Annotated in this window: 222 protein-coding genes and 3 pseudogenes (2 of these 225 running past the window's edge); 94 read left to right on the top strand and 131 right to left on the bottom strand. The window is 71.3% G+C overall.

Features of this window, described 5'->3' with window-relative positions; genetic code table 11:
- The 5 genes from paaE to paaA all read right to left on the bottom strand — a co-directional run.
- Window positions 1-6, bottom strand: the beginning of a protein-coding gene (gene paaE / locus ASG80_RS15745) for a 1,2-phenylacetyl-CoA epoxidase subunit PaaE (RefSeq protein WP_056732871.1). Its footprint begins 1,131 nt before the window's first position; only the first 6 of its 1,137 coding nucleotides appear in the window; its start codon is at window positions 4-6; its stop codon lies off the left edge, out of view.
- Window positions 7-83: 77 nt separating this feature from the next.
- Window positions 84-737, bottom strand: a complete 654-nt coding sequence (gene paaD, locus ASG80_RS15750) for a 1,2-phenylacetyl-CoA epoxidase subunit PaaD (RefSeq protein WP_082590477.1) — start codon at window positions 735-737, stop codon at window positions 84-86.
- A complete protein-coding gene (gene paaC, locus ASG80_RS15755) occupies window positions 731-1,597 on the bottom strand; it encodes a 1,2-phenylacetyl-CoA epoxidase subunit PaaC (protein ID WP_056732384.1) in 867 nt (288 codons plus the stop codon). Before paaC ends, paaD begins: the two co-directional genes overlap by 7 nt.
- Entirely contained in the window at window positions 1,594-1,899 is a 306-nt protein-coding gene (gene paaB / locus ASG80_RS15760; RefSeq protein WP_056732386.1) for a 1,2-phenylacetyl-CoA epoxidase subunit PaaB, read from the bottom strand. Before paaB ends, paaC begins: the two co-directional genes overlap by 4 nt.
- Complete coding sequence (gene paaA, locus ASG80_RS15765) at window positions 1,899-2,897, bottom strand: 1,2-phenylacetyl-CoA epoxidase subunit PaaA (protein WP_056732876.1); 999 nt, start codon at window positions 2,895-2,897, stop codon at window positions 1,899-1,901. Before paaA ends, paaB begins: the two co-directional genes overlap by 1 nt.
- A 129-nt stretch (window positions 2,898-3,026) precedes the next feature.
- On the opposite strand from paaA, the gene paaI reads away from it, so the two are divergent.
- Genes paaI through ASG80_RS15780 form a run of 3 tightly spaced genes read left to right on the top strand, consistent with a single transcriptional unit; the run spans window position 3,027 to window position 5,505 of the window.
- A complete protein-coding gene (gene paaI, locus ASG80_RS15770) occupies window positions 3,027-3,455 on the top strand; it encodes a hydroxyphenylacetyl-CoA thioesterase PaaI (protein ID WP_056732388.1) in 429 nt (142 codons plus the stop codon).
- A 45-nt stretch (window positions 3,456-3,500) separates the two neighbouring features.
- The gene (paaK, locus tag ASG80_RS15775; RefSeq protein ID WP_056732390.1) at window positions 3,501-4,838 is read left to right on the top strand and encodes a phenylacetate--CoA ligase PaaK; all 1,338 of its coding nucleotides are present in this window, start codon (window positions 3,501-3,503) and stop codon (window positions 4,836-4,838) included.
- 37 nt (window positions 4,839-4,875) lie between these two features.
- On the top strand, window positions 4,876-5,505 hold the full coding sequence (locus ASG80_RS15780) for a TetR/AcrR family transcriptional regulator (protein WP_056732392.1): 630 nt from the start codon (window positions 4,876-4,878) through the stop codon (window positions 5,503-5,505).
- A 12-nt stretch (window positions 5,506-5,517) separates the two neighbouring features.
- Here ASG80_RS15780 and ASG80_RS15785 read toward each other — a convergent pair whose 3' ends face one another.
- The 4 genes from ASG80_RS15785 to ASG80_RS15800 all read right to left on the bottom strand — a co-directional run bounded on the left by ASG80_RS15785 (window position 5,518) and on the right by ASG80_RS15800 (window position 7,906).
- Window positions 5,518-6,300: an ABC transporter permease gene (locus ASG80_RS15785; protein ID WP_056732394.1), complete on the bottom strand. Its 783-nt coding sequence runs from the start codon at window positions 6,298-6,300 to the stop codon at window positions 5,518-5,520.
- Entirely contained in the window at window positions 6,297-7,073 is a 777-nt protein-coding gene (locus ASG80_RS15790) for an ABC transporter ATP-binding protein (protein WP_056732397.1), read from the bottom strand. Before ASG80_RS15790 ends, ASG80_RS15785 begins: the two co-directional genes overlap by 4 nt.
- Window positions 7,070-7,639: a TetR family transcriptional regulator gene (locus ASG80_RS15795; protein ID WP_082590480.1), complete on the bottom strand. Its 570-nt coding sequence runs from the start codon at window positions 7,637-7,639 to the stop codon at window positions 7,070-7,072. The genes ASG80_RS15790 and ASG80_RS15795 overlap by 4 nt, the downstream gene beginning before the upstream one ends.
- A gap of 69 nt (window positions 7,640-7,708) precedes the next feature.
- Window positions 7,709-7,906: a hypothetical protein gene (locus tag ASG80_RS15800; RefSeq protein ID WP_056732399.1), complete on the bottom strand. Its 198-nt coding sequence runs from the start codon at window positions 7,904-7,906 to the stop codon at window positions 7,709-7,711.
- Between the two features lie 121 nt (window positions 7,907-8,027).
- Here ASG80_RS15800 and ASG80_RS15805 point away from each other — a divergent pair, with 121 nt between their 5' ends.
- On the top strand, window positions 8,028-9,098 hold the full coding sequence (locus tag ASG80_RS15805; RefSeq protein WP_056732400.1) for an LLM class flavin-dependent oxidoreductase: 1,071 nt from the start codon (window positions 8,028-8,030) through the stop codon (window positions 9,096-9,098).
- A gap of 31 nt (window positions 9,099-9,129) precedes the next feature.
- Here ASG80_RS15805 and mftF read toward each other — a convergent pair whose 3' ends face one another.
- The 12 genes from mftF to mftA all read right to left on the bottom strand — a co-directional run bounded on the left by mftF (window position 9,130) and on the right by mftA (window position 19,917).
- The gene (gene mftF, locus ASG80_RS15810) at window positions 9,130-10,545 is read right to left on the bottom strand and encodes a mycofactocin biosynthesis glycosyltransferase MftF (RefSeq protein ID WP_056732402.1); all 1,416 of its coding nucleotides are present in this window, start codon (window positions 10,543-10,545) and stop codon (window positions 9,130-9,132) included.
- Window positions 10,542-11,324: a mycofactocin biosynthesis peptidyl-dipeptidase MftE gene (mftE, locus tag ASG80_RS15815; RefSeq protein WP_056732404.1), complete on the bottom strand. Its 783-nt coding sequence runs from the start codon at window positions 11,322-11,324 to the stop codon at window positions 10,542-10,544. The genes mftF and mftE overlap by 4 nt, the downstream gene beginning before the upstream one ends.
- Before the next feature lie 9 nt (window positions 11,325-11,333).
- Complete coding sequence (gene mftD / locus ASG80_RS15820; RefSeq protein ID WP_082590484.1) at window positions 11,334-12,632, bottom strand: pre-mycofactocin synthase MftD; 1,299 nt, start codon at window positions 12,630-12,632, stop codon at window positions 11,334-11,336.
- A 61-nt stretch (window positions 12,633-12,693) separates the two neighbouring features.
- Window positions 12,694-13,569 carry a VWA domain-containing protein gene (locus ASG80_RS15825; protein WP_200952590.1) on the bottom strand — a complete coding sequence of 292 codons (876 nt, stop codon included), beginning with the start codon at window positions 13,567-13,569 and terminating at the stop codon, window positions 12,694-12,696.
- Window positions 13,570-13,677: 108 nt separating this feature from the next.
- The gene (locus tag ASG80_RS15830) at window positions 13,678-14,613 is read right to left on the bottom strand and encodes a MoxR family ATPase (protein ID WP_056732408.1); all 936 of its coding nucleotides are present in this window, start codon (window positions 14,611-14,613) and stop codon (window positions 13,678-13,680) included.
- A gap of 10 nt (window positions 14,614-14,623) precedes the next feature.
- A complete protein-coding gene (locus ASG80_RS15835; RefSeq protein WP_056732410.1) occupies window positions 14,624-15,457 on the bottom strand; it encodes a mycofactocin-coupled SDR family oxidoreductase in 834 nt (277 codons plus the stop codon).
- Between the two features lie 12 nt (window positions 15,458-15,469).
- Window positions 15,470-16,300, bottom strand: a complete 831-nt coding sequence (locus ASG80_RS15840; protein ID WP_056732412.1) for a mycofactocin-coupled SDR family oxidoreductase — start codon at window positions 16,298-16,300, stop codon at window positions 15,470-15,472.
- A gap of 68 nt (window positions 16,301-16,368) precedes the next feature.
- A complete protein-coding gene (locus tag ASG80_RS15845) occupies window positions 16,369-17,178 on the bottom strand; it encodes a mycofactocin-coupled SDR family oxidoreductase (RefSeq protein WP_056732414.1) in 810 nt (269 codons plus the stop codon).
- Between the two features lie 40 nt (window positions 17,179-17,218).
- Complete coding sequence (locus tag ASG80_RS15850; protein WP_056732416.1) at window positions 17,219-18,079, bottom strand: mycofactocin-coupled SDR family oxidoreductase; 861 nt, start codon at window positions 18,077-18,079, stop codon at window positions 17,219-17,221.
- 99 nt (window positions 18,080-18,178) lie between these two features.
- Window positions 18,179-19,528, bottom strand: a complete 1,350-nt coding sequence (mftC, locus tag ASG80_RS15855) for a mycofactocin radical SAM maturase (RefSeq protein WP_056732418.1) — start codon at window positions 19,526-19,528, stop codon at window positions 18,179-18,181.
- Entirely contained in the window at window positions 19,525-19,800 is a 276-nt protein-coding gene (gene mftB, locus ASG80_RS15860; RefSeq protein WP_056732420.1) for a mycofactocin biosynthesis chaperone MftB, read from the bottom strand. The genes mftC and mftB overlap by 4 nt, the downstream gene beginning before the upstream one ends.
- A 6-nt stretch (window positions 19,801-19,806) precedes the next feature.
- Complete coding sequence (gene mftA / locus ASG80_RS15865; RefSeq protein WP_056732422.1) at window positions 19,807-19,917, bottom strand: mycofactocin precursor MftA; 111 nt, start codon at window positions 19,915-19,917, stop codon at window positions 19,807-19,809.
- Between the two features lie 124 nt (window positions 19,918-20,041).
- Between mftA and mftR the strand changes: the two genes are divergently transcribed.
- The 4 genes from mftR to ASG80_RS15885 all read left to right on the top strand — a co-directional run bounded on the left by mftR (window position 20,042) and on the right by ASG80_RS15885 (window position 25,574).
- Window positions 20,042-20,656, top strand: a complete 615-nt coding sequence (gene mftR / locus ASG80_RS15870) for a mycofactocin system transcriptional regulator (protein ID WP_200952591.1) — start codon at window positions 20,042-20,044, stop codon at window positions 20,654-20,656.
- On the top strand, window positions 20,653-22,317 hold the full coding sequence (locus ASG80_RS15875) for a GMC family oxidoreductase N-terminal domain-containing protein (RefSeq protein WP_200952592.1): 1,665 nt from the start codon (window positions 20,653-20,655) through the stop codon (window positions 22,315-22,317). Before mftR ends, ASG80_RS15875 begins: the two co-directional genes overlap by 4 nt.
- A 43-nt stretch (window positions 22,318-22,360) precedes the next feature.
- Complete coding sequence (locus ASG80_RS15880; protein WP_056732426.1) at window positions 22,361-24,460, top strand: RecQ family ATP-dependent DNA helicase; 2,100 nt, start codon at window positions 22,361-22,363, stop codon at window positions 24,458-24,460.
- Between the two features lie 103 nt (window positions 24,461-24,563).
- Window positions 24,564-25,574 carry a phosphotriesterase gene (locus tag ASG80_RS15885; RefSeq protein WP_056732427.1) on the top strand — a complete coding sequence of 337 codons (1,011 nt, stop codon included), beginning with the start codon at window positions 24,564-24,566 and terminating at the stop codon, window positions 25,572-25,574.
- Here ASG80_RS15885 and ASG80_RS15890 read toward each other — a convergent pair whose 3' ends face one another.
- A complete protein-coding gene (locus tag ASG80_RS15890; RefSeq protein WP_162256643.1) occupies window positions 25,575-26,384 on the bottom strand; it encodes an N-acyl homoserine lactonase family protein in 810 nt (269 codons plus the stop codon).
- A 108-nt stretch (window positions 26,385-26,492) separates the two neighbouring features.
- Between ASG80_RS15890 and ASG80_RS15895 the strand changes: the two genes are divergently transcribed.
- Window positions 26,493-27,131, top strand: a complete 639-nt coding sequence (locus tag ASG80_RS15895; protein ID WP_056732430.1) for a cyclase family protein — start codon at window positions 26,493-26,495, stop codon at window positions 27,129-27,131.
- A gap of 33 nt (window positions 27,132-27,164) precedes the next feature.
- Here ASG80_RS15895 and ASG80_RS15900 read toward each other — a convergent pair whose 3' ends face one another.
- The 10 genes from ASG80_RS15900 to ASG80_RS15945 form a co-directional block, all read right to left on the bottom strand.
- Window positions 27,165-27,755, bottom strand: coding sequence for a cysteine hydrolase family protein (locus tag ASG80_RS15900; protein WP_056732432.1), 591 nt, complete (start codon window positions 27,753-27,755; stop codon window positions 27,165-27,167).
- A gap of 53 nt (window positions 27,756-27,808) precedes the next feature.
- Window positions 27,809-28,828 carry a phosphotriesterase gene (locus tag ASG80_RS15905; RefSeq protein ID WP_056732434.1) on the bottom strand — a complete coding sequence of 340 codons (1,020 nt, stop codon included), beginning with the start codon at window positions 28,826-28,828 and terminating at the stop codon, window positions 27,809-27,811.
- 87 nt (window positions 28,829-28,915) lie between these two features.
- The gene (locus tag ASG80_RS15910) at window positions 28,916-29,983 is read right to left on the bottom strand and encodes an extracellular solute-binding protein (protein ID WP_056732437.1); all 1,068 of its coding nucleotides are present in this window, start codon (window positions 29,981-29,983) and stop codon (window positions 28,916-28,918) included.
- Window positions 29,984-30,091: 108 nt separating this feature from the next.
- On the bottom strand, window positions 30,092-30,562 hold the full coding sequence (locus ASG80_RS15915; RefSeq protein WP_056732438.1) for a cytidine deaminase: 471 nt from the start codon (window positions 30,560-30,562) through the stop codon (window positions 30,092-30,094).
- Window positions 30,559-31,320 (bottom strand): amidohydrolase family protein, encoded by a 762-nt coding sequence (locus ASG80_RS15920; RefSeq protein ID WP_056732440.1) that lies wholly within the window; start codon window positions 31,318-31,320, stop codon window positions 30,559-30,561. The genes ASG80_RS15915 and ASG80_RS15920 overlap by 4 nt, the downstream gene beginning before the upstream one ends.
- A 23-nt stretch (window positions 31,321-31,343) precedes the next feature.
- Window positions 31,344-32,879, bottom strand: coding sequence for a GMC family oxidoreductase (locus tag ASG80_RS15925; protein ID WP_056732442.1), 1,536 nt, complete (start codon window positions 32,877-32,879; stop codon window positions 31,344-31,346).
- A 13-nt stretch (window positions 32,880-32,892) separates the two neighbouring features.
- Complete coding sequence (locus ASG80_RS15930) at window positions 32,893-34,419, bottom strand: glutamine synthetase family protein (protein WP_082590491.1); 1,527 nt, start codon at window positions 34,417-34,419, stop codon at window positions 32,893-32,895.
- Window positions 34,412-35,746, bottom strand: a complete 1,335-nt coding sequence (locus tag ASG80_RS15935) for a Rieske 2Fe-2S domain-containing protein (protein ID WP_056732447.1) — start codon at window positions 35,744-35,746, stop codon at window positions 34,412-34,414. Before ASG80_RS15935 ends, ASG80_RS15930 begins: the two co-directional genes overlap by 8 nt.
- 111 nt (window positions 35,747-35,857) lie before the next feature.
- Entirely contained in the window at window positions 35,858-36,379 is a 522-nt protein-coding gene (locus ASG80_RS15940; RefSeq protein ID WP_056732449.1) for a hypothetical protein, read from the bottom strand.
- Between the two features lies 1 nt (window position 36,380).
- Window positions 36,381-37,334 carry a PDR/VanB family oxidoreductase gene (locus ASG80_RS15945; RefSeq protein WP_056732451.1) on the bottom strand — a complete coding sequence of 318 codons (954 nt, stop codon included), beginning with the start codon at window positions 37,332-37,334 and terminating at the stop codon, window positions 36,381-36,383.
- A gap of 83 nt (window positions 37,335-37,417) precedes the next feature.
- On the opposite strand from ASG80_RS15945, the gene ASG80_RS15950 reads away from it, so the two are divergent.
- Window positions 37,418-37,780, top strand: a complete 363-nt coding sequence (locus ASG80_RS15950; RefSeq protein WP_056732453.1) for a cupin domain-containing protein — start codon at window positions 37,418-37,420, stop codon at window positions 37,778-37,780.
- 113 nt (window positions 37,781-37,893) lie between these two features.
- Window positions 37,894-38,589, top strand: a complete 696-nt coding sequence (locus ASG80_RS15955; protein WP_056732456.1) for a GntR family transcriptional regulator — start codon at window positions 37,894-37,896, stop codon at window positions 38,587-38,589.
- A 66-nt stretch (window positions 38,590-38,655) separates the two neighbouring features.
- Here the strand turns inward: ASG80_RS15955 and ASG80_RS15960 are convergent, their stop codons facing one another.
- From ASG80_RS15960 to ASG80_RS15985, 6 genes are all read right to left on the bottom strand, one after another.
- Complete coding sequence (locus ASG80_RS15960; protein ID WP_082590493.1) at window positions 38,656-40,656, bottom strand: primary-amine oxidase; 2,001 nt, start codon at window positions 40,654-40,656, stop codon at window positions 38,656-38,658.
- Entirely contained in the window at window positions 40,653-42,200 is a 1,548-nt protein-coding gene (locus ASG80_RS15965) for a gamma-glutamyltransferase (RefSeq protein ID WP_056732458.1), read from the bottom strand. Before ASG80_RS15965 ends, ASG80_RS15960 begins: the two co-directional genes overlap by 4 nt.
- A complete protein-coding gene (locus ASG80_RS15970; RefSeq protein WP_162256644.1) occupies window positions 42,197-43,288 on the bottom strand; it encodes an FAD-dependent oxidoreductase in 1,092 nt (363 codons plus the stop codon). The genes ASG80_RS15965 and ASG80_RS15970 overlap by 4 nt, the downstream gene beginning before the upstream one ends.
- Before the next feature lie 4 nt (window positions 43,289-43,292).
- The gene (locus ASG80_RS15975) at window positions 43,293-44,528 is read right to left on the bottom strand and encodes an aminotransferase class V-fold PLP-dependent enzyme (protein WP_056732462.1); all 1,236 of its coding nucleotides are present in this window, start codon (window positions 44,526-44,528) and stop codon (window positions 43,293-43,295) included.
- 80 nt (window positions 44,529-44,608) lie between these two features.
- Window positions 44,609-45,520 carry an amidohydrolase family protein gene (locus ASG80_RS15980; RefSeq protein WP_056732463.1) on the bottom strand — a complete coding sequence of 304 codons (912 nt, stop codon included), beginning with the start codon at window positions 45,518-45,520 and terminating at the stop codon, window positions 44,609-44,611.
- A 64-nt stretch (window positions 45,521-45,584) separates the two neighbouring features.
- Window positions 45,585-46,106, bottom strand: a complete 522-nt coding sequence (locus tag ASG80_RS15985) for a RidA family protein (protein ID WP_162256645.1) — start codon at window positions 46,104-46,106, stop codon at window positions 45,585-45,587.
- 86 nt (window positions 46,107-46,192) lie between these two features.
- Here ASG80_RS15985 and ASG80_RS15990 point away from each other — a divergent pair, with 86 nt between their 5' ends.
- Complete coding sequence (locus ASG80_RS15990; protein ID WP_056732468.1) at window positions 46,193-46,693, top strand: RidA family protein; 501 nt, start codon at window positions 46,193-46,195, stop codon at window positions 46,691-46,693.
- Complete coding sequence (locus ASG80_RS15995) at window positions 46,669-47,916, top strand: MFS transporter (RefSeq protein ID WP_056732470.1); 1,248 nt, start codon at window positions 46,669-46,671, stop codon at window positions 47,914-47,916. The genes ASG80_RS15990 and ASG80_RS15995 overlap by 25 nt, the downstream gene beginning before the upstream one ends.
- A 34-nt stretch (window positions 47,917-47,950) precedes the next feature.
- On the opposite strand, the gene ASG80_RS16000 is transcribed toward ASG80_RS15995, so the two are convergent.
- From ASG80_RS16000 to ASG80_RS16030, 7 genes are all read right to left on the bottom strand, one after another.
- Complete coding sequence (locus tag ASG80_RS16000) at window positions 47,951-49,405, bottom strand: aldehyde dehydrogenase (protein WP_056732472.1); 1,455 nt, start codon at window positions 49,403-49,405, stop codon at window positions 47,951-47,953.
- Window positions 49,402-50,463, bottom strand: a complete 1,062-nt coding sequence (locus ASG80_RS16005; protein ID WP_056732474.1) for a hypothetical protein — start codon at window positions 50,461-50,463, stop codon at window positions 49,402-49,404. Before ASG80_RS16005 ends, ASG80_RS16000 begins: the two co-directional genes overlap by 4 nt.
- A gap of 7 nt (window positions 50,464-50,470) precedes the next feature.
- A complete protein-coding gene (locus tag ASG80_RS16010) occupies window positions 50,471-51,535 on the bottom strand; it encodes an ABC transporter ATP-binding protein (protein WP_056732475.1) in 1,065 nt (354 codons plus the stop codon).
- Window positions 51,532-52,356 carry an ABC transporter permease gene (locus tag ASG80_RS16015; RefSeq protein WP_056732477.1) on the bottom strand — a complete coding sequence of 275 codons (825 nt, stop codon included), beginning with the start codon at window positions 52,354-52,356 and terminating at the stop codon, window positions 51,532-51,534. Before ASG80_RS16015 ends, ASG80_RS16010 begins: the two co-directional genes overlap by 4 nt.
- 11 nt (window positions 52,357-52,367) lie before the next feature.
- The gene (locus tag ASG80_RS16020; protein WP_056732478.1) at window positions 52,368-53,285 is read right to left on the bottom strand and encodes an ABC transporter permease; all 918 of its coding nucleotides are present in this window, start codon (window positions 53,283-53,285) and stop codon (window positions 52,368-52,370) included.
- A complete protein-coding gene (locus ASG80_RS16025; RefSeq protein ID WP_056732480.1) occupies window positions 53,282-54,361 on the bottom strand; it encodes a PotD/PotF family extracellular solute-binding protein in 1,080 nt (359 codons plus the stop codon). The genes ASG80_RS16020 and ASG80_RS16025 overlap by 4 nt, the downstream gene beginning before the upstream one ends.
- Window positions 54,362-54,484: 123 nt before the next feature.
- Window positions 54,485-55,936 (bottom strand): amidase, encoded by a 1,452-nt coding sequence (locus ASG80_RS16030; protein ID WP_082590510.1) that lies wholly within the window; start codon window positions 55,934-55,936, stop codon window positions 54,485-54,487.
- Window positions 55,937-56,024: 88 nt separating this feature from the next.
- Here ASG80_RS16030 and ASG80_RS16035 point away from each other — a divergent pair, with 88 nt between their 5' ends.
- The 3 genes from ASG80_RS16035 (at window position 56,025) to ASG80_RS16045 (ending at window position 59,568) form a co-directional block, all read left to right on the top strand.
- Window positions 56,025-57,062: a phosphotriesterase gene (locus tag ASG80_RS16035; RefSeq protein WP_056732482.1), complete on the top strand. Its 1,038-nt coding sequence runs from the start codon at window positions 56,025-56,027 to the stop codon at window positions 57,060-57,062.
- Complete coding sequence (locus tag ASG80_RS16040; protein ID WP_056732484.1) at window positions 57,059-58,066, top strand: hypothetical protein; 1,008 nt, start codon at window positions 57,059-57,061, stop codon at window positions 58,064-58,066. The genes ASG80_RS16035 and ASG80_RS16040 overlap by 4 nt, the downstream gene beginning before the upstream one ends.
- Window positions 58,067-58,137: 71 nt before the next feature.
- A complete protein-coding gene (locus ASG80_RS16045) occupies window positions 58,138-59,568 on the top strand; it encodes an amidase (RefSeq protein ID WP_200952593.1) in 1,431 nt (476 codons plus the stop codon).
- A 57-nt stretch (window positions 59,569-59,625) separates the two neighbouring features.
- Here the strand turns inward: ASG80_RS16045 and ASG80_RS16050 are convergent, their stop codons facing one another.
- Window positions 59,626-61,137: a sodium:solute symporter family protein gene (locus ASG80_RS16050; RefSeq protein WP_056732488.1), complete on the bottom strand. Its 1,512-nt coding sequence runs from the start codon at window positions 61,135-61,137 to the stop codon at window positions 59,626-59,628.
- Window positions 61,138-61,321: 184 nt separating this feature from the next.
- The gene (locus ASG80_RS16055) at window positions 61,322-61,990 is read right to left on the bottom strand and encodes a TetR/AcrR family transcriptional regulator (RefSeq protein WP_056732490.1); all 669 of its coding nucleotides are present in this window, start codon (window positions 61,988-61,990) and stop codon (window positions 61,322-61,324) included.
- Between the two features lie 139 nt (window positions 61,991-62,129).
- On the opposite strand from ASG80_RS16055, the gene ASG80_RS16060 reads away from it, so the two are divergent.
- From ASG80_RS16060 to ASG80_RS24175, 5 genes are read left to right on the top strand one after another with little or no spacing between them, the layout of a single operon-like run.
- Window positions 62,130-62,975 carry an urea amidolyase associated protein UAAP1 gene (locus tag ASG80_RS16060; RefSeq protein ID WP_056732492.1) on the top strand — a complete coding sequence of 282 codons (846 nt, stop codon included), beginning with the start codon at window positions 62,130-62,132 and terminating at the stop codon, window positions 62,973-62,975.
- Entirely contained in the window at window positions 62,972-63,607 is a 636-nt protein-coding gene (locus tag ASG80_RS16065; RefSeq protein ID WP_056732494.1) for an urea amidolyase associated protein UAAP2, read from the top strand. Before ASG80_RS16060 ends, ASG80_RS16065 begins: the two co-directional genes overlap by 4 nt.
- Window positions 63,604-67,194, top strand: coding sequence for an urea carboxylase (uca, locus tag ASG80_RS16070; RefSeq protein ID WP_082590511.1), 3,591 nt, complete (start codon window positions 63,604-63,606; stop codon window positions 67,192-67,194). The genes ASG80_RS16065 and uca overlap by 4 nt, the downstream gene beginning before the upstream one ends.
- A gap of 8 nt (window positions 67,195-67,202) precedes the next feature.
- Window positions 67,203-68,492, top strand: a complete 1,290-nt coding sequence (atzF, locus tag ASG80_RS16075; RefSeq protein ID WP_200952594.1) for an allophanate hydrolase — start codon at window positions 67,203-67,205, stop codon at window positions 68,490-68,492.
- Window positions 68,489-68,884 (top strand): hypothetical protein, encoded by a 396-nt coding sequence (locus ASG80_RS24175; RefSeq protein WP_200952595.1) that lies wholly within the window; start codon window positions 68,489-68,491, stop codon window positions 68,882-68,884. Before atzF ends, ASG80_RS24175 begins: the two co-directional genes overlap by 4 nt.
- Before the next feature lie 71 nt (window positions 68,885-68,955).
- On the opposite strand, the gene paaZ is transcribed toward ASG80_RS24175, so the two are convergent.
- From paaZ to ASG80_RS16110, 7 genes are all read right to left on the bottom strand, one after another.
- On the bottom strand, window positions 68,956-71,052 hold the full coding sequence (paaZ, locus tag ASG80_RS16080; protein ID WP_082590512.1) for a phenylacetic acid degradation bifunctional protein PaaZ: 2,097 nt from the start codon (window positions 71,050-71,052) through the stop codon (window positions 68,956-68,958).
- Between the two features lie 47 nt (window positions 71,053-71,099).
- The gene (locus ASG80_RS16085; RefSeq protein WP_056732496.1) at window positions 71,100-71,969 is read right to left on the bottom strand and encodes a 3-hydroxyacyl-CoA dehydrogenase family protein; all 870 of its coding nucleotides are present in this window, start codon (window positions 71,967-71,969) and stop codon (window positions 71,100-71,102) included.
- Complete coding sequence (locus ASG80_RS16090; protein ID WP_056732497.1) at window positions 71,966-72,730, bottom strand: enoyl-CoA hydratase/isomerase family protein; 765 nt, start codon at window positions 72,728-72,730, stop codon at window positions 71,966-71,968. Before ASG80_RS16090 ends, ASG80_RS16085 begins: the two co-directional genes overlap by 4 nt.
- Window positions 72,730-73,926 (bottom strand): acetyl-CoA C-acyltransferase, encoded by a 1,197-nt coding sequence (locus tag ASG80_RS16095; RefSeq protein WP_056732499.1) that lies wholly within the window; start codon window positions 73,924-73,926, stop codon window positions 72,730-72,732. The genes ASG80_RS16090 and ASG80_RS16095 overlap by 1 nt, the downstream gene beginning before the upstream one ends.
- 272 nt (window positions 73,927-74,198) lie before the next feature.
- Complete coding sequence (locus ASG80_RS16100) at window positions 74,199-75,611, bottom strand: HNH endonuclease signature motif containing protein (RefSeq protein WP_056732501.1); 1,413 nt, start codon at window positions 75,609-75,611, stop codon at window positions 74,199-74,201.
- A 197-nt stretch (window positions 75,612-75,808) separates the two neighbouring features.
- Window positions 75,809-76,552 carry a hypothetical protein gene (locus tag ASG80_RS24180; RefSeq protein ID WP_200952596.1) on the bottom strand — a complete coding sequence of 248 codons (744 nt, stop codon included), beginning with the start codon at window positions 76,550-76,552 and terminating at the stop codon, window positions 75,809-75,811.
- 147 nt (window positions 76,553-76,699) lie between these two features.
- Window positions 76,700-78,940 (bottom strand): DEAD/DEAH box helicase, encoded by a 2,241-nt coding sequence (locus tag ASG80_RS16110; RefSeq protein ID WP_082590514.1) that lies wholly within the window; start codon window positions 78,938-78,940, stop codon window positions 76,700-76,702.
- Between the two features lie 353 nt (window positions 78,941-79,293).
- On the opposite strand from ASG80_RS16110, the gene ASG80_RS16115 reads away from it, so the two are divergent.
- The 7 genes from ASG80_RS16115 (at window position 79,294) to ASG80_RS16140 (ending at window position 85,397) form a co-directional block, all read left to right on the top strand.
- Window positions 79,294-80,307, top strand: coding sequence for an alpha/beta hydrolase (locus ASG80_RS16115; RefSeq protein ID WP_056732505.1), 1,014 nt, complete (start codon window positions 79,294-79,296; stop codon window positions 80,305-80,307).
- Between the two features lie 100 nt (window positions 80,308-80,407).
- On the top strand, window positions 80,408-81,658 hold the full coding sequence (locus ASG80_RS16120) for a sensor histidine kinase (protein WP_056732507.1): 1,251 nt from the start codon (window positions 80,408-80,410) through the stop codon (window positions 81,656-81,658).
- A complete protein-coding gene (locus ASG80_RS16125; RefSeq protein ID WP_056732509.1) occupies window positions 81,655-82,326 on the top strand; it encodes a response regulator transcription factor in 672 nt (223 codons plus the stop codon). Before ASG80_RS16120 ends, ASG80_RS16125 begins: the two co-directional genes overlap by 4 nt.
- Window positions 82,327-82,450: 124 nt before the next feature.
- A complete protein-coding gene (locus ASG80_RS16130; protein WP_162256646.1) occupies window positions 82,451-83,980 on the top strand; it encodes an acyltransferase in 1,530 nt (509 codons plus the stop codon).
- A 71-nt stretch (window positions 83,981-84,051) separates the two neighbouring features.
- On the top strand, window positions 84,052-84,174 hold the full coding sequence (locus ASG80_RS24745) for a hypothetical protein (protein ID WP_255355603.1): 123 nt from the start codon (window positions 84,052-84,054) through the stop codon (window positions 84,172-84,174).
- A gap of 132 nt (window positions 84,175-84,306) precedes the next feature.
- On the top strand, window positions 84,307-84,885 hold the full coding sequence (locus tag ASG80_RS16135) for an RNA polymerase sigma factor (protein WP_056732513.1): 579 nt from the start codon (window positions 84,307-84,309) through the stop codon (window positions 84,883-84,885).
- Window positions 84,882-85,397 (top strand): hypothetical protein, encoded by a 516-nt coding sequence (locus tag ASG80_RS16140; RefSeq protein ID WP_156401889.1) that lies wholly within the window; start codon window positions 84,882-84,884, stop codon window positions 85,395-85,397. Before ASG80_RS16135 ends, ASG80_RS16140 begins: the two co-directional genes overlap by 4 nt.
- On the opposite strand, the gene ASG80_RS16145 is transcribed toward ASG80_RS16140, so the two are convergent.
- The gene (locus ASG80_RS16145) at window positions 85,398-85,925 is read right to left on the bottom strand and encodes a peptidase inhibitor family I36 protein (RefSeq protein ID WP_056732517.1); all 528 of its coding nucleotides are present in this window, start codon (window positions 85,923-85,925) and stop codon (window positions 85,398-85,400) included.
- Between the two features lie 113 nt (window positions 85,926-86,038).
- On the opposite strand from ASG80_RS16145, the gene ASG80_RS16150 reads away from it, so the two are divergent.
- The gene (locus ASG80_RS16150; RefSeq protein ID WP_056732519.1) at window positions 86,039-86,644 is read left to right on the top strand and encodes an antibiotic biosynthesis monooxygenase; all 606 of its coding nucleotides are present in this window, start codon (window positions 86,039-86,041) and stop codon (window positions 86,642-86,644) included.
- A 25-nt stretch (window positions 86,645-86,669) separates the two neighbouring features.
- On the opposite strand, the gene ASG80_RS16155 is transcribed toward ASG80_RS16150, so the two are convergent.
- Window positions 86,670-87,461 (bottom strand): IclR family transcriptional regulator, encoded by a 792-nt coding sequence (locus ASG80_RS16155; RefSeq protein ID WP_056732520.1) that lies wholly within the window; start codon window positions 87,459-87,461, stop codon window positions 86,670-86,672.
- A gap of 92 nt (window positions 87,462-87,553) precedes the next feature.
- Between ASG80_RS16155 and hutH the strand changes: the two genes are divergently transcribed.
- Window positions 87,554-89,128 (top strand): histidine ammonia-lyase, encoded by a 1,575-nt coding sequence (gene hutH, locus ASG80_RS16160; protein WP_056732522.1) that lies wholly within the window; start codon window positions 87,554-87,556, stop codon window positions 89,126-89,128.
- Window positions 89,129-89,131: 3 nt separating this feature from the next.
- Here the strand turns inward: hutH and ASG80_RS16165 are convergent, their stop codons facing one another.
- From ASG80_RS16165 to ASG80_RS23645, 12 genes are all read right to left on the bottom strand, one after another.
- Window positions 89,132-90,958 (bottom strand): protein kinase, encoded by a 1,827-nt coding sequence (locus ASG80_RS16165; protein ID WP_056732524.1) that lies wholly within the window; start codon window positions 90,956-90,958, stop codon window positions 89,132-89,134.
- Complete coding sequence (locus ASG80_RS16170; RefSeq protein WP_056732526.1) at window positions 90,936-91,751, bottom strand: phosphate ABC transporter ATP-binding protein; 816 nt, start codon at window positions 91,749-91,751, stop codon at window positions 90,936-90,938. The genes ASG80_RS16165 and ASG80_RS16170 overlap by 23 nt, the downstream gene beginning before the upstream one ends.
- Before the next feature lie 20 nt (window positions 91,752-91,771).
- Window positions 91,772-92,740, bottom strand: coding sequence for a sortase domain-bontaining protein (locus ASG80_RS16175; RefSeq protein WP_162256647.1), 969 nt, complete (start codon window positions 92,738-92,740; stop codon window positions 91,772-91,774).
- Complete coding sequence (locus ASG80_RS16180; RefSeq protein ID WP_056732530.1) at window positions 92,737-93,441, bottom strand: hypothetical protein; 705 nt, start codon at window positions 93,439-93,441, stop codon at window positions 92,737-92,739. The genes ASG80_RS16175 and ASG80_RS16180 overlap by 4 nt, the downstream gene beginning before the upstream one ends.
- Window positions 93,438-94,511, bottom strand: a complete 1,074-nt coding sequence (locus tag ASG80_RS16185; protein WP_056732533.1) for a WxL protein peptidoglycan domain-containing protein — start codon at window positions 94,509-94,511, stop codon at window positions 93,438-93,440. The genes ASG80_RS16180 and ASG80_RS16185 overlap by 4 nt, the downstream gene beginning before the upstream one ends.
- Before the next feature lie 133 nt (window positions 94,512-94,644).
- On the bottom strand, window positions 94,645-95,979 hold the full coding sequence (locus ASG80_RS16190; RefSeq protein WP_056732535.1) for a hypothetical protein: 1,335 nt from the start codon (window positions 95,977-95,979) through the stop codon (window positions 94,645-94,647).
- Between the two features lie 117 nt (window positions 95,980-96,096).
- The gene (locus ASG80_RS16195; RefSeq protein ID WP_156401890.1) at window positions 96,097-97,161 is read right to left on the bottom strand and encodes a substrate-binding domain-containing protein; all 1,065 of its coding nucleotides are present in this window, start codon (window positions 97,159-97,161) and stop codon (window positions 96,097-96,099) included.
- A 103-nt stretch (window positions 97,162-97,264) separates the two neighbouring features.
- On the bottom strand, window positions 97,265-99,907 hold the full coding sequence (locus ASG80_RS16200) for a hypothetical protein (RefSeq protein ID WP_056732539.1): 2,643 nt from the start codon (window positions 99,905-99,907) through the stop codon (window positions 97,265-97,267).
- A gap of 34 nt (window positions 99,908-99,941) precedes the next feature.
- The gene (locus ASG80_RS16205) at window positions 99,942-101,690 is read right to left on the bottom strand and encodes a phosphate ABC transporter substrate-binding protein PstS (RefSeq protein WP_156401891.1); all 1,749 of its coding nucleotides are present in this window, start codon (window positions 101,688-101,690) and stop codon (window positions 99,942-99,944) included.
- The gene (gene pstA / locus ASG80_RS16210; RefSeq protein ID WP_235508356.1) at window positions 101,687-103,093 is read right to left on the bottom strand and encodes a phosphate ABC transporter permease PstA; all 1,407 of its coding nucleotides are present in this window, start codon (window positions 103,091-103,093) and stop codon (window positions 101,687-101,689) included. Before pstA ends, ASG80_RS16205 begins: the two co-directional genes overlap by 4 nt.
- Window positions 103,090-104,100 carry a phosphate ABC transporter permease subunit PstC gene (pstC, locus tag ASG80_RS16215; protein ID WP_082590517.1) on the bottom strand — a complete coding sequence of 337 codons (1,011 nt, stop codon included), beginning with the start codon at window positions 104,098-104,100 and terminating at the stop codon, window positions 103,090-103,092. Before pstC ends, pstA begins: the two co-directional genes overlap by 4 nt.
- A 7-nt stretch (window positions 104,101-104,107) precedes the next feature.
- Complete coding sequence (locus tag ASG80_RS23645; RefSeq protein WP_056732541.1) at window positions 104,108-104,617, bottom strand: hypothetical protein; 510 nt, start codon at window positions 104,615-104,617, stop codon at window positions 104,108-104,110.
- A gap of 382 nt (window positions 104,618-104,999) precedes the next feature.
- On the opposite strand from ASG80_RS23645, the gene ASG80_RS16225 reads away from it, so the two are divergent.
- The 3 genes from ASG80_RS16225 to hutI all read left to right on the top strand — a co-directional run bounded on the left by ASG80_RS16225 (window position 105,000) and on the right by hutI (window position 109,609).
- A complete protein-coding gene (locus tag ASG80_RS16225) occupies window positions 105,000-106,487 on the top strand; it encodes a M23 family metallopeptidase (RefSeq protein WP_056732543.1) in 1,488 nt (495 codons plus the stop codon).
- A 144-nt stretch (window positions 106,488-106,631) separates the two neighbouring features.
- Window positions 106,632-108,335 (top strand): urocanate hydratase, encoded by a 1,704-nt coding sequence (gene hutU / locus ASG80_RS16230; RefSeq protein WP_056732545.1) that lies wholly within the window; start codon window positions 106,632-106,634, stop codon window positions 108,333-108,335.
- Complete coding sequence (gene hutI / locus ASG80_RS16235; protein ID WP_056732547.1) at window positions 108,332-109,609, top strand: imidazolonepropionase; 1,278 nt, start codon at window positions 108,332-108,334, stop codon at window positions 109,607-109,609. The genes hutU and hutI overlap by 4 nt, the downstream gene beginning before the upstream one ends.
- Here hutI and ASG80_RS16240 read toward each other — a convergent pair.
- Entirely contained in the window at window positions 109,599-110,405 is an 807-nt protein-coding gene (locus ASG80_RS16240; protein ID WP_056732550.1) for a VOC family protein, read from the bottom strand. The genes hutI and ASG80_RS16240 overlap by 11 nt on opposite strands.
- Window positions 110,406-110,577: 172 nt before the next feature.
- A pseudogene (locus ASG80_RS23080) lies at window positions 110,578-110,682 on the bottom strand (carbohydrate ABC transporter permease); the annotation flags it as partial.
- Between the two features lie 35 nt (window positions 110,683-110,717).
- Here ASG80_RS23080 and ASG80_RS16245 point away from each other — a divergent pair.
- Window positions 110,718-110,897, top strand: a complete 180-nt coding sequence (locus ASG80_RS16245) for a hypothetical protein (RefSeq protein WP_056732551.1) — start codon at window positions 110,718-110,720, stop codon at window positions 110,895-110,897.
- Window positions 110,898-111,017: 120 nt separating this feature from the next.
- Window positions 111,018-113,951 (top strand): hypothetical protein, encoded by a 2,934-nt coding sequence (locus ASG80_RS16250; RefSeq protein WP_056732553.1) that lies wholly within the window; start codon window positions 111,018-111,020, stop codon window positions 113,949-113,951.
- 29 nt (window positions 113,952-113,980) lie between these two features.
- On the opposite strand, the gene ASG80_RS16255 is transcribed toward ASG80_RS16250, so the two are convergent.
- From ASG80_RS16255 to ASG80_RS16270, 4 genes are read right to left on the bottom strand one after another with little or no spacing between them, the layout of a single operon-like run.
- A complete protein-coding gene (locus tag ASG80_RS16255; protein WP_056732555.1) occupies window positions 113,981-114,277 on the bottom strand; it encodes a DUF503 domain-containing protein in 297 nt (98 codons plus the stop codon).
- A gap of 21 nt (window positions 114,278-114,298) precedes the next feature.
- Window positions 114,299-114,556, bottom strand: a complete 258-nt coding sequence (locus tag ASG80_RS16260) for a DUF6510 family protein (protein ID WP_056732557.1) — start codon at window positions 114,554-114,556, stop codon at window positions 114,299-114,301.
- A complete protein-coding gene (locus ASG80_RS16265) occupies window positions 114,556-115,350 on the bottom strand; it encodes an FAD-binding oxidoreductase (RefSeq protein WP_369816274.1) in 795 nt (264 codons plus the stop codon). Before ASG80_RS16265 ends, ASG80_RS16260 begins: the two co-directional genes overlap by 1 nt.
- Window positions 115,347-115,937, bottom strand: coding sequence for a sulfite oxidase-like oxidoreductase (locus tag ASG80_RS16270; protein ID WP_056732559.1), 591 nt, complete (start codon window positions 115,935-115,937; stop codon window positions 115,347-115,349). The genes ASG80_RS16265 and ASG80_RS16270 overlap by 4 nt, the downstream gene beginning before the upstream one ends.
- A gap of 113 nt (window positions 115,938-116,050) precedes the next feature.
- Here ASG80_RS16270 and moaA point away from each other — a divergent pair, with 113 nt between their 5' ends.
- On the top strand, window positions 116,051-117,118 hold the full coding sequence (gene moaA / locus ASG80_RS16275; RefSeq protein WP_056732561.1) for a GTP 3',8-cyclase MoaA: 1,068 nt from the start codon (window positions 116,051-116,053) through the stop codon (window positions 117,116-117,118).
- A gap of 1 nt (window position 117,119) precedes the next feature.
- Window positions 117,120-117,371 carry a MoaD/ThiS family protein gene (locus tag ASG80_RS16280; RefSeq protein WP_056732564.1) on the top strand — a complete coding sequence of 84 codons (252 nt, stop codon included), beginning with the start codon at window positions 117,120-117,122 and terminating at the stop codon, window positions 117,369-117,371.
- Window positions 117,372-117,648: 277 nt separating this feature from the next.
- Here the strand turns inward: ASG80_RS16280 and ASG80_RS16285 are convergent, their stop codons facing one another.
- The 10 genes and pseudogenes from ASG80_RS16285 to ASG80_RS16325 all read right to left on the bottom strand — a co-directional run bounded on the left by ASG80_RS16285 (window position 117,649) and on the right by ASG80_RS16325 (window position 125,385).
- The gene (locus tag ASG80_RS16285) at window positions 117,649-118,068 is read right to left on the bottom strand and encodes a molybdenum cofactor biosynthesis protein MoaE (protein ID WP_056732566.1); all 420 of its coding nucleotides are present in this window, start codon (window positions 118,066-118,068) and stop codon (window positions 117,649-117,651) included.
- The gene (moaCB, locus tag ASG80_RS16290) at window positions 118,061-119,098 is read right to left on the bottom strand and encodes a bifunctional molybdenum cofactor biosynthesis protein MoaC/MoaB (RefSeq protein WP_082590519.1); all 1,038 of its coding nucleotides are present in this window, start codon (window positions 119,096-119,098) and stop codon (window positions 118,061-118,063) included. The genes ASG80_RS16285 and moaCB overlap by 8 nt, the downstream gene beginning before the upstream one ends.
- A complete protein-coding gene (gene glp / locus ASG80_RS16295; protein WP_056732567.1) occupies window positions 119,095-120,300 on the bottom strand; it encodes a gephyrin-like molybdotransferase Glp in 1,206 nt (401 codons plus the stop codon). Before glp ends, moaCB begins: the two co-directional genes overlap by 4 nt.
- A complete protein-coding gene (locus tag ASG80_RS16300; RefSeq protein WP_056732569.1) occupies window positions 120,300-121,439 on the bottom strand; it encodes a ThiF family adenylyltransferase in 1,140 nt (379 codons plus the stop codon). The genes glp and ASG80_RS16300 overlap by 1 nt, the downstream gene beginning before the upstream one ends.
- Window positions 121,440-121,504: 65 nt before the next feature.
- A pseudogene (locus tag ASG80_RS24900) lies at window positions 121,505-121,699 on the bottom strand (DoxX family protein); the annotation flags it as partial.
- A 10-nt stretch (window positions 121,700-121,709) separates the two neighbouring features.
- Window positions 121,710-122,486, bottom strand: coding sequence for an MBL fold metallo-hydrolase (locus ASG80_RS16305; protein WP_200952597.1), 777 nt, complete (start codon window positions 122,484-122,486; stop codon window positions 121,710-121,712).
- Between the two features lie 26 nt (window positions 122,487-122,512).
- On the bottom strand, window positions 122,513-123,178 hold the full coding sequence (locus ASG80_RS16310; RefSeq protein WP_056732572.1) for an NAD(P)-dependent oxidoreductase: 666 nt from the start codon (window positions 123,176-123,178) through the stop codon (window positions 122,513-122,515).
- Window positions 123,179-123,222: 44 nt separating this feature from the next.
- The gene (locus tag ASG80_RS16315) at window positions 123,223-123,807 is read right to left on the bottom strand and encodes a TetR/AcrR family transcriptional regulator (RefSeq protein WP_056732574.1); all 585 of its coding nucleotides are present in this window, start codon (window positions 123,805-123,807) and stop codon (window positions 123,223-123,225) included.
- A gap of 168 nt (window positions 123,808-123,975) precedes the next feature.
- The gene (locus ASG80_RS16320; RefSeq protein ID WP_235508357.1) at window positions 123,976-124,530 is read right to left on the bottom strand and encodes an SRPBCC family protein; all 555 of its coding nucleotides are present in this window, start codon (window positions 124,528-124,530) and stop codon (window positions 123,976-123,978) included.
- 171 nt (window positions 124,531-124,701) lie between these two features.
- On the bottom strand, window positions 124,702-125,385 hold the full coding sequence (locus tag ASG80_RS16325; protein ID WP_056732576.1) for a hypothetical protein: 684 nt from the start codon (window positions 125,383-125,385) through the stop codon (window positions 124,702-124,704).
- 150 nt (window positions 125,386-125,535) lie between these two features.
- On the opposite strand from ASG80_RS16325, the gene ASG80_RS16330 reads away from it, so the two are divergent.
- The 4 genes from ASG80_RS16330 to ASG80_RS16345 are packed head-to-tail and all read left to right on the top strand — an operon-like array spanning window position 125,536 to window position 128,419.
- A complete protein-coding gene (locus ASG80_RS16330; RefSeq protein WP_056732578.1) occupies window positions 125,536-125,952 on the top strand; it encodes a molybdopterin-binding protein in 417 nt (138 codons plus the stop codon).
- Window positions 125,953-125,957: 5 nt separating this feature from the next.
- Window positions 125,958-126,791, top strand: coding sequence for a molybdate ABC transporter substrate-binding protein (gene modA / locus ASG80_RS16335; RefSeq protein WP_082590520.1), 834 nt, complete (start codon window positions 125,958-125,960; stop codon window positions 126,789-126,791).
- Window positions 126,792-127,646 (top strand): ABC transporter permease, encoded by an 855-nt coding sequence (locus ASG80_RS16340; protein ID WP_082590521.1) that lies wholly within the window; start codon window positions 126,792-126,794, stop codon window positions 127,644-127,646.
- On the top strand, window positions 127,643-128,419 hold the full coding sequence (locus ASG80_RS16345) for an ABC transporter ATP-binding protein (protein ID WP_056732580.1): 777 nt from the start codon (window positions 127,643-127,645) through the stop codon (window positions 128,417-128,419). Before ASG80_RS16340 ends, ASG80_RS16345 begins: the two co-directional genes overlap by 4 nt.
- Window positions 128,420-128,678: 259 nt before the next feature.
- Here the strand turns inward: ASG80_RS16345 and ASG80_RS16350 are convergent, their stop codons facing one another.
- The 5 genes from ASG80_RS16350 to ASG80_RS24560 form a co-directional block, all read right to left on the bottom strand.
- Entirely contained in the window at window positions 128,679-129,164 is a 486-nt protein-coding gene (locus ASG80_RS16350; RefSeq protein WP_056732582.1) for a histidine phosphatase family protein, read from the bottom strand.
- A 108-nt stretch (window positions 129,165-129,272) separates the two neighbouring features.
- Window positions 129,273-130,211: an arginase family protein gene (locus ASG80_RS16355; RefSeq protein WP_082590522.1), complete on the bottom strand. Its 939-nt coding sequence runs from the start codon at window positions 130,209-130,211 to the stop codon at window positions 129,273-129,275.
- 233 nt (window positions 130,212-130,444) lie between these two features.
- Entirely contained in the window at window positions 130,445-131,431 is a 987-nt protein-coding gene (locus ASG80_RS16360; RefSeq protein WP_056732585.1) for an NAD-dependent epimerase/dehydratase family protein, read from the bottom strand.
- Between the two features lie 59 nt (window positions 131,432-131,490).
- Window positions 131,491-134,346, bottom strand: coding sequence for a cation-translocating P-type ATPase (locus tag ASG80_RS16365; RefSeq protein ID WP_056732587.1), 2,856 nt, complete (start codon window positions 134,344-134,346; stop codon window positions 131,491-131,493).
- A 120-nt stretch (window positions 134,347-134,466) separates the two neighbouring features.
- A complete protein-coding gene (locus ASG80_RS24560; RefSeq protein ID WP_235508358.1) occupies window positions 134,467-134,817 on the bottom strand; it encodes a hypothetical protein in 351 nt (116 codons plus the stop codon).
- On the opposite strand from ASG80_RS24560, the gene ASG80_RS16370 reads away from it, so the two are divergent.
- Window positions 134,785-136,821, top strand: a complete 2,037-nt coding sequence (locus ASG80_RS16370) for a heavy metal translocating P-type ATPase (protein WP_235508359.1) — start codon at window positions 134,785-134,787, stop codon at window positions 136,819-136,821. The two genes, ASG80_RS24560 and ASG80_RS16370, sit on opposite strands and share 33 nt — an antisense overlap.
- 446 nt (window positions 136,822-137,267) lie before the next feature.
- Here ASG80_RS16370 and ASG80_RS16375 read toward each other — a convergent pair whose 3' ends face one another.
- Entirely contained in the window at window positions 137,268-137,888 is a 621-nt protein-coding gene (locus ASG80_RS16375) for a DUF305 domain-containing protein (RefSeq protein ID WP_056732589.1), read from the bottom strand.
- A 384-nt stretch (window positions 137,889-138,272) separates the two neighbouring features.
- Here ASG80_RS16375 and ASG80_RS16385 point away from each other — a divergent pair, with 384 nt between their 5' ends.
- Both ASG80_RS16385 and ASG80_RS16390 read left to right on the top strand, forming a co-directional pair.
- A complete protein-coding gene (locus ASG80_RS16385) occupies window positions 138,273-138,695 on the top strand; it encodes a YciI family protein (protein ID WP_056732593.1) in 423 nt (140 codons plus the stop codon).
- Window positions 138,696-140,000, top strand: a complete 1,305-nt coding sequence (locus ASG80_RS16390) for an RNA polymerase sigma factor (protein WP_056732595.1) — start codon at window positions 138,696-138,698, stop codon at window positions 139,998-140,000. It abuts the gene before it with no gap.
- A 99-nt stretch (window positions 140,001-140,099) separates the two neighbouring features.
- Here the strand turns inward: ASG80_RS16390 and ASG80_RS16395 are convergent, their stop codons facing one another.
- A complete protein-coding gene (locus ASG80_RS16395) occupies window positions 140,100-143,381 on the bottom strand; it encodes an efflux RND transporter permease subunit (protein ID WP_056732596.1) in 3,282 nt (1,093 codons plus the stop codon).
- A gap of 113 nt (window positions 143,382-143,494) precedes the next feature.
- Between ASG80_RS16395 and ASG80_RS16400 the strand changes: the two genes are divergently transcribed.
- Window positions 143,495-144,598, top strand: a complete 1,104-nt coding sequence (locus ASG80_RS16400) for a hypothetical protein (protein WP_056732598.1) — start codon at window positions 143,495-143,497, stop codon at window positions 144,596-144,598.
- Window positions 144,599-144,690: 92 nt separating this feature from the next.
- Window positions 144,691-145,680, top strand: coding sequence for a chaplin family protein (locus ASG80_RS16405; RefSeq protein WP_082590524.1), 990 nt, complete (start codon window positions 144,691-144,693; stop codon window positions 145,678-145,680).
- A 184-nt stretch (window positions 145,681-145,864) separates the two neighbouring features.
- Here the strand turns inward: ASG80_RS16405 and ASG80_RS16410 are convergent, their stop codons facing one another.
- Window positions 145,865-146,524, bottom strand: a complete 660-nt coding sequence (locus ASG80_RS16410; RefSeq protein ID WP_056732602.1) for a TetR/AcrR family transcriptional regulator — start codon at window positions 146,522-146,524, stop codon at window positions 145,865-145,867.
- Window positions 146,525-146,617: 93 nt separating this feature from the next.
- Between ASG80_RS16410 and ASG80_RS16415 the strand changes: the two genes are divergently transcribed.
- Window positions 146,618-148,141 (top strand): MFS transporter, encoded by a 1,524-nt coding sequence (locus tag ASG80_RS16415; protein WP_082590525.1) that lies wholly within the window; start codon window positions 146,618-146,620, stop codon window positions 148,139-148,141.
- A 43-nt stretch (window positions 148,142-148,184) separates the two neighbouring features.
- Here the strand turns inward: ASG80_RS16415 and ASG80_RS16420 are convergent, their stop codons facing one another.
- Window positions 148,185-149,624, bottom strand: a complete 1,440-nt coding sequence (locus tag ASG80_RS16420; protein WP_056732604.1) for a PLP-dependent aminotransferase family protein — start codon at window positions 149,622-149,624, stop codon at window positions 148,185-148,187.
- Window positions 149,625-149,685: 61 nt separating this feature from the next.
- Between ASG80_RS16420 and ASG80_RS16425 the strand changes: the two genes are divergently transcribed.
- A complete protein-coding gene (locus ASG80_RS16425; RefSeq protein WP_056732607.1) occupies window positions 149,686-150,408 on the top strand; it encodes a YitT family protein in 723 nt (240 codons plus the stop codon).
- Between the two features lie 349 nt (window positions 150,409-150,757).
- Window positions 150,758-151,447: a hypothetical protein gene (locus tag ASG80_RS16430; protein ID WP_056732609.1), complete on the top strand. Its 690-nt coding sequence runs from the start codon at window positions 150,758-150,760 to the stop codon at window positions 151,445-151,447.
- 108 nt (window positions 151,448-151,555) lie between these two features.
- Here ASG80_RS16430 and ASG80_RS16435 read toward each other — a convergent pair whose 3' ends face one another.
- On the bottom strand, window positions 151,556-152,317 hold the full coding sequence (locus ASG80_RS16435; RefSeq protein WP_056732611.1) for a MerR family transcriptional regulator: 762 nt from the start codon (window positions 152,315-152,317) through the stop codon (window positions 151,556-151,558).
- Between the two features lie 216 nt (window positions 152,318-152,533).
- On the opposite strand from ASG80_RS16435, the gene ASG80_RS16440 reads away from it, so the two are divergent.
- The 9 genes from ASG80_RS16440 (at window position 152,534) to ASG80_RS16480 (ending at window position 158,801) form a co-directional block, all read left to right on the top strand.
- Window positions 152,534-153,406, top strand: a complete 873-nt coding sequence (locus ASG80_RS16440) for a hypothetical protein (protein WP_056732613.1) — start codon at window positions 152,534-152,536, stop codon at window positions 153,404-153,406.
- The gene (locus tag ASG80_RS16445) at window positions 153,403-154,029 is read left to right on the top strand and encodes a PadR family transcriptional regulator (RefSeq protein WP_056732615.1); all 627 of its coding nucleotides are present in this window, start codon (window positions 153,403-153,405) and stop codon (window positions 154,027-154,029) included. The genes ASG80_RS16440 and ASG80_RS16445 overlap by 4 nt, the downstream gene beginning before the upstream one ends.
- Window positions 154,030-154,111: 82 nt before the next feature.
- Window positions 154,112-154,636 carry a GNAT family N-acetyltransferase gene (locus ASG80_RS16450; RefSeq protein ID WP_056732617.1) on the top strand — a complete coding sequence of 175 codons (525 nt, stop codon included), beginning with the start codon at window positions 154,112-154,114 and terminating at the stop codon, window positions 154,634-154,636.
- 9 nt (window positions 154,637-154,645) lie between these two features.
- The gene (locus ASG80_RS16455) at window positions 154,646-155,065 is read left to right on the top strand and encodes a CrcB family protein (protein WP_056732619.1); all 420 of its coding nucleotides are present in this window, start codon (window positions 154,646-154,648) and stop codon (window positions 155,063-155,065) included.
- Window positions 155,062-155,442, top strand: coding sequence for a fluoride efflux transporter CrcB (crcB, locus tag ASG80_RS16460; protein WP_056732621.1), 381 nt, complete (start codon window positions 155,062-155,064; stop codon window positions 155,440-155,442). Before ASG80_RS16455 ends, crcB begins: the two co-directional genes overlap by 4 nt.
- A 73-nt stretch (window positions 155,443-155,515) precedes the next feature.
- Window positions 155,516-155,815 (top strand): helix-turn-helix transcriptional regulator, encoded by a 300-nt coding sequence (locus ASG80_RS16465; RefSeq protein WP_156401892.1) that lies wholly within the window; start codon window positions 155,516-155,518, stop codon window positions 155,813-155,815.
- 2 nt (window positions 155,816-155,817) lie between these two features.
- Window positions 155,818-156,210, top strand: coding sequence for a VOC family protein (locus ASG80_RS16470; RefSeq protein WP_056732625.1), 393 nt, complete (start codon window positions 155,818-155,820; stop codon window positions 156,208-156,210).
- A 37-nt stretch (window positions 156,211-156,247) separates the two neighbouring features.
- Window positions 156,248-158,356 carry an APC family permease gene (locus ASG80_RS16475; RefSeq protein WP_235508360.1) on the top strand — a complete coding sequence of 703 codons (2,109 nt, stop codon included), beginning with the start codon at window positions 156,248-156,250 and terminating at the stop codon, window positions 158,354-158,356.
- A 10-nt stretch (window positions 158,357-158,366) separates the two neighbouring features.
- The gene (locus ASG80_RS16480) at window positions 158,367-158,801 is read left to right on the top strand and encodes a DUF1801 domain-containing protein (RefSeq protein ID WP_056732627.1); all 435 of its coding nucleotides are present in this window, start codon (window positions 158,367-158,369) and stop codon (window positions 158,799-158,801) included.
- Window positions 158,802-158,952: 151 nt separating this feature from the next.
- Here the strand turns inward: ASG80_RS16480 and ASG80_RS16485 are convergent, their stop codons facing one another.
- Window positions 158,953-160,125, bottom strand: coding sequence for an NAD(P)-binding domain-containing protein (locus tag ASG80_RS16485; RefSeq protein ID WP_056732629.1), 1,173 nt, complete (start codon window positions 160,123-160,125; stop codon window positions 158,953-158,955).
- A gap of 198 nt (window positions 160,126-160,323) precedes the next feature.
- Here ASG80_RS16485 and ASG80_RS16490 point away from each other — a divergent pair, with 198 nt between their 5' ends.
- The 3 genes from ASG80_RS16490 (at window position 160,324) to ASG80_RS16500 (ending at window position 162,143) form a co-directional block, all read left to right on the top strand.
- On the top strand, window positions 160,324-160,524 hold the full coding sequence (locus tag ASG80_RS16490) for a DUF3073 domain-containing protein (RefSeq protein ID WP_056732630.1): 201 nt from the start codon (window positions 160,324-160,326) through the stop codon (window positions 160,522-160,524).
- Between the two features lie 90 nt (window positions 160,525-160,614).
- On the top strand, window positions 160,615-161,154 hold the full coding sequence (locus ASG80_RS16495; RefSeq protein WP_056732632.1) for an NUDIX hydrolase: 540 nt from the start codon (window positions 160,615-160,617) through the stop codon (window positions 161,152-161,154).
- 35 nt (window positions 161,155-161,189) lie between these two features.
- Complete coding sequence (locus ASG80_RS16500) at window positions 161,190-162,143, top strand: proline dehydrogenase family protein (RefSeq protein ID WP_056732634.1); 954 nt, start codon at window positions 161,190-161,192, stop codon at window positions 162,141-162,143.
- A 44-nt stretch (window positions 162,144-162,187) separates the two neighbouring features.
- Here ASG80_RS16500 and ASG80_RS16505 read toward each other — a convergent pair whose 3' ends face one another.
- Genes ASG80_RS16505 through purM form a run of 3 tightly spaced genes read right to left on the bottom strand, consistent with a single transcriptional unit; the run spans window position 162,188 to window position 164,532 of the window.
- Entirely contained in the window at window positions 162,188-162,598 is a 411-nt protein-coding gene (locus ASG80_RS16505) for a hypothetical protein (RefSeq protein WP_056732636.1), read from the bottom strand.
- Window positions 162,599-162,652: 54 nt separating this feature from the next.
- Complete coding sequence (locus tag ASG80_RS16510) at window positions 162,653-163,420, bottom strand: LLM class flavin-dependent oxidoreductase (RefSeq protein WP_056732638.1); 768 nt, start codon at window positions 163,418-163,420, stop codon at window positions 162,653-162,655.
- Between the two features lie 2 nt (window positions 163,421-163,422).
- Complete coding sequence (purM, locus tag ASG80_RS16515) at window positions 163,423-164,532, bottom strand: phosphoribosylformylglycinamidine cyclo-ligase (protein WP_056732639.1); 1,110 nt, start codon at window positions 164,530-164,532, stop codon at window positions 163,423-163,425.
- A 69-nt stretch (window positions 164,533-164,601) separates the two neighbouring features.
- Between purM and ASG80_RS16520 the strand changes: the two genes are divergently transcribed.
- Window positions 164,602-165,210, top strand: coding sequence for a hypothetical protein (locus ASG80_RS16520; protein WP_056732641.1), 609 nt, complete (start codon window positions 164,602-164,604; stop codon window positions 165,208-165,210).
- Here the strand turns inward: ASG80_RS16520 and ASG80_RS16525 are convergent.
- Window positions 165,207-166,526, bottom strand: a complete 1,320-nt coding sequence (locus tag ASG80_RS16525; protein WP_056732643.1) for an acyltransferase — start codon at window positions 166,524-166,526, stop codon at window positions 165,207-165,209. The two genes, ASG80_RS16520 and ASG80_RS16525, sit on opposite strands and share 4 nt — an antisense overlap.
- Window positions 166,527-166,576: 50 nt before the next feature.
- On the opposite strand from ASG80_RS16525, the gene ASG80_RS16530 reads away from it, so the two are divergent.
- Together ASG80_RS16530 and ASG80_RS16535 are read left to right on the top strand one after the other, a co-directional pair.
- Window positions 166,577-167,011 (top strand): hotdog fold thioesterase, encoded by a 435-nt coding sequence (locus ASG80_RS16530; protein ID WP_056732646.1) that lies wholly within the window; start codon window positions 166,577-166,579, stop codon window positions 167,009-167,011.
- 29 nt (window positions 167,012-167,040) lie between these two features.
- Window positions 167,041-167,772, top strand: coding sequence for a glutamine amidotransferase (locus ASG80_RS16535; protein WP_056732647.1), 732 nt, complete (start codon window positions 167,041-167,043; stop codon window positions 167,770-167,772).
- Window positions 167,773-167,811: 39 nt separating this feature from the next.
- Here the strand turns inward: ASG80_RS16535 and ASG80_RS16540 are convergent, their stop codons facing one another.
- The 7 genes from ASG80_RS16540 to ASG80_RS16570 all read right to left on the bottom strand — a co-directional run bounded on the left by ASG80_RS16540 (window position 167,812) and on the right by ASG80_RS16570 (window position 176,357).
- Entirely contained in the window at window positions 167,812-170,061 is a 2,250-nt protein-coding gene (locus ASG80_RS16540) for a TIM-barrel domain-containing protein (protein WP_056732649.1), read from the bottom strand.
- The gene (locus ASG80_RS16545; protein WP_056732651.1) at window positions 170,058-171,179 is read right to left on the bottom strand and encodes a glycoside hydrolase family 15 protein; all 1,122 of its coding nucleotides are present in this window, start codon (window positions 171,177-171,179) and stop codon (window positions 170,058-170,060) included. Before ASG80_RS16545 ends, ASG80_RS16540 begins: the two co-directional genes overlap by 4 nt.
- Before the next feature lie 105 nt (window positions 171,180-171,284).
- Window positions 171,285-172,532, bottom strand: coding sequence for a sugar ABC transporter substrate-binding protein (locus ASG80_RS16550; RefSeq protein ID WP_056732653.1), 1,248 nt, complete (start codon window positions 172,530-172,532; stop codon window positions 171,285-171,287).
- Window positions 172,533-172,602: 70 nt separating this feature from the next.
- Entirely contained in the window at window positions 172,603-173,487 is an 885-nt protein-coding gene (locus tag ASG80_RS16555; RefSeq protein WP_082590526.1) for a carbohydrate ABC transporter permease, read from the bottom strand.
- Window positions 173,480-174,448, bottom strand: a complete 969-nt coding sequence (locus ASG80_RS16560) for a carbohydrate ABC transporter permease (RefSeq protein WP_082590527.1) — start codon at window positions 174,446-174,448, stop codon at window positions 173,480-173,482. The genes ASG80_RS16555 and ASG80_RS16560 overlap by 8 nt, the downstream gene beginning before the upstream one ends.
- Window positions 174,445-175,653 (bottom strand): ROK family transcriptional regulator, encoded by a 1,209-nt coding sequence (locus ASG80_RS16565; protein ID WP_056732655.1) that lies wholly within the window; start codon window positions 175,651-175,653, stop codon window positions 174,445-174,447. Before ASG80_RS16565 ends, ASG80_RS16560 begins: the two co-directional genes overlap by 4 nt.
- Before the next feature lie 125 nt (window positions 175,654-175,778).
- Window positions 175,779-176,357 (bottom strand): TetR/AcrR family transcriptional regulator, encoded by a 579-nt coding sequence (locus ASG80_RS16570; protein ID WP_056732657.1) that lies wholly within the window; start codon window positions 176,355-176,357, stop codon window positions 175,779-175,781.
- Window positions 176,358-176,430: 73 nt separating this feature from the next.
- On the opposite strand from ASG80_RS16570, the gene ASG80_RS16575 reads away from it, so the two are divergent.
- The 3 genes from ASG80_RS16575 (at window position 176,431) to ASG80_RS16585 (ending at window position 180,350) form a co-directional block, all read left to right on the top strand.
- Window positions 176,431-177,822: an MFS transporter gene (locus ASG80_RS16575; protein ID WP_056732659.1), complete on the top strand. Its 1,392-nt coding sequence runs from the start codon at window positions 176,431-176,433 to the stop codon at window positions 177,820-177,822.
- 145 nt (window positions 177,823-177,967) lie between these two features.
- A complete protein-coding gene (purF, locus tag ASG80_RS16580; protein ID WP_056732660.1) occupies window positions 177,968-179,425 on the top strand; it encodes an amidophosphoribosyltransferase in 1,458 nt (485 codons plus the stop codon).
- Window positions 179,426-179,459: 34 nt separating this feature from the next.
- On the top strand, window positions 179,460-180,350 hold the full coding sequence (locus tag ASG80_RS16585; RefSeq protein WP_056732663.1) for an alpha/beta fold hydrolase: 891 nt from the start codon (window positions 179,460-179,462) through the stop codon (window positions 180,348-180,350).
- A gap of 57 nt (window positions 180,351-180,407) precedes the next feature.
- Here the strand turns inward: ASG80_RS16585 and ASG80_RS16590 are convergent, their stop codons facing one another.
- From ASG80_RS16590 to ASG80_RS16600, 3 genes are all read right to left on the bottom strand, one after another.
- Window positions 180,408-180,836, bottom strand: a complete 429-nt coding sequence (locus tag ASG80_RS16590) for a hypothetical protein (protein ID WP_235508361.1) — start codon at window positions 180,834-180,836, stop codon at window positions 180,408-180,410.
- 51 nt (window positions 180,837-180,887) lie between these two features.
- A complete protein-coding gene (locus ASG80_RS16595; protein WP_056732664.1) occupies window positions 180,888-181,292 on the bottom strand; it encodes a sterol carrier family protein in 405 nt (134 codons plus the stop codon).
- Window positions 181,293-181,358: 66 nt separating this feature from the next.
- The gene (locus ASG80_RS16600) at window positions 181,359-181,841 is read right to left on the bottom strand and encodes a DUF6069 family protein (RefSeq protein WP_200952598.1); all 483 of its coding nucleotides are present in this window, start codon (window positions 181,839-181,841) and stop codon (window positions 181,359-181,361) included.
- A gap of 160 nt (window positions 181,842-182,001) precedes the next feature.
- On the opposite strand from ASG80_RS16600, the gene purD reads away from it, so the two are divergent.
- The 4 genes from purD to ASG80_RS16620 all read left to right on the top strand — a co-directional run bounded on the left by purD (window position 182,002) and on the right by ASG80_RS16620 (window position 185,712).
- Window positions 182,002-183,315, top strand: a complete 1,314-nt coding sequence (gene purD / locus ASG80_RS16605) for a phosphoribosylamine--glycine ligase (protein WP_056732666.1) — start codon at window positions 182,002-182,004, stop codon at window positions 183,313-183,315.
- A gap of 13 nt (window positions 183,316-183,328) precedes the next feature.
- Window positions 183,329-184,270 carry a phosphoribosylaminoimidazolesuccinocarboxamide synthase gene (locus tag ASG80_RS16610; protein ID WP_056732668.1) on the top strand — a complete coding sequence of 314 codons (942 nt, stop codon included), beginning with the start codon at window positions 183,329-183,331 and terminating at the stop codon, window positions 184,268-184,270.
- Between the two features lie 84 nt (window positions 184,271-184,354).
- Window positions 184,355-184,774 carry a nuclear transport factor 2 family protein gene (locus ASG80_RS16615; RefSeq protein ID WP_056732670.1) on the top strand — a complete coding sequence of 140 codons (420 nt, stop codon included), beginning with the start codon at window positions 184,355-184,357 and terminating at the stop codon, window positions 184,772-184,774.
- Between the two features lie 83 nt (window positions 184,775-184,857).
- Window positions 184,858-185,712 carry a VOC family protein gene (locus ASG80_RS16620; protein WP_056732921.1) on the top strand — a complete coding sequence of 285 codons (855 nt, stop codon included), beginning with the start codon at window positions 184,858-184,860 and terminating at the stop codon, window positions 185,710-185,712.
- 156 nt (window positions 185,713-185,868) lie between these two features.
- Here the strand turns inward: ASG80_RS16620 and ASG80_RS16625 are convergent, their stop codons facing one another.
- The gene (locus ASG80_RS16625; RefSeq protein WP_056732674.1) at window positions 185,869-186,519 is read right to left on the bottom strand and encodes a TetR/AcrR family transcriptional regulator; all 651 of its coding nucleotides are present in this window, start codon (window positions 186,517-186,519) and stop codon (window positions 185,869-185,871) included.
- A 274-nt stretch (window positions 186,520-186,793) separates the two neighbouring features.
- Here ASG80_RS16625 and ASG80_RS16630 point away from each other — a divergent pair, with 274 nt between their 5' ends.
- The 5 genes from ASG80_RS16630 (at window position 186,794) to ASG80_RS16650 (ending at window position 192,214) form a co-directional block, all read left to right on the top strand.
- Window positions 186,794-187,366 (top strand): TetR/AcrR family transcriptional regulator, encoded by a 573-nt coding sequence (locus ASG80_RS16630; RefSeq protein WP_056732676.1) that lies wholly within the window; start codon window positions 186,794-186,796, stop codon window positions 187,364-187,366.
- A gap of 90 nt (window positions 187,367-187,456) precedes the next feature.
- Complete coding sequence (locus tag ASG80_RS16635; RefSeq protein ID WP_056732678.1) at window positions 187,457-188,932, top strand: DHA2 family efflux MFS transporter permease subunit; 1,476 nt, start codon at window positions 187,457-187,459, stop codon at window positions 188,930-188,932.
- A gap of 142 nt (window positions 188,933-189,074) precedes the next feature.
- Entirely contained in the window at window positions 189,075-189,911 is an 837-nt protein-coding gene (gene kynA / locus ASG80_RS16640; protein ID WP_056732924.1) for a tryptophan 2,3-dioxygenase, read from the top strand.
- 3 nt (window positions 189,912-189,914) lie between these two features.
- A complete protein-coding gene (locus ASG80_RS16645) occupies window positions 189,915-190,958 on the top strand; it encodes a hypothetical protein (protein ID WP_235508362.1) in 1,044 nt (347 codons plus the stop codon).
- A 32-nt stretch (window positions 190,959-190,990) separates the two neighbouring features.
- Window positions 190,991-192,214, top strand: coding sequence for a kynureninase (locus tag ASG80_RS16650; RefSeq protein ID WP_082590545.1), 1,224 nt, complete (start codon window positions 190,991-190,993; stop codon window positions 192,212-192,214).
- Window positions 192,215-192,228: 14 nt separating this feature from the next.
- Here the strand turns inward: ASG80_RS16650 and ASG80_RS24185 are convergent, their stop codons facing one another.
- Window positions 192,229-194,859, bottom strand: a complete 2,631-nt coding sequence (locus ASG80_RS24185) for a choice-of-anchor Q domain-containing protein (RefSeq protein WP_056732683.1) — start codon at window positions 194,857-194,859, stop codon at window positions 192,229-192,231.
- A 255-nt stretch (window positions 194,860-195,114) separates the two neighbouring features.
- On the opposite strand from ASG80_RS24185, the gene ASG80_RS16660 reads away from it, so the two are divergent.
- Window positions 195,115-195,522 (top strand): hypothetical protein, encoded by a 408-nt coding sequence (locus ASG80_RS16660; protein ID WP_056732685.1) that lies wholly within the window; start codon window positions 195,115-195,117, stop codon window positions 195,520-195,522.
- 55 nt (window positions 195,523-195,577) lie between these two features.
- Here the strand turns inward: ASG80_RS16660 and ASG80_RS16665 are convergent, their stop codons facing one another.
- Genes ASG80_RS16665 through ASG80_RS16675 form a run of 3 tightly spaced genes read right to left on the bottom strand, consistent with a single transcriptional unit; the run spans window position 195,578 to window position 198,719 of the window.
- Complete coding sequence (locus ASG80_RS16665) at window positions 195,578-196,981, bottom strand: wax ester/triacylglycerol synthase domain-containing protein (RefSeq protein WP_255355607.1); 1,404 nt, start codon at window positions 196,979-196,981, stop codon at window positions 195,578-195,580.
- A complete protein-coding gene (locus tag ASG80_RS16670; protein ID WP_056732689.1) occupies window positions 196,870-197,718 on the bottom strand; it encodes an ABC transporter permease in 849 nt (282 codons plus the stop codon). Before ASG80_RS16670 ends, ASG80_RS16665 begins: the two co-directional genes overlap by 112 nt.
- A complete protein-coding gene (locus tag ASG80_RS16675) occupies window positions 197,715-198,719 on the bottom strand; it encodes an ATP-binding cassette domain-containing protein (RefSeq protein WP_056732691.1) in 1,005 nt (334 codons plus the stop codon). Before ASG80_RS16675 ends, ASG80_RS16670 begins: the two co-directional genes overlap by 4 nt.
- Window positions 198,720-198,818: 99 nt before the next feature.
- Between ASG80_RS16675 and purS the strand changes: the two are divergent.
- The 4 genes and pseudogenes from purS to ASG80_RS16695 form a co-directional block, all read left to right on the top strand.
- A pseudogene (gene purS, locus ASG80_RS16680) lies at window positions 198,819-199,052 on the top strand (phosphoribosylformylglycinamidine synthase subunit PurS); the annotation flags it as partial.
- A 113-nt stretch (window positions 199,053-199,165) separates the two neighbouring features.
- The gene (gene purQ, locus ASG80_RS16685) at window positions 199,166-199,864 is read left to right on the top strand and encodes a phosphoribosylformylglycinamidine synthase subunit PurQ (RefSeq protein WP_056732696.1); all 699 of its coding nucleotides are present in this window, start codon (window positions 199,166-199,168) and stop codon (window positions 199,862-199,864) included.
- 59 nt (window positions 199,865-199,923) lie between these two features.
- Window positions 199,924-200,322, top strand: a complete 399-nt coding sequence (locus ASG80_RS16690; RefSeq protein WP_056732697.1) for a hypothetical protein — start codon at window positions 199,924-199,926, stop codon at window positions 200,320-200,322.
- A 136-nt stretch (window positions 200,323-200,458) separates the two neighbouring features.
- Window positions 200,459-200,782, top strand: coding sequence for a hypothetical protein (locus tag ASG80_RS16695; protein WP_056732700.1), 324 nt, complete (start codon window positions 200,459-200,461; stop codon window positions 200,780-200,782).
- Between the two features lie 70 nt (window positions 200,783-200,852).
- Here the strand turns inward: ASG80_RS16695 and ASG80_RS16700 are convergent, their stop codons facing one another.
- Window positions 200,853-202,370: a catalase gene (locus tag ASG80_RS16700; protein ID WP_056732702.1), complete on the bottom strand. Its 1,518-nt coding sequence runs from the start codon at window positions 202,368-202,370 to the stop codon at window positions 200,853-200,855.
- Window positions 202,371-202,494: 124 nt separating this feature from the next.
- Window positions 202,495-202,935, bottom strand: coding sequence for a Fur family transcriptional regulator (locus ASG80_RS16705; RefSeq protein WP_056732703.1), 441 nt, complete (start codon window positions 202,933-202,935; stop codon window positions 202,495-202,497).
- An 88-nt stretch (window positions 202,936-203,023) separates the two neighbouring features.
- Between ASG80_RS16705 and ASG80_RS16710 the strand changes: the two genes are divergently transcribed.
- A complete protein-coding gene (locus tag ASG80_RS16710; protein WP_056732705.1) occupies window positions 203,024-203,584 on the top strand; it encodes a tetratricopeptide repeat protein in 561 nt (186 codons plus the stop codon).
- 61 nt (window positions 203,585-203,645) lie between these two features.
- Here the strand turns inward: ASG80_RS16710 and ASG80_RS16715 are convergent, their stop codons facing one another.
- Window positions 203,646-204,182 carry a hypothetical protein gene (locus ASG80_RS16715; RefSeq protein ID WP_156401896.1) on the bottom strand — a complete coding sequence of 179 codons (537 nt, stop codon included), beginning with the start codon at window positions 204,180-204,182 and terminating at the stop codon, window positions 203,646-203,648.
- 142 nt (window positions 204,183-204,324) lie between these two features.
- Between ASG80_RS16715 and ASG80_RS16720 the strand changes: the two genes are divergently transcribed.
- The 10 genes from ASG80_RS16720 (at window position 204,325) to ASG80_RS16765 (ending at window position 212,388) form a co-directional block, all read left to right on the top strand.
- Complete coding sequence (locus ASG80_RS16720) at window positions 204,325-204,786, top strand: DUF3817 domain-containing protein (RefSeq protein WP_235508363.1); 462 nt, start codon at window positions 204,325-204,327, stop codon at window positions 204,784-204,786.
- Between the two features lie 76 nt (window positions 204,787-204,862).
- Window positions 204,863-205,678, top strand: coding sequence for a shikimate 5-dehydrogenase (locus ASG80_RS16725; protein ID WP_056732712.1), 816 nt, complete (start codon window positions 204,863-204,865; stop codon window positions 205,676-205,678).
- 161 nt (window positions 205,679-205,839) lie between these two features.
- On the top strand, window positions 205,840-207,354 hold the full coding sequence (locus ASG80_RS16730; protein WP_082590529.1) for an HNH endonuclease signature motif containing protein: 1,515 nt from the start codon (window positions 205,840-205,842) through the stop codon (window positions 207,352-207,354).
- A gap of 139 nt (window positions 207,355-207,493) precedes the next feature.
- Window positions 207,494-209,839 carry a phosphoribosylformylglycinamidine synthase subunit PurL gene (gene purL, locus ASG80_RS16735; RefSeq protein ID WP_056732716.1) on the top strand — a complete coding sequence of 782 codons (2,346 nt, stop codon included), beginning with the start codon at window positions 207,494-207,496 and terminating at the stop codon, window positions 209,837-209,839.
- Window positions 209,840-209,858: 19 nt separating this feature from the next.
- Window positions 209,859-210,359, top strand: a complete 501-nt coding sequence (locus tag ASG80_RS16740; RefSeq protein WP_056732718.1) for an NUDIX domain-containing protein — start codon at window positions 209,859-209,861, stop codon at window positions 210,357-210,359.
- Window positions 210,360-210,361: 2 nt separating this feature from the next.
- The gene (locus ASG80_RS16745; protein ID WP_056732720.1) at window positions 210,362-210,610 is read left to right on the top strand and encodes a hypothetical protein; all 249 of its coding nucleotides are present in this window, start codon (window positions 210,362-210,364) and stop codon (window positions 210,608-210,610) included.
- Between the two features lie 34 nt (window positions 210,611-210,644).
- On the top strand, window positions 210,645-211,016 hold the full coding sequence (locus tag ASG80_RS16750) for a hypothetical protein (protein ID WP_156401897.1): 372 nt from the start codon (window positions 210,645-210,647) through the stop codon (window positions 211,014-211,016).
- A gap of 77 nt (window positions 211,017-211,093) precedes the next feature.
- Complete coding sequence (locus ASG80_RS23670) at window positions 211,094-211,516, top strand: hypothetical protein (RefSeq protein ID WP_056732725.1); 423 nt, start codon at window positions 211,094-211,096, stop codon at window positions 211,514-211,516.
- Window positions 211,513-211,920, top strand: coding sequence for an EVE domain-containing protein (locus tag ASG80_RS23675; protein WP_056732727.1), 408 nt, complete (start codon window positions 211,513-211,515; stop codon window positions 211,918-211,920). The genes ASG80_RS23670 and ASG80_RS23675 overlap by 4 nt, the downstream gene beginning before the upstream one ends.
- A gap of 63 nt (window positions 211,921-211,983) precedes the next feature.
- Window positions 211,984-212,388: a MarR family winged helix-turn-helix transcriptional regulator gene (locus ASG80_RS16765; protein ID WP_235508364.1), complete on the top strand. Its 405-nt coding sequence runs from the start codon at window positions 211,984-211,986 to the stop codon at window positions 212,386-212,388.
- 15 nt (window positions 212,389-212,403) lie between these two features.
- Here the strand turns inward: ASG80_RS16765 and ASG80_RS16770 are convergent, their stop codons facing one another.
- The 14 genes from ASG80_RS16770 to ASG80_RS16830 form a co-directional block, all read right to left on the bottom strand.
- The gene (locus ASG80_RS16770) at window positions 212,404-212,817 is read right to left on the bottom strand and encodes a DUF2809 domain-containing protein (RefSeq protein ID WP_056732730.1); all 414 of its coding nucleotides are present in this window, start codon (window positions 212,815-212,817) and stop codon (window positions 212,404-212,406) included.
- An 8-nt stretch (window positions 212,818-212,825) separates the two neighbouring features.
- On the bottom strand, window positions 212,826-213,338 hold the full coding sequence (locus ASG80_RS16775; protein WP_056732732.1) for a GNAT family N-acetyltransferase: 513 nt from the start codon (window positions 213,336-213,338) through the stop codon (window positions 212,826-212,828).
- A 35-nt stretch (window positions 213,339-213,373) separates the two neighbouring features.
- On the bottom strand, window positions 213,374-213,940 hold the full coding sequence (locus tag ASG80_RS16780; RefSeq protein WP_056732734.1) for a hypothetical protein: 567 nt from the start codon (window positions 213,938-213,940) through the stop codon (window positions 213,374-213,376).
- Window positions 213,937-214,356 (bottom strand): hypothetical protein, encoded by a 420-nt coding sequence (locus tag ASG80_RS16785; RefSeq protein ID WP_056732736.1) that lies wholly within the window; start codon window positions 214,354-214,356, stop codon window positions 213,937-213,939. Before ASG80_RS16785 ends, ASG80_RS16780 begins: the two co-directional genes overlap by 4 nt.
- Before the next feature lie 63 nt (window positions 214,357-214,419).
- Entirely contained in the window at window positions 214,420-215,577 is a 1,158-nt protein-coding gene (locus tag ASG80_RS16790) for an alcohol dehydrogenase catalytic domain-containing protein (RefSeq protein ID WP_056732738.1), read from the bottom strand.
- 10 nt (window positions 215,578-215,587) lie between these two features.
- Complete coding sequence (locus ASG80_RS23680) at window positions 215,588-215,746, bottom strand: hypothetical protein (protein WP_156401898.1); 159 nt, start codon at window positions 215,744-215,746, stop codon at window positions 215,588-215,590.
- Between the two features lie 198 nt (window positions 215,747-215,944).
- Window positions 215,945-216,136: a hypothetical protein gene (locus ASG80_RS16795; protein WP_056732740.1), complete on the bottom strand. Its 192-nt coding sequence runs from the start codon at window positions 216,134-216,136 to the stop codon at window positions 215,945-215,947.
- Window positions 216,133-217,053, bottom strand: coding sequence for an SDR family NAD(P)-dependent oxidoreductase (locus ASG80_RS16800; protein WP_056732742.1), 921 nt, complete (start codon window positions 217,051-217,053; stop codon window positions 216,133-216,135). Before ASG80_RS16800 ends, ASG80_RS16795 begins: the two co-directional genes overlap by 4 nt.
- A complete protein-coding gene (locus tag ASG80_RS16805) occupies window positions 217,050-217,382 on the bottom strand; it encodes a chorismate mutase (protein WP_056732744.1) in 333 nt (110 codons plus the stop codon). The genes ASG80_RS16800 and ASG80_RS16805 overlap by 4 nt, the downstream gene beginning before the upstream one ends.
- Window positions 217,383-217,413: 31 nt before the next feature.
- Window positions 217,414-218,736, bottom strand: a complete 1,323-nt coding sequence (locus tag ASG80_RS16810) for a hypothetical protein (RefSeq protein ID WP_056732747.1) — start codon at window positions 218,734-218,736, stop codon at window positions 217,414-217,416.
- Window positions 218,733-219,425, bottom strand: a complete 693-nt coding sequence (locus ASG80_RS16815) for an ABC transporter ATP-binding protein (protein WP_056732749.1) — start codon at window positions 219,423-219,425, stop codon at window positions 218,733-218,735. Before ASG80_RS16815 ends, ASG80_RS16810 begins: the two co-directional genes overlap by 4 nt.
- A gap of 199 nt (window positions 219,426-219,624) precedes the next feature.
- Window positions 219,625-220,386 carry a hypothetical protein gene (locus ASG80_RS16820; RefSeq protein ID WP_056732752.1) on the bottom strand — a complete coding sequence of 254 codons (762 nt, stop codon included), beginning with the start codon at window positions 220,384-220,386 and terminating at the stop codon, window positions 219,625-219,627.
- On the bottom strand, window positions 220,383-221,291 hold the full coding sequence (locus ASG80_RS16825; RefSeq protein ID WP_056732754.1) for an ABC transporter ATP-binding protein: 909 nt from the start codon (window positions 221,289-221,291) through the stop codon (window positions 220,383-220,385). Before ASG80_RS16825 ends, ASG80_RS16820 begins: the two co-directional genes overlap by 4 nt.
- Window positions 221,288-221,647 carry a GntR family transcriptional regulator gene (locus ASG80_RS16830; protein WP_056732756.1) on the bottom strand — a complete coding sequence of 120 codons (360 nt, stop codon included), beginning with the start codon at window positions 221,645-221,647 and terminating at the stop codon, window positions 221,288-221,290. Before ASG80_RS16830 ends, ASG80_RS16825 begins: the two co-directional genes overlap by 4 nt.
- A gap of 202 nt (window positions 221,648-221,849) precedes the next feature.
- Between ASG80_RS16830 and ASG80_RS16835 the strand changes: the two genes are divergently transcribed.
- Window positions 221,850-222,284 carry a MarR family winged helix-turn-helix transcriptional regulator gene (locus ASG80_RS16835; protein WP_056732758.1) on the top strand — a complete coding sequence of 145 codons (435 nt, stop codon included), beginning with the start codon at window positions 221,850-221,852 and terminating at the stop codon, window positions 222,282-222,284.
- A 38-nt stretch (window positions 222,285-222,322) separates the two neighbouring features.
- A protein-coding gene (locus tag ASG80_RS16840; protein WP_056732760.1) for an isochorismatase family protein crosses the window boundary here: on the top strand, window positions 222,323-222,817 show its 5' portion. Its footprint extends 117 nt past the window's final position; 495 of the gene's 612 nt are visible here — the first part of the coding sequence; the start codon lies at window positions 222,323-222,325; the stop codon falls past the right edge of the window.

Genomic DNA, 222,817 nt, shown 5'->3' on the forward strand with positions numbered 1-222,817 from the left:
TGCCATGGCGGCATCCGTCGCCGGCACGCCGGCGGGGCCCGTCGCGGGTCGGGTCGTCGTCGACCCCAGATTGCGCGCGGCCATCAGAGCACCTTGAAGTAGTCGAACGGTTCGAGGCAGTCGCGGCACTCGTAGAGCGCCTTGCACGACGTCGAGCCGAAGCGGGCGAGCTCGCGGGTGTTCAGCGAGTCGCAGCGGGGGCACTTCACCGCGAGCTGCAGGCGAACCGGGCCCGCCGGGCGGGCTGCGGCACGGCCGGTCGGCGCCTGGATGCCGTAGCGGCGCAGCTTCTCCTTGCCGGCCTCGCTCATCCAGTCGGTCGTCCACGCGGGGGCGAGCACGAGGTCGACCCGCACGTCGGCGTACCCGGCATGCGTGAGCGCGAGGAGCACGTCGTCGCGCATCGCGTCGAGGGCGGGGCATCCGCTGTACGTCGGGGTCAGCTGCACACGCACGGCCCCGCCGTCGTCGACCTCGACCGAGCGCAGCACGCCGAGGTCCTCGATCGTGAGCACGGGGATCTCGGGGTCGGTCACCGTCGCTGCGACCTCCCACGCTCGGCGCGCGGCCGGGTCGTCGGGCAGGGGCCGGGCCACGGATGCCTCGCGCACCGCGCCGGACGTGTGAGCGGTGTTTCCCGCCGCAGAACCAGTCGATTCGTCGATTTGTCTACCGATTCCCGAGAGGGGAACTCCCGTGGCGACCCGGACGGTCGTCTCCGTGGCGGCGGTCACCATGACGCCCCCCGATGTGCGCGGGCGAGCACCTGCATCTCGGCGAGGATCGGTCCGAGGTGCTCCGTGTGGATCCCGCGACGACCTCCGCCCGACGCGATGAACGCGGTGCGGCCGGTCGGCGGCTCGAGCTCCGCCTCGGCGAGCACCTCGTCGATCACGGTGTCGAAACGCGGGCGCAGGGTCGACGGCAGCACGGCGACGCCCGCGTCGGCGAGGCGCTCCACGAGCTCGTCGTCGACGAACAGCTCGTCGATGTACGGCCAGGTGTCGGCGACGGCCACGCTCATACGGCGACGTGACTCGTCGGTGCCGCCGGCCAGGCGCAGCACCCACTGCGTGGCGTGGTCGCGGTGGTAGTCGACCTCCTTCACCGCCTTCGCGGCGATCGCCGCGAGCGTCGGGTCGGTCGACGCCGTGAGGGCGCCGTACAGCTCGAAGAGGTACACGGATGCCACGAGCTGCCGGGCGATCGTGTGGGCGAAGTCGCCGTTCGGCTGCTCGAAGAGCCAGGCGTTGCGCCACTCGGGTTCGTCACGCCAGTAGGCGAGGTCGTCCTCGCTTCGGCCGGTCGCGGTGCCGGCGTAGTGGAGCAGCGAGCGTGCGTGCCCGATGAGGTCGAGGCCGATGTTGCCGAGGGCGACGTCCTCCTCGAGCTCGGGGGCCCGGGTGATCCACATGCCGAGCTGCTGGGCGAGCACGAGCGCGTCGTCGCCGAGCCGCAAGGCGTACTCCGCGGCATCCGCCGGCGCCGTCGCCCCCGCACCGCCGGCCTGCGAGCCGGTGAACTCCTCGGCGAGCGCCAGGCGGTCGACCGAGACGTCGCCGTGCACATCGACATGCGGGTCGAGATCGCTGCTCACAGGTGCTTCACCCCCTCGCTCTTCGTGTAGTAGACCGCGTGACGGTAGTTCTTGCCCGCGGGGCTCTCGAAGAACGCGCCCTTCGCATCGGGGTCGCTCGTCGTGATCGCAACGGCGGGCACGACCCAGATCGACACGCCCTCATTGCGCCGCGTATAGACATCGCGGGCGTTGCGCAAGGCCATGTCGGCGTCGGGCGCGTGCAGCGATCCGACGTGCACATGCGAGAGGCCGCGGTTCGCCCGCACGAAGACCTCCCACAGCGGCCAGGCCTCGGTTCCCATCTCTCCGGGAGTCGACATCAGGCCACCGCCCCGGATGCCTCGGCAGCACGTGCGGCCTGCTTCGCCGCGTACGCCGTGGCGGCCTCGCGCACCCAGGCGCCCTCCTCGTGTGCCTCGCGACGGCGGCGCACGCGCTCCGCATTGGCGGGGCCACGGCCGGCGAGCACCTCATGGAACTCGTCCCAGTCGATCTCGCTCATGTCGTACCGTCCTGCCTCCTCGTTCCACGCCAGGTTCGGGTCGGGCAGGGTCACGCCGAGCACCTCGGCCTGCGGCACGAGCATGCCGACGAAGCGCTGTCGCAGTTCGTCGTTCGAGAAGCGCTTGATGTTCCACGCCATCGACTGCGCCGAGTTCGGCGACTCGTCGTCGGGCGGGCCGAACATCATGAGCGAGGGCCAGTACCAGCGGTTCACGGCATCCTGCGCCATCTCGCGCTGCGCCTCGGTGCCCTGCATGAGCTCGAGCAGGATCTCGAAGCCCTGCCGCTGGTGGAACGACTCCTCCTTGCAGATGCGCACCATCGCCCGGCCGTACGGCCCGTACGAGCAGCGGCAGAGCGGCACCTGGTTGCAGATCGCGGCTCCGTCGACGAGCCAGCCGATCGCACCCATGTCGGCCCAGGTCGGCGTCGGGTAGTTGAAGATCGACGAGTAGCGCGCGCGGCCCTCGATGAGCTGCTGCATCATCTCCTCGCGCGATATGCCGAGGGTCTGCGCGGCGGAGTAGAGGTAGAGCCCGTGGCCCGCCTCGTCCTGCACCTTCGCCATGAGGATGGCCTTGCGCTTCAGGCTCGGCGCGCGCGTGATCCAGTTCGACTCCGGCTGCATGCCGATGATCTCGGAGTGCGCGTGCTGCGAGATCTGGCGGATCAGCGTCTTGCGGTACCCCTCCGGCATCCAGTCGCGCGGCTCGATGCGCGAGTCCCTGGCGATGACGTCGTCGAACAACGCCTGGGCGGCCTCGTCGCCATGTTGTTCGCGACTGGCCACGCTGAGGTCTGCGGGTGCGGTCATCGTCGACTCCTGTGTCTTCGCGGCATCCGGTGCTCGTGACATCCGGTATTACTAACCGATCGTTCAGTTAGTATATAGTCATCTCGAGCGCTGCAGCAACGGCGCACGGAACTCGACGAGGAGCTTCAGATGACGGATGCCGCGACCGAGCGCGCGAACCGCGCCATGATGGACCGCGACCTCGCCTCCGCCGCCCTCGGCATGATCGTCGAGCGCGACGAGCCCGGCCTCGCCGTCGTGTCGATGCGCGTTCGCGACGACATGACGAACGGCTTCCACATCACCCATGGCGGCCTCGTCTTCGCCCTGGCCGACACGGCCTTCGCCATCGCCTGCAACGAGGACGACAACGTCACCGTCGCGGCGGGCGCCGACATCACCTTCCTCAAGTCCACCGTCGCGGGGCAGACCCTCACCGCGACCGCGGTCCGCCGCACCCGGTCGGGCCGCACCGGACTCTACGACGTGTCGGTCGTCGACGAGCACGGCGACGCCGTCGCCGAGTTCCGCGGCCGATCCCTCTCCACCAACCGCACCATCTCCACGCCGGTCGAGTAGCGGCGAAGCCGCGCATCGAGACCGATCCCAGACCAGGAGCACCCCGTGTCGACGACGACCATCTCCCCCACCGTCTCCGGCCTCGAGCCGGTGCCCGCCGACCAGCTCGACCCCGAGGAGCGGATGAGCCGTGCCGAGATCGAGGCGCTGCAGCTCGAGCGGCTCCAGCAGACCGTGCGGCACGCCTACGAGCACGTTCCGCTGTACACGGCCAAGTTCGACGAGGCGGGCGTGCACCCCGACGACATCCGCTCGCTGTCGGATGTCGCGAAGCTGCCGTTCACCACCAAGGCCGACCTGCGAGACACCTACCCGTTCGGCATGTTCGCCGTGCCGATGGAGCAGGTCGCCCGCATCCACGCGTCGAGCGGCACCACGGGCCGCCCGACCGTCGTCGGCTACACGAAGGGCGACCTCGAACGCTGGGCGTCGCTCGTCGCCCGATCGCTGCGGGCCAGCGGCATCCGACCCGGCATGAAGGTGCACAACGCCTACGGCTACGGCCTGTTCACCGGCGGGCTCGGCGCCCACGCCGGCATCGAGGCGCTCGGCGCCACGGTCATCCCGATGTCGGGCGGCCAGACCGCGCGCCAGGTGCAGCTCATCCGCGACTTCGAGCCCGACGCGATCCTCTGCACGCCGAGCTACCTGCTCACGATCGCCGACGCGATGGTGAAGGAGGGCATCGACCCGCGCTCGACGAGCCTCAAGGTCGCCGTGCTCGGCGCCGAGCCGTGGACGAACGAGATGCGGCACGAGCTCGAGCAGCGCCTCGGCCTCGACGCGCTCGACATCTACGGCCTCAGCGAGGTGATGGGCCCGGGCGTCGGCAACGAGTGCCTCGAGACGAAGGACGGCCCCCACATCTGGGAGGACCACTTCCTCCCCGAGATCATCGACGGCGACACCGGCGCGGTGCTGCCCGACGGCGAGATGGGCGAGCTCGTGTTCACGTCGCTCACGAAGGAGGCGTTCCCGGTCATCCGCTACCGCACGCGCGACCTCACCCGCCTGCTGCCCGGCACCGCACGCCCCGGCATGCGCCGCATCGAGAAGATCACCGGCCGCAACGACGACATGATCATCCTGCGCGGCGTGAACCTCTTCCCGACCCAGATCGAGGAGATCGTGCTCGGCATCGAGCAGCTCACGCCGCACTTCATCCTCGAGCTCACGAAGGAGGGGCGGATGGATGCGCTGAAGGTGCGCATCGAGCGCCACCCCGACCTCTCACGCGAGACCTGCGAGGCGGCCACCGTCGTGCTCGTCGAGCGGATCAAGGTGCACATCGGCTCGACCGTCGCCGTGCAGCTCGAGGAGCCAGGCACGCTGCCGCGCAGCGAGGGCAAGTACAAGCGGGTCTACGACCTGCGCAACCAGTGAGCGGATGCCCCGGGCACGGGGTGCGAGACTGAGGGCGATGTCTGAGAACGGAACGCTGCGGCGGGGACGCCCCGGGTACGACCAGCAGGGGATCCTCGATGTCGCCGTGGCCGCGTTCATCCAGTACGGCTACGACGCGACGTCCATGGGCGTGCTCGCCGACCGCCTCGGCCTCTCGAAGTCGGCGATCTACCACCACTTCGCCTCGAAGGACGAGATCCTCGACCGCGCGCTCGACACCGCCCTGGGCGCGCTCGAGGGGGTGCTCGAGGAGACGGATGCCGCGGGCGGCCGCGCGGGCGATCGGCTCGACCACGTGCTCCGCGGTGCCGTGCACGTGCTCGTCGACAAGCTCCCCTACGTGACCCTGCTGCTCCGGGTGCGCGGCAACACCGAGGTGGAGCGGCGCGCGCTCTCGCGACGACGCGCATTCGACAAGCGGGTCACCGCCCTCGTCTCCGAGGCGCAGGCCGAGGGATCGCTCCGCAGCGACATCGACGTGCGCGTCGTGGAGCGGCTGCTGTTCGGCATGATCAACTCGATCGTCGAGTGGTACCGTCCGGGCGGCCGGGAGGACGCCGACAAGCTCGCCGACGACGTCATCGCCGTCGCGCTCGACGGGTTGCGCATGCCCACGTCGAACCGGGTGCAGGAGCTGCTCGGCTGACGCTGTTGCGGGTCAGCGGTCGAGCTGGAGCCGCGACCACGCCAGCGCGCAGAGGGCACCGAACACGAGCGGCACCGACGGCACGGTGAGGAGCGCCGCGGCCGGCACCGAGTCGGGCGCGATCGCCCAGAGGGCCGGCGCCACGATCGGCACCCATGCGCCGACGTCGGCGATGGCGAGCACCTGCGCGACCACGATGATCCCGATGGTGGTGGCGATGCCGGGCAGCAGGCCGCGCCCGAGGGTAGCCGCCCACGCGGCGGGGACGGCGATCAGCGCCGTGAGCACCACGAGCAGCGGGAGTCGGGCGAGCTCGCCGAACCCTGCGGCATCCGTCACCCCGTAGCCCAGCATGAGCCCGACGCCCGTGACGACGCCCGTGAGCAGCACCGCGACCCCGACCGCCCAGATCGCGTACACGATCAGCTTGCCGATGGCGATGGCGGCACGGGGCACCGGCATCGCGAACAGCGCGGCCACGGTGCCGTCGGCGAACTCGCGGCCGAACATCCAGCTGAGTGCCACGCCGAACGCCCCGAGGCCGCCGGCGGCGGTGATCTGGACCACGATGCCGACGAGGCCGGCCCAGCCGCCCACGCCCGCGAGCGGCCCGAGCTTGGCGATCACCTGCTCCTCGCCGGATGCCACGGCGGCGAGGATCCCGAGCGTGAGCGCGCCCACACCGGCGACGACCAGCACCGTCGTCCACAGCAGGACGTGCGACGACCGCGCCTTGCGCGCCTCGACGGTGATCGCGGCGCGGAGGAGGCCGCGTGGTGCGACGCGGGCGCTCATGCTGCGCTCCGAGTGGCGTCGTCGCGAGCCGCGTCGTCGCGAGCTGCGTCGTCGCTGAGCACGAGGTCGAAGAACGCGCGTTCGAGGTCGACACCGTCGGGGTCGAGCGAGCCGATCGCGCGGCCGTCGTTGATCACCGTGATCCGGTCGGCCACGCGTGCGACCTCGTCGAGGTGGTGGCTCGAGACGAGGATGCCGGCGCCGGCGGCAGCCCGCCGGAGCAGCGATTCGCGCAGCAGGATCACGCCGGCGGGGTCGAGGGCGTTCGTCGGCTCGTCGAGCACGATCACCATCGGCTCGTGCAGCAGGGCCGCCGCGAGACCGACCCGCTGGCGGTTGCCGAGCGACAGCCGACTCGTCCGCACCCGGGCGTAGCGCCCGAGGTCGAACTCCTCGATCGCGTGGTCCACGAGCCTGTTGACGCAGCCCCGTTCGATGCCGTGCAGCCGCGCGGCGATCTCGAGGTTGCCGCGCCCGGTGAGCTCCCCGTACGCGAGTGGCTGCTCGACGAGCTGGCCCACGCGCGCCCAGGTCGCGGCATCCGCGGATCGGAGGTCGACGCCATCCACGCGCACCTCGCCGGTGTCGGGCCGGAGCATGCCGAGCAGCACGCGCATGAGCGTCGTCTTGCCCGCGCCGTTCAGTCCGACGATCGCGTGGATCTCCCCCGAGGCGACGCCGAGGTCGATGCCGCGAAGGCCGGCCCCGCCGCGGAACCGGCGTACGAGCCCGCGACCCTCGAGACGCAGCGCCGCGCTTTCGCGCGGGGTCATGCCGCCACCTCGATCACGTCGAGCGCCCGTTCGATCGCATCGGCGAGGGTGCTGCGCTCTTCGTCGGCCCACATGAAGAGCCCGGCGACCAGCGCAGCGAGCACGGATGCCGCCGCCACTCGCGCCACGTCGGGCGACGCCCCGTCGGCGACGAGCTGCTCGATGATCGCCTGCTCGGTGTTGCCCGTCGAACGCCACACCGCCCCGCGCAGCGAAGGCGTGTTCGCAGCAATACGCACCCGGCGCCGGATCACCGGCGTCTCGGGCTCGGGCAGCGCCCGCCAAGCCGCACGGATGCCGCGAGCCGCCCGCACGAACGGCTGCAGGTCACGCGGCTGCTCGGCGATCGCCGCCGTGAGCACCGGGTCGTACGGGTCGTCGAGCAGCAGGTGCTCCTTCGCCGGGAAGTAACGGAAGAACGTCATCTCCGTGACGCCGGCAGCGCGGGCGATCTCGGCGACGGTGGTCTGCTCGTAGCCCTGGCGCTCGAAGAGCTCCAGGCCTGCCTCGACGAGCGCCGCGAGGGTGCGCTCGCGCTTCGAGGGTCGTTGCCGGGTGTCAGTCACGCCATAATGTTAGCCACTAACATTATGGACGTCAATCACCCGAGTCGCCGTGCCCGCACCGTGAAGACCTCAGGCGGGGCAGGCCTCGGCGCTGCGGGTGCCGATCGCCTGGACGCCGACCTGCGGCATCCGCTCACTCGATGCCCCGGACGCCACCGGCGCCTCGGCGAGCCGCTCCTGCACCACACGACGCCGCTCGAGCTCGTCGGTGAGACGCGCCTCGCGCGCCGCCTGCAGGTGGGGGAAGGAGAGTTCCGAGATCAACATGTTCCACTCCGGTTCGTCGTCATCTGCCTCTAAACTCCTCCCTAAGGCGATCGCCCGGCATCCGGCAGATGCCGTATTCGTGCGGCCTGCGCCGAGAAGGCCGAGAGACGGGAATGAGCGGATGCCGCAGGACGCTGTACCGCGTGTGAAGAAGCGCATCGGGTTCCTCTCGTTCGGCCACTGGCATCCGTCACCGCAATCGGCCACCCGCGACGCGCGTGACGCGCTCGTGCAGTCGATCGAGCTGGCGGTCGCGGCCGAGGAGCTCGGCATCGACGGCGCGTTCTTTCGCGTGCACCACTTCGCCCGGCAGCTCGCGAGCCCGTTCCCGATGCTCGCCGCGATCGGTGCGCGCACCAGCCGCATCGAGATCGGCACCGGCGTCATCGACATGCGGTACGAGAACCCGCTGTACATGGCCGAGGATGCCGCAGCGGCCGACCTCATCAGCGCACACGCCGGCGGCGAGGGGCGGCTCCAACTCGGCGTGAGCCGCGGGTCGCCCGAGCCTGCGCTGAACGGCGCGCACTCGTTCGGGTTCGTGCCGCCCGAGGGCGAGACCGACGCCGACCTCGCACGCGCGAAGACCGAGGTCTTCCGTGCGGCGATCTCGGGCGCGGGCGTCGCCCCCGCCAACCCGCAGATGACGGGCTCCAGCGGCACGCTCCCGATCCAGCCGCATTCGCCCGGGCTCGCCGACCGGATCTGGTGGGGCAGCGGCACACGAGCCACCGCGGAGTGGACGGCCGAGCAGGGCATGAACCTCATGAGCTCGACGCTGCTCACCGAGGACACGGGCGTGCCGTTCGACGAGCTGCAGGCCGAGCAGATCCATCTCTACCGCGACGCGTGGGCGAAGGCCGGGTGGGAGCGCACCCCGCGTGTCTCCGTGTCGCGCAGCATCATCCCGCTCATCACCGACGAGGATCGCCAGTACTTCGGCGGCCGCATCGGCGCGGACACGCAGGACCAGGTCGGGTTCCTCGACGGCGGCCTCGCACGGTTCGGCAAGAGCTATATCGGCGAGCCCGACCAGGTGGCGGAGGACCTCGCGAAGGACGCCGCCGTCGCGGCAGCCGACACCTTGCTCGTCACCGTGCCGAACCAGCTCGGGGTGGACTACAACACGCGGCTCCTCGCCGCGATCGCCGAGCACGTGGCGCCCGCGATCGGGTGGCAACCGGCGACCTGAGCCGCGGGGAGCCGTCCCACCCCGGTGCTCGTCAGTGCCGGCGGCGCAGGTCGGGCAAGAGCGCTTTCGGCGACCGTCCGCGGATCGCGCTCCACCACACGCCCGCGCCGTAGGCCGCGTCATCGAGCCGCCTGGCGATCCCGAACCGCACGGGATCGAGTCGCGGCCGCGTGCGCGCGAACTCCCACACGGTGTCGGCGACGGATGCCACGAGGACGGCTCGCCGCACCCGGCGCGACACGAGGCATCCGATCGCCGTCAACGGCCACCAGTGCCGCAGCAGCAGCGCGAATCCCTGTGCGACCGCCCCGACGAGCCCGTACCCGGTGAGGCGCGCGGCGAGGGGGTACGGATGCCGCACGGCGGTCGCCCGGCCGCCGATCCGGACCGCGGTGGCCGCCAGCACCAGGGCGGCGACGGGGATCGACCACCGTCGCTGCGCCGCGAGCGCGACGAGCACGGCGGCACCCCACGGCGGCAGCACGACGGGCGCGATGTCGTCGGGGTGGCGCTCCGCGAGCGGGTGCGCTCCGGTGCCGTAGAAGAACTTGCGTCCGAGCCAGGCGCGCAGCGTCGAACGGTGCTCGTGTCGCACCGAGGCAGCGGGCTCGAAGCGCACACGCCGCCCCTCCTCGACGAGTCGCCACACCAGGTCGACGTCCTCGCCGACGCGCATCGATTCGTCGAATCCCGCTCCCAGTGCGTCGACCCGTGCGACCAGGCAGGTGCTCGACACCCAGGTGACCGGCGATCGCGGCCGCACGCTCGAGGAGTCGCTCCCGAGGTCGAGCGACGAGCGGGCGTCCTCGTACCTCGTGATCCAGTTCGCGTCGCTGATCGCGTCCCCCACGCCGTCCCCGAGTCCGAGCACGCGCGGTGCCACCATCGCGAGCGCCGGGTCGGCGAAGTGCCGGAGCATGAGCTCGATCGCCGCCGGCTCGACCACGACGTCGGAGTCCACGAACACGACGTACGGCGTGGACACCAGGGCGAGCCCCGCGTTCCGCGCCCCCGCCGGCCCGAGGTTCCGCCCGAGCGCGAGCAGCTTCGCGCCGCGACGGGCGGCGACGGTTGCGACAGCACCAGGGTCGATCGAGGCGTCGTCGACCACGATGACCGGCACGGCGCCGCCGATCCCCGCGAGCAGCCGGTCGAGCTGCCGAGGCCGGTCGCGCACGGGGACGACGACGGTCGCCAGGGCAAGGTCGCCCGGCGGCAGCGCGTGCACGACCGGGTCGGCCATGCCGGTCGCGAGCAGGTGGTCGGCCAGCGCGCGCGTCGCGGCATCCGTCACGATCAGCTCCCCGTCGTGGATGCGGTCGCGGGCGAGCGGCTTCAGCCGCGAGATGCGGGTGGGCGAGCCGCCGACCAGCACGGCGCCGTCGTCGACCACGCGGGTGTGGCGGTTGAGGCGCACCGTGAAGCCGTCGGGCAGGCGTGCCGTCACGAGATGGCCCCGGTCGTGGGATCGGTGCCGTCGTCGCCGCGCAGCAGGCATCCGCGTCCGTCGGCCCGACCCCACCGCAGCCGCGCCCACGCCTCGGCGACGAACGCGTCGAGCAGCACTTCGCCTTCGTCGGGGGATGCGGCGCGCGGGTCGCCGAGGACGCCGTTCTCGACGACGGCGCGCACCCCGCCCTCGCGGAGCAACGGCATGAGGTCGACGATCGCGCGCGTGTCCCCCGCCTCGAGACGATCGCCGCGCACGCGCGACGGGTCGAGCCGCTGCAGGATCGAGGTCTCGGAGCGACCCGCGTGGGCGTCCACCGGCACGTCGGGGCCGAGCGGATGGGGGCCCGGCACGCAGGGCAGCCACGAGGCCGGGCGCTCCTCATCGATGAGGAGCGGCACCGCGGTCGCGAGCGATTCGACGTTGCCGCCGTGGCCGTTCACGAACACCACCCGCTCCGCCCACTCGCACGCCGACCGGCCGAACTCGAGGAGGAGGAACGTCAGCGCCCGCGTCCCGATGGAGATCGTCCCCGGGAACGCCTGGTGCTCACCGCTCGCCCCGAACGCGATGGGGGGCGTCACGACCGCGTCGACGCCCTCGGCCCGCAGCCGCGCGGCGACCGCGTCGGCCACGGCGGAGGCCACGACCGTGTCCGTGTCGAGCGGCAGGTGCGGCCCGTGCTGCTCGGTGGATCCGAGCGGCACGAGCACGACCGGACGGCCGACGTCGGGCCACGGCCGGTCGACGAGGCGCGGCGCGCCGGGGCCGGTCATGCGGCCGCCTCAGATGTTGCCGAGTGCGACCGAGTCTTCGGGACGCGGCTCCGCGGGTTCGCGCGTGCTCCGGCGGGTCGCCGGGCGAGCCTTCCGCGCGGCGGGCCGGCGCGGCGGCGTGACCGCATCGGAGTCGGCGCCGAGCTCGCGACGGAAGCCGGGCGGCAAGTAGAAGTCCGCGGGGGAGAGCTCCTCGATCGAACCGTGTCCGAGACCCAGCACAGCGGAGTCCAGGCCGCCGCGCAGGATGTCCAGCACGTTCTCGACCCCCGCCTGTCCATTCGCCGCCAGCCCCCAGAGGTACGCCCGACCGATCATGACCGCGCGCGCACCGAGCGCGAGCGCCTTCGCGACGTCCCCGCCGCGTCGGATGCCGCCGTCGAGGAGGACCTCCACCTGGCCGCCGACCGCCTCCGCGATGCCGGGAAGCATGCGGATGGACGCGGGCGTCGAGTCAAGGTTATTGCCGCCGTGGTTGGAGACCGAGATCGCCGTCACGCCGGCGTCGACTGCGCGCTTCGCGTCGTCGATACGCGAGACGCCCTTCAGCATGAACGGGCCGCCCCACTCCTCGCGGAGCCAGGCGACGTCGTCCCAGGTGGGCGGGGGCGTCGACATCCACTCGCCGTACGCACCGAAGAAGGTGGGCGCGGGCCCGCCGTCGGCCGGTGCCAGGTTCGGCGTCGTGAGGTCGGGGACCCGTCCGGTCTTCAGGTAGTCGATGAGCCAGGCCGGCCGGGTGACTGCCTGCGGCGCGAATCGCATGGCCGCCTTCAGTGTCAGCTTCTCGGGGATCCATGGGCTCCCCCAGTCGCGCCCGTGGGAGAACGACCAGTCGAGCGTGGCGATGAGCCCCTTCGCCCCGGCGGCCCGGGCCCGGTCGAGCCGGTGCACCATCGTCTCCCGACTGCCGCTCCAGTACACCTGGAAGACGGTGTTCGGGTTGGCCGCCGTGACCTCCTCGATGGGCTTCGACGCGAACGAGCTGAGCCCCATGATCGTGCCGCGGTTCGCCGCCGCACGCGCCACCGCCACCTCCCCGTCGGGATGCACCGCCTGCACGCCCGTGGGCGAGATGATGACGGGCAACGACACGGGGATGCCCATCACGGTGGTGTCGAGCTTCCGCCCGGCGCGGTGCCCGGCGACGTGCGGCGCGAACTGCAGTTCGGCGAACGCGCGCAGGTTGTCCTCGGTCGTCAGTCCTCGTTCCGAGCCGGCGACGAGCGCGCCGTACACCGACTTCGGCAGTCTCCGCTTCGCGCGCCGCTGCGCCTCGGCCACCGTCTCGAACCAGTCGTTGCTCATCGTCCGTCTCCCTTCGCGGGTGCGTCTGCAGTGGTGATGGGTGCTCCGTGTGCGCCGGCGGTCATGTGCCGAACATCTCGCTGATGGCGGGCGCGACCCCGCGGTGGTCCTGCACGACGTGCAGCGTGCCCCGCCCGATCCGCGCCAGGTCGCGGCCGAGGTCGACGTCGCGTTCACCGCTCGCGTCGAGCAGCACGTCGAGCCGCGGCAACCGTGCAGCGACCGTGCGCGGGTCGGGACCGGCATTGTGCACGCAGTCGGACAGCAGCACCACGCGAGCGTCCCGGACGGGCGCGCGCGTCAACTGCTGCGCGGCGAGCTCCAGCGGGAAGGCCACGTTCGTGAGCCCCTGCGCGGGGATCCGCATGATCGTGTCGAGGAGGTCCATGGGCTTCACGAGCTCGCCGAGGTTCAGCAGGATCGCGGCATCCGACCAGAAGGCGATCACCGCGAGGTCGTCGTGCTCCAATTCGCCGGCGAGTGCGCCGACCGTCGCCGCCGCGGTCGCCACGCGCTCCCCCTTCATCGACCCCGAGACGTCGACGGCGAGCACGACGGAGCGCTTCGTGCGGATGCGGTCGCGCACGACGATGTCCTCGTCCTCTGGAACGGGCCGCTCCGCGAGCACCTCGATCGTCCGATCCAGGTCGATCTCATCCGAGCCGCCCCGGTACGGGAGGCTCCCGAGCTCGCCGATGCCGCGTCGACTCGTCGCGTCGCGTCGCGGACGTCGGATCGCCAGTCGCGCGGCGATCCGCCTGGCACGGGCTCGGGCCCGGGGATCGACGTCGCCGTCGGACCCCGCGACGACGACGTGGGCGTCCTCATCCGTGAAGCCCGTCGCCGTGCTGCCGGGGAGCGGCTTCGCCGGAGCCCGGCCACTGCCCGTCGAGCGCAGCACCGACCCGCCTCCCGCACCCGCGGTCGCGTCGTACACGGTGGGTTCCTCCTCGAGCTGTTTCGGTCGTCGCCGGAGCGGTGCCCCATTCTCGCCACGGCGCTCTGGCCGATCACGCCGCAGGGGCGAATCGGCGGGGACGGCTCTTCATCCGGGCGCCGCCGCCGCGGGCTCGAGGATGAAGCGGTCCTCCCAGATCTCGCGCAGCACCCGCTCGGGCGTCGTCTCGATCGCCTCGTCGAGGTGGATGCGTCCCGACAACGACACGATCATCGCGTCGAACACGAGCGGCGGATACCCCTCCTGCTCAGGAGAGCGGATGCCGCGGAGCTCGGCGAGCTTCGTCGCGACGAGCACCAGGTCGATCGCGCCGCGCACGCTCGATCCCTGCCGCACGTCGGGGTGCGTGCGCGTTGCGCGAGTCACCGCAACCGCGTCGACCACCAGCCGATCGCCCACCGCCCCATGCAGCCTTGTGCGGAGCCGTACGATCGCCTCCTCGCTCGGCGCGTCCTGGTAGTCGACGGCGAGGCGGTTGAGCCGGTCGTGCACGCTCGTGGAGAGCCGAGTGGTGCCGACGTTGTCGTACGGGTTCATCGAGGCGATGACCCGGAACGTCGGCTTCGCCGCGATCCGACCCACCCGCGGCACCGCGATCGATCGGTCCGCCATCGCGGTGAGGAGCGTGTTGAGCGTGTCCTCGGGTGCCCGGTTGAACTCCTCGATGTAGAGGAATCCTCCCTCGCGCATCGCCTCGACGAGCGGGCCCGCCACGAAGTTGTCGGCGCTGTAGTCCTCCTTCAGCACCCTGGCGGGATTGTGGTGACCGACGAGCTTCGCCGGCGTCAGGTCGGCGTTGCCCTCGACGAACAGCAGCGGGATGCCCCACTCCTCCGTGATCGCGGTGAGCATCGTCGTCTTGCTCGTCCCGGGCGGCCCCTCGAGCAGGATGTCGCGCCCGGCCGCCACCGCCGCAAGCGTGAGCTCGAGCTCCCGTTCCCGGCCGACGATGTGGGCGGCGATGCGTTCGCGGTTCCTCGCCAGCTCGCCCGGCGCGGCATCCGCTCGTGTGGCGTCGGTCACCAGGTCCCCCTCACTTCGTGGTCGCTCCCGCGTCGACGGGCAGCATCACGCCGGTGACGTAGCGCGACTCGTCGGAGGCGAGCCACAGGACCGCGTTCGAGATGTCGACCGGCTCGACCCAGGGGACGGGCAGGGCGTTCATCGCCTGGAACCGTTCGGCCAGCCGTTCCCGCGTGCGCTCGGCAGGCTCGAGGTCGGGGGCGAACAGCGCGTAGAGCATCTCGTTCTGGATCATGGGCGTGTCGACGCTCGTCGGATGCACCGAGTTCACGCGGATCATGTCGGGCGCGAGCTCGAGCGCCAGGGTGCGCATGAGGCCCACCACACCGTGCTTCGCAGACACGTAGTGCGCGAAGTTCTCGAACCCCTTGATGCCCGCAGTCGAGCTCGTGAGGATGATCGAGCCGCCGCCGGCTGCCTTGAGGTGCGGGATGGCGGCCTTCGCGGTGTGCCAGACGCCGGTGAGGTTCACCCCGATCATCTCGTCCCACGACTCGTCGCTCAGCTCATCGGCTCGGCCCTGCGAGAAGATGCCCGCGTTCGCCGAGACGATGTCGAGCCGGCCGAGCTCGGCGACGCCGTCATCGAGCGCCGACTTCAGCGCGGGGTAGTCGCGCACGTCGGCTTCCCTGGCGACGATGCGCCGGTCGAGCGCCTCGACCTGCCGCACCGTCTCTGCCAGGTCGTCGGGCGTCGACATCGCATACTCCACGGTCGGCAGCTGCCGCGCCACGTCGACGGCGATGATGTCGGCGCCCTCCTCCGCCATCCGCAGCGCGTGGCTGCGCCCCTGTCCGCGTGCCGCGCCGGTGATGAACGCGACCTTCCCATCCAGTCGTCCCATGGTCTTCCCTTCCTACTTCACTGCCGCGCCGGCGTCGACCGGCAGCGGGACACCGGTCACGTAACGCGATTCGTCGCTGGCCAGCCACAGGACGGCGTTGGAGATGTCGACGGGCTCCACCCACGGGATCGGCAGCGCGTTCATCGCGATGGCCGCGCTCGCGAAGTCCTCACGCGTGGGGTTCTCGAGGTCGGGCCGGAACAACCGGTAGATCGTGTCGTTCAGCACCATTTCGGTCGCAACGGTCGTCGGGTGCACGCTGTTCACCCGGATCCTGTCCCCCGCGAGCTCGAGCGCCAGCGTGCGCATGAGCCCCACCAGTCCGTGCTTCGCGGAGACGTAATGGGACAGGTTCGGGTAGGCGAACAGCCCGGCGTCGGAGCTCGTGATGATGATCGATCCGCCGCCGGCCGCCTTCAGATGCGGGATCGTCGCTTTCGCGGTGCGCCACACGCCCGAGAGGTTGATGTCGATCATGGTCGACCAGTGGTCCTCCGGGAGGTCGACCGCCTGCGCGGGCATCCCGGCGATGCCCGCGTTCGCCGCGACGATGTCGAGCCGTCCCAGCTCGGCGACGCCCGCGTCGACCGCGGCCTTCAGCGCGTCGAAGTCGCGGACGTCGGCCTTCGTCGCCACGATCCGCCGGTCGAGGGCCTCGACCTGGCGCACGGTCTCGGCGAGGTCCTCCTCGGTCGCGGGCGGGATGTTGTTGCTGGGCACCGGCTCGCAGATGTCGATGGCGATGATGTCGGCGCCCTCCTCCGCGAGCCGCATCGCATGGCTGCGGCCCTGGCCGCGTGCCGCGCCGGTGATGAATGCGACCTTTCCATCTACACGCCCCATCGCGTGCCTCCTTTCCTCCGGGCGGGATCGCCGCCCCTCGATGGATGCCGCGCCACGCGGCATTCGGGTCAGTACTGCGTGTTGCCCGCGTCGACGGTCATGGCCATCGCGGTGATGTAGCGCGACTCGTCGCTCGCGAGGAACAGCACCGCATTCGACTGGTCGCGCGGCTCGGTCACGTCGATCGGCAGCGAGTTCGTGAGCATGCCCGCGAGACGCTCATTGCCGGCGAGCAGGCGCGGGTACTCCCCGGCCATCTCACCCATGGGGGTGTCGACCCCGGTGGGGTGCAGCGAGTTGACCCTGATGTTGTGCTTCGCGAGCTCGTGCGCGAACGCCTTGGTGAGCCCGGTGACGCCGAACTTCGACGCGACGTACGGCGTCAGGAACGGAAGTCCCTTCAACCCGGCCGCCGAGCTCGTCAGGATGATCGAGCCGCCGCCCGCCTCGATGAGGTGGGGTGCGGTGAGCTGCACCGTGTTCCAGATGCCCGTCAGATTCGTCGAGATCGTCTCGTCCCAGACCTCAGGCGTCACCTCGTCCCACGGGGCGAGGATGCAGATGCCCGCGTTCCCGACGACGATGTCGAGGTGCCCGAGTTCGGCGATGCCCTCGTCGATCGCGGCTTTCATGGCGGCGCGATCCCGGACATCGGCCTTGCGGGCGACGATGCGCCGATCCAGCGCCTCGACCTGGCGGACCGTCTCCTGCAGGTCCTCCTCCGTCGCGTGCGAGTACTGGAGTCCCGGCACCGGACCGCACAGGTCCACCGCGATGATGTCGGCGCCCTCCTCGGCGAGCCGCACCGCGTGCGACCTGCCTTGGCCGCGGGCCGCTCCGGTGACGAAGGCGACCTTGCCTTCCACTCGTCCTGTCACGTTGTGCTCCTTCTTCCGAGTTCTCAGGTGATGCGCCGTGCTACTTGATCGGGTTGGCGTTGTACCCCGGCATGAGCAGATGTCCGGCATCGACGGGGATGGTGACCCCGGTGACCGACGAAGCCAGGTCGGAGTTGAGGTAGAGCGCGGTGTCGGCGATGCGCTGCGGCGACAGGAACCCCTGCCCCTTGAGCGCATGGAACGCATAGCCGGCGTCGAGCATGTCCGCCTCGGTGCCCTCGCCCGACGGCTTGCCCGACATCATGTCCCACGCACCCTGCCAGCTCGTCATCGGCGTCAGGATCGCGCCGGGATGGATGGAGTTGACCCGGATGCCGTGCTGCGCATACTCGAGCGCGAGCGTCTTCATGACGCCGACCACGCCGAACTTCGCCGCGCAGTAGTGCACGTAGTTCGCACCGGGTTCGAGGCCGTTGATCGACGACGTGATGACGATCGACCCGCCTCCCTGCTCCATCATGTGCGGGAGCACGGCCTTCGCCGACTTCCAGACGCCGGTGAGGTTCACCGCGATCATGTCGTCCCACTGCTCGTCGGTGAGCTCGTGCGCCGGGGCCAGCGAGAAGATGCCGGCGTTGGCGATGAGGATGTCGATCTTCCCGAGCTCGGCGATGCCACGCTGCACGGCGGCGTCGAGGTCGGCTTGCTTTCGCACGTCGCCGACGACCGGGACGATCCGGCGGTCGTGCGCCTCGACCTGCGCGACCGTCTCGTCGAAGTCGGCCTGCTGGGCCATCGGGTACTGCACGCTGCCGATCTGCTCCAGCGTGTCGACGATGACGACGTCGGCACCCTCCCTGGCGCACGTCACGGCGTGGGCGCGGCCCTGCCCGCGTGAGCCTCCGGTGATGAGTGCGACCTTGCCCTCGAGCAGTCCCATGGCTGTTCTCCTCTTCTCTCCGGGCATGCCAGACCGACTCGGCGCAGACGTGCACCTCACCGCGACCGCCTTATCGCGGTCGTGCCGGAGCGCAGGGTCTCACGCGAGTTCGGAGCGGATGCCTCCTTGGTGACGCCCTGCGGCGCCGGATTCGTGGGTTGCGATGCCGTCTTCGGGCGGGCGGAAGCCCGCCAGCGGGTCCTCAGCGCAGGCGCTCACCGGCGGCGCCTGGAGGTCCTCACGCCGCGACAACGTGAGCCGAACCGGACCCATCCCGGATCGGGGCCGCGGCGGCGACGTGCGATGCGAGTGATCCCCCGCGTGCTTGGGCAGCCCGCGCTCCTCCGCGCGTTCGGCCAGCAGTTGCTCGCCGTAGCCCTGCACGCATTCGGGATCGGGTCCGTCGAGCGGGAGCCCGGTGAAGAACTTCGCGGCCATGCAGCCGCCCTTGCAGGTGTCGAAGAACTGGCACGAGCTGCACGCGCCGCCCGACTGCGGCGACCGGAGCCGCGTGAACAGCTCCGAGTCGCGCCAGACCGCCTGGAACCCACCCTCGCTGCGGACGTTCCCCGCCAGGAACTCCTCGTGGATCGCGAACGGGCAGGCGTAGACGTCGCCGATCGGGTCGATGAGGCACACGACCCGCCCCGCGCCGCAGAGGTTCAACCCGGGAAGCGCCTGGCCGTAGGCGGAGAGGTGGAAGAACGAGTCGCCCGTCAGCACGTCCTCGCCGTGCGCCACGAGCCAGTCGTACAGCTCCCGCTGCTGCTCCCGCGTGGGGTGCAGCTCGTCCCACACGTCGGCTCCGCGACCAGACGGGCGCAGCCTGGTGAGGCGCAGCTGCGCGCCGTACCGGTCGGCGATCGCCTTGAACTCGTCGAGCTGCGGGATGTTCTGGCGCGTGCAGACCACCGAGAGCTTGAAGTTGCGCATGCCGGCGTCGGACAGGTGCTGCATGGCGCGCAGCGCGGTCTCGTACGACCGCGGTCCGCGGATGAAGTCGTTCACCTCCGCGGTCGCGCCGTCGAGCGAGACCTGCACGTCGACGTAGTCGTTGGCCGCGAGCCGGGCCGCGACCTCGGGCGTGATCTTCACGCCGTTCGTCGAGAACTTGACGCCCACGTGGTGGGCGGTCGCGTAGTCGACGAGTTCCCAGAAGTCGCCGCGCACGGTCGGCTCGCCGCCGCCGATGTTCACGTAGAAGACCTGCATGCGCTCGAGCTCGTCGATGACCGCCTTGCACTCCTCGGTCGTCAGCTCACGCGGGTCGCGCCGCCCGGAGCTCGAGAGGCAGTGCACGCACGAGAGGTTGCACGCATACGTGAGCTCCCACGTCAGGCAGATCGGGGCGTCGAGCCCGAGCTCGAAGTGGTCGACGAGGCGCATGGCCTGCGGGGGCGGCGCGAAGGCGGTGCGGGTGCCGACGGCGGGGGGTTCCACGAGGGTCATGCCGCACGCTCCACGAGCATCTTCGAGTCGGCGAGGGTGCCGAGTGCCCGCAGGTAAATCGGAAGGTGCTCATCCGCCACGCCGGCGGCCTCGCACGCGTCGCGAGCCGTCGCGGCATCCGCCAGCCCCTGGACGACCGTGAGCAGCGTGCGGTCCTTCAGGAAGGACAGCTTGCGGGTACCGAAGTGGTAGAGCAGCGCACCGAACGGCTCGGGCCGGACCGAGACCTGCGGGTGGAGCTGCCAGGCGGTGTCGGGTTCGACGGCGGTCATGGCGGGTCAGTACACGCCGCACATGCCGTCGATCGAGACCTCCTCGACGAGGGAGTCCGTCTCGATCACGTCCTCGACCTCACCCTGCGATGCGACGAGTTCTTCACTTCGACTCATGGGATGCTCCTCATGTGCGATCGCCGCCCTTGGCGATCTCTCGTGATAGAGCGATACTAATGACACTCAGTGCCGTTAGGGAAGGGGGTTCCCAGGGATGGTGCTCGCCGGCGACGATGCGGTGATGCGTCCACGGCTCGGACGCGCCCCGTCCACGACGCATGCCGACCTGAGCCACACCGCACTGCGGCTGTTCATGGAGCACGGATTCGACGCCACGACGGTCGAGGACATCGCCCGTGAGGCCGGCATCGGGCGCCGCACGTTCTTCCGCTACTTCCCCTCCAAGAACGACCTGCCCTGGGGCGACTTCGACCGCCTGCTCGAAGGGATGCGGGATCACCTCGCGTCGATGCCCGACGAGCTGCCACTCATGGAGCAGCTGCGCCGGAGCATCCTGGAGTTCAACCGGTTCCCCGAGTCGGAGTGGGAGTACCACCGGCGTCGCATGGACCTGCTCCTGCACGTGCCGACGCTGCTCGCCCACTCGACGCTGCGCTACGCATCCTGGCGGCAGGTCGTCGCCGAGCACGTCGCCCGCCGGCTCGACCTGCCCGAGGACGACCTGATCCCGCAGACGATGGCCTGGACGTGCCTCGGCGTCTGCCTCGCCGCGTACGAGCAGTGGCTCGGCGACGCCGACGCGTACCTGCTCGACCTCCTCGACGAGGCGTTCCGTCTCATCGACGAGCGCATCGACACCGACATCGTGCGCGCGCACCGGAGCTCGCACGCGTGACCCGCGCGATCCGGACCACGACGGTCGTCGTCGGCGCTGGAGCCGCTGGCGCCGCGCTCGCGGCCCGGCTCAGCGAGGACCCCTCGCGCGACGTGATCGTGCTCGAGGCCGGCCCGGCGCCGCGCACCGCCGACGAGTTCCCGGTCGAGCTGCTCGACGCGTCTACCGTGCAGGGCGCGATGCCGGGGCATCCCGCGAACTGGTCGTACCTCGGCCACCTCACCCCCGAGCTGCCGTACATGATCGCGCGCGGCCGTATCATCGGCGGCTCGTCGACCGTCAACGGCGGGTACTTCGTGCGGGCGCGTCCCGAGGACTTCGCACGGTGGTCGGATGCCGCGGGGCCCCACTGGAGCTTCGAGCGCGTGCTCCCCGTGATGCGGGAGCTCGAGCGGGACCTCGACCTCGGCGCCGGGCCCTTCCACGGCGACGACGGCCCGATGCCGGTGCGGCGCGCGTCGCAGCGGAACCCCGTCGCCGCGGCCTTCACGGCGGCGGCGCTCGAGCTCGGGTACCGCCCGGAACCCGACAAGAACGCGCCCGGCCCGCCGGGCGTCGGACCCGTGCCGCAGAACGTCGTCGACGGCGTGCGCATCAACACGGGCCTCGCCTACCTGGAGCCCGCGCGCGATCGGGCGAACCTCGAGGTGCGCGGCGGATGTCGCGTGCTGCGCGTGGTGTTCGACGGCTCGCGGGCGATCGGGGTCGAGGTCGAGGAGGACGGCGGCACCGGGCGCCGGGTCCGCCGCGTGGTCGAGGCCGACGAGGTCGTGCTGTCGGCCGGCGGCATCGGCACCCCCCACCTCCTGCTCGTCTCGGGCGTCGGGCCGGCCGCGCAGCTGCTGGAGCACGGCGTGCCGGTCGTGCGCGACGCGCCGGGCGTCGGGCGGGCGTTCTCCGATCACCCCGACCTCTCCGTGGGGTGGCGCGCTCGCACCGACGTCGTCGACCCGGAGGCGTCCGAGACGTTCACCACGGCGCTGAACTTCACCTCCCCGGGCGGCGATCCGGCGGGGGACCTGGAGATCATGGCGTGCGTCACCACGATGGCGCGGCTGCTGACCGGGACGACGAGCAGCGTCGCCGGGGGCGCGAAGGCGGCGTTGCGGCATCCGATCGCGACCGCGCGTGCGTTGCGGGGCGTCTCGCTGCGGCGCGCGCGCGAGCAGGTCGCGCACGGCCGTGATCTCGTGCTGCTCGTGGGCCTGCAGGGCGAGGGCGCGCGCGGATCGATCACGCTCGAGTCGGGCGATCCGATCGTGTTCCCCCGCATCGACTACCACTACCTCTCGAACGCGCACGACCGCGATCGAATGCGCCTCGGCATCCGCACCGCCGTGGCCCTGCTCAGGTCGCACGCGTTCGCCGGCCTCTTCGAGCGCCTCACCGAGCTCGACGACGCGACCCTCGACGACGACGACGCGCTCGACGCGTGGATGCTCGCGCACCTCGGGACGGCGATCCACCTCTGCGGCAGCGCGCCGATGGGACCGGCGGCGGACCCCGGCGCGGTGGTCGATGGATTCGGCCGGGTGCACGGGGTGACCGGGCTCAGGGTCGCCGACACGTCGATGCTGCCGGATGCCCCGTCACGGGGTCCGGCCGCCACGGCCGTGCTCATCGGCGAACTCGTCGCCCGCTTCATCCGCCGCGGCGATTGACCAGGGCTCGGCGGATGTCGGCCGCATCGACCAGAGTGGAGCCATGACCCCTCCCGTCGCGGCCGATGCGACGCGCGCGCAGGCCCTGGCCGCGCTCCGCGAACTCGTGGGCCGCCCCGACGCCGAGTTCCACGACGGGCAGTACGAGGCGATCGAGGCGCTCGTCGACGGGCGGCGGCGCGCGCTCGTGGTGCAGCGCACGGGCTGGGGCAAGTCGGCGGTCTACTTCGTGGCCACCTCGCTGCTGCGTCGCAGGGGCGGCGGCCCGACCGTGCTCGTCTCGCCGCTGCTCGCCCTCATGCGCGACCAGATCGCCGCGGCCGAGCGGGCGGGCGTGCGTGCCGTCGCGATCAACTCGACGAACCCCCACGAGTGGGACGACGTGCTGCGCCGGCTCGACGCCGACGAGGTCGACGTGCTGCTCGTCTCGCCCGAGCGGCTCAACAACCCGTCGTTCCGCGAGCAGCAGCTGCCCGCGCTCGTGCGACGCATCGGCCTGCTCGTCGTCGACGAGGCGCACTGCATCAGCGACTGGGGCCACGACTTCCGGCCCGACTACCGGCGTCTGCGCGACCTGATCGCGCAGATTCCGTCAGACGTGCCGGTGCTCGCGACGACCGCCACGGCGAACAGCCGGGTGGTGGCGGATGTCGCGGAGCAGCTCGGCGGCACCGACGTGCTCACCATCCGCGGACCGCTCGCCCGCGCGTCGCTGCGGCTCGGCGTGCTGCGCCTCCCCGACTCCATCACCCGCCTCGCGTGGCTGCTCAGCCACATCGACGACCTGCCGGGGTCGGGCATCATCTACACGCTCACGGTGGCCGCCGCCGTCGACAGCGCGCGACTGCTGCGCGAGCGCGGGCACGTCGTGCGCGCCTACACGGGCCAGACCGACCCCGACGAGCGCGAGGAGTCAGAGGCGCTGCTGAAGCGCAACGGCGTGAAGGCGCTCGTCGCCACGAGCGCGCTCGGCATGGGCTTCGACAAGCCCGATCTCGGGTTCGTGGTGCACCTCGGTGCGCCGTCGTCGCCCGTCGCCTATTACCAGCAGGTCGGCCGCGCGGGCCGCGCGAGCGAGAGCGCCGACGTGCTGCTCCTCCCCGGCAACGAGGACCCGGCGATCTGGCACTACTTCGCGACCGCGTCGATGCCCGACGAGGAGCGCGCCCGGCGCGTCATCTCCGAGCTGTCGGATGCGCCCGTCTCGACTCCGGCGCTCGAGGCGCGCGTCGACATCCGCCGCACGCCGCTCGAACTGCTCCTCAAGGTGCTCGACGTCGACGGGGCCGTGCGCCGCGTGCAGGGCGGCTGGGTCGCGACCGGCGAACCGTGGGAGTACGACGCCGAGCGTTACGAGCGCATCGCCGCCGAGCGCGAGGCCGAGCAGCAGCACATGATCGACTTCGAGCTGACCGACGGATGCCGCATGGAGTTCCTCCAGCGCTCACTCGACGACGAGACGGCGAAGCCGTGCGGCCGCTGCGACAACTGCGCCGGCGCGTGGTACCCGCGCGACCTCGCCGAGGGTGCGGCCGACTCGGCTGCGGGCGCACTCGACCGCGTTGGCGTGCCGATCGAGCCGCGGCGCGCCTGGCCGACGGGGGCCGATCGACTCGGCGTTCCCGTGAAGGGTCGCATCGCACCGAGCGAGCAGGCGGGTGAGGGCCGCGCACTCGCCCGGCTCACCGACCTCGGGTGGGGCGGCACGCTGCGCGAGCTGTTCGCCGCTGGCTCGCCCGATGCACCCGTGTCGCCGCAGGTGCTCGCGGCGTGCGTGCGCGTGCTCGCCGAGTGGGGGTGGCCCGAGCGGCCGGTCGCGGTGGTGTCGGTGCCGTCGCGAGCGCGACCCGTGCTCGTCGACTCGCTCGCGCGCGGGCTCGCCGACGTGGGCCGCCTCCCCTACCTCGGCGCGCTCGCCCCCTTGGGCGGTGGCCCCACCGGTCAGCCGGGCGGCAACAGCGCCTTCCGGCTCGCGGGTGTCTGGGAGCGGTTCGCCGCCGATGGGCTCGACGTGCCGCCTGGCGGCGTGCTGCTCGTCGACGACCAGGCCGACAGCCGCTGGACCCTCACGATCGCCGCCCGCGTCCTCCGCGACGCAGGCGCCACCGAGGTGCTTCCGTTCGTCCTCGCGCTCCGCGGCTGAGCGCCGACCGTCACGGCGTCACGGCGTCGACGTGTCGACCCATCGGCTGATGTATCCAGTACTATACAGATTGGATCCTGTTCTGCCTGCTCGAGGAGGCCACATGCCCGTCGTCCATTCCGTCTCGGGGCCGGTCGCCCCGCACGAGATGGGGCTCACCCTGCCGCACGAGCACGTCTTCGCCAACTTGAGCCGCACCGAACCCCGCGACGGCTTCCTCACGGTGTGGGAGGAGCGCAAGGCCGACCTCGCGCGCTTCGCCGCGATCGGCGGGCGCACCCTCTGGGACATGACCAACGGCGAGCTGAGCGAGCATGCGGCTCCCGTCTACACCGACCGCGACCCCGCACTGCGACAGCAGAACCCGACGACCGGTTCGCGCTCGGTCGCCAACGTCCTCGCGACGAAGGCGATGGCCGAGGAGACCGGGCTCACCGTCATCCTCGGCACCGGTCACTACTTCCAGGAGTATCTCGATACCGCCTGGTTCGACCGCACCTCCACCAACCGCATCGCGGACTACCTCATCGCCGACCTGCTCGACGAGTTCCCAGGTACCGGGGTTCGGGCCGGCTTCCTGGGCGAGGTCGCCTCCGATCTGCCGACCATCTCCGCCGCCGAGGAACGCTCGTTCCGTGCCGCCGGGCGGGCTGCTGCAGAGACCGGCGCGATGGTGAGCACCCATGCGCCCACCTTCCCGACCGGCGAAGCGCAGATCGACCTGCTCGTCGCGGAAGGCGTCGACCCGGAACGGATCGTCGTCGGGCATAGCGACACCGTCAAGGACCTCCAGTACTCGCTGGACCTGCTCAGCCGCGGCGTCTTCGTGCAGTACGACTGCATGATGGCGGTCAAGGTCGGAGGACACATTGCCGTGCACGAGCTCGAGCGCCGGGTTCGCTACCTCGCGGCGCTCGTCGAGAAGGGCTACGGCCACAAGGTGCTGCTCTCGCATGACGTCAGCCAGCGCTCCCATCAGGCGGCGCACGGCGGCCCGGGCCTCACCCTCCTGTTCGAGGAGTTCAAGGACGCGGCGATCGCGGCCGGAATCGACCCGGACGCGCTGCGCGCGATGTCGGTCGAGAACCCGAGGCGCGCGATGTTCGGCGAGTAGTCACCCCTGGAGCCAGCCGTGCCACTCGGGGTCGTGACCCGGCCAGACCTCCTCGCCCGCCGCATCCAGGTCGGCGAGCCGATCGATCGCGCGCTGCGCAGCGGCGTCGCCGCCGGGGCTGCCGGTCCAGCCGCACGGCAGTCGTCCCTCGATGTTGGCGCGCAGGTCGGCGGCATCGCAGGCGAGCACGATCGTCCGCTCCGGCAGCGTCACACGGAACGACTGGTGCCCGGGCGTATGCCCTGCGGTGTCCAGCGCCTCGAGCCCGGCCGCGATCACGGCGTCGCCCTGGAGCAGGCGCACCTGGTCGCGACGGGCGAGCGCGCCCTCCGGGAAGACGACCTCCCGCAGGCCTGCGCCCGACTCGAGCCAGTCCCACTCCGCGGCCTGCAGCAGCAAAGGCACGTCGTCGCCGATCAGTCTCAACCCGCCGGTGTGATCGACGTGCAGGTGCGAGATCGCGATGCCGCGAAGCGCGCCCCAGTCGAGCCCGGCAGCGGCGATCTGCTCGACGAGCGGGTCGCCCGGCGGCACGAGCGCCGTGTAGCCGTCGTAGTTGTAGTGCGCGGCGCGGCGTTCCGGGTCACGGATGATGTCGACGTCGAAACCAGAGTCGAGCAGCACCCAGCCGTCGGCGTACTCGACCGCAGCGGCCGTCACGGGCTCGAGCAGATAACGTCGCGGGTCGCCGCCGCGGATCGACACCGACTCGCGGATCGGCTCCCAGCCGAGCACCAGCGGAACGAGCCGGACCGGCGAGCCGCCCACGGGGAGCGTGCCGTCGAAGCGAGCGGGTCGGGCGTGGATCACGGGGGCCTCCGAGGGTGGGACGCAAGATCGCGACCTGTTGATCCTCTCACATTGGATCCAATATACTCTTGTTAGAATCCAATCATCGAACATGACCCGAGGGGCGACATGACCGAGCCGATCGACATCAACATACCCGTCACGGAGACGATGCTGCATTGGGGCCGCCGTCCGACGTACGAGATGGTGGAACGGATCGACGACGGCTTCCCGTCGGACGTGTCGCGCTGGCTCATCGGCGCCCACACCGGCACCCACGTCGACGCGCCGTCGCACTTCGTCAAGGGCGGTACGACCGTCGACCAGCTCGCGCTCGAGTCGACCGTCGGCCCGGTTCGGGTGCTCGACCTGCGCGGAGTCGAGGAGGAGATCACCGCCGAGGACCTCGTCGCGGCCGGCGCCGAGGGCGCCCGGCGCGTGCTCTTCAAGACCCGCAACTCGACCGACGCGCTCACCCGCAACGAGAAGTCGCCCACGTGGGTCGGCCTCGGGCCCACCGGCGCCCGATGGCTCGTCGACCACGGCGTGCTCTTCGCGGGCAACGACTACATGACGATGGAGGCGCCCGCCAACACGGTCGAGTGGCCCACCCACGTCATCCTCTGCAACGCGGGCGTGGTGATCCTCGAGAACGCCAACCTCGCCGAGGTCGAGGCCGGCGACTACTACATGGTCTGCCAGCCCGTGCCGTTCGAAGGTCGCGAGGCCGCCCCCGCCCCGACCGTGCTGCTGCGGCTGCCCGCCTGACACCGCGGGCGGGCGGGGTGGCGACGCCGGGGATCAGCGGGCCGCGAGGTACTCGAGCACCTCGTGCGCGGTGACGAGCGCGTCGCGCTGCATGTAGGCGATCGCCCGGAGCGCGGCGTCGTGCGCCTCCGGACTCGACCCGCCGACGCAGTCGGACAGCACTCGCACGTGGTAGTCATGCTGGTGCGCGTCGACTGCGGTGTAGTGGATGCAGACGTCGGTCAGCCCCCCGACGAGGAACAGGGTGTCCGCCTTGTGCGCCTTGAGGACGATCTCGAGCTCAGTGCCGAAGAATGCCGAGTAGCGGCGCTTGCGGATCACGAACTCCTCCGGCTGGGGGTCGATCCACGAAGCGAGCTCGGTGCCGTCGTCGCCCTCGATGCAGTGGGGACCCTCGGCGCCGTCGAGTTCTCGACCGATGTCGACGAGCGACGGCTTGTGCACCTCCTGGATGAAGACGACCGGCACGCCGGCTGCACGGCAGCGCGCGATGATGTTCTCCACGCGCGGCGCGCGCGCCTCCCGGCCGCCCATGAGCGGGATCCCGCTCGGCTCGGCCGATGCGCCGGAGCCGCCCTGGATGTCGACGACGACGAGGACGGGGGTGCCGGGGACGCTGATCATGGGGTTCCTTTGCGGGTCGGAGCGGGCCGGAGCGGTCGGAGCGGTCGAACTGTTCAGGGTCGGTCGAGCAGGCGCCGCGGGTTCTCGACGAGGATGCGGTGCTCGAGCACGCCGTCGTCACCGGCGAGCGCGGAGATCGCGGGCCCGATCCGGCGGAACAGGTGGTCGTAGCCGTTCCCGCCATTGCGACGGAGGTTGGCCTGGGTCCAGACGTCGGCGGCGATGACGAGCTGGTCGGCGTGGCCTTCCCCGAGCAGCCAGGCGATCATGTCGAGGCGCTCCGAATCGGTCGGATTGCGCAACTGCGAGGAGCCGTAGTGGAAGTCGCTGCCGAACGTGTCGTAGCCGAGCATCGCCCCCGCCTGCGCGACGGCGCGGTGGTAGCCGGGGTCGAAGTTCTCGTCGAGGTGGCCGATGATCACCCGATCGGGAGTCATCCCCTCGTCGACGAGCGCGTCGAGTACGTCGAGGCCCGCCTGGCCGCGGAACGACAGGTGCATCGACACGGCGGCGCCGGTCTCGGCACCGGCGCGCCCGGCAGCGCGGATGACCCGCCATTCGGCGTCGGTGATCGGCCAGCTGGTGCCGACCTCGCCGAGCAGGGCGGGGAGGATGCGGTCCGGCCCGATCCCGTCGCGCAGGTCGGCGAGGAGCAGCTCGGCGAGCTCGTCGACGCCGAGTCCGCGGATCCGCTCGGGGTGGACGTCCTCGACGTAGAAGCCCGCGCCCACGCAGATGTGCACGCCGCTGCGCCGGGAGATCTCGGGCAGCGCGGCCAGGTCGCGTCCCATCCCCTCGAGGGTCAGGTCGACCACCGCGGAGCCGCCCGCTGCAGCGACCTCGGCGAGCTCCTCGGCAGCGAGGTCGGGATCGTCGAGGACGAGATTCTCTGGCAGCGACAGCGCGTTCCATGCAAGGTAGCTGCGCAGTCGCGGGCCCATGGGCACGCCGGCCGGCGGGGGCTCGGCATGCGGCTTGGCCCAGATGCGCAGGTCGCCGAGCACGTGCTCGTGCATCGACGTGCGGCCGAGGTCGGCGGCCTCGATCGGACCCAGGACGGTATGGATGGGCATGTGACTCCGACGAACGGGGGCGGCTGGGGAACGGACGCGGGGCGTCGTGCGCTCGGCACGACGCCCCGCCGGAGTGTGTGTTGCCGCCTACTCGGCCAGCCACTCCCCGTAACTGCTGTACAGCTCCTCGCGGTGGGCGGCGATGTACTCCTCGTCGCGGGTCACCGAGATGGCGAGGTGCTCCTCCGAGTTCGGGACGTTGGCCTTGACCTCATCCGAGAGCAGATCGAAGGTGGCGGAGTTCGACGGGCCATAGCCGGTCTTCTCGACGAAGGCGATCTGGTTCTCCGGCTCCGACATCCACTCGGCGAGCGCGATGGCGTTCTCGGGGTTCGGCGCGCCGGTGGGGATGACGAAGTACGAGGCGCTCGGGAACGCCTGGTTCCACTGGATCGTGACGTCGAGCCCCTGGTTGATGAGGGACTGGTACTGGCCGGTCACCGAGACGGCGATGGCCGCCGACCCGGATGTCAGGAGGGTCTGCGTCTCCGCGTAGCTCGTATAGAAGACGAGGTCGTCCTTGATGGTGTCGAGCTTGGCCTGGGCGCGCTCGATGTCGAGCGGATAGAGGTCCTCGGGTGCGACGCCGTCGGCGAGGAGGGCGATCTCATACGAGGCGTCGACGCTGCCCGCGACGCCCGGCCAGGCGCGCTTGCCCGGGAACTTCTCGGTGTCGAAGAAGTCGGCCCAGGTCTGCGGACCGCCATCCGGGAACGTCTCGGTGAGCCAGGCCTGGGCGATACCGAAGACGAAGCCGCCGGCCGCATAGGGCTGGCCGACCTCCGGCATGAGGTCGTTGTCGACCGTGTCGGGCAGCTCGATCATGTTGTCGCTGTAGCTGACGACGTAGTCGCCGGAGGCCTGGACGAGGTCGTAGTCGCCCTCGCCGCCCTCGAGCATCTCGAACAGCAGGGCGTCCTCGAGCGTGGCGGAGGCGACCTCGACACCGGTCTCCGCACTGAAGCCGTCGAAGAACGCGGCTTGGCGGGCGTCGTGGGTCGGGCCGCCGTAGTCGGCGAAGACGACCTCGCCGGACAGCTCCGAGGCGGCTGATGTCTCCTCGGCCGTGCCGGCGCAGGCGACGAGCGAACCGGCGGCGACGAGGGAGACGCCGACGGCCAGGACGCGGCGGAGGCGACGCGCTGTGGTGGTCATGGGATGGGGTGTCCTCTCCGAAGGGGGAATGTTGGATCCAATATACCTATTGCTGGATCCCAAGATGTTTCGGTCGGGTAAATCCTCGAGCCGGAACGGGCACGACGCTCAGCCGTCGAGCCGGGTGGCCCGTCGTCGGGTGAAGGGCAGCAGGTCGACCGCCGCGACCGGCGCGATGCCATCGTCGACGGCGACCCAGACGCGGGCCGCCGGGGCGTACTCCGCGAGCAACTCGGCGCAGACGCCGCAGGGCTCGATGAGATGCCAGCTGCCGCCCGGCCGACGCAGTATGCTCACCACCGCATCGATCCCACCCGCGTCACCGCCGATCGCCTGCACGGCCGCGCCGATCGCAACGGCCTCCGCGCAGACCGAAGCCCGCGAGGCGGAGGCCTCCACATGCAGCCCCGTGACGATCGAGCCGTCTCGGAGGCGCATCGCCGACGTCACCTCGTGCCGGCCGGCGCGGTAGCGGCGCTCGAGCAGCTCGCGCGCCAGACGCAGCAGCTCCGCGTCATCCGCACCCATGCCAGCGGGCACACCCGCGAGCTCGGGCCGATCCGGTCGCCCCTCGCTCATTCCCAACCCATGAGCCGCGCCATGTTGCCGCCCTCGACGAGCGCGCGGTCCGCCGCGTCGGGGATCGCCTTCGCGATCTTCATGCGCTCGAGGTCGAAGTCGCTTCCCGGCCACTCGGAGCCCATGAGGATCTTCCCGGCACCGAGACGCGCGTAGGCGCGCTTCACGTCCGACACGAGGGTCGCCGACGTCTCGAGGGAGATGTGTGGGTTGCGCTCCGCGACGATGATCGCCTCCGGCACGTTCCACACCGCACCCATGTGGGCGATGATCGTCGGCACCTCGGGGAAGTACTTCGCGACCTCCTCGATCGCGAACGGGGCGCAGAACGCGTCGTCGAGTGCGTTGATGAGCACCGGGAGGCCGAGCTCGGCGCACGCGCTGAAGATCGGGTCGAGCAGGCCGTGGTCGGCGACGTGGTAGCCGTGCAGGCTCGGATGCAGCTTGAGCCCGACGAGCCCGGCTTCAGCGATGCGCGCGATCTCATCGACCGCATCTTCGGCCTGCGGCATGACCTGGCCGAAGCCGAAGAGCCGATCAGGATACCGACCGACGAGGTCGATGAGGAAGTCGTTCTCGATGCGCTGCGAAAGCGAGCACACCATCGCCTTGTCGACTCCCGCCGCGTCCATCCGGTCGAGGATGCGCTGGGGATCGAACGGCGTGTATGCGGGCGGCTCCTCCCCGGGGCGGGCGCCGCTCAGGTAGTCGGACCGGCCCCGTCGGTCCTGGGTGGTGTTGTAGGCGTCGATGATCACGCGGGTTCTCCTCGGTCGATGGATCAGGTCGGGGAATTCGTTCGGCGGTCGGCGACGAGGAAGGAGGCGATGCGCTCGCCGATGACGACGGCGGGCATGGCGGTGGTCGCCCGCGGCACCATCGGCATGATCGAGCAGTCTGCGACGGTGAGGCCCACGATCCCGTGGACCCGCCCGCGCGCATTCACGACGGCGTCACGATCGCCCTCCGGGCCCATCCTGCAAGTGCCGACCGGGTGCCAGTAATTGTCGGGGTTCGCCTCGACGTGGGCGACGAGCTCGTCGTGCGACGCCGCCGCCCCGAGCCCGGGATGGAGCTCCTCGCCGACGAGTTCGCGGATGCCGCGGACCGAGGCCATCGCGCGGAGGAGCTCAGCGCCCTCGGCCAGCACGCGCGCGTCACGACGCTCCGGATCGCTCAGGAAGCGGTGATCGATCGCCGGCTTCGACTCCGGGTCGGTGCCGGTGATGTGCACGTGACCGCGTGAGACCGGCTGCAGGTTGCTCACGCCGACGCTCCAGCGGAGCAGCTCGCCCCGATGGGTCGGGCTGTACGGCAGGAAGTGCAGGTCGAAGACGTCGGGGTCGAAGCTCGACGCGGCCTTGCCCATGGCCTGCTCGTCGGGTGCCCAGCCGGTCGCGCGCAACTCGGTCATCCGCCGCGTCATCTCGTCGCTTCCCGCCCAGCTCATCAGCAGGAACGGTTGATCGTGCAGGTTCTCGCCCACGCCGGGCAGGTCGACGACGACCGGGATGCCGAAGCGGGCGAGCAGCTCGGGGGGGCCGACGCCGGAGCGCTGCAGCACCTGCGGCGAGTTGAAGGCGCCGCCGCTCACGACCACGTGACCCGCCCGGACGACATGCCCCTCGCCGCGCCAGATCACCTCGACGCCCACCGCGACACCCCGCACGACGACCACGCGGGCGACGTGGGCGTCACCGACGACCGTCAGCCGCGGGTCGGCACGCACCGGGTCCAGGTAGGCGAACGCCGTGTTGAACCGTACGCCGTCGACGATGTTGTTCTCCTCCGGCGCGACTGCCGCGCCCTCGTCGACGTCGTTCAGGCTCGCGCGCTGCGGGATCCCGAGCGCGGGCGCGGCGTCGTACCAGGCGCGCTGCCACGGGGTGAGGTCCTCGGCGCGGTATGCCGCGACTCGCATCCGCCGTGTTCCGTCGTGGAAGAGGGGCAGCAGCTCGTCCATCGTCCAGCCCGGATTCCCGGCCTCCGCCCAGCCGTCGTAGTCGCGGCGGTGTCCCCACGTCTGCGTGGTGCCGTTGACGTCGCTGCACCCGCCGATCGCCCGGGCGCGCTCGAAGCCGACCTTGACCGGCAGGGTGTCGCCGGAGTCGTAGCCCCAGTCGTGCGAACGGCCGAGACGGGTCGCGTCGAGGAAGTCGGCGGGCCAGTGCGGGTCGCCGAACGGGCCGAAGTCGGGCCCGGCCTCGAGTACGAGCACCTCGGCGCCTGCCTCGACGAGCCGCGCGGCAACGACATTGCCGGTCGTGCCGCCGCCGACGACGACGTACTCCACCTCCTTCGGGAGCTGCTCGACCATCGGGGTCCCTCTCCTAGACCAGCGCGAAGTACTCGCGCTGCTCCCAGTCGCTCACGTGCGCGAGGTAGCGGTGGAACTCGGTGCGCTTGATCCGGGCGTACCACGCGATCACCTCGTCGCCGAACGCCGCGCGGAACACCTGGTCCGACTCGAGGGCGTCGACGGCCTCGCCGAGATTCGAGGGCAGCCTCTTCGCGTCGTTCTCGTAGGGGTTCTCGGCCGGGGGGCCGGGGTCGATCGTCCGGTCGACCCCGTCCATCCCGCTCACGAGCTGCGCGACGATGTAGAGGTACGGGTTGGCTGCCGGCTCGCCCGAGCGGTTCTCGAGCCGCGACGACGGGTCGCCCGGCGTGCCGACGGCACGCACCATCGCGCCCTTGTTGTCGACGCCCCACACCACGCGGTCGGGCGCGAGCGAGTACGGCTGATAGCGCTTGTACCCGTTGACCGTCGGCGTGCTGAACGCCGCAGCGGCGGTCGCGTGCTCGAGCAGGCCTCCGAGGTAGAAGCGCCCGGTGTCGCTCAGCACCTCGCCCGTGCCCGGCTCCGCGGCGAAGACGTTCGCGCCCGTGAGCAGGTTCCGCAGGGACTGGTGCAGGTGCCAGCCGGTCGACGCGGTCTCGGCGCCGACGGGGCGGGACATGAAGGTCGCGTGGTAGCCGAGCTTGCGCGCGATCTGGCGCACCGCGGTGCGGACCAACACGACATCGTCGGCGACCCGCGCCGCATCCCCGGCATCCATGGTGAGTTCGAGCTGGCTCGGGCCGAACTCGAGCTCGAGGGTGCGCAGCGGCAGGTCCATGCGCGTGAGTCCCGAGTACAGGGCCTGCACGAGGTCGTCGAGGTCGCCGAGCGCCTCGGCATGCAGCAGTTGCGCGCCTGGCGTGGTCGGCGCGGCGACCGGAGCCGCTCCCGGTGCGCCGGGCCTGCCGACCCGCTCCGGCGAGAAGCCCGCCGGGTCCGACCGGAAGACGTGGAACTCGAGCTCGGCGCCGACCGTCAGCCCCAGGTCCCGTTCGGCGAGCGCCGCGAGCCGGTCGCGCAGGATGCCGCGCGTGCAGAACGGCACGGGAGCTCCGTCCGGGAAGTACAGGGAGCACAGCACGAGACCGGTGCGCTCCGTCCAGGGCAGGATGCGGAACGTCGTCGGATCGGGAACGAGCACGACGTCTCCGGCACCGGCGAAGCGGCCGAGCTCGCCGAGGCCTGCGGGGTCGAACACTGCGAACACCGAGCGCCCGGAGGTGTCCTTGAGGAGGAGCGAGGAAGGCACGCGGATCCCGGAGCGCATCGCCTCTGGGACAGCCGAGCGGGCGAGCGTCTTGCCGCGCAGGATGCCGTGCTGGTCGGCGAAGACGAACTGCACCATCTCGATGCCGACCTCGTCCATGACCCGCCGCATCTGGCCGGCACTGGCGTACATCGCCTCGGTCCACAGGTCGTGGCGATCGACGAAGCCGCCGCGGTCCCCGGCGAGCATGGGCCTCGCGCTCGCGCCCCCGCCCGCCTCTGCGACCTTGCGTTCGTCGACGTTACGCATCGAAGGCCGCCTCCGGGATCTGCGCGCCCGCCCATGGCGAGGCGGCGCGTCGTTCCATCTCCTTCTCGACCCAGACCTGCTCCCAGCCCTCGCTGGGTGCGATCGTGTCGACGGCCCACGGGCCGGTGAACGTGGCGGCCTGGTCCCCGTCGAGCGGATGCGAGGGCAGCGGGTTGCCGGCGGCGAACGCGTCGATCGCCCTGAGCAGCAGACGGCGGTTGGCGGTCACCGCTCGGTCTGAGATGCCGAGCCGTTCGACCGTGCGGTCCTGGATCGGCCCCATCGACTCCACCGCCCACTGGTCGTGGACGTTGATGTCGAGGCCCATCCCGGTGTACGTGAGCTCCTTCTGCTCGCGAGGGTCGAAGCCCCAGTCGTTGCTCCGGTTGCGCAGCGGGCGGTAGTCCGGCAACGAGACGCCCTCGAGTCGCTGTCGGAGCAGGGTCTCCTTGTCCGTCGTCTCGGCGAAGTCGTAGAAGATCATGTACCAGTAGTGGTGCTCGTCGTCGATCGGGACGTGCCACTGCGTGAACACCTTGCTGTTGCCGAAGGGGACGACGAACGCGTTGGGGAACATGAGATTCGTGACGCGCACGTGCTTGATCTGCTCGGTCAGCTGGCGGATCGCGAACACACGCAGGCCGTGCTCCGCGCTCTCGACCTCGATGTCCGGGCGGTAGTGGTCGCCGACGAGCTTGGAGAGCTTCGTGCCCGTGCCCTCGACCTCCTCCGAGAACTGCTGGCCGTACACGTCGCGTGGATCCTCCTCGATGAAACGGTGGAGGAACGAGACGTGGCTCGGATCGATCCCGCCCTCGAGACCCTGGAGCCAGTTGCACTCCCACAGCCCCTTGAAGGCGAAGGTGTACTCGTCTGGCGCGGTGAAGCAGTCGTAGTCGGGGAAGGGCGGCGGGTCGCCCGCGCCCATGTAGGCGAAGATGATCCCGTTCTTCTCGATGCACGGGTAGTTGGAGATGCGGATCTTGCCGAGGAACTGGCTGTGCTCGGGCTCGGCGGGCTGCTCGATGCACCGACCCTCCGAGTTGTAGAGCCAGCCGTGGTAGAGGCATCGCATGCCCCCGTCCTCGAGGCGCCCGTACGAGAGATCGACGCCGCGGTGGGCGCAGTAGCGGCTGATGAGCCCCCAGCCCCTGGGCTTCTTGAACAGGACGAGGTCCTCGCCGAGCAGCCGGATGGCCTTGACCGGCCGCTCCTCGGGCATCTCCGAGGCGAGGGCGGCGGGTTGCCAGTAGGCCCGCAGCAGGCCGCCGAGCGGCGTGCCGGGTCCGGACTGCGTCAGCTTCTCATTGTCTTCGCGCTTCAGCACGCGGCCTCCTCGTTCTCACCACGGCAAATCTACATCCGATATCGGACGAATTGGATCCAATTATGCGGTATTCATGTTTCACGCAGGTGACGCGCCGCATCCGTCCGCCGCTCAGCCCGCAACCGCGACCATCGCGATCATGGCCCCGGTGCCCGCGATCGCGCTGAACCCCCTGGCGGCAGCGGTCCACTGACGCACCCGCCCGCGTCGCTCGTGCACGGCCAACCGCGCCTCGAACCCCGCGTGCAGCAGCGCAGCGGCGGCGAACGGCACCAGGAGCGGCGTGGACGCACCATGATGGGAGCCCCCGGCGACGAAGTGGCCGCCGCCGTCTGCGAGCAGCAGCATCGCCGCGCCGAGCACGAGGCTGACGAGGTGGACGGCTGCTTCCTCCGCATGCGCCGGGTCGCGCCGCCGCACGGTGGGCGCGAGCGCAAGTGCCGCAGCCACGAGCAGCGCCGACCAGAAGACGGCCGACATCACCATCCCCCCGAGCAGGCACACATCGGTCATCGCCGCGAGCATGACGAGTTCGGCGAGCAGGATGCCGCGCGGCCGGCGCGGCCACCCCGGCCCGAGCACGATGCCTGTCGCGGTGCCGGCCAGCATGACGAGGCAGAGCAGCGTCGACATCTCAGAGGTCGAGCACGAGCAGCGGGCATGCGGACCGCGAGACGCAGATCAGCATGCAGTCGTTCTGCGCCTTCTCCTGCGGGGTCAGCACGTGGTCCCGGTGTTCGGGCTCGCCCTCGATCACGCGGGTCTCGCAGCTGCCGCAGATGCCCTCCTCGCAATCGCTCATGACGTCGACGCCCGCCGCGCTGACCGCCTCGAGGATGCTCTGCTCCGGCGTCACGGTCAACCAGAGGCCGCTCTGCCGCAGCTCGACGGTGAAGGCGTCGGTCGCGGATGCGACACCATCGTCGTCTGGCGCGGCGAACAGCTCGGCGCGGAGGCGGTCCTCGGCGCCGATCGCGGCGAGTGCGGCGCGCACGCCCGCGAGCAGCCGCCGTGGACCGCACACGTAGACCAGGGCGCCGGGCAGGAGGTCCGCGACGAGTGCGTCCGCATCCAGGCGGCCGTCCTCATCCCCGGGGACGAGCGTGACGCGGTCGCCGTACGTTGCGAGTTCGTCGACGAATGCCATGCTCGCTCGACTGCGTCCGGCGTAGGCGAGCGACCACGGCCGCCCCTCGTCCTCGAGCCGGGCGATCATCGGGAGCAGTGGCGTGATGCCGATGCCTCCCGCGATGAGGAGGTAGGCATAGGCCTCCTCGAGGGCGAAGTGGTTGCGCGGTCCCCTGATGTCCACGAGGTCCCCGACTCGAAGGACGCGGTGCACCCAGTCGGAGCCGCCTCGCCCCTCGGGCTCGTGCAGCACCGCGATGCGGTAGCCGGGCTGGCCGGGTCGTCCGCTGAGCGAGTACTGGCGGACGCCGCCTGCCGGGAGGAGCACGTCGAGGTGCGCGCCCGGTTCCCAGGGTTCCACCGCGCCCTCGACCGGCTCGAGGTGCACCGAGAGCACACCGTCACTCTCCTGCCGCATTCCGCGGACGAGCGCGGGGCGCACGCCGGGGTCCTCGCTCATGGTGCTCCTTCCACGTCGGCGTCGATCGCCACAGGGGTGACGATTCTTGATTGGATCCAATCCTAATGGATTAGGATACGTTCATGACACTGACCAACCGCCCCGCCGAGATCCCCGCCGATGCCCTCGAGGCCAAGCCGCTTGCGCCGCCGAGCGCAGAGCCGCTGGACGGCCCGGTCCTCGTGCGCAGCCGGGTCGACTTCGCCACCGACGACCGCCGCCTGATCTCCGGGATCTGGGAGTGCGAGCCGGGTCGCTCCCGCTGGGAGTTCGATACCCGCGGTGAGATCATCCACGTGGTCTCCGGCACGATGACCGTCACCGAGGACGATGGCGAACCGCTCGAACTGACTGCGGGGACCACCGCCTTCTTCCCGATCGGCTGGCGCGGCGAGTGGCTCGTGACCGAGACGCTGCGCAAGGTCTTCGTCGTGTACCGATCCTGATCGCTGCTCGCGTGGTCACTCCTCATGGCGCTGACCTGCGACTAGAGTTGGATCCAATCTGAGTTCAGGCGCCGGGACGGCCCGGCGTTCCGAGAAGAACGGACCGCGCTCACGTGACCACGCCCGAAGGCAACGCCCTCGTCGACGACCTCGCCGCCCGCATCCGGGCGAAGATCATGTCGGGCGAGATCCCGATCGGCGCCCCGTTGCGCCAGGCCGAGCTCGCCGAGAACTTCGGAATCAGCCGCACGCCGGTGCGCGAGGCACTGCGCCAGCTGCAGAGCGGCGGCCTCATCGAGGTCATGCCGAACCGCGGTGCGGTCGTGCGGGTGCCCGTGCCGTGGGAGGTGCGCGAGGTCTACGAGATCCGTGCCGAGCTCGAGGCGCTCGCAGCGCGGCGCGCCGTGTCGCGGCTCGACGCGTCCAAGATCGCTGAGTTGCGTGCCGTCAATGATCGGATGTACCAGCGCTCGCTCGCCGTCGCCGCGGGCGAGGCGAGCGCCGATGAGAACGCCGGCGCCAACGACGCCTTCCACACGCTCATCTACGAAGCCTCGGGCAACACGCGCCTCGCCCGCATGCTGGCCGAGATCAACGATGCGTTCCCGCGCAACGTCTCGGCGCGCGTGCTGCAGGACAACCCGCGCCACCGCGACGAGAACTTCGCAGAACACCGCGAGCTCGTCGACGCGCTGGAGGCGGGCGACGCCGACCGGGCCGCCGACCTCATGCGCGACCACGTGATGAGCGCCGGCGTGCACCTCGCCCAGTGGTACGAGCGCCGCTCCTCGACGGTGTTCACCGGCTGATCCACCGGGTGCGTCCGCGAACGCACCGCCGTCGGCACCGTCCGAGGCACTGGGATCGTCGATGCTTCAGTGGTGGCCGTGCCCCTCGTGGGCATGGCCGCCGTGGTGGTCATGACCGCCGTGGTGGGCCTGGCCGGCGTGCGCGCCGGGAGCCGCGGATGCCGGGACACCGCAGTCGGCGGATGCCTCGGACGGAGGCACGTCGAGCGAGGGGTTGCGGTCGAAGAAGCCGTCGGGTTCCAGTCGGAACCCGATCCTGTCGACGGGCATGATCGGCCACTGCTCGGGGCGCGGGAAGTGGTGCACGCCGATGACCGGCCACAGCACGAGGCGCTCGTCGACGAGCGAGCGGTCGGCCTGCTGCCACAGATGCACGCCGTCATCGCCGAGCTCGCCCTGGTTGGGGTATTCGCCTGCGATGAAGCGCTGCTCGGCGTCGTAGGCGCTCACCCAGAGGTGCCGCGACACGAACGGCGCCTTGCGCTCGACGGTGCTGCCGGACCGTGCGAACAGCTGCGTCGTGTTGGGCAGGGCGAGTCGGTACGCCGTCGGCTCGCCGTACCGGTTCGTGGAGGACTCGCTCTCGATCCGCCAGTGCAGCGCGCGCGCAGGGTCGGCCATCCGCCCTCCGATCGCCTCCGTGGTGATCGGGGTCTCGACCGCGATGACGGCGTTGCCGTACGGGTTGCGCGACTCGTCCGGGTCGGACTCGGCATGCACCTCGACGAGGCGGTTGCGCGGCCCGTCGACGGCGGTGTCGAGCCGTACGCCGAAGTAGTGCTGGTGCGTCGGCGCCTGCACGTTGGGAGCCACCAGACGGCCATGGCGCGGCGTCTCGTCGTCGGCGATGCCGGAGACCGACATCAGGCCGGTGAGCTTGACCTCGAGCTCGATCGAGCCGTCCTGGTGCAACGACCAGTAGAAGCCGTAGTCGTAGTTCGCGACGGTCGCGAACGCGGAGATGACGAGCTTTCGGGACCGGCGGACCTCCGCGCTGCCGGTGCGTGTGTTCACGTGCTTCCAGAGGATCGAGTCGTCCTCCTCGTGCACGCAGATGCCGTTGACGATCCGCTTCGCCTCGCCGTGTCCGTCGAGGTACTCGACATCGAAGTAGCGGATCTCGCCGAGGCAGTCGCACCCCAGCTCGAGTGAGGCGGTGAGCGGACCCGCACCGTACTCGCCCCAATCGAAGAAGTTCTTCCGGTACGCCGTGGGGTCGTCATCGAGATACGGCACGTACATCTCATTGACCGCGGCGCGGGCGAGGACGGGCCTGATCGTGCCGTGGTCGTCGTACGCCAATTCGTGCAGCACGAGGCCCTCGCGGTGGCTGAACCCGATGCGAAGGCTCCAGTTCTGCCAGCGGACGAGCTGTCCCTCGATCGTGAAGCCCGGGCCATCGGGCTGGGTGATCTCGAGCGGGGCGACCGCGCGGTCGGGGCCCCACGTCCCGGGCCTGTAGATCCCGGTCTCGCTCGCCATCGGGATCACACCGTGGTCCTCGACGCGGACGACCTCGAGCGCGTCGAGGTCGAGGATCGGCACGAGCCCGGCTACAGGGCGGGCGTAGCCGTTGTCCTCGGGGAACTCGCGGTGCCAGACGGTGCCCCAGCTGAGCCGGCGGTCGCTCAGGTCCTCGGGCTCGAATCCGGTGATCGACTCCGGGTCGACCCAGACGAGCGACGTGTCGGTGATACCGCGCTTGGCGAGCGCCTCCGTGAGCAGCGGCGAGTTGCGGGCGGCCTGCGCGATCATCCGCGCCTCATCGCTCGACACGCCCGGACGGCGGTGGTCGATCGAGGTCCAGCCCTCGATAACTGCGAGGGCGTCGCCCGCTGCGGTCCAGCCGCGCACCTCCCATGCGGCGTGCGCATCCGGATTCATGACGACGCTGCGTACCGGTCGCGGACCCTCGGCGAGCGCGTGGCGCGCGCGCTCCTCGTCGAGCGCGATCCCCCAGAATCGCGGCCGATCGCCGATGCGGGCGTCGGCGCGGATCGCGGCGACGAAGGTCTCGATCTCGTCGCCCCGGAGCGGGTCGAGGACGTGGCGAGTGGGGTCGGTCATGCTGCTTCCTCCGGGGTGACGACGATGAGGGCGGCGCCGTCGGCGCGCGGGTCGCTCGCGGCGTCGATCACGCCCGATCCAGGGCGCAGGCGGACGGCCTGCACGTGACCCGCCTCGTCGAGCAGGTGGTCGGCGCGTGCGACCGGCAGGCCGAGCGTTTCGGCGGCTGCCGCGGCGGATTCGGCACCGGGTTCGGCGACGAGGGTGAGGACGGGATGGCCGAGATCCTTCGCGCCGATGACCCACCGGCCGCGGCCAAGCACCTCGGCAGGGACGGCCGAGGGGTCGAGCAGCGGGGGGGCGACCTGCGCGAGGATCCAGGGCTGGGCGCTTCCGCCTTGGCAGCCGACGCCGACGACGAGGTCGTCGGTCTCGACGATCACGGGGAGCAGGGTGTGCGGCGGGCGCAGGCCCGGACCGATGCGGCCGGGGTGGCGCGGGTCGACGCTGAAGGCGGCGCCGCGGTTGTGGAGGACGACGCCCGTGCCCGGGTCGAGCAGGCCCGAACCGAACCACTGGTAGACGCTCTGGATGACGGTGACGACGGTGCCGTCAGCGTCTGCGGCGACGACGGCGACGGTGTCGCCGAGCGCGCGACCCGCCTTCGGCAGTTCGCCGTCGTCGTCGCGGCCGCGCGGGTCGAGGAGCGCCGCGACGTCGATCGGGCCGCCGCGCGGATCGCCGAGTCGGGACTGCCGGGTGAGGGCCGCCTCTCGCGCGGCGACGATCAGTTCGAGCATGTCGCGTTCGCCCGGCGACGCCGCTTGGGCGAGCACGTCCGGCAGGATGCCGAGCAGCACCGCTCCCTGGCTCGGCGGAGGAGCCACCCACCAGCGGGCGCCGCCTGCGTCGGCCATGAGCGGCTCAGGGCGCTCGGCGCGGTGCGCGGCGAAGTCGGCGGCGGTCATCGCGGATCCGAGCTCGGCGAGCCGGCCCGCGATGGACTCGGCGATCGGCCCGTGGTAGAACGCGCCGGGATCGACTGCGAGCGCGTCGAGGGTCGTCGCGAGCGCAGGCTGCACGAGCAGGTCGCCCTCGGCGAGCAGGCCGCCATCGCCGTCACCGAACACCCCGATCATGCCCGCGTCCTCGAGCAGGATCTCGCGGCGGCCGGCGAGCGCGCGCGCGAGCCCGGCGGATACCGGGGACCCCGAGCGGGCGAGCTCGGCAGCGCGGCGCAGGCTGTCGGCGAGCGGGAGGGCCGCGCCGAGCTCGGCGACCGCCGCCCACCCGGCGACGGCACCCGGGACGGTGACGGTGTGCGGGCCCTGCCGGGGCATGAGCCCTTCCGCGGTGAACGCCGCGACGTCGACGGCCGCCGGCGCGGCGCCGATCGACAGCACGGACGTGACGCTCCCATCCGGCCGCCGCACGAGGGCGACGAGATCGCCGCCGACGCCGCACTGGTGCGGGTAGACGACGGCGAGCGCGGTCGCGGCCGCGAGCGCGGCGTCCACCGCGCCGCCACCGGCCGCGATCGCGGCGGCGGCGCTCTCGAGCGCGGCCGGATGCGGCGCGGCCACAGCGAGACGGGCGTGGGTCATCGGAGGACCTCCCGGTCGGGGCGAAGGAAGTCGAGATCGGGACGATCGATGCCCTCGACGAGGTCGGCGACCGCCTCGCCGACGGCCGGAGCGAACTTGAACCCGTGCCCGGAGCAGGCCGCGGCGACGATCACGCCGGGCTGGTCCGCGAGTGCGCCGATGAGGAAGCGCCTGTCCGGGGTCATGGTGTAGAGGCACGCGGCCGCCTCGCCGCCGGTCACGTCGACGCCGGGGGCGAACCGGGCGAGCAGCCCTGCGAGGTGGCCGGTCTCCTCGGGGGTGGGCGGCGCGACGGGGATCTCGGGATCCCACAGGACGCCCGCGTCGACGCCGATCTTCGCTCCGGCGCCGGCCACCTCGGGAAGGCCGAACACGAGACCCTCGTCGAGATCGACCGAGAATGCGCCGAGCGCGGGCGACTGGGCTGCGGCCTGTCCGGGACGCGCCGAGTAGGTGAGGATGCGCCAGACCTCGGCGCGCACGCCGACGGCGGGGAGGAGCCGGGAGAGCCAGGGGCCGCCCGCGACGACGAGACGGTCGGCGAGCAGCTCACGGCGGTCGGTCGCCACGCGAACGCCCTCGTCGTCGCCCGCCCAGCCGAGCACGGTCTCGCCGAACGACAGCTCGGCGCCCGCCTCGGCGGCGGCGGCGTGCGCCCAGGCGAGTGCGGCGCCGGCCTCCACGACGCCCGCGTCGGGGTCGAGGGTCGCGTGGTAGCCGTCGGGCAGGCGCAGCCCGGGCAGCACCTCGGCGACCTCGTCGAGGGAGGCCGGCCGGCTGCGACCGCCTTGCAGTCCGCCGCCTGAACGATGCGCGTAGGCGCCGGAGGTGCGGTGCACGAAGACCATGCCGGCCTGCCGCTCCCACCGCTCCCAGCCGCGGTACGCGTGCCGGACGAACTCGTTCCAGTCAGGATGCGGGTACGCACGGCGGATCATCCGGGTCGCGCCGTGGGAGGAGCCGCGAGGGTGACCGGCTGTGAATCGCTCGATCCCGGCGACGCGCAGGCCGCGCCTCGCGAGCTCGTACGCGGACGCGGAGCCGTGGATGCCGAGCCCGAGGATGACGGCGTCGTATCGTGCGGTCACGTCGTCACCGTACCTGTCGGGCGAGGTCGGCGACGGCGTCGAGGAGGGCGGTGGCATCCGTCTCGTCATTGTAGACGTGCGGAGACAGGCGGACGACACCCGGGAGGCCGCGGTCGCCGAGGTCCCACTGCGCGTGGCCGGCCGGGATCGCGATGCTGTCGATGCGGCGCTCGCGGAGGGCGGCCGCGATGTCGCGCGGAGCGTGTCCGGCGACCGTGAAGGTGACGATGCTCGAGGGCGAGCGCGGCGGATCGGCGATCTCGACCCCGGTGATCCCTGCGAGCCGGTCGCGCAGATCGACGCCGAGATCGACGAGGTGGCGCTCGGTCGCGGGGAGACCGCGCTCGAGCGCCTCGCGAAGGGCGACGCCGAGTCCGACCCGACCGGCGACCGACGACTCCCAGGTCTCCAGCTTCCGCGCGGGCGACGACATCATCCACTCGTCGAAGCCGGTCCAGTCGGAGCCGCGCACGTCGGGCGCCCAGGGGGCGAGCTGGTCGAGGAAGGACCGCCGCAGGAAGGCGAAGCCGGTGCCCCGCGGCCCGCGGAGGAACTTCCGGCCCGTGGTGACGAGCACGTCGCAGCCCACCCGGTCGACGTCGATGCAGATCTGCCCGACCGACTGGGTCGCATCGAGGATGTAGCGTGCGCCGTGGGCGCGGGCGATACGCCCGATCTCCTCGATCGGCTCGACGAGGCCGGAACTCGTCGGCACGTGGACGGCGCTCAGCACGGCGCCCGGGCCGGCCGCGTGCAGGGCCTCGTCGAGCGCGTCGAGGTCGAGGGCGCCGTCGGCGCCGTTGGGGAGGACGACGAGTTCGACGCCGTCGTAGTCGCGAAGCGACAACAGGCGGAGCGCCTGGCTCACGTAGCTCGATCGGGGGGCGATCACGGTGTCGCCGCGGCCGAGCCGCAAGGCATCGAACACGACACGGAGGCCGGTGGTTGCGCTGTCGAAGAGGGCGATCTCGTCGGGCTGCGCGTTGAGCAACGAGGCGGCGTCGGCGTAGACCCCGTCCAGCGCGGGCGCGGCCCGGTTGGCAGCTTCGTAGCCGCCGACGTGCTGCTCGGTACGGAGGTGATCGATGACGGCCTCGACGACGGCATCGCTCGGCAGTCCCGCGCCGGCGGCGTTGAAGTAGTGCCGGCGGCGGGTGCCGACGGTGCGCTCGCGCTCGGCGGCGACGTCGATCGCGGTGGCGACCCCGTCGGCCGCCGAGGTCGACAGGTCGATCGTCATGTGCGTGCCCCCTGGCCGTGAAGTCCGTGGATCCGGCTTCCATCCGGATTGGATCCCATACTACTCATAATTGGATCCAATCACGCCAGTCGGAGGAGGCGCGCTGCGTTGAGCCCCAGGATGTCGTCCCGCTGGCGTGCCGAGAGGCCCGGCAGCGCCTCGACCGCTGCCACCGTATCGGCAGGGTCGTACCAGGGGAAGTCCGAGCCGCACAGCACCCGATGCGTCCCGATCCGATGCACGAGCGCCGAGATCTCGTCCGCCGTCGCGCCGTTCGGCGCGCCCGCCCAGTTCACGATCTCCGAGAGGTCGAAGCGCAGCGCCGGATGCCGCTCCGCGACGGCGGCGACGTCCCGCCAGCTCGCGCCCCCGAGGTGGGCGAGCACGAGCGGAGCGTGCGGCACGTCGTCGAGGATCGCCGCGAGGGCTGCCGGCAGCGCCCACCCGGAGCCGCGGATGTCGGGGCCGGAATGGACCACGATGGGGATACCCGCATCCGCCGCGACCTCGAACACGGGCCGGAGCCCCGGATCGTCGGGATAGGTGCGGATCGCGATGGTGTGCAGTTTCATCCCCCGGGCGCCGTGGTCGCAGACGAGCTCGTCGACGTGGGCGGCCGACTCCCTGCCGCTCATCACGGCGGGATTCACGGTGACGAACGGCAGCAGCTCCGGGTGCCGTGCGCCGAGCGAGCACAGCCACCCGTTGTAGGCGCGCAGCCTCGCCGCGTGCTCGGGGAACGCCGGAGGCACCGGCCAATGCCGCTCGCCGCCGGGCGGGAAGGGCAGGCCCGGCAGCTCATAGCTGCGGAGCACCGCCGCGTACGACATCCCCGCCTCGGCGAGCGCCGCGAGGCCGTCCTCAACGGTGCCGGCCCGGGAGCTGAAGCGCACGCCGTCCAGCCTGCCGTACTCGACGATCGGGTAGGCGGTCGTGTCGCGGAGACCCTCGTCTGCACTCGCGTAGAGGTGCATGTGGGTGTCGATCCTCATCGACGGGCCTCCTCACCGACCGCCTCGACGGTCGTCCGGCTCGCGGAGCCTCCGGGCTCCGTGGTCATCGCGTGGCCGGCGCGGTCCGGGCCTCCACCGTCGTCCACATCTCGAAGCAGTTGCCGCGTGAGAGGCTCATCACGCCGATTCCGGCGCTCGTGGTGCGGCCGACCTCGGGACCGAAGACCTCGATGAGCAGGTCGGTCGCACCGTTGCAGACGAGATTGACGTCGGTGAACTCCGGCGTCGTGACCGTGAAGCACAGCGCGTTGACGATCGCCGAGACCTCGTCGAGCGAGCCGAGCGCGGAACGGATGAGGCCGAGCACGCTCATCGCGGCGTAGCGCGCGGCCGCGTAGCCCTGCTCGACGGTGACGTCCGCGCCGATGCGGCCCGGGTGGAGCATGACGCCGTCGCGCGACTCCGGAGTCATGCCGCTCAGCGTGACGATGCGACCGGAGATGTGGAACGCCTTCATCGCCCCGTAGCGCTCGCCGTACGGCGGGTTCGCATAGTCCGGGATGTCGAGGCCGAGCGCGGCCACGCGCTGTTCGGCGGTCATCCGGACGAGGTCGTTCCGGCTCATCGACATCCTCTCGGTTCGGGTTCCAAATGGGATCCACTAGCATCGGTGATGGATACAATACCGCACCGCTTCAGGGAAGGTGACCGATGGCCCCGACACCCGAGGAACGCATCCGGGAACTCGGACTCGACATCCCGGACTATGCGAACCCGCCGTACGGCGAGCGCTACGGCACGCTCAAGCCCTTCCACCGGATCGGCGACCTGCTCGAGCTCAGTGGCATGACCCCGGAGGCCCGCGACGGCGTGCCGCTGCACCCCGGCTCCGTGAGCGTCGACCTCACCGTCGAGCAGGGCTACGCCGCCGCGCGCTACGCCGCGATCAGCGCGCTCGGCATGATCCGCTACGCGCTCGGTTCCCTCGACGAGGTCGTGGCGCTCTCCCGGTCCCTGTGCTTCGTCGTCTGCCCACCCGGCTTCGAGGACCTCCATCTCGTCTCCGACGGGGCGAGCGACCTGTTCGTCGAGGTCTTCGGCCCCGTCGCGGGTCGTGCCGGCCGCGCCTCCATCGGCGCGACCGCGCTGTCCGGCGGCAACTGCTTCGAACTCTGGCTCAGCCTGGAGTGCGCGCCGCGAGCCTCCGCGTGAGGGCGCTCGCCGAGACCGGCCCGCGCGGGCTCGCCTTCTGGCTGCTGGTGTTCGCCGCGACCCTCGGCAATATCGTCAACAGCGCCTCGACCCCGGTGCTCGCGCGCATCGTGCAGGAGCACCTCGCCGGGGACGCGGCGCTCGCGGGCTTCGTCGTGTCGCTGTCCGCGTTCGCCTCGATCGCCGCGATGCCGCTCGCCGGCATCCTCGCGGACCGCGTGGGCGTGCGCACCGTCATCGTGGTCGCAACGGTCGTCGCGGCGGTCGGACTCGCCGTCGTGCTCGCGAGCCTCACCGTGGGCGGCCTCGTCTCGAGCCGGATTCTGTTCGGCGCCGGCAACGCGGCGGTGGCGACGGTGCTCACCGCCTGGGTCGTCGCGGTCGTCCCGGCGGGGCAGCGCGGCCGCGCGCTCAGCCTGTTCGGCCTCAGCGTCTGGGTCGGACTCGCGCTCGGCCCGCCGCTCGGGGAGAACCTCTCCCAGTCGGCGGGCTATCAGGCGGTCTGGATCGTCGCGATCGCGCTCCAGGTCGGCGGACTGGTGCTCGCGTCCTTCGTCCGGGGGGCACCGCGGACTGTCGCGGTCGCCGACCCCCGTGAGGTCGCCCGCGGCATGTCCGCGTGGGCGCCGACACTGCGCACGATCGCGCTCCCCGGCGGCGTCGCCGTGACCGCCTGGGCAGCTGAGGGCTTCATGATCGCGTTCCTCATCCAGCACCTCGAGAAGAACGGGCTCCCGGCCGAAGGCGTGACGGGCGCCGCAAATGTCTTCACCGTCTTCGCGGCGAGCGTCATCGTCTCGCGACTGCTGATCGGCGGGCTCCCCGACCGGATCGGCGGCGTCGCGACCGCGCGGATCTCGCTCCTCGTGCTCGGCGCGGGCCTGGCGGTGCTCGCCTTCTCGGGACACTTCGCGGTCGCGGCGATCGGCGCGGTGCTCGTCGGCGCCGGGTATTCGCCGCTCTACCCCGCGCTCACCATGCTCGCGACCGACGGGCTCGACCCGTCCCGGCGCGCGAGCGGGGTCGGCCTGTTCTCGGCGATGACGAGCATCGGCTATGCGATCGGCGCCCTGCTCGGCGGGGTGCTCGTGCAGTCCGTGGGCGAGACCACGAGCTTCCTCCTGGTAGCCGGAGCGCAACTGCTCGTCGGGCTGCTTCTCCGCGGACAGCGCGGAGTCGCGCCCGCCGCCGGCGCGCCGTCGCCGGCGCCCGAGCCGGGCTGATCTCGCCGAGGTCTGCCGGTCGGCCGGGCCGGGCTCAGAGCGCGATGACCACGCTCTTGAGCTCGCAGAACCCGCGCAACGCGTCCTCCCCGAGATCGCGACCGAGACCGGACTCCCCGACACCGCCGAACGGGAGCGCCGGGTCGAACACGTTGTAGGTGTTGACCCACACCGTCCCCGCCTTGAGCCGACGCGCCATGCGGTGCGCACGCGAGACGTCCCGTGTCCAGACGCCGGCCGCGAGACCGTAGTGCGTGTCGTTGGCGATCGCGACGGCCTCGTCCTCGTCGTCGAACGGGATGATGCCGACCACCGGTCCGAAGATCTCCTCGCGTGCGATCCGCATGTCGTTGCGCACGCCCGTGAAGAGCGTCGGCTCGACGTAGAAGCCGGGACGATCGGGCACCTCGCCGCCGACGGCGAGCTCCGCCCCCTCGTCGATCCCGGCCCGGATGTACTGGAGCACCTGCCGGCGCTGCTCCTCCGACACGAGGGGTCCCACCGTCACGCCGCCCGCGAGGCCGTCGCCGACGGGCACCCGTCGCACGGCGGCCGCGAGTCGCTCGGTCGCCTCGTCGAGGATGCCGCGCTGGACGAGCAGGCGGCTGCCGGCGGTGCACATCTGGCCCGAGTGCCCGAAGGAGGCGCGCATGGCGGTGAGCACCGCGGCGTCGAGGTCGGCGTCGGCGAAGACGATGTTGGGGCTCTTGCCGCCGAGCTCGAGGGTGAGCCGCTTGAAGTCGGCGCTCGCGCTGGTCATGACCGTGCGCCCCACCTCGGTGGAGCCCGTGAACGAGACCTTGTCGACCCCAGGGTGCGCGACGAGCTGCGCACCGACCCGGCCGTCCCCGGTGAGCACGTTCACGACTCCGTCAGGCACCCCCGCATCGGAGAGGATGCCGGCGAGCGCGAGCATCGTCATCGGGGTCTGCTCGGCCGGCTTGACGACGACCGAGCAGCCGGCGGCGAGCGCTGGCGCGAGCTTGAAGCTCGCGGTCATGATCGGGAAGTTCCAGGGCAGGATGAGCGCCGCGACGCCGACGGGCTCCAGCACCGTGTAGACGTGGTGGTCGCCGCCGTCGACGGGCACGACACTCCCGGTGAGCCGCGACGGCGCCCCCGCGAAGTACCGGAAGGTGCGAGCGGCCGTCGCGGTGTCTGCACGCGAGCGCTCGATCGGCTTGCCGTTGTCGCGGGTCTCGAGCACGGCGAGCTCCTCGAGCCGCTCCTCGATGAGCTCGGCGACGCGGTGCAGGATGCGAGCACGCTCGTGGGGGGTGAGCCCGATCCAGCGGCGCTCCTCGTGCGCGCGCCTCGCGGCGGCGACCGCGGCATCCGTCTCGGTGGGGCCGGCCTGCAGCACGCTCGTGAAGGCGACGCCGGTGGCGGGGTCGATCACCGGGATGCGCTCGGCGCCCTCGGGGGCGAGCCAGGCGCCGTCGACGAGATAGGGGTGCAGCGCGGGCAGTTCGATCAGTTGATCTCTCACGGGTGGGTCTCCTGGGGTCGAGCGGATGGTGCGGATGCGCGGCCGCGGTCGAGCACGCGCGCCGGTTCGGTCACGGTGAGGCGGGCGAGGGTCTCGGCGTCGACCCCGAGGGACCGGAGGCCCGGGATCACGCGCGCGACCAGGTGGTCGTAGCCGGGTCCGCCGAAACGGCGGTACTGGGCCTTGGTCCAGAGCGACGTGCCGAGCACCCAGCGGATTTCCGGAGCGTCGGCGAGCAGACCGACCAGTGCGTCGAGCCGAGCGAAGTCGGGGGTGTTGCGCACGCGGCCGAGGTGCCCGCCCTCACCGCCGAAGCACATCTCGAGGACCGCTCCGGCGGCGCCGAGCTCGGCGAGGTAGCCGGGGTCGGCGTACTCGTCGACGTTGGCGAGGACGACGCGCGCCGCCGGGAGTCCCGCCGCCTCGACCGCGGCGAGCACCGCGAGGCCGTTCCGGCGACCCGGGTCGAGCCGAATGCTCACCGCGGCTCCGTGGGCGGCTGCGGCCCGCGCTGCGGCCCGCAGGCTCGCCCGCTCGTCGACGCCGGCGACGCCGGTGAACGCGTCCGTCGTGCCCATGATGCCGAGCATCCCGGCCCGGAAGTCCGTTCCTGGGATCGCGTCGGCGAGGGCCGCGGCGAAGAGCCGTTCGCGCCCGTTCTCGTCGAGCTCGCGGTACCAGGCCGGGATGCCGCCGCCGAGGTAGGCGCCGTAGCAGGCGACGACGTGCAGACCCGTCGCGCGCGAGATCCCCGGGAGGCGCCCGTGGTCCGGGCCGAGCCCGAGCGAGGTCGCCTCGACGACCGCGCGCTGCCCGCCGCGCGCGGCGTGGGCGAGCTCCTCCGCGGCCACCGCGACATCCTCCAGCCGGAGGTTGTCCTCGAGCGCGAGCTGTCCCCAACGCAGGGCTCCGGCGAGCTCGGCGGTGACCGGCTGCGCAGGATCGAGCAGCTCGACTCCGGTGCGCTGCAGTGCGGAGGCGTCCGCGAGGACGTGCTCGTGCATCGAGGCCACCCCGAGCTCCGCCGCCTCGATCTCGCCGAGTACGGTCGAGATCACGCCGGGCTCATACCGCGACGGGTTCGGACTCGGCGAGCACCGCCGACGGGAAGATGATGTGCACGCGGGATGGGTCGGCGCAGCCGAGACGCGCCGGCCCCCCGACGACGAGCGACGACACGTCGGCGGTCGACGGGAGGGTGCAGACGATGGGGGCACCGCCCGCCGTCTCCAGCTCGATGCGATAGCGGTCGCCCTGGAAGCTCACGATGCGGACGACGCCCTCGAACGACCAGGCCCCTGACGGCGCCGAGGCCGGCAGGATCGAGAGGTCCTCGGGCCGGATGACGGCGACGCCGTCGTTGCGGTGCCGCTCGTCGAGCTCGAGGATGCGGCCGTCGAGCAGCGGGACGAGGTTCGCCTCGCCGAGGAACTTCGCCACGTACTCCGTCGCCGGACGCCGGTACAGGTCCTCCGGCGCGGCCATCTGCACGAAGACGCCCTCGTGCATGATCGCGACCCGGTCGGACATCGTGAGCGCCTCCGTCTGGTCATGGGTGACGGCGATCGTCGTGATCCCCACGCGCTGCTGGATGCGCTTGATCTCCACCTGCATCTGCTCGCGCAACTGCTTGTCGAGCGCCGCCATCGGCTCGTCGAGGAGGAGCACGGCGGGGTTCGCCGCGAGGGCGCGGGCGAGCGCCACCCGCTGCCGCTGCCCGCCGGAGAGCGAGGCCGGCATCCGCGCCTGCATCCCGCCGAGCTTGACGAGCTCGAGCATCTCCCCCGCGACCCTGCGGCGCTCGGCAGCGGGTCGACGCGCAGCGAGCAGCGGGAAGGCCACGTTGTCGCCGATGCTCAGGTGCGGGAAGAGCGCGTAGGACTGGAACACCACGCCGACGTTGCGCTTCTGCGGAGGCGTGCGCTCGACACTCTCGCCGTCGAATCGCACGTGGCCGGAGTCGACGTGGAGCAGTCCCGCGATGACGTTGAGCAGCGTCGACTTGCCGCTGCCGCTCGCACCGAGCAGCGTGACGAACTCGCCGGCCTGCACGTCGAGGCAGACCTGCTTGAGCACGTGGTTGTGGCCGAGGGTGACATCGACCCGGTCGATGGTGACGGAGACGGTCATGCGGTGGCTACCTTCCTCGGGCGGGGACGCGCGGGGCCTCGGGCGTTGATCCGGGAGAAGATCCCGAGGATCGCCAGGGCGAGCAGGGAGACGATCGTGGAGGCCGCCGTGAGCTGCGGCGAGAAGGCCTCCTGGGAGGCGCTGAGCATCTTGAGCGGCAGGGTCTGGGTGCCCGGCGGGAGGAGGAACACGGAGAGGACGACCTCGTCGAAGACGATGTTGGCAGCGAAGATCGCGCCAGCGACGACGTTCGGCCAGAGGAGCGGCAGCTCGACCTTCCAGAGGACGAGCGGCCACCGCGCGCCGAGGGTCGCCGCCGCGCTGTGCAGCGCCGGGTCGATGCGGCCGATCCCTGCCGAGACGAGCACGAAGACGTACGGCACGGCGATGAGCGCCTCGCCGATGACGAGCGGCACGAGGGTCCGATCGAGGAACGGCAGCTGCTCCTTGACCCCGTACAGCCCCACGCCGTACGCGATCGGCGGGAGCGCGATCGGCAGGATGAAGAGCGTGCGCACCCATCGCGCCGCAGTGCGACTGAGACGCGGGATCGCGAGCGCGCCGATCGTGCCGACCACGACCGCGATGACCGTCGAGACGGCCGAGACGAGCAGCGACAGGCCGAACGGCTCGAGCCAGGCGTCATCCTGCAGGACGTCTGCATACCACTTGAGCGAGAAGCCGGTCGGCGGGAACATCAGCAGCGCGCCGTCGGTCCACGAGGTGGCGACGAGGATGAGGAACGGGACGAAGAGCAGCAGCCCGGCGAACAGGGCCACCACGTAGATCGGGAGCCGGTAGAGCCCGAGCACGGCGTTCATGGGTCGCATCGTCAGCCCCACTTCTCACTGACCCGGAAGAGCCGGTCGGCGACGAGATAGATGACGGCGGTCGCGGCGACGAGCAGCAGGCTCATCGCGGCGCCGAGGTCGGGGCGGTTGGTGGTGCTGATCTGCAGGTCGATGACTCCGGCGACCGTGAGGTTCGACGGCCCGCCGAGCAGCAGCGGGGTGACGTAGAAGCCCAGTGCCATGACGAAGACGAGCACTCCACCGCTGATGAGCGCCGGCCGAATCGCGGGCAGCAGGACGCTTCGGAAGATGAGCGGCGGGCGAGCACCGAAGATGACCGCCGCGTTGAGCTGCTCGCGGTCGACGGTCGAGAGTGCGGTGATCACCGGGAGCACCGCGAACGGAAGCATGACCGCGACCATCGCGGGGTACATCGCGAGCGCAGTCTGGTAGAGCTCGATCGGTTCGTCGGCGAGTCCGAGGGAGCTGAGCGCCCAGAACAGCGCCCCGCGAGGGAGCTCGAGCAGCATCCACCCCACGGTGCGCACGGTGATCGAGGTCCAGAGCGAGAGGAAGAGCCAGGCGATCAGCAGGAACGCGAGCCAGCGCGGGCCCGCCCAGATGCCGAGCGAGTAGACGGCCCCGACGATCACCGTGAGGACGGTGACGATGCCGGCCATGACGACGGTGCGGACGACGGCCGAGGTGAACGAGCTCATCGCGAACACCTCCGAGAAGGCGTCGCCCTCGCCGTCGAGGGACTGGGTGACGAGCGCGAGGAGCGGAAGGCCGAGGGCGAGCGCGAAGAACAGCAGCGGCGGCCAGAGCAGCCAGCGCCGTTCCGCCGTGGTGGTGACGGTGCGAGTCGGGGCTCGACCGGGGGTCGGTGCGGGCTTCGACGGACGGACCTGGTCCGGAATGCCCTCGGCGCCCGCGATCGGGAGGTCGGTGGCGGTCATCCGGCGAGCCACTCGGCATATCGGGCGGAGAGCTCGTCGAGGTGGTCTGCGCGCCACTGCTCGTCGAAGTACAGCGCCTCGGTGTGCTCCGGGGCGTTCGGCAGCGCCGAGACGGTGTCGGCGTCGAGGAATTCGAACGTCGCGGTGTTGGCCGGACCGTACAGCGTGCGCTCGGTGAAGACCGCCTGGCGCTCGGGATCGGCCAGCCAGTCGGCGAGCGCGAGGGCGTTGTCCCGGTTCCTCGCCGTCTTCGGGATGACGAAGAAGTTGGGGCTGAGGAACGCCTGGTCCCATTGCACCGTCAGGTCGAGGCCGGAGTTCTCCAGGGCGGTGAACTGGCCGGTGACGCTGACGGCGATGCTCGCGCTGCCGCTCGAGAGCAGGGTCTGCACCTCGGGGTAGGAGCTGTAGAAGACGAGGTCGTCCCGGATGCTGTCGAGCTTGGCCGTGGCGCGCTCGAAGTCGATCGGGTAGAGGTCCTCCGGGTCGACCCCGTCGGCGAGCAGGGCGATCTCGAAGGAGGCGTCGTAGCTGCCGGGGCTGCCCGGCCAGGCGCGCTTGCCGGGATAGGCGTCGGTGTCGAAGAAGTCGACCCAGTCGTGCGGACCGCCGTCGGCGAACGTGTCGGTCAGCCAGGCCTGGGCGATGCCGATGGTGAAGCCGCCGATGGCGTGGTCCTGGACCTCCTCGGGCAGGTTGTCGCCCCTCGCGACGTCGTCGGGCAGGGTGAGGATGTCGTCCTGATAGCGAAGCAGCGTGTCGGTCGACACCTGGATGAGGTCGTAGTCCCCCTCCCCGCCCTCGAGCATGCCGAAGCCGATGGCGTCCTCGAAGCTCGCCGAGACGACGTCGACACCGGTCTCGCCGGTGAACGAGTCGAAGTAGGCGACCTGCCGGGACTTGTTGGTGGGGCCGCCGTAGTCGGCCCAGACGATCTCGCCGGCGAGCGCGCCGCCGCCGGAAGCGGGAGCAGGTTCGGCGGAACAGCCGGCGAGGAGGGCGATCGCGCTCGCGACGCCGACCGCGGCCAGCGCCGAGCGCACGCGGATCCGGCGTCGGAGGGGTGGGGTGTGCATGGCGGGAACCATCCTTCGGTGCAGGGCAGGGATCGGTGTCACTGACCCAGAGGACCGGGAATGGATCCAATATAAAGGGAGATGGATCCCGATGCGTTACGGCGATGTTTCGGCAGTGTTAATTCACCCGCCTGCGCCGCTGCGTCCGAGGACCGGACGGCGCCTGCCCACGTCGGAAGCCGCTTCGATCGAGGCCGCGGCGCGCAGCAGCGCTCCCTCAGCACGATACCTTGCCACTAGCTGGGCACCTACCGGGAGCCCATTGCGCGTGAACCCGGCGGGCAGGCTCAGCGCCGGCATCGCGGTCGACGTGATGCGGATGCAGCTGCGCTGCCAGGTGTAGTACCGCTCCATCGGCGTGCCCGCGACCTCGTGCGGCCATTCCCAGTCGACCGGGAACGGCGCGAGCTGCGCGGTCGGCAGGACGAGCAGCTCGAACTCGCCGAACAGGGCCTGCATCCGCCGGAACAGCCGCGTGCGCAGCTCGCCCGCCCGCGCGACGTCGGCGCCCGTGATCTCAGCCGCCCATGCCATCTCCTGGTGCACCGTCGCCTTGACGAGTTCCGGATGACGCCGCGCGTCCCCACCATGCGCGGTGAGGAACTCCAGCGCACGGTACGTCTCGAAGACCTCGTCCGCCCCGGAGAGGTCGGGCTCGACATCCGTCACCCGGGCGCCGAGCGCGACGAGCCGCGCGCGGAACCGATCCATCACCTCGAGCACCTCGTCTTCGACCGGGAGACCGTCGCCGGTCCGGCTGAAGGCGATCGGCATTCCTGCGATCGACCCCGCCTGGAGCGAGGCGAAGGCCGCGCCGTCCTGGTCGATGCCGAGCGGCGCACGCGGTTCGGGGCCGGCGATCACCGAGAGCAGCAGTGCGACGTCGTCCACCGACCGGGCCATCGGCCCGAGGACCGACGCGGGATCCCAGGCGTCCCCGGGGCGGGCCGAGGCCACGCGCCCAGGCGACGGGCGGAGGCCGACGACGTTGTTGAACGCGGCCGGGTTGCGGATGCTGCCGCCGAGATCGGAGCCGTCCGCGATCGGCAGCAGCTCGGCGGCGAGCGCGGCGCCGGCTCCCCCGGAGCTGCCGCCTGCCGAACGGCCGAGGTCGTAGGGATTGCGAGTCGCCCCGAACACCTCGTTGAAGGTGTGCGAGCCCGCCCCGAACTCGGGGGTGTTGGTCTTGCCGATGACGATCGCCCCGGCCGCCTTGAGCCGCTGGACGATGAGCGCATCTCGGCTCGGAACATGGTCGGCGTAGATCCGCGAGCCCGAGGTGGTCCGGATCCCCGCGGTGTCCATGAGGTCCTTGATGGCGATCGGCAGTCCATGCAGCGCGCCGAGCGGTTCGCCCGCCTCGCGGCGCGCGTCAGCCTCGGCGGCGCCAGCGCGGGCGCGTTCCTCGTCGAGGCTCACGATCGCGTTGATGAGCGGGTTCACCTCGGCGATGCGCACGAGGTGCTCGTCCATCACCTCACGCGCGCTGAGTGCACCCGTCGCCATGTCGCGAGTCAGCGACCGCGCGGTGCGGGAGACGATCGGCGTGTCGCTGACTGGGCGTTCCTGTGCCATGGCGCGGATCCTCACCTTGGGGGGATACCGTTGACGTTACTCTGGATCCACATATTACGATCGTGGATACTACGAGAGGATGTGCCGTGTGATCGAGACCGCCCTCGGGCCCATCGGCCCCGACGAGCTGGGCATCACCTCGATGAACGAGCATCTGCTCTCCGACTCCTCGACCTTGCTGCGGCCTGCACGCGAGCCGATGCCCGTCGACGAGCGCGTGACCATGGCGAACCTCGGCTTCGTGCATTGGAACTACCTCGCCCTGCGCGACAACCTCGTGCTCGACGACGCCGACCTCGCGATCGCCGAACTGCAGCACGCCGCGAGCCTCGGGCAACGGGCGATCGTCGAGACCACCTCATGGGGCATGGGTCCACGCCACGCCGAGCTCCCCGCCATCGCGCGGGCCGCCGGACTGCACGTCGCGGTCGCGTACGGCACCTACCTGGGCCGGAGCCTGCCCGAGTGGCTGCCGGCGCTGAGCGAGACCGAGCTCGAGGCGCACCTGTTCTCCGCGCTGGCCGAGGCGATCCCGGGGACCGACTACAAGGCGGCCATGCTCGGCCTGATCGGCACGAGCGCGGTGCTGGACCCGGTCGAGCGGCGCGGCCTCGTCGCGTCCGCACGGGCCGCGGCCCGTGCCGGCGCGTCGATCGCCATCCGCCTCGACCCCGCAGCCCGTCTGGGCGTGGACGTGCTCGACATCGTGACCGGGGCGGGGCTGCCAGCGGAGCGCGTCGTCTTCTGCAACGTCGACGAGTTCCTCGACGACGCCTACCTCGCCGAGCTCGGCGACGCAGGGGCGACCCTCGAATTCGACTTCGGCAACGAGGCCTACTACCACGACGCCTACAAGGACCCGACGGACGCCGAGCGGGTGGACTTCCTGCTGAAGCTGCTCGAGCGCCGCCCGGAGACGGCGATCGTCTTCGGCAACTCGGTGTGGTCGAAGGCCCAGTTGCGCGCCTTCGGCGGCATGGGCTACGGCCACCTGCTCGGCCGCATCGTCCCGTTGCTCGGCCGCCAGGGCGTCTCGAAGGAGCAGCTCGACGAGATCCTGGTCTCGCGGCCGCGGCGCCTGCTCGATCGGGTCCCGGTGACGGAGCGGGCGGAGGTCGTGCGATGATCCAGACCGTCCTCGGTCCGATCCACCCCGAGGAGCTCGGCGTCACGTCGATGAACGAGCACCTGGTGGCCGACTCGGCGAAGTTCCTCCGCCCGGCGCGGGAGCCCGCGCCTGCCGAGCCCCGGATGGCCGTCGAGCACCTCGGCTTCGTGCGCTGGAACTATCTCGGCCTGCGCGACAACCTCGTGCTCGACGAGCCCGAGGTGACGGTGGCCGAGCTGCGGCACGCGGTCGGCCTCGGTCAGGACGCGGTGGTCGAGGTGACCTCGTTCGGCATGGGACCCGACCACGCGGCGCTCCCGGCGATCTCGCGCGCGAGCGGCATGCAGATCGCGCTCGCCTACGGCACCTATATCGCCAGGAGCCTGCCCGACTGGGTGCTCACCGCGACCGAGGACGAGCTCGAGCAGCGCTTCCACACCGCGCTCGAGGTCGCAGTCCCCGGCACCGCCTACCGTGCGGCGATGCTCGGCCTGCTCGGCACGAGCGCCGAGATCGCGCCGGTCGAGCGACGGGCGCTCCGTGCCGCCGCGCGCGCCGCCGCGCGCGCCGGGGCCGCGGTGAGCATCCGCCTCGACGCCTCGGCGCGGCTCGGGCCGACGGTGCTGCGGATCCTCACCGACGAGGGGCTCAGCCCCGACCGGGTCGTCTTCAGCAACGTCGACAAGGTGATGGATGTCGACTACGTCGCCGAGATGGGCGCCGCAGGCGCGACGCTCGAGATCGCCTTCGGAGAGGAGTCGTACTTCGGCGACGGTTCGAAGGACGCGACCGATGCCGAGCGGCTGCGATTCCTCCTCGCGCTCCTGGAGCGCGACCCGGACCACTCGATCGTGCTCGCATGCTCGGTCTGGACGAAGGGGCAGCTCGGCGCATACGGCGGTATGGGATACGGGCACCTGGTCGGGCGCATCGTGCCGATCCTGGAACGCCAGGGCGTGGGCCCCGAGCGACTCCATGAGATGCTCGTGGCCCGACCTCGCGTTCTGCTCGATCGGCCCTGACCACTTCCCGACTCGAGCGGAATGTGTGCAAAACTTGGTGAATTGGATCCAATCCGAGAGAGGCTGTGTCTGTGAGCGCCCCGACCCCTGACGTCCCCCTGCACTACCGGTCCGCCGTCGACCTCGCAACCGGCATCCGCACCAGGGAGCTGTCGGCCGTCGAAGTCATGCGCGCCCACCTCGACCGGATCGAGGAGACCAATGGCGCAGTCAACGCGATCGTCGCGATGATCCCCGAGAGTGAGGCGCTCACCGCAGCCGAGGAGGCGGATCGCGCGGTCGCCCGCGGTGACGAGCTCGGTCCGCTCCACGGGCTCCCGGCCGGCATCAAGGACCTCATGGATGTCGCCGGGCTGCCCACCTCGCACGGCTCCGCCGCCTACGCCGATTCGCCGCCCGCCGAGCGTGACGCCCTCATCGTGCGTCGGATGCGTGCCGCCGGTGCCGTCATCATCGGCAAGACCAACACGCCCGAGGTCGGGCTCGGCACGCTCACGTTCAACCCCGTGCACGGAGTCACCCGCAACCCGTGGAATCGCTCCCGGCACGCGGGGGGCAGCAGTGGCGGCAGCGCCGCTGCGGTCGCGGCGGGCATGCTGCCCATCGCCGACGGTTCCGACAGCGGCGGCAGCCTGAGGTACCCGGCCGCATTCTGCAACATCGTGGGTCTGCGGCCCTCAGCGGGCCGCGTCGCGAGCGGCCGTGCCGACAACGGCTGGACCGCGCATGGCGTCCTGGGGCCGATGACGCGCGACTCGCTCGACGCCGCCCTGCTCATGAGTGCGATCGCCGGACCCGACCCGATCGCCCCGATGTCCATCGCCGAGGAACCCTCCGTGTTCGTCGGCCTCGACCCGTCCGACCCGTCCGAGGTGCGGATCGCCTGGAGCGCCGATGCGGGCGGGGTGCCGATCGCGGCCGAGATCCGCGCCGCGCACGCACGGGCACGGGAAGCGCTCGTCGCCGCCGGCTACGTGATCGTCGACGTCGAGCCCGAGCTCGCGGACGCCGAGTCGGCGTGGGAGACCATCGAGATGTACAACTTCTTCGCGACCGGACGCCGGGACGCCGCCGAGCGGCCCGACCTCCTTCGCCCCGATTACCTGCGCAACATCCGACAGGGCGAGCAGCTCACGACCGCACAGCTCGCCGACGCCCTGGCGACGCGCACCGCCGTCTTCCGACGCACCGCCGCGCTGCTCGCCGAGTTCGACCTGCTCATCGCGCCCGCGACGCCGGTCGCGCCGCCGCCTGCCGACGTCGAGTGGGTCGACGAAGTCGACGGCGTGCGCTACGACCGGTATTTCCGCTGGCAGATGCTGGCCAACCGCTTCACCGTCACGGCGCACCCGGTGCTCGTGACGCCCGGCGGCTTCACCGAGTCGGGGCTGCCCGTCGGCCTGCAGCTCGTCGGGCGGCACCGCGGGGAGCCCGATCTGCTGCGACATGCGGCGGGCATCGAGGCCGCCCTGGGACTGACCCGCCTGCATCCCGCGCTCTGACGGGGGTGGACCGCACGGCCGGCGCCGTACGGTCAACCCCCGCCTGGGCCCGCTGGTTCAGGCGGCCACGGGCTCGAGGTCCTCGCGCGCCGACCGCTCGAGTTCGAGACGCTCGAGCTCGGCGAGCTCGTCGAGCTCCTCCGAGGGCGAACGGCGCCGGAGGACGCCGACCAGTGCGTAGGTGCCGAAGCCGACTAGCGCGGCGATCAGGGTCGCCCAGCCGTCGAGCTCGGGGCCGACGACATCGTTCGGGAGGTACAGCAAGTCGTTGGGCACGCCGTACAGCGTGGGGGTCAGCGCGAGCAAGACCATCCGCACGACGAAGCCGACCACGACCGACGCGAGGGCGGCCACGACGCCCGGGCGCTTCCAGAAGATGCCGAGGATGAAGGGCGCCGCGAGGCAGGCGAGCATGAGGTCGAAGGCGAGGGTGAGCAGGATGCCGGTCTGGCTGACCCGGATGGCGAGGAACACTCCGACCGCCACGATCGGCAGCATCGCGAGCCGCGTCCACCGCAGCAGCGGGTCGGCGCCCTCGTTCACCACCCGGCGAACGTTGAAGATGTTGCGAACCGCGATCGCCGAGGTGGCGAGGATGGCGCCCGACGCGGTCGAGAACGAGGCGGCGACGATGCCCGAGAGCACGAGGATCGCGAGCACCGGCGGGGCGTACTCGTCGAGCAGCGTGAACAGCACGGGGCCGTCCTCGACGCTGATGCCGAGCACGGCGGTCGCGCTGAGGGCGACGAGCGCGAACAGCGTGCCGATAACGGCCGTGCCGGCCGCGGCGATGAAGCAGGCGCGACGCGCGACCTCGGGCGACTTGGCGCCGAAGATGCGCTGCATGAAGTCGATCGCCACGATGTCGCCGATGGCGAGCGCGATGAGGGTGGCCCAGTTGATCGGCGCGCCCTGGGCGGGGTCGGTGAGCTGGCCGAGGTCGAACGGCCCCATGCCCGGCGGGATGACGATGCCGAAGGAGACCGCCACCCACGCGAACAGGGCGATCGCGGCGACCACGGTGATCGCCGTCTGGATCACCGCCGTGTACGCGTCGGAGAACAGCCCGCCAGCGATCGTGTAGGAGAGCACGAGTGCCACGGACACGACCACCCCCCACTCGTAGGGCACGTTCGCGAACCGCTCGAGCAGGTACCCGCACGCGACGAGGTTGCCGGCGAGGAGCGTGGTGAACGAGAGCAGCATGATCACCGAGGCGAGCACCTCGGTGGTGCGTCCGTATCGGATGCGGAAGTAGTCCGCGAGCGTGAACAGCTTCATGCGGTTCATGGGCTTGGCGAGGAACAGCCCGGTGAGCAGCAGGCAGATCGCGAGTCCGATGGCGAGCGAGGCGCCGGCCCAGAAGCCGAACTGCGAGGTGAGGTCGGTGTTGCCGACCGTCGCGTTCGAGTCGACGGCGGCGGCGGTGAGCGAGACGGCGACGAGCGGCACTCCGAGCCGTCGCCCGGCGACGAGGTAGTTCGCACTGTCGCCGTCGATCTTGCGGGCGACGGCGATGCCGACGATGAGGACCACCAGGACGGTGAGTCCGACTCCGAGGATGATCATGGCGTGCTCCCGATGGGGTGAGGGATGGCGCCGACAGGTTTCTATCGGTTGATAGGTAACTTGGTCGCCCCACGTACCACCCGTCTTTCGGGAATGAAACGATCGCGTTAATTCGTGCGAGCCGGAGCGACGCCGACGCCGCGCCGCGCGCAGGGCGCACAGGGCGCTGAGGTCGCCGACGCGGTCAGCGCGACGGGGTCGCCGCGATCTCGGAGAGGAGCACGGCGCCGGCCTCGCGCGCCCGGCGCACGGAACCGGGATCGACGTCGAGCACCCGCAGCGCGGCATCCGCGATCCCGAAGGCCGTCTCGTCGTCGATCGACTCCGGCGCGCGCCGCCGCTGCAGGATCACGCTCTCGACGAGGCCGAGCACGAGCGCGCTCGCCCGCGCGACATCCCTGACGCCGCACGCGGCGACGAGCGTGCGGTACGCCGTCTCGAGTTCGGAGCGGCGCTCGTGGAACGCGGCGAACCGCTCGTCTCCGAGCTCGGGGAGCAGGTAGAGCGAGCCGACGTTCTCCTCGCCTCCGGTGAGCAAGCGCACATCCGAGACGCAGAGCGCCCAGAGCCGGTGCTCGGGCGGATCGGGCAGTGCGAGCAGACGTGCGGCCGCGTCGAGCGAGGGCTGCACCGTGCCGAGGAGCAGTTCGAGCAGCACCTCGTGCTTGCCGGAGAAGTAGTGGTACACGCTCGCCTGGCGGATGCCTGCGGCCTTCGCGAGCGCGTGCGTGCTCGTGCTGCCGTATCCCTCGGAGCAGAAGAGCCGCGCCCCCGCCGCGAGGATGTCTTTCCGCGTGCCGAGGCCGGTGGGCGACGCTCCCGATACGCGGGGTCGACCGGTGGGGCGCGCCATGATCGTCAACGCTAGCAGGCGCCGGGAACGCCCGGCCGAGGCCGCCGCGGGTTTCTGTTACGTGACCGAAACCTCGAGGGCACACCGGCGACACCGGCATCCGCTTGCCTATTTCTATCAATCAGTAGAAAGGCAGCGGATGACCACGACCGAGACCTCGTCGACCTCGACGACCGCGGGCGCGCGGGCCCACGCGCGAGCACAGGAGGGGATCATCGTCGACGCGCAGCCGGTGCTGCCCGCGGGCTCGGCGGAGCCGCCCGCCGGCGTCGCGCCAGAGCGACTTCGCTGGGTGGAGCGGGTGGCCGGCGGCAACTACACGCACAAGCGACTCGCGCGGGGCAGCATGCTGCGGCTCACCGATGTCACCGGCGACGCCTGCGCCTCCATCCTCCTCTACAACGCCGACGAGCCCTTCGAACGGCTCAACATCGCCGACACCGTCAAGGTGCAGTGGCAGGTGTACACCGGCGCGGGCCAGCTGCTGCTCTCGGACCAGGGCCGGGTCCTGGCGTCGGTCGCCGAGGACACGTCCGGCCGGCACGACGCGATCTACGGCACGAGCTCGCTCGCTCGCAACGCCGAGCGCTACGGCGACGGCGCCGCGCAGGGCCCGAGTCCGGCCGGACGGGAACTGTTCGCGCTCGCGGCGGCGAAGCACGGGCTCGGCCGGCGCGATCTCCCGCCGTGCATCTCGTTCTTCCAGGGTGTGCGCATCCACGACGGCGGCCGCCCCGAGTTCCTCGGCTCGGCAGGCGCGGGCGCCTCGATCACCCTGCGCATCGAGATGCCCGCGGTCGTGCTCATCGCCAACACGGCGCACCCGCTCGATCCACGGCCGGAGTACGTGAGCGGACCCGTGGACGTGCACGCCTGGACCGCTGGCGCGACCCGCCCCGGCGACGCGCTCTGGGACGCCACCCCTGAGGGACGCCGCGCATTCCTCAACACCCACGACTACCTCGACGCGAGGGGGATCGCATGACCGTGCAGGACTTCGGCACCGAGATCAGCCGCGAGCTCGTGGCGCCGCGCAGCCCGTGGTCGACGATGCTCCGGGCCGGACAGGTGCTCACCATGGTCGACGTCGACGGCAACCAGGCCGTCGACTTCCTCGCCTACGACGCACACGACACCTCGAAGGCGTACAGTGCGCAGGCGACCCTGCAGGGGCAGGACTCCGTCTACCTGACGACAGGATCGGTGCTGCGCACGAGCGAGTACGAGCCGCTGCTCACCATCGTCGCCACCGACGTCGACCGCCACGACACCCTCGGGGGCGCGTGCTCCAAGGAGAGCAACACCCTGCGGTACGGGTACCACACCTCCGTCCAGCACGCCTGCGCAGAGAACTTCATCGCCGAGCTCGGCCGCTACGGCATGGGCAAGCGCGACCAGGTCTCCAACGTCAACTGGTTCATGAACGTACCGGTCGACCCCGACGGCGCGCTCGGCATCGTCGACGGTATCTCCTCGCCGGGGCTCAGCGTGAGCCTTCGCGCGGAGCGCGATGCCCTCGTCGTCGTCTCGAACTGTCCGCAGGTCAACAATCCGTGCAACGGCTTCGACCCGAGTCGCGCGGAGATGATCGTCTTCGCCGGGGAAGAGGGGCTGTGAGCGCCTTCGACACGCTGCTGGTCGCCAACCGGGGCGAGATCGCGGCACGCATCATCCGCACCGCCAAGCGGATGGGGCTGCGCACGGTCGCGGTCTTCTCCGAGGCCGACCGGGGCGCCCTGCACACGGTCCTCGCCGATGAGGCCGTCTTCCTCGGCCCGGCGCCCGCCGCCGAGAGCTACCTGCGCATCGACCGCATCGTCGAGGCGGCCGAGGCGACCGGCGCCGGGGCGATCCACCCAGGGTACGGCTTCCTCTCCGAGAACGTGGCGTTCGCTCGGGCCTGCGCCGCGGCCGGCATCGTCTTCGTGGGTCCGACGCCCGAGCAGCTCGACGTGTTCGGCGCGAAGCACACCGCCAGGCAGGCCGCCGAAGCCGCAGGAGTGCCCATGCTGAGCGGCACCGGCCTGCTCGAGTCGCTCGACGAGGCGCTCGGCGCCGCGGAGCGCGTCGGCTATCCGGTCATGCTGAAGGCCGCTGCCGGCGGTGGCGGCATCGGCATGCAGGCCTGCCGCGGCGGCGCGGAACTCGCCGCGGCGTGGGACAACGTACGCCGGCTGGCCGAGGCGAACTTCTCCTCGTCGGACGTCTTCCTCGAGCGGCTCGTCGAGGGCGCCCGTCACGTCGAGGTGCAGGTCTTCGGCGACGGCCTCGGCGAGGTCGTCGCGATCGGCGACCGCGACTGCACGCTGCAACGTCGCCACCAGAAGGTCGTCGAGGAGTCGCCGAGCCCCGAACTGCCCGGCGACGTGCGGGCCGAGATCACCGAGGCCGCAGTGCGCCTCGCCGCATCCGTGTCGTACCGGTCGGCCGGCACGGTCGAGTACATCTACGACCCGGTCCGCCGCGAGGCGGCGTTCCTCGAGGTCAACACCCGGTTGCAGGTCGAGCATCCGGTGACCGAGGCGCGCTTCGGCATCGACCTCGTCGAGTGGATGCTCCGGCTCGCGCAGGGCGACACCGAAGTGGTGCGCACCCCGCTCTCGCCGGCGGGCGCCGCGGTCGAGGCTCGCATCTACGCCGAGAACGTCGATCTCGGCAACCTCCCGAGCTCCGGCACCGTCACGAACCTCGTGCTGCCCGCCGGCGCACGCGTCGACACCTGGCTCCGACCGGGCACGGAGGTCTCCACGAACTACGACCCGATGCTCGCCAAGATCATCGTGCACGGACCCGACCGGGATGCCGCGTGGGGGGCGCTGCGCGACGCGCTCGACGGCACCCGGATCGACGGCATCGCCACGAACCTCGGGACGCTGCGGGCGATCGCACGGGATGAGGAGGTGCTCGCCGCACGGCACTCGACGCGGACGCTCGAGCACGTCCGCGATCCCACGCCCCGGATCGAGGTGCTGAAACCCGGCATGCTCACGACCGTGCAGGACTGGCCCGGTCGTCTCGGGTACTGGCCGGTCGGCATCCCGCCGTCGGGCCCCATGGACGCTCACTCGTTCCGCCTCGGCAACCGCGCGCTCGGCAACTCCGAGGGCGCCCCGGGCCTGGAATGCACGATGACCGGCCCGACCCTGCGGTTCCACCGCGAGACACGGGTCATGGTGACCGGTGCACCGGCGCCGGTCACCGTCGACGGCTCCGTCGTGCCGCAGTGGACGCCGGTGACCGTCCCCGCCGGCGGGGTGCTCGAGGTCGGCACGACGACCAGCGGCATGCGCGTCTACCTCCTGGTCGAGGGCGGCCTCGACGTGCCGGATGTCATGGGCTCGGCCGCCACCTTCGACCTCGGCGGCATCGGCGGGGCCTCCGGCCGGGCGCTCCAGGCCGGGGACGTCATCGCGGTGGCCGCGCCCCCGTCGCCGCAGCCCGTGCACACGGTGTCTGTCGGCGAGCGTCCCGAGTTCACGGGCGAATGGGAGCTCGCGGCCCTCGAGGGTCCGCATGCCGCACCGGAGTTCTTCACCGTCGCCGACATGGAGACGTTCTACGCGGCCGACTGGCAGGTGCATTTCAACTCCGCGCGCACCGGCGTGCGCCTCGTCGGACCGAAGCCCGCGTGGGCGCGCGCCGACGGCGGCGAGGCGGGCCTGCACCCGTCGAACATCCACGACACCCCGTACTCGGTCGGCGCCGTCGACTACACGGGCGACCTGCCGATCCTGCTCGGGCCCGACGGACCGAGCCTCGGCGGATTCACCTGCCCGGCGACGGTCGCCAGCGGCCACCTCTGGAAACTCGGCCAGCTGCGGCCGGGCGACATGGTTCGGTTCGTCCCGGTCACCGCCGTGCAGGCGGATGCGACGCGCGACGCGCCCGTCGCGCCCGTCGTCGCGGGACGAGGCGCTGTGGTCGATGGGGGGATCCTCGCGACCGTTCCCGAGCGCGTTGGATCGCCGTCGGTGACGGTGCGACGCAGCGGCGACGCGAACGTGCTCGTCGAATTCGGCGAGCAGGCGCTCGAGCTCGCCTCCCGCATGCGGGTGCACGCCCTCATGGAGACCATGCAGGCGCGGGCGGGGGTAGGCGGGCTGCCCGGCGTCGTCGAGCTCACCCCGGGCATCCGCTCGCTGCAGATCCACTTCGACCCCTCGCGCACGAGCGTCGCGGAGGTCGCGGACGCCGCCCTCACCGCCGAGCTGGCGCTGCCGGCCAGCGGCGACATCCGCGTGCCGAGCCGCACCGTCTGGCTGCCGCTGTCGTGGGACGACCCTGCCACCCGCGAGGCGATCCGCCGGTACATGAACGGCGTGCGCGACGACGCCCCGTGGTGCCCGTGGAACATCGAGTTCATCCGCCGCATCAACGGGCTCGACCACGTCGACGACGTCTACCGCATCGTGTTCGACGCCGAGTACCTCGTGATGGGGCTCGGCGACGTCTACCTCGGCGCGCCGGTCGCGACGCCGCTCGATCCGCGGCACCGGCTGGTGACGACGAAGTACAACCCGGCGCGCACCTGGACGCCGCAGAACGCCGTCGGCATCGGCGGCGCCTACCTCTGCGTCTACGGCATGGAAGGTCCGGGCGGCTACCAGTTCGTCGGCCGAACGGTGCAGGTCTGGTCGACGCACCGCCAGGAGGGGCCGTTCGAACCGGGCGTTCCATGGCTGCTGCGCTTCTTCGATCGCATCCGCTGGTACCCGGTCGAGCCGTCGGAACTCCTCGAGATGCGCGCCGACATGGCGGCCGGCCGGCTGGCGCTCCGCATCGAGGAGGGCACGTTCGGCATGGCCGAGTACGAGGACTTCTTCGCCGAGCACGCAGCGTCCATCGCGGCGTTCCGGGCGCGCCAGGCCGCCGCGTTCGCTGCTGAGCGCGCGGCCTGGGAGGCCGCAGGCGAGTTCGACCGGGTCGACACCGAGCCGGTTGTGGCGCCCCCGCCAGAGGTCATCGTCCCTGCGGGGTGCGAGGGGGTCGAGGCTCAGTTCGTCGCGAATGTGTTCCGTATCGACATCGCAGAGGGCGACTTCGTGGCCGAGGGGCAGACGATCTTCGCCGTCGAGGCGATGAAGATGGAGGCGAGCGTGACCGCGCCGGTCTCGGGCCGCGTCGTCTCGGTCGTCGCCGAGCTCGGTTCCCAGGTCGGACCGGGCACCGTGCTCGCCGTCATCGAGGCGGAGGTGGCGGCGTGAGTGGCGGCGTGAACGGCATTCGCATCCCGCGCGACCCCCGCGCGCACGTCGCCTCGCGGCTGGCGCTCGCGGGCGCGAGGCCGGAGGCATGGATCGAACTGCGCCCGGAGTGGGAGATCTCGGTCGAGCTCGAGTCGGTCTGCGCGCGCGCCCGCGCCGGCGAGTCCCTGCCTCTCGCGGGAGCGCTCGTCGCCGTCAAGGGCAACATCGACGTGGCGGGGCTCGACACCACGGCGGCCTGTCCCGCGTTCGCCTATCGGCCTGCTCGAGATGCCACTGCCGTCGCACGCCTGCGTGCCGCGGGCGCCGTCGTGCTCGGCGTGACGAACCTCGACCAGTTCGCCACCGGGTTGGTCGGCAGTCGCAGCCCCTACGGCGCGGTGCGGCATGCGACGGATGCCTCGCGCATCTCGGGCGGCTCCAGCAGCGGGTCGGCGGTGGCCGTCGCACTCGGCGTCGCCGACCTCGCGCTCGGAACCGACACCGCGGGCTCCGGGCGGGTCCCCGCCGCGTTCCACGGTCTCTACGGCGTGAAGCCCACGAAGGGCATCGTCCCCGCCGCGGGCGTCGTCCCGGCCTGCCGCAGTCTCGACGTCGTGACCGCCATGGCGGCCGACCTCGACCTCGCCGAGTTCGCGGTGACGGTGATGTCCGGCGTCGACGAGCGCGACCCGCTCTCCCGTGCCACCCCCGAGGTCGTCGTCACCCTCACGGACCCGCCCCGCATCGGCGTTCCCAGGTCGGGGCAGCTCGGTGAGCTCGCCCCGGGCTGGGCCGAGGCATTCCGGGCGGCGGCCGATCGCTACGCGACATCCGGCGCCGATCTCGTGGAGGTCGACATCCGGCCGTTCCTCGACGTCGCGCGGATGCTGTACGACGGTGCGTTCGTGGCCGAGCGCTATGCGGCGGTCGGGAAGTTCGTCGACGCCCACCCCGACGAGGTCGACCCGACGGTCGGCGGCATCATCCGCCGAGCGCGGGACATCCCGGCGTGGCGGCTGTACCGCGACCTCGAACGGCTCGACCACGCGCGTCAGGACGCCGCGGCGGCCTTCGGCGACCTCGACGCGCTGCTCCTGCCGACGACGGTCGAGCACCCCACGCTCGCCGACGTCGCCGCCGACCCCATCGGCGTGAATTCGCGCCTCGGACGGTTCACGAACTTCGCGAACCTGCTCGACCTCGCGGCGCTGGCGATGCCGGCGGGGGAGGTCGACGGCCTGCCCTTCGGGGTGCAGCTCGTCGGCCCCGCGTTCAGCGATCGCCTGCTCGGCGAGATCGCGAGGATCGGGCGATGAGCGGCGGGATCCAGCTCGCCGTCGCGGGTGCGCACCTGCGGGGCCAGCCGCTGAACCATCAGCTCACCGACCGCGGCGCCGTGCTCGACCGGGAGACCGTGACGGCGCCACGCTATCGGCTCTACGCCCTCGCGACCGAGCCGCCGAAGCCCGGCGTCGTGCGCGTCGCCGTCGGCGGCGCCGCACTGCACGTCGAGGTCTGGAGGCTCGATCCGGCCGCGTTCGGCGACTTCGTCGCCGGACTCCCGCAGCCGATGGCGATCGGCAAGGTCGAGTTGGCCGACGGCGCATTGGTGAGCGGCTTCCTCGTCGAACCGATCGCCGTCGAGGGCGCGGCCGACATCAGCCGCTTCGGGGGGTGGCGCGAGTACCTGGCGGCGTCGCGCCCGTGACCGTCGGTCGCCTCGGCGCGCCGGTGGTCACGCGGCCGTTCGCAGCGGCGCCACCCCGGACTCCACGCCGGTCACGCGGGCTGTGGCGCCTGCTCCTTCGCCACGAGCGTGAGCACGTCGTAGGTCGCCACGAGCTCGTCGTTCTGGTTCTTCAGCACCGCATCCCAGCGCACCTCGCCGTAGTCGTCGGTCTCGCGCGGTGAGATCTGCTTCGCCGTGAGCTCGACGCGGATCGAGTCCCCCGGCGACACCGGCGTGATGAACCGCAGGTTCTCGAGACCGTAGTTCGCGAGGACCGGCCCGGGTGCGGCATCCACGAAGAGCCCGGCAGCCCACGAGACGAGCAGGTAGCCGTGCGCGACCCGGCCGGGGAAGAACGGGTTCGCCGCGGCCGCCTCCTCGTCCATGTGCGCGTAGAACGTGTCGCCGGTGAACTCGGCGAACGTCTCGATGTCCTCGAGGGTGACCGTGCGCGACGCCGACACGACCTGGTCGCCGAGGCGCAGCTCGGCGAGCGACTTGCGGAAGGGGTGCACCCCGCCCGACTGCGACGCCGCGCCCTGGTGCCAGATGCCCGTGAGCGCGGTGAGCATCTCGGGCGAGCCCTGCACCGCGGTGCGCTGCATGTGGTGCAGCACCGCACGGATGCCGCCCAGCTCCTCGCCGCCCCCGGCGCGTCCGGGCCCGCCGTGCACGAGGTTGGGCAGCGGCGACCCGTGCCCGGTCGAGCTGCGGGCGTCGTCGCGGTCGAGGAAGAGCACGCGGCCGTTGTACGCGGCGATGCCCGACGCGAGCGCCACGGCGACGGCGGGATCGTGCGTCGCGACGCTCGTCACGAGCGATCCGCCGCCGCGCGCCACGAGCTCGGATGCCTCGCCGAGCGACTCGTAGCCGACGATCGACGCGACCGGGCCGAACGCCTCGACCTCGTGCAGAGCCGGGCTCGCGGCATCCGCGAATCGCAGCAGCATGGGGGCGACGAAGGCGCCGTCGGATGCCTCGGCGGTCTCGCCGCCGACGCGTATGACGGTTGGGGCATGCGTCGACCCGACCACCAGCTCGCCGCCGGCGGCCTCGAGCTTCGCGACCTGCCGCAGCACCTCCTCGCGCTGCGCGACCGAGGCGAGCGGGCCCATCGTGACGCCTTCGGCGCGGGGGTCGCCGACGACCACGCGCTCGGCGATGCGGGCGCGCACCGCGTCGACCACGGCGTCGACGGATGCCGCGGGCACGATCGCGCGGCGGATCGCGGTGCACTTCTGCCCCGCCTTCGTGGTCATCTCCACCACGAGCTGCTTCACGTAGGCGTCGAACTCGGGCGTGCCGGCGACCGCGTCGGTGCCGAGCACGCTCGCGTTGATCGAGTCGGTCTCGCTCGTGAACCGGACGCCGCCCGTCTGCACGGAGTCGTGGGCGCGGAGCTTCTCGGCGGTGGATGCCGAACCGGTGAAGGCGACGAGGTCGCCGAGCCGGAGGTGGTCGAACAGGTCGGGGACGCTGCCCGAGACGAGCTGCAACGAGCCCTCGGGGAGCAGGCCCGACTCGACGAGGATGCGCACGAACGCCTCGGCGAGGTAGCCGGTGGGCGTCGCGGGCTTCACGAGCGTGGGCACGCCCGCAAGGAACGCGGGCGCGAACTTCTCGAGCGAGCCCCAGACGGGGAAGTTGAAGGCGTTGATCTGCACCGCCACGCCTGGCAGGCGCGTGTAGATATGCCGACCGAGGAATGAGCCGTCCTTCGAGAGGCTCTCCACGCCGCCGTCGACGTAGACCTTCGCGTTCGGCATCTCGCGGCGGCCCTTGCCCGAGTAGGCGAAGAGCACGCCGATGCCGCCGTCGATGTCGACCCACGAGTCCTGCTTCGTCGCACCCGTGCTGCTCGACAGTTCGTAGAGCTCGGCCTTGCGCTCGGTGAGCGCGAGCGCCATCTGCTTCAGCAGCACCGCGCGCTGGTGGAACGTGAGCTCGCCGAGCGACGCCTGGCCGATCGTGCGCGCGTACTCGAGCGCGGCGCCGAGGTCGAGGCCCTCGGTGCTCACCCGGGCGACCACCTCGCCCGTCGACGCGTCGCGCACCTCGGTCGCGGATGCGGCGGCCGCGCCGGCTGAAACCGGCACCGTCGGGGTCCACCACGCGCCGTTCACGTAGCTCGGCAGGATCTCGGTCATCCGTCGTTCTCCTTCGTCATCGTCGTTCTCCGTCATCGGCGACGGAGTCATCTGGCGTCCCAGCGGTAGAAGCCCTCGCCTGCCTTGCGGCCGAGCTTGCCCTCGGCCACCATGCGGCGCAGCAGTGCGGGCGGTGCGAACCGCTCGCCGAGCGTCGACGAGAGGTACTCGGCGATGCCGAGCCGCACGTCGAGGCCCACGATGTCGGTGAGACGCAGCGGACCCACCGGATGCTTGTAGCCCAGCGTCATGGCCGCGTCGATGTCCTCTGCCGACGCGACCCCGTCTTCGAGCATGCGGATCGCCTCGAGCCCGAGCGCGACGCCGAGCCGGGACGACGCGAAGCCCGGGGCGTCCGAGACTACGATCGGGGTCTTGCCGATGGCCTGCACCCACTCGCGGGCCTCGACCACGAGCCTGCCTTCGGTGGCGTCGCCGCGCACGACCTCGACGAGGGTCGAGGCGGGCACGGGGTTGAAGAAGTGCATGCCGAGGAACCGGTCCGGCCGTTCGAGCAGTGCGGCGAGCTGGTCGATCGAGATCGACGACGTGTTCGAGGCGAGCGCGGCATCCGCCGGGAGCACCGCCTCGGCGCGGGTGAGCGCGTCGATCTTCAGCGCGAGGTCCTCGGGCACCGCCTCGACCACGAGCCCGCACCGCGCGAAGTCCGCCACGTCGGTGCTCGTCGCGAAGCGCGAGGCGATGGCGGCCTCGTCGTCGTCGGCGGTGCCGCGGGCGACGGATGCCGCGACGGACTCGAGCACACGAGCCGACGCGGCGGCTGCGGCATCCGCATCGCGTTCGACCACCGTGACCCGCGACCCGGCGAGCAGGAACGCGTGCGCGATGCCCGCGCCCATGCGCCCGCCGCCGAGCACGCCGACGTCGGATGGGGCACCGGTCGGGGTCTCGCTCACTTGGGCTTCCTCTCGAGGAACTCGGTCATGCGTCGGAACTTCTCGGGGCTCTCGAAGAGCGCCGCCTGCGCCTCGAGGTCGACGGCGGGGTGCTCGGCGCGCGGCGCTCGGAACACGCGCTTCGTCGCGATCGTCGCGGCACGGTCGTTCCGGGCGATGCGATCGGCGATGGCGTGGGCGGCGGGGAGCAGCTCGTCGGCGGGGTGCAGCTCGCTCACGAGGCCGATCTCGATGGCCTCGTCGGCGCCGATGGTCCGCCCGGTGAGCAGCAGCTCGATCGCGCGGGCGTCGCCCACGATCTCCTTGAGGCGCCAGCTCGCCCCGGCCGCGGCGATGATGCCGAGCCCCGTCTCGGGGTTGCCGATGCGCAGCCGCGGGGTGGCGATGCGGATGTCGGCGGCGTACGCGAGCTCCGCCCCGCCGCCGAGCGCGTACCCGTCGAGTGCGGCGATCACGGGCATCGGGAGGTCGGCAACGCGGATGAACGCGTTCGCGTTGATGCCCCGGCGCGCGTCATCCGCTCGCCGTTCGCGGAGCTCGGCGATGTCCGCGCCCGACGCGAAGACACCGCCCGCGCCGATGAGGATCAGGATGCGCGGGATCGCCTCGAGCTCGGCGCAGAGCACATGCAGCGCGTCGATCGTCGCCTGGTCGATGGCGTTCTTCTTGTCGGGGCGGTTCAGCGTCGCGACGACGCGGTCGTCGAACCGCTCGACGTGCAGCGGGGAGTCCGCGGATGCCGCGTCGTGATGCTCGTCCATCACACGCGCTCCACGATGAGCGCCGTGCCCTGCCCGACGCCGACGCACATGGTCGCGAGCCCGTAGCGGGAGCCCTCGCGCTCCATGCGGCCGAGCAGCGTCACGACGAGGCGCGATCCCGACGAGCCGAGTGGATGCCCAAGCGCGATCGCCCCGCCGTCGGCGTTCACGCGCTCTGGGTCGAGCCCGAGCCGGCGGATGCAGGCGAGGGACTGCGTGGCGAACGCCTCGTTGAGCTCGACGGAGCCGATCTCGTCGAGGTCGAGGCCGGCGCGCTCGAGCGCCTTCTCGGTCGCCGGCACCGGGCCGAGCCCCATGATCTCGGGGGCGAGGCCTGCGGACGTGCCGACGACCACGCGGGCGCGCGGGGTGAGTCCGAGGCGCTCGACGGCCGCGGCGCTCGCGACCAGGATCGCTGAGGCACCGTCGTTCAGCGCGCTCGAGTTGCCGGCCGTGACGACCGAGCCGCCGGCCACGACGGGTCGGAGGCCCGCCAGCACCTCGAGCGTCGTCTCGGGGCGCGGCCCCTCGTCGACGAGCACCTCGCCGCGGTGGGTCGGCACGCCCACGATCTCAGCCTCGAATCGGCCCCCGGCGATCGCCGCGGCGGCGCGCTGCTGGCTGCGCAGCGCGAAGGCGTCGGCGTCCTCGCGCGTGATGCCGTCGATCCGGGCGACCTCCTCGGCGGTCTCGGGCATCGCGTACGTGGCCTTGTCGCGTGCGAGGAGCTCGGGATTCGGGAACCGCCAGCCGATCGACGTGTCGTACGCGGCGCCGGGACGCGCCCACGCCTTCCCGGGCTTCGCCTGCACCCAGGGCGCACGGGTCATCGACTCGACGCCGCCCGCGATGATGAGGTCGGCGTCGCCTGCCCGGATCGCCTGCGCGGCCATGGTGATCGCGGACATGCCCGACGCGCAGAGCCGGTTGACGGTGATGCCGGGCACCTCGTCGGGAAGCCCGGCGAGCAGCACCGACATCCGGGCGACGTTGCGGTTGTCCTCGCCGGCCTGGTTCGCGGCGCCCAGGATCACCTCGTCGATGGCGCCGAGCTCGCCGGCCTGGTCGAGCTCGGTGCGGCGCACGAGCTCGCCGACCACGAGCGCGGCGAGGTCGTCGGGCCGCACGCCCGCGAGGGCGCCGCCGTAGCGCCCGACCGGGGTACGCACTCCGCCGACGAGGTAGGCCTCCGCCATGGTTCACTCCTGACCGCACTGTCTCGGATGGAACGCCTCTCGATCCAGCGTAGACGCGGCGGATGCAGGCGCTCCGGTCGGAATTCCCGACCGACCGTTCAGGAAGTAATTATGGCGTACGGATGCCACGTGCGCCACTCGCGTACGCCGCACGTGAGCTCCGCACCCTTGCGGCAGCCGCGCGCCACCCGGGCGTGCCTACTCTGCGCCGGGCCCGACGAGCGCATCCTAGGCGCCCGGTTGCACCGCGCGCCCTCCTCGACACGCCCGATCTATGCGGCGAGCGCGTCGGGCAGCGCGAAGCGCGCCTTCCCGCCGAGGCGAGGCGTGCGGGCGGGGTCGATATGGGGCGGCGGAACGAACCACACCTCGTCACGAGTGGCGCGAATCTCCCAATTCTCGCGATGGATCCGGTGGTGGCAGAACGAGCAGAGCAGCACCCCGTTCGCGACATCGGTCGGGCCGGCGTCGCGTTCCCACCAGCGGATATGGTGTGCCTCGACATACGCGACGTTCTGCCCGCACGATGCACACCCGCCATCTCGTTCGCCGAGCGCAAGGCGTTGCGCCTTCGTGAAGAATCGGGCCGCCCGCCCGAGGTCGAGCGGAACGCCCTGGCCGCCGAGCACTGCGGGGATGAGCTCGCCGTCGGCGGCCATCCTCCTCACGGTCGCGGCGGAGACGGGCTGGTCGAGGCCGTCGACGGCGGCGTGTCCGAGCCCTTCGACGAGCGTGTCGAGATTCAGCCGGACGATGACGGTGGTCTTCGCCAGCGGGGTCAGGGTGTGCGTGCAGCCGAGGGTGTGGCGCGCGAGCGCAGCGAGCGCGTCGGCCTGGAGTTGGGGGATCGTGCGGTCGTCCTGGATGACGGGCCCTGGGCACGTCGCCCCATCGGCAACGTGTCCGTCGACGGAGGCACCGTCGCGCCGGCGTAGCACGTCGGTCACGAGAGCTTCGATCGCCGCCTTGATCGGCGCGGCCGTCTCGGGGTCGAGGCGGGCATGCAGGTGGACCATCCCGCCCGACTCCCGCATCGTGAGGGATCGGTCGTGTCGAAGCTGGTCTTCCCGTGGTTCGACGCCGGCTTGGTCGAGTCGTGCTTCCGCCTCCCGCACCCCGCGGATCACGAGCTCGAGAGGCGCATCGGCCGCCAGCGCGACGAGCGCCGCCTCGGCCACCTCTGCGACCTCGGTCTCGGCGCGGGCACCGACGCGATCGAGCATCGAAGTGATCGCGGATGCGGCCTCGATGCTGATCGCCGCCGCCTCGACCGCCGCCGCCACATGCGGGTGCGGCGCCGGGAGACGCTCACCCGTGAACGACTGCCGATCGGCGATGGCCGCACCGACAGCGATCAACCGGGACGCCTCACCGCGAGATGCTCCCGTCGACGCGGCGAGGAACCTCGACGGGTTGTGGAAGCCCTGCTGCTTTGCGAGCCCGGTATCGCCGAACTCGGGCCCGGACCGCCTGGCGACTTCGTTGCCGACCCGTGCCAGCAGGACGTCCGCATCGCGGCGGACTCGGGCGACCAGGTCTGCGACACCGACGAGCCCGGCATCGCTCATCTGCTCGAGCTCGACCTGTGCACTGCCGACGAGAGCCCCGAACGTCGGCCTCGCTTCCGACCATGCCGCGCGCAGCGCATCGAGGTCTTGCTCGAGCGGTTGCAGCGGCTGATCCATGTCATCATTCTCCATGGCACCACCGACATCGGCTCCTGCCAGAAAACCCCTCGTGATCAGCCGAAACCCGCGTGGAGAACTCCCTTGGCGTCGACCTGTGGAGGACGAGTGACCTCGTCGCTCGAATCGCTCGGATACCGCGTCGACGCCGCGACGGCGCTCGACGCCCGAGCAGTTGGCGCCTGCTGATCGGCGAATCAGCCCGCGTCGGGCTCCTCGGTGGGAGCGGGCGTGGACTCGGGGGTTCCGCTGTCGGTCGGCCCGAAGAGCACCCACTCCCCTGCAGCGCACTCGTAGAAGGAGACGGTCTCGGTGTCGATGTAGACATCGCCGTCCGCCGTGCACGTCTCGTTCGCCGGCGCTCCGAGCCCGAGCGTGACCTGCGTGCCGGCCGCACCCGGGGCACCCGACGCGCCGGTCTCGCCGGTCGCCCCGGTCTCGCCGGTCGCCCCGGCCTCGCCGGCCGGGCCTGTCGCGCCGGTGAGGTTCTCGGCTGCCGACACGCGGATGTTCCCGACGAGCGTCCAGTCGCCGTCCTGGAACAGGTAGACATCGGCGTTGGAGATGTCGATGTAGACGTCGCCCTCGTACCCCTTGCCCGATTCGGGCACGCCGGTGCCGGCGCGAACCGCGGATCCTGCAGGCAGGATCTCCTCGAGCGCCTCCTCATAGGCGGCCTCGTCGACCTCGGAGATCGTCGGCGTCGGCGTCGGGGCCGCCTCGGTCGAGTCGGTCGATCGCGCGAGCCACCCGCCGAGGAACGCCGCGACGAACGACAGGACGACGACCGCGACGCCGAACCAGATGAGCATCGCCCGACTCACGTTCGAGGATGGCGGCGTCGGGGGTGGCGGCGTGGGCTGGTTCGTCGTGTCCGGCGCGGCCGACGGCGGGGTCGGGGATTCCGGCGGCGTGTCCTGCGGGTGCGAGTCTTCACTCATGTCGTGCCCCTCCACGTCCCGCGCTCGGTTCGACCCGTGGTCGCACGGCGAGGGAGCGCGTTGCGCTCATGGTACCGGCGCACGCCAGACGAAGAACAGGCCCGCGTCCGGTGGACGCGGGCCTGCTCGTGCGAATCGCGAGAGCGCCTAGGAGGCGCGCTCCTCCGACTCCACCGCGACGTCGATCTCGACGACCTCGACGACCTCGACGGCCTCGATCGTCTCGACCTCGACGACCTCGACGGCCTTGATCGTCTCGACCTCGACGACCTCGATCGTCTCGGCCTCCTCGACGATCGCGGCGGCCTCGGCGGCCAGGTCCTCGACCGGAGCGAGTTCGATCGGCCCCAGGTCGACGAGGAGCTCGTCGCCGAGGCGCACGTCCTCGAAGTCGACGTCGATCTCCGCGCGGTTCAGCAGGTCGGCGGTGCGACGCTGGCGGCTGCGCGGGATGAGCGTGACGACGCGTCCCGCCTTGCCGGCACGGCCGGTGCGGCCGGCGCGGTGCAGGTACGTCTTGTACTCGTCGGGCGCGTCCGCCTGGATCACCAGGTCGATGTCGTCGACGTGGATGCCGCGGGCCGCGACATCCGTGGCGACGAGCACGTTCACCCGGCCGCTCGTGAGCTGCTGCAGGTTGCGCGTGCGGCGGGACTGGTTGAGGTCGCCGTGCAGCGCGACCGCACGGATGCCGTAGTCCTCGAGATGCTCGGTGAGGTCTTCGGCGAACGCCCGGGTGCGCGAGAAGACGAGGGTCTTGCCGTCGCGGTTCGCGAGCTGGGCGACGATGTCGCGCTTCTCGTGGTTGCCGATCACGAACACGCGGTGCTCGATGGTCGAGGAGGCCTGGTCCTCACCGGCGACCTCGTGCACCGCCGGGTCGTCGAGGAACTCGTCGACGAGCGTGGCGACGCCCTGGTCGAGGGTCGCCGAGAAGAGCAGCCGCTGCCCGCCCTCGGCGGTGTGACGGATGATGCGCTGGACGGGTTCGAGGAACCCGAGGTCGCACATGTGGTCGGCCTCGTCGATCACCGTGACGACGACCTCAGAGAGGTCGAGGCGGCGCTGTTCGATGAGATCCTCGATACGCCCGGGGGTGCCGATGACGATGTCGACGCCGCGCTGGAGCGCACCGACCTGGCGGTGCTGCGGCACGCCGCCGTAGATCTGCGTGGTGAACAGGCCGACGCTCTGCGCGATCGGCTGCACGGTGCGGTCGATCTGCAGGGCGAGCTCGCGGGTCGGCGCGAGGATGAGTGCACGAGGCTTGCGGCCCATCTGGCGCTTGCCGCCCGACTTGCCCGACTCCGCCCAGAGCTTCATGAGGCGCTCGACGGTGGGGGCGCCGAAGGCGATGGTCTTGCCCGAACCGGTCTTGCCACGGCCGAGCACGTCGCGACCCTCGAGCACCACCGGGATGGTGGCGGCCTGGATCGGGAACGGCGACACCGCGCCGAGATCCTGCAGCACCCGCACGACGTTGCTGCCGAGCCCGAGGTCGGCGAAGGTCACGCCGTCGACCGCGTCGGCCTGGATGGCCTCGGCCTCGAGGCGCTCGAGCACGACGTCGTCGGCCGGCGCGAAGCGCGACGCGGCATCCTTCGACGGGTAGAAGCTCGACGGGCGACGGCCCGACTCCTGGAAGCCCGGACGCTCGAAGTCGCGGCGCGGGGCACGGTCGCCACGGTCGAAGGAGCGCGCGGGGCGGTCCTGGCGGTCGTGGGAACGGGCSGGGCGGTCCGAACGGTCCGAGCGGTCGAACGAACGCGCCGGGCGCTCGTCGCGGTCGCGGCGCGGCGCACGGTCGTCACGATCGAACGAACGGGCCAACGAACGCGCCGGGCGCTCGTCGCGGTCGCGGCGCGGCGCACGGTCGTCACGATCGAACGAACGGGCCGGGCGGTCGTCGCGGTAGTGCGGACGGGCCGGACGGTCGTCGCGGTCGCGGCGCGGCGCACGGTCGTCGCGGTCGTAGGAACGAGCGGGTCGGTCGTCGCGGTCACGGCGCAGCGCACGGTCGTCGCGGTCGTAGGAACGAGCGGGTCGGTCGCCGCGGTCGTACGAGCGGGGGGCGCGGTCGTCGCGGTCGAAGCGGCGGGCGCCTCGCTCGCCCTCGCTGCGCGACTCCCGGGGAGCGCGGTCGTCGCGGCTCTCGCGCACTGCGCGGTGCGGCGAGCGGCCGGATGCGACGCGCTCCTCGCTCGACCAACGGGCCTTGCGCGAGGCATCCGCCTCTTCGGGGCGGTAGCCTCGGTGGCCGGCGCTGCGCGAGCCGGGCTTGGACGATCCGGAGCGCGCCGGGCCGCCCTTCGAGCCGCCCTTCGCGTACGACGGATCGAAGTTCTTGGCCGGTCGTCCGCCGGCGGCGGGCTTCTTGTTCTTGGGCATGGTGGTGACTTCCTGGGTTGTACTGAAGTACATGGCAGGCCCGCCGGGCGCGCGAAGCGCACAGCAGGTCTGAGAACCCGGAACAACGTCGACCGGGGCCGTTCACATACGGTGACTATCCGAGGCCGAATGCCCCGAAACCGGCCCTTTGGACTCACAAACCCATCCGCGCACGGCGCGGTGTCCAGAACCGACTCGGCCACGATACCGGAAATCGGCTGGGAAAGTGCCGCGCGCGGCATCCGCTCGGCTCCTCGTCACACTCGCGACGCGACTGAGCCGCCCTCGCGTCCGACTTTGACACGTCGCGACGTCGGAGTAGCATCACTCCACCCCTGAACCCGGAGCCCGGTGTGACCTCGTCCCGAAGCACAGGCGGCTCCGGCATCCGCGCCAGGCGGATCGCACTGGCCGCGCTGGCCGCCGCCGCGGCGGTCGTCGGCGTGGCCGCGCTCTCTGGGTTCCACACGCAGCTGCGCGAGATCGACCCGTCGGGCCCGGATGCCGCGAGCGAGGTCGTGAGCGCCGACATCATCGGCATCCGCACGTTCACGCCCCCCGCAGGGCTCGTGGTCGAAGCCGACCTCGAGTACGGCACCCGCGAGGACGGCACGCTGCTCACCCTCGACGTGTGCACGCCGGCGCCCGATGCCCTCGTCACGTCGCGCGCGGCCGTGGTGGCGATCCATGGCGGCAGCTGGGCACGCGGCGACAAGGCGAACGCGGACTGGCGCAACGTGTGCCTGTGGCTCGCGAGCGAGGGTTTCGTCGCGGCATCCGTGAACTACCGGCTCGTGCCTGACGCCCGCTTCCCGGCGGCGATCGAGGATGTCGCGCTCGCGGTCGAGTGGCTGCGTGCGCCCGAGCAGGTCGAGCGCTTCGGCATCGACCCAGCACGCATCGGCGCGTTCGGCGGCTCGGCGGGGGGCAATCTCGCCGCGCTCCTCGGCACGACCGGCGAGGGCCAGCTCGACGAGGGCGCGCGCGTCGCCGCCGTGGCCGAGCTGTCAGGGCCCGTGGGGCTCGGCGCGGCCGAGCTCGTGGCCGACGGCGCCTCGCCGTGGCTGCGCGGCATCGTCGGCGAGTACCTCGGCTGCGAGCCCGGCGCCGGCATCGACGCGTGCCCGCAGCAGGCGGACGCCTCACCGGCGACCCTGGTCGATCCGAGCGACCCGCCGTTCTTCATCGGCCACGCCGACCAGGAGGTCGTGCCCGTGGGTCAGTCGCAGCGGTTCGCCGCGACCCTCGGCGCAGCCGGCGTGCCGGTGGAACTCGCCGTCGTGCCCGGCACCGGCCACTCGATCGGCATCCTCGACGAGGCGCTCCGCCTGCGCGTTGCGGAGTTCCTGCACGCGTATCTCGGCTGACCGCTCGCGGCAACCCCTGCCTCCCCTACCGCGGTACTGCCGTGGAATCGCTCCGCGGAGGGATGCAGCGCCACGGCACGCATGGCAGGCTGCTGCCACCATGGACGACACGCAGCACACGACGGAACCGCCTCTCGCACCTGCGCCCCCGGCCGCCGCCGGGGCGGCGACGCTCGGTGGGGCCCTCGTCGACGACAGGCGCTTCCGCGCCTGGGTGTGGGTCGCCACGTCGCTCCTGGCGGTGGTGCTCCTCGTCGTCTCCGTGCCGCTCGCGGCGACGGTCTACGGTGTGCACCTGCTCGCCGCCTTCGCGACGAGCCTCGCCCTCGCGGGTGCGCTCCCGCTCGCCGTGCGGCTGCCGTGGTTCGCGGCCGCGCTCGCGACCGCGGGGCTGCTCGCGTTCGCGCTGCTCTCGTCCGGCTCGGAGGGCGCACCATGGCCCTGGCCCGTGACGACGATCATCGGCCAGGGCTCGCTCCTCATCGTGCTCGGGCTCATGCGACCGTGGTGGGTCGGGCTCGCGGCCTGGCTCGCCTGCGTCCTCGTCACGACTCCGTTCGCCTTCGTCGACGCCGGCGCCGCCGCCAACGTCGTCACGGCCGCGGCCGTCACCGCACTCGCCTTCGCGGTGGCCGTGCTCGTCGCCCAGCGGCGCCTGATCGGCGCCGAGCTCTTCCGCGAGCGCGCCCACTCCGCTTCGGAGCAGCAGCGGCGCGTGCTCGTCGAGGAGCGGAACCGCATCGCGCGCGAACTCCACGACGTCGTCGCGCACGGCCTGTCGATCATCCATGTGCAGGCGACCAGTGCGCCGTACCGGGTCGAGGGGTTGAGCGAGGGCGCGAAGGCCGAGTTCGCCGAGATCGCGGCATCCGCTCGCACCGCGATGACCGAGATGCGTCAGCTCCTCGGGGTGCTCCGGAGCGCGGATGCCGCGGCCGAGACGACTCCGCAACCGGGGCTCCGCGAGCTGCCGGTGCTCGTGGCATCCGTCGAACGCGCCGGAGTTCCAGTGACCCTCGAGCTCGGCGAGCGCCTCCCTGAAGCGGGACTCGCTGCCACCGCGGCATACCGCATCGTGCAGGAGGCCCTCAGCAACGTGGTGCGCCATGCGCCCGGTGCGTCGACCCACGTCTCCGTCGAAGTGCTCGCCGACGACCTCGTCGTGTCGGTCGAGAACGACGCTGCCGCGGATGCCCCGGGCCCGGACGCCAAGGGGGGCGCCCACGGTCTCGTCGGCATCGGCGAGCGCGCAGCCCTGCTCGGCGGGCGCGCCGAGTACGGCGAGCTCCCCGGCGGCGGCTACCGTGTTCTCGCGACCCTGCCGCTCGGGGCGGACGGAGGAACGGTGTGACGATCTCGGTGCTCATCGCCGACGACCAGGCGATGGTGCGCGCCGGCTTCGCGGCGGTGCTCGCCGCGCAGCCGGGCATCGAGGTCGTCGGGCAGGCCGCCGATGGCGCTGAGGCCGTGTCGCTCGCGCGCGAGCTGCGGCCCGACGTGGTGGTCATGGACGTTCGCATGCCCGAGCTCAACGGCATCGAGGCGACGCGCGCCCTGCAGACCCCGCCACGGAGCTCCGACTACGTGCCGCGAGTGCTCATGCTCACGACCTTCGACATCGACGAATACGTCTACGAGGCATTGCGCGCGGGCGCGAGCGGGTTCCTGCTGAAGGACGCCACGCCCGAGGAGCTCGTCGCGGCCGTGCGCATCGTGGCAGGCGGCGACGCGCTGCTCGCACCGAGCGTGACCCGTCGGCTCATCGAGGACTTCGCGCGGTCGGGTCCACCGCCGCGGCCGTCGGGCACCCGGCTCGCCGAGCTCACGGAGCGCGAGCGCGAGGTGCTCACGCTCGTCGGCCGGGGCATGTCGAACTCCGAGATCGCCGCGGCGCTGTTCATCGCCGAGCAGACCGTGAAGACGCACGTCTCGAAGATCCTGCAGAAGCTGGGCCTGCGCGATCGCGTGCACGCGGTGGTGCTCGCGTACGACACCGGACTCGTGCAGCCCGGCTCATAGCCCTCAGCCCACGGACCCATACCCCGGTAGGGGGCGAGAACGGCTCTCCCGGGTGATGTCGGGCCCGCAACCGCGTTCCTAACCTGCCCGCGTGGGCGGATGGGCCGCCCGGATGGGTACGGTCATGACCGACACGCTCAACCGTTCAGCCGCGGCATCCGCTCAGGGCGCGGCGTCCGCTCAGGGCGCGACATCCGCTCGAGGCGCGGCGTCCGCTCGAGGACGCACGGGAGTCGTGCGCGACTCGAGCGTCGACGCGATCCGCATCGTGCTGCTCGTGGCGGTGTTCGCCCTGCACGCGATGATGTGCGGCGTGAGCGTCGGCGCCGGCGGTCCGGTGCTGCGGAACGCGCTCGAGGGGCAGGCGTGGTTCGGCCCGGTCAGCTGGGTCGTGCAGATCATGCCGCTGTTCTTCATCGCGGGCGGGTTCTCGAGCCTCCACCACTGGCGGTCGATGCGGTCGCGAGGAGCGACGCCCGCCGACTACGTGCGATCCCGCCTCGAACGGCTGGTGCGACCCGCGATCGCACTCGTCGTCGTCGTCGCCGGCGGACTCGTCGCGCTCTCGCTCGCCGGCCTTCCCGCCGAGCTCGTCGCGACGGCGGGCTTCCGCATCGGCCAGCCGCTCTGGTTCCTCGGCGTGTACGTGGCGATCTCGGCGCTGGTGCCGATCATGCTGCGCGCCCACGAGCGCGCACGAGTGCTCACGCCGCTCGCCCTCCTCGCGGCGGTCGTCGCCGTCGATGTGGTGCGTCTCTCGACGGGCGTCGAGGCGATCGGGTACCTCAACCTCCTCCTCGTGTGGCTCCTCGTGCAGCAGCTCGGATTCCACCTCGCGGACGGCAGCGTCGACCGGCTCTCGCGTCCGACGCTCTGGGGAATCGCGGCCGCCGCACTCGCGCTGCTCGCCGTGCTCACGGTGGTGGGGCCCTATCCCGTCGACATGCTCGAGAACCTCAACCCGCCGTCCGTGTGCCTTGTCGTGCTCGGCATCGCGCAGCTCGCACTGTTCCAGCTGGCCAGGCCGTACATCAGCGCCTGGGTGGAGCGAGCGGATGCCTCGCGGCTGATCTCGTCGGTCGGCGAGCGGGCCATGACCGTGTACCTGTGGCACATGCCCGTGCTGATCGTGCTCGCGGGCCTCGGCCTCGCCGCGAACGCCGGCTTCGGGCTCCCGCTGCCCGAGCCGCTGAGCCTCGAGTGGTGGGCGACGCGTCCGCTCTGGCTCGGCGTCGCCGCCGCGGCGGTCGTACCGATCGCGCTCGTGTTCGGACGGTTCGAACGCGCGCGCCGCCGTAGTGCCGAGCGGAGCCGCGCCTCCGCCGGCATGACGGCGATCGATGCGTTGTGCGGGGTGGCCGGCGTCGCGCTGCTGCTCGTCGCCGGCTTCGGCCCGGTCCCTGCGGTCATCGCGCTCGCGCTGCTCTCGATCGCGCTGGTCGGCAGCGCCCGTGTGCGCGCCCTCGCACGACGGGTGACCCGTCCGACCGGGCACCTCGGTGGGGCCCTCGATTCCGACCTCACGAGATGGGAGCGGGTGTGGAACCGATCCGCCGATGCGGACATCTCCCTGTATGGCCGCATCCGCAGGATCGTGGAGGACAGGGGCAGTACATGGAGTGGATTCGCACGCACGTCGACCGACTTCTCCTAGGAGGCGCGGCCGGCTGCATCGCCTTGGCATTGGCGGTACTGGGATACGCGGCATTCGCGAACGCTCCCGGCGTGGCCTACATCGTGACGCTGTTCACGGGCTCGCTGTTCTTCGCCGCGTGGGCGATGTGGTACCTCATACGACGCGCCGCACGGTCGCGACGCAGTGCCTCGCGGCGTGAGCGCGCACGGTAGGGGAACGTGTGGTCCGGCTCACCCCCAGCGTGCCGGACCACACGCCGTTCCCCCATCACGGAGATGTCCGGACGCGGGCGAAGGTTCCATTTCCGTGTCCGCCGCATCGTGCCCGGCTACGCTGGGACCGCCATGGATGAGTCGCCGTCGGATGCCGCGCTCTGGCTCGAGGCGGTCTCCGGCACCGAGTCCTCGTTCGGCGTGGTGTACGACCGGTACCGACGCCACATCTTCCGCAAGGCCTACGCTCGGGTCCGGAACGTCCACGACGCGGAGGACGTCGTGGCGATGGTCTTCCTCGAGGCGTGGCGCAAGCGGTCGGAGGTGCGGTTCGTCGACGGGTCGCTGCGACCTTGGCTGTTGGTCGTGACCGTGAACGTGACCCTGAACCGTGAACGCACCGATCGCCGGTACCGACGCCTCCTGTCGAAGCTGCCCGCAGGCGAGCACGTGCCCGACGCGAGCACCGCCGTGCACGACATGATCGAGCATCAGGAGTCGGCCGCCGACATCCAGGTCGCGATGGCGAAGCTCTCGGCGGCGGAGCAGCGGATCGTGGAGCTGTGCCTCGTCGAGGAGCTGCCGCTGGCCGCAGCCGCGGCGGCGCTGGACATCCCCGTCGGCACGGTGAAATCGAGGCTGCACCGGGCGAGGAAGCGCCTGCGCGTCGAACTCGGCACGACACTGACCGCACGGGAGGTGCCCTCATGAGATTCGACGAGCGCGGTCCCGCAATGCGCCCCGAACGCGACGCCGCCATCCGGGCGATGCTCATCGACGAGGCCAGCAGGGCGCCCGAGATGAAGGCGGCCCGCCGACGCAGGAACTGGATGATCTGGAGCGGGGCGGGTGTACTCGCCATCGGCATCGGCGCGACCGCGGGGGCCGTCGTGCTGCAGGCGGCGCAGGTCTCGAACGATCACATCGTGCACTGCCTGAGCTCGGATCGACGCGCCGCCGACGGCGGATACCCCGGTTCGCAGGCGACGCTCGCTTCGCGCGACGGGCAGGGCCGCGTCGATGACGCGATCGAGCTCTGCACCCTGATGTGGCAGCAGGGCGTGTTCGAGGACGGGTTCGACGCGGCATCCGCATCGAACCCGCCCGGTGCGGTGCCGCCTGCGTTCCAGGTGTGCGTGATGCCCGACGGGAGCGCCGCCGTCGTCCCGTCCGACGAGCCGGCGGTCTGCTCCCGGCTCAGCCTCGCCCCACTGCAGGACTGATCACCCGAAGGTGCCCCACGGCCTGAAGACCAGCGAACGGACCTGGTCGTTCAGGCTGCCGATGCTCGAGCACGTCGGGGTGCAGGTGATCCGGTCGCCGCCGTACCCGGTGGCTCTGTACAGGGTCACCCAGCACCCATTGGACCCACGAGCCGAGCTGATCCGGGAATCCCAGCCACCCGACAGGCTCGCGAATCCGTACGTGACTCCGGCGCAGCCGCTGGAGCCCCACATGGTGAGGGTGGAGCCGCGGTAGTTCACGTCGGCGTAGACGGTGCCGAGGGTGACGCTGGCCGATGCGCTCCGCGAGGTCGCGTCCGTCGTCGCGATCGACGCATCGAGGTACCCGTCCGCCTCGGCCTTCGTCAGGAAGCAGCGTGGTGCATCCTGCCGCTCGGCGGAGTCGACCGGCTGCACCTCCACCACGCAATGCACCTCCGCACGGGCCGCGGAAGCCTCGGCGCCGGCCGGAACGGCGACGGGCGCGGCCACCGTCGCAAGCGCTGCGAGCACAATCATGAACTTCATTCGGGTCTCCATTCATCGCGGGCGAGATCTGCCCGTGTACCCGGAGATGTCCGGCAGGCCCGCGATGGTTCATCCGTTACCGCTCCGAAACCCGCATGGGGTGGGATGGTCGCATGGCCGAACCGATCACCGTCTCGATCCGGCGCGAGGTCGACCCCGCGCACATCGCCGAGGCGACTGCGTGGGTGCAGACCGGCGTGAACCTCGCGAACAAGTACCCGGGCTTCCTGGGCTCGGGCTGGGTGCGCGCCGGCGAGCGGTCCCAGGTCTGGCACATGCTGTACCGCTTCGCGAGCGAGGAGACCCTCGATGCGTGGGAGCGGTCGCCCGAGCGCAGCTGGTGGCTGTCGATTGGCGAGGGGTTCGTGCGCTCGGAGCGCAGCAGGCGGCGCACCGGCATCGAGGGCTGGTTCGACGAGCCGGCGACCGGGTCGGTGCCGGTGACGGATGCCGCGGCATCCGCTTCGGGCGAGGGCGACGCCGCCCTGCCGCCCGCACCGCCGCGCTGGAAGCAGGCGGTCACGATCTGGCTCGGCTTCTTCCCGGTGAACCTCGCGTTCGCCTACCTCGTCTCGCCCGTCCCCGGCTGGGGCGACCTGCCGATCTGGCTGCGGGCGCTCGCGACGACGCTCGTGCTCACGCCGATCATGACGTACTGGGTGCTGCCGTTCGTCACGCGGATACTGCGGCGCTGGCTCTCGCCCGCTGCTGCGGGTTGAGGAGCCCGCGCAGCGGACGTCCTGCTCAGCGGATGCCGCCGATCCGCCGCGACAGGGTCGCCGCCGCCTCGCGCACGCCCTCGACGGCGCGCTCCTGCAGCTCGGGCGCCGCGTCGTCGGGGAACGTGACCGCGATCGCCGCGGCCGGCCAGCCGAGGTGGTCCACGACCGCGGCGCCGGCCGACGCGAGCCCCGTGGTGACCTCGCCGTCCTCGCCGGCCCAGCCGCGGGCCCGCACGTCGGCGAGCACGCGCTTCAGTCGCCCGTAGCTCCAGTCGGCGGCATCCGCGGCATCCGTCTCACCCTGCGGATGGCGCGTCGCGAACGCCGCCAGGTCGGGGTACAGCGCGCGCAGCTGCGCGGGCGGAAGCTCCGCGAGCATCGCGCGACCGGTGGCGGTGAGGTGCGCGGGCAGGCGCACGCCGACGTCGGTGACGAGCGAGGGGCGCCGCGGCGCCCGCTCCTCCACGAGGTAGAGCACGTCGCGCCCGTGCAGCACGGCGAGGTGGCCCGACTCGCCGAGCCGGTCGACGAGGGTCGCCACGAGCGGCCGGCCGAGACGCGCGAGCGGCTGCTGGCGGCTGAACCCGCTCGACAGCTCGAACGCGGCGATCCCGAGGCCGTAGCGCCGCTCCTCGGGCAGGTGCACGACGAATCCGCGCTCCTGCATCACGGCGAGCAGGTGGTACACGGTGGAGCGCGGCAGCGCGAGCGCGTGTGCGATCGTCGCCGCCGGCACGGGGCCCCGCTGGGCGGAGAGGTGTGCGAGGATCGCCAGCGTCTGGTCGGCGGCCGGCACCTTCGATGGCTCGCTCACGCTGCCCAGCCTACGCCGCCGGTCTGGGATCCCGGACGGATGCGGCGACGGCGGCGTTCCCGCGCGCGCGGCCGCGGTGTGGAATCGGAGGCATGAGCACCATCGCGCCCTCCCGCGCCGCGACCACCGCGGCATCCGTCACCGTCGGCACCTGGCCGCTCACGATCGACGAGGTCGTCGCCGTGGCCCGGCACGGGGCATCCGTCGTGCTCGACCCGGCCGCGCTCGAGGGCGTCGCGGCGAGCCGAGCGATCGTCGAGGACCTTGCCGCCGACCCCGAGCCGCACTACGGCATCTCGACCGGCTTCGGCGCGCTCGCGACCACCTTCATCGCCGAGGACCGGCGCGCCCAGCTGCAGGCGAGCCTCGTGCGCTCGCACGCCGCAGGGTCGGGCGCCGAGGTCGAGCGAGAGGTCGTGCGCGCCCTCATGCTGCTGCGCCTGTCGACCCTCATGACCGGCCGCACGGGCGTGCGCCGCGAGACCGCCGAGACGTACGCCGCGATCCTCAACGCCGGCATCACGCCGGTCGTGCGCGAGTACGGCTCGCTCGGATGCTCGGGCGACCTCGCCCCCCTTGCGCACTGCGCGCTCGTGGCGATCGGAGAAGGCGAGGTGCGCACCGCCGACGGCGAGCTGACGGATGCCGCCGACGCCCTGGCCGCCGCCGGCATCACCCCCCTCCGCCTCGGCGAGAAGGAGGGCCTCGCGCTCATCAACGGCACCGACGGCATGCTCGGCATGCTGGCGCTCGCGATCGACGACCTGCGGATGCTGCTGACCACCGCCGACGTGGCCGCGGCCATGAGCGTCGAGGGACTCATGGGCACCGACGCGGTGTTCGCCGAGGACCTGCACGCCCTGCGCCCGCAGCGCGGGCAGGCGGCATCCGCGGCGAACCTGCGGCGCCTGCTCGCCGACTCCCCCATCGTGGCCAGCCACAAGGGTCCCGAGTGCACCCGCGTGCAGGACGCGTACTCGCTCCGCTGCGCCCCGCAGGTGCACGGCGCCGCCCGCGACACGCTCGCGCACGCGGCATCCGTCGCGGACGCGGAGCTCGCGAGCGCGATCGACAATCCCGTGCTCACGCTCGACGGCCGCGTCGAGTCGAACGGCAACTTCCACGGCGCCCCGGTCGCGTACGTGCTCGACTTCCTCGCGATCGCAGTGGCGGATGTCGCGTCGATGAGCGAGCGGCGCACCGACCGGTTCCTCGACCGGGCCCGCAACCAGGGCCTGCCCCCGTTCCTCGCGCACGAGGTCGGCGTCGACTCGGGCCTCATGATCGCGCAGTACACCGCGGCCGGGATCGTCTCGGAGCTCAAGCGCCTCGCGGTGCCCGCTTCGGTCGACTCGATCCCGTCGTCGGCGATGCAGGAGGACCACGTGTCGATGGGCTGGGCCGCTGCGCGCAAGCTGCGGCGTGCGATCGACGGGCTCACGCGGGTGCTCGCGATCGAGGTCATGACGGCGGCGCGCGGCCTCGCGCTGCGCGCACCAACCGAGCCCGGGCCGGCCACCGGCGCCGTCGTGTCGCTCGTCGCGGGTGTGGGCGCGGTGCCCGGACCCGACCGGTTCCTCACGCCCGAGATCGAGGCGATCACGGGGCTCGTGGGGTCGGGTGCGGTCGTGGCGCGGGCGGCGGAGGCGGCTGGGCCTCTCGGCTGAGCGTCACGGCGACGGAGTCGGGGTCGGGGTCGGCGTCGGCGTCGGACTCGGGGGCGTCGTGGCGGGCGCCTCCGCGACGATGAGCACGACCGATGCCCCGAGCGGCAGCACCGACCCGTCAGCCGGCCGCGTTCCGAGCACGGTGCCGGCCGTCGTCCCGGGGTCGGCCCGGAGGACCTCGACGACGGCCTCGAAGCCGGCGTCGTGCAGCGCGCCGGCGGCGGTCGTCGACATCTGTCCGCCGACGCGGGGAACGACGTTCGACCCCGAGGCGACGACGATCGTGATCGCCGATCCGGACGCAAGCCACTCCCGCTCGGACGGACTCGTGCGGAGGGTCGTGTCGAGTGGGAGCCGTGAGTTCTCGCTCTCGACGGCGCCGACCCGGAATCCGGCACGCTCGAGGATGACACGCGCGTCGGCGAGACTGCGTCCCGCGACATCGGGCACCTCGATGCCGTCGCGTTCCGGTTCGGGCTCGGGCTCGGGCTCGACCGCCGCGACCGCCGCCGGCACGCTCGTGCTGGGAGGCGCTGCGAGCGGTTCCGGCCCGCTGGTGAGGGCCGCCCAGCTCCAGAGGACCATGCCCACCGCGATGACGGCCATCGCACCGAGGAGGGCTCCGACGCCACGTGCCCGAGGCGGTCGCTGCTGCGCGGCCGTCGAGCCGCTGCGCGCTCTCGACGAGCCCGAACCCGAACCCGACGCCGTGGACGTCCGGCCGGGCCTAGCGAGGGCCACGGCCGCTGCAGGGAGACGAGAGGTCGGCGCTTCTGCTCCCCCGGCGTTCTGCGGCACGACGGTCTTCGGCAATCGCGAGGTCGCATCCAGACGCGCGGTCGGGGCGGCGTTCGCCTCCCCCTCCGCGATCGCGTTCGCGACCGCGGAGGCCATGCCGGCCGCATCGGGGTATCGGCGCGACGGATGCTTCGCCATGCCACGTGCCACGATGCGATCGATCGACGGCGCCAGGCCGGGTCGCACGGCCGACGGAACCGGAGGCGGTGCCGTCGAATGGGCACGCACGATCTCCGGCACACGCTCGCGTGGAAACGGCGGAGAGCCGGTCAACGCGAAGTACAGGGTCGCGGCGACGGCGTACAGGTCGCTCGCCTCCGTCACCGCAGCTCCCCGCAGCTGTTCCGGCGCCGCGAAGTGCACGCTCGCGACGGCACCGACGGTGTGACCATCGCCGATGAGCAGCGCGTCCGTGCCCACAGCCGACCGTCCGGTCTCATCGGCCAGCCCGAAGTCGACGAGTCGCACCGACTCCGCGCCGACGCCCGGCTCGTCACCGACGAGCATCACGTTGGCGGGCGAGATGTCCCGATGCACCACGCCCGCGGCATGTGCTGCGCCGAGCGCATCCAGCACGCCGACGGCCACCGCCAGCGCCTCCGCGGGGTCGAGCGGACCGTCGACCCGCACCGCGTTCGACAGCGACCGGCCGCGCAGGAGGTCGAAGGCGATCCACGCCTGCTCGAGCCCTCCGGCGTCATGCACGCCGAATCCGATCAGCGAGACGACGCCGGGATGTCGAAGCCGTTCGAGTGCTCTCGCCTCGGTGAAGAACGCGTCGAGCCGTTCGGGGCCATCGGAGAGGTGCGGGTGCAAGAGCTTCACGGCGACCTGCGAACCCGTCTCCAGGTCGGTCGCCTCGAACACCGAGGCCGTGCCACCGACGCCGAGCAGCTCGCCGAGCTCGAAGCGGGCCGCCACGACACCCAGGTCGCCATCACCGTCATCCGCGGGCGCGCCGAGGTCAGCGCCGAGATCGGCGGCCTCGGGCCCGCTCAGGCCGGCCGGGTCATCCGAATCGGCCGTTGACATAGTCGAAGGTCCGTGGATCCTGTGGCTCCGCGAACATGGCATCGGTGTCGCCGTGCTCGACGATCACCCCCGGCGTTCCGTGGGAGGCGAGGAAGAACGCGCAATTCTGCGAGACGCGCTGCGCCTGCTGCATGTTGTGCGTGACGATCACGATCGTGACGTCCTTGACCAGTTCGAGCATCGTCTCCTCGATCACCCGGGTCGAGGTCGGGTCGAGGGCCGAACACGGCTCGTCCATGAGCAGCACGCGCGGCCGGACCGCGAGGGAGCGCGCGATGCAGAGACGCTGTTGCTGGCCACCCGAGAGACCGCCGCCAGGTGCCCGGAGGCGATCCTTGACCTCCTTCCAGAGCCCGCCCTTGGTGAGGCACTCCTCGACGAGGGCGTCCTTCTCGCTCCGACTCGCGCGGGTTCCCGTGAGCTTGAGGCCCGCGATGACGTTGTCGTAGATCGACATCGCCGGGAACGGGTTCGGCTTCTGGAAGACCATCCCGATCTGGTGTCGCGCATCGGTGAGCCTGCGGGAGGCGTCGTAGATGTCTGCGCCGTCGAGCAGCACCTCGCCGGCCATGCTCGCGGTGGGCACGAGTTCATGCATCCGGTTCAGGATGCGGAGGAAGGTCGACTTCCCGCAGCCCGACGGACCGATGAGGGCGGTCACCTCGCCCGCCGGCATCGTGAGCGAGACGCGGTCGAGGACCTTGTGGTCGCCGAACCATGCGGAGATGTTGTGCGCGTCGAGTTCGGCGAGCGCATTCGCCTCCGGCGCTGGTCGTTCCTCGGTGATGGTCATGGGAAATGTCCTTCCGTGGTTCAGAGGAGGTTCGGCAGCAGGCCGGCGAACGCGTCGGCGGTGGCGATGCTGATGGCGAGGAGCACGGGGACGCTCACGATCCAGGTCTGCCACCCGCCCCAGCGGCGACGCAGCCACACTGTGCCGAGCACGGCGGCCGTGAGCCATTGCAGGCCGAAGACGACACTCGGCAGCGCCGTGGGGTCCATCGCCATGGGCCTCTGCTCGGCCGGGAGCGCCGCGGCCAGCATGATCGACGACGGCGTGGCCTGCGGGTTGCTCGTGAGGGCGGCGTCGACGTACAGCGCACCGCTCGGCAGCAGCGCCGGACCGTCCGCCGTGACGAGCTGCAGTCGACCCTCGCCCTTCGCGAGCGGTGCAGGCAGCGGCTCACCCTCGCGCCGCATGCCGAAGACGGTATACGTCGACGTGCCCTGGCCGGTGACGACCGTGATCTCGGTGCCGGGCGTGAGTCGCGCCAGCCCGCCGAACGGGCCGCCGTAGCTCGTCTGCCGCCCGAGGATGACGCTCGTGCCGACCTGACCGGGCATCACCGAGGCGATCGAGTGGCCCGGACCATTTCGCAGGATGGCACCCGTCGTGCCCTGGAGCACGACTTCCTGCAGCCCGAGCGACGGGATCGAGACCAGCGCCACCGGGGTTCCGAGCGCCACGGGCTCGCCTTCGACATCGAGCTGGCCGACCGGCGCGACCGCCTCCGCGAGACTCGTCCGCAGGACGTTGTAGGCGACCGCCTGGGTGCGGGAGTGCTGCAGCGCGCTGAAGACGACGATATGCGCCAGGATCGCGAGCAACAGGATGGATGCGCCGAGCCAGATCGCTCCCGTCCACCACCGTGCGTCTCGCACGACCTGGCGTTGCACCTCCGCGCGAGCGTTCATGAGCTTCGCGAGCTTCGCGGGCGAGAGACGGCCCAACGCCGCCGCTCCCGAGGGGAGGCTCGGCCGGTCAGGTGCGGGTGAGCTCATGAGGGCTGGCCGAGCCCCACATGCGTGAACCATCCGCCGCGCAGTCCGATCAGGAGCAGCGTGATCGAGACGAGCAGCGCAAGGCCGGCGCCGAGCAGCCACCACGAGGCGGCGGTTGCCTCTTCGCCGTCGGGCATCGCCGAGACCACGAGGGTTGCGCTGGCCACGGCGCCGCAGTTCCAGCCCGTGAGCTGCAGCCTGTGCGGCCCCGGCGGAGTGTCGGCGGGCACGGCGAACCCGGCGGTGACGGTGCCGGTCTCATCGGCGAGGCCGTCGGCGACCACGACCGGTTCGGAGTACAGGACGAACTGCACCTGCTGCACTGGCTGGTAGCCGCCTGCCGAGGCGATCACCGGATCTCCCGCTGCATATCCCGGTCGGTCGAGGATCGCGACCGCTTCCGTGTCGACCGGCTCCGCGGGGGCCACGGGTTCGCCCCACTCCGTAATGGAGCAGATGCTTCCGGGCGCGGGCGTCGGCGCACCGGGGCCCGCGGTTCCTGCGCTGCCACCGGCCCCCGCTCCACTGCCGCCCGAGCCGCCGCCTGCTCCACCCGTGCGCGACTTCGCAGGGATCGTCACGCTCACGCCGGCCGATCCGACATCGTCATCGTCGGCGAGCGCCGCGGACGCGGGCGCGAAGGCCACGAGCCCCGCGATCGCCGCGGCGATCGAGACGGATCCCAAGCGACGTGCGATCACGCGCGACTCCCGACGTGCTCGCGCTCGTTCGACGCGGCTTCGACCGCGGCCTGCTCCCGGCCGTCCGCCCGGAGCTGCTCGATCGCCGCGTGCATGCGGGCCCGGTTGACACGGCGCCGCCAGACGACGAGCACGATGAGGCCGGCGATGAGGAGCAGGGCGAGCAGGATCATCCACGGGACCGCCCACGCCGTCGCCGACGTCGTCGCGGTCGCCGTCTCCGCGGAGGGCTCGCCGGCCGCATCCGCGGTCGTGATCGTCGCGTCGACCGTGAGCAGGAACGCGGGCGCGATGTTCGCGATCGCGACGGGGATGTCGACGAGCTGGCCCGGCAGCAGGTCGGGCACGGCCTCGCCCTCGAACTCGCCGAGCGGGATGCCGAACGGTCCGCTGACGCGGATCACCTGCTCGAGCGGGAGGCGCACGTTGCCGTTGTTCTGGATCGTGTAATGCCCGTCGAGGTCACCCGAGAACGGGTTGAACCCGCTGTCGTAGCCGGCGACGAGGCCGCTCGCGACGAGGTTGGACTGGATATCGCCTGAGACCCGGAGGTAGATGCGCGATCCGACCCGCTGCTCTACGTCGACGGCTTGGCCCTCGCCGGTGCCGGTGCGCGTGAATGCGGCGACGATCCCGGCGGAGTGGTCGCCTGGCGTCGCATTGGCCGGGACGACGATGGTGAAGGGGACATCCGATCGCTGGTTCGGGCCCAGGGTCACCTCGGTGGTTGCGAGCGTCGTCCACACGCCGAGATCGGTGTTCGTCTCGCTCTTCGTTCGAAGCGAGTACTCCCCGCCGTCGAACTCGTTGACGCCGTCGGCGGCGTAGAGCTGGAAGGTCTGCTCGGTTGCGCTGAAGTTCGTGATGGCGACGGTGTCGGTGATCGTCACGCCAGGATCGACCGCGTACTCGAAGCGGGTGCGACCATCGGGGCCCTGTTCGCTGGCGGGGGCGACGCTCCAGGTGACGTCGTCCTCGGCGGCGAGGGCGGGCGCCGGAAAGGCGAGGCTGCCGGCGAGGAGAAGTGCGGCGGCGACCGCGGCGTTCGTGATTGCACTGGTGCGCTTCATCGGTCTTCCTGTTCGCTGTGGGGTGGGGCGGATGCCGCGGTGCGGCGTGGTTCGCGAGGGTGATGCAATTCGTGCGGAGGCTCCCGAGCCCGGAGCAGGTGCTCCGAGCCCGGGAGCGGGTGTCGCAGACCGACTAGATGAGGGTCAGCGTGAGGGTGGACTTGTAGGTACCGGGCGCGACCGTGCCATCGGCCGGCACGGCGAAGGAGAGCGCGGCGTCAGCCGAGGTCGCCTTCGGGCCCGCGAGGCCGTTCGCGACTGCCGAGGCGAGGGTCTTCGCGCCGTCGAGGCCCGCGTCCCACGCCGCGACCGAGGCGCCGGCCGTGGCCGCGTCCTCGGTACTCGTGACGGACGGGGTCCAGCCGAGCGCCTTGGCGGCGATCGTCTTGGTGGCGTCGGCCTGGTTCGTGAACACCGAGTTCACACCGGTGAGGTCCCAGCCCGCCTTGACCTGACGCGAGTCCGTCACGGTCACGGCGCCCAGGTTGCCCGACGCCGTGTACTTGCCGCCGTTCGCGGCCGCGGTGCCGAGGTTCACCGCGGTGTTCGCCACGGAGAGCTTCAGGCCGTTGTTCTCGATGGTCGCCGGCACCTCGACGGTGACGTCGACCCCGGCCGGCGTGCCCTCGTAGGACACCGAGGAACCCGTGTGCACCAGCGCGACGGGCCCGGCGACAGCCGAGTCGGTGAACGTGGCGGGGTTCGACGAGATGAACTTCGCGGTGTACGAGTAGTTGCCGGCGGCGATGATGCCCGAGGTCCACGACGCATTGCCCGCGAGGACGGGGCCCTCACCGACCTTCACGTTGTTCTCGTAGAATTCGATCTTGCCCGAAGCACCGGCCTGCACCGACGCCGCGGCCGAGACCGTACCGTTCGAGTTGCCGACGACCGTGAAGTTCGACACGACGCCCTGCTCGGCCACGGGCGCGGCCTTGACGGCCCACGTGCCGGCGGTCGCGTCGAACGTCATCGGCAGCACGAAGTACGGGTCCGACTCCAGCTTGCGGACGTTGGGGTCGCTCCAGCAGTAGCGCCGGATCTCCCAGTCGCCCGTCGCCAGCGGCGTGGTGATGTCGGCGAGGGCCTTGTCGGTGAGGAAGTCGAAGCTGTCGGCCGCCGAGAGCTGGACCGGACCGCTGAGACCGCCGTTGCCGAACGCGGAGATGATGCTGGTGTCCCAGGTGATGCCGAGGGCGCCCATGTAGACCCCGTTCTGGAACGCCACGTTGTGTGCCTTCTCGCGGTAGCCGACGGGGCACTGCGTCGCAGTGGTCATCGTCTGCAGCATCGGGAAGTCCGTCGCCGAGCCGGTCGTGGGGGTGATGGTGAGGTTGCCGTCCTCGATGACCTGCGTGCCGGGGTCGTCGGCAGCGAAGGCGGGGGCGGCGGTGCTGGCGAGGCCTGCGGAAAGCAGGACCCCGGTGATGACCAGCGCGGCGAGGCGCTTGGTCTTCGAGTTGCTCATTGCGATGCTCTTCCTTTTCTCGGATGTGTTCGATCTGGATGAGTGGTTCGCCCTCATGGTCGGTCGGTGTTCCGGCGACCCTCGGGGGTGGAGCGCTGTCTGGAACGGCGTGGGGGACTAGGGGTTGATGAACGCGCCCTTGGTGGTCGTGCTGCCGCACGCGGAGCCGATCGTCGCGAAGCCGAACGACTGGATCACCGCGGCGTTGGAGCAGACCGCCGAGCCGGAACCGACGAAGGTCGCCGCGATCTGGGCATCGCCGAGGCTTGCGGTCGGCACGACGTTGTACACCTGACGGCTGACCGGGAAGCTGCCGTTCATGGCCGGCTTGCCCGCCGACATCACGATCGGCTTGGCCGCATTCACCCTGCCGAGCTCTGCGAAGCCGCGACGGTCATCGACACCCGTGACACCGCTGTTCGACTGCGCGATGTACTGCGCGATCGAGATCGGCACGATCTCGCCGACGGCCTGCAGCGCGTCGCCCTTGTGCTCCTGCACCGCACCGCTCCGGTCGGTCACGCAGGGGCCGAAGCCCTCCGACGAGAGGCCGAGCTGGCTCTGCCAGAACGACCGCGTCCCCGAACCCGCCTGCGGGATGAGCGGCACGATCGTCACCGGGTCGCCGGCGGCGTTCGGGAAGCTCGTCACGGTGCACTTGTAGATGTTGCGCAGCGTGAACTTCGTCGGGGCGTCGCTCGCGGTCCCGAGCTGGATGTTCCGGGGGAAGTCACTCGTCTCGAGCACCGCGAAGGTGACGGCGTCCTTGGCGAACGGGATGTAGGTGAGGTCGGTACCCGCGGCCGCCGGGCCACTCGACGAGCGCGCGAAATCGAGCTGGCCGGTGATGGTCTGGCCACCCCACAGAAGGTTCCCGGGCGCGTTGACCGACGCCGTGAGCGCCTTGACGCCGTTGGTGGAACCGTTGGGGCGGTTGAACGTCGGGCCGCCCGCCGAGACCTGGATCGTCGCCGATCCGGTCGCGTCATAGGAGCCGAGGTCGGGGATGGCGCCGGCGAGGCCGTTCAGCACGTCCTGGGTGGTGTCGGAACCGGTGCCCACGATCGGCTTGAAGGTTCCGGCAGCCGGGTCGGCGAGCGCCGGTCCCGCGATGGCGGTCGTGAGGGCGACCGCCACGATGGCGCCCAGTGCGCCGAGGCGCACCACGGACTTTCTCTTCATTCGAATCCCTTTCTAGGATGAATGTGCTTACGTGCTTTGGATGAGTGGTAAGCCCCGCCCCGCGGAGCCTCGCAGCTTCGTGGGGCGGTTCGTCGGCGGGCGGCTACGCGATCGACCTCCTCGGTCGCATGAGCATGGGAGCGAAGACGGCGCCTCCCAGTCCGACGATGAGTGCCACCCCGAGCGCGGCCTGCGCGAGCAGGGGGGTGTTCGACAGGGGGGTCACGTCGTCGCTCGCGAGCATCGACGAGCCCGACGTGATCTGGCCGCCGGCGGCGGCAGCGGAAGGCGGCGAGGCAACGGACCCGGCGGCGCCTCCCGTGGACCCGCCGAACTGCGGGGCAGCCGAGGAGGACCCGGGCTTCGGCTTCGACACGAAGGCCTCGATGCGGTCTGCGGCAGCGGCGGCCTGTGCGACCATCGCCTCCGGCAGCGGAAGGTAGCCGGCGGGAAGGCTGCCGGGGTCGGTGCCGGGCTTCTGACCGCTCGTCGTGACCATGTCGATCATCCGTGCGTAGTCACGTCGGGCCGAGGCATCCGTCCCCGTGAGGTTCACCGCGGCGTACGTGACCATCGTGAGCGGATAGCCCTGGTCGGGCACGCGTGCCGGGTCGATCTGCTTGGTGACCTGATCCAGCACCGGGGCGAACGCCGAGAGCGCCTCATCCATGGCGTCGACGGTCGGTCCGGCGAACACGCCCGGCCGATCGGGCAGCTGGAGCTCTGCGACGCCGAGGCCGTACCGTGCTGCCGACGCGCTGTCGGTGATGGTGATGATGAACTTGCTGCCCGGGAGTTGCGGACCATCTGACACCCAGTCGCCGAGCTCACCCGAGGCGTTGTACCGAGTCGGGTCCCACCGGGTCTTGGCGTGCGGGTCGGCCCTGGCTGCGTCGCGGGCGGCGGACGGCAGGTTCTCGGTGAACGGCGACGACTGGAGCGAGTCGAAGCGGTTCCTCATCCCCTGGCTCAGCACCTTCGGTCCGCGGGTCTCGTCCGCCTTCGCGAAGGTGGAGAGCGTCGCCTTCGCGAGCTCGATCGGGGTGCCGTCGGCGGAGGCGAGGCCCACGGGCCGGTAGACGATGTTTCCGGCGTCGTCGGTCTGTACGACACCCTGGTCATCGATCACCGGCACCTTCGCGTTCGGATGCCCCTTCGGCAGGTAGTAGGGGTTCACGGTCATCCCAGCGGCATCCGGTTCGCCCGCGAGCCATGCGGCCGCCTCGTCGTCGGCCTGCACCCATCGCCACAACTGGGCGATCGCGTCGGCACTCGCCGGGCCGGGCAGGATCAGCGCGGGATTCACCGCCTGCGTGACGTCCGGGTTCAGCGCCGTGAACTCCGGGTCCTGCCAGAGGTAGAGGTAGCTCAGATTCACGGAGCCGAGATGATCGACGCTGTCGCCCTGGCCCTTCGGAATCTGGAACATGTACGACTGCGTGAGCAGCTTCGCGAGCAGCCGCGGTGTCATCTTCATGCTCGTACGTTTGCCGAACACGTCCTCCTGGTAGAACGCGACGACCGGTGCCGAGATCGTGACGGGCGCGTACGCGACCTCGGTCTCGGCGAGCCTCGCCTTGTCCTGCGTGGTGAGGGAGTCGCTGCCGACCGAGGCTGACGTGAACGCGAGGCCCGTCCTGGCGGAGAGCAGCTGCGAGCGTCCCGTCGCGTCGGGATTCGCGGAGAAGCTGTAGACGCTGCCGATGCTCTGGCAGAGTGCCGGCTGCCACGAGCTCATCGCGGCCACGACCAACTGCGATCCCACGGTGCCCCGCTCGGCAGCGCCCAACGGACACTGGTTGCCGACCGGCTCGAACTCGAGGGGCACGACGATGCGGTTGTCCCAGTAATCGCACCGGGTGTTGATGGGCGAGCCCTCCTGGATCGCGTTCGCCTGACCGTACGAATACGGCTCGAAGGTCACGTCGCTCTTCGCGTCGAGTGCGCACTGGCCTTCGCCCACCGTGCCGCCGAAGTGGCTTCCCCGCGGGACGATCACCAGATAACAGGTATTCGAGGTGGTCGGTGACCCGCAGCCGAGATGCGGAGCCTGGATCGCCGACTGCACCTCGAAGTTGAACACGCCGGTGCCGTCATCGCCGATGCGGCTCGTGACCACCTCGTTGCTCGTCGAGGAGTCGAAGAGCGTCGCGATGGGCCACTCGGTGGGCTTGCCCGGCACCTCCTTCGCGACGCCTGTGACCACCTGGCCGGTCGCGGTCACGAAGGGGACGTCAACTCCCGCCGGGATGATGGGCGCGCGGTAGTAGCTCTCGCGAGGGGCGACCGCGTTGATGCCCGACGACGCCTTCGCGGCCCAGCCGCCCCATTGACACGTCTCGCGGAAGTTCTCGGCCGCCGGGTCGCCCCAGCACTGCATCGCCTGCACGAAGTTCATCGCCGAGAGGACCGTGTTGCTCGCACCGTCGCGTGCACTGGTCGTGCGCGAGAATCCTTCGATGCGAACCTGCACCGCCTGGTCTCGCAGGTGCGTGATCTGCGACACCGAGGCGGAGAGTCCGGCGAAGTCGCCGAAGTGCGGGCTCGACGGGTCACGCTCGGGCTGCACGGATGCCGCGGAGGAGTCGTCGCCCACCCATTTCACGGTGATCTCGGGCGCTTCCTCCGAGGCCGCACTCGCCGTCGTCGCGACCGCGGGATCGACGAGCACGAGGCCCACGGCGGCTGCCGCAGCGACAGCGAGCGCGCAGAGCCGAACCATGGCGATCGAACGGATTCGGGACATTCCGTCAGTGCCTTTCCTCGATGACGACTGAACGCTAGGGGGTGTGATCGCCCGATGCATCCGACTTGGATTCGCGACGGGTGAACGGCGAACGAACTCTTGCCGTGACGTTCCTGAGTGCCTCAGCGGGCGTTCGCGAAGGACGTTCGACGGGCTCAGCAGCAGCCCCGGTAGCGGCACCGGCATCGGCCCCGGCCGCCTGCGCGCGGCGCCGCTTCGCCCACCACGGCGGCACCACGAGGCCCGCGAGCAGCAGCAGCGCGAGGACCGTGGCGACCACGCTCGGCGCCGTGAGTCGCCGGATGGGGTCGATCGCCGTGGGCACGGCGTTCACGACGATCGGCTTCGCATTCGGGTCGAGCGCGGTCTCAGCCCCGGGTGCTGCGGCCGAAGGGGATGCCGCGGCATCCGCCTGGCCGGCCGCCGCGGCCGTCGCATCGCCCGCCGTCGACGCATTCGTGGACCCCTTCGCGCCGCCCGTGCCGTCGGCGCACTGCGTGGCACCCCGCTTGTCGCACTCCGATGGGAACGGCGCCTCGTTCGCGAGCCGGTTCGTGCCGTCTGGGGAGAAGGTCGGGTTGTTGCAGGCCGTGATGTCCTTGCCGGTCGGATCGGCACCCGGAATCCTCTGCACCTGGTCGAGGCCGGCAGCCGCCAGGTTGATCGGCAGCGGCGAATACCCGAGGACCTCTGCCTGCTGCTGGCCTTCGCAGAGGAAATACTGCGAGAAGTCGCCGAGCGTCAGCCCCTTGTCCTCGGTGAAGCGCCCTTCGACCCGCGTCGGAATGATCATGTACGAGTAGGAACTCATCGGATACGTGCGCGGGTCTGCGTTGTTGTACACGTTCGTGAGGTCCTGCGTGAGGTAGTCGGGCGACGCGGCGTCCTGGTTGATCTGCGCACCGAGGAGGGAGACCGCGACGTTCTGGGCGGTCGGCTCGGTGTAGTAGTCGGCCGCGTTGAGCAGCTTCGCCACCGGCATCCCGGAGTTCAGCGCGTAGGAGTACTCCACGTAGGTGATCGCACCGACGTACTGCTCCTGCGCGACGTAGCCGGCTACGCCGTTCGAGCCGTTCTGGGCGATGAACGCGGAACCCTGCACGAAGGGGAAGTTCGACGTGATGCCGCAGTTCGCCTTGCCGACGCGCGCGCAGAACTCGGTGTAGAGCGCCGGATACTGCTTGCGCATCCACGACGTGAACTGGGCGGTCGTGCCCGATCCGTCTGAGCGCACCACCGGGATGATCGGGATCGCCGGCAGCGCGATCGACGGGTTGTCGGCCGCGATCGCCGGATCGTTCCAGGTCGTGACGACGCCGGTGAAGATCTTCGTGAGCGTTTCGCCCGACAGCCGAAGGTTGGTCACTCTGCTGCCGCCGACAACGAGGTTGTACATGATCGCAGTGCCGCCCGCGACGATCGGCATGTAGGCGAATCCGCGTGCCGGCCGCGGGTCGACGATGTCGCTGTCCTTCAGCTCCCAGGGAATCTCCGAGACCGCGAAGTCGTAGGAGCCGTCGGCGAACCCCTGGCGTCCGGCGGTGGAGCCGCGGTCGTCGTAGGTGATCGTCCAGCCGTAGTTGTTGCCGACGTTGCGGATCCACTGCTGCAGCGCGTTCGCCGACCAACTGGACCCGATGCCCGAGATGGGTTGGTGCGTGGCGCCGATGGCGGCGGCCGGCGCTGCGGCGCCGGTGTTCAGCGTGCCGAACACCAGCAGCGCGGCGGCGGCAACGCCGACGAGCGAGCGGATGCCACGTCTGAGCTTCGTTCGGTGGGTCATCCGTTCTCCTCGCCCGTGGTTCGTCGGGGTTCGTCGTCGGAGACGGGGTCGACGCCGCCTGCCGCAAGCGCTGAGCTCGCGGTGGAGAGTCGTGCGTGCCGGCGGATCGCATATCGCTGCACGTCGGCTCGCGAGGCGGCGGCCCGCCGCCGATGCTGCCGGGGCGACAGCCGGCCGGGCCCGCGTCCGCCGATGACTCGCGCGAGGATGAAGAGGAGCAGCACGAGCACCATGAGCACGACCGCGGTGCCGAATCCACGGGCGATCATGGTCGGCTCTGGCGACCGCACGAAGCTGAACGTGGCGAGCGGGAGCGAGATCATCGGACCCGAGAACGGGTTCGCGTTGAAGTAGGTCGTCATGCCCGCCGTGAGGAGCACGGGGCTGGTCTCTCCGATGCCACGGGCGGTGCCGAGGATGATCGCCGTCGTGAGCCCCGAACGCGCCGTCGGCAGGGTGACGTTCCACACCGTGCGCCATTGGCTCGAGCCGAGCGCGAACGACGCCTCCTTGAGGTTGCCGGGCACGAGACGCAGCACCACGTCGGCCGAACGGATGATGATCGGCAGCATCATGACGGTGATGGCCAGCGCGGCGGCGAAGCCGGATCGGTCGAAGCCGAGCAGCAGCACGACGGTCGCGTAGATGAAGAGTCCGGCCACGATGGAGGGCAGCGCGGTCATCGCCTCGACGATGGTGCGCACGAATCGCGCGTACGCACCCGGCACCTCGGTCAGGAACAGGGCGCAGAGGATGCCGAGGGGCACGCTGATCAACAGGGCGATCGTGATCATGATCAGCGTGCCCACGACGGCGTGCAGGATCCCGCCGACGGACAGGGGGTCCAGCGGGCCCGCGGCGCCCATGTCCTGGGTGAAGAAGTTGAGATGCGGGAGGGCGTCGAGTCCGCGTACGACCGTGAAGATGATCACGACGGCGAGCGCCAGCAGCATGAGCGCCGCGATCGAGTGCACGAGTGCGCTCATCACCCGGTCGCGGACCGCGGGGCCGGAGTCGTCGAGGCTCACGAGAGTGGCAAAGAACACCAGGAAGAGCCCATACGCGACGACGATGAACCCGAGCGGGCCTTCGAGGGGCAGGAGTTGGGTGAAGATCCACCACGTCAGGGCGACCGCCGCGGCGAGGGCCCCGAAGAGGCGGATCACGTCGGAGAGGCGGAGTCTGCCGATCGAACGTCGCGGCTCGGGTGCCGCGGTCGAGTCCGGAGGCGGCGGCAGCTTGGTGCGATGCGCGGCCGTCGACGGCTTGAAGGTCGACGGTGGCCTGAGCGGCGGATGCACGGTCACGTGCCCGATCACCACCGTCGTGTCCGCCACATCCGCTGACGCCTCGGGCATGGGCGCCGGGGCGTGCGCCTCGTCGGTCGTCGTGGTCTCGGTCATCCTTCTGCGCCCGCCCCGGACCGGCTCCTGGCGATGACCATCGAGGCGCCGAAGTTCACGACAAGGGTCACGAGGAACAGCGCGAGTCCTGCGGCCATGAGCGCCGACATCTCGAACGCGCTCGCCTCGCTGTAGCGGAGGGCGATGAGCGCGGAGATCGAGTTCGCGCCCTTCTCGAGCACACGGGGCTGGATCACGAAGACCGGCGAGATGATGAGGTAGACCGCGATCGTCTCGCCGAGGGCTCGGCCGAGCCCGAGCATCATGCCGCCGATCATGCCGCCCATCCCGAACGGGAACACGACCGCGCGGATCATCCCCCATCGCGTGGAGCCGAGCGCGAGCGCGCCTTCACGCTCGCCGAGCGGCGCCTGGCTGAACACCTCGCGCATGATCGAACTCGCGATCGGCGAGATCATCAGCGCGACGACGATTCCCGCGATGAACGTCGATGAGGTGAACACGGTCGGGCTCGCGAGCGGGTCCTGCGGGTCGAAGTCGGACACCGAAAGGATGGGGATCCACCCGAAGTAGGTCGCGATCCACTGCGAGAGCGGAAGGATCACCGGTTGCAGCAGGAACAGGCCCCAGAGCCCGTACACGACGCTCGGGATGGCCGCCATGAGGTCGACCAGGGCGATCAGGCTGCGCTGGATCCCCGGGGGCGCGTATTCACTGATGTAGAGCGCCGTTCCGATCGAGAGCGGGATCGCGATCGTGATCGCGGTGAGCGCGATGAAGAAGGTGCCGGCCATCACGGCGGCGATGCCGAACTCGCCGCTGTTCGGATCCCAAGCCTCGGTGGTGACGAACTCGAAGCCCCTGGTCTCGAGCGCGCGGTACCCCTGGTAGAGCAGGAACCCGCCGACGAGCGTCATGATCAGCAGCACTCCGGTTCCGCCGCCGCGTGCGATTCCGCGGAAGGTCCGGTCGGCGCCTGCGGGGCGTGCAGCGAGTGATCGCGGCGCGTCCTGATCCGCCGTGCGCACCTCGGGCAATGCCGTCACGGATGCCTCACCCCCACGTCGCGCGCTCGGGTGCCCCGCGTCGGGTCACGCGGGGAGTCCAACGCCAGTCGTCGGCGACCACCGCATTCCGGAGGAGGGCGAGGGCGCTGGTCGCGGACTCGGCGCAGGCGGACGACGGGTACCACCGGGCGCAGGTGGCGCTCGTACGCTCGTCCAGTGCGAGGATCCACCCGTACGCGCCTGACACCGGACCGCGAACGACGTGCATCTCGAGTTCGGCCGTACGTGCCTTCAATGCAACGACATGGTCGCGAGCGGCGCGGAACGAGGTGTACACGAGGGCACCGCGTGCGACCTCCCGATTGTTCGAGGCGAAGAGTCGCCATACGGTGCGCTCGGCAGGCGCCGGCGCCGTCGGGGGCATGACGTTCCGATCGGAATCGGCGACATCGGCGCGGGGCGACTCGAGCAGGCTCCGGAACCTGCCCCACGCGAGGAGCATCGGGTCGTCCGCGTCGCGGAACAGGGAGAAGGCGACTCTCGGGGGGGTGTGCATGGGCTTCCACAACCGTGTGTGACCGATCAGGAGCGCCGTCGACTTCGCTGCGGCGCTGCATCCTGCGATGCCGAGGTCAGCATCAGGCGATCCGATGAGCGGTGGGGGTGATGCCGAGGAAGGAGACATGGCCGGGAGGTGTCCACTTCGTGGTGCTGGGCACAGCGGCACCCGCTTCCCTCCCTGGGATTGCAAGGGTGTACCCCGAACGGGGCCCTTTACGACCCCCCGGAGGTGTTGTCTCCCTCCGGCACGGGTGCCAGACTGGACGGGATCGGCTTGTGAGCCGGCACCCGAACGGATCCAAATGACGCCGAACTGCTCTGATTCCGGCCTGAGACGCCCGTGGTATGCACGGAGTGTCCGCCGTGACGGCGTCGTCGTGGCGACGGCTGCGGCTGTGCTGGTGTTCGGTCTCGTCAGTGCCACCCCCGCGTATGCGGAGGAGGTGCCGGTCGATTCGACGGACACGTCGACCTCCGATCCGACCGTCAGCACCGAGCCCACCGATCCGGCGCCCGCGCCCACGGCGGAGCCGGTGCCCACTGTGGAGCCGGCGCCCACTGTGGAGCCGACGCCCACTGTGGAGCCGACGCCTGAGCCGACGCCGACGCCGACCCCGGAGCCGACGCCGACGCCGACGCCGACGCCGACGCCGGAACCTACGCCTGAGCCAACGCCGACCCCTGAACCGACGCCCGAACCTACGCCGACGCCGACGCCGACCCCTGAACCGACGCCCGACCCGACGGCTCCACCGACCACGCCGCCGGCGACGTCCCCGCCGACGGCCACCCCCGGCCCGCTGGCACCGACATCGCCGACGATCGTGACGGGCTACAGGACGCTGCGCACGACCGCCGCATCGACCTCGACCGGAACCTCCGTGCAGAGCGCAGCCCTCGCCGCCGCTCGGTCCAAGGTCGCGCGTGCGAACGTCGAGCTGCGGGAGGCCAAGGCGGCGCTCGCCGACGCCCGTTCCACTCGAGAGGTCGCCGAGGCGGTCGCCGAGCGGATGCAGGCGCTCGCGGACGAGGCGAAACTCGCCGCTGACGCAGCCGGGCGCGTGTACTTCGCCGCGGCACAGGGCGACGGCACCACGATCTCGTCGATGCCCGCCGTGTTCGGTGCGGGCAACGACCTGCTCGCCGGCCTGGGCGGCGTCGCCCGCGTCGAGCAGATCGCCGGTGACGCCGACAAGCTGCTCGCGATCGCCGAGAAGCGGGCCGACGAGGCCGCCGACGCCCAGGCACGGGCCGACACCGCGTGGGCGGCAGTCGACGAGGTCCCCGTCGAAGCCCTGGAGGCGGAGGTCGAGAGCGCTGAGCGCGCCGTCGCCGCCGCCGAGCAGGAGTTGCAGGACCTCCAGACCCAGGCGGCCGCACAGGTTCGGCTCGCGTCGAGCAGCGTCCTGCTCCTCGCCAACCTGCCGACCGACGCCGGCCAGCTGAGCGACCAGGGGTGGGCGCTCCCCGTCTCGGGTCGCATCACCAGCGGCTTCGGGCCGCGCCCCGTCAAGCCGCTCCCGGGCGTGAACGACTTCCACCGCGGCACCGACCTCGCAGCGGCCTGCGGCACCCCGGTGTTCGCCGCGACGAGCGGCACGGTGGCCGTGGCCGGGCCGAACGGGAGCCTCGGCAACTGGATCCTCATCGAGCACGGCTCCGGCGTGGCCACCGGGTACGGGCACCTCACCAGCGGTGGCCTCTTCGTCTCGCCCGGCGAGGCGGTCACGGCCGGCCAGCTCATCGGCGCGGTCGGCAGCACCGGCGCTTCGACCGGATGCCACCTGCACTTCGAGGTGCATCTCGACGGGGTCGCGGTCGACGCAGTGCCCTTCATGGCCGCTCGCGGCATCGCGCTCGGCTGACGGTTTCGAGACGCCTCAACCCAAGGGTTTCGAGACGCCCGCTGCGCGGGCTCCTCAACCAGCCGCGGAGGCTCGTCTGGGATCCCGGACGCGCGGGACGCGGCATCCGTTGTCGCCGGATGCCGCGTGCGCTGTGATCGAAGCATGACCGATGCACCCACCGCTCCCGCGCGCACCGTCCGCGCCGCGCGCGGCACCGAGCTCACCGCGAAGAGCTGGCAGACCGAGGCGCCGCTGCGCATGCTCATGAACAACCTCGACCCCGAGGTCGCCGAGCGCCCCGGCGACCTGATCGTCTACGGCGGCACGGGCAAGGCCGCCCGCAACTGGGCGTCGTTCGACGCGATCGTGCGCACGCTCGAGGACCTCGAGGCCGACGAGACGCTGCTCGTGCAGTCGGGCAAGCCCGTCGGCGTGTTCCGCACGCACGAGTGGGCGCCGCGCGTGCTCATCGCCAACTCGAACCTCGTGGGGGACTGGGCGACGTGGCCCGAGTTCCGCCGCCTCGAGCAGCTCGGCCTCACCATGTACGGCCAGATGACCGCGGGCTCGTGGATCTACATCGGCACGCAGGGCATCCTGCAGGGCACCTACGAGACCTTCGGCGCCGTGGCCCGCTCCCTCGCCGCGAAGCACGGGGCCGACGCAGCGGATGCCGCGTCCGCGAGCCTCGCCGGCACCCTCACGCTCACCGCCGGCTGCGGCGGCATGGGCGGCGCGCAGCCCCTCGCCGTGACGATGAACGGCGGCGCGGTGCTCATCGTCGACGTCGACGAGTCGCGCCTCGTGCGTCGCTTCGAGCACGGCTACCTCGACGAGGTCGCGCCGACCCTCGACGAGGCGGTCGAGCGGGTGCTCGGCGCGAAGTCGGAGGGCCGCGCCCTCAGCGTCGGCGTCGTCGGCAATGCCGCGACCGTCTTCCCCGAGCTCCTCGCCCGGGGCGTCGCGATCGACATCGTCACCGACCAGACGAGCGCGCACGACCCGCTGAGCTATCTGCCCGAGGGTGTGAGCGTCGACGAGTGGCACGACCTCGCGGCATCCGACCCCGAGGGGTTCACCGCGCGTGCCCGCGCATCGATGGCGAAGCACGTCGAGGCCATGGTCGGCTTCCAGGACGCCGGTGCCGAGGTGTTCGACTACGGCAACTCGATCCGCCGCGAGGCGGAGCTCGGCGGCTACGATCGGGCGTTCGCGTTCCCCGGGTTCGTGCCCGCCTACATCCGGCCGCTGTTCGCCGAGGGCAAGGGCCCGTTCCGCTGGGCGGCGCTCTCGGGCGACCCGGCCGACATCGCCGCGACCGATCGCGCGATCCTCGAGCTGTTCCCCGATGACGAGCACCTGCGCCGCTGGATCACGCAGGCCGGCGAGAAGGTGCACTTCGAGGGCCTGCCCGCGCGCATCTGCTGGCTCGGCTACAAGGAACGGCACCTCGCGGGCCTCAAGTTCAACGAGATGGTCGCCTCCGGTGAGCTCAGCGCCCCCGTGGTGATCGGCCGCGACCACCTCGACTCGGGCTCGGTCGCGAGCCCCTACCGCGAGACCGAGGCGATGGCCGACGGCTCCGACGCGATCGCCGACTGGCCGCTGCTCAACGCCCTGCTCAACACGGCGTCGGGCGCGACCTGGGTGTCGATCCACCACGGCGGCGGCGTCGGCATCGGCCGATCGATCCACGCCGGCCAGGTGGTCGTCGCCGACGGCACCGACCTTGCGGCGGAGAAGATCGCGCGAGTGCTCGTGAACGACCCGGGCACCGGCGTGATGCGCCACGTCGACGCGGGCTACGAGCGCGCGGTGGAGGTGGCTCGCGAGCGCGGCCTGCGTGTGCCCATGATGGACGCATGAGCGATGGCGGTGCGGTGCGACGGATGCTGCTGACGAACGTCGGCGAACTGGTCACGAACGATCCGGCTCCCGACCGCGACGGCGGCCCCCTCGGGATCGTGCGCGACGCGGCCGTGCTCATCGAGGACGGCCGCATCGCGTGGGTCGGACCTTCCGCGCACGTGCCGTCGCACGCCGACGAGCTCCGCCACGAGCGCGAGGAGCGACGCGACGGCGAGGAGCACCGCACCCTCTGGGACGCCGACGTCGAGGTGATCGACGCGGGCGGCCGAGCGTTGATCCCCGGATTCGTCGACAGCCACACGCACCTCGTGTTCGGCGGCGACCGGGCCGACGAGTTCGCGGCACGCATGGCCGGCCGCCGCTACGAGGCGGGAGGCATCCGCTCCACCGTCGCGGCCACGCGCGCCGCGACCGATGACGAGCTGCGCGCCCGGCTCGCGCACTTCGTGGCCGAGCTTCACGCTCAGGGCACTACGACGTTCGAGGTCAAGTCGGGCTATGGCCTCTCGGTCGCCGACGAGGAGCGGCTCGTGCGGCTCGCGCGCGAGGTCACCGACGAGGTCACCTTCCTCGGCGCGCACGTGGTGCCCGCCGAGTACGCCGAGGACCCTGACGCCTACGTCGACCTCGTCGTCGGCGAGATGCTCGGCGTCTGCGCGCCGCACGCGAAGTGGGTCGACGCGTTCTGCGAGCGCGGCGCGTTCACCCCCGAGCAGTCACGGCGCGTGCTCCAGGCGGGCGCAGCCACCGGCCTCGGCGTGCGCGTGCACGGCAACCAGCTCGGCGAGGGCGATGGGGTGCGCCTCGCGGTCGAGCTCGGTGCGGCATCCGTCGACCACTGCACCTACCTCAGCGAGGCGGATGTCGCGGCGCTCGCGGCATCCGACACCGTCGCCACCCTGCTGCCCGGCGTCGAGTTCTCGACCCGCCAGCCGTACCCCGACGCCCGCCGGCTCATCGACGCGGGCGTGACCGTGGCGCTCGCGAGCGACTGCAATCCCGGCTCGAGCTTCACGAGCTCGATGCCGTTCTGCATCGCGGTCGCGGTGCGTGACATGGGCATGACGCCGGCCGAGGCCGTGTGGGCCTCGACGGCCGGCGGCGCGGCGGCGCTTCGGCGAACGGATGTCGGGGCGATCCGCCCGGGCGTGCGAGCCGACCTCGTGCTGCTCGATGCCCCGAGCCACGTGCACCTCGCGTATCGACCGGGCGTGCCGCTCGTGGCGCGCGTCTGGGTCGGCGGTGAGTCGCCCGACCGCTTCAGCCGCTGACCGAGATGACCTTGAACGCTGCGCCGGTACCGTCGGCGACGGTCGCGATGCGGCCGTACGGGGAGTCCGCCGGCGCCTCGATCACCCGGCCGCCGAGCGCCTCGGCGCGCGCGGAGACGTCGTCGACATCGCTTGCGCCGAAGTACACCTCCCAGTGCGACGGCACCCCATCGGGCATGAAGCTCGCGGCATCCCATATTCCGGCAAGGTCACCGGATGCCTCGACCTGCACCGTGTACCGGAAGTCCTCCGTGTCGCTCATCACCCGGGTCTGCCATCCGAACGCGCGCACGTAGAAATCGACATCGGCGTCGTAGTCACGCGTGTACAGCTCGAACCAGGTCGGTGCTCCCGGCGCCTCCAGCCGTTGGATGCCGTACCGGCGCACCGCACCATGCCAGAAGCCGATGAGTGCGCCACCAGGCCCGACGGCACCGCCGAAGGAGCCGAGCTCTGGCACGGGGTCGGGGCCGAATGCGATCCGGCCGCCCGACGCGCGCACCGCGTTCGCAGTTGCTGCGGCATCCTCACTTCGCAGGTATACGCCCCACCAGTCGGTCGACCGGTCGGCAGGGCCCTTGGGCGAGATGCCCGCCACTCGATCCTCGCCGAGGAAGGCCACGAGGCAACCTTCCTGGTCTGGACCTTCCCGGTCGGGACCGTCCTGTCCCGCGCGCGCCTGCTCGATTCGCCAGCCGAGCAGCGTCTCGTAGAACTCGGCAGATCGTGCGACGTCGCTGCTGTTGAGGTTCACCCAGCACGGCGCACCCGGCACTTCGATGATCGTCTTCGGCATGCGTTTCCTCCGCTCAGTCGTCGTCGCTCTGCCGCAGCCGCCGGCGCCCCGACAGCAGGGTGATGTCGGGACGCCTGCACGTCACCGAGCAGCAGGTCGAGCTCGATCCAGCCGATCCACATAGGGCCAGCCTCTCACGGGTCGACACACCGACAGACCCCTGGAGCAGGTGCTACCCCTTTTCCGCGCCCTCCGACGTCGACATGATCCGGCGCTGGAAGATGAAGAACACGACGGCGACCGGGATGGACATCAGCACCGCGGCGGCGAGCTGCAGCCGTACCCCGAAGCCCGCCGGCTCATCGACGCGGGGTGTGGGCCTCGACGGCCGGCGGCGCTGCGGCACTGCAGCGAACGGATGTCGGGGCGATCCGTCCCGGCATGCGCGCCGACCTCGCACTGCTCGACGCACCGAGCCACGTGCACCTCGCCTACCGGCCGGGCGTGCCGCTCGTGGCGCAGGTGCGGAAGGACGGCGCGGCGGTCGCGTGACGCGGCGGTCGCCGCGGCACGTCGAGAGGGCCCCGTTCGGGGGGTGCTGCGCGAGCACTGCTCAGGAATAGCATCTGCTCAGGCCTGCGCCACTGCGGCCGACCTCTGGGGGGAGGGGCCATGTTCGGCAAGCTGGCGAGCAGGTACACGCAGGAGATCCTCGAGATCAGGATCCACGGCGTGAAGAACACCCCGCCGGCCGAGATGCTCGAGACCACGCCCGAGAAGGTCCAGCGCCATGTCGGCGACGAGCTGGGATCGTTCTGGCGCCGCGTCGGCGATCGCCCCGCACACGGAATCACGACGATCGAGGCGTTCTCGTGGGGTGCTCAGGCGCGCACCGGCGGCGGCGCCCTCGCGGCCATCGGCCGGGCGTTCGTGCACGTCGGATGGTTCCTCCTGCTTCCGTTCGCGCTCGCGAACCTCGCCTATTGGACTCGGTGGATCGGGCCGCAGCGGAGCGCGGGCTCCAAGAGCTGGAACGGCGACGCCGGTGCCGCGACCGTGCGGGTCTTCGGCCTCCTGCTCACGCTGATCGCCGTGACGGCGTTCTGCTCGGTCGCGATCGACCTCGTCGCCATCCAGTGCTTCCGCGGCGGTACCCAGGTGTGCGCGGCCTTGCCGAACGTCTTCGACGGGCTCCGCGAGCTCGACCGCGACAGCCGCGCTGCGCTCCTCGGCCTCGCGCCCATCGCCACGATCCTCGTGCTCTACGTCATCGGACGCCGCGGACGCGTGCACTTCGAGGAACGCGTCAAGAAGTTCGGGGCGGGCCTCGGCAATCCCGACGACACGGGCCTCGGCGACACCCCCGAAGAGAAGGGTCTCCCACTGCTCGCGACGCGCGGGTTCTGGTCGGTCGCGCGCATCGGCCAGACGTCGGAGTGGCTGCACGTCGCCGCATCGTTCACGTTGGTGCTGTTCGTCCTCTCGCTGGATGCCGCCTACGTCGATGTCGAAGACTGTTGGCGCGGGACTTCAGTGACGATCACGTGGGCGTGCGTCCAGAGCGCATGGGGACATACGCTGCCCTTCTGGTTCGGTATCGGCGCCCTCGCCCTCATGCTCTTGATCATCGTGCTCGTCGCACTCGCGTCTCACACGTCGGACAAGACCGACACCATGTGGGGACGGCTCGCCGCGCGTGCATCTCTCACCGCATCAGCCGATACCGACACGGCGGCGGATCCCCGCACGGCGTGGAAGCGCGGGGCCGCCATGGCCTGCCTCGTGCTCTCGATCGCCGGCTACACGGCGTGGACGATCCTCGCGTTCACGCCCTTGACACCCCAGGCGGTGGATGGCCCAGGATTCCTCGGCCTGATCGCCACGCCGATCGCGCTCATCGTGCTCGCGCTGTTCCTCGCGCTCGCCGGTATCGGATGGAGGGCCCGATCGCCGTGGCGGCGTCGGGTCAGCTCCGTCCTCCTCGTTCTCGGGGGTGCGGCGCTGCTCGCCAGCCACGTCGACGTCGCTGAATGGGCCTCGAATGCCAACGCTGAAGTGTGGTGGCGCTGGTCGTTGGTCGGCGTCGCGGTCCTCTTCGTCCTCGTCCACCTCGGCATCGCCTGGTCCGCACCGGGCAAGCACCTCTACGAGGCCTGGCGTGGGCAGGGAGCCGGGGTGGTGATGATCCTGGCACTCTTCTCCTCGATGGCCCTCTCGAGCCTGCTCGTGCTCGGGGTGGCATCGTGGCTGGGCACGCCCGCGGAAGCGGCTCCGACCGAGTACATCTGGCGAACGCCCGGCGAACCTCCGCCAGCCGAGTGGTGGAACGTGCCTGACGCGTACGAGTGGTTCGCGGCGGTGCTCACCAGCATCACGGCGCTGATGCTGGTCCTCGTGCTCCTCGCGCTCGGCGCGGCTCTGATGCGGTTCATCAGGTTCTCCCTGCCTCTGCTCGTGTGGAAGCGGCCCGAGGACGACGACGAGGGCCCTACGGAGACACGCGGCGGACTCGAAACGCCCGACCCGAAGACGTACGCGCCCCGCCTGACGTACCCCAAACCGCCCGTGCGCCGACGCGTCGCCGTGCGACGGAGTTCGCACCTGCTGCACCGGGGCGAACCGCTCTTCGGGTGGCTCGCCGTGTTCGCCGCCGTCGGATTCTTCATCCTTTCAGTCGTGGTCGGGTTCGAGTCCCTGCCCTCCGGCATCGCATCGGCCTTCAATGCGGTGCTCGTCGCCGTCGCCCTGGCCGCCGTCGCCGCGGTCGTCGCACACGCGGCATCGAGCAGCGAACGCCCGCTCGGCGTGTTCTGGGACGTCGTCGCGTTCTTCCCGCGCGCCGGCCACCCGTTCGCACCTCCCTGCTACGGCGAGCGCGTCGTGCCCGAACTCGCCGCGCGCACGCAGTCGTGGCTCGACGACCCCCACGCGACCCGACCGCGCGCGGTGATCTTCACCGCGCACTCCATGGGTTCGACGATCAGCGCCGCAACCCTCCTCGCACTGCGTGGCGAGAAGATCAAGGCCGGTCCGCTGAAAGGCACGCAGGTCCTCGACCGCACCGCACTGCTCTCCTACGGCACGCAGCTGCGCGCGTACTTCAGCCGATTCTTCCCGTCCGTGTTCGGCGTTGCCGTGGACGTGGAGCCCGCGCAGGGCGTGACCCCGCCCGGCGCCATCATGCCCGGCCCGACCCCACCCGGCGTGACCGTCCTCGGCGTCCCAGGCCTCCGCGGACCATCGCTCTGGCGGAGCGATCCATGGCGCGCCCAGGTGCTCGCCGAGTTCAAGGATCCCCTGCCGCCGCCGGCGCAGCGCAACGACATCACGCTCACCGCCCTGCTCGGCGCCTACGATCAGGAGGTGCCACGATGGCGCAGCCTCTGGCGCCGCACCGACTTCCTGGGCTTCCCCGTATACGCCTACCGCATCGACCGCAATCCGGACGGCACCCCGGTCGGCAATCCGATCGACCGCGGGGCCACGGAATCCGCTCCGGCGAGCTACCTGTGGCGGATCGCCACGCACAGCGATTACCTCGGCACGCCGCAGTTCCTCCTCGCCCGCGACGATCTCGTGAAGGCATTCGGTGATGACCCGGATTGAGTGGCCCTCGGCGAGTGCGCTCTCCGCGATCAGTCGTCGTCGCTGCGCCGCATCCGCCGACGCGCCGACAGCAGGGTCACGTCGGGGCGACTGGCGACGAGGCGCTCCGCCCGATCCAGCACGTCGGTCACGCGGTCGGCACCCGGCGCGACCACGCCGACGCCGAGCACTGCGCGGCGGTGCAGGTCCTGGGCGTCGACCTCGGCGACGCTCGCCTCGGTGGTGCGTCTCAGGTCGGCCACGATCGGTCGGATGATCGCGCGCTTGTCCTTCAGCGAATGCACGTCGCCGAGCAGGAGGTCGAACTCGATCCATCCGATCCACACGGGGTCACCTCGGCATCCGGCTCAGCCGCGGCGAACCTCGATCGCGCTCACGCCGCTGAACCCGATCCACGCGCGATCACCCGATTCGACGATCGTCGCAAGCACCTGGTCGCAGCTTCCGCACCGCACGACCGTGCCCGCCGCGCTCATGTAGACCATGGCGCGTGCGAGCTCGGCCACGTTGCCGCATCCGATGCAGCGTGCCGTGGCGGTCGTCACGTCGAACGCGAAGAACTCCGCGAGCGGGCCGGCGATGGCGTTGCCGTCGACGTGCTGCATCAGGTGCCTCCGTATCGCTCGGTGCGGATGGACCGCGGGTCGTGTCCGAGGCCGACGAGCCAGTCCGCCACGAGCTCGACGAACCCGGTGGAGCCGCACACGTAGACCCGCGGCCGTTCCGCAGCGGGGACCACGGCCGCTTCGAGCGCCTCGCGCGTGATGCGGCCTGGCGCGGTCGGCCAGCCGTCGGGCGTACGCCGCGTGTAGACGAGGTCGAGTCGCAAGGGCGCGGATGCCTCGGCGAGGTCATCGAGCTCGTCGGCGAAGTACACGTCGTCGGGGGTGCGCACGGAGTAGAGCAGGCGAAACGGCGTGGTGTCGTCGGCCGCGGCGTGCGCGCGGGCCATCGCGAACAGCGGCACCACGCCGGAGCCGCCCGCGATGAGCTGCACGGGGCGCATGTCGCCGGTCTCTGCGGCGGGAGCCCACACGAAGAAGGCACCGAGCGGGCCGTGCACCTCGAGCATGTCGCCCGCGCGCACCTCGTCGACGAGGAACGGCGACACTTCGCCGTCCGGCAGCTTGTCGACGGCGAGCACGACACGGCTCGACGAGCCCGACGACGCGATCGAGTACGAGCGGGTGGCCGTGTACCCGTCGGGCGCGGTGAGCCGCACGTCGAGGTGCTGGCCCGCGGCGTTGCCCGGCCACCCGTCGACGTCGAGCTCCAGTCGCGAGGCGTTCGGCGTCTCCCGGTGCGCGTCGGCGACAGTGGCCACGTGCCATCCCGATCGCGGCACCGCGCGCAGCGCAGCGCCGAGCGCGGTGACCTGCGCGGTCGTCGCGTCGCTCACCAGTAGCGCTCTTCCTTCCACGGGTCGCCGTGGATGTGGTAGCCGTTCTGCTCCCAGAACCCGGGCTCGTCCTGGTCCATCATGACGAGGCCGCGCACCCACTTCGCGCTCTTCCAGAAGTAGAGGTGCGGCACGAGCAGTCGGGCGGGGCCGCCGTGCTCGGGGTCGAGGGGTTCGCCGTCGAATTCGAATGCCACCCACGCCTTGCCGTCGAGCAGTTCGTCGAGGGGCACGTTCGTCGTGTACCCGCCGTAGCTGTGCGCCATCACGTAGTCGTACTCGGTCTCGACGTCTTCGAACAGCGTGTCGAGCGAGACGCCGCGCCACCTGGTGCCGAGCTTCGACCAGTGGGTGACGCAGTGGATGTCGGTGTCGACGTCGTCGATCTTGAGGGCCATGAACTCGTCCCAGTTCCAGCTGTGCATGCCGGACTCGGTACGGATCGTGAACTCCCAGTCCGCCGTGTCGATCTCGGGCGTCGGCCCCGCCGACAGCACCGGGAAGTCGCTGACGAGCGTCTGGCCGGGTGGGAGCCGATCGTCGCGCTCCCGACTGCGACCGCTGAATCCCCGCGTGATGAACGACATCGCGTCTCCTCCCGACCCGTCTCACGATAGTGATGCCCGCAGCCGCTGTCACCGGGTGTCATCCGTTCGGTCCGACATCGGCGTGGAACGCGCGAGCGCTTAGGGTGGTTGGCATGGCGGCCCTCTCGCTCGGCATGCCGGCGGTCCGCCGGTCGCCGTCGGCTGCGCCGTCGACCGAGGGGCGGCCGGATGTCGCGGGGCTCGTCGACCGCTTCGGCCGCGTCGCCCGCGACCTGCGCGTCTCCATCACCTCGGCGTGCTCGCTGCGCTGCACGTACTGCATGCCCGCCGAGGGGCTCCCGGTCATCCCGCGCGACGAGCTGCTCTCAGCCGAGGAGATCGCACGGCTCGTCGGCATCGCCGTGCGCGACCTCGGGGTGCACGAGGTGCGCTTCACGGGCGGCGAGCCGCTCACGCGCCCCGACCTGGTCGAGATCATCGCGTTGAGCGCGGCCGCCGCGCCCGGCACCCCGCTCGCCCTCACCACGAACGGCATCGGACTCGATCGCAAGGCCCGGGCGCTCGCCGACGCGGGGCTCTCGCGCGTGAACGTGTCGCTCGACACGCTCGACCGCGAGCACTTCACCCGGCTCACCCGCCGCGACCGGCTGCCGAGGGTGCTCGACGGCATCGCCGCGGCGCATCGTGCCGGTCTGGGGCCGCTCAAGGTCAACGCCGTCGCGATGCGCGAGACCCTGCACGACGCGCCTGCGCTCCTCGCCTGGGCGATCGACCACGGATGCCGCCTGCGCTTCATCGAGCAGATGCCGCTCGACGCCGACGAGACGTGGAAGCGCGACAACATGGTCGACGCCGCCGAGCTGCTCGAGGTGCTCGGCGAGCGGTTCGTGCTCGAGCCCGTCGGCCGCGACGACCCCTCCGCGCCCGCGGAGGAGTGGCTCGTCGACGGTGGCCCCGCGACGGTCGGCGTCATCGCGTCGGTCACCCGCTCGTTCTGCGCCGCGTGCGACCGCACGCGCCTCACCGCAGAGGGGTCGGTGCGCTCGTGCCTGTTCGGCGACGACGAGACCGACCTGCGCGGGCTGCTGCGCGGTGGGGCGGATGACGCGACCATCGCCGACCGCTGGCGCGCCGCCATGTGGGGCAAGCAGGCCGGCCACGGCATCGACGCCGCCGACTTCGTGCGCCCGGTGCGCTCGATGGGCGGGATCGGCGGCTGACGTGGCATCCGTGACCGTGCGCTACTTCGCCGCCGCCGCCGAGGCGGCGGGCGTCGAGGAGGAGACGCTCGCGTCGGCCGACGCCGGCATGACGGTGGGTGAGCTCCGCGACCTGCTCGTCGACCGCTACGGCCCGGCGATGGCCCGGGCCGTCGCGAACGGCTCGTTCCTCGTCGACGGCGTCGTACGGCGCGACGGTGCTGCGCCCCTCGGGGCGTCCGTCGACGTGCTGCCGCCGTTCGCGGGCGGCTGAACGGGAGATCCGCGGCGCCCGGCGTCGATCTCGCCGCCGCCGTCGGCACCGTCTCGTCAACGCCTCGCCGCTTCAGGTCGTTGCGCCGCTGCGGATCTCGCCGCGCACCGACTGACCTTCCCTTCGGCGTCGCCGGTGCCGAAGTGCCGAAGTACCGAAGTACCGCGCCACCGGCGGCGAGATTGTCGTCCCGATGCCGACCTGTGAGCACGCGCACCCGCATAATGGGCACGGCGGCTCGACCCGCACGGCGGCCGGCGCCGGGTGCGCGGCGCAGTCAGAGGTTGACCCACTCCGTGGTGCCGCCCTCGAGGTGCTGTCGCTTCCAGATCGGGATGCGCTCCTTGATGCGATCGACGAGCAGCGCGCAGGCGGTGAACGCCTCGGCGCGATGCGGTGCGGCGACGGATGCCACGAGCGCGACGTCCCCGATGGCGAGCGTGCCGATGCGGTGCGCGGCGGCGACGCGGAGGCCCGTCTCCCGGGCGACCTTAGCGCAGGTCTCGCGCAGGAACCGCTCGGCCTCGGGGTGCGCCTCGTAGTCGAGGGAGGTGACGGATGCTCCGTGGTCGTGGTCGCGGATGACGCCCTCGAACGTCACGAGCGCGCCGTCGTGCGGCGTCTGCACGAACGCCTCGATCGCGGCGCGGTCGAGCGGCGCGGTCGTGACGAGCGCGAAGACCTCGGGCTCAGGCATCGGGGCCGTCCGGGTCGTCGTCGGGCGGGTCTCCCGCGGCCGACGCGTCGCGCCTGGCATGGTCGCCTCCGGCGACCTGGTCGAGCAGGTGCGGGAGCAGCTCGTCGAGCACGCCGAGGCCGTCGGCGACGCCACCACGTGAGCCGGGCAGGTTCACGACGATCGTGCGCCCGGCGATGCCCGCGAGGGCGCGACTGAGGGCGGCGGTCGGCGTCGCAGCTCGACCGGCGGCACGAATGGCCTCGGCGACGCCGGGGAGCTCCTGGTCGAGCACGGCGAGGGTGGCCTCGGGCGTGCGGTCCCCGGGGTTCACCCCGGTGCCACCTGTGGTGATGAGCACCGCGGGCGAGCCCGCGACGGCGCGGCGCACGGCATCGCCGACGTCGGCATCGGCAACGACCACGGGATCCCCCGTGTCGAATCCGCGCTCGCGGAGCCACGCAGCGATGACCGGTCCCGTCAGGTCCTCGGCGACACCCTCGGCTGCACGGGTCGAGGCGACGAGCACGGTGGCCGCGCGCGGGTGGTGAGCGGCGTCGGCCGGGACCGTCCCGGATGCGGCATCCGCTCGCCAGACGCCGCGCTTGCCGCCGCGCTTCTCGACGAGTCGGATGCCGCCGAGCTGCGCAGCCGGGTCGACGGCCTTCACCATGTCGTGCAGCGTGAGGCCGGCGATGGCGACGGCGGTGAGCGCCTCCATCTCGATGCCCGTGCGGGCCGTGGTCGAGACCGTGGCGCGGATCGTGACCGCGGCCTCCTCGAAGCCGAAGTCGATCGACACCGCGTCGAGCGGCACGATGTGCGCGAGCGGGATGAGCTCGCTCGTGCGCTTGGCGCCCGAGATGCCGGCGATGCGCGCAGTGGGAAGCACGTCGGCCTTCTTGAGCCCGTCGCTTCGCACGAGCGCGACGACCTCGGCCGTCGTGTCGAGTCGACCCTCGGCGATCGCGACCCGGCGAGTGACCGGCTTGGCGCCGACGTCGACCATGCGTGCGCGGCCGTCGTCGTCGAGGTGGGTGAGCGAGGTCATAGGAACACGGTATCGACCAGGGCGCCGGCGTCGAGGTGCGTGACGTCCTCGGGCACGACGATGAGCAGCTCGGATGCCGCGAGCGTCGCCACCAGGTGGGATCCCGGTCCGCCGACGACCTCGACTCGGCCGTCGTCGGAGCGGCGACCCCGCAGGAATTGTCGCTTGCCGGGCACGGAGGCGAGCGAATCGGCGAGCTCGAGGCGTTCGGTGCGGGCGGGCGGCAGCCCCGCGATCTTCCGCAGGGTCGGCGCGACGAACAGCTCGAACGACAGCTGCGCGCTCACAGGGTTGCCGGGGAAGCCGATCACGGGCATGCCGCGGTACGCCCCGATCGCCTGTGGGCCGCCCGGTTGCATCGCCACGCTGCCGACCCAGCCGCCGAGCAGCTCGAGCGTCTCGCGCACCACCTCGTAGGCGCCCATCGAGACGCCGCCGCTCGTGACGACGAGCTCGGCGCCCGCGACGTGGGCCGCGTCGAGCTCGTCGCGGAGCCGGCCGACCTCGTCGCGCACGCGGGCCTCGTGCACCACGACGGCGCCCGCGGCCCGCACGGCCGCGGCGAGCGCGACCCCGTTCGCGTCGGGGATCTCGCCCGGGCCGAGCTCGGAACCCGGCGGCACGAGCTCGCTGCCGGTGCTCACGACCGCCACCCGCACTCGCTCGCGCACATGCAGTTCGGTGAGTCCGGATGCCGCGGCGGCCGCGAGGTGGCGCGACGCGAGCTTCAGCCCGGGCGGCAGCACGTCGGCGCCCGCCGCGAGGTCGGAACCGGCCTCGCGGACGTACTCGCCCTTGCGACGGGACCGGAGCACGCGCGCATGCGTGCCGCCGGCCGCGCCGTCGGGCACGGTGTCCTCGACCGGCACGACCGCGTCTGCGCCCTCGGGGACCTGCGCGCCGGTCATGATGCGCACCGCGGTGCCGGGTTCGAGCGGCGCCGGCCGACCGGCCGCGGCGGCGACCTCGCCGACGATCGGCAGCGACACCGGGGCATCCGCCACGTCGACGGCGCGCACGGCGAACCCGTCCATCTGCGAGTTGCGGAACGGCGGCAGGGCGATGGGCGACTCCACCGGCGAGGCCGTGATGCGGCCGAGCGCGTCGGCGAGCGCGACACGCTCGGTGGGGCGGGCACCGAGGCCTGCGAGCATCGAGCGCACGAACGCGGCGTGCTCGTCGACCGGGACGCGACCCGCCATCAGTAGCGCACCACACTCGAGTCGACCGTGCGCGACCAGGCGTCGATGCCACCCGCGAGGTTGCGCACGCTTCGGAATCCGGCGCCTGCGAGCAGGCGGGCCGCGTACTCCGAGCGCACGCCGAGGTGGCAGTACACGACAACGGATGCCGCGGGGTCGAGCTCGCCCACGCGGTCGCCCAGCTCGCCGAGCGGGATCAGGGTGGAGCCGGCGATGGCGGAGATGGCGGCCTCCCAGGGTTCGCGCACGTCGAGGAGCATGGGCGGTGCGTCGCCGTCGAGCTCGGCGGCGAGCGCCTCGGGCACGACCTCACCTGTGGGTTGAGGAGCCCGCGCAGCGGGCGTCTCGAAACCCGCTTCCTCCACAGCTGGGCTTCGAGACGCGTCCGGCTCCGCCGGGCGCTCCTCAACCCGCAGATCTGCCCGTCGGTAGACGATCTCTCGGCTGCGGCCCGACAGTGCGTCGTAGACCACCACCCGACCGAGCAGCGGTTCGCCCACGCCGGTGAGCAGCTTCAGCGCCTCACCCGCCATCATGCCGCCGGTCACGGTGCACACCGTGGGCAGGATGCCGTCGACCTCGCAGCTGAGGCCAGCGTCGGCCGGGGGTTCGGGGAACAGGTCGCGGTACGAGACGCCGCGCGCGTCCCACGAGACGCCAACCTGTCCGGAGAACTTCGCGGCGGAGCCCCATACGAGCGGGATGCCGGCTCGCGCGGCCGCGTCGTCGGCAACGTAGCGGGTGAGGATGTCGTCGGTGCCGTCGACGACGAGGTCGGCGTCGGCGAGCAGTTCGTCGGCGTTGCCGGCGTCGAAGCGGGCGGCCACGGGAACGAGCGTCGTCTCGGGGGAGAGGGCTGCGGCGGCATCCGCTGCGGACTCGACCTTGGTGCGGCCGACGTCGGCGGGCGCGTGCAGCGTCTGCCGGTGCAGGTTCGTGGTCTCCACGCGGTCGTCGTCGACGACGGTGACGCGTCCGACGCCCGCGGCGACGAGTGCCGGCACGACCGCGCTGCCGAGCCCGCCGGCGCCGAGCACGACGACGTGCGCGCCGGCGAGGCGGCGCTGCGCATCGCCGCCCCAGCCGGGCAGCACGCGCTGGCGGGCGTAGCGGGGCGAGTCGGGGTCGATCGCGGCCATCCTCCGATTCTCGCAGGATCGGCTACGAGCCGGGGCGCCCCCAAGCGAGGGAAGAGGGCCAGGGCGAGGAGGACGACCGGCGGGATCGCCTGCACGAGGTGGTGCCGTGACACGTGGGTGATGAATGCCACGAGCATCGTCAGGGCGAGTCCGAGGGCGGCGAGCGGGGTGAGGATGGGGAGGATCCCGGTGGCGGTCGGACCAGCTTGATGACCCCGGCAGTGATGAACACGATCGCGAGGATTCCCGATGCGATCCACAGGGCGATGCTCATGCGGGCTGTCGTGCCCGTTCCGACGATCGCTCGTAGAGCACAGGTGAATGCGCGTTGACGATGTCGATGTCGGTGCCGGCGGACGCGTGCAAGGACGCGAGCCGTTCGCGGTTGCGCCGGGCGAGTGCCCGGTCGTAGACGACGAACGACTCCTGCGCACGAAGGATGAACGGTATCTCGCTGCGCCTGCTGCGTCGGTCGAGCGTGGTGTGGTGGTAGAACGCATCGCCGGCATGGAGGATCCATCGATCTCCTGCGTCGATCGCGTACGCGGCGTGGCCGCGCGAGTGACCGGGCAGCGGAACGAGGAGGACACCGTCGGCGATCGCATCGAGGGGGGTGACACCCGAGAATCCCTGCCAGGTCTCCGTGCCCGGCTGGTGCTCGACGATCGTCGATTCGCGCATCCATTGCGCCCTCTCGTACCTCCGGCGCTCGAACACGCTCAGCCCTTGGAAGGCGCCGAGCGCCTCCGCCGACGTCACGTGCACGTGTGCGTTCGGAAAGTCGGAGACTCCGCCGATGTGGTCGTAGTCGAGGTGCGTGAGGAGGATGTGGCGGACGTCCGTGGCGTGGAATCCGAGCCGTTCGATCTGACGGACCGCGGTCTCCTCCGAGTCGAGCACGGGTCTGATCACCCGCCGGAATCCGCCGATGCGCACCGCGGGCTGCGCGATGTCGCCGAGCCCGAACCCGGAGTCGACCAGCACCAGGCCGTTGTCCGTCTCCAGCAACAGCACATGGCAGACCAGCGGCGATGTGGGGAACTGCATGCTCCCGCAGTTGAGGTGGTGGACCTTCATCGCGCTGACGACGCCGTCGCGGGACGCCACCCGTTCGGCGTGGTGATGAGCATCCGCTGCTTCGCGAGGTGCTCGTCCGCGGCGATCTGCAGGAGCGCCTCCGCGACGTTGGCGAATGGCAGCGTCGGCAGCCCCGGGACGCTCGCGACCTGGGCCATCGGCTTCACCGTCGCAGATGCGAGCCTCGGTCCGTTCTTCAGGTTCACCGGGTAGGCGACCGTCCAGTTCAACTCCAGCCGCGGCAGGACGGCGTCCTCAGCGAGGGCCTTGTCCGTGAACAGCGACTTCACTGCGGTGGCGTAGATGAGCCGGGCGAATCCGGAAGCCTTGTCCTTCGTGTCGCCCACGCCGAACGCGGACACCAGCACGAAGCGGTCGACGCCCGCCTGCTTCACCGCCGCGGTGATCGTGGGCAGCGTCTGCTGCATGAAGCCCGTGTCGGGCTTGCCGCCCACGCACGAGATGACCGCGTCCGCTCCCGCGAACGCCCTGGCCATCGCAGCGACGTCATCCAGTGCGCCCCCGACGGTGGTCAGTCCAGCGCGAGCCGTGACGGCCTCGGGCCGGCGCACATATGCGGTGACCGAGTGACCCTGTTGCAGCGCCTGCTGCACCAGTTCGGTCCCGATATTGCCGGTGGCTCCGACTACGACGATGTTCATGATGTTCCTTCGTGATGGTGATGAGATGAGATGGGATGTGGCCGTCAACCGGCCTGAGCGAGGTCGACGACGGTGCCGAGTGTCGCCTTGCAGAGTTGCAGGACCTCGGTCCTGGACACGTCGGGGCGATTGACGGATTCCTTGGCGGCCTGGACGGCGAATGCCAACCAGGCGGCGACTGCGAGTCGACTTGCCGACGTGTCCGGCACGTCCAGCAGGCTCAGGATCCACTCCACCTGGACGGCGTGGTTCTCGGCAATGGCCGCCTGCTGCCTCGGTGTGGCCGGGGCGGACAGGTAGAACGCGCGAAGCTCGCCGCTGCTCGCCGAGAAGAAATCGAAGTACGCGTTCAGGGCGCGATCGAGGTTCTCAGCCGGCCACAGGGTCGCATCGGGCTCGGTCGCCTGCCGGAGCCGGATGAGCTCACGGCTGATGACCGCGTCCAGCAGTGACTCCTTGCCGCCGAAGTAGTGATGCACCAGCGCCCGAGTCACGCCCGCCTCCGCTGCGACCGCCTGAATCGAGAGCCCGTCGGAGCCTCCTTGCGAGAGATGACGGGACGCGACGTCGATGATCTGCTCGCGCCGCCCCTCCGGGCTGAGCCGGGTGGCTGCCACCTTGTTTGACATGAGACAAATAGTAACCCTTGGGTTTGACACTTGTCAAACAAGGACATCAGAAGCAATGCAAGACCGCTTTCGCGGGTGCAATCGCGGCATGGATACGCATGTGCGGTCTGGGCGATGCCCACGGTTCGCATCAGCGAGGCCGCTGCGCTCTTCGGTGCGAGCGATCGGTTACCGATCGGGCTGCGACGGAGCGGGAGCCTGCGAGGCGGTACGCTCCGCACGGTCCCGGATGCCCCGGAGCATCCGCCTGGTCATCAGGAAGCTCACCATCTCGATCGGCTCGACCAGTGCCGCGGCCCACTCCGTGAGGTACGCGTACCGCTCGCGAACGACGAGTCGGGTCGAACCGTCGGGTCGCGGATGGAGGACGAACGCCCAGGTGAAGTCGTAGGGTGCACCGACATCCGTGCCGTCAGGAGCGACGGCGCCGCGCAGCACGAGGTGCCGCTCCTCCTCGAGCTCGACGACGGACAGCGCGACATCGGGGGCGAGGTTGACGTCGTCGCCGACGGTGCGGATCTGCAGGTCGGGCACGATGGCGTCGACGTTGCGGATCTCGACGCCCGCGAGGCTCTCGAGCCAGTCGTAGCTGTAGAAGCCGCCGCGGTTCTGGCCGAGCTGCGCGAGCCACGGCCAGACGCCGGAGGGCCTCGCATCGATCGAGATCCCGCGGGTGGCGACGAGGTCGGGCTGGGGCAGCTGGTCGTCGCCCGCCAGTGGCATGCGGAGCTCGTCATCAGTCGCGCCCCAGCGCAGGGAAGCCCGTCGCAGAAGGAGGACTGCCCCGACGGTCGCTGCAACGGCCACTGCACCGACCGCCAGCCCTCGCATCCACCCCATCTCGCCAGTATCCCAAGGCGGGCGGACGTGGGCAACGGATGCCGGGCTCCGAAGTCAGAACGCGACGACCAGCCCGAGCGAGACCGTTCCGGTCGGGTCCAGTTGCGCCGCTGAGAGCCCATACCCCTCCGCGCCGTACAGGATGCTCAGGCCGTCGGCGGGGAGGCGCCCATCGACGGTGCACTCGCTGCGTGACGGACTGGCGGGCAGCAGGAGCACGAGGCACACGTTCTCGCCGTCGGCCGTCCGCGCCAGGTAGGCGGCCGGTCCGTCCACTCGGGTGGCGAGCAATCGCACCGATGCGGGATCGATCGCGTCGTCGACGCTCGCGACCCGCGTCGACTCGTCGGCCGGCGGCAGCCGATCGAACAGTGAGAGCAGGGCGGTGTCTTCGAGCGGCGTTCCGGGGTCCGCCGACTCGGACGGCGCCGCCGAGGAGGGGAGGCCGGAGTCTGCCCGGATGAGCTGTCCCGCGCCCCAGCCCAGGGCAGCGCCGAGCAGGAGACCGACTCCGCCCGCGGAGATCGTCCAGGGCAGGAGCCGTCCGCGCCCGGACGTGTTCGGCGCCTGTCGTCCGGGTGCCGGATCTTGGCCCTCGCTCTGCGCCGCATCGCCGCCGGCGTCGCGCACCGCGAATTCAGCGAGCTCGGCGACGGCCCGCGCGCGTTCGGCGTCGGTCGCCTCCGCGCCGTACGCGGTGCGCTGAAACCTGCGGATGCGGTCTTCGTCGGCGTCCATCCCGGTCCCCTTTGCGGCCAGCATGCAACACCGGTCGTTCGGTCGCAAGCGGCGGCCACCGCGGCCCCTCGCACGCTCGAGGAGTGCTCGTGATCGCACCCGCATTCGCGGGTAGAATCACGAGATGGTGATGCATGCACGGGTGGAATCATGACGCACTTCCGCATCAGCGAGGCGGCGGCGCTCCTCGGTGTGAGCGACGACACGGTGCGGCGATGGGCCGACCAGGGCCGCCTCGCCGTCACCCGCGGCCCGAACGGCATGCAGGTCGTCGAGGGCACCGAGCTCCTCCCGCTCATGGAGGAGCTCGCCTCGGGCGGGGCGCTGGCCGAGGCGTTCCCGCTCGCGCGGGCCTCGGCGCGCAATCGTTTCGTGGGACTCGTGACGCGGGTGCAGCGCGACGGCGTCATGGCGCAGGTCGACCTGCAGGCAGGTCCGTTCCGCATCGTCTCGCTCATGAGCCGCGAAGCGGCCGACGAGCTCGGCCTCGAGCCGGGCATGCTCGCGGCAGCGAGCGCGAAGGCCACGACCGTGTCGATCGAGCTGCCGCCCGGAGTCGAGGCATGAGTCGGATGCCGCATGCCGACACCGGCGTCGTCAGCATCGTCCGAAGCCGGGGTCGGGCCCGCGTCGCCGTCGCGCTCGCGATCGGCGTCGCGGCGACCCTCACCGGGTGCGCCGCGGACGGGGGCGCCGGTGCGTCCACATCACCGACGCCTCACGCGGATGCCGCACCCGCGACGGTCACCGTCTTCGCCGCCGCCTCCCTCACGGAGGCGTTCGACACCCTCGCCGAACGGTTCCAGGCGGAGCATCCGAACGTCGACGTCGTGCTGAACTACGGCGGCAGCGGCACCCTCGCGCAGCAGATCGTCGAGGGCGCCCCGGTCGACGTGTTCGCCTCGGCGGCCGAGCCGCCCATGCAGTCCGTGGCCGACGCGGGACTCGCCGACGCTCCGGTGGTGTTCGCCACGAACACGCTCGAGCTCGTGGTTCCGGCCGGCAACCCGGCGGGAGTCACCGGCCTCGACGACCTCGCAGACGCCGACCTGCGCATCGCGCTCTGCGACGCGTCCGTGCCGTGCGGCGCGGCATCCGAGAAGCTGCTCGCACAGGCGGGCGTCACGGCGGCGCCCGACACGCTCGAGTCCGACGTGAGGGCAGTGCTGACGAAGGTGTCGTTGGGCGAGGTCGACGCCGCGCTGGTGTACCGCACCGACGTGCAGGCCGCGGTCGACGCGGTCGAGGGGATCGAGGTGCCCGGCGCGGCATCCGTCGTGAACCGCTACCCGATCGCCGCGCTGACGGACGCGGCCGACGCGGCCGCCGCCGCCGACTTCGTCGCATTCATCACCGGCGACGCCGGCCGCACGGTGCTCGCCGACGCGGGCTTCGGAGTGCCGTAGGTGGCCGAATCGACGACGCGTACGCCGACGGCGAGGCCATGGACCCCGAGCGGCACCGCACCGGGACGGCTGGCGTGGCCCGTCGCCGTGGTGGCCGGGGTCGCGCTCGCCGTGCTCGTGCTGCCTGTCGCGGCCCTCGTGGTGCGAGCGCCGTGGGCGGACCTCCCCGAGCTGCTCGCGCGAGAGTCCGTGCTGCAGGCGCTCGTGCTGTCGTTCAGCACGGCGACCGTCGCCACGGCGGCGTGCCTCGTGCTCGGCGTGCCGCTCGCCGCGTTGCTGGCCCGAGCGGCGAACTGGCCGACCCTCCCCCGGCGCGTGCTACGGGCGGCGGTGACGGTGCCCCTCGTGCTCCCACCGGTCGTCGGCGGCATCGCCCTGCTCCTGCTGCTCGGGCGGCGCGGACCGATCGGACGGGTGCTCGAGGAGTGGTTCGGGGTCACCGTGCCGTTCACCACTGGGGCGGTGGTGCTCGCGCAGGTGTTCGTCGCGCTGCCGTTCCTCGTGTTCGCCGTGGAGGGCGCGCTGCGCTCGGCCGACCGGCGTACCGAGCTCGCGGCCGCCACGCTCGGCGCCTCCCGCTGGCAGGTGTTCCGCTTCGTGACCCTGCCGCTCGTGGCGCCAGGGATCGCTGCCGGCGCGGTGCTCAGCTTCACGCGCGCGCTCGGCGAGTTCGGGGCCACGATCACGTTCGCGGGATCCCTCCCCGGCGTCACCCGTACGCTGCCCATCGCGAGCTACCTCGCCATGCAGTCCGACCCAGACGAGGCGATCGCCCTCGCGCTGCTCCTCCTCGCCGTCTCCGTGATCGTGCTCCTCGGCCTGCGCGACCGCTGGCTGCCGGGGGTGCGCGCATGACGGATGCCGCCCGCCCTCCGCACCCGGCGTCCGCGCGCCGGGCGTCCGCCGACGCGGCCTCGGCGCACCCGGCGCTGCACGCCGACGTGGTCGTCGCACGGGGCGAGGCGCGCATCGCGGCCGCGTTCGACGTGGCGCCGGGGCATCCCCTCGCCGTCATCGGGCCGAACGGCGCTGGCAAGTCGAGCGTGCTGGCGGCGATCGCGGGGCTCGTGCCGCTCGAGGCCGGACGCGTGCGGATCGGCGCGCGCTCCATCGACGGCCTGCCGCCCGAGCGTCGGCGCATTGGCGTGGTCTTCCAGGATTACGTGCTGTTCCCCCACCTCACGGTGCGCGACAACGTCGCCTTCGCGGCGCGTATGCGCGGCGGTCGGGCACCCGCCAGGACCACGGCCGATCCCTGGCTGGAGCGGTACGGGCTCACGTCGCTCGCTGGCCGCTACCCCGCCGAACTCTCGGGCGGGCAGGCCCAGCGCGTCGCGCTCGCGCGGGCGCTTGCGGCCGACCCTGAGGTGCTCCTCCTCGACGAACCGATGTCGGCGCTCGACGTGGAGGTGCGCGCCGAGATGCGCGCCGAGCTCGCGACGCACGTGCGCGAGTTCGGCGGTGCGACCGTGCTCGTCACGCACAGCCCGGCGGATGCCGCGGCCCTCGCCGATTCCGTGCTGGTGCTCGAGGCCGGTGAGGTGACGCAGCGCGGCACGCTCGACGAGCTGCGGGCGGCGCCGGCGACGCCCTACGTGGAGCGGATGCTCGCAGCATCCGCAGACTGAATGCCTCCGCCGAGTGAACAGGTGGGTACGGGAACGCACCGATCACGCGGCCACGTCGTGATCTGATGCCGGGCGTTTCGCGGCCCATGGTGGATCGGGTCCGCGGGACCGAAGCCCGGGTATGGCTCGCCGGTCACCGTTGCACGGAATGAGTGTTCGGGTGCGTTGCAATATCTGGTCAGGAGCGAAAATCCTGTGGACAAGTCAGGGCCCGGGGCATCTGGGGAGGACAAGTGGATGCAGGTATGACAACGCTGGCCTACGACCGCGGCGTGTCCACCCGCACGCTCACCGGTGCGGCATCCTCCAGCTCGTACCACGCGTCGACATCGAACGTGAACTCCGCCACGGCGCAGGTCGGCATCTCGTGGATCTCGTCGGAGAGCCGGTGGGCGAGCGACGCGGTCTCGGGGTTGTGCCCGACGACCATCGCACAGGAGAAGTCGCCGTCGAGCTCACCGATGACCAGGAGGACCTCGTCGGCGGATGCGGCGTAGAGCCGCTCGTCGGTGATGACGCGATCGGCGCGGAATCCGAGCGCGTTCGCCATGAGTTCGGCCGTCGTACGGGCACGCACGGCGGTGCTCGAGAGGATCACGTCGGGTTGGAGACCGCGCTCGGCGAGCCGGCGCCCCATCTCGGGGGCATCGCGCAGGCCGCGGGCGGCGAGCGGACGCTCGTGGTCGTCGAGTCCCGGTTCATCCCAGGCGGACTTCCCGTGTCGCACGAGCAGGAGGGTCTTCATGCGCCGAGTCTGCCACCGCACGCAGCGCGCCGCGAGGCCGGGCGGGCCGGTCGACGCGAAGCGGATCCCGGGAGGCCGGTCGACGCGACGCGGATCCCGGGAGGCCGGTCACCGCGAGGCCAGGCCGGCTGCGAACTCCAGCACGCAGAGCGCGGCCAGGCGCACGGTGCGGCCGTCTGCGGCATCCATCGTCGCGTCGATCTCCACGAGGTCCGCCGAGCGCACGCGCGAGTCGGCGCCGGCCGCGCGCGCCAGCGCGCGCAGCTCCCAGGCGGCGAGGCCGCCGGGCACCGAGGCCGGGCAGGCGGGCGCGACCGAGCGGTCGCACGCGTCGACGTCGACGTCGAGGTGCACGGGGCCACCGCCGGCGCCGGCGATCTCGAGCGCCTCGGCCATCACCTCGGCCGGACGGCGGCCGTGCAGCTCGTCGCGGTGGATGACCGTGATGCCGAGGTCGGCGGCGCGCTGCGCGTAGGCGGCGGAGTTGGCGAAGTCGGCGATGCCGACCTGCACGATGCGCCGCGGATCGAGGCCCGCCTCCACGAGGCGACGCACCGGAGACCCGTTCGAGACCCCGTCGCGCAGGTCGTAGTGCGCGTCGATCGTCACGAGGCCGGCGCGCCCGAGGTCGTCGCCCCACGCGCCCAGCGCGGTGGCGACGGTGACCGAATTGTCGCCGCCGAGCGCCACGAGCGTGGCGGCGCGGTCGAGGGCCGCAGCGGTCGCCGCGATCGTGCGCGCCTCGCCGTCGGGGCCGTCGGGCTCGTGGATGTCGCCGGCATCGGCGATCCGGAGCTCGCCGAGGTCACGCGGGGCCCGAGCCTCGGCTACGACGCCCGACCTGTCGGGCATCAGTGCCGGGCTGTACCGTCGGAGCGCCTCGCGGATCGCGGCGGGCGTCGCGTGCGCGTTCGTCGGCGACAGCGAGGTGCGCCACGCCGGCACGCCGAGCAGCGCGAGATCCACGGATGCCCCAGGCTCGAGTTCGGCGAGCGCGGGCCACCCGCCCGCTCGCGGCCAGAGGGGGTCGTGCGAGAGCGTCGCCATGCCACGACGGTAGCAACGACGGATGCCGCAGGCCGAGGCATCCGTCGACCGCCGTGTCTGCGATCCCGGACGCCGGCACCGAGGTCAGGCTCAGCGCGTCAGACTCAGCGCGTCAGGCTCCTGGCGGCGGCGTCTCGTCGAGCGCCCGCCGGAGCCGCTCGGCGAGCCCGTGCTCATCGTACGCCGCTCGACGTATGCCGCACCTGCGCCGACCGCGCGGACGGGCGAGGCCCTCAGCCGCGCAGCGCCGCCAGCAGCTCCCGCTCCTTCGCGGGCGAGAGCCCCGCTCCGCGCTCGCGCTCGAGGCCCATGGCGCGCTCCCACTCGAGCGTCTCGGCGAGCAGCCGGTCGAGCGGCCGCAGCTGCAGTCCCGCGGCCTTCGCGGCCGCGTTCGAGCGGTCGAGGAATGCGTTCCACTCCGGGTCGATGATCCACAGCGGCAGGGACTCGGGGCCCGACCACTCGGCCACGCCCTGCTCGGCGAGCCACTCGGGCGATACCGCGACGACCTCGCCGTGATGACCGCCGACCGCCCGAGAAGCCTCGAGCCAGTCGCCGAACGTCAGATGATCGCCCACCGCATTGAACGTGCCGATGCGCTCCTGCTCGACGGCCTCGAGCGTGAACCGCACGAGGTCGTCGACGTGGATCGCCTGCGCGGCCGCATCGAGGATGTCGGGCACGAGCATCGGCGCGCCGTCGCGTGCGGCCCGCGCAACCCAATAGCCGCTGCGCCCGGAGGCGTCGCCCGGCCCCGCGATGAGTCCCGGGCGGATCACGAGCAGCCGGTCGCCGAGCGCTTCGCGATAGGCGAGCTCGATCGCCGACTTCGCCTCGCCGTACGTGTCGGGCGTCGACTCGTCGGCCTCGAGCGGAGGCATGAGCTCGGCCGACTCGTCGGCGCCGGGCTCGTTCTGCGCCGCGTAGACGTTGCCCGACGAGATGAAGGTCCAGTGCGCGCCGCGCGCGCCGAGGTCTGCGGCCGCGCGGCGGGCGTACCCAGGCTGGCGCGTCACGTCGATCACCGCGTCCCACCCGCGGTCGGCCACCGCGCGGTACGCGCCGGGCTGCGACCGGTCGGCCCGCACGAAGTCGACGCCGTCGGCGACCTCGCCCGCATCGCCGCGCGCGAGGCAGGTCACGGAGTGTCCGCGCGCGAGTGCCTCCGTCGCCAGCGTCCGTCCGAGCCATTGCGTGCCGCCGAGGATGAGCAGGTCCATGTGCACATCCCAGCACGGCACGGATGCCGCGCGCACGCGTGTTCTCGGAACGCGAACCGTCAGCGCGCCAGCGCCGCGGCATCCGCTGCTCGTCGACGCTCGACGAACCGGATCCCGAACTTCCTGAGCTCCTCGAACCAGAGCACGATCGAGGCCATGCCCGTGCACACGAGCCAGTGCGTGGGGTCGAGGGCTTCTGTGCCGAACGCCACCTGCAGCGGCGGCAGCGACACCACGGCGACCTGCAGCAGCACCGCGAGCACGACCGCCCCCCACAGCCACGGGTTCGAGAAGAGGCCGCGGAACGCGCTCGAGGTGGCCGAGCGCGCGTTGAACGCCGTGAAGAGGCCGGCGAGGACGAGCGTCGTGAAGCCCGCGGTGCGGGCCGTGTCGAACGAATCGGTGCCGCCGGGGATGAGGCCGCCCGGCAGGAACATGTCCATCGTGAGCAGCGTGATGATCGAGATCACGAGCCCGGTGGTCGCGATCCCGATCCACATGCCGGCGTCGATCGCCCGGTCGCGGATGCCGCGCGGGGGCCGCTTCATGACGTCGTCGATCTCGGGGTCCACGCCCATCGCGAGCGCGGGACCCGAGTCCGTGACGAGGTTGATCCAGAGGATCTGCGTCGCGAGGAGCGGCAGCACGATGCCGTCGCCCGCCGCCTCGCGGAAGCCGAGCACCCCGGCGAACACGACGCCGAAGAACACCGTCAGCACCTCGCCGATGTTCCCGAAGAGCAGGTATCGCAGGAACTTGCGGATGTTGTCGAAGATCACCCGTCCCTCGCGCACCGCGTGCACGATCGTCGCGAAGTCGTCGTCGGCGAGCACCATCTTCGCCGCCTCCTTCGTGACCTCGGTGCCGGCGATTCCCATGGCGATACCGATGTCGGCGGACTTCAGCGCAGGGGCGTCGTTCACGCCGTCCCCGGTCATCGCGACGATCTGCCCTTCGGCCTGCAGGGCGTCGACGATGCGGAGCTTGTGTTGGGGGGCCACGCGGGCGAACACCGAGACGGTGCGCACGGCGTCCCGGAGCTGCTGGTCGCTCATGCCGTCGATCCGCGCACCCGGGAGCGCGATGCCCTCCTCGTCGATGATGCCGAGGTCACGCGCGATTCGTGCCGCGGTCGCCGGGTGATCGCCTGTGATCATGATCACGCGGATGCCGGCAGACTTCGCCTGCTCGATCGCCGGACGCACCTCGGGGCGCGGTGGATCGATGATGCCCACCGCACCGGCGTACACGAGATCCTCCTCCGAGGCTTCGCCGAAGGTCGCGGCATCCGCGGCTGCGCCGGTTCCGGCCAGCTCGGGCGCGGGCCGGTACGCGACACCCAGCGTGCGGAAGGCCTCCTCGGAGAGCGCCTCCGTGTCGGCGATCGCCCGCGCACGCCGCTCGGCGTCGAGCGGCACGATGTCAGAGCCGCGCTGGATGCGGGTGCAGTGTTCGAGCAGCACGTCGGGGGCGCCCTTGCTCAGCACCACCAGGTCGCCGCGCTCGTGCCGATGCGCGGTCGACATCATCTTGCGCTCGGAACTGAACGGCAGCTCGCCGATGCGTCCGTAGCGTGCCGCCTCCTCGGCGGTGCCGGCGACCTTCCGTGCGGCGACGAGGAATGCCGCTTCGGTGGGGTCGCCCTCGATCTCCCATTCGCCGTGGTGCTCGGCGAGTTGCGCATCGTTCACCAGCGAGCCGGCGCCCAGCACGATCTGCGCCTCGAGCCGCAGGGGCCCCTCCCGGAGTTCGTCGCCCTTCGCCGTCGCCCGGCCGACCGGCGCATAGCCGACACCGCTCAGGGCCACGGTGCCCGACGAGCTGACCACGCGCTGGATGGTCATCTGGTTGGTCGTGAGCGTGCCGGTCTTGTCGGTGCAGATCACGGATGCCGATCCGAGCGTCTCGACGCTGGAGAGCTTCTTCACGACGGCGTTCCGCTTCGCCATGCGCTGCACGCCGAGCGCGAGCACGAGGGAGAGGATCGCCGGGAGGCCCTCGGGCACGGCGGCGACGGCGAGCGAGACGCCGAGCAGCAGCACCGTCAGGAGTTCCGCGGGAGTGTCGACGCCCTCGACGAGGGAGATCGTGACCATCACCACGATGGCGATGCCGATCACGATGCGGGCGAGCATGCGTCCGAGGTGCCCGATCTCCCGCTGCAGCGGCGTCGGCTCCTCGACCGTCTCGTCGAGCATCGTGGCGATCGAGCCCATCTCGGTCGCCATGCCCGTCGCGGTGACGATCGCCCTGCCGGTGCCACGGTTCACCGCGGTGCCCTTGAACACCATGTCGAGTCGGTCGCCGAGCGGCACCGGCTCCTCGATCGTCTCGGGCCGTTTCTCGACGGCCTCGCTCTCGCCGGTGAGCGATGCCTCGGCGATGCGCAGCGTGTTCGACCGGAAGAGTCGGCCGTCGGCGCCGACCCGGTCGCCCTCGGCGAGAACGAGGACATCGCCGGGCACGAGTTCCGCACTCGGCACCGTTCGCAGTGCGCCGTCACGGAGCACCGTCGAGCGGGCACGGGTCATCACGGCGAGCGCTGCGACCGCACGCTCCGCCCGCGACTCCTGCACGAGGCCCAGCACGGCGTTCGCGATGATGATGGCGAGGATCACGGTCGCATCGACAGGCAGTCCTTCGGCCCCTTCCACGACCCAGGCGATGAAGGAGATCGCCACGGCGGCGAGGAGCAGCAGGATGAGCGGATCGGCGAGCTGGACGACCATCCTGCGCCAGAGCGGGGTCTTCGCGGTGCTGCGGAGCTCGTTCGGTCCGACCGTCGCGAGGCGCTCCGCCGCATCGACCTGGGAGAGGCCCGACTCGGGATCGACGCCGAGCACACGCGCGACCTCCGCAGCATCCGTCCTCGCCGGATCGAACGCATCGGTCGACGTCTGCCGAGGGATCGACATGTCCTCATCCTCAGGGCGCGACGAGGGCGACCGCAAGGCGAGGAACCCATCTCGGACTCGATCCGCCGAATCGGGAACAGATCGAAGCAGCGGCGCGTTGTCGCCATCGAGCAATACCCCCTATGGGTATGCTGGGTCCATACGGACAGGAGGAGGATCATGAGCATGACTCGCGACGAACACGACGCGCACGACCACCACGAGCACGCGGCCGTCGCCGACGCGCCTTCGCACGACGAGGTGCGTCCCGATCACGACATGCACGCCGGTCACGACGGCCATGCGCGCCACGCGGATCACGACATGCACGCCGGGCACGCGGATCACGCCATGCACGACGCCCACGCGGATCACGACGTGCGCGACGCCCACGCGGATCACGACATGCGCGACGCCCACGCGGATCACGACATGCGCGACGCCCACGCCGATCACGACATGCACGACGCCCACGCCGGCCACGCGGGCCACGGCGACCACGTCGGCCAGTTCCGGCGCCTCTTCTGGATCATGCTCGTCTTCGCCGTGCCGACCATCGCGTTCAGCCCGATGTTCGCATCGCTGATCGGCTACGAGCTTCCCGACAACGCGCTGGTCCCATGGATCTCCCCCGTGCTCGGCACGGTGATGTACTTCTGGGGCGGCCGGCCGTTCCTCACGGGCGCATGGTCGGAGCTGAAGGCACGCAAGCCCGCGATGATGCTCCTCATCGGGCTCGCGATCACGGTCGCGTACTTCGCGTCACTCGGCGCGACCCTCGGCATCCTCAGCCACGAGCTCGACTTCTGGTGGGAGCTCGCCCTGCTGATCGTGATCATGCTGTTGGGCCACTGGATCGAGATGCGTTCGATCGCACAGACCTCGTCGGCGCTCGATGCACTCGCGGCGCTCCTGCCCGACGAGGCCGAGCGCGTCGTCTCGACCGATTCGGATGCTGCTCCAGTCACCGAGACCGTCGCACCGTCGGAGCTCGCGGTCGGCGACGTGGTGATCGTGCGGCCCGGCGGCCGCGTCCCGGCCGACGGCGAGGTCGTCAGCGGCACCGCGGCGGTGGACGAGTCGATGATCACGGGCGAGTCCGTCGCGGTCACCCGGGGCCCCGGCGACCACGTCGTCGCCGGCACCGTCGCGACCGACACGGCGATCCGCGTGCGGGTCGGCGCGATCGGCGAGGACACCGCGCTCGCCGGCATCCAGCGCCTCGTCGCAAACGCGCAGGCCTCGAGCTCGCGCGCCCAGCGCCTCGCGGACCGCGCCGCCGGATGGCTGTTCTGGTTCGCGCTCGTCGCTGCGGTGATCACGCTGATCGTCTGGACGCTCGTCGGCAACACCGACGTGGCCGTCGTCGGCACGATCACCGTGCTCGTCATCGCGTGCCCCCACGCGCTCGGCCTCGCCATCCCGCTCGTCGTGTCGATCGCGACCGAGCGCGCGGCCCGCGGCGGCGTGCTGGTCACCGACCGCCTCGCACTCGAGACCATGCGCACCGTCGACGCCGTGCTCTTCGACAAGACCGGCACGCTCACCAAGGGCGAGCCGGCCGTCGTGGATGTCGCCGCCGCGCCGGGCTCCACCATCGATGAGGTGTTCGCACAAGCCGGCGGCGCCGAAGCCGATTCGGAGCATCCACTCGCGAAGGCGATCGTCGCCGAGGCGCACCGACGCGTGTCCCATGTGCACCCCGCGTCGGACTTCACCGCGTCGCCCGCGCTTGGGGTTCGCGCGATCGCGCACGGCCGTGTGGTCGAAGTCGGCGGGCCCGCACTGCTCGCGCGTGAGGGGATCGAGCCGCTCGCGGCATCCGTCGACTGGAGCGATGCCGGCCGGACGGTATTGCACGTACTCGTCGATGGCACCGTCATCGGCGCCATCGCGCTGGCCGACGAGGTGCGGCCCGAGTCGAAGGAGGCCATCGACGCGCTGCACGCGCTGGGCCGTCAGGTCGTGATGATCACGGGCGACGCCGAGCCTGTGGCCCGCACGGTCGCCGCATCGCTCGGCATCGACCGCGTCTACGCGGGTGTGCGCCCCGAGGACAAGGCCGCGAAGGTGCAGGAACTGCAGCACGAGGGCATCAGCGTCGCGATGGTCGGCGACGGCGTGAACGACGCGCCGGCCCTCGCGCAGGCCGACGTCGGTATCGCGATCGGCGCGGGCACGGATGTCGCGATCGCCTCGGCCGGCGTCATCCTCGCTTCGTCCGACCCGCGTTCCGTCGTCTCGGTCATCGAGCTGTCGCGCGCCGGCTATCGCAAGATGCAGCAGAACCTGTCGTGGGCGGCCGGCTACAACCTCATCTCGGTGCCGCTCGCCGCGGGCGTGCTCGCACCGATCGGCTTCGTGCTGCCGATGTCGGTCGGGGCGATCCTGATGTCGCTCTCGACGATCATCGTCGCCGCGAACGCCCAGCTGCTGCGCCGGCTCGACCTGCGGCCCGAGGCGTCGACACGGGCGGTGCTGGAGCGGGCAAGCTGAAGGCCTGGCGCCTCGCAACTCAGGAGATCGGGACTCGTGATGCGCTCAAGCGCGGATGGGGCCTCATCTCCTGAGTTGCACGCATCCCGGTCGACTTCGCCCCACGCGCCACCGTCGTCGACTCACCGAAACCCGATCGTCGACCCAGGGAACGCCGTGAGCCATACGGTGATCGTCCGCGGCATCCGCAGGTGCGCCTGCTGCGCCGCGAGCCCGACCAGGAACCACCCCACGGATGCCCCGCGCGGCCATGGCGAATCCCCCTTCGCCGCGACCGTAACGGAGCGCCTGAATGGCCCCAGTGCAGCTTTCGGCCGCTGAAACGCAGGAGAATCCGGGGGATGGGTCCTGTGGGAGCCCCGAACCCCGGAATCTCCTGCGTTTCCCCCGCGCCAGGCCGGGGTCAGGTCCCGGCGGCGCGAATCAGGACCAGGCGCATGCGCCCATCAGCCGTCGAGCAGCTCCTGCATCCGCTCGATCTCGGCCGTCTGCGCGACGATGATCGCGGCGGACAGGTCGAGCGCCTCCTCGTTCTCGCCGTCGTCCTGATGCTGCTCCGCCATGTCGATGGCGCCTTCGTGGTGCTCGATCATGCCCTCGAGGAAGAGCGTCGTGCCGGTCGGACCATCGGCCGCCTCGAGCTCGTCCATCTCGTCGTCGCTCAGCATGCCGCCCATGCCACCCATGCCGCCCATGTCGCCCTCCATCATCGAAGGCATTCCCCATTCGTCGAGCCACGACTCCATCAGCTCGATCTCAGGACCCTGGGCGTCCTTGATCTCCTCAGCGAGCTCGACCACCTCGGGGTCGACGCCGTCCTTGGCGAGGATGAGGTCGCTCATCTCGATCGCCTGCGCGTGGTGCGGGATCATCATCTGCGCGAACATGACGTCGGCCTGGTTGAAGTCGGCCGTCTCATCGTCCTGCCCCATCCCGTCCTGGCCGCCCATCCCATCGTGGCCCATGCCGTCGCCGCCGGTTGCACCACCGGCCGCACAGCCGGCAAGCGCCAGCGTGGCCGCGAGCACGATGCCCACCAGAACGGTGCCGCGCTCACCCCGCGTCATCGGCACGCGGCTCATCGTGCCACCACCCGGTAGCCGGCCTCGGCGACGGCGGCGGCGATCTCGACGGTCGTTGCGACGGACGAGGCCCCGGATGCCGCGGCATCCGCTCGGTCGGCGACCGATGAGGTCACGGGGGTCGCGCAGCATGAGCACCCACCGCCCGAGAGCGTCAACTCGGTTCGTCCCTGTGGCGTGAGCGTCATGGTCTTCCTCTCGATCGACGAAATGATGAGAAGTATACCCCCCTAGGGTATAACTCGCCACCGACCGGACGCTCGTGAAACCATGTCGAAGAAAGTCCGCGCCTATGTCGATCCGGCGGTGTCGCCGTTCGACGCAAGGGTGAGGCGGGCACTTCGGCCCGCGAGACAAGGAGAGACGACGATGAAGTACATGCTGATCATGCGGTCGACCGAAGAGGCGCAGGAGGCCTTCAAGGACGTCGACTTCAACGAGGTCATCGAGGCGATGGGCAGGTACAACGAGTCCCTCATCAAGGCGGGCGTGCTGCTCGCCGGCGAGGGCCTCGCGGGCGTCGAGGAGGGCTTCGTGGTCGACTTCGACGCGACTCCCCCGGTCGTCACCGACGGCCCCTACGCCGAGGCGAAGGAGCTCTTCAACGGCTTCTGGATCATCGAGGTCTCGAGCAAGGAGGAGGCCGCGGAGTGGGCCAAGCGCTGCCCCCTCGGCCCGGGTTCGAAGCTCGAGGTGCGCCGCATCAACGAGCTCGAGGACTTCCCGCAGGACAACGAGTGGATCCAGAAGGAAGCCCAGTGGCGCGAGGAGCTCGAGGGCAAGGCGCGCTGAGTGTCACACGAGACGGATGCCTCGGGTGCGGTCGCGCCGGCGGATGACGCCGACGCCGACCGCACCCGGCGCGCCCTCGCCGCCGTCTGGCGCATCGAGTCCGCCCGCATCGTGGCGACGCTGACCCGGTTCGTCGGCGACGTGGGCCAGGCCGAGGACCTCGCCCAGGAGGCGATGCTCGAGGCGATGCGGCAATGGCCGACCGAGGGCGTGCCGAACAACCCCGGCGCGTGGCTCACCGCCGTCGCCAAGCGGCGGGCGATCGACGGATGGCGCCGCCGCGAGCGCCTCGACGAGCGGTACGCCGCGATGGCCCGCGACCTCGAGCAGCAGGACGGCGAGGCATCCGGCCAGTTCTGGGACCCCGACACGATCGACGACGACGTGCTGCGGCTCGTGTTCGTCGCCTGCCACCCGGTGCTCTCGCGCGAGGCGCAGATCGCGCTCACCCTGCGCATCGTCGGCGGCCTCAGCTCCGAGGAGATCGCCCGCGCGTTCCTCGTGCCGGTCGCCACGATCCAGCAACGCATCGTGCGGGCGAAGAAGACGCTGGCCGCGGCGAACGTGCCGTTCGAGGTGCCGGAACCGCAGGAGTACCCCGCGCGCCTCGGCTCCGTGCTCAGCGTGCTCTACCTGATCTTCAACGAGGGCTACCTGCCCGCTTCCGGCGAGCAGTGGGTACGGCCGGATGTCTCGGCCGAGGCACTGCGGCTCGCCCGCATGGTCGCGGGCCTCATGCCGCGCGAGCCCGAGGCGCAGTCGCTCGTGGCCCTCATGGAGTTCCACGCGTCGCGGTTCGCGACGCGGGTCGCGCGCGACGGCTCGCCCATCCCGCTCGACGAGCAGGAACGCAGCCGTTGGGATCGCGCGCAGATCGAGCGCGGCCGGGCCGCCCTGGCACGGGCCGACCGTATCGGACGGGGACGCGCCTCGTACGGCCTGCAGGCGGCCATCGCCGAGTGCCACGCGATCGCGCCGTCGGCCGAGGACACGGATTGGGCGCGCATCGTGCTGCTCTACGAGGCGCTCGGCCGCATCGCGCCGTCACCCGTGGTGGAGCTGAACAGAGCCGTGGCGGTCGCCATGGCCACCGGCCCGGCGAGCGCGCTGCGGCTCGTCGACGACCTCGAGCGCGACGGCAAGCTCGCGGGCTACCCCGCGCTGCCCGCCGTGCGCGGCGAGCTGCTCGTGCGGCTCGGGCGCACGCAGGAGGCCCGCGGCGAGCTCGAGACCGCCGCACGCCTCACGGGCAACGAGCGCGAACGCGCGGCGCTGCTCGCGAAGGCGGCGGCGCTCCCCCGCTGACCCCGCGGGTTGAGGAGCCCGCGCAGCGGGCGTCTCGAAACCTGCCTATCCAGGGGTTTCGAGACGCGCCTTCGGCGCTCCTCAACCCGCACCTCGGCGTCAGATGTTCTCGGCGAGCGGGACCTCGGCCGCGGCATCCGGCCCGGCGGTCCCGCCGCCGCCGGCCGCCTTCGCCGCGCGCCTCGCCGCGCGGCGCTCACGGCCGCCCTCGACGAGGTCGTAGAGCACGGGCAGCACGACCAGCGTGAGCGCGGTCGACGACACGAGGCCGCCGATCACCACGAGCGCGAGCGGCTGCGAGATGAACCCGCTCTGGCCGGTGAGCCCGATCGCCATCGGCAGCAGCGCGAAGATCGTCGCGAGCGCCGTCATGAGGATCGGACGCAGACGTCGTGACGCGCCGTGCAGCAGCGCGTCGCGCACCTTCATGCCGCGGTCGCGGTACTGGTTCACGAGATCCACGAGCACGATCGCGTTCGTGACCACGATGCCGACGAGCATGAGCACGCCCACCAGCGAGGCCACGCCGAGCGGGATGCCCGTGATGATCTGCAGCGCGATCGCACCGGTCGCGGCGAACGGCACCGACACGAGCAGCAGCAGGGGCTGCAGCAGCGAGCGGAACGTCGCCACCATGACGATGTAGACGATGAGGATCGCCGCGAGGAGGGCGATGCCGAGCTGCGAGAACGACTCGGCCTGGTCGGCGGAGACGCCGCCGATCGATGCGGTCGCGCCGGCGGGCAGGTCGGCCGACCCGATCGCCGCCGACACCTCCGCACTCGCGGTGCCGAGGTCGTCGTCGTTCGGCGTCGCCGACACGGTGGCGCTGCGCAGGCCCTGCGCGGTCGTGACCGACGACGGCCCGTCGACCTCGTCGACCGTTGCCAGGGTGTCGAGCGCCACGATCCCCGTGGGCGTCGGCACCTCGAGCGCCGAGAGCTGCGCAACCGTGGCAGGCGGATCCTCGCTGGCCAGGTAGATCGTCAGGGTCTTCTCGTCGATCACGACCGAGCCCGCGGACTGCGGCTGCATCGCCGCAGAGACGTAGCCGCCGAGGGCGACCTCCGAGTAGCCGGCCGCCGCGGCATCCGTGCGGTCCACCTCGACGGCGATGTAGCGGCGCGACTCCGACAGGTTCGACGTGGTCTGCGCGAGCGAGTCGAGCCCGTCGAGCTCCTCCTCCACCACGTCGGTCGCGGCCTCCAGGTCCTCGGCGTTCGAGGCGGTCACGTCGACCTCGATGTCGGTCGACGCGCCGAAGCCGCTCGACGCGGTGAGCGTGATCTCGCCGGCGTCCTCGAGGTCGTCGAGCTCGGCTCGGACCTCGGACTGCAGCGCGTCCTGGTCGGCGTCCTCATCGGTCGTCACGGAGTACGTCACCGTGGCCCCGGTGCCCCCGCCGAGCACGGCGGCGAGGCCGCGCCCGCCCGAGCCGATCGAGGTCTGCACGGTCTCGACGCCCTCGGTATCGCGGATCACCTGCTCCACGGGCTGCGAGGCATCGTCCATGGCCTCGAGGCTCGTGCCGACCGGCAGTTCCTGCGTCACCTGGAACGTGTTCTGGCCCGACGAGCCGAGGAAGTTGGTCTTCATGAACGGCGTGAGCGCGAGCGTGCCGGCGAGGATGAGCACCGCGACCACGATCGTGACGACACCGTGCTTCAGCGTCCACTCGATGATCGGCAGGTAGCCGCGCTGCAGGCGCGACGGGTGCTCCAGCTCGTCGACGGCTTGCGTGGCGCTCTCGTCGGACACGAACGCCGCCGCCGCTATCTCGCCCTCGTCCTCGTGCTTGTGCAGCTTGGCGGGCTTCACGAACCAGTAGGCGAGCACGGGCACGATCGTGAGCGCGACGAACAGCGACGCGGCGAGCGCGATCGTGACGGTCAGGGCGAACGGGCGGAACAGCTCGCCGGTGACGCCCTCGACGAGCGCGAGGGGCAGGAACACCGCGACGGTCGTGACGGTCGAGGCGGTGATCGCGCCCGCGACCTCGCGCACGGCGTGCACGATCGTGGACGCCTTGTCGCGGCCCTCCACGAGATGGCGCTTGATGTTCTCGATGACGACGATGGAGTCGTCGACCACTCGGCCGATCGCGATGGTGAGCGCCCCGAGCGTGAGGATGTTGAGCGTGTAGTCGGCCGCCTGCAGGCCGATGAACGTGATCAGGACCGACGTCGGGATGGAGATCGCGGTGACCAGCGTCGCCCGGATCGACAGCAGGAACACGAGGATCACGAGGACCGCGAACAGCAGGCCGAGCAGGCCCTCGGTCGCAAGCGACTCGATCGACTGCTGGATGTAGGGCGCCTGGTCGAACACGACGGTGAATGTCGCGCCGGGGTTCGTGGTGTCGAGGGAGGCCTGGAGGTCGGGCAGGATCGCGCGCACCGCATTCGAGACCTCGACCGTGTTGGCGGCGGGGAGCTTGGTCACCGCGATCGTGAGCGCCGGCTCCCCGTTCACGCGCGAGATGCTCGTCACCGGGTTCTCGGTGAGTTCGACGGATGCCACGTCGTCGATCGTCGTGGCCACGGGCACGCTCGCCGCGGCCTGGCCGGCGGCGCCCGCCTGGCCGGTGCCGACGCCCGGGAACGCCCCGCCCGCGGCATCCGATGCCGAGGGCTGCTCGGTGGCACCGAGCACGGGCAGCGCCGCGATCTCGTCGACGCTGCCGAGCACCACGCCGGTCTGCACGGCGAAGGTCGCGTCGTCCTCGGTGATGGTGCCGGCGGGCACCAGGAGGCCGTTCTGCTGGAGGGCGTCGCGGATCGCCTGCTGCGTGATGCCGCGGGCCGCGAGTTCCGCGGGATCGGGCGTGATCGTGACCCGCTGGCCGACGTCGCCGGTGAGGGTCGCGTCGCGCACGCCGTCGATGTCGCGGATCTCGCCCAGCGTCGTTCGGTCGATCTCGTCGGACAGCGCGCTCACGTCGTCGGCGCCGGTGACGGCGACGACGATCACCGGGAAGTCGTCGAGGCTGAGCGCGAGCACGCGCGGGTCGACGTCCTCAGGCAGCTGTCCGGCGATGCGATTGACCGCCGACAGCAGCTTCTGCTCCGCGAACGCGAGGTCGGTGCCGTACGTGAAGCTCGCCGTGACCCGTGAGAGCCCGGTCGAGCTCGTCGTCGACGTGGACTCGAGCCCGGTGATGCCCTGGATGGCGGTCTCGATCGGCGTGGAGACATCCGTGTTGACGATGTCGGGTGCGGCGCCGGGGTACGTCGTGACGATCGACAATTGCGGGAACTCGATCGACGGTGCGAGCTCCTGCTTGAGGTTCGACAGCGAGATGGCACCGAAGATCGCGACGACGACGGTCACGAGTGCGATGAGCGCCCGGTTCTTCATGCTGAGCGCGGCAAGCAGGTGCATCCCCCGATTCTCGCAGGGGCATCCGTCGCAGCGGGTCACGGGAAGCTGGGAATCACTCCGAGGGATTGCTGGACCCGTCTGCACCTTCGGAGTACCGTCGGAACGACTGGGGGGTGAGCGCGATGACGTCAGCGGATGCCGCACGGCCTGTGCCGTGGCTCCGCTACGCCCTGCTCGGCGTCCTCTTCGCCGCGATCTGGCTCGCCATCAGCCTCTTCTCGAGCGCCGACGGCGCTTCCGCAGAGGAGCAGGAGCCGAGCGGCCCGCCCGGTGCGGCGGGCGCTGCGGTCGCCACCGTCTCCGACACGACTGCCCCGGTCGGCCAGGGGCTGGGCGAGGTCGTCGAGCCCGTCGTCGAACCCGTGAACGTGGCGGCCGAGCCGGTCGTCGAGGCGATTCCCGAGCCGGTGGAGCCGGTCGCGGAGCCCGTCGTCGAAGCCGTCCCCGAGGTCAGCGAGACGGCCACGGGTGCCGCGAATGCTGCCGTCAAGGGCGCGAACGCGGCCGTCGGCACGGTCGGCAACGAGGTCGCGGCCGCTGCGATCGCCGCCGCGGGCAGCAAGCCCGTCGGCAAGGTCGTGCAGCCCGGCGGCCAGGCCGTGGACGACAGCGTCGAGGGCCTTCCGGTCGTCGGCGATGTCGTACCCAAGGGCCTCGTCGGCAAGACCGTCGGCGCGACTGCCGACGTCGCCGACGTCGCGCTGGACGCGGTCGTCGGCTCCGTGGGCGACCTCCCCACCGACGGCTCGGGACTGCTTCCACCGGTGCCGTCGATCCCGCTGCTTCCCGTCGGATCCGACGATCCCGGCGGCCCGGGACTTCCCGGGATTCCGAGCCTTCCCGGCGACTCCGATGAGGGCGCGTCACTCGGCTCCGCCGTGAGCGGGCCACCGAGCGACACCGTGTACTTCGCGCTCGACGGCTCGACCTCCTGGTCGGGCGACTCCGACCATCCCGGCGTGCCTGCCGACCTGTCGGGCGCCATCACCCCCGTCGGCGGTTCGCCGACGGGCGGATCTGCTCCCGGATCGCCCGCACCCGGCGGCGGCACGGGCTCCGGTGGAGCCGGTGCCGGCGGTGCCGGCGGTGCATCCGGAACCTCCGACGCGGCCTTCGCCGCGCTCGGCATCGACGCGCTCGCGTCGATGGTGCTGCGCTCGGTCGACGACGAACTGCCGTCGTCGCCGGTGTACGACACCGACACCACCCCTGACTGATCGGGGTCCGCTCCGCCTGCCTGCAGGCGGAAACGGTCATTGCTCCCTGCCACGGGAGCGAACACCCCATTCACAGTCAGGAGGACTGAATCATGAAACGATTGGCCTTGAGGGCGCTGTATGCGACCCTCTTCGCCGGGGGGCTCACGCTCCTCGGGGCCGGCGTCGCCCACGCGTCAGAGACGAGCGGCGACGACGGCATCCTCTCGGGTTCCCAGGTCGGGATCTCGATCGATTTCCCGGTCACGGTGAGCGGCAACGCGATCTCCCTCATCGGGGATTCGCAGTCGTCGGATGCCACGACCGAGGTCTCCTCGGGCGGCGGGGCCGACTCGGTCGCCGTCACCTCGGGTGACGACGGCATCGGGTCCGGCACGCAGGCGATCGTCGATGTCTCGGCGCCGGTCACGGTCGGCGGCAACGCCGTCTCCGTCATCGGCGACAGCTCGTCGAGCGACGCCGAGACGGTGGTGACCCCGGCCGAACCGGCCGCGGCATCCGCGGGATCGGCCGAGACGAGCGGCGAGGACTCGCTGCTCGGCGGCACGCAGCTGCTCGGGGATCTCGACCTCCCGGTCACGATCGGCGGCAATGCGATCTCGGGCATCGGCGAGAGCACGTCGACGGATGCCACGACGATCGTCGCGCCGGGAACCGGGGGCGGTTCCGCAACGACGGACAGATCCGATGGGCTGCTCGGGGGAGCACAGCTCATCACGGACCTGTCTCTGCCCATCACGATCGGCGGCAACGCCATCTCGGTGATCGGCGACAGCGAGACGGACGGCTCGACGACGATCGTCGATCCGACCGACCCGGTGGACCCCGTCGATCCCGTCGATCCGGTGGATCCCGTCGACCCGGTGGATCCCGTCGATCCGACCGACCCGACCGACCCGGCCACTCCTCGTGAGCCGGGCGGATCCTCGGTCGCCTCGTCCAGCGCCGCGAGGGCGGTGCCGGCATCCGCGAGGCTCGCTTCGACGGGCGCCGACCTGGCCGACCTCGGTATCGCCGCGCTCGCCATCCTCGGCGGGCTCGCGCTCGTGTTCGCAAGGAGGAGGTTCCCGATGCGACGTTGACCGGGTGGGGTCCGGCGCCGCGCCCCCAGCGTCGGGCCCCACCCCTCATGGCCGTGCTGCGAGCCCGAATGCGCACGGCCGGCCGTGCCGTCCGGGCGCGGCCGACGCGGGGCGGCGGCGATACCCGCCCGCCGCCCCGCGCCTCTTCGGCTGGAAGAGCTCGGATGCCACCTCGAGAGACGGGCTATGCGGTGCGACGATCCGCGGCGACGCCGGCCGCCGGGAGGAGCACCCCGTCGATGAGCGAGATCAGGTACTCGGCGTCGACGGGCTGCTTCTGGACGAGCACCCGGAACGCTGCCATCGCGGACGCCAGGACGGCGAGGGTCTCGACATCGCAGTCGGGTGAGATCTCGCCCCGCTCGATCGCCCGCCGGAGGAAGAGGCGGTTCACGGCCACCCGTGGCTCGATGATCGCCGCGTGGACGGCGTCGGCGAGCTCCGGCGAATTGGCGATCATGCCGAAGAGGCCGCCCATGATGCGCAGCTTGCGCTCGCCCTCCTCGATCGAGCGCGGCCGGATCATGGCGACCAGGTCGCCGCGCAGGGTGCCCGTGTCGGGGAGGTGCTCGGGGTCGAGCTCGCCCGCCTTCATGCAGGCGACCGCGTCGAGCACGAGGTCGGCCTTCGAGGGCCAGCGCCGGTAGATCGTCGCCTTGCCGGCCTTCGCGCGCGCGGCGACCATGTCGATCGTCATGCCATCGAAACCCGTCTCGGCGAGCACGTCGACCGCGGCCTCGAGGATCTGGGGATCGCGAGTGTGGTCGCGCTTGCGTCCGAGCGTCGACGTCGATCGGCCGCGAACGGGCTCCACGGACGGCTCGGGCTGCGTCATCGCGGTCATCTCCGTTCCTCGCGTTGCGCGTGATGTTAATGACATGTTACTTCAGGAACTGTTCATATCCGAAACTGGTCAGTCTCGTATAGAGTGGCGCCCATGACTTCCACTTCCACCGAATCCCACACGCCCGTAGCGGCCCCCTCCCGCAGGTGGTGGACGCTCGCGACCGTGGCCCTCGCCCAGCTCATGGTGGTGCTCGACGCCACCGTGGTCAACATCGCGCTGCCCGCCGCCCAGGCCGACCTCGGGTTCTCAGACGGCGATCGCCAGTGGATCATCACGGCGTACTCGCTCGCGTTCGGCAGCCTGCTGCTGCTCGGCGGCCGCCTCTCCGACCTCTGGGGCCGCAAGCGCACCTTCATCATCGGCCTCGTCGGGTTCGCGGCGGCGTCCGCGCTCGCCGGTGCGGCGCCGACGTTCGGCGTGCTCGTCGGGGGTCGTGCGCTGCAGGGCGCGTTCGGCGCGCTGCTCGCCCCGACGGCACTCGCGGTGCTGACCACCACCTTCACGATCCCCAAGGAGCGCGCGCGGGCCTTCGGCGTCTTCGGCGCCATCGCGGGCGCAGGCGGCGCCATCGGCCTGCTGCTCGGCGGATTCCTCACCGAGCAGTTCGACTGGCGGTGGAACCTCTACATCAACGTGTTCATCGCGCTCGTCGCGATCATCGGGGCCGCGGTCTTCGTGCGCCACATCCCGCGCACCGGCCCGCGCCCGAAGCTCGACCTCCCCGGCACCGTGCTCGTCTCGGGCGCGCTCTTCCTGCTCGTGTACGGCTTCTCGAACGCCGAGACCGAGGGGTGGGAGTCGCCGCTCACGTGGGGCATGCTCGCGGCATCCGCCGTGCTGCTCGTCGCCTTCGTGCTGTGGCAGCGGCGCGCCGTGCACCCGCTCCTGCCGCTCGCGATCGTGCGCGACCGCAACCGCGCCGCGGCGTACGCGTCGGTGCTCATCGCCGGGGCCGGCATGTTCGGCATCTTCCTGTTCGTCACGTACTACCTGCAGACCTCCCTCGGGTACTCGCCCATCCAGACCGGCCTGTCGTTCCTGCCGATGATCGGCATGCTGGTGCTCGCAGCGCAGCTGTCGACGAACCTCCTCGTGCCCCGGTTCGGGCCGAAGGTGATGGTGCCGTTCGGCATGCTCCTCGGATCGGCCGGAATGGTGTACCTCACCCACCTCGACGCGCAGAGCACGTACGCGGCCGACATCCTGCCGCCGCTCATGATCATCGGGTTCGCCATGGGCTCGATCATGCCGGCCTCGATGCAGTCGGCCGTCCTCGGCGTCGACCGGTCGTTCGCCGGCGTCGCCTCCGCGATGGTCAACACGAGCCAGCAGGTGGGCGGCTCGATCGGCACCGCCCTGCTCAACACGCTCGCCGCCACCGCCGCCGTGGACTACGTCGCGGCGCACACTCCGCCGACCGAGGCAGTGCTGGCGGATGCCGCCATCCACAGCTACGCGGTCGCGTACTGGTGGGGCGCTGCGTTCTTCGCGTTGGGCGCGGTGCTCGCGGCGGTGCTGTTCCGTCGCCGCGGCGACGGCCTGTCGCTCGCGACCCCGCGCGACGTCGAGCCCGAGGCGGCCCGCACGGCGGAGGAGGCCACGGCCGCCGTCTGACCTGGCCGCACCGCGCGCCGCCGCGCAGCTGCTCGCCTCCGGCTCAGACCACGGAGGCGAGCAGCTCGGGCTCGGGCTCGGCGACCGGCGCGTGGGCGAGCGAGCGCCAGGCACGGGCGAGTGCCTGCACCGCGGCGTCCGTCGTCTCGGGGGAGTAGCAGATGGGCAGGCGCAGGAACCGCTCGAACGCACCGTCGACGCCGAACCTCGGGCCCGCCGCGACGATGAGTCCCTCGCGACGGGCAGTGAGCGCGAGCTGCGAGCTCACGGACGCACCGAGCCCGACCCACGTGACGATGCCGCCGTCGACGTGCGGCACGTCCCACTCGGGGATGTGGCGCCCGAGCAGTTCCTCGAGGCCGTCGCGCCCGGCGCGTAGCTGTTCGCGACGCAGCTCGAGGATCTCGCCCATGCGGTCGAGGAGGCGGGTGACGATCAACTGCTCGAGGATCGGCGTGCCGAGGTCGCCCGGGGAACGCACCGCGAGCAGGCGGCGGATGAGCGGGCGCTCGGCGCGGATCCAGCCCACGCGCACGCCGCCCCACACGGTCTTGCCGACCGAGCCGATGAGCACCGCCGGTCCATCGGCGGCCATCGGCGGGAACTCGCCGCGACGGTCGATGTTGAGCTCGGCGGTGGTCTCGTCGGCGATCACGACCGTGCCCTGGCGTGCGGCCGCGTCGAGCACGCGGGCGCGGGCCGTGCGGCTCATGGTGCGACCCGTCGGGTTCTGGAAGTCGGGGATGAGGTAGGCCGCGACGGGGTTCGAGTGGCGGATCGCCTGCACGAGCCCCGCGGTCTCCTCGCGATCGTCGTCGCCGGTAACGTGCGGCGCGACCGGCACCGGCACGAGGCGAGCGCCCGCTGCACGAAGGGCCTCGTAGGCGTGCGGGTAGATCGGCACCTCTATGACGGCGCGATCTCCCCGGCCGATGAGCGCCCGCGACAGCAGGGCGATCGCATGCTGGGCGCCGATGGTGACCATGATCTGCTCCGGCGCCGTCGGCAGGCCGCGCGCCGTGTACCGGTCGGCGATCGCGGCGCGAAGGGCCGGCGTGCCGATGGGGTCGAACCCCGCGTCGGACAGGTACGCCGGAAGGTCGTCGACCGCCTGGCGGGCCACTTCGGGCAGCCACGGCAGGGCCGGCAGGACCGCCTTGGAGAAGTCGATGTACTCGTGGTCGAGGGGCGCGGGGAGCATCGCGGGCGCTCCGGGCAGGCGGGCGACGCTGCCGGACCCGCGCACGCTGTGCAGCATGCCCTGCTCGCGCACGTGCCGGTAGGCGGCGGTGACCGTGGTGCGGCTGAGCCCGAGCCGCTCGGCGAGGTCGCGCTCGGCCGGGAGTCGCGTGTCGACCCCGATGCGGCCGTCGACGATCAGCAGGCGGATGCGCTCGGCGAGCGCTTCGTAGGCGCTGCCCGATCCTCGCCAGTCGCCGAGGAGCAGTTCGAGGGAGCGCGCGGTGAGCGTGAGATCCACCATAAGGCCACTTTAGGCGAATTGGCTCTATACGAAAAGGCCAATCATGGAATTGGATTGCATCATGCTTCGCCGACCCACCGACCCCGCCCCCGTGCTCGTGCGCCGATTCGTGCAACTCTTCACCGGCCTGTTCCTCTACGGCATCGGCATCGCGCTCGTCGTGCGCGGCGAGCTCGGGGTCGCCCCGTGGGACGTGCTCACGCAGGGCATCGCGAAGCAGACCGGACTCAACTTCGGCCTCATCACCGTGATCACGAGCGGCATCGTGCTGCTGCTCTGGATCCCGATCCGCCAGAAGCCCGGGTTCGGCACCGTGATGAACGCCCTGCTCGTGGGCCCCGCCGCCGATGTCGGCCTGTGGCTCATCCCGCAGGGCCTCGACCTCTGGGTGCGCATCGTGCTGCTGGCCGCCGGCATCGTGGTCATCGCCATCGCCACCGGCCTCTACATCGGCGCGCATCTCGGCCCCGGACCGCGCGACGGCCTGATGACCGGCCTGCACCGGGTCACCGGATGGCGCATCTGGATCGTGCGCACCGGCATCGAGCTCGTCGTGCTCGCGGTCGGCTGGATGCTCGGCGGCAACGTCGGCATCGGCACCATCGCCTTCGCCCTGCTCATCGGCCCGCTCTGCGGGTACACCATCCCGTTCTTCGCGATCCGCCGTTCCGGCCGGATGCCCGCCGACCGCGTCGGCGCTCGCGCGAAGCCGACCGTGCGCACCGGCACGGTCGAGGCCCCCATCCCCGCGCCGTCCGCGGCACCGGGACGGGCGCCCGCCTGAACCGAACGCCCTGCCGTTCCACATCGATCCGAATCGACTGGAAAGGAGCCGGCCATGATCGCCACGATGTCGTTGCTCGCAGCCCTCGCGCTCGCGGGCGTCGCCGCCACGGTCGTCGACTGGGCGCGCGACGGATACCGCCGCGTACGCCCTCGCACCTGAGCGGCCACCGAACCCGGCAGGCCCGAGGCCGGGACACCCCTGGCCTGCCGCATCCGCCCCACGACTGCGGCCTGTCCTCTCCTGCCGCGGTCCATCCGCGCGATCTCCCCGGATTCCCTTCCGCCCCGTTCCCCTTCTGCCCGACACCGCCCGGAGATAGGTTGGGAGCGCGCGAGGGGAGGACTGCGTGGAGCGCACCGAGTCGATGACCCCGCCGACCTGGTCACCCCTCTACCGCACGACGGCCTGGCTCTGCGCGCTCATGGTCGGACTCATCGTCGTGCAGGTCGGCGTGTTCGTCGCGTGGCCGCCGCCCACGACCGTCGAGGGGTTCTACGAGCTGCTCATCGCGAACCCGCTGCTCGGCCTCGTGAGCCTCGACCTGCTCTACGTCGTGCAGAACACGATCCTCGCGGTCATCTACGTCGCACTGTTCGTGCGCATGCGGGCCGAGAGCCCCACGCTGAGCGTGCTCGGCCTCACGTGGGGCCTCCTGGGCATCGCCGCGTACTACCCGTCGAACCCGGCCTTCGAGCTCCTCGCGCTCAGCCGTGAGCGTGCGACATCCGGCCCCGACGTGAGCGCCTCGCTCGTCGCCGCGGGCGAGGCGGTGCTCGCCGGCTACACGGGAACGTCGTTCTCGGTGTACTACGTGCTGAGTGCGGTCGCCCTGGTGCTGTTCGCGATCGCGATCCTGCGCACTCGCCGACTCTCGGCGGCGACGGGCTGGTGGGGCCTCGCCGCGGGTGCGCTCATGATCGTGCCCTCGTCGGCCGGGGCCGTCGGCACCGCCTTCGCGCTCGCGTCCCTCGCGCCGTGGACGGTGTTCGTCGTGCTCCTCGCCCTCCGGTTCCGGGCGCTCTCGAAGCAGGGCTGAGCCGCGCCGGGACCGGTGCGCGCCACATCCGGCGCCACATCCGGCGCCCCGTCCGGCCCCCGTGCGACGACGGATGCCCCGGAGTGTCGCTCTGGGGCATCCGTTCGCCTACCCGAGGTTGCGCTCGGCGTAGACGGTCATCGCGTCGCGCACGAATTCCGCGCCGGCCTGGCCGCCGTAGTTCACGCCGAAGCGCTCGTCGGCCACGTACATCTCTGCGAGGCCGAGGAAGTACTCCTTCGATGGGCCCTCCGCGCCGCCGCCGGGCGTGCCGGGGATGCCGCGGAGCCAGTCGAAATGCCGCTGCGCGAGCGCCTGCGCCTCGTCGCCGGCCGGGTCGATGCCACGCTCGTACGCGTCGATCCAGTCGCTGCCGAGCTTCGCCGCGCGCTGCTGCCACGCGGCCTTCTCCTCTGCGCTCATCGAGCGCCACCATGCGTCGCTCCTCGCGTACGCATCCTTGCCCCAACGCTGCTCGACCTCCTCCTGGTACTGGGTGTGGTCGAAGCCGTCGAACATCTGCTCTGCCATGAGTCGTTCACCTCCTTCCAATGCTCCGATGGTGCGTTCGACCGACGCGATCTGCCGCGCCAGCCGGTCCTGCTCCCGATGCAGCCACTCCAGGTGGCCGCGAAGGGCATGTGGAGCGCGATCCTCCCGTTCGAGCACGTCGGCGATCACCGGGAGCCCGAGGCCGAGCTCGCGCAGCAGCATGATGCGCTGCAGGCGCACGAGCGCGGCGTCGTCGTAGTACCGGTAGCCGTTGCCGCCGATCCGACTCGGCGGCAGCAGCCCGATGTCGTCGTAGTGGCGAAGCGTGCGGCTGGTGGTGCCCGCGAGCTTCGCGATCTCCTGGATCGACCAGTCCACCGCGTCCTCCTCCCTGTGTCTCCGGGGGCGGTGCGCCCCACATCAGCCACGGTAGAGGTTGACGTCGCGTCAATGTCAAGCGGCGCAGCATCCACCGGGCTTGCATTCTCCCGAAACGCGATATATCGTGTTCTTGTCAAGACGCGATATATCGCGACCCAAGATGCCAAGGGCTGCGGATGCCCCAGCATCCCAAGCCCACAGAAGGAGAACTCCATGGCCATCGAGAAGTGGGTCATCGCCCCCGGGGAGTCCCGGGTCATCGACCTCGAGCTCGTGCGAAAGCTCAAGGTGAGCCTCATCGGCGGCAAGGTCGACGTGATCGCGCACGATGAGCCGGGCGCCCGCATCGAGGTCTCGGGCGTCACCGGGAAGGACCTCCTGGTGCAGATCGACGGCGACGTGCTCGAGATCGACCACCCGCAGCTGCGGTGGGACAACTTCATCGAAGCCTTCAAGGGCTTCGTTGGCAGCGCCAGGGCCGAGGTCTCGATCCTCGCGCCCCGTCACGTCGCCCTGAAGCTCGGCGTGGTCTCGGGACAGGCCCTCGTCTCGGGCTTCGCCGGCGATGCGAAGCTCAGCACCGTCTCGGGCGATGTCGTGATCGACAGCCACGAGGGCGACATCGAGCTCACGAGCGTCTCAGGCGAGCTCTCGGCCGGCAACCACACCGGCCGCGTGACCGCGCACTCCGTCTCGGGCGACGTCGTCGTGACCGGCGACATCGTGAGTTTCAACGCCGACACCGTCGCAGGCAACATGATCGTCGACGCCTACGGAACCCCCCACCGCATCGACACCAACACGGTCTCGGGCGACCTCACCGTGCGCTTCGAACCGGGCACCGGGGCACGCTACCGCATCAACACGGTCGGCGGCACCCTGCTGCTCGACGACATGACCATCAAGGGCATGCTCGGCAAGGGCTTCGAGCGCGTCGTCGGCGAGCTCGCTGGCCGCTGGCTGGAGCTCGGCGCCAACAGCGTGTCGGGCAACATCTCGATCATGCGCCGCGAGGCGCCGGCGAACCAGGGCACGACGGATGCCGCGTCCGGTGCAGGCGCGGGCGACGCCGAGGCGTCGGCATGACTCCGCCCGTCTTCGCCCACGGCAACCTGCGACTCTACCTGCTCGCCCTGCTCGACGAGCAGCCTCGTCACGGCTACGAGCTGATCCAGGCACTCTCCGACCGCTTCGGCGGGACCTACAGCCCGAGCGCGGGCACCATCTACCCGCGCCTGTCGAAGCTCGAGGAGGAGGGGCTCGTCTCGAAGTCCACCGACGGCCGCAAGACGGTCTACGAGATCACGGATGCCGGGCGCGCCGAGCTCGACGCACGACGGCACGAGCTCGACGCCATCGAGAGCGACCTCACCGATTCCGTACGCCGTCTCGCCGACGGCGTGCGCGCCGAGGTGAACGACGCGATGCGCTCGCTCCGTGCGGAGCTCGCGAGCGCCGCACGCGAGGCCAAGCTCGCCGCCACCGGCGCGTCCACGAGCGCGGCGGGCGGCGCCACGAAGCTGCACATCGACTCCAACCTCGCGGTGCACGAGGCCGACCTCGTGCTCAACGAGTTCCGGCAGCAGCTGCGCACCGACCTGCGCACGCAGGCGCACCGCGGCCGGGTGAGCGCCGAGTCGGTCTCCCTGCTCAAGGCGTCGCTCGCGCGGGTGCGCGCCGACGTGCTGGCATCGTTCGTCGACCGCTGACCCACGACGCACGCAGCTGCCAGGAGCGACGGATGCTGCGGCATCCGTTCCGCACGTCGGAGGCCCGTGGTTCGATGAGGACATGACCGACGTCGAACTCCAGCCGTGGTCCGACGACGACCTCGACCTGCTGCGGAGGGCGAACACGCACGAGCTGATGAACCAGCTCGGCGGCCCAGAGACCGACGAGCAGGTGATCGCCCGCCACGAACGCTACCTCCGCATGCAACGCGAGGGCACCGCCCACCAGTTCCGCATCGTCATCCCGGGGCATCCCGAGGGGGTCGGCATCGTCGGCTACTGGCAGCGCGACCATGACGGCGAGTCCGCGCTCGAGGCGGGCTGGTCGGTCGAGGAGGAGTACCGCGGGCAGGGCATCGCCCCCGCCGCCGTGCGCGCGATGCTCGAGCGGGCGCGCGCCGACGGCGAGACGCTGCCGGTGCACGCCTACCCCCGCGTGGACAACGCCGCCTCGAACGCGGTCTGCCGCAAGGCGGGCTTCGCGTTGCTCGGCGAGGCGGACTTCGAGATCACGCCCGGCAACGTGCTGCACACGAACGACTGGGTCGTCGAACTCTCGTCCGCGTCGGCGCCGGCCTCGGCGTAGCCTCGAGGGGTGCGCGCCTACCTCGCCGTCGCCGTCGGCGGCCTCATCGGCACCGGCCTGCGGCTCGCGTTCGATCTCGCGTTCCCGCACGGCGACGGACAGTTCCCCGTCGAGACACTGGTCGTCAACCTCGTCGGTGCGTTCGTGCTCGGCTGGCTCGCCGGCGGTCTCTGGACGCGCCCGACCACGCCCACGTGGCTGAAGGCGGGGATCGGCTCGGGCGTGATCGGCTCGTTCACGACGCTCTCCGCGGTCATGGCCTCGCTGGTCGTGCTCACGCGCGAGGGCGAGTCGTGGCTCGCCGCCGTCTACGTGCTCGTCACGATGGTCGGCGGGCTCGCCCTCGCCGCAGCGGGTCTGCGCATCGGCTCGCTGCTCGCGCACCGGCCGATGCCCACCGAGATCACGGATGCCGGGGAGACGCTGTGACCGGCGCCCTCTCCCCCCTCGTCGTGGCCGCCGTGCTCGTGGCCGGCGCGATCGGCGCCGTGCTCCGCTACGCGCTGTCGAGGGCGTACCCCGTGCGCCCGGGACACCTGCCGGGCGGCATCCTGATCGTGAACGTGGCGGGGTCCGCCGTGGCGGGTGCGCTGATCGGCCTCGCAGAGCGCGCGGCACTCGACGGCGACCTGCGCCTCATCCTCATCACCGGCTTCTGCGGGGGGCTCACGACGTTCAGCACGTGGAGCGTCGAGACGATCGAACTCATCGACGGCGGGCGGTGGCGTGCGGCCATCCTCAACGTGGTGGTGACGCTCGCGCTCGGTCTCGCGGCGGCCGCCGCGGCGTACCTGCTCGCGCGCTGACGCCGCCCCGCTGCACGCACCTGCCGCACCCACCCCTCGACAGGTAACCATCGGGTTGCCTATCATGGAAGGCGTGGATGCGGTGTTCAAGGCCATCTCCGACCCGACGAGGCGGATCCTCGTCGAGGAGCTGGCCGACCGCGACGGGCAGACGCTGTTCGAACTGTGCGTTCGGCTCATCTCCCGGCACGGCCTCGACGTCTCCAGGCAGGCGGTCGCGAAGCACCTCGACGTGCTCGAACGCGCCGGGCTCGTCGAGGTGCGCCGGGAGGGACGCTACCGCCTCCACACCCTCGATCGCGCGCCGCTGCGCGCGGCGTGGGACGAGTGGTTCCGTCCGCTCGTGCAACCAGGCGATCCATCAGAGGAGTGATCATGCGCATCAATCTCGCCAGCGTCCTCGTCGACGACCAGGTCAAGGCGCTCGCGTTCTACACCAAGGTGCTCGGCTTCGAGAAGAAGACCGACTTCCCGGTGGGCGAGGCCCGGTGGCTGACCGTGGTCTCGCCCGAGGATCCCGACGGCGTCGAGCTGGTGCTCGAACCCGACGATCATCCCGCCGTCGGGCCGTTCAAGCGGGCGCTCGTCGCCGACGGCATCCCGTTCACCTCGTTCGCGGTCGGCGACGTCGTGGCCGAGCACGCGCGATTGGCCGCTGCGGGTGTCGAGTTCACCCAGCCGCCGACGGCGATGGGGCCCATGACCACCGCCGTGTTCGACGACACGTGCGGCAACCTCATCCAGATCGCGAGCATGGCCTCCGCCTGACTTGACTTGCGTCACCGCGGGTGTAGTGTCGACCGCCGTGACGAATGAAGTCGGCGAGCCACCGGCAGAACTGAAATCGCCGAAGAACTGGATCATCGGCGACCCGCTCCCGACCGAGCATCTCGAAGGACAGCTCCTCCCGAAGTACCTGGCGCTGCCGATCTTCGCGAGCGACCCGCTCTCGTCGGTGGCCTACGCGCCCCAGGAGCTCGTGATGATCCTCCTCGTCGGCGGTCTCGCCTTCCTGAGCTTCGCGCCATGGGTCGCGCTCGCGGTCATCGTGCTCCTCATCACGGTCGTCGCGAGCTACCGCCAGCTCATCCGCGCCTACCCGTCGGGCGGCGGCGACTACGAGGTCGCGCACCGCAACCTGGGCGAGAAGGCGGGCCTCGTCGTCGCATCCGCCCTGCTGGTCGACTACGTGATGACGGTGGTCGTCTCGGTGGCGTCGGGCGTCGACAACATCATCTCGGCGATCCCCGAGCTGAACCCGTTCCGCGTCCAGATCGCCATCGTGTTCGTCATCATCCTCGCCGCCATCAACCTCCGGGGGGTCAGCGAGTCGTCGAAGGCGTTCGCCGTGCCGACCTACCTCTTCATCGGCAGCGTGTTCGTGATGATCGTCGTCGGCCTCACGCGCACCTTCCTGGGCGATCCACCCGTCGCCGAGTCGGCCGGCTTCGCCGTGCAGGGCGAATCGTTGACGCAGGCGGGGATCATCCTGCTGCTGCTCCGTTCCTTCGCGAGCGGATGCTCCGCCCTCACGGGCGTCGAGGCGATCTCGAACGGCGTGCCGGCGTTCCGACTGCCGAAGATCCGGAACGCCCAGCTGACGCTCACGTACATGGGCGGCATCGCGATCATCCTCTTCGCAGGACTCACGGCCGTCGCGCTCATCTCGCAGGTGCACTACGCCGAGGACCCGTGTCACCTGATCGGCTGGACCGAGTGCGCCACCGAGCCGCAACCCAGCCTCATGGCCCAGGTCGCGTCGGCGACGTTCGGCGAAAACACGTTCCTCTTCTACGTGATCCAGGCGACGACCGCCCTCGTGCTGCTCCTCGCGGCGAACACCGCCTTCAACGGGTTCCCGCTGCTCGGCTCGGTGCTCGCCCAAGACGGCTACGCCCCGAAGTCGCTCTCGACCCGAGGCGACCGCCTGATCTACTCCAACGGCGTCGTGATCCTCGCGCTCGCGGCCTGCGTGATCCTTCTGATCTTCCAGGCGAACCTCACGGTGCTGATCCAGCTCTACATCATCGGCGTCTTCGTGTCGTTCACGGTCGGCCAGACCGGCATGGTGCGGCACTGGCTGCGGGAGCTCCGCACATCCGGCCGCCCGAAGCCGCCGCGGGGGCGGCCTGACACCTCGGGCGACCGACCGATCACCCGCGCCGCGATGTGGCGCGGCCTCTTCATCAACGCGGTCGGGGCCGCGATGACGGCGGTGGTGCTCATCGTGGTCACGATCACGAAGTTCACCCACGGCGCGTGGATCGTGTTCGTGCTCATGCCGGTGCTGTACTTCCTCATGTTGGGTGTGAACCGGTACTACCGCGATGTCGAGAAGGAGATCGAGGTCGACCCGACGACGAAGTTCGGCGCCACCGGCGACCACGCGATCGTGCTCGTGGGCCGCATGCAGAAGCCGACCCTGAAGGCGCTCGACTACGCCATCGCCGCCCGCCATGACTCCCTCGAGGCCGTGCACGTCTCCCTCGACGACGAGGCGACCAAGCGGCTCAAGAAGGACTGGGTGAAGCAGAACATCCACGTGAAACTCCGCATCCTGTCGTCGCCGTACCGCGACCTCAGCCACCCGCTGATCCAGTACATCAAGGGCCGGCGCGCGGAGCACGGCGCCGAGGTCGTGACGGTCTACATGCCGCAGTACATCGTGGGCCACTGGTGGGAGGGCCTGCTGCACAACCACAAGGCCCGACGCATCAGGCAGAAGCTCCTGCTCGTGCACGGCGTCACGGTGGCCCTCGTGCCGTGGCTGCTCGACTCGTCCGACCTCATCTACGGGCGCCGCTCACGGCCGCTGCCCGGCCAGGATCGCCGCGGCGAGCCCGTGCGTCCGGTGCCGCGGCGCCCGATCGCCGAGAAGCAGGGCACCGGTGCCGGCCAGAAGGGCCAGCGCTAGGCTGCTGCCCATGGCGGTCGACGACGACGTGCGCGCGTTCCTCGACCGGGTGCAGCACCCGGTGCGACGACGCGACGCCGACACGATGCTCGAGCTGATGGAGCAGGTGACCGGCCAGCCCGCGCGCATGTGGGGCACCTCGATCGTGGGCTTCGGCAGCTACCACTACCACTATGAGAGCGGCCGCGAGGGCGATGCCCCGGCGGCGGGCTTCTCGCCGCGCAGGGGCGCGACGACCGTCTACCTCGCCGACGGCGTCGGCCCGCACCCCGACCTGCTCGAGCGGCTGGGCCCGCACACCACGGGCGTCGGATGCCTCTACCTCAAGGATCTCGAGCAGGTCGACCTCGGCGTGCTCGAGGCGCTCGTGCGCGCGTCGTACGAGACGCTGAGTGCCGGCACCTACGGCCGGCGTGCCCGCGAGGGCGGCGAGGGCGAGGCCTGACCACGCGTCCCTCCGGGTGGTGCCTCCCAGCCCTCCGCTCTGTTCCGAGCACAGGAAGACACCCCGCGACAGTCACGAGAACAGGCATCCTCGACCGCTCCGCGCCACGGACTCCTGTTCTTCGAAGCACAGATGACGCGGCATCCGCTGCCTAGAGCATCGCCATGATCTGGCGCGCGATCATGCGGCCGGCACGGTTGGCGCCGATGGTGGAAGCCTGCGGACCGTAGCCCGCGAGGAAGATGCGGGGGTCGCTCCATGCCGCGCCCTGGCCCACGGCGACGCCCCCGGTCTTCTCACGGAGCTTGAGCGGCGACAGGTGGCGCAGCTCGGGCCTGAACCCGGTGGCCCAGATGATCGCATCGGCGCGGGCCATGCCGCCCTCGTCGCCGTCCCAGACGACCCGGTCGGGCTCGATGCGGTCGAACATCGGGCGCGCGACGAGGAGCCCGCGCTCGATGCCGGCTGCGATGCGACGGCTCCTCGGCACGCCCGTGCCGCTCACGATCGAGGGCAGCGCGCGACCCGACCTGGCCGCCTCGTCCTGCCGCGCGACGGCGGCGGACGCCCCCTCGAGGTCGAGCTCCTGGCGGTCGAGCCAGTCGATCGGGCGTCTCGAGACCCAGGTCAGCCCTGCCGCGACGGCCTCGAGCTCGAGCATGAACCCGATCGCCGAGGTGCCACCGCCCACGACCACCACGTGCTTGTCGCGGAAGTGCTCGGCATCGGCGTAGTCGGAGGTGTGCACGTGCCGCCCCGCGAAGTCGGTCATGCCGGGGTAGTAGGGCACGAACGGCGATCCCCAGGTGCCGGTGGCGTTCACGAGGAACCGCGTCGCGATCTCGTGCTGCGGAGCGAGCGGCACGGCGGGATCCTCGTACGCCCTGCGACGCCGACCGAAGAGCCCCTTCGCCTTCAGCTCCTCGATGGGCTGCGGCGTGAGGTCCTCGTAGTGCACGAGCAGGTCGACGCCCTCGTTCACCACCGAGCGCACGTTCATCGGCCGTCGCACGCGCAGGTCGAAGTGCTCCTCGAACCGGCCGTAGTAGTCGGCGACGACCTGCTTGGCCGGCAGAGCGCGGTCGGCCGTCTCGAAGCTGAGCCCGAGCTCGGCCATGCCCGGCAGGTCGTTCACCCGGTGCGCGGTCCCGAGTCGCAACGACGACCAGCGATGCTGCCATGCGCCGCCCGGGCCCGGCGCGCGGTCGAGCATCACGAAGTCCTCGTCGGCGACGAGCTCGAAACGTCGCAGGTAGAAGGCGACGGAGAGGCCGGCCTGCCCGGCTCCGATCACCACGACCTTCACACGTTCAGGGCTCGTCATCACCTGACAATCTCAGCATGACTTGCTGTATGCGCGCACCACGGAGCGTGCCGACTTCGCGGGTCCATCCGGACGTTGTGGATGGCTCCGACCCGCCCGATTCGCGGTGCTAAACTGGCAGTCGGACGAATTTCTTTTATCAGATGAGCGCCGGGTGAAGACCATCCCACCCGGCCAGATGCCGTAAGGGGGTCACGCATGGGGCGCGGCCGTCAGAAAGCCAAGCACACCAAGGTCGCTCGGGAGCTGAAGTACTTCAGCCCGAACACGGACTACACGGCGCTTGAGCGCGAGCTCACCGGCTCGCAGCATGACGAGTACAACGATGAGGCGTCGAAGTGGTCGGAGTACGCCGACGACGATGACACCTACGTCACGGGCGACGAACAGCGCGCGTAGCCGCGTCTGAGGTCTCAGCATCGCTCCAGGCGTGCGCCGCCGCGCCTTGCCCTCACGGGTCGGTCCCGACGTTCGTCGTAGGCTGACCGGATGAGCGAACTGCCGCGTGCCCTCACCTCCCGTACCGCCTACGAGAACGACTGGATGCGGGTGCGCGAGGATGTCGTGCGCTGGCCGGGCGGACACGAGGCGATCTACGGCGTGGTCGAGAAGCCCGACTTCGCCGTCGTGCTGCCACGCGATGGCGACGGCTGGTGGATGGTGCAGCAGTACCGCTACACGATCGGCCGGCGCGTATGGGAGTTCCCGCAGGGCTCATGGCCTGCGGGGCACGACGGCGACACGCTCGCACTCGCGGCGGCGGAGCTGCGCGAGGAGACCGGGCTCGTCGCCGCCTCCCTCGAGCACATCGGCCGGATGCAGGAGGCCTACGGGTTCGCGAGCCAGGCGTGCGACGTCTACCTCGCCACCGACCTGACCGAGGGCGAGCCCGACCGGGAGCCCACCGAGCACGGCATGGTGCATCGGTTGGTCGCCGACGAGGAGCTCGAGCGGATGATCCGCGCAGGGGACGTCGTCGACTCGGTGACGATCGCGGCGCTCACGTTCGCGCGGCTCCGGCTTCGGTGAACGTGTTGAATTCCATTGCCACCAGACGGAGGCCCATGTCCGACCAGCGATCGCTCGCCGCCGAGGTCCTGCGCGCCTGGGCGCTCGACGAGCCCCTCAAGGCCCGTGCGATGGCCGATCCCGCCGCCGCGACGGTGGCGAGGCGCATCGCCGCCCGCTACGTCGCCGGTGAGACCGTCGACGACGCACTCGCCGCGGCACGCGCCATCCTCGAGCGCGGCCACGGCGTGAGCCTCGAGTACACGGGCGAGAGTGTGCGCGACGCCGAGCTCGCCGACCGCGAAACCGAGGTCTTCCTCGCGCTCATCGGCCGGCTCCGCGACGCCGATCTCCCCGCGACCGTCTCCTTCGACCTCAGCCACATCGGCCTGCTCCAAGGCCCCGACCACGTGCACCGCAACGCGATGCGCCTCGCGGAGGCGATCGCGCCGCTCGGCACAGCGCTTATGGTCTCCGCCGAGGCCTCCGACCGCACCGACCTGGTGCTGCAGGCGACCGAGCGGCTCGCGGCCGACGGCGCGCCGGTCGGCCTCACCGTCCAGGCGCGCCTGCACCGGACCCCGGGCGACCTCGAGCGCGCGCTGGCGCTGCCCGGGCCGGTTCGCCTCGTGAAGGGCGCGTTCCTCGAGTCGTCGGATGTCGCGCTCCCCCGTGACGGCGCCGAACTGACCGGCCGCTACCTCGACCTGGCGACGGCGCTCATCGCGTCGGGCCACCACGTGAACATCGCCACCCACGACCCCGGGATCGTCGATGCGGTGCTCCGCGATCATGCCGACGCCGTGCGCTCCGGCCGAGTCGAGTTCGAGATGCTCCGCGGGCTCGGCACCGACCTGCTCGACCGGCTGCACGCCGACGGGCATCCGACCCGCGAGTACGCGATCTTCGGCACCGAGTGGTGGCTCTACGTGCTCAACCGGATCGCCGAGCATCCCGACCGGGTGTTCGAGGCGATCCTCGACGCAGGCGTCGACCTGCCTTCGGCGTAGGCCGCCGACGTCGATGCGCGAAGGCCATCGCGTCCATCCCTTGCTCAGGTCTGCGCCTCAGCCGCGCTGGGCCGGAGCCCGCGCCACGCGAGCAGCAGCAGCACGACCCGCGCGACACCGAACGCCCAGGGCACGGGCAGCGCGAAGCCGAGCCAGAACACGATCTCGACGGGCAGGAGCGCGAGGCTCAGGATCGCGCCGATGCGAGACCCGCGCCACACCAGCCAGGCCGCGAACGCCGACACCATGAGCACGAGCAGGAACGCGATGAGCAGCGCGGCGAACACGCCCACGCTGAACTGATCCGACCACGGACCCCCGTACATGGGGAACAGGTCGAAGAACCGCGGCAAGCCTCCGGTGTCGAGGTGGTAGACCGCGATCGGGATCGCGGGGAGTCCGAATCCGGCGGCGTACACCCACGTCAGCACGGCGTCGATCCGAGCGAACCTCATGCCGACCTCGATCCCGATGATCCGACGGGCTGGAGCCTGAGTGGTGCTCGGATTCTACGCCGCGCCGGATCGCCAACGGGCGGTCTCCTCGACGAAGCGCTCGAGCTCGCCGAGGGTGTTCGTGGGCGTGATCGCGCGCAGCACGACCTCGTCGACGACGTCGAACGCAGCGAGGCCCGCGGCATCCGTCACCGTCGCGTCCATTGCGCGTATGCCGAGCCGCTCGAAGTTGGCGGCGTACGTCGGCACCTTCTCGTAGCGGGCGACCTCGCGCTCCAGCACCGGTCGCGCCTCGGGCTCGGCGATCGTGCGCACGTAGAGCACGGTCCGCAGCGCCGGAGCGACGGCCGCGGACGCCGCGCTGTGGAACTCCGCGCCCGCATCGGCCGCGGCCTGCGGCGTGAGCCAGTTGAGCAGCACGCCGTCGGCACGCTCGGCGGCGAGTTGTCGCATCTTCGGCCCGAGGGCGCCGACGACGATCGCGGCATCCGTCGCGGCACGCAGCGTCGCGACGCCGTCGCGCACGAGGGCGAGCGGGTGCGTGGCGGCGCCCGAGCCGATGCCGATCGTCAAGCGATCGGTCGGCAGCCCGTGCAGCTCGAGCGTGCCGGCGGGCCGGCGGTCGAGCGGGATCACCCCGGTCGCGAGCCCGAGTTCCTCGGAGGCGGCGGCCGCGACGCGGAGGCCGTCGAGGGAGTCGCCACCGGGCACGTCGTTGATCCAGAGCGTCGAGAAGCCGAGGCGCTCGATGCGCGGCGCGAGCGCACGGATCACGTCGACGCCCGTGGTGCCGGTGAGTCCGATCGAGACGGCGGCGTGCATTGTCAGCCCGCGTACGCTCCGACGAGGCGCACGGCGCCGCCATCGACGCCCTTCGCGCCCTGCTCGAACCCGTCGAGGTCGCGGGCGCCGATCGCGACCGTGCCCGCCTGCCAGGCGGGCAGGCCGAGCGCGCCGAGCTCGGCCACGACGTCGGCCGCGGCATCGGCTGCCACGACCGCGAAGAAGCCGATGCCCAGGTTCCACGTGCCCTCGGTGGATTCGAGCGTGGTGCCGGCGAGGTCGTTGAGCACGCGGAAGACCGGCGCGGGCGACCAGGTCGACCGGTCGAGCTCGACCCAGGAGCCACGGGGCAGCACCCGCGCGAGGTTGGCCGCGATGCCGCCGCCCGTGACGTGCGAGAGCGAGTGCACGGATGCCGCGAGCCGCTCGTGCTCGAGCAGGCGCACGAGCGGCCCGGTGTAGAGCCGTGTCGGCTCGAGGAGGGCCTCGCCCCACGTCGAACTGAAGGCGGGCGCGGCATCCGTGTAGCCGATGCCGGCGCCCGACAGGATGTGCCGCACGAGCGAGAACCCGTTGGAGTGCAGGCCGCTCGAGGCGATCGCGATGACCGCATCGCCGTCGCGTACTCGGTCGGCGCCGAGGAGCCGGTCGGCCTCGACGACGCCCACCGCGGCGCCTGCCACGTCGTAGTCGTCGGCGCCCATGAGGCCCGGGTGCTCGGCAGTCTCGCCGCCGACCAGGGCGGTGCCGGTCTCGGCGCAGGCGCGGGCGATGCCCGTGACGATGGCGGCGATGCGCTCGGGCACGACCTTGCCGCACGCGATGTAGTCGGTCATGAAGAGCGGCTTCGCCCCGACGACCACGATGTCGTCGACGACCATGCCCACGAGGTCCTGCCCGATCGTGTCGTGCGTGTCGAGCGCCTGCGCGATCGCGATCTTCGTGCCGACGCCGTCGGTGGAGGTGGCGAGCAGCGGGCGCGCGTAGTCCTTCGCGAACGACAGGTCGAAGAGCCCCGCGAAGCCGCCGACGCCGCCGAGCACGCCCGGCCCATGGGTTGCGGCGACCGCCTCCTTCATGAGTTCGACGGCGAGGTCGCCGGCGCGGGTGTCGACTCCGGCAGCGGCGTAGGAGGAGTTCGCGTCGGTCACCCGTCAAGCGTACCCGCGGCCCGCGCGGCGGACGGTGCCGAGCGAGCGCCGCCGGACTAAAATGGGCGCATGTCGGGGGGCACGCCGTCGTGGGTGATTCGCGAGAACGCGAGTCGCTCGGTTCTGCTTGCCCTGTACCTGCGCGAAGTGCTGGCGATCGCCTCGCCCGTCGAGCTGCCGCGGCTGCGCGACGTGGGCGCCGTGGGCCAGCGCCTCGAGATCGACCAGCACGACCTGCTCGAGCGCCAATGGCGCGCGTGGTGGGCGATGACCGTCGAGCCCGAGGCGCATCCGTCGCCCGTTCCGCTCGAGCTCGTCGACGCCTACGAGACCGAGGTCGCCCTGCCCGTGTCGGGCGCCGAGATCCTCGCCGCCGCGATCGTGCCGCACGCCGAGGCCGCACGCGCGTGGGCCGAGTGGGCGCACCAGGGCTACCGCACCGCCTCGGCCGCACGACGCGGCGACTCCTACCGCGCCTACGCCGGCACGATCGCCGAGCACGAGCGCGAGGTCGGCCGCCGGGCGCACTCGTTCGAGCTCAACGTGGAGGTCGTGCCGCTCGCGGCGCCCGGCGTCTGGTGGATCGGTGCGATGACCGTGGCGGTCACCGATTCACTGCGATCGGATGCCTCGGCGTTCGATGACGCGATCCACCCGATCATCGCCGAGCTCGCCTAGCTGAAGGTCAAATCGTCGAGGCGCCGGGCCGCTCGGACCCGGCGCGCCCGATCGAGGATCACGGATGCGGCGAGCAGCACCGTGCCGCCGACCGCGAGCTGTAGGTCCAGGAACCACTGCATGACCGCGAACGGCGGGACGAACGCGAGCACCGCGGCGACGACGACCGCGGCCGGCGACGGGCGACGGAATCCGTCGGAAATGGCGGTGGCGATCGTCTCGAAGCGCGCCAGCGGCAGCGAGACCGCCCACACCAGCGCGAGCACGACGAGGAGCACGACCGGGCGACTGATCCACCATGCCGGGCTCGCGGGCTCAGGGGCTGCGCCGGGGACGAGGAGGGCGAGGCCCGCGACGGCGACGATCACCGGCAGGTGCCACAGGTAGACCGTCATGGCCCTGCTCCCCACCGCGAAGACGACCGCCTGGGCGGCGCGGGACGACATGAGGCTCGAGAGCGGTGCGTGCAGCACGCTCAACAGGCTGACCTGCGCGACGCCGAGCAGCATGAGCGGCACGGTCGGTGGATTGAGGTTCGTCAGCATGTCCGGGGAGTACCAGCCCGCCTCGACGCCCGGCCATGTGAGCAGGTACGCGGCGGCCGCGAGCCCGACGAGCTGTGGCGCAGTACGCCGACGGAACCAGCCGTCGGCGTACCAGAACCCCAGCTGCTGGGTGAACCCCCAGACGAACACCAGGTTGAGGAGGCCGACGTCGTCGACGCCGGTGGCGACGCGGGCCGCGTCCACCAGGACCGCGGCGGCCGCCAGGATGGCGAGCGTCAGGCGTGGCGCCCGACCGTGGGCCCACGCCAGCACCGGGACGAGGCACTGCACGAGCAGGAACGCGGCGAGGAACCACAGCGGCGTGCCGACGCCCGCGGCGACCGTCTCCAGCAGTGCCGGGTCGACGCCGGTGAGGGTGGCGACGCCGAGCACGACCGCGAAGCACGCGAACAGCGGCAGCGCGGGGGTCGCGAGACGCATGGTGCGGGCGCGGATGAAGTCCACGCCGGTGCCGCCGCGCCTCGACATGCTCCGCCACGACGTCACCGCGGTGAAGCCGCCGAGCGCGAAGAACAGCGGCATGATCTGCCCCACCCAGGTGGCGGCGTCGAACCACGGCTGCGCCTCGAGCGGACGGGAGACCGTGATCGCGCCGGAGCGGTCGAGCCCGACGCCGATCATGAGCAGGTGGATGACGACGACGAGGAGCACGCACGCCACCCGTGCGAGATCCACCACGAGGTCACGGCGGGCGAGGAGCGCGGCGCGGGCGGGGTCGTCGGCGCTGACGACGCGGGTGGGTTCGGGCATGGGTACATCATGGACGGTCGAGCGCTCGTGGCCGTGCAAGACTCGAGCGCATGAGCATCTGGTTCGGCGAGCCCTCCCTCGACTGGGCGAACTCGCGTCGCGACGGCACCCTCCTCGACATCCTCGGGATCGAGATGACCGAGCTCACCGAGGACTCGCTGAAGGGGCGCATGCCCGTCGACGGACGCACCCGGCAGCCCGGCGGGGTGCTGCACGGCGGAGCATCCGTCGCGCTTGCCGAGTCGCTCGCGAGCTGGGGCTCGACCTTCACCGTCGATCCGGCCGCGAACTACTGCGTCGGCATGGAGATCAACGCGAACCACGTGCGTCCCGTGGCCGAGGGCTGGGTCTACGGCGAGGCGCGCCCGATCACCCGCGGCCGCACGACGCAGGTGTGGGACATCCGGATCACCGACGAGCAGGGCAGGCTCGTGTGCGTCTCGCGCTGCACGATGGCTGTGCTGGCGAAGCCGTCGGAGTACTGACGCGCCCGCCCCGCGCGTATCGTGGGGCCGTGAAGCCGTTCGTCCTCCTCGCCACACGCGCCGAGGACCTGCCCGCGGACGAGGAGTACGCCCTCTTCCTCCGCCGCACGGGACTCGACGAGCGCGACCTCGTCCGGGTGCGGCTCGAGGCCGAGCCCATGCCGGCGCTGGACCTCGACGAGCTGTCGGGCATCTTCGTCGGCGGGGGCCCGTTCAACGCCTCGGACCCGCCGGGGCGGAAGTCGCCGGTGCAACACCGGGTCGAGGCCGAATTCGCGACGCTCCTCGACGAGGTCGTGGCCCGGGACTTCCCGTTCCTCGGCGCCTGCTACGGAGTCGGCACCCTCGGCGCGCACCAGGGCGCGACGATCGACCGCGCTTACGCCGAGCCGATCAGCGTCGTGCCGGTGACCCTGACCGACGCCGGGGCGTCCGACCCGCTGCTTTCCGGGATGCCGCAGACCTTCAACGCGTTCGTCGGGCACAAGGAGGCCATCCGGGCGCTGCCGGCCTCGGCGACCCTGCTCGGTTCGTCGCCGACCTGCCCCGTGCAGGTGTTCCGGGTGGGGGCGAACGTGTACGCGACGCAGTTCCACCCCGAGCTCGACGTCGACGGCATCGTCCTGCGCATCCACGCCTACGCCGACCACGGCTACTTCGCCGCCGACGAGCTCGAGCTCACGCTCGCCGCGGTGCGGCGCGCCGAGGTGTCGCATCCGAGCCGCATGCTGCGGACGTTCGTCGAGCGGTACGCCCGGTAGCCGCGGACCGGGCAGGGCCCGCCGGCGGCATCCCGCCGTTCACGACGGGCCCGGGAACACGTCGCGCAGCCGCGGCCATGCCGCCGCCCGCACGAAGACCGGCACCTGGTCGAGCGGCACGGCCGACCGCACGAGTCCGCCGCCGACGTGCGGCTCGCCCGTCCACGCGTCGACCCACTCGCCCGGCGGCAGCGCCGTCTCGTGCTCCTGCTCGCCCTCGGTGAGGACGGGTGACACGAAGAGGTCGCGGCCGAGCATCCACTGCAGCGGGTGCGACCACGCGGTGGCGAGCGTCGGGTGGTCGAAGTAGACCGGACGCATGAGCGGTGCCGACGTGCGGATCGACTCCCGAGCCTCCGCGGCGAGGTAGGGCACGAGCCGCTCCCGGAGCTGCGCGAACGCGCGGAACACGGGCAGCACCCGGTCGTCGTCCGACTGCTCCGCGATGTTCCACGGCGTGCGGTCGCGCGACGGCCGGCGATGGTGGTTGAACTCCGAGTGGTACTGCATGATCGGCACGAACGTCGAGGCGGCCGTGGCCCGCAGGTAGAGCTCGGCGCTCGGCAGCGGCCCCGAGAAGCCTGCGAGATCCCAGCCCCAGTAGAGGATGCCGCTCGCCGCCGCCGAGAGGCCCGCGAACAGCGACCAGCGGAACGCCTCCCACGTCGAGTTCTCGTCGCCCGCCCAGAACGCGCCGTGCGCCTGCGAGCCGGTGAAGCCCGACCGGCTGAAGGTGACCGGCGCCTTGCCCGCCGCCCGCAGCAGGTCGCCGTAGGCGCGTGCGTACGCGACGGGGAAGCGGTTGTTGCCCTCGTCGCCACGTGTGCCGTCGAGGTACACGAGCTCGCTCCCCCACGCGTGCTCGCCGCCGTCGGTCTTGAACCCGTCGATGCCGACCTCGTCGACGAGGTAGCGGCGCTTCTCGGTCCACCAGCGCGCGGCGCGCTCGTCGGTGAGGTCGGGCATGAGCGACAGCGGGAACCACCAGCCCCGGTTGCGGTACGGGCGGAGTCCGCCTCGGCCGTCGGGCTCGCGGATGAGCACCCCCTCGCGGATCGCCGCGTCGGCGTCGGCCCTCGCCTGCCCCTCGGGATGCGGGCGCAGCTTCATCAACGGGACCTGCCAGAGGTGCACCCGGATGTCGCGGTCGTGCAGCTCGTCGACCATGCCCTTGGGGTCGGGCCACGCGCCGTCGGCCGGGAAGTCGAAGTCCGCGAGGCGATGCGGAGCGCCGTCCTCCGAGACGGCGCACCGAGCGTCGCGGAAGGCCGTGAAGGTGCGCTCGTCGCTCCACGCCTCGATGACCACCGAGCCCACCGGCACGTCGTGCTCGCGGTGCAGGTCCATCTGGCGCATGACCTCGGCCTGCGTGTTCCACTCGTTCCCGCTCGCCCACAGCCGGAACACCCAGTCGGGCAGTTCCTCCGGGCGACCGACATCGGCGAGGAACGCGTCGAGCACCTCGGTCGGCGTGCCGTCGTACGACGCGAGCTCGACCGCGGGTTCGCCCGACGCGGCATCCGCCTGCACCTCGACGACGAGGCGGTCGGACGCGGCGGCACCGACGTCGAACCACACGCGGCGCGACGTGCGAACGTGGAAGCCCCAGCCCTCGCCGCCGACGACCTGCGCGAACGGCATGGGCAGGTAGGTCTTGCGCTGCGCGCCCTGGCTCTTGTATTGCTCGAACACGACCGAGTCGAGTGACGTGCGGCGGTGGTCGAGCACGTCGTAGCGCTCGCCGAATCCCGTGACGTGCTCGCCAGGGGCGAGCGGCAGGGCGAAGCGCACGCGGGCGACCCGGTCTCCGTCGGTGAGCACCTCGACGCTGCCCGGCATGATGCGATCGCGTCCGACGACGGTCACGGTGTCGTCGGGCGCCGGGCGCCACTCGGCGGTGGTGGTCTCGAACCAGCGGGTGCGCTGGCTGCGCCCGTCGTCCGAGTGGCCGACGAGGCGATAGCGGATGCCGCTGCCCGCCTCGGGGGCCGGGAACGCGACCGTCCATCCCCCAGCGGCGCGGGCGAGCCGCGCCTGGGCGGACGCGAGGTGGCCGCCGTCGATCGTCTGGCCCCGGGAGGTGCGGGCGGAGCGGGCGAGGGGGAGCCGCTGCTCCACGACGGCGCCGTCGGGGCCGGTGATGCGGAGCTCGGCCTCGACCTCGACCAGGTCGCTGCTCGTGCGCGCGCCGAGTGACAGCAGCTCGCCCGCGACGGGCAGCAGCGGCCAGCGCTGCTCGGTGTCGACGGAGTAGGGGTGCCCCGAGCCGAGCGGACGGTGGCGGATCATGCCGCGACCTCCCCGAGCTCCGCCGCGAGGCGGATGAGCATGGCGTGGCTCCACAGCAGCGGCCGCGCGACCGGCCCCCATCGGTCGATCCACTCGCGCTGCCGTTCGGGCGCGAGGAGGTGGTCGTCGACCTGCTCGGGCATCGCCCCCGCGGCATCCGCGGTGGCCGCCGCCCAGGCGAGGAGCTCGCGCGCCCGCTCGGCGTCGCCCGCTCGCAGGTGGGCGATGCCGAGCATGCACGAGAGGAGCGGCCACTGCCCGCCGCCGAAGAAGGTGTCGTCGAGGTAGCGGTGCACGCCGCCGTCGACCGTGAGGTCCTGCTCGAGCTCGGCGATGGTGGCGCGCCCGCTCGGCGAGCCCGCAGGCACGACGTCGAGGATGCCGACGACCGCTGCGAGGCTCGCGTCGACCGCGGTCGAGCCGAGCCACTTCGCGAGGTGCCCGTCGACCGTGCCGTCCGCTGCGATGCGCTCCCGCACTGCCGTCTCGACCGCCAGGGCCGTCACCGCGCGCGACGCGTCGAGCACGCCGAGCGCCGCCGCCTCGCGGAGGCCGGCCGCGACGCATCCGAGCGTCGAGACGTGCACGTGCATCGCGTGCTCCTCCCACCAGTCGAAGCACGGACGGTCCCACGACGCGCACAGGTAGTCGACGCTGAGCTCGATGGCCCGGCGCCAGCGTGCCGCGTCGCCGCCGTGGCGGCGCACGTGCTCGCCCACGGCCCACAGCCACGTGCCGTACCCGTCGAGCTGGAAGTCCCACCACTCGTCGTCGCCCTCGCGGCCGTCGAAGGTGAAGCGCGTCGCGAGCATCTCCGCGTCGGGCACCGGATGTCCCTCGGCCGCCGACGCGACGATCGACTCGATCTGCATGGCGCGCGCCTCGAGCACTCGGGCGCACCAGTCGAAGAAGCGCTCGGCCGACCCGGTGCGCCCGGCGCTCGACATCCCATCGGCGATGAAGGCGCCGTCCCGGAACCAGCTGTAGCCGAGGTACGCCGAGAACGTGGGGCTCGCCGGGTAGGCGCCGCCCGCATCCTGCAGCGAGGCGATCAGCTCGGCGCTCGCGGCGGCGAGCTCGGGGATCGACCGCTGGCGGTCGGTCGTGGGCAGGGTCATCCGTTGCTGCTTTCGTCGTCGTGCGAGGTTGGTGGGATTCGATGCAGTGGCACGCGAGCGCGGTGCAGGCGGGTGGGGGCCGACCGGCGACCCCCACCCGGGCCGTCAGCCGGCGATCGCGGCGTTGATGCGCTCTTCGGCAGAGGCGAGCGCGTCGGCGACCGTCTTGCGGCCGGACTGCGCCTCGACGAGCTCCTCGGTCATGATGTCCTGCATCTCCTGCTGGCCCTCGGCGACCACCGGAGGCAGCGCCACGTTCTCGAGCGAGTCGAACACCGCCTGGCGGTTCTCGGGGTCCCCGAGCTCGAGGTAGCTCGCGAGGGCGTCCTCGTCGGAGACCGCCGGCAGCTCCCATCCGGCATCGAGCCGGGTCTCGACCATGACGTCGCTCGAGGTGAGGAACTCCGCGAACTTCGCGGCCGCCTCGACGTGCTCCGATCCGGCGGAGACGCCGACCGCGTTCGAGAAGAGCGCGCTCGCCTGCTGGGCGTTGCCCGGCTCCACGGCGATGTCCCAGCCGAAGGGCAGGTCGGCGAACGCGCCGAACATCCAGATGCCCGTGTGCAGCATCCCGAGCTTGCCGTCGGTGAAGAGGGTCGTGTCGAAGTCGGGCGTGCCCTGACCCTCCTCGATCGTCGGCATCACGGTGCCGCTCTTGCCGACGAGCCACTCGGCGGCCTCGATGCCTTCCGGCGAGTTGAAGGCGGTCTTCGTACCCGACTCGTCGAGGAAGTCGCCGCCGTTCTGCGCGAGCACCTTGTAGAACTCGTAGAAGCTCACGGGCTGGTGGTCGCCCCACACGCCGGCAGCAGCGTCGGTGAGCTGCTCCGCCGCGGCCTGCTCCTCCGCCCAGGTCCAGTCGGTGGTCGGGTACTCGAGGCCGGCTGCGTCGAAGAGGTCGCGGTTGTAGAACAGCACGACCGTCGAGAACGAGCTCGGCAGCGCGTACTGCACGCCGTCGGTTTGGTAGGCCTCGAGCACGCTCTGGCGGTAGGCGCCGGGGTCCTCCACCGGCAGCTCGGCGAGCACGCCGTTCGCCTGGTACTGGGCGTAGTTCGCGTACTCGATGTCGAACACGTCGGAGACGGTGCCCGCAGCGAGGTCGGTCTGCAGCGCGGTGCCGTAGTCGGCGTACGGAAGCGTCGTGACGTCGACGGTGATGTCCGGGTTCTCCTCCTCGAACGCGTCGACGATCGTCTGGAGGTTCTCCTCGTTGCCGTCGTTCGAGATGAAGTTGGTGTACGTGATCGTCACCTTGCCGGAATCCTGGCCGCCGCTGTCCGCGGCGCAGCCGCTCAGGGCGAGCGCCGCGACGGCTGCGATGCCGACGGTGGCGAGTGCTGTGGTCCTCATGGTGGGTATCTCCTTCGATAGGGGTGAGGCGTGATGGGTGGTGGTCGGGTGGTGTGGTGGTGCGGCCGGCCTACTTCAGGCCGGTGTTGGCGACGCCCTGGATGACGTACTTCTGGGCGAAGAGGTAGATGGCGAGCATCGGCACGATGCTGACGACGGAGCCGGCCATGACGATGTCCCACTGCGTCGTGTACTGGCCCTGCAGCCCTGCGAGCGCGACAGGCAGAGTCTGCAGCTCGGGCGAGCGCAGCACGACGAGCGGCCACAGGAAGCTGTTCCAGCTGCCCATGAAGGCGAAGACCGCGAGCGTGGCGAGGGCCGGGCGGATGTTCGGGAGGATGACCGTCCAGAAGATCCGGAAGTGCCCGGCGCCGTCGAGGGAGGCCGCCTCGTCGAGCTCGACGGGCACCTGGTTCATCGCCTGCCGCAGCAGGAAGATGCCGAACGCCGCCGCAAACGTCGGGAGGAGCGCGCCGAGGTAGGTGTCGACGAGCCCGAACGCCCGGAGCTCGGCGAACAGCGGGACGACGAGCACCTGCAGCGGGATCATCATCGTCGCGAGGTAGATGCCGAACACGACCGTGCGCCCGCGGAACGGCAGCCTGCTGAATGCGTATGCGGCGGTCGCGCTCGTGAAGAGCTGCACGATCGTCGTGATCACCGCGAGCAGCAGGCTGTTGCCGACGACGCGCGCGAACGGGAGCTGGGAGAACAACTGCGCGTACGGCTCGAGGCTCGCGTCGGCGGGCACGAGCTGCGGCGTCGAGCTGAGCCCGCTTCCGGGGGTCAGCGACGTGACGAGGGTCCAGTAGAACGGGAAGAACATCACGAGCGCCCCGAGCACGATCACGACGTGCAGCAGCACGCTGCGGCCGAGGGCGGCGCGAGCCGCCGGGGTCCGCACCGGTCGCCGCGACGTCTGCACCGGTTCCACTCGGTCGAGGACGTCAGCCATAGTTCACCCACCTCCGCTGTCCGCGGATCTGCACGACGGTGACCGCGAGGATCACCAGGAAGAGGAGCCAGGAGAGCGCGGATGCCTCGCCGGCCTTGCCGTATCGGAAGGTGAGGTCGTAGATCTGCTGCACGACGACCTGGGTGGCGCCGCCCGGACCCCCACCGGTCATCGCATAGACCTGGTCGAAGACCTGGAAGCCGTTGATGAGCGAGATCACGACGACGAAGAACGTCGCGGGCGAGAGCAGCGGCAGCGTGATGGAGAACAGTCGCCGCCACCAGCCCGCCCCGTCGACGCGCGCCGCGTCGACGAGTTCGGGGTCGATCGCCTGCAGTCCGGCGAGCAGGATCACCATGACGAAGCCGATGTCCTTCCACGCCGAGGCGAGGATGATCGACGGCATCGCCCACGCGGGGTCGGACCACCATCCCGGGCCGTCGATGCCGAAGAACCCGAGCACAGTGTTGACGACGCCGTTGCTGGGATTCAGGAGCCAGCGCCAGACGAGTGCGACGACGATCCAGCTCGTGATGACGGGGAGGAAGTAGATGCCCCGCAGCAGCGTGCGGCCGCGCAGCGCGGTGTTCAGTGCGAGGGCGATCGCGAGGCCGCCCACGTAGACGAGCGGAAGGTAGCCGACGATGTAGTACACCGTGTGGAGGAAGATCTGGGCCGTCTCGGGATCGGTGAGGAGCGTCGCGTAGTTGTCGAGGCCGACCCACTTCGCGGGCGCCAGCAGGTTCCACCGGGTGAGGCTGATCCAGGCGGCGGCCACCATCGGCCCGAGCACGAAGGCCACGATGGGCACGGCGCTGGGCAGGAGGAAGGCGAGCACCGTGAGCGCGTACCTGCGTCGAGCGGCACGCGAGCGGCGCCGGGGCACCGGCGGCGGTGCGGCGGTGCGCGCGTCGCGCTCCTCCGTCACCTCGATGACGGCCTCGCCGGCGAAGGCGCTCATGACCGACCCGCCTGCTCGACGAGCCGGGCGCGGATGAGGCGGCCCTGGTCGCCTGCGGCGCCCACGGCGTCGAACGGGGTGGCGAGCACGAGCGCGGCGGCGCCCTGCGCCCAGCTCTCGTCCTGCCACGTCTCCACCTCGACGCGGATGCTGCGCACGTGGCGCAGCAGGTGCGAGCGGAAGGCGGGCTCGAAGCCGAACGACCAGTGCCGCCAGGCCTCGGTGCCCTCTCCGAGCACCACGATGAAGGCCGGAGCGATCGTGTGCACGACGCCGGCGAGGGTGCGGCCGAGGAGCGCTCCGGCCTCGCTGAAGATCCGCTCGGCGCGCTCGTCGCCCGACTCGGCGGCCGCGCGGAGCGAGGCGATGCCACCCGCCGCGGACACGACGCCCTCGGCCCGTGCCCGCGCGACGAGGGCCGCTTCGCCGATGTAGGCCTCGAGGCATCCGTCGTTGCCGCAGCTGCACCGGGGGCCGTCGTCGGCGATCGGGATGTGCCCGATCTCGCCCGCGCCGCCGGACGCGGCGCGAAGCACGTTGCCGTCGACGACGATGCCGGCGCCGACACCCGTTCCGATCGTCACGACGAGGAAGTTGTCGTGCGACCGCCCGAGGCCGAAGAGCCGCTCCGCCACGGCGAGCGCATTGACGTTGTTCTCGACGATCACGGGCAGTTCGAGCGCACGGCGCAGGGCGTCGCCGAGCTCGACCTTGCTCCAGTCGAGTTGCGGCGCGTCGACGACGCCGCTGCCGGGCTGGTCGACGCTGCCGGGCACGCCGACGCCGACGCCGAGGAGCGTGGCACCCGAGCCGCCGGCGATGAAGTGCCGGATGCGGTCGACGAGCTCGGTCAGGTAGGTGCTCGATGCGGCGTCGAACGGCTCGCTCGCCGAGCGCAGCACGCGGCCGTCGATGCCGACCTCCACGAAGGCGACGTGGTCGGCGACGACCTTGACGCCGATCGCGCGACCCGCGGATGCCGCGAGCCCGAGCATCCGCGCCGGGCGGCCGCCGTTCGACGGCGCCTGCTCGAGCTCGACGATGAGCCCGTCGGCGAGCAGGTCGCGCGTGAGCTGGGTCATGAGGGCCGGGGAGACGGCGAGCGCCCGTGCGAGCTCCGCCCGGGACGCCGGGCCGTTCGCGCCGATATGGGCGAGGATCGCCGAGCGAGTGACATCGGTGCGCGGGGTGGGGCGGTTCGCCATTGAAACCTCGGAAGTCGGGGAGCGGGTCTGGAGTTACTTTAGAACTAAATAAAGATCAAAAGCAAGTCCTGCCGACGAACTTCGCTGCGGGACGTGCAGGGAGGAGGGCGCGCCCGCATCGCGGGCTATGCGACCCGCGCGGTGAGCAGCGACACCACGGTCGCCGCGACGACCTGATCGGCGTCGGCTTCGGCGAGTCGCCCCGCCCGCAGCTCGCCCGCGGCGGCGTGGAGGAGTGCCGTGAAACAGCTCGTGAGCCATTCGGCGCTGAGGTCTCGCCGCATCACGCCCTCGCGCTGGCCGCGTTCGATGAGCGCACGCACGCGTGCCATCGGCTCGGCATGGTGGGCGATGATCCGATCGTTCGAGAGCGACTCCTCGGCCGCGCCGAGCAGGCGGTGGAACGTGTCGACGATGCGCCACGACCGGCGGACGAGCCGGTCGAGCGCAGCGAGGGGGTCGCCCTCGAGGTCGAGTTCGGCGAGCTCCGCCTCGGAGCGGTCGATGGTGCGGACGAGCACGGACTCGAGCAGCTGCTCGCGTGAGGAGAAGTGCCCGTACACGGTCACGCGGCCGACACCGGCGGCCTTCGCGATGTCGGCCATGCTCGCGTTCGGATCGACGGCGAGGCATTCGAGCGCGGCATCCAGGATCGCGTCGCGATTCCTGAGGGCGTCGCTGCGCGTGGGACGAGTGGTGGTCACGGCTTGATCCTATCTCGAACAATGGTGTATGAGTTAATAACCCGTACACCAGTGTTCGAGATCGGAGTCTCCCATGACGCATCCGCAGCCCCAGCTCGTCACGGCCGGCGCGACCCGCAGGAACGACCGGATCGCCCTCGTCGTGCTCTGCCTCGCCCAGGCGATGCTCGTGCTCGACGTCACCGTCGTCAACGTCGCGCTCCCCGTGATGAGCCGCGACCTGGGCCTTACCGCCGGCCTCGCCGGTTGGGCGGTCGCGGCGTACGCCGTCCCCTTCGGCGGGCTCCTGCTCCTCGGCGGCCGCCTCGCCGACGTGTTCGGCACCCGGCGGATGCTCCTCGCCGGGCTCGCGGTCTTCACGGTCGCCTCCCTCGCCGCCGGGCTCGTGACGACCGCCGAGTGGTTCCTCGCCGCCCGCGCGCTGCAGGGCGTCGGGGCCGCCCTCCTCTCCCCCGCGGCGCTCGCCACCCTGCTCCACCGATTCGAGGGCGGCGCCCGGCACCGGGCGCTCGCCGTCTGGGGCGCCGTCGGCGGCGGCGGCGCGGCGCTCGGCGTGCTCCTCGGCGGACTCCTCGCCGGCGGGCCGGGCTGGCGCTGGATCTTCTTCGTCAACGTACCCGTCGGCATCCTCGTCGCCATCGCCGTCCCGCTCTTCGCCGTCGCCGCGAGCACCCCCCGCCGTCGGGAGCGGGTCGATCTCGTCGGCGCGCTCCTCGCCACCGCGGGCATCGGCAGCCTCGTCGCCGCGCTCTCGGCCACGACGGCGGGTGAGGTCGTGCTCCCCGCCGCTCTCGCAATCCTCGGCGTCGGGATCCTCGGCGCCTTCGTCGCCGTCGAACGTCGCACGTCGCAGCCGCTGGTGCGACTCGAGCTCGCGCGCTCACGCCCCGTGGCCACCGGGTCCCTGCTGATGCTCGTCGCGACAGGCCTCCTCGTCGGCGGGTTGTTCATGTTCTCCTTCGAGCTCCAATCGGGCGCCGGATGGTCGCCGGTCGCGACCGGGCTCGCCTTCCTGCCGATCTCGGTCGCGGTGATCGCGGGCTCGCATACCGCCGGACGCCTCGTCGGGCGGGTCGGCGCACGGATCGTCGCCTCGCTGGCGCTCCTCGTCGCCGCAGTCGGCCTCGGCACCACCGCGGTCGCGATCGCCGTCGGCGGGGTCGAGACCCTCGCGATCGCCGGCATGACCGTGGGTGGGCTCGGGCTCGGTGCGGCCTTCGTGTGCGCGAGCACCACGGCGCTCTCGGGCGTCTCGGCCACGGAGGCGGGCGCGGCATCCGGGCTGCTGAACTCCTTCCATGAGCTCGGCAGCGCCGCGGGCGCCGCAGGGCTCGGGGCGATCGCCGCCACGAGCATCGGGCTCGGATTCCAGGCGGCGACCGGCATCGCGGTGATCGCGGCGGTCATCGCGGCGATCGCGATGGCACCGGGGGTGACGCGCTCGAGCGCGCACTTCGTGCACTGAGCGGATGCCGCACCGCACCATGTGCCGCGGCATCCGCTCAGCTGAGCACCGACCTTCGCTCAGGCGGCTCACACGCGCGCATGTGGGAGGATGGATCGTCCAGCTCGGACGCATCACCCCACCCCCCCGAGGAGCCATCGCTCGCATGTGCGGCATCGTCGGCATCGTCTCCACCGAGCCCGTCAACCAGCAGATCTACGACAGCCTCCTCCTCTTGCAGCACCGCGGCCAGGACTCCACCGGCATCGCCACCGCCGACGGCCCCGTCTTCCACATGACGAAGGCGCGCGGGCAGGTGCGCGAGGCGTTCCGCACCCGGGACATGCGATCGCTGCTCGGCAACATCGGCCTCGGCCACGTGCGCTACACCACGAAGGGCGCCGCCGAGCGCGAGGAGGAGGCGCAGCCGTTCTACGTGAACGCGCCGTACGGCATCATCCTCGTGCACAACGGCAACCTCACGAACACGCGCGAGCTGTCGGGCGACCTGTTCTCGATCGACCGCCGCCACGTGAACTCGACGAGCGACACCGAGATGCTCCTCAACGTGCTCGCCACCGAGCTGCAGGGGCAGATCAAGGGCCTCGAGCTCGACCCCGACCAGGTCTTCCGCGCCGTCGAGCTGGTGCACGAACGCGTCGAGGGCTCGTATGCCGTCATCGCGATGATCGCCGGGTACGGCCTGCTCGCGTTCCGCGACCCGTTCGGCATCCGCCCGCTCATCCTCGGCAAGCGCACCACGGACGCGGGCAAGGTCGAGTGGATCGTGGCATCCGAGTCGCTCGTGCTCGAGAACGGCGACTACGAGGTCGTTCGCGACGTCGAACCCGGCGAGGCGATCTTCATCTCGCTCGACGGCGAGATGGTGTCGAGGCAGTGCGCGCCGAACCCGCGCCTCGTGCCGTGCTCGTTCGAGTACGTCTACCTCGCCCGACCCGACTCGATCATGAACGGCATCTCGGTGTACGAGGCGCGCCTGCGCATGGGCAACCGCCTCGCGACGACGATCGAGACGCACATGGACAAGGGCGACATCGACGTCGTCATGCCCATTCCCGACTCGTCGCGGCCCGCCGCGATGCAGGTGGCGCAGAAGCTCGGCATCGAGTACCGCGAGGGCTTCTACAAGAACCGCTACGTCGGCCGCACGTTCATCATGCCCGGCCAGGCGCAGCGCCGTCGTTCGGTGCGCCAGAAGCTCAACGCGATGGGCATGGAGTTCAAGGGCAAGAACGTGCTCATCGTCGACGACTCGATCGTGCGCGGCACGACCTCCAAGGAGATCGTCGAGATGGCGCGCGCCGCCGGCGCCAACGAGGTCACCTTCACGTCGGCCGCTCCCCCGGTGCGCTACCCGCACGTCTACGGCATCAACATGCCGAGCCGGCAGGAGCTCATCGCGCACGGCCGCAAGATCCCCGAGATCGCCCGCGAGCTCGGCGCCGACCACATGATCTACCAGGAGGTCGCCGACCTGCAGGCGGCGATCACCCAGGGCACCCCGATCGAGCAGCTCGACATGTCGTGCTTCACGGGCGACTACGTCACCGGCACGGTCACCGAGGAGTACCTCGGGTGGGTGGAGAAGACCCAGCTCAGCTGAGTTCGGCGTCGGCGGGCTGCGCCAGACTGGCGTGATGGGGTTCACTCGCCGCGGCAGCGTCCGCACGCCCGTGCTCGAGATCGCCTACGAGGAGGCCGGGCCGCCCGACGGGCCGGTCGCGGTGCTGTCGCACGGGTTCCCCTACGACGTGCGCGCGTACGACGACGTCGCCGGGATGCTGGCGGCATCCGGCATGCGCGTGATCGCGCCCTACCTGCGGGGCTTCGGCCCCACTCGGTTCACGGATGCCGCGACGATGCGCTCGGGCGAACAGGGCGCGCTCGCACAGGACCTGCTCGACCTGCTCGACGAGCTCGGCGTCGAGCGGGCGATCGTCGGCGGCTACGACTGGGGCGGACGCGCCGCGTGCATCGTGTCAGCGCTGCATCCGTCGCGGGTCGCCGGCCTCGTGTCCGTCGGCGGCTACAACGTGTTCGACGCCGCGTTCGCGCAGGAACCCACCCGGCCCGAGTGGGAGCGCACGTACTGGTACAAGTACTACTTCCACTCCGAGGCGGGCCGGCGGGGTCTCGAGCGGTACCGCGACGAGCTCTGCGAGCTGCTGTGGACGACCTGGTCGCCCGAGTGGGCGGATGCCGTGACGGCGTTCCGCGCGAGCGCGCCCAGCCTCGACAACCCAGACTTCGTCGACGTGGTCATCCACTCCTACCGGCACCGCTCAGGCCTCGTCGACGGTGACCCGCGATACGCCGCGATCGAGGCGGCCGTCGCGGCGCAACCGCCGATCACCGTGCCGACCGTCGTGCTCGAGAGCGGCGCCGACGGGTTGGGCGGTCCGAGCGGCGCCGAGGACCGCAGGCAGTTCACCGGCCCGTACGCGTTCCGGGAGCTGCCGGGCATCGGGCACGACCTGCCGCAGGAGGCGCCGCGCGAGTTCGCCGACGCGGTGCTCAGCCTGCGCTGAGCGCGTCGCCACGAGAGGGCCGAGCGTGCGACACAGCCCACAGGCCGAAGTCGACGGCTACTCGTCGACGTGGTGCGTCGACTCGTGCACGACGGTGACGGATTTCGCCCGCCGCGCCGACAGGCGGTCGATCAGGAGGGCGACGGCGGCGCCGAGCGCGGCGCCCACTGTCGCGCACAACAGCAGGAGGAACCCGAACACCTGTCCCCTGTCGAATCCGAGGGCGACCTCGGGCTGCTCGGGCTGGCCCGAGAACGCGAACGTCAGGATGAGCGCCACGACCGCGCCCACGAGCGCGCCGAGCGTGATGAAGCGGCCGTAGCGTGGCGCGCGGCGCACCACCGCCGTGTCCCGGCTGACCGAGATCTCCGTGTCCGCATCGGCCACCGTGCCGTGGGAGACCCCCAGGTCCCCGAACTCGGACGGCACGACCGGCCCGTCTCCGGATTCGGCGTCGGGCTGGGGCTGCTCGGGGGTGTCGCTCACGCCTCCATTGTCCCACCAGTCGGCGAGCGCGCCGCGTCCCGATCGCTCACGCTACGCCGGCAGCACCGGCAGGTGGTCCGCGAGGTCGGCACGCTGGCCTGAGGCGTGCACCCTGCCGGCAGCGCGCGCGTCGACCCACGAGAGGTCGCCCGCCGCCAGCGCGAGCCACGTCGCGGCATCCGTCTCGACCACGTTCGGCGGCGTGCCGCGCGTGTGCTTGGGGCCCTCGACGCACTGCACGGCGGCGTACGGCGGCACCCGCACCTCGACCGTGCCACCGGGCGCCTGCTCGGCGAGCAGCTGCAGCGAGTACCGCACGGCGAGCGCGAGCGTGGTGCGATCGACGGATGCCGCGAGCGCGCGACCATCCGCACCGCCCTCGATGCCCGCGCCGATCGCCCGCACCGTGGCGAACGCCGCCCGGCCCAATCCGTCGTCGATGCGTGCCCGTGCCATGCCTCCATCCTCCCGCAGTGCGGGAGGATGGAGCGGCGCCCGGCCCGCGACACCGAATGTCGCCCTTCAGGCGCGCGGCGCCTTCCGCCCGAGCGACCGGATCGCGCGCAGCCCCACGATCGAGACCGGCACGAGCGCCGCGTGGCACAGCGCCAGCGCGACCTTGCTCGCCGTCTCGTGATCGCTCGGCAGGATCATCGGGAGGACCGACCCCAGTTCGAGCACGGGTGCGACGATCAGGGCGGCTGGGATGACCCACCTCCACCACAGCGACAGGGTCGCCGCGATCGACATCCCCACGGCGAGCGGCAATGCGGTGAACCCGATGAGGGTGATCGCGTCGACTTCCGCCGGCTGCCCCGCGGCGGTGAACATATACGTGGCTCCTGCGGCGCGGCCGAGCGTGTAGATGAGCAGGTTGACCAGGACGGCAGCCACAACCGTCGCGGCGACGATCCCCGGCCGACCAAGTCTCCGAGCGAGCGACCTGGGGTGCGCTTCGGCGACGGATGACCGGGCGACGGCGTCGAGAGCGGTGTCCTTGTTCATGGCAATCCCTTCAACTTCTCGTCATTGAACCATTTGGTTCAGTATCTCATACTGAACCAAAGAGTTCAATGAGCCCGCCGAGATCGGGGACGCTCGGGAGCCGACATTCTCAGCGACCCGCAGCCGGGGCTGCGCGGCGCTCATCCGATACCCTGAACCAGTGAGAATCCTCGTCCTCGGCTCGGGCGCGCGCGAGCACGCCATCATCCTCGCGCTCCTCGACGAGGAGGCCGGCCACGAGCTCATCGCCGCCCCCGGCAACACCGGCATCGCGGCATCCGCCACGTCGTCGGCCCGCGGCAGCGTGACGACGATCGCGCTCGACCCCACCGACCCGGTGCTGGTCGCCGACTACGCCATCGACAACGGCATCGAGCTCGTCGTGGTCGGCCCCGAGGCGCCGCTCGTCGCGGGTGTCGCCGACGCCCTACGCACCCGCGGCATCGCCGTGTTCGGGCCCGGCAAGGCGGCCGCCGCCCTCGAGGGATCGAAGACGTTCGCGAAGCGCATCATGGAGGCCGCCGGCGTGCCCACCGGGCGCGCGACGCTCGCCGAGACGCTCGCCGAGGTCGAGGCCACGCTCGACGAGTTCGGCGACCCGTACGTCGTGAAGGCCGACGGGCTCGCCGCCGGCAAGGGGGTGCTCGTGACCTCCGACCGCGACGCCGCGCTCGCGCACGCCACGCACTACCTGCAGCAGGGGCCGGTGCTCGTCGAGGAGTTCCTCGACGGCCAGGAGGTCTCGCTGTTCCTGCTCTCCGACGGCACCCACGTGCTGCCGCTCTCGCCGGCGCAGGACTACAAGCGCCTGCGCGACGGCGATCAGGGCCCCAACACCGGCGGCATGGGCGCGTACTCGCCGCTGCCGTGGCTCGACCGCGACTTCGGCAGCGAGCAGGCGTTCGTCGACGAGGTCATCGAGACGATCGCGCTGCCCACGATCCACCGGCTCGCCGCCGAGCAGACCCCGTTCATCGGGCTGCTCTACGCGGGCCTCATCCTCACGCCCCGCGGCATCCGCGTCATCGAGTTCAACGCGCGCTTCGGCGACCCCGAGACGCAGGCGGTGCTGCCTCGGCTCGTGACCCCGCTCTCGGGCCTGCTGTTCGCCGCCGCCACGGGCGGGCTCGGCGGGCTGCCGCGTCCCGAGTTCCGCCCGGATGCCGCGGTCACCGTGGTGCTCGCGAGCGAGGGCTATCCCGAGGCGCCCGAGACCGGCCGGGTGATCGAGGGACTCGACGCCGCGGCATCCGTGCCCGGGGTGCACATCGCGCACGCCGCCACCGCCATCGGACCGAGCGACCCCGCCGACGCCGTGCCGCCGCTGATCGCCACCGGTGGCCGCGTGCTCAACGTCGTCGCGCTCGGATCGGACTTCGCCGAGGCGCGCCGCCGTGCGTACCAGGCGCTCGGGCGCCTGCGCCTCGATGGCGGCCAGTACCGCACCGACATCGCCGCGCGCGTCGCGGAGTGAGGGAGCCGAACGCATGAACGACGCCGTAGACCTTCCCGGCTGGACGCTCGTCTACTCCGGCAAGGTGCGCGACCTGTACGTGCCCACCAGGGCGCTCGACGACGACGACACCTGGACCGGCGACCCGCTGCACCTGTCGCGCGTGGTGCTCGTGGTCGCGAGCGACCGGGTGAGCGCGTACGACCAGGTGCTCGAGCCGGCGATCCCCGGCAAGGGCGCGATGCTCACGACGCTCACGCGCTGGTGGCTCGACCAGCTGCCCGAGGTGCCCAACCACCTCGCCTATGCCGAGGACGACCGGCTCGACGTGCCCGCCATTCCCTCGGAGGTCGTCGACCGGGCGGCGCTGTGCCGCACGCTCGACATGTTCCCGATCGAGTGCGTCGTGCGCGGCTTCATCACGGGTGGCGGCTGGAAGGAGTACCAGGCCACGGGTGCCATCGGCGGCGTCCCGCTGCCCGAGGGGCTCTCGAACGGCGACCGGCTCCCCGAGCCGATCTTCACGCCCGCGTGGAAGGCCCCGATGGGCGAGCACGACGAGAACATCTCGTATGAGCGCACCGTCGAGATCGTCGGCGAGACCGTGGCCGCGCAGCTGCGGGAGCTCTCGCTCGAGATCTTCGCTCATGCCTCTGAGATCGCGGAGGCGCGTGGGCTGATCCTCGCCGACACGAAGTTCGAGTTCGGCGCCGACCGCGAGATCGGCATCGTTACCCTCGCCGACGAAGTGCTCACGAGCGACTCGAGCCGCTACTGGGACCTCGAGGCGTACCTCACCGGCGCGACGCCCGAGGTGCGCATGGCGAGCTTCGACAAGCAGATCGTGCGGGACTGGCTCGCCGCGAACTGGGACCAGGCGGCCTTCGAGGCGCCGCCGGCGCTTCCGCACGAGATCGTCGAGCAGACCGTCGAGCGGTATCGCGCTCTGCTCGATCGGCTGACCACCGGCGCCTGAGCCGTCATCGCGACTGCGGTCGATTCCGGCCCCATCCGTTCGTCGTCCCTGTGACGGCGCCACCCGGGCGCCAGAGGAGGACGCATGTCAGGATTCCTGCAGCTCGCCGACCTCGTGGTGGATTCCGCCGAGGTCGCCTGGCTCGTGAGCAAGCGCGCGGCGGCGATCCGCTCGCGCGATGCTGAGTACCTCGCGTCACGGTACGCGGCGGGCGTCGTGACCTTCGGCGTGGCGCCGCCGCTCAGCCCGCACGCCGGGGAGGCGCACACCGTCGGATGGCTCCGCGACTGGTTCGACCGGTTCGCCGGACGCATCGACCACCGCGTGCGCGACCTCACCGTGAGCGTCTGCGGCGACCTCGCGTTCTGCCACAGCATGGACGTGCTCACCGCGCGTCCGGTGCACGGCCGGCGTCGCGAGGTGCGGTTCGAGACGACGCTCGGTCTGCGGCGGGAGGACGGGGTGTGGCTCGTCGCCTCGGAGCGCCTGCGCGTGACGGAATAGCGGCGCCGCGGCATCCGTTACAATTAGTTGTGACTACAACCAATGAGCTCCCGACGGGCGGCCTGCTCGCCGCCGACACCGGCATGGGCGCCGTGACCCTGCGGGTCGGCGACCTCGACGGCATGATCCGCTACTACCGCGACGGCGTGACCCTCGAGCTGCTCAGCCACGACGGCCCCGTGGCCGTGCTCGGACGCGGCACCACCCCGATCGTGATCCTCGAGCACGCTCCCGAGTTGAGGCACGCGAGCCCCCACAGCGCGGGCCTCTTCCACACGGCGATCCTCTTCGACTCGCGCGAGGCGCTCGCGACCGCGATCGCCTCCGTCGCCGCGAAGTACCCCGGCACGTTCACCGGCAGCGCCGACCACCTCGTCAGCGAGGCCTTCTACTTCACCGACCCCGAGGGCAACGGCGTCGAGCTCTACTTCGACCGCGACCGCTCCACCTGGAGCTGGACGCACGGGCGGATCGAGATGGCCACGGTCTTCCTCGACCCCAACGGCTACCTGCGCGACCACCTCACCGAAAGCGCCGCGGATGCCGCGGCATCCGGCCTCGGGCTCGGCGACGCCGTGGTGGGCCACGTGCACCTCTCCGTCGGCGACATCGCGAGCGCCCGCGAGTTCTACGTGCACCGCCTCGGGTTCGAGACGACCGCGACCCTCGGCACCTCGGCGCTCTTCGTGTCGGCGGGCGGCTACCACCACCACATGGCGATGAACACGTGGAACAGCGCCGGCGCCGGCCGGCGAGGGCGCGCGCTCGGGCTCGGCAAGGTCGAGATCGTCGTGTCGGGCGCCGACGACCTCGGCGAGCTCGGCGAGCGGATGTCGCACCACGGTGTCGCGACGCGCGACGACGGGCGCACGCTCGCCTTCGACGACCCATGGGCGAACGTCGTCGAGGTCCGCACCGCTGAGGCATCCGTCGGCTGAAGCTCGCGCCCAGTCGCGCGCCGGCCGACACCCGTGCCCCACATGGCGGTATACGATCGGCCGCGCCGCCGTTCGACGCGGACGATCGGGGTGGCGGATCGTATATCCGCAGTTCGGGACAGGGGAGCGGTCAGTCGGCGGCCGGCCGGGAAGCAGTCAGTCGGCGGCCGGCCGGGGACCCTTCTGGTGCGACATGTCGTGGAACTCGTCGAACGCCTGGCCGTCGCCCGGCAGCGGCGTGAGGCCGGGTCGGGCGCGCAGCCCGTCGAGCACGATCGTGAGCTGTCGCCGCCAGTACGGCAGGTAGGCGCCGCCGTACTGGCCGACCGAGCCGAGCATGTCGACGAGCACGCTGAGGTCGACGGCGGTGACGTCGGCGCGCAGTGCACCCTCGGCCTGGGCTCGCGCGACCAGGCCGTTGATCGCATCCTCGAACTCGGCGCCCGGCTTGTAGTCGGGATCGAGCTCCGCGACGCGGCGCATGACGGCGGGCAGGTAGGGCGACTCGGCGACCCAGGCCGCGAGTCGCTCGAGGTAGAGCTCGACCGAGCGCCAACCGGACTCGGCCCCCAGGATCTCGGGTGCGAAGCCGTGCAGGTCGCCGACGGCGGTGTCGTACAACTCGCGCACGAGGGCGTCGCGGTTGGGGAAGTGGCGGTAGACCGTGCCGGCGCCGACGCCCGCCCGGGTGGCGAGCTCATCGAGCGGAGCCTCGATGCCGCGCTCCCCGAACAGGATCCTCGCCTCGGCGAGGAGCCGCTCATGGTTGCGTCGCGCATCGCGACGCGGCGATGCGGCCGGGTTCACGTGTTCACTGTACGCCTCGGATCAGGTATGATTCGGAAGGTCGCCTCCGTTTCATCTGAACCGACGGCGACCGGCCCTCTTGGGGGAGAGGGAAGCGGCGCGGCGGGCAACACGCCGGTCTGACCGGGCAGGGGGAGCCCGCCGCGCCCGGTCCGTGGGGTGCCTCGGCGACCGCTGGGCACCTGCGCGCAACAGGGTGCGGTCGCGATGCATCCGTGGTGCAAGGACGGTCAGCAGGTTGCGCACGGGAAAGAGTGAGTGTACAGTCACTCATATGCGAACCAAGCTCTCCACGGCCGACGAACGCCGCCCGCTCGTGATCGACGCAGCGATCGCGGCCTTCGCCCTCACCGGGTATCGCGGCACGACGGTCGCCGACGTCGCCGCGGAGGCGGGCATCTCCTCCGCGTACGTGTTCAAGCTCTTCCCGAGCAAGGAGCAGCTGTTCGTCGGGGCGCTCGACGCCTGCTTCGACCGGGTCGTGGGGGCGCTCGGCCGGGGCGCCGAGGCCACGACCGATCACACGCCCGACGGCGTGCTCGACGCCATGGGCGGCGCCTACGCGGAGCTCATCTCCGATCGGTCGCTGCTCATGCTGCAGGTGCACGCGCAATCCGCGGTGGAGGTCCCCGAGATCTCGGCGGCGCTCCGGCGCGGCTACGCCCGTGTCACCGAGTTCGCCTCCACGCGCTCCGGAGCCACGGATGCCGCGGTGCAGCGCTTCATCGCCTTCGGCCAGTTGTGCCACCTCGTGGTGACGCTCGGCCTCGAGGAGGCCACCGAGCCCTGGGCCAAGACCCTCGCCGCCGGCATCCGCCACCCCGCCTTCGCTGCGCCGACGGCGTAGCCCGACACCGCCGACCTGCTCCGGTCGGCGCTTCTCTCTGCTCCAATCAGTGACTGACTAATCACTCACAACCAAGGAAAGGATCCACCCATGAACACCGACCGCCTCGCGTCTGCCGCCCCGCAGCGACCCGCCGCGCCCCAGCCAACCACGACTCCGCCGACCACGGCCGAGCACGCCCGACGCTGGTGGGCGCTCGGCGCCCTCGCCCTCGCCCAGTTCCTCGTCGTGCTCGACGCGTCGATCGTCAACATCGCCATCCCGACCCTCGGCGCCGACCTCGGCCTCGGGCCCGCCGCCCTCGCGTGGGTCATCACGGCGTACGTGCTGCCGTTCGGAAGCCTGCTGCTGCTCGGCGGACGCCTCGCCGACCGGTTCGGGCATCGGCGGGTCTTCCTCGTCGGCACGGCCGCGTTCCTCGGCGCGTCGGCGCTCGCGGGGCTCGCCGCCACCGGCGAGATCCTGCTCCTGGCCCGCGCGCTCCAGGGCGCGTCGGCGGCGCTCCTCGCCCCGGCATCGCTCGCCCTCGTCACGCGGCTCTTCACCTCGACCCGCGATCGCGCACGCGCCCTCGGCATCTGGGGCGCCGTCGCCGGGGCGGGCAGCGCCGCCGGCGTGCTGCTCGGCGGCGTGCTCACCGCGACGTTCGGCTGGCAGGCGGTGTTCTTCGTGAACGTGCCGGTCGGCGTCGTGGTGCTCGTCGCGATCCCGTTCCTCGTGCGCCGCGACGCGGCAGGCGCGCCCTCCCGCCTCGACCTCGCCGGCGCAGCCACGATCACCGCCGCGCTGGTCGCCCTCGTGGCCGGCCTCACCAGCGCCGAGCAGCTCGGCTTCGCCGATCCCCTCGTGCTCGGCCTCCTCGCGGCCGCGGTCGTGCTCGGTGCGGCGTTCGTGGTGATCGAGCGACGCGCGAAGGACCCCCTGGTGCCGTTCGCCACCTTCGCCAACCGCTCAGTCACCGCCGGAAACCTCGTGATGCTCCTGCTCGGCGGCGCGATGGTGGCCCTCTTCTTCGCGCTCTCCGTGTTCCTGCAGGAGGTCATGCACCTCGACGCACTCGGCGCCGGCCTCACGCAGCTCCCGCTCGCCGTCGCGCTCGTGCTGGTCGCGGGCGTCGTGCCGCCCGTCGTCGCCCGATTCGGCGTGCGACCGGTGCTCGCCGGATCCCTCCTCGTGTTCGCGGGTGGTCTCGCCTGGCTCGCCGCAGCACCGGCCGACGCCGAGTTCCTCGTGCACGTGCTCGGTCCGACGCTCGCGATCGGCGTCGGGCTCGGGGGCGCGTTCGTCACCGCGACGCAGCTCGCAGTGCACGGCGTGGACGGCGGCGAGGCCGGACTCGCAGGCGGCCTCGTGAACACGAGCCAGCAGATCGGCGGCGCGCTCGGGATGGCCGTGCTCGCGACCCTGGCCACCGTTCGCACCGAGACGCTGGTCACCGACGGCGCCACAGCGGAGGCCGCCCTCGCCGGCGGGTTCTCGGTCGTGTACATCGGGGCGGCCGGACTCGCCGTCGTCGCGGCGATCATCGCGGTGACGCTCCGGGGTCGGCGCACCGCGATTCGCTGAGCCGCGGCATCCGCCTCGCATCCGCGAACCCCTCGGCCCCGCTCGTCCGCTCGCGACGAGCGGGGCCAAGGCCCGCGGCTAGGCTGGCACTGTGGCCGAACCCGCCGAACACGCCGAACCCGAGCAGCCCGTCTCGGGCAACATCCGCCGCATCGAGGCATCCGTCGTCACCGACTTCAGCGATCGCATGAGCTATGGCGGCTACCTCGACCTGCCCACGCTCCTCTCGGCGCAGCGGCCGATCTCACGGCCCGAGCACCACGACGAGCTCCTGTTCATCATCCAGCACCAGACCACCGAGCTCTGGCTGAAGCTCGTGCTGCACGAGCTCGAGACCGCGCGCGACCTGCTGCGCGCCGACGAGCTCGCGCCCGCGCTCAAGTGCATCGCCCGCGTGAAGCACATCCAGAAGACCCTCACCGAGCAGTGGTCGGTGCTCGCCACCCTCACCCCCACCGAGTACGCGCAGTTCCGCGGCGTGCTCGGCAACGCGAGCGGGTTCCAGTCGTACCAGTACCGGGCGGTCGAGTTCGTGCTCGGCAACAAGAACGCGCGCATGCTGCAGGTCTTCGAGACGGACGCCTCGGCCCACGCCATGCTGCAGACGGCCCTCGAGACGCCGAGCCTCTACGACGAGTTCCTGCGACTCCTCGCGCGTTCGGGCTATCCCATCCCGGAATCGGTGCTGCAGCGCGATGTGACGCAAGCCTGGACCTTCCAGCCCGAGCTGGTGCCGATCTTCGGCTCGATCTACGCGAACCCCGAGGAGCACTGGGCCGCCTACGAGACCTGCGAGGAGCTCGTCGACCTCGAGGACAACTTCCAGCTCTGGCGCTTCCGCCACCTGAAGACCGTCGAGCGCATCATCGGCTCCAAGACCGGAACCGGCGGGTCGAGCGGCGCACCGTTCCTGAAGCGCGCGCTCGAGCTCACGTTCTTCCCCGAGCTGTACGCCGTGCGCACCGAGATCCCGGGATGACGGATGTCGCACGCCGCTGAGCCCCGCACGCCCGCCTCCCCCAGGGATCCCTGGGACGAGCCCGCCGACGGGCTCGACCTCGGCCCGCTCGCCGTGGCCGTGCGGCGCTCCCTGAACGGCGACCACCCCGGCGAGACCGGCACGATGCTGCCGCCGCTCGTCGACCACCACGTGCACCTCATGATCGTGGGCGAGGGCGCGCTCGCCGACAGCGCGCTCGCAGGCGTCGTCGACCTCGGCGCGCCGCTCCACCTCGTCGCGGCGCGCCGCCACGCCGACGGCCTGCCCCGCGCCGACTTCGCCGGCACGTTCCTCACGGCTCCGGGCGGCTACCCCGTGGGCCGCCCCTGGGCGCCCGACGGATGCGCGCGCGAGCTGGAGCCCGAGCATGGCAACGGCCGGTCGGCCCTCCCGGGCGCCGCCGAGACGGCGGTGAGCGAGCAGCAGGCGTTCGGGGCATCCGTCATCAAGGTCGCGCTCAACGCCGACGTCGGACCCGTGTTCGACCGGGCCACCCTCGACGCGATCGTGAGGGCGGCGCACGAGCGCGGCCTGCCCGTGGTCGCGCATGTCGAGGGCGACGGGATGACCCGCCTCGCCGTCGAGGCAGGGGTCGACGCGCTCGCGCACACGCCGTTCACCGAGCTGCTCGACGACGTGCTCATCGCGCGGGCGGTGGCGATCGGCCAGCGCTGGATCTCCACGCTCTTCGTGACCGGCTACGGCACCATCACCCCCGACTCCGAGCGGGCGCTCGACAACCTTCGACGCTTCCGCGAGGCCGGGGGAAGGGTGCTCTACGGCACCGACCTCGGCAACGGCGACCAGCCGCTCGGGGTGAACCCCGCCGAGCTCGGCCTGCTCGCCGCCGCGGGCCTCGGGGCCCCCGACCTGCTCGCGTCGATCACCGACCCCTGGCCACGGCGCGAGCGTGCCGAGGGGATCGCGACGTTCGTGCCCGGTGTGCCGCCATCGGCCATCGACGACCTGCCGGCCTGGCTCGCGGCCGCGTACATCGTGCCCACGGAAGACCTGGAGGCCCTGTGACCCTCGATCCGCACCTCGCGTACGCCCGACGGATGGACCGTGCCGACGGCCTCGCCCACTACCGCAAGCGGTTCGTCGGCGCCGGGACCGACCTCGTGTACTTCGACGGGAACTCGCTCGGCCGGCCGCCGGCGTCGGCGATCGAGCGGGTCGAGCGCTTCCTCCGCGAGGAGTGGGGCGGTCGGCTCATCCGCGGCTGGGACGAGTCGTGGATGCAGCTGCCGTTCGAGATCGGCGACCGCATCGGGCGGGCCGTCATCGAGGCGAAGGCCGGCCAGACCGTGATCGGCGACTCCACGACGGTGCTGCTCTACAAGCTCGCGCGCGCCGCCGTCGACGCGCAGCACGCCCGCGACCCCGCCCGCCGCGAGATCGTCGTGGACAGCGACAATTTCCCGACCGACCGCTACGTGCTCGAGGGCATCGCCCGCGAGCGCGGCATGCGCCTGCGGTGGATCGAGGTCGACACCGCCTCGGGCGTGACGCCCGAGCACCTCGCCGAGGCCGTCGGTCCTGAGACCGCGCTCGTCGTCGTGAGTCACGTGGCCTACCGCTCGGCCTACATCGCCGAGGCCCAGGAGCTCACGCGCATCGCACACGACGCCGGCGCGCTCATCCTCTGGGACCTGTGCCACTCGGCCGGGTCGGTGCCGGTGAAGGCCGACCTCTGGGGCTTCGACCTCGCGGTCGGCTGCACCTACAAGTACCTGAACGGCGGACCCGGATCCCCCGCCTTCGCCTACGTGCGCGACGACCTGCAGGGCGCGCTGGCCCAGCCGATCCAAGGGTGGATGGGCACGGCCGACGTCTTCGCAATGGGGCCCGAGTACAGGCCTGCCGCCGGCATCCGTCGCTTCCTCAGCGGCACGCCGCCGATCGTGGGCATGATCGCGATGGAGGAGAGCCTCGCGATGATCGAGGAGGCCGGCATCGCCGCGATCCGTTCGAAGTCGGTGGCGCTCACGTCGTTCGCGATCACCGTCGCCGACGAATGGCTCGCGCCGCTCGGCGTCACCCTCGCGTCCCCCGTCGACCCCGACGAGCGCGGCGGGCACGTCACGCTCCAACACCCTGCCATGCGCGAGGTCATCGCCCGCCTCTGGCAGCATGACGTGATCCCCGACTACCGCGATCCCGGCGGCCTTCGGCTCGGGCTGTCGCCCCTCTCGACGAGCTTCGAGGAGGTGCACCGCGGGCTCGAGACCACGCGGGACACGCTGAGGACCGTGCTCACCGAGCGGGCGGGGCTGGCGTAGCCGTCATTCGTCCGTCATCGCAACCGCACCGTCGTCGAGTCGGTGTTCACGATGTCGCCGTCGACCGTGCGTACGAGGATGCCGACCGTGTGATCACCGGACGCGAGCGCCTTCGACGTCTTCACGTCGAACTGGAACGTGTTCGACACGGCGTTGTACGTCGCACATCCCTTGGTCTGCCCGTCGAGGGTGACGAACACGAGGCACGTCGGCGAGACGAGAGCCGCGGCGGCCGTATCGCTGATCGGCTGCCCGCTCGCGTCGCCGATTTGGAACCGCACCGGAATGGTCGACCCGCGCTTGTAGGAACTCTGCGGCACCGGCTGCAGGAAGCCGAGGAAGTCGTACGCCACGACGTACTGACACGCGACGGTCATCGTGTTGCCGGCAACGTCGGATCCCGTGAGCGACTTCTCGAACACCCCCGGTTCGGCCAGATCAGTCGCGACCACCTCGGCGGTGACGGGTGACGACGCCGGGCCCGACAGTGCGTCGGTCACCGTCGCCGAAAGCCCCGTCGTCGGTGTGCCGCCGACCACGTACGTCGGCGCCGGGTCGCACGTGACGGTGGGCGCGGTCTTGTCGACCTTCACCGTGAACTCCGCCGTGCTCACGTTCCCGGCGAGGTCGGTGCACGTCGCCGTCAACAGGATGGCGCTCCCCTCGCCGGTCGAGGTCGACTCGAGGGTGCACAGCTCCGGGTCGATGCCCGCGCTACCGACGCCGTCGTTCCAGCCCCAGTTCACGGTGACGTCGGTCGTGCTCCACCCGTCGAGCCCGCTGCCCGAGGTGATCGCGGGCGCGGCGCGCGGGGCCGTGACATCTGCGCCGCCCTCGAACTCGTAGGCACCGATGTCAGCCGAGCCGAACTGCGGGCGGGCGATGCCGCGCTGGTCGTCGAGCGGAGCGAAGGCGAGATTGCCCGTGTTCACCGCGGGGCTCAGCGCACCGATCGCCATCGTCGGCGTGCGCCCCGGCGCGTTGAGCGCGAGCGCGCCGAGCTCGGGGTCGGCCGTCTGCGTGATCGCCGGGCAGGGCGTGCGCGCGTCGGTCGCGTGCGGCGTGACGAGGTTGTTTGATCCGGACGTCGCGACGCCGCCGAGCACGAAGCACTCGTCGCGTCCCGTGTTGCCCGCGATGATCGCGTTGTGGAGCACGAGCGAGGTCGCCTCCCCCGTCGTCGGCTTGTAGACCACGACACCCGCGCCGTCGCCCGTCGACTCGTTGCCCGCGATCGTGGAGTTCGTGACGGCGAGCGTGCCCCCGACAGTGAAGATCGCGCCACCGGCATCCGCTCCGTTCTGTGCTCCGTCGTCGTCGAAGCCGCCCTCGCCCGCGACCCCCCGCACCGCGAAATTGTGGGTGAACGTGCTGTTGCTCACCGTGATTGTCGCGCTGTGACCGAAGATCGCGCCGCCGAGGCCCGCCCCGCCACCGCCGTACAGCTCGCTGCCGTCGCCGCCGAACGTTCCGCCGTCGCCGGGCCCGCCGAACACGAACCCACCGGGTGCACCCCCGCCGCCCGCGCCGAAGCCGCCACCACCACCGCTGCCGCCGCAATAGCCGCAGCCGTCGATGAGGTCGGCCGCGGCTCCGCCGCCACCGCCGCCGAAGCCCCCAGGTCCGCCGTCGCCGTCGTCCCAAGCCCCACCGCCGCCACCGCCGCCGTAGCCGCCGGCTCCGCCATCTCCACTGCCGAAGGTGCCGTTGGCACCACCGCCACCGCCGCCGCCCGCGCACCCGGCGTCGTCTCCGTCGGCTCGGACCAGAAACTCGTCGGCGATGCTCAGCACTGCTCCGTCACCGCCGCAGCGGTACCCGCCCGGAGCTTCCCTGAACTGCGTGGGGCCGGCATCGAAGACCGTTCCGCCGCCACCCCCGCCGTTGTTGCCGATGCCTCCGCCAGAGGCACCGTGCCCGCGGGCGCCACCCCCGCCGCCACCATCGCTGCTGCCCCAACCGCCGAGGCCGCCGCCGCCGCCGCCACCGGCACCGCCGATGTCGCTCCGATCGCCGCCATCGCCGCCCGTGGCGCTGTTCGCCTCGAACGTGCTCCATTGAACGAGAAGCGCGCCCTCATGCACGGCGATCGCCCCGCCGGCGCCGAGACCCCCGCCCCCACCACGGTTGCCGCCGTTGCCACCGCGCGCGGCGAAGCCTTTCACGTGCACCTCGCGGAGGTCGAGGTCGCCGGTCGGACCGACGGCGAACGCACGGAAGTTCGCGGTACCCGTGCGCTGGATGACTGCTCCCCTGCCCTCGATGATGAGCGCCGAGGTCACCAACGGCGTCGCCGTCGGTCCGAGATGGTTGGAGGCGTCGTCGATGATCTCGCTGAACGCATAGGTCACTGGTGCGAGCTCGATCACGTCGATCCCGCTGCCGGCCGCGCACTGCGTGTCGATGAACCCGCCGTTGCCGATCGGGTCGGGAACGACGCTCGCGTCGTGGTTCGCCGCGAGGATCGCCTCGGGCAACGTGCATCCAGGTTCTCCGAGCGCTTGCGATGTCGAGTCGACCACGATGACGGAATCGGCGTGCGCGGGCCCTGACGGGCCGGTGACCGCGAACAGCAGCCCGCCCGCCAGTCCGGCGAGGGCGATCGTGACGGTGAGCATGCTGAGCGGGGGCGTTGCGGGGTGCATGGCGACCTCCTCGGGTTGGCGGAGCCATGGACTGGCCCGAACTCTCCTCTCCACCCGTCGGCGCGGCAAGTACCGCTTCCGGGGGGTGCCCGCCGAGCGAGCCGGCTCGTCATCGCGATGCCCGGCGGCCTGATCCTCGGGCGCCTGGCGCGCGGTAGCATCACCCCGGCCGCCGTGCAACCCCGGACACTGTTTCGGCGGCGTCCGGGGCAGCGGACGTACGATGACCGCATCGCACGACGAAAGGGTGGAACCATGACCGACACGGACCGCAAGATCGCCGACGCGACGAAGGCGGCACGCGACGCCGCAGACAGGGTGGCGGGTACGACCGAGGCGGCTGCCGAGGACGTCTCCGAGGTGGTCGGCGACACCGCACGCGAGACCGCCGACGTGATCTCCGACGGCGCGTCCGACGTGAAGGAGCAGGTGGCCGAGGTGGTCGGCGACGTCATCAACGACGTGCGCGCCGCGGCGTCCGATGCGACGGAGGCGATCTCCGCGCAGGCGAAGGAGGCGCTCTCGGGCGCGAGGAGCGCCGCCGACGAGGGCGTCACCTACGTGCAGGCGCGCTACCGCGAGAGCCCGGGGCTCGTCATCGCGGTGGGCATCGCCGCGCTCATCGGCGTCGCCGTGGTCGTGAGGGCGATCTTCCGCCGCTGAACGGATGCGGCGACCTCGCGATCATCGTCGCCCCAAGGTGCGTGCGGATCGCCACTCAGGCGAGCGCGGCGATCCGCATCAGCTCTTCACGCAGGGCCCGAGCGAACGCCTCGGCGTCGAGCGCGTCGGCATCGCAGTGCACGGCGCAGCGAAGCACGCCGTCGTACGAGATCGCGGCGACGCCGAGCCGCACGTTCCCCTGGATCGCGGACACCGGCCAGAGTCGCTCCAAGCGCCCACCGGCCAAGGCGAGCGGATGCCGCGGGCCGGGCACGTTCGTGACGAACGCGACGATCAGCCGCTGGTGGCGGGCGAGTCGAATGAACGCCCACGCACCGAGCCGCGTTCGAGTCAACTCGAATGTGCCGCGCGAACGCGCGTCCTGCTTGCCGGCACGCGTGAGTTCGGCGACGCGACGCACGCGCCGGGCGACATCGGCCTCGTGCGCCGGCAGGGCAACGAGCATCACGCCCACGGCATTGCCCGACCTGCCGCGGTCGCCCAGGGCGACCGGCACGCTCACGGGGAGGGTTGCCGGCGCGCGCTCCCCGCGAGCGAGGAGCGCGGACGTCGTGGCCGCCGCGACGGCGGCGAGCAGTGCGTCGTTCACGGTCGCTCCGGCGGTGTCGGCCCCGGCGTCCAGCGCGGCGAGCTCCGTGTCGACGAACGCGACGCCCCGTCGCGGTCCGATGCGGCCGAGCAGCACCGTTCGCGGCACCCGTCTTCGGAACATCGTCGTGGTGCGCTCGAGACCCGATGCGAGAGTGCGAAGTCGTGCCCGCACCGACGGCCCACGGGCCGGAGCACGCTCGGGTGCGGTGGCGGCGGTATCGGCGGCATGGGCGTCACCGCCGCTCACCGGCACGACGGGATCCATGAGCGCCTGGGCGAGCCGGACGGCGGCGATGCCGTCGGCCATCGCGTGATGGATCCGAAGCACGATGCCCGCCCTCGAGGAAGCGACGCCGGGAACGATGAGCAGCTCCCAGAGCGGGCGGTCGAACGGGAGCGGCGTCACGATGAGCCGCGCGCAGAGCGCCTCCAGCCCAAGGAGCCCGTCGACCGGATCGACGGCTCGCACATGGTGCGTGAGGTCGGGGCTCACCGGTTCCCACACCAGCACGCGGCCGTCGCGCTGCACCCGCTGGCTGAGCCTGGGCGCCGCGGTGAGGCGTTCGGCGAGCGCCGACCGCAGGGCCATGAGGTCGACCGAGCCGTCTGGCGCGACGGGTCCGCCCGACGCGAGGACGCCCGCCATCAGGAAGGCGTTCACCTGGTCAGGCGAATCCATGGTGATGTTCGACGCGTCCGAAGCCGTGAGCCGTTCGGGCCGCTCGCCCGCTGCGCTCACGACCTGGTCGACACCCGACCGAACTTGCGGATCGAGAGCGGCACGAAGACGATCAGCATGAGGGCGATCCCGATGAGCGTTGCGGCGATCGGGTACTGCTGCGGCCACACCTCGGGTTCGGGCATGCCAGGCGGCACGTTGCCGAAGAGTTCGCGCGCCGACTGCACGAGAGCCGACACCGGGTTGTATTCGGCGAACGTCTGCAGCGGCTCGGGCAGCGTGTCGGCGGGCACGAACGCGTTCGAGAGGAAGGTCAGCGGGAAGAGGATGATGAACGCGGCATTGTTGATGACTTCGGGGCTCCGCACGCTCATGCCGAGGAACGCCATGACCCACGAGAACGCGTAGCCGAAGAGCAACAGCAACGCGACACCGGCGAGCCCCTCCCACAGGCTCGTCGTGATGCGCCAGCCGACGACCAGACCCGTGACGATCATGACCACCATCGACAGGGAGTTGATCACCAGGTCGCCGTTGGTCCGGCCGATGAGCACCGCCGAGTGGCTGATGGGAAGGGTTCGGAAGCGGTCGATGATGCCGTTCTTCAGGTCCTGCGCCATCGCCGATCCCGACCACGTCGACCCGAACACGATGGTCTGCGCGAAGATGCCGGCCATGATGAACTCGGTGTAGCTGATGCCCGGGATGTCGATCACGCCCTCGTACACGTACGTGAACAGCAGCACGAACATGATCGGCTGCAGGGTCGTGAACACGAGCACGTCGGGCACGCGCTTGATCTTGATGAGGTTGCGCTTCGTCGTCGCCCATCCGTCGGTGTACCAGGTGCTGAGCCCGCTCGGGCGTCGCAGAGCGGATGCCGCCGGCCGCGCGATCGTCGTCATGAGCCCGCCCCCGCCCGCTCGTGCGCCGGCTGGTCGGCTGCGGCATCCGTCTCGGCCATGTGGCCGGTGAGCCTCAGGAACACGTCGTCGAGCGTGGGGCGCCGCATGCCCGCGTCATGCATGCGCACCCCGGCCGCATTGAGCTCGGCGAGCGTGGACTCGAGGGCGCGCGGGCCCTCGGTGACGCCGACGGTGAGCGTTCGCCCATCGTCGGAGGTGCGGGGTTCGGATGCTCCGTGCCGCGCGAGCACCGCGAGCACGAGCTCGGCGTCGCCCGGGTCGACGACGGTGAGCTCGATCTGCTGCCCGCCCACCTGCGCCTTCAGCTCGTCGGCCGTGCCCTCGGCGATGACGCGCCCCCCGTCGATCACCGAGATCGCGTCGGCGAGCCGGTCGGCCTCCTCGAGGTACTGGGTCGTGAGGAAGACCGTCGTGCCCTCGCTGACGAGGCCCTGGATGATCTCCCACATCCCGATGCGGCTGCGCGGATCGAGACCCGTCGTCGGCTCGTCGAGGAACAGCACCTCGGGCTTGGAGAAGATCGCACCCGCGAGGTCGATGCGGCGCCGCATGCCGCCGGAGAAGCCCTTCACGGGTCGGTTCTGCGCCTCGCTGAGCTCGAACGCTTCGATGAGCTCGTGCGCCCGGCGTCGGGATTCACGGGCGGGGAAGTGGTAGAGGCGGCCCACCATGTCGAGGTTCTCGAATCCGGTGAGGTCCTCGTCGACGGCGGCGTACTGGCCCGAGACCCCGATGATGGGGCGCACCTCGTCGCCGCGGCGCACCACGTCGACGCCGCCGATCGTCGCGGTGCCCTCGTCGGGCACGAGCAGCGTCGTGAAGACCTTGACGGCAGTGGTCTTGCCCGCGCCGTTGGGGCCGAGGAGGGCGCGCACGGTGCCCTGCTCGACCGACAGGTCGACGCCGGCGAGCGCTTCGACCGGTGGCGCCTTGCGCACGTGGTAACGCTTGACGAGCCCCCGGGCCTCTATGAAGGCCATGTCCTCGACCGTAACCCGACCCTCCGACATCGACAAGGGCGCCCACAGCGCCCGATAGAATCGAGGCATCCACCCCTCGACACCGGACGGAGACCCGCGGTGCCCACCATCGTCGTCGAAGTGATGCCCAAGGCCGAACTGCTCGACCCCCAGGGGAAGGCCGTCGCCGGCGCCCTCGCCCGCACCGGCCACACCGGATTCACCGGCGTGCGCATCGGCAAGCGCTTCGAGCTCACCGTCGACGGTCCCATCGATGACGCGCTGAAGGCGAGCGTGCAGCAGATCGCCGACGAGATCCTCTCGAACGCGGTGATCGAGGACGTCGTGGGCATCCACTACGAGCAGTCCAACGTCGAGCTCGCCGAGGAAGCCGCACACGCGGCGGCCGAGCACGCCGAAGAGGGCTACGTGGCGCCCGCCGGCGAGACGCACTGAGGCCGGCTGCCATGCGCATCGGCGTCATCACCTTCCCCGGCTCTCTCGACGACCGCGACGCGCAGCGTGCGGTACGGCTCGCGGGTGCGGAGCCCGTGGCCCTCTGGCACGGCTCGCACGACCTCGAGGGCGTCGACGCGCTCATCCTGCCCGGCGGCTTCAGCTACGGCGACTACCTGCGCTGCGGCGCGATCGCCTCGCTCAGCCCGATCATGACCGAGGTCGTGGATGCCGCGAACAGGGGCATGCCCGTGCTCGGCATCTGCAACGGCTTCCAGATGCTCACCGAGGCGCACCTGCTCGAGGGCGGCCTGATCCGCAACGACCACGGCTCGTTCATCTGCCGCGACCAGGTGCTGCGCGTCGAGAACACGTCGACCGACTGGACGAGCGGGTTCGAGGCCCGACAGGAGATCACGATCCCGCTGAAGAACGGCGAGGGCGGCTTCATCGCCGACGACGACACCCTCGACCGCCTCGAGGGCGAGGGTCGGGTCGTCTTCCGCTACGTCGACGTGAACCCCAACGGCTCGCTCCGCGACATTGCGGGCATCGCGAACGCCCGCGGCAACGTGGTCGGCCTCATGCCGCACCCGGAGCACGCGGTCGAGCCCGGCTTCGGACCCGACACGGCCGCCGCGATGCGGTCGGGTGTCGACGGCCTCGGGTTCTTCACGAGCGTCGTGCAGCGCGCGCTCGTCGAGGCGTAGCGCAGACTTCACCCACGGGGGTCTCGACTGCGCGCACCCGGCTGTGCCATGCTCGCCGAATGTACCGGACCTACTGCAGGGTCGCCGCGGTCGTCTTCGCGGTGTTCACTGCCTACCCAGTGGTCACCAAGGCGCTCGACCATCGGCTGGCGGAAGACTGGGCGCACAGCGCGCTGCACCTCGTCTCGGCGCTCGTCGCCGCATACGCCGGGTGGTTCGGCCCGCCGGTCGTGGCACGGCTCTTCGTCACCGCGATCGCGATCGGATACACGGCACTCGGTGTCTTCGGATGGTTCACCGACGGTCTCTTCCTCGGTACCGCCGTGGCGATCCCGCTCGGCCCGATCGACAACGTCTTCCACCTGGCGCTCGGCCTCCCGGCGCTCGCGATCCTGATCGTCGCGGGTACGCGGTCGCGGCGCAAGCCGGATGCCGTGCCGACCGCGATCGAGCGCTGAGAGCACCCCGGCGGATGCCGCGGAGCATCCGGATTCCGGGCGGATTCATCGGGCGCTGAGGGCGCGCTCATAGCGGCGGGCCCGAGGCTGCGAAGAGGCGCGGGGACCCGCCCCGCATCTTCCCGGAGGATCGAGCATGAGCGCCACCGCTCCCACCCACCCCATCCCGCCCCAGCCGTTCCAGCCGAGCGCCGACGCATCCGCGCCGAGCGCCCCACCTGCCGACCACGTGCCCTGGTACCGCCGCGTCTGGGTGCTCGTCGTCGGCGCCGTGCTCATCGCCGTGCTGGCGTTCGGCAGCGGGTTCATCGCCGGCAACGCGGCGTCGCTGTTCGACGGCCTGCTCGGCGTGCCGACCCGCGGCATGATCGACGACGGGCCGGGCTTCCGCGACGGCGTGCCCCCGAGCGACGGCGAATTCCCGCAGATGCCCGGGGACACGACGTCGCAGAGCGGCTGACGGGCGGAGCGCCCGGGCCGCGCCGATCGCGCGACCCGGGCACCCTTCCCGCGGGAGTCGGCGCCTCGAACTACGCCGCCTCGTCGTCCTCGGCCGCCTCGGGCTCCTCCGGCGCGTCGGCGATCACGCCGGCCGCATATGCCTCGCGGAGCGCCGCGCCGAGCCCGGCGTCGACGTTCGTCCAGTACTGGAAGAAGCGCTCGCGGATGTCGTCGATCGTGATCGCGTTCGCCTGGCCCGAGAGGGTCTCGAGGAAGCGCATCTTCGCCTCGGCCGAGAACACGTCGCGGTAGAGCGTGCCGGCCTGCCCGAAGTCGGAATCGTCGGCCCGGAGCGTGGAGGCGCTGCGCACGAGCGCGCCGTCGGCCTCCCATCCGCCCTCGGCTGCGAGCGCCGGGTCTGCGACCGGGCCGCCGAACGAGTTCGGGGCGTACACCGGGGCGGTCGGGGCGTTGAAGCGGTGCCGGGCGGCGCCATCCTGCGAGGAGTTGTGCACGGATGCCGCGTGCGGCGCGTTCACGGGGAGCTGGGCGTAGTTCGTGCCGACGCGGTAGCGCTGCGCGTCGGGGTAGCTGAACACGCGGGCCATGAGCATCTTGTCGGGGCTGATCGCGATCCCGGGCACGGTGTTCGCCGGGGAGAACGCCGCCTGCTCGATCTCGGCGAAGAAGTTCTGGGGGTTGCGGTCGAGCGTGAGCGTGCCGACCGGCATCAGCGGGTAGTCCGCGTGCGGCCACACCTTGGTGAGGTCGAACGGGTTGAAGCGGTAGGACTTCGCGTGCTCGTAGGGCATGACCTGCACGAACAGGTCCCACTTCGGGAACTCACCGCGTTCGATCGCCTCGTGGAGGTCGCGGCGGTAGAAGTCGGCGTCGGCGCCCGCAATGGCCTCCGCGGTCGCGGCGTCGAGGTGCAGGTCGCCCTGCTGCGAACGGAAGTGGTACTTGACCCAGGACTTCTCACCGGCGGCGTTGATCCACTGGTAGGTGTGCGAGCCGTAGCCCTGCATCTCGCGCCACGACTTCGGCATGCCGCGGTCGCCCATGAGGTAGGTCACCTGGTGGGACGACTCGGGCGAGAGGGTCCAGAAGTCCCACTGCATGTCGGCGTCACGGAGGCCCGATCCGGGCAGGCGCTTCTGCGAGTGGATGAAGTCGGGGAACTTGATGGCGTCGCGGATGAAGAACACCGGGGTGTTGTTGCCGACGATGTCGTAGTTGCCCTCGGTCGTGTAGAACTTCAGCGAGTAGCCGCGGACGTCGCGCCACGTGTCGGGCGATCCCTGCTCGCCCGCGACCGACGAGAAGCGCAGCAGCGTCTCGGACTCCGCGCCGGGCTGGAACACCGCCGCGCGGGTGTAGGCCGAGACGTCGTGGGTCGCCTCGAAGCGACCGAACGCGCCACCGCCCTTGGCGTGGACGATGCGCTCGGGGATGCGCTCCCGGTTGAACTGGGCGAGCTTCTCGACGAGGTACCGGTCATGCAGCACCGTCGCGCCGTCGGCGCCGACCGTGAGCGAGTGCGCGTCGCTCGCGACGGGCGTACCGGTCTGGGTGGTGGTGGCGGGCGGGGACGTAGGGTTCGACATGTCGTCCTTCTCTTGTTCGGTGGATGGATGCCGCGACCGGCGGGCGCGCGCCGTGCGGGCACGACGAGCACCGCCCCGGTCGGGCGGTCGGCGCGCAGGGCGCCTGGCGAGCGGATGCCGCCGGCTAGCCGGTGACCTCCCGCTGGCAGTCGGCGCAGAGGCCCCAGAAGGTGACCTCCGCGGTGTGGATGGCGAAGCCGCCGGTGTCCGATGGCACGAGGCACGGCGGCTCGCCGACGACGCAGTCGACGTCCGCGACGGCATGGCAGCGCGTGCAGACGACGTGGTGGTGGTTGTCGCCGATGCGCCGCTCGTAGAGGCCCGCCGATCCGGCGGGCTCGATGCGTCGCAGAAGGCCCGCCTCGGTGAGGGCACCGAGCACGTTGTAGACGGACTGGAGCGACGTGCCTGGCAACTCCCGCACGACCCGAGCGTGCACCGCGTCGGCGTCGAGGTGACCGGCGCCCGCGACGGCGTCGAGCACGGCGAGGCGTTGCACCGTCACCTTGAGGCCCGCGGCGCGCAGGTGCGCCTCGGCCTCGTCGCGGTGCGTCGCAGTACCCATACGGCGACCCTAGCAGTTGTTTTGAATGACTCAAAACAACTCGGCACGGTGCTCCTCGATGAGCGGATGCAGCGGCAGGATGGGAACCATGACCGACGTGCCAGCACCCGAACCGCCCGAACCGCTCACGCCCGAGCTCGAGGAGACGATCGCCGAGATCTTCGGCATGCGCGACCGCGAGCGCATGCAGCCGACGATCGACGCGTTCCTCGCGCTGCTCGCCGAGCACCCGGGCCAGCCGGAGGTGCTCTACGAGGTCGGCGGATCCTACGACACCGCCGGCGACGAGCAGACCGCGGCCGGCTACTACGAGGCCGCGCTCGCCGCCGGGCTCTCGGGCGACACGCTGCGCCGGTGCCTGCTGCAGTACGGCAGCACGTTGCGCCTCCTCGGCCGCTACCAGGACTCCGTCGCCGTGCTCGACCGGGCCCTCGCCGAATGGCCCGACCTGCCGTCGGTGCGGGTGTTCCATGCGCTGGGGCTCCATGCGGCGGGCCGGAGCGACGGCGCGGTCGGCGAGCTGCTGGCCCTCGTCGCCGACGCCGTACGCACGCCTGACGTGCTGCGCTACGAGGCCGCGCTCCACGGGAACGCCGGGTACCTCATCGGGCTCGATGCGGCGCGTGACGGGCGACCCGGCGCGGAGTGACGGCGTCGCGGCATCCGTCACCCCGGGCTTGCCGCGCCGAGCTCACCCGCCGTCGCGCAGGTCAGTGCACGAGCGAGCTCAGCCAGATGACGATCAGGCCGAGGCTCGCGGTGGCGGCCGCGCTGAAGAGGTTCCAGCCCCAGTGACTGCCGCGCCGCGCCGACGCGACCCAGCCGATCACGGCGAGCACCGCGACCCCGACCCAGAGCGCGAGGTAGTAGCCGACGTACTCGTCGATCACGTTGAGGGCCGACAGGCCGAGGAACACGGCCGGCAGCACCATCGGAAGCAGCATGCCCCAGGAGTGCCTCACCGACGCGCGGGCGGCGGTGATGATCGACCGCCATCGGGTCTCGCCGACCTCCTCGCGGGCGATCGTGCCTGCGAAGACATGGGCCAGCCAGAACACGACGACCGCGCCGAGCGTGAACAGCAGCACCTCGAGGTCGGTCGCGGCCTCCCACCCGATGGCGATCAGCGTGCTGACGAGGATCACCCCGTAGACCGCCGACTCGGTGCGGTACGCACGCAGCACCACGGCGACCTGCTCGGCGACCACGTCGGGCAACCCCTCCGCCGGACCCTTCCTGCTCGCCATGGCCCCTCCCCAGATGCCGTCCGTCCCGGCGAGGCACATCGTACCGCCGCACGCCGCCACGCGGCATCCGCTCAATCGTTCGTTCGATGCGACGCCCATGCGCGGCCTGCGAGCATGGAGGAACCCGAACCCTGGAGCATCCTTGTCACCGAAACGCCTCTTCCGCACGCTCGCCCTCGCCGAGGCCGTCACCTGGACGATCCTCATCGTCGCGATGGTCCTGAAGTACGCCGGCGGCGTCGACGCCGCGGTGCTCGTGGGCGGGTCGATCCACGGGTTCGTGTTCCTCGCGTACGCGTTCCAGGCCGTGCTCGTGGGCGTGAACCAGCGCTGGAGCGTCGGGCTCATCGCCTTCGCCGTGCTCACGGCGATCGTGCCCTACGCGACGATCCCGTTCGAGCTCCGGCTCGTGCGGCGCGGTCGGCTCGAGGGCGGGTGGCGGCGCGACCGCACCGACCATCCGGCCGACGACGGCTGGGTGAACCGGATGCTGCGCTGGTTCCTCGCGCGGCCGGTGCTTCTCACCGTCGTCGCGGCCGTCGGGGTCGCGGCCGTGTTCGCGGCGCTGCTCGTGGTCGGCCCGCCCGGCGGCCGCGAGGCGTGAGCCGGGCGCGAGGCGCCGGGCAGCGCGTGACGGGTCGCGCGAGCGGCCGCCCGCGGCATCCGGCACCATTGAACGCATGCCCATCCTCAACAAGGACATGTCGGTCTGCATCTCGCTCGCGGGGCGCCCGTCGAATCTCGGCACGCGCTTCCACAACTTCCTCTACGACGAGCTGGGCCTGAACTTCATCTACAAGGCGTTCACGACCGACGACCTCGAGGGTGCGGTGCGCGGCATCCGGGCGCTGGGCATCTGCGGATGCTCCGTGTCGATGCCATTCAAGGAGGCGGTGATCCCGCTCGTCGACGTCTTGGAGGCCTCGGCCGCGGCGATCGAGTCGGTGAACACGATCGTGAACGACGACGGCGTGCTCACCGCGTCGAACACCGACTACGAGGCGATCGCGATGCTCATCGACGAGCACGGGCTCGACCCCGCGCAGCGGGTGCTCGTGCGCGGATCGGGCGGCATGGCCAAGGCGGTGGTGGCGGCGTTCCGCGGGGCGGGGTTCGACGACCTGACCCTGGTCGCGCGCAATGCCGATGCCGGCCCGGCGCTCGCCTCGAAGTACGGGTATGCGTGGGTCGCCGATGACCCCGAGCCCGACTTCGACCTCATCGTGAATGTCACCCCGCTCGGCATGCACGGGGCGGATGCCGCGGCACTGGCGTTCGCGCCCGAGTTCATCGAGCGGGCGACCACCGTGTTCGACGTGGTGGCGTTCCCCGCCGAGACGCCGCTCATCGTCGCGGGGCGTGCGGCCGGGAAGCACGTGATCTCGGGGGCCGAGGTGATCGCGCTGCAGGCCGCGCGCCAGTTCGAGCGGTACACGGGCGTGCCGCTCACGCGCGAACAGGTGGAGCGGGCGTCGGCGTTCTCGCGGGCGGAGTGAGGCGGCGTCGGGCTGGGCGGAAGTCGGGCTTGATTCGCGTTCGGGCCTGCTCAGATCGAAGTTCACCCGATCGAACGTTTCTTCGGATGTCGTCCGATTCGAAGTTCTCCACAATCGACTATTTCTTCGGATACTCGTCCGATTCCCGCTAGAATCGTGACATGCCCAGCGCCCCCGCCGCCCTCCTCGAACTGGAGGCAGCGTGTATGGCGGCGGTCGAGACCTGGGCGGGGGCGCTGCTCGGCTCGTCGCTCGACGCCGAGTCCGACATCGGCGCCATGAGCGACGACGGACTCGTGCGCACCACCGAGGCGCTTGCTCGCCTCGGCCGCCGTGTCGAGGCTCTGCAGGCCCGGTGTGCAGCCGGGCTCGCCGAGCGATCGCGCGGTGGCGACGCCGATCTCGCGCGACGACACGGGCACGCATCGGCCGAGCGCCTCATCGCGCAGACGACGGGTGGCCGGTACTCGGATGCCGCACGGCTCGTCACGGTGGGCCAGGCCACGAGTCGGCGGCAGTCGTTCTCGGGCGCACCGCTCCCGCCGCGTCACCCGCACGTCGCCACGGCGCTGGAGCGCGGTGTGCTCTGCGTCGCGGCGGCCGAGGTGATCCGTCGGTTCCTCGACCGTGTCGCTCCCGCGGTCGATCGCGATGCGGTCGAGGCCGCCGAGGAGCTGCTCGTCGATCGGGCACCAGTCGTCGGCATCGACGGCCTCACGCGGCTCGTCAAGCAGCTCGAGGCGCACCTCGATCCCGACGGCGTCAAGCCACGCGAAGACGAGCTGCGGGCACGTCGAGCGCTTTCCATCTGGGAGGACGCGGGCGGCATGATCAACCTCCGCGGCGCGTTCGACCCGGCGAACGGCGCACCGATCAAGCTCGCGATCGAGACGCTCGTGGGCGCGGAACTCCGCCGGGCCCGCGATGCCAAGCGACCGTTCGGCGAAGACTGGTCGGAAGACGGGCCGCAAGATCCCGAGCTTGGGGACGCCGCACTCGCCGACGACCGCACGATTGCGCAGATGAACGCGGACGCCCTCGCCGACATCGCCCGGCTCTCGCTCTCGAGCGTCGATGCGCCGGCGGCACTTCGGTCCGCCATGGTCGTCACGCGCATCGATGTCGAGTCGCTCGAGTCCGGCAGCGGGCATGCCACGATCGACGGCGTCGACCAGCCCGTATCCGCAGCGACCGCGTGCGAGCTCATCGCGTCGGCCGGGGTCACGCCTGTGCTCGTGCGTCGCGGCTCCGAGGTGCTCGACCTCGGCCGATCGGCGCGGCTCTTCTCCGCTGCGCAGAAGGTCGCGCTCGTCGAGCGCGATGGCGGATGCGCGTGGCCCGGGTGCCAGCGACCGCCGTCGCACACGCAGGCGCACCACATCGAATGGTGGAAGCGCGATCGCGGGCGAACGGATCTCGCGAACGGAATCATGCTCTGCAGCCACCATCACCATCGCGTCCACGACGACGGATGGGGGATCGTGATCCGAGACCGACGCAGTTGGTTCATTCCGCCGTCGCATCTCGACCCCGAGCAACGCCCGCGAGCGGGCAACATCGCGCCGAGTCATCTCGTCGGCCGACACCTCGCCGAACGAAGGCGCCGGTCGGAGGCGGGCTCCACGGTCGGAGCCGGGTCGCATCGCGCCGCGGCGGCGGTGCCGCTCGCCGGCTGAGTGGCGCCCGCCTCGGCTGAGGAGCGCGCCGCCGGCTGAGCGGCGCGCCCGTGAGCGGCGCGCGCGCACGGGTAGACTTCTCGGGTCAGGCATCCGCCCGCGGCATCCGCTCGCCGCCGTTCTCTGGAGCTCGCCACTCGTGACCACTGAAGCACCCGCCACGACCGCTGCCCCGAACGCGACGACCCCGACGCCGGTGCGCGACACCGTCGAGGTCGCCGCGGCCACGCCCGGGAAGGAGCAGCCGTACGCGGCGCTCGGACTGAAGCCCGACGAGTACGAGCGCATCCGCAACATCCTCGGCCGCCGGCCGACGAGCGCCGAGCTCGCGATGTACTCGGTCATGTGGAGCGAGCACTGCTCCTACAAGTCGTCGAAGATCTACCTTCGCCAGTTCGGCAAGAAGGTCACGCCCGAGATGAAGCAGCACCTGATGGTGGGCATGGGCGAGAACGCCGGCGTGCTCGACATCGGCGAGGGCTGGGCGGTCACGTTCAAGATCGAGTCGCACAACCACCCGAGCTACATCGAGCCGTTCCAGGGCGCCGCGACCGGCGTCGGCGGCATCGTGCGCGACATCATCTCGATGGGCGCGCGACCCGTCGCGGTCATGGACGCGCTGCGCTTCGGCGCCATCGACCACCCCGACACCGCTCGCGTCGTGCACGGCGTCGTGTCGGGCATCAGCTTCTACGGCAACTGCCTCGGCCTGCCGAACATCGGGGGCGAGACCTGGTTCGACCCGGTGTACCAGGCGAACCCGCTCGTGAACGCGCTCGCGGTCGGCGTGCTCCGCCACGAGGACCTGCACCTCGCGAACGCGAAGGGCGCCGGCAACAAGGTCGTGCTCTTCGGCGCCCGCACGGGCGGCGACGGCATCGGCGGCGCGTCGATCCTCGCATCCGACACGTTCGCCGAGGGCGGCCCCACCAAGCGCCCCGCGGTGCAGGTCGGCGACCCGTTCGCCGAGAAGGTGCTCATCGAATGCTGCCTCGAGCTGTTCGCGGGCGACCTCGTCGAGGGCATCCAGGACCTCGGGGCGGCCGGCATCTCGTGCGCCACCTCCGAGCTCGCCTCCAATGGCGACGGCGGCATGTCGATCGTGCTCGACGACGTGCTGCTGCGCGACCCCACGCTCACGCCCGAGGAGATCCTCATGAGCGAGAGCCAGGAGCGCATGATGGCCATCGTGCGTCCCGAGAAGCTCGACGGGTTCCTCGAGGTCGTGAAGAAGTGGGACGTCGAGACGAGCGTGCTCGGCGAGGTCACCGAGACCGGCCGCCTCTCGATCACGTGGCGCGGCCAGGAGATCGTCAACGTCGACCCGCGCACCGTCGCGATCGACGGCCCCGTGTACGAGCGTCCGGTCGCGTACCCGTCGTACCTCGGCGCGCTGCAGGCCGACGGGGCATCCGGCCTCGAGCGCCCCTCGACTCCCGAGGCGCTGCGCGAGCAGTTCATCGCCCTCGTCGGCTCGGCGAACCAGGCGGATGCCGCCTGGGTCACGAACCAGTACGACAAGTACGTGCTCGGCAACACGGCCCTCAGCTACCCCGACGACGCGGGCATGGTTCGCGTCGACGAGGAGTCGGGACTCGGCGTCTCGATCGCGACCGACGCGAACGGCCGCTACTCGCAGCTCGACCCGCGCCAGGGCGCGAAGCTGGCGCTCGCCGAGGCGTACCGCAACGTCGCCGTCAGCGGCGCCAAGCCCATGGGCGTCTCGGACTGCCTCAACTTCGGCTCCCCCGAGAACCCCGAGGTCATGTGGCAGTTCTCCGAGACGGTCGAGGGCCTCTCCGACGGGTGCCTCGAACTCGGCATCCCCGTCACGGGCGGCAACGTGTCGTTCTACAACCAGACCGGCGACGTGCCGATCCACCCGACGCCCGTGATCGCCGTGCTCGGCGTGATCGACGACGTCGCTCGCCGCATCCCGTCGGGCTGGCAGGACGACGGCCACAACATCTACCTCCTCGGCGACACTGCGGCCGAGCTCGACGGCTCCGCGTGGGCCGGCGTCGTGCACGACCACCTCGGTGGTCGGCCGCCTGCGGTCGATCTCGGGCGTGAGAAGGCTCTCGCCGAGCTGCTGGCCGCGGCTGCGCTCGAGGGTCTCATCGACTCGGCACACGACCTCTCCGACGGCGGCCTGGCGGTCGCCCTCGCCGAGGCCGTCGGCCGCTTCGGCGTCGGCGCGCGCATCGTGCTCGACGAGGTCGTGCACGACGCCGGCATCGACACCGCCACGGCGCTGTTCTCCGAGTCGACGGGTCGCGTGATCGTGTCGGTCCCCCGCGAGGACGACGTGAAGTTCCGCGGCCTCTGCGAGGGCCGGGGGTACCCGGTGCGTCGCATCGGGGTGACGGATGCCGCATCCGGCTCGCTCGAGGTGCAGGGCGTGTTCACCGTGCCGGTCGACGAGCTCCGCACGGTGAACCGTGCGCCGCTCGCCGACGCGTTCGGCCCGATCGTCGGGTACTGAGCCGGGACTCGGTGACCCCATGAGCGGCGTGGACGAGCGGGAGCACTACCCCGCCGACTACGCCGCGGCGCACGGATCGTTCAGCCTGATCCCCGCGGCCTACGTGTTCCTGTTCGACGGCGGCCGCGTGCTGCTGCAGCTCCGCGCGAACACGGGATACTACGACGACTGGTGGGGCGCGTCGGCCGCGGGGCACGTCGATCCCGGCGAGTCGGTGCTCACGGCGGCCGTGCGCGAGGCATCCGAGGAGCTCGGCATCGAGATCGCCGTCGACGACCTCGCCCCGCTCACGACGATGCACCGCACTGCGCCCACCGGGCTGGCCATCGACCAGCGCGTGGACTTCTTCTTCGCCTGTCGCCTGTGGAGCGGCACGCCCACCGCGCTCGAGGACAAGGCCGCCGAGCTCCGGTGGTTCGACCTCGACGACCTGCCGCCCAACGTCGTGCACCACGAACGCTGGGTGCTCGACGGAAGCCGCGGGGGCGCGCTCCGCGCGATCACCGCGTACGGGTTCTGACCATGGAACTCGTGCTTCCGATCGTCGCCGGGCTCTTCGCCGCGGCGCTCGTCGTCGGGATGACGGTACGTGCAGTGAGGGCGCCTCGTGGACAACGGATGCGCGCCGCGTTCGGCCCGATCATGGGCGCCGGCGAAACATACCAGGAACTGCATACCGGCCAGAAGGGCCTGCAGGACTCGGTGATCGAGTCGATCCAGGAGCAGGAGCACGGCGGCGGCTCCGAGCGCGGCGCCGACGGCGAGCGCTGAGGTGGCCGCCCGCCCGCAGTCATCCACCGCGGCCATGGTGGCGCTACTGGCCTGGACCACCGGTTTCCTGGTCGGCACGACGACGCACATCGTCGACCTGGTGGTCGGTGGCGCCGATGTCTACGCGGGCTTCCCGCCGGGCGTACGGCTGTTCTGGGTGTCGCTGACCCTGCTCGACCCGCTCACGGTCGTACTTCTCTGGCTGCGGCGGCGGGCCGGTGTCGTGGTCGGATGCCTCGTGATGGCCGCCGATGTGTCCGTGAACTGGACGGTGGCGGCCGTCACGGGTGAACTCACGTTGTTCGGCCTGGTCACGCAGTCCGCTTTCGCCGTCGTCGTGTTCGGCACGGCGCCGCTGCTCTGGCGCGCGTTCGCGGGCAGTCGTACATCCCCGATGCCGGCGTGATCCACCACCACCGGTCGGCGCTGCACCGGCACGGACGCGCACTTGCACGGATACTAGTAAGCGCGCATACTAATCACATGATCGAGCTCGGCGCAGGCACCGCCACTTCCACCGCACGTCCGTCGGCGTATTTCGCCCGTTGGCTCGACCACGCGACCTGGTCGGAGTGGTCGCCGGACACCGAATGGGTCCGGATCGAGGAGCCGGTCATCGTGGGCTCCCGCGGATCGATGAAACCGAAGGGCGGACCGACCGTGAGGTTCCAGGTCAAGGCGCTCCGACCGGACGCCGAGTACACGGATACGACGTCGTTCCCGGGCGCACGGCTCGACTTCCAGCACACGGCAGCCGAAGTCGATGGGGTGACTCACCTCGAGGTGAACGTCACCATGACCGGCGTGCTCGCCTCGGTCTGGGCGAAGGTCGTCGGTGGCCGCTTCGCCACATCCGTTCAGCAGGACCTCGACCGACTCGTCGCGCTCGTGGAAGCCCGACCGTGACCGGCTGGCTGGGAGTCGTCTCCGCTGAGCACGTGCGCCGTGGGGTCGGGCTCGGCATCGCCCAGATCGGCCACGGCAAGCGAGCCGGGCTCGACCGGATGAAGGCCGGTGACACCCTCGTGTACTACTCGCCCGTCGAGCGCTTGGGTGATCGTGTGCCCCTGCGTCAGTTCACCGCCCTCGGGGTGATCGCGGACGATGAGATCTGGCGGGCAGACGAGGGCGAGTTCAAGCCGTACCGGCGGCGCGTCCGCTACGCCGACACTTCCCCCGTTCCACTCGACACCCTCCGGAGCGATCTTCACCTCACGACGCAACCCAACTGGGGGTACCAGCTGCGGCGGGGACTCCTTCCCCTGGACGCGCATGATGTCGCCCTGATCCGCGACAACATGGAACTGTGACCGGACGGAACTGTGGTCGGACGACTCGAGACCGCCTACTCCGATGCCGGCCAAAGTCCCGGCTTGGCTCTCTGGCGCGTCACCAACACCTGGCAGAGCGCGATTCGAGCCGCTCTCGCGCCGTTCGACCTCACCCACGTTCAGTTCGTCCTCCTCGCCTCCTTGACATGGATGGACCGTGCCTCACCTGTCACGCAGCGCGATCTCGCTGACCACGCGGGCACCGACGTGATGATGACCTCCCAGGTGCTGCGCGTGCTCGAGGGCAAGGGCCTCATCTCGCGGAGCCCCCACCCGACCGACGGCCGCGCCCGAGCGCTCACCCCCACCACCATGGGCGCCGCGTTGGCAAGCAAGGCCAACACCGCGGTCGAGGCCGCCGACCTCCGGTACTTCGCCGCACTCGAGGGTGAGCGAGACGACTTCCTTCGCCACCTCCAGGCGCTCGATCGCGCACACCGCAGGTGACCACCCGCGCTGACCTCACCGCGGACGAGGTGGCAGCCGAGCCTGTTGCGTGATCACGTGGAGCAGTGGCAGCAGCAACAACGCACCACCCACGTAGGCCACGAGATCCAGCGGGTCGAACGCGCTGCCGAAGACGAGGCGAGCGGGAGGAAGGACGGCGACGACAGCCGCAGGGATGCCGGTGAGCTGCAGAAGCTCGACCATCATCGCCGTCGCGAGCGCGATCGAGGCGACCGCGAGTCCCGGAAGCGCCGGCCAGATGAGCAGGACCAGCAGGCCGACGAGAACGACGTAGAGCATGCTGCCGAGCACGTCGATGACGGGGGATCGGTCGACAAGCTGCAGCCCCAGCCCGAGGGCGAGGCACGCGAACACCGCCAAGGCTCCGAGTGCTCTGACGCGTCGAACAGGAGCGATCAGCGCGGACATCCGATCAGTCAATCGTCGGTACGCCGATGCATGACCACCCTGGTCCACGCGGCGAGGCCGTGGGCGGCTTCCGACTCCACCTTCTTCGCGAGCTCGGGGCCCCACTTGCTCGTCGGAAGCTCCGTCCATCCGAGTCGCAGGTAGTAGGGCGCATTCCACGGGACATCGCGGAAGGTGGTGAGTGTCATCACCGCCACGTCGGATTCGACCGAGCGTCTTCGCGCGACCTCGAGGAGCTGGGCGCCGTATCCGCGTCGTGCGTACGACGGATGCACCGTGACCTGTTCGACGTGCAGCGCGTCATCGACCCCCTCGAGCAGCAGGTATGCGACCGGGGAGCCGTCGTCGGTTGTCATGATCCAGGCGTCGCCGCGGGCGATGCAATGCTCGAACTCACTGGCGGCGATCGGCGCATCATCCGCGATCTCGTCCATTCCGATGCTCCGGAATGCCTCGCCTGCTGCACGCTCGATGCTCTGCACGTCGCGGAGATCTTCGAGAGTCGCAGGTCGGTAGCGCATCTGCTCAGAATGACAGAACCGAGGCGCGAGCCCGGTTACGCGCCCTCGGGCGGGTGCACGAGCAGGTCGACGCGATCGGCGAGGTAGGCCGCGAACCCGATGAGGGCGTCGGGCTGTGTCGGGCTCCAGCGCACGAGCACCTTGCCACCGCCACCGTAGGCATCGCTGAGCACGAGCGGGCCCGATGCCCCGGCGCGAGCGAGCTCCCCGAAGTCGATGGCCCTCGCCGCGAAGTTCACGGTCTCCCCTTCGGGGAAGCCGCCCTTGATCGCAGCCGCGCGGAGCGACCGCTGCTCGGCGACCGCGTCCGCGGTGACGCTGCGCCTCGAAGGACGCTCCGCGCGCACGACGCGGCCAATCGCGTAGACCCCGCCGTCGGCGTCGAGCAGCAGCACGCCGAGCCGCCAGACCCTGCCGAGCGGCGTCATCCGTGCGGCGCGGGCGATGCCGAGCACCCGGCGTTCGGGCATGAGCTCCGCGAGCGCCTCCGTGCGCGCGTCGCCGGCACTGAGCACCGCCACGGCCTTCGCGACCGCCGACGCCGCCAGCGCCACTGCGGCGTGCGCCGCCGAGGCATCCGAGGCACCTGCGCCATCCGTCACCGCGACCTGCCGATCAGCTCGAGGAGCGCAATTCCGTATGCCTCGGCGACGTCGGGGTGCTCGAACCGCACCTGCTCCCCAGCGAGCTCGATCTCGACTTGGAATGCGTCGTCGACCCGCCGTAGCGAGCGGAACGTCGCGCGCAGCAACTCCCGCAGCTGGTCCTCGCGCGGCAGCCATACCGCGTCGGCGAGCGCGACGGAGTCGAGCGCCCACTCGGTCGTGCCGTTGAACGCGAGGATCGTGCCGGTCGGGTAGCGGCGCGCCTCGATCGTCATCTCGCTCACGGTGAAGATGTCTGCCTCGGCCTCGGCCTCGACGCTCTCGGGCAGGTCGAGCTGGAACCGATCGCCCGAGTCCGGATGCCATGCGAGGCCCGCCTCCCGGAGCGCGAGCGCCAGCTCCTTGCTGATCATCCCCCCATGCTGCCCCGAACCGGGCGCCGCGTCACGCCCCCACGTGGCGCGGCGCCCGGCGGCTCACACGGGCCGTCGCCCAGGCGCGACGCCGACCCTCACGTACTGCCCCGTCGCCGCCTCGGCGAGCGCCTCGTCGAGGTGGGCGAGCGGATGCGTCGCGCCGACCAGCTCGTCGAACGGCACCCGCCGCCACGAGCGCTCGAGGAACCCGACCGCGCGACGCAGTTGGGCACCCGTGTAGTCGTGCACCGCCGACACGGTCACGAGGCGCCGCAGGAGCGACTCGGGGTCGAGGCACACCTCGGAGCCGGGCGGCGCGCTGCCCACGAGCACCGCCACGCCACCCGCACCGAGCGACCCGATCGCGGTGCGCACCGCGCTCGGCGCCCCGGATGCCTCGACGGCCACGAGCACCTCGGGGAATCCGCGCTGCTCGAACGCGGCGAGGATCGTGTCGAGTCGCTCGGTCGATGTCGACCGTGCAGCGGGGTCGACCGTCACGGCGCCGATGCCGCGGGCGAACGCGCGCCGAGCGGCATCCGGATCGGACACGATCACCTCGGCGCCGGCCTCGACGGCCATCGCCGCCACCGTGAGACCCACGAGTCCGGCGCCGGTGACGAGCACGAGGGCCCCGGCCAGGTCGAGCCGGGCGGATGCCGCGTCCAGCGCCGCGACGGCCGTCGCCGTCGCGCACGAAGCGGGCGCGAGCACGCGGCTCGGGACATCCTCGCTCACCCGCACGATCTCGGTGCCGACGCGCAGCTGCACGTGAGTGGCGAATCCGCCGGAGAGCTCCCACCCGCGGTGCACGCGCTCGTGGCCGTACTTCGCGAGGTGGCGGCACTGCTGTGGCAGCCCCCGCGTGCAGCGGTCGCACTCGCCGCAGCTCACCGTCACCGACCAGACGACCCGGTCGCCGAGTTCGAGCGGCACGCCGTCGGCGCGGCGGGCGCCCTCACCGACCGCGACGACCCGGCCGACCTGCTCGTGGCCGAGCACGAGGGGGGTGTGCGCGGGCTGTTCGCCGTGCACCGTGCGAACGTCGGACGGACAGATGGTGGCGAGTTCCACCTCGACGAGCGCTTCGCCCGGCGAGAGCCGGATCCCAGGGGCCGCGAGCGCGTCGTGCGGTCGCCCCGGCTCGTTCCACACCATGGCGACCGGCGAGGGCCTCACGATCACGTCGAGGGCGCCGACCCGCTGGATCGTATGCACGCGGGACCGCCTACGGCCGGCGACGGCCGGCGCGCGCGCCGCCGAGACGACCGAGGATCCCACGGCCCGCGCCTGCAAGGCCGAGCAGGTCCACCAGCAGGTCGATGTCGTGTTCGTCTACGTCGTCGAACCCGTCGATGAAGTCGACGACCGTGGTGTGCCTGGACATGGCTGGGCCTCCTCATGGCGACCCCGGCTGGGCGGGGCCGCTCCGCCGCGCGGGGGCGAGCGCCCGCGATACCTTGCGTCGACGTTAGGCACCGGTCGCCAACGACACCCGAAGCAGGGGTTGCGCGCAGGTGAACCGCGCGCGGCGGGCTTCAGCCGCGCGGGACGCGCGCGGCCTCAGGAGCGGCGTCGCGCCGCTTCAGGAGCGGCGTCGCGCCGGACCCATCGCGGCGCCGAGGCCGACGAGGATGATGCCGGCGAAGAGGAACCCCCAGCGGGCGGTGACGAGCGCGATCACGGCCAGTACGATGCCGACCGCCACGACGATGCGCGCGAGCAGGAGCTTCACGCGCGGCGAGAGCCAGCCGCCCTTGCGGCTCTCGGGCGTCATCCGGCCACCGTGAACGGCCGGCCCGTCGCCTGCTCGGCGAACGCCCATACACGCGCTCCGATCGTCGGATCGGCCGAGACCCGCGTCGGCGCCTGGAGCGTGGGGTCGCCGCGGACGAGGAGGCGCGGGCCCCAGAACTGGCCGCCCTGCACGCCGGGGGCCGTCAGCGCATGGAGCACCACCTCGGCGCCGCGGTGCTTGCCCTGCGCCCATGCCGCCTGCAGGGCATCGGCGAAGCGGGTGCCACGGCTCGGTTCGTTGACGCCCGGCACGGTGGGGGTGCGGCCGCTGATCGAGTAGCCGGGATGTGCGACGACGCTCACCACGGGACTCCCCGCGGCCCGAAGCCGTCGGTCGAGCTCGAACGCCACCGCCTGCGACGCGATCTTCGATTGGGCGTAGGCACGCCAGGCGTCGTATCCCCGCTCGAGCTGCAGGTCGTCGACGCGGAACGTCGAGAGCCGCGTCGACAGCGACCCGAGCGACACCACGCGGGCAGCGTCGGCGAGGTGCGGCAGCATCCGCTCGAACAGGGCGAAGTGCCCGAGCATGTTCGTGGCGAGCACGAGCTCGTTGCCGTCGACCGACTCGCGGCGCGTCATGGGGGTGTGCACCATGCCGGCGTTCGCGACGATGCCGTCGAGGGGGGCGTCGGCCAGCAGCCGCTCGGCGCCCGCCGCGACCGAATCGAGCGACGACTGGTCCATCACGAGCGTCTCGACGGATGCCGCGGACCTGGCCCCGCGGATCGCCGCCGCCGCGGCATCCAACCGCTCGGGGCTGCGCCCGCTCAGCACCACGTGCGCGCCCGCGCCGGCGAGCCTCGCCGCGGTGAAGAAGCCGAGCCCCGCGTTCGCGCCGGTCACGAGGTAGCGGCGCCCCGTCTGCGGAGGCAGCGGGAGCGGGTACCAGCTCACAGGCCGTCGCCGGTGCCGCCGTTGCCGGCCAGCTCCTCGTGGTGCTGGATCACCTCGGCCACGACGAAGTTGAACCACTTCTCGGCGAACGCCGGGTCGAGGTGGGCGTCGATCGCGAGCGCGCGGAGCCGGGCGATCTGGCGCCGCTCGCGATCGGGGTCGCTCGGCGGCAGCCCGTGCGCGGCCTTCAGGCGCCCCACCTGCTGCGTGAACTTGAAGCGCTCGGCCAGCAGGTGGATGAGGGCCGCGTCGATGTTGTCGATGCTCGAGCGGATGCCGAGCAGCTCGCTCATCGCGGCATCCCGTTCGTCGAAGGACCCGTCAGTCATGCTTCGACCCTACCCGCGCCCCGGGCGACGCTCACCCCGCGGTGGATGCCGCCCGCGCGAGCACCGGACGTGTGGCGAGGAGCCCGAGCCACACGATGCCGATCCCCGCCGCCAGCACGCCCGCGATGACGACGAGCGACGCCGGGGCGACGATGAGCGTCACGCCCGTGAGCGGGAGCATGACCACGGCCGCGGTGAGGGCCGAGCCGATCGCGGTGATGCGCAGCGGCGACATCACCGCACGCCGGCGCGCGGCATCCATGGTGCCAACCGGCATGCCGAGCATGTCGAGGCTGCGGTACAGGTCGCCCCGGTCGAGGATGCCCGCTGCCTGCTTCACGCCCACCGAGCACGCGACCATGAGGAACGACCCGACCACCGTGATGAGGATGCCCGTGCGGATGTCGGCCATGAGCAGCTCGGACTCGGCGTCCCCGGCGGTGCCGAACGCCTCGAGCGCGGCGACGCCCGCGCCTGCGAAGACCGCCATGAAGCTGGTCATCGCGACCCCGCCGACCTGACGCCACGCGCCCTTCGGCGACTCGAGCACCGTGCGCGCGGCGATGAGGCGCGCGGGCGTCTTGGCGCGCTTGGCCTGCCCGCTCGCGATGAGCCGGATGACCCAGGGCCCGATGAGGTTCAGCACGGCGAGCGAGCCGCCGAACGCGAGCGCCAGCATGCCGAGGAACACCATCGCACTCGGCGCGACTCGCAGCACCGACATCACGCCGAAGGCGAGCGCGACGACCGCGAGGCCGACCACCACGCGCACCCAGTGCAGGCGCGGCGCCTCCTGCCGGGTGCGCACGCCGAGCGGCGAGATCACGACCTGGCGGAGCCCGAGCACCGCGCTCACTGCGGCGAGCGCGCCGATCGCGAACGGCACCACCACGAGCGCCGGCCACGGCAGCAGCACCCCGGATGCCCCGAGCGCCTCCCCGCGGAACGCGATCAGCCCGAGCAACGGCACCCCGGCGAGGTAGACCGCGACGCCCGCGACCGCGCCCACGAGCGCGAGCACGGCCGACTCGATCACGGCGAGCGCCGCCACCATCGCGGGCGTCGCGCCGAGCAGGCGCAGGGTGGCGAGCCCATCGTCACGGCGCCGCGCTGACAGGCCCGCGGCCGCTCCCCCGAGCGACACGAGCGGCACGACGAGCAGCACGAGCGCGATCACCGCGAGCGCCTGGTAGAGCACGCCATCGTCGTCGGTCCAGGTCCAGAACGTCTGCGCGCCGCCGATGACGGTGAGCAGCAGGGCGGTCACGATGCCGAACGCGGTCACGGGCAGCACGGATGCCGCGGCGCCGGCCGATCCCGGCCGGGCCAGCAGCCATGCGACGCGGGCGATCATGCGGGCACCCGCTCCCCGACGATGCGGCCGTCGCGCACGTCGACGATGCGGGAGCATCGGGCGGCCACCTCGGCGTCGTGCGTGACGACGACCAGCGTGCGACCCTGTCCGGTGGTCGAGTCGAGGAGCGCCTGCATCACGTCGGCCGACGTCGCGGAGTCGAGCGAGCCCGTGGGCTCGTCGGCGAACACGACGGATGCCCCGGTCACCTGGGCGCGGGCGATGGCCACGCGTTGCGCCTGGCCGCCTGAGAGCTGGCCGATGCGGCGGTCCTCCATGCCGGCGAGGCCGAGGGCGACGAGCCAGCCGCGGCCGTGCTCCTCGGCGCGGGCACGCGGCATCCCGTTGAGCATGAGTGCGAGCGCGACGTTCTCGACCGCGGTGAGCTCCGGGATGAGGAACCCCTGCTGGAAGACGAACCCGAACGCCTCTCGGCGCAGTCGGGAACGTTCGCGCTCGCTGAGTCCCGTGACCACCACCCGCCCTGCGCCGGACAGGAAGCCGACCGTCCCGGCGCCGGGGCGGGTGATCCCCGCGAGGCAGTGCAGCAGCGTCGTCTTGCCCGAACCCGACGCACCCATGACGGCGAGCGACTCGCCAGTGCGCACGGAGAGGTCGACGCCCGCGAGCGCATGCGTCGACCCGAATGACTTGCTGAGGCCTACTGCCTCGATCACGAAGGAACTCATGCTCCGAGCCTCCCGCGGCGGCACCGTACGGCGCGTCGGACCGGAGACGGATTCGGGCGAGCGAGCGTCATCCTCAGGAATGACATCGCCTTGGGTTGAGGAGGCGCGCAGCGCCGTCTCGAAACCCCCACCCGCCCATACGAGTGCGGCGCGGCATCCGACCCCACCGGATGCCGCGCCGCGGCCTGTGCGCGCCCGATCAACGCGGCGTGGCCCGCCTGATGACGAAGTACCAGGCGACGGCCCAGACGAACGCCTTCACGAGGAGCACCGTGAAGACGCCGACGAGGCCGATCGCGGCGAACCAGTCGAAGACCGCCGGCCAGCTCTGGGTGAACGTGAGGGCGGCGACCGCCGCGAGCACGAGCACGATGCCGCCGAAGAGGAGGATCATCATGCCGGGCATGCGCCAGCGCATGTAGACCGTCGTGATACTCGCGCCGATGAAGAGCACGAGGAGCTGCAGCGCGAACGTGGTGTAGAAGTCGACGAGCCAGTTCTGCCCGTACCAGAGAGCGTCGAACATGTGCACGCCGATGCCCCAACCGTTGGTGGCGATCTCGACCTGCACGAGGGTGGCGATGGCCGCGGCCATCTCGACGGACACGAGCACGAACATCAGGCTCGTGCCGAGCCAGAAATCCCGTCGTGTCGCGCCGAAGCCCAGCGCGAACGAGAAGGTGAGGCCGATCGCCTGCACGCCGACGACCACGAGATACCACTGCGGCGAGAGCACCGCCCAGCTGTACCGCATGCCCTCGAGGTCTTCGGGCGAGGCGTTCGCGCTGCCCACGATGACGGCGATGACCATGCTCACGGCCCACGCGCCGCCGAGGATCAGCCACGGCACCCCGAAGAAGATCGAGGGGTTGATGGCGTGCAGGCGCACGATGCGCCAGATCTCGTCGACTCGCGAACGAGCCTCGGTGCGGGCGATCGGCGCTGCGGCGACGGCGGTCATGCTGCGGCCTCCTCTTCGGTCGTGTCGGCATCGAGCTCGGTGCCGGTCATGTGGACGATGAGCTGCTGGAGCGAGACGGGCGCGAGCTCGAGGCCGAGCTCGGCTGCCCTGATGCGGTCGGCCCTTCCGAGGCGGCCGTCGATGGTGACGGATGCCAGCCCGCCGAGTCCCTCGCGCCCGATGACCGGCCGGTCGGCCACGAACGACTCCACCGCCGCCCTGGCGCCGGCGACCGTGGTGGCGGAGCCGCGCACCTCGTCGGCGTCGCGATCGAGCAGGATGCGGCCCTGGTCGATGAGGATGATGTGCTCGAGCAGGTTCGCGATCTCGTCGATCAGGTGCGTGGAGAGCACGACCGTGCGCGGATGCTCGGCGTAGTCCTCGAGCAGGCGGTCGTAGAAGATGTGCCGCGCCACGGCGTCGAGGCCGAGGTACGGCTCGTCGAAGAACGTGATCGGCGCCCGCGACGCGAGGCCGACGATGACGCCCACCGCCGAGAGCTGGCCGCGCGAGAGCTTCTTGATCCGTCGTTTCACGGGCAGGCGGAAGTCGGCGACGAGGCGCTCGGCGAGCCCGGCATCCCAGTGCTCGAAGAACCACGGCGCGGCCTTGAACACGTGCGTCGGCGTGAAGTTCTCGGGGTACCGCTGCGCCTCCCCGATGAAGCAGATCCGGCGCAGGACGTCGGCGTGCTCGGCGGGCTCGCGCCCGAACACCTCGAGCTCGCCCGCATTCGGGAAGAGCTGCCCGGTGAGCAGCTGCATGATCGTGGTCTTGCCGGCGCCGTTCCGCCCGAGGAGGCCGTAGATGCGGTTCTCCTGCAGGGTGAGGTCCACCGCGTCGACCGCGGTGAACGAGCCGTAGCGCTTGGTGAGTCCGCTCCCACGGACCACGGTGCGGGTCATGATTCGATCCTTTCTGCGCGGAGGAGCCCCGCGAGTTCGTCGATGTCGATGCCGAGCTTCTCGGCTTCCACGATGAGCGGCCTGATGTACTCGGTGGCGAAGTCGGCCCGTCGACGATCGATGAGGCGGGCTCTGGCCCCGAGGGTCACGAACATGCCGATCCCCCTCCGCTTCGCCACGATGCCGTCGTCGACAAGGCGATTCACCCCCTTCAACGCGGTGGCCGGGTTGATGCGGTAGAACACCGCGAGCTCGTTCGTCGACGGGATCTGCTCGTCCTCCTTGAGCACGCCGTCGATGATGTCGTTCTCGACCTGTTCTGCGATCTGGATGAAGATCGGTCGCGATTCGTCCATTCCGGCCTGTCTGGTCTTGATGCAAGTTCTGGTGTCGAACTTCGTTGGTTAGTTACTTGTGTAACTAACCAACCATGCTGGCAGGCGGATGTCAACCCCTGGGTCGCGGGCTGCGCTCGTGGCGAGTGGGCATCGGATTCGCTCCGCGAATACGCAGGATAACTGCACAGTTCACCTGTATATCTGCGGTAGCATTGCCGGCATGAGCGACTCCCCTGACCTCGACGCGACCGCGGCCGCGCTGCGCCTGGCCGTCCACCGACTCGACCGCCGCCTGCGCGTCGAATCCGGCCTGCAGGAGTTCAACCTCGCCCAGACCGTCGTGCTGCGACGCCTCCGCGAGGCCGGGCCCCTCACCACCTCCGAGCTCGCGCGCCTCGAGGGGGTCCGCCCCCAGTCGATGAGCGCGACCGTCGCCGACCTCGTCGCCGCCGGCCTCGTCGACCGCAGGCCCGACCCGAACGACGGCCGCGCGACCCTCCTCTCGCTGAGCGACCGCGCCGAAGGGCTCATCCTCATCGCCCGCGGGGCGAAGGAGAACTGGCTCGTCCGCACGATCGGAGACCGCCTCGACGCCGAGGAGCAGCGGCGGCTCGCCGACGCGATCGGGCTCCTCGACCGCCTGCTCGCCCCCTGAGATCCGCCCCTACTCGAACACCGCGAAGGAAACCCCGCATGTCCCTCAGCACCATCGACCCCACGTCCGCCCTCGTCGTCATCGACCTGCAGAACGGCATCGCCGGTCGCCCGGCCGCACACGACACCCGCGAGGTGGTCGCACGCGCCGCCGAACTCGCCGACGCGTTCCGCGAGCGCGGCCTGCCCGTCGTGCTCGTCACGGCTGCCGGCCGTGCCCCCGGCCGCACCGAAGCGGGGCGCTCCGCCGCCGTCGCGAGCCCCGCACCCGCCGCACTGCCCGAGGGCTTCATGGATCTCGTCCCCGAACTCGAGGGCGGCGGCATCCGCATCGTCAAACGCACCTGGGGCGCGTTCCACGGCACCGACCTCCACGAGCAGCTCCAGGCCGCCGGCACCACGCAGATCGTGCTCGCGGGCATCGCGACGAGCAAGGGGGTCGAGTCGACCGCGCGCGCCGCCTACGCGCACGGGTACCACGTCACCCTCGCGACCGACGCGATGACCGACTCGACCCTCGCGGCGCACGTGAAC

This window comes from Agromyces sp. Soil535 (assembly GCF_001428255.1).
Classification (GTDB): domain Bacteria; phylum Actinomycetota; class Actinomycetes; order Actinomycetales; family Microbacteriaceae; genus Agromyces.

What these genes read in the sequence shown, in the direction of transcription:
- paaD (WP_082590477.1), bottom strand. Translation starts at nt 737, where the DNA reads ATGGTGACCGCCGCCACGGAGACGACCGTCCGGGTCGCCACGGGAGTT.
- paaB (WP_056732386.1), bottom strand. Translation starts at nt 1,899, where the DNA reads ATGTCGACTCCCGGAGAGATGGGAACCGAGGCCTGGCCGCTGTGGGAG.
- paaA (WP_056732876.1), bottom strand. Translation starts at nt 2,897, where the DNA reads ATGACCGCACCCGCAGACCTCAGCGTGGCCAGTCGCGAACAACATGGC.
- paaI (WP_056732388.1), top strand. Translation starts at nt 3,027, where the DNA reads ATGACGGATGCCGCGACCGAGCGCGCGAACCGCGCCATGATGGACCGC.
- ASG80_RS15780 (WP_056732392.1), top strand. Translation starts at nt 4,876, where the DNA reads ATGTCTGAGAACGGAACGCTGCGGCGGGGACGCCCCGGGTACGACCAG.
- ASG80_RS15785 (WP_056732394.1), bottom strand. Translation starts at nt 6,300, where the DNA reads ATGAGCGCCCGCGTCGCACCACGCGGCCTCCTCCGCGCCGCGATCACC.
- ASG80_RS15790 (WP_056732397.1), bottom strand. Translation starts at nt 7,073, where the DNA reads ATGACCCCGCGCGAAAGCGCGGCGCTGCGTCTCGAGGGTCGCGGGCTC.
- ASG80_RS15800 (WP_056732399.1), bottom strand. Translation starts at nt 7,906, where the DNA reads ATGTTGATCTCGGAACTCTCCTTCCCCCACCTGCAGGCGGCGCGCGAG.
- ASG80_RS15805 (WP_056732400.1), top strand. Translation starts at nt 8,028, where the DNA reads ATGCCGCAGGACGCTGTACCGCGTGTGAAGAAGCGCATCGGGTTCCTC.
- mftE (WP_056732404.1), bottom strand. Translation starts at nt 11,324, where the DNA reads ATGACCGGCCCCGGCGCGCCGCGCCTCGTCGACCGGCCGTGGCCCGAC.
- mftD (WP_082590484.1), bottom strand. Translation starts at nt 12,632, where the DNA reads ATGAGCAACGACTGGTTCGAGACGGTGGCCGAGGCGCAGCGGCGCGCG.
- ASG80_RS15835 (WP_056732410.1), bottom strand. Translation starts at nt 15,457, where the DNA reads ATGGGACGACTGGATGGGAAGGTCGCGTTCATCACCGGCGCGGCACGC.
- ASG80_RS15840 (WP_056732412.1), bottom strand. Translation starts at nt 16,300, where the DNA reads ATGGGGCGTGTAGATGGAAAGGTCGCATTCATCACCGGCGCGGCACGC.
- ASG80_RS15850 (WP_056732416.1), bottom strand. Translation starts at nt 18,079, where the DNA reads ATGGGACTGCTCGAGGGCAAGGTCGCACTCATCACCGGAGGCTCACGC.
- mftC (WP_056732418.1), bottom strand. Translation starts at nt 19,528, where the DNA reads ATGACCCTCGTGGAACCCCCCGCCGTCGGCACCCGCACCGCCTTCGCG.
- mftB (WP_056732420.1), bottom strand. Translation starts at nt 19,800, where the DNA reads ATGACCGCCGTCGAACCCGACACCGCCTGGCAGCTCCACCCGCAGGTC.
- mftA (WP_056732422.1), bottom strand. Translation starts at nt 19,917, where the DNA reads ATGAGTCGAAGTGAAGAACTCGTCGCATCGCAGGGTGAGGTCGAGGAC.
- mftR (WP_200952591.1), top strand. Translation starts at nt 20,042, where the DNA reads ATGCGTCCACGGCTCGGACGCGCCCCGTCCACGACGCATGCCGACCTG.
- ASG80_RS15880 (WP_056732426.1), top strand. Translation starts at nt 22,361, where the DNA reads ATGACCCCTCCCGTCGCGGCCGATGCGACGCGCGCGCAGGCCCTGGCC.
- ASG80_RS15885 (WP_056732427.1), top strand. Translation starts at nt 24,564, where the DNA reads ATGCCCGTCGTCCATTCCGTCTCGGGGCCGGTCGCCCCGCACGAGATG.
- ASG80_RS15895 (WP_056732430.1), top strand. Translation starts at nt 26,493, where the DNA reads ATGACCGAGCCGATCGACATCAACATACCCGTCACGGAGACGATGCTG.
- ASG80_RS15900 (WP_056732432.1), bottom strand. Translation starts at nt 27,755, where the DNA reads ATGATCAGCGTCCCCGGCACCCCCGTCCTCGTCGTCGTCGACATCCAG.
- ASG80_RS15905 (WP_056732434.1), bottom strand. Translation starts at nt 28,828, where the DNA reads ATGCCCATCCATACCGTCCTGGGTCCGATCGAGGCCGCCGACCTCGGC.
- ASG80_RS15910 (WP_056732437.1), bottom strand. Translation starts at nt 29,983, where the DNA reads ATGACCACCACAGCGCGTCGCCTCCGCCGCGTCCTGGCCGTCGGCGTC.
- ASG80_RS15915 (WP_056732438.1), bottom strand. Translation starts at nt 30,562, where the DNA reads ATGAGCGAGGGGCGACCGGATCGGCCCGAGCTCGCGGGTGTGCCCGCT.
- ASG80_RS15925 (WP_056732442.1), bottom strand. Translation starts at nt 32,879, where the DNA reads ATGGTCGAGCAGCTCCCGAAGGAGGTGGAGTACGTCGTCGTCGGCGGC.
- ASG80_RS15930 (WP_082590491.1), bottom strand. Translation starts at nt 34,419, where the DNA reads ATGCGTAACGTCGACGAACGCAAGGTCGCAGAGGCGGGCGGGGGCGCG.
- ASG80_RS15940 (WP_056732449.1), bottom strand. Translation starts at nt 36,379, where the DNA reads ATGTCGACGCTGCTCTGCCTCGTCATGCTGGCCGGCACCGCGACAGGC.
- ASG80_RS15945 (WP_056732451.1), bottom strand. Translation starts at nt 37,334, where the DNA reads ATGAGCGAGGACCCCGGCGTGCGCCCCGCGCTCGTCCGCGGAATGCGG.
- ASG80_RS15950 (WP_056732453.1), top strand. Translation starts at nt 37,418, where the DNA reads ATGACACTGACCAACCGCCCCGCCGAGATCCCCGCCGATGCCCTCGAG.
- ASG80_RS15960 (WP_082590493.1), bottom strand. Translation starts at nt 40,656, where the DNA reads ATGACCGACCCCACTCGCCACGTCCTCGACCCGCTCCGGGGCGACGAG.
- ASG80_RS15965 (WP_056732458.1), bottom strand. Translation starts at nt 42,200, where the DNA reads ATGACCCACGCCCGTCTCGCTGTGGCCGCGCCGCATCCGGCCGCGCTC.
- ASG80_RS15975 (WP_056732462.1), bottom strand. Translation starts at nt 44,528, where the DNA reads ATGACGATCGACCTGTCGACCTCGGCGGCCGACGGGGTCGCCACCGCG.
- ASG80_RS15980 (WP_056732463.1), bottom strand. Translation starts at nt 45,520, where the DNA reads ATGAGGATCGACACCCACATGCACCTCTACGCGAGTGCAGACGAGGGT.
- ASG80_RS15985 (WP_162256645.1), bottom strand. Translation starts at nt 46,106, where the DNA reads ATGAGCCGGAACGACCTCGTCCGGATGACCGCCGAACAGCGCGTGGCC.
- ASG80_RS15990 (WP_056732468.1), top strand. Translation starts at nt 46,193, where the DNA reads ATGGCCCCGACACCCGAGGAACGCATCCGGGAACTCGGACTCGACATC.
- ASG80_RS16010 (WP_056732475.1), bottom strand. Translation starts at nt 51,535, where the DNA reads ATGACCGTCTCCGTCACCATCGACCGGGTCGATGTCACCCTCGGCCAC.
- ASG80_RS16015 (WP_056732477.1), bottom strand. Translation starts at nt 52,356, where the DNA reads ATGAACGCCGTGCTCGGGCTCTACCGGCTCCCGATCTACGTGGTGGCC.
- ASG80_RS16020 (WP_056732478.1), bottom strand. Translation starts at nt 53,285, where the DNA reads ATGACCGCCACCGACCTCCCGATCGCGGGCGCCGAGGGCATTCCGGAC.
- ASG80_RS16025 (WP_056732480.1), bottom strand. Translation starts at nt 54,361, where the DNA reads ATGCACACCCCACCCCTCCGACGCCGGATCCGCGTGCGCTCGGCGCTG.
- ASG80_RS16030 (WP_082590510.1), bottom strand. Translation starts at nt 55,936, where the DNA reads ATGGCACAGGAACGCCCAGTCAGCGACACGCCGATCGTCTCCCGCACC.
- ASG80_RS16040 (WP_056732484.1), top strand. Translation starts at nt 57,059, where the DNA reads ATGATCCAGACCGTCCTCGGTCCGATCCACCCCGAGGAGCTCGGCGTC.
- ASG80_RS16050 (WP_056732488.1), bottom strand. Translation starts at nt 61,137, where the DNA reads ATGATCATCCTCGGAGTCGGACTCACCGTCCTGGTGGTCCTCATCGTC.
- ASG80_RS16055 (WP_056732490.1), bottom strand. Translation starts at nt 61,990, where the DNA reads ATGGCGCGCCCCACCGGTCGACCCCGCGTATCGGGAGCGTCGCCCACC.
- ASG80_RS16060 (WP_056732492.1), top strand. Translation starts at nt 62,130, where the DNA reads ATGACCACGACCGAGACCTCGTCGACCTCGACGACCGCGGGCGCGCGG.
- ASG80_RS16065 (WP_056732494.1), top strand. Translation starts at nt 62,972, where the DNA reads ATGACCGTGCAGGACTTCGGCACCGAGATCAGCCGCGAGCTCGTGGCG.
- ASG80_RS24175 (WP_200952595.1), top strand. Translation starts at nt 68,489, where the DNA reads ATGAGCGGCGGGATCCAGCTCGCCGTCGCGGGTGCGCACCTGCGGGGC.
- paaZ (WP_082590512.1), bottom strand. Translation starts at nt 71,052, where the DNA reads ATGACCGAGATCCTGCCGAGCTACGTGAACGGCGCGTGGTGGACCCCG.
- ASG80_RS16090 (WP_056732497.1), bottom strand. Translation starts at nt 72,730, where the DNA reads ATGGACGAGCATCACGACGCGGCATCCGCGGACTCCCCGCTGCACGTC.
- ASG80_RS16095 (WP_056732499.1), bottom strand. Translation starts at nt 73,926, where the DNA reads ATGGCGGAGGCCTACCTCGTCGGCGGAGTGCGTACCCCGGTCGGGCGC.
- ASG80_RS16100 (WP_056732501.1), bottom strand. Translation starts at nt 75,611, where the DNA reads ATGGATCAGCCGCTGCAACCGCTCGAGCAAGACCTCGATGCGCTGCGC.
- ASG80_RS24180 (WP_200952596.1), bottom strand. Translation starts at nt 76,552, where the DNA reads ATGAGTGAAGACTCGCACCCGCAGGACACGCCGCCGGAATCCCCGACC.
- ASG80_RS16120 (WP_056732507.1), top strand. Translation starts at nt 80,408, where the DNA reads ATGGACGACACGCAGCACACGACGGAACCGCCTCTCGCACCTGCGCCC.
- ASG80_RS16130 (WP_162256646.1), top strand. Translation starts at nt 82,451, where the DNA reads ATGACCGACACGCTCAACCGTTCAGCCGCGGCATCCGCTCAGGGCGCG.
- ASG80_RS16135 (WP_056732513.1), top strand. Translation starts at nt 84,307, where the DNA reads ATGGATGAGTCGCCGTCGGATGCCGCGCTCTGGCTCGAGGCGGTCTCC.
- ASG80_RS16140 (WP_156401889.1), top strand. Translation starts at nt 84,882, where the DNA reads ATGAGATTCGACGAGCGCGGTCCCGCAATGCGCCCCGAACGCGACGCC.
- ASG80_RS16145 (WP_056732517.1), bottom strand. Translation starts at nt 85,925, where the DNA reads ATGAAGTTCATGATTGTGCTCGCAGCGCTTGCGACGGTGGCCGCGCCC.
- ASG80_RS16150 (WP_056732519.1), top strand. Translation starts at nt 86,039, where the DNA reads ATGGCCGAACCGATCACCGTCTCGATCCGGCGCGAGGTCGACCCCGCG.
- hutH (WP_056732522.1), top strand. Translation starts at nt 87,554, where the DNA reads ATGAGCACCATCGCGCCCTCCCGCGCCGCGACCACCGCGGCATCCGTC.
- ASG80_RS16165 (WP_056732524.1), bottom strand. Translation starts at nt 90,958, where the DNA reads ATGTCAACGGCCGATTCGGATGACCCGGCCGGCCTGAGCGGGCCCGAG.
- ASG80_RS16170 (WP_056732526.1), bottom strand. Translation starts at nt 91,751, where the DNA reads ATGACCATCACCGAGGAACGACCAGCGCCGGAGGCGAATGCGCTCGCC.
- ASG80_RS16175 (WP_162256647.1), bottom strand. Translation starts at nt 92,740, where the DNA reads ATGAGCTCACCCGCACCTGACCGGCCGAGCCTCCCCTCGGGAGCGGCG.
- ASG80_RS16185 (WP_056732533.1), bottom strand. Translation starts at nt 94,511, where the DNA reads ATGAAGCGCACCAGTGCAATCACGAACGCCGCGGTCGCCGCCGCACTT.
- ASG80_RS16190 (WP_056732535.1), bottom strand. Translation starts at nt 95,979, where the DNA reads ATGAGCAACTCGAAGACCAAGCGCCTCGCCGCGCTGGTCATCACCGGG.
- ASG80_RS16195 (WP_156401890.1), bottom strand. Translation starts at nt 97,161, where the DNA reads ATGAAGAGAAAGTCCGTGGTGCGCCTCGGCGCACTGGGCGCCATCGTG.
- ASG80_RS16200 (WP_056732539.1), bottom strand. Translation starts at nt 99,907, where the DNA reads ATGTCCCGAATCCGTTCGATCGCCATGGTTCGGCTCTGCGCGCTCGCT.
- ASG80_RS16205 (WP_156401891.1), bottom strand. Translation starts at nt 101,690, where the DNA reads ATGACCCACCGAACGAAGCTCAGACGTGGCATCCGCTCGCTCGTCGGC.
- pstA (WP_235508356.1), bottom strand. Translation starts at nt 103,093, where the DNA reads ATGACCGAGACCACGACGACCGACGAGGCGCACGCCCCGGCGCCCATG.
- ASG80_RS23645 (WP_056732541.1), bottom strand. Translation starts at nt 104,617, where the DNA reads ATGCACACCCCCCCGAGAGTCGCCTTCTCCCTGTTCCGCGACGCGGAC.
- hutU (WP_056732545.1), top strand. Translation starts at nt 106,632, where the DNA reads ATGACCGATGCACCCACCGCTCCCGCGCGCACCGTCCGCGCCGCGCGC.
- hutI (WP_056732547.1), top strand. Translation starts at nt 108,332, where the DNA reads ATGAGCGATGGCGGTGCGGTGCGACGGATGCTGCTGACGAACGTCGGC.
- ASG80_RS16240 (WP_056732550.1), bottom strand. Translation starts at nt 110,405, where the DNA reads ATGCCGAAGACGATCATCGAAGTGCCGGGTGCGCCGTGCTGGGTGAAC.
- ASG80_RS16250 (WP_056732553.1), top strand. Translation starts at nt 111,018, where the DNA reads ATGTTCGGCAAGCTGGCGAGCAGGTACACGCAGGAGATCCTCGAGATC.
- ASG80_RS16260 (WP_056732557.1), bottom strand. Translation starts at nt 114,556, where the DNA reads ATGCAGCACGTCGACGGCAACGCCATCGCCGGCCCGCTCGCGGAGTTC.
- ASG80_RS16270 (WP_056732559.1), bottom strand. Translation starts at nt 115,937, where the DNA reads ATGTCGTTCATCACGCGGGGATTCAGCGGTCGCAGTCGGGAGCGCGAC.
- moaA (WP_056732561.1), top strand. Translation starts at nt 116,051, where the DNA reads ATGGCGGCCCTCTCGCTCGGCATGCCGGCGGTCCGCCGGTCGCCGTCG.
- ASG80_RS16285 (WP_056732566.1), bottom strand. Translation starts at nt 118,068, where the DNA reads ATGCCTGAGCCCGAGGTCTTCGCGCTCGTCACGACCGCGCCGCTCGAC.
- moaCB (WP_082590519.1), bottom strand. Translation starts at nt 119,098, where the DNA reads ATGACCTCGCTCACCCACCTCGACGACGACGGCCGCGCACGCATGGTC.
- glp (WP_056732567.1), bottom strand. Translation starts at nt 120,300, where the DNA reads ATGGCGGGTCGCGTCCCGGTCGACGAGCACGCCGCGTTCGTGCGCTCG.
- ASG80_RS16300 (WP_056732569.1), bottom strand. Translation starts at nt 121,439, where the DNA reads ATGGCCGCGATCGACCCCGACTCGCCCCGCTACGCCCGCCAGCGCGTG.
- ASG80_RS16305 (WP_200952597.1), bottom strand. Translation starts at nt 122,486, where the DNA reads ATGCAGTTCCCCACATCGCCGCTGGTCTGCCATGTGCTGTTGCTGGAG.
- ASG80_RS16310 (WP_056732572.1), bottom strand. Translation starts at nt 123,178, where the DNA reads ATGAACATCGTCGTAGTCGGAGCCACCGGCAATATCGGGACCGAACTG.
- ASG80_RS16315 (WP_056732574.1), bottom strand. Translation starts at nt 123,807, where the DNA reads ATGTCAAACAAGGTGGCAGCCACCCGGCTCAGCCCGGAGGGGCGGCGC.
- ASG80_RS16320 (WP_235508357.1), bottom strand. Translation starts at nt 124,530, where the DNA reads ATGCCACTGGCGGGCGACGACCAGCTGCCCCAGCCCGACCTCGTCGCC.
- ASG80_RS16325 (WP_056732576.1), bottom strand. Translation starts at nt 125,385, where the DNA reads ATGGACGCCGACGAAGACCGCATCCGCAGGTTTCAGCGCACCGCGTAC.
- ASG80_RS16330 (WP_056732578.1), top strand. Translation starts at nt 125,536, where the DNA reads ATGACGCACTTCCGCATCAGCGAGGCGGCGGCGCTCCTCGGTGTGAGC.
- modA (WP_082590520.1), top strand. Translation starts at nt 125,958, where the DNA reads ATGCCGCATGCCGACACCGGCGTCGTCAGCATCGTCCGAAGCCGGGGT.
- ASG80_RS16345 (WP_056732580.1), top strand. Translation starts at nt 127,643, where the DNA reads ATGACGGATGCCGCCCGCCCTCCGCACCCGGCGTCCGCGCGCCGGGCG.
- ASG80_RS16350 (WP_056732582.1), bottom strand. Translation starts at nt 129,164, where the DNA reads ATGAAGACCCTCCTGCTCGTGCGACACGGGAAGTCCGCCTGGGATGAA.
- ASG80_RS16355 (WP_082590522.1), bottom strand. Translation starts at nt 130,211, where the DNA reads ATGGCGACGCTCTCGCACGACCCCCTCTGGCCGCGAGCGGGCGGGTGG.
- ASG80_RS16360 (WP_056732585.1), bottom strand. Translation starts at nt 131,431, where the DNA reads ATGGACCTGCTCATCCTCGGCGGCACGCAATGGCTCGGACGGACGCTG.
- ASG80_RS16365 (WP_056732587.1), bottom strand. Translation starts at nt 134,346, where the DNA reads ATGTCGATCCCTCGGCAGACGTCGACCGATGCGTTCGATCCGGCGAGG.
- ASG80_RS16370 (WP_235508359.1), top strand. Translation starts at nt 134,785, where the DNA reads ATGCACGACGCCCACGCCGGCCACGCGGGCCACGGCGACCACGTCGGC.
- ASG80_RS16375 (WP_056732589.1), bottom strand. Translation starts at nt 137,888, where the DNA reads ATGACGCGGGGTGAGCGCGGCACCGTTCTGGTGGGCATCGTGCTCGCG.
- ASG80_RS16385 (WP_056732593.1), top strand. Translation starts at nt 138,273, where the DNA reads ATGAAGTACATGCTGATCATGCGGTCGACCGAAGAGGCGCAGGAGGCC.
- ASG80_RS16395 (WP_056732596.1), bottom strand. Translation starts at nt 143,381, where the DNA reads ATGCACCTGCTTGCCGCGCTCAGCATGAAGAACCGGGCGCTCATCGCA.
- ASG80_RS16405 (WP_082590524.1), top strand. Translation starts at nt 144,691, where the DNA reads ATGAAACGATTGGCCTTGAGGGCGCTGTATGCGACCCTCTTCGCCGGG.
- ASG80_RS16410 (WP_056732602.1), bottom strand. Translation starts at nt 146,524, where the DNA reads ATGACCGCGATGACGCAGCCCGAGCCGTCCGTGGAGCCCGTTCGCGGC.
- ASG80_RS16415 (WP_082590525.1), top strand. Translation starts at nt 146,618, where the DNA reads ATGACTTCCACTTCCACCGAATCCCACACGCCCGTAGCGGCCCCCTCC.
- ASG80_RS16420 (WP_056732604.1), bottom strand. Translation starts at nt 149,624, where the DNA reads ATGGTGGATCTCACGCTCACCGCGCGCTCCCTCGAACTGCTCCTCGGC.
- ASG80_RS16425 (WP_056732607.1), top strand. Translation starts at nt 149,686, where the DNA reads ATGCTTCGCCGACCCACCGACCCCGCCCCCGTGCTCGTGCGCCGATTC.
- ASG80_RS16440 (WP_056732613.1), top strand. Translation starts at nt 152,534, where the DNA reads ATGGCCATCGAGAAGTGGGTCATCGCCCCCGGGGAGTCCCGGGTCATC.
- ASG80_RS16445 (WP_056732615.1), top strand. Translation starts at nt 153,403, where the DNA reads ATGACTCCGCCCGTCTTCGCCCACGGCAACCTGCGACTCTACCTGCTC.
- ASG80_RS16450 (WP_056732617.1), top strand. Translation starts at nt 154,112, where the DNA reads ATGACCGACGTCGAACTCCAGCCGTGGTCCGACGACGACCTCGACCTG.
- ASG80_RS16470 (WP_056732625.1), top strand. Translation starts at nt 155,818, where the DNA reads ATGCGCATCAATCTCGCCAGCGTCCTCGTCGACGACCAGGTCAAGGCG.
- ASG80_RS16480 (WP_056732627.1), top strand. Translation starts at nt 158,367, where the DNA reads ATGGCGGTCGACGACGACGTGCGCGCGTTCCTCGACCGGGTGCAGCAC.
- ASG80_RS16485 (WP_056732629.1), bottom strand. Translation starts at nt 160,125, where the DNA reads ATGACGAGCCCTGAACGTGTGAAGGTCGTGGTGATCGGAGCCGGGCAG.
- ASG80_RS16490 (WP_056732630.1), top strand. Translation starts at nt 160,324, where the DNA reads ATGGGGCGCGGCCGTCAGAAAGCCAAGCACACCAAGGTCGCTCGGGAG.
- ASG80_RS16495 (WP_056732632.1), top strand. Translation starts at nt 160,615, where the DNA reads ATGAGCGAACTGCCGCGTGCCCTCACCTCCCGTACCGCCTACGAGAAC.
- ASG80_RS16500 (WP_056732634.1), top strand. Translation starts at nt 161,190, where the DNA reads ATGTCCGACCAGCGATCGCTCGCCGCCGAGGTCCTGCGCGCCTGGGCG.
- ASG80_RS16505 (WP_056732636.1), bottom strand. Translation starts at nt 162,598, where the DNA reads ATGAGGTTCGCTCGGATCGACGCCGTGCTGACGTGGGTGTACGCCGCC.
- ASG80_RS16510 (WP_056732638.1), bottom strand. Translation starts at nt 163,420, where the DNA reads ATGCACGCCGCCGTCTCGATCGGACTCACCGGCACCACGGGCGTCGAC.
- ASG80_RS16520 (WP_056732641.1), top strand. Translation starts at nt 164,602, where the DNA reads ATGTCGGGGGGCACGCCGTCGTGGGTGATTCGCGAGAACGCGAGTCGC.
- ASG80_RS16525 (WP_056732643.1), bottom strand. Translation starts at nt 166,526, where the DNA reads ATGCCCGAACCCACCCGCGTCGTCAGCGCCGACGACCCCGCCCGCGCC.
- ASG80_RS16530 (WP_056732646.1), top strand. Translation starts at nt 166,577, where the DNA reads ATGAGCATCTGGTTCGGCGAGCCCTCCCTCGACTGGGCGAACTCGCGT.
- ASG80_RS16540 (WP_056732649.1), bottom strand. Translation starts at nt 170,061, where the DNA reads ATGATCCGCCACCGTCCGCTCGGCTCGGGGCACCCCTACTCCGTCGAC.
- ASG80_RS16545 (WP_056732651.1), bottom strand. Translation starts at nt 171,179, where the DNA reads ATGACCCTGCCCACGACCGACCGCCAGCGGTCGATCCCCGAGCTCGCC.
- ASG80_RS16550 (WP_056732653.1), bottom strand. Translation starts at nt 172,532, where the DNA reads ATGAGGACCACAGCACTCGCCACCGTCGGCATCGCAGCCGTCGCGGCG.
- ASG80_RS16555 (WP_082590526.1), bottom strand. Translation starts at nt 173,487, where the DNA reads ATGGCTGACGTCCTCGACCGAGTGGAACCGGTGCAGACGTCGCGGCGA.
- ASG80_RS16560 (WP_082590527.1), bottom strand. Translation starts at nt 174,448, where the DNA reads ATGAGCGCCTTCGCCGGCGAGGCCGTCATCGAGGTGACGGAGGAGCGC.
- ASG80_RS16565 (WP_056732655.1), bottom strand. Translation starts at nt 175,653, where the DNA reads ATGGCGAACCGCCCCACCCCGCGCACCGATGTCACTCGCTCGGCGATC.
- ASG80_RS16575 (WP_056732659.1), top strand. Translation starts at nt 176,431, where the DNA reads ATGACGCATCCGCAGCCCCAGCTCGTCACGGCCGGCGCGACCCGCAGG.
- purF (WP_056732660.1), top strand. Translation starts at nt 177,968, where the DNA reads ATGTGCGGCATCGTCGGCATCGTCTCCACCGAGCCCGTCAACCAGCAG.
- ASG80_RS16585 (WP_056732663.1), top strand. Translation starts at nt 179,460, where the DNA reads ATGGGGTTCACTCGCCGCGGCAGCGTCCGCACGCCCGTGCTCGAGATC.
- ASG80_RS16595 (WP_056732664.1), bottom strand. Translation starts at nt 181,292, where the DNA reads ATGGCACGGGCACGCATCGACGACGGATTGGGCCGGGCGGCGTTCGCC.
- ASG80_RS16600 (WP_200952598.1), bottom strand. Translation starts at nt 181,841, where the DNA reads ATGAACAAGGACACCGCTCTCGACGCCGTCGCCCGGTCATCCGTCGCC.
- ASG80_RS16610 (WP_056732668.1), top strand. Translation starts at nt 183,329, where the DNA reads ATGAACGACGCCGTAGACCTTCCCGGCTGGACGCTCGTCTACTCCGGC.
- ASG80_RS16615 (WP_056732670.1), top strand. Translation starts at nt 184,355, where the DNA reads ATGTCAGGATTCCTGCAGCTCGCCGACCTCGTGGTGGATTCCGCCGAG.
- ASG80_RS16620 (WP_056732921.1), top strand. Translation starts at nt 184,858, where the DNA reads ATGGGCGCCGTGACCCTGCGGGTCGGCGACCTCGACGGCATGATCCGC.
- ASG80_RS16630 (WP_056732676.1), top strand. Translation starts at nt 186,794, where the DNA reads ATGCGAACCAAGCTCTCCACGGCCGACGAACGCCGCCCGCTCGTGATC.
- ASG80_RS16635 (WP_056732678.1), top strand. Translation starts at nt 187,457, where the DNA reads ATGAACACCGACCGCCTCGCGTCTGCCGCCCCGCAGCGACCCGCCGCG.
- ASG80_RS16645 (WP_235508362.1), top strand. Translation starts at nt 189,915, where the DNA reads ATGTCGCACGCCGCTGAGCCCCGCACGCCCGCCTCCCCCAGGGATCCC.
- ASG80_RS16650 (WP_082590545.1), top strand. Translation starts at nt 190,991, where the DNA reads ATGGACCGTGCCGACGGCCTCGCCCACTACCGCAAGCGGTTCGTCGGC.
- ASG80_RS24185 (WP_056732683.1), bottom strand. Translation starts at nt 194,859, where the DNA reads ATGCACCCCGCAACGCCCCCGCTCAGCATGCTCACCGTCACGATCGCC.
- ASG80_RS16660 (WP_056732685.1), top strand. Translation starts at nt 195,115, where the DNA reads ATGACCGACACGGACCGCAAGATCGCCGACGCGACGAAGGCGGCACGC.
- ASG80_RS16670 (WP_056732689.1), bottom strand. Translation starts at nt 197,718, where the DNA reads ATGACGACGATCGCGCGGCCGGCGGCATCCGCTCTGCGACGCCCGAGC.
- ASG80_RS16675 (WP_056732691.1), bottom strand. Translation starts at nt 198,719, where the DNA reads ATGGCCTTCATAGAGGCCCGGGGGCTCGTCAAGCGTTACCACGTGCGC.
- purQ (WP_056732696.1), top strand. Translation starts at nt 199,166, where the DNA reads ATGCGCATCGGCGTCATCACCTTCCCCGGCTCTCTCGACGACCGCGAC.
- ASG80_RS16690 (WP_056732697.1), top strand. Translation starts at nt 199,924, where the DNA reads ATGTACCGGACCTACTGCAGGGTCGCCGCGGTCGTCTTCGCGGTGTTC.
- ASG80_RS16695 (WP_056732700.1), top strand. Translation starts at nt 200,459, where the DNA reads ATGAGCGCCACCGCTCCCACCCACCCCATCCCGCCCCAGCCGTTCCAG.
- ASG80_RS16700 (WP_056732702.1), bottom strand. Translation starts at nt 202,370, where the DNA reads ATGTCGAACCCTACGTCCCCGCCCGCCACCACCACCCAGACCGGTACG.
- ASG80_RS16705 (WP_056732703.1), bottom strand. Translation starts at nt 202,935, where the DNA reads ATGGGTACTGCGACGCACCGCGACGAGGCCGAGGCGCACCTGCGCGCC.
- ASG80_RS16710 (WP_056732705.1), top strand. Translation starts at nt 203,024, where the DNA reads ATGACCGACGTGCCAGCACCCGAACCGCCCGAACCGCTCACGCCCGAG.
- ASG80_RS16715 (WP_156401896.1), bottom strand. Translation starts at nt 204,182, where the DNA reads ATGGCGAGCAGGAAGGGTCCGGCGGAGGGGTTGCCCGACGTGGTCGCC.
- ASG80_RS16725 (WP_056732712.1), top strand. Translation starts at nt 204,863, where the DNA reads ATGCCCATCCTCAACAAGGACATGTCGGTCTGCATCTCGCTCGCGGGG.
- ASG80_RS16730 (WP_082590529.1), top strand. Translation starts at nt 205,840, where the DNA reads ATGCCCAGCGCCCCCGCCGCCCTCCTCGAACTGGAGGCAGCGTGTATG.
- ASG80_RS16740 (WP_056732718.1), top strand. Translation starts at nt 209,859, where the DNA reads ATGAGCGGCGTGGACGAGCGGGAGCACTACCCCGCCGACTACGCCGCG.
- ASG80_RS16745 (WP_056732720.1), top strand. Translation starts at nt 210,362, where the DNA reads ATGGAACTCGTGCTTCCGATCGTCGCCGGGCTCTTCGCCGCGGCGCTC.
- ASG80_RS16750 (WP_156401897.1), top strand. Translation starts at nt 210,645, where the DNA reads ATGGTGGCGCTACTGGCCTGGACCACCGGTTTCCTGGTCGGCACGACG.
- ASG80_RS23670 (WP_056732725.1), top strand. Translation starts at nt 211,094, where the DNA reads ATGATCGAGCTCGGCGCAGGCACCGCCACTTCCACCGCACGTCCGTCG.
- ASG80_RS16770 (WP_056732730.1), bottom strand. Translation starts at nt 212,817, where the DNA reads ATGTCCGCGCTGATCGCTCCTGTTCGACGCGTCAGAGCACTCGGAGCC.
- ASG80_RS16775 (WP_056732732.1), bottom strand. Translation starts at nt 213,338, where the DNA reads ATGCGCTACCGACCTGCGACTCTCGAAGATCTCCGCGACGTGCAGAGC.
- ASG80_RS16785 (WP_056732736.1), bottom strand. Translation starts at nt 214,356, where the DNA reads ATGATCAGCAAGGAGCTGGCGCTCGCGCTCCGGGAGGCGGGCCTCGCA.
- ASG80_RS23680 (WP_156401898.1), bottom strand. Translation starts at nt 215,746, where the DNA reads ATGTCCAGGCACACCACGGTCGTCGACTTCATCGACGGGTTCGACGAC.
- ASG80_RS16795 (WP_056732740.1), bottom strand. Translation starts at nt 216,136, where the DNA reads ATGACGCCCGAGAGCCGCAAGGGCGGCTGGCTCTCGCCGCGCGTGAAG.
- ASG80_RS16805 (WP_056732744.1), bottom strand. Translation starts at nt 217,382, where the DNA reads ATGACTGACGGGTCCTTCGACGAACGGGATGCCGCGATGAGCGAGCTG.
- ASG80_RS16810 (WP_056732747.1), bottom strand. Translation starts at nt 218,736, where the DNA reads ATGATCGCCCGCGTCGCATGGCTGCTGGCCCGGCCGGGATCGGCCGGC.
- ASG80_RS16815 (WP_056732749.1), bottom strand. Translation starts at nt 219,425, where the DNA reads ATGAGTTCCTTCGTGATCGAGGCAGTAGGCCTCAGCAAGTCATTCGGG.
- ASG80_RS16820 (WP_056732752.1), bottom strand. Translation starts at nt 220,386, where the DNA reads ATGACCGCCGTCGCCGCAGCGCCGATCGCCCGCACCGAGGCTCGTTCG.
- ASG80_RS16825 (WP_056732754.1), bottom strand. Translation starts at nt 221,291, where the DNA reads ATGACCCGCACCGTGGTCCGTGGGAGCGGACTCACCAAGCGCTACGGC.
- ASG80_RS16830 (WP_056732756.1), bottom strand. Translation starts at nt 221,647, where the DNA reads ATGGACGAATCGCGACCGATCTTCATCCAGATCGCAGAACAGGTCGAG.
- ASG80_RS16835 (WP_056732758.1), top strand. Translation starts at nt 221,850, where the DNA reads ATGAGCGACTCCCCTGACCTCGACGCGACCGCGGCCGCGCTGCGCCTG.